Source organism: Glutamicibacter soli, assembly GCF_003309065.1.
Taxonomy (GTDB): domain Bacteria; phylum Actinomycetota; class Actinomycetes; order Actinomycetales; family Micrococcaceae; genus Glutamicibacter; species Glutamicibacter soli.
On the sequence record NZ_POAF01000007.1, the window covers coordinates 1 to 230,686 of the forward strand.

Below are 230,686 nucleotides of genomic sequence, written 5' to 3' on the forward strand. Positions count from 1 at the left end.
TGGCGCAGGGCGTCCAGCTCGTCGTCTTCGAGCAGGTGCGCGCCGGTGGATTCCAGATGGATCTGGCTGCGCAGCTGCTCGCGCTGGGTGTCGTGGAACAGCTGCTCGATCAGGCGGGCGTGGGCGGCGGCGACCCGAGGGTCCTCGATGCCGCGCAGGGCTTCGGAGAGTTTCACCAGCAGGGCGCAGCACGAGGCCATGACCTCGAGCACCGCGGCGGCCGCGCCGCGCGGGATGCTCGTGGTGATGGCGTTGTGCAGGACCTGGAGTGCTGCGGCGAGCTGGTGGATACCCATGACCCCAGCCTGCGCCGGGTCTACGGGTGGCGGGGGAGGTGGTTGCGGGGTGTGGATAAACCTGAATCTAATTCTCTGACTATCGGGCCCAGCATGCCCAAGCATTGCTCCTCGAACGGACCAGCAGCCACGCAGCTACAAGCAGTAGCAGTCCGGAAAGTCCTGTGGACAGGGCCACCACTGTCTCTGTGCCCGGGGTGGTGTCATGCGAGGAATAGAACGTGAGCAGCGGGGCGACGATGTAGCAGGCGAAGATGTACCCGTGGACATTGGTGCCCAGGGTGAAGAAGACCGCGAGGCTGAGTGCCGGACAACGCCTGGCGCACAGCAGGCACAGACCGATCGCCGCAAAGAACCCCAGCGTCAACAGCGTGTCGGCGAGCGCCGTGCGTCCCGACTCGTGGGGCGGTGTCCCGTTGCGGGAGGTGAGCAGGGATTCGTAGCCGATGATCGCGCAACTGGCGGAAAGCAGCAGCCCCAGGATCAGCTGCAGCGGACCGCGCCGGAAGCTTTGCCGCGGTCGCAGGGACAGCAGGCACATGGTCAGCAGCACCACCCCGGCGGCTTGCAGCAGCATTCCGATTCCGAAGGGAAGGCTGGTGCCGGGAATCATCACGAATGGTTCGGAGGCCAGGTAGTAGTCGTACAGGTGGTCTTCCACGGACAGGTCGCTGGGGTCGAGGCCCGCGGGAAATGTGATCCAGCGGGCATGGGCCGCTGACAGCTGGAACCAGCAGGAGGCCAGGAAGAACAGTGCCGCACCCGAGGCGAAGATCACCGCGACCCAGCTCTGTGGCGTGGCGGCGCTGGTTCCGCCTAGCCACCTCGGGGTGGATTTGAGGGCGGTCCAGCTCGATGCACGTAGCTGGCGCAGGTCGGTGGCGAACTCACTCATTGTTCCTGTCCCTTCCACTCAGTCTCTTGCGGATCAACTGCACCGCGGCCAGGAGCGCTGCGGCTCCCGCGGCGACGCTGCCGATCGCCACGATGGTTTCAGTCCCGGGGGTTGCATCGTACGGGGCGTATCCGGTGATCGCCGGAGCAAAGAGCACGGCGATGGCCAGGTAGCCGATCGGGCTGGCGCACTGGGCGAACAGCATCGCGATCCCCACAGCCGGGAGCCGCAGCCAGGCCATGATGCCCAGCGCCAGCAGCGCAGGAGACGTCAGGAAGACGATCGCAACCACCAGCCAGTCGGTGGCGGACGCCTCGCTGATCTGGCCGGTGGCCGCGATGCGCAGCGAATCGGCCCCGATCAAGGCGAATCCGGCGGCGACGGCAGCGCCGAGCAGCAGCTGGGCGTGGAGCACGGCGGCACTGGCCCGCGGGCGCAGCATCAGCACGGCGGCCGTCAGGAAAGTCAAGCCGGCGGCCTGCAGCAGCATGCCGATGCCGAAGGGCAGGTGGGTGCCGGGCAACAGGATCACCGGGTCCGCGGCCAGGTAGTAGTCGAAACGGTTGTCCTCGATGGCGTAGTCCCCCACCCCCGCTGCGTGTGTGATCCAGCGGGAGTTGGAGGCAGCCAGCTGGAATCCGGAGGACACCAGCAGAAGCAGTCCGGAAGCCAGCGCGCAGCCGATGGCCGGGAGCGGGACCCAGTGAATGCCGGAGGAGCTCGCCACGTGTTTTCCCGCCGCAGCCAGTAACCGCTGCAGGAGCTTCATCACCGCGCCCACATCCGCCGCCAGCCCGCGGACGCCCCCGGCGAAGTCACCCATGGCGGGCCTGCGCAGCGCAGAGCCCTACGCCGAAGGAGGCGAACAGCATCAGCGCGGCCGCCACAGGGTTGATCGGCAAGCGGATCGCCCTCCGAACGGTGTCCGGGGCCGCCCGGTGTTGCGCCCGTTGCCGCGCGCCGCGGTTCGGTGTGCGCGGCGTAGTTCCCAGTTCACTCATGCGCAGAGATTAGCAAGCCGGAATATGAAGCAGAAAGAGGCGAGAATCACCGCACAAATCGCTGAAACTTCCATCGGGTACCGCTGGGTGGGACCGGAAGAAGCGAAATAAGGAAAATGACAGAAGAAGCTTTGACTTTCTCCGGAGGCTGATGAAAGAAACTGCGGGTCAGCGGGCGGTGCTCGCCTTCTACTTGCTTTCACTGCGCCGGGCATCGCCACGCGGTGCGTCCAAAACGTTGATGACGACAGGTGAAGCGCAGCTGGCGAGCTAATGCGCTTGACGGCATTTCAGGGAAAGCTAATCTGCTCTGATCGTTTTTCGCAGGTAGTTGTTTAGGCTAACCTTAGACTGATCGACCTGTGGCCCGCATCGCAATCGCGGGTTCCGGCGGTCACCCGCGATCGACAAATACCCCTTCGCGGGAGCGCCAAGAAGATGAAGGCAGCACAAGATGATCGGAAACTACCTGATCGGTCTGCGCGAGGGACTGGAAGCGGTCCTGATCGTGGTCCTGCTGATCGCGTACCTGACCAAAACGAACCGCCGGCACCTGCTGCCGCGCATCTACGCCGGCGTGGGCGTCGCGGTCGCGGTGTCGCTGGGCTTCGGCGCGCTGCTGACCTTCGGCCCGAGCGGGCTGACCTTCCAGGCGCAGGAGATCATCGGCGGCACGCTGTCCATCCTGGCCGCGGGCCTGGTGACCTGGATGATCTTCTGGATGGCCAAGACCTCCAAGACGATGAACAAGGACCTGCAGCAGCAGGTGGACAAGGCGGCCGACGGCCCGGCCTGGGGGCTGGTCATCGTCGGCGCGCTGTCGGTGGGCCGCGAGGGCCTGGAGACGGCGCTGTTCATCTGGGCCGCGGCGCGCACCAGCGACCAGACCTGGGAGCCGCTGCTCGGGGCGGGGCTGGGCATCGCCACCGCGATCCTGCTCGGTGTGCTGCTGCACCGCGGCATCGTGAAGATCCAGCTGTCCAAGTTCTTCGCCTACACCGGCGTGCTGCTGGTGGCGGTCGCCGCGGGCGTGCTCGCCTACGGCGTGCACGACCTGCAGGAAGCCGCCGTGCTGCCGGGCATCAACAACCTCGCCTTCGACCTCAGCACCCAGCTGCCGCCCTCGGGCGTGGCCGCCACCTTGCTGCAGGGCATCTTCAACTTCACCCCGGCGATGACCGTGCTGCAGGTGGCCGCCTGGGCGCTCTACATCGTGCCGGTGATGTTCTTCTACCTGCGCGCCCTGCGCTCCGGGACCAAGCCCGCGCCGAAGCCGACGGCGACGCAGTCGTCCGCGCAGTCACCAGCGCAGTCACCAGCGCAGTCTCCGGAAAACGCCTGAGCGGCGCACCGCACCAACCATTCGCACTATCGAGGATCCACCACCCATGACCAAGTTCCTGGCACCCGCCGCCCTGCTCGCGCTCGGCGCCCTGGCCCTGACCGGCTGCACCGACAACAACGCCACCGCCAGCGCGGACGGCTCCATCGCCGTGAGCGCGAGCGACGACGCCTGCACCCTGGCCACCGGCACCGCCGCCGGCGGCACCCTGAAGTTCTCCGTGAAGAACGAGGGCACCAAGGTCAACGAGTTCTACCTGCTGGCCGAGGACGGCCTGCGCATCGTGGGCGAGGTGGAGAACATCGGCCCCGGCGTGACCCGCGACCTGGTGGTCATGGCCCCCGAGGGCAGCTACTTCGCCGCCTGCAAGCCGGGCATGGTGGGCGATGGCATCCGTTCGCCGTTCACCGTGACCGCCGCGGCCGCCGGCCAGGAGGTGTCCGCGGACCGCGCCGCGCTGCAGCAGACCGCCGCGGACCAGTACGCCTCCTACGTCAAGGACCAGTCGCAGCAGCTGCTGGCAGGCACCGAGGACTTCGCGGCGGCCTTCGCCGCCGGCGAGGAAGCCGAGGCCAAACAGCTCTACCCGCAGGTGCGCATGCACTGGGAGCGCATCGAGCCGGTGGCCGAGTCCTTCGGCGACCTGGACCCGATCCTCGACGCCCGCGAGGCGGACCTTGAAGAGGGCCAGGAGTTCACCGGCTGGCACCGCGCGGAGAAGGATTTGTGGGCCCCGAAGGGCTACACCAAGATGAGCCAGGCGCAGCGCCAGCAGATCGCGGATGGGCTCGTAAAGCACACCACCGAGCTGGTCACGCGCGCCCAGGCGCTGGAGTTCACCCCGGACAAGCTGGCCAACGGCGCCAAGGAGCTGCTGGACGAGGTCGCCACCGGCAAGGTCACCGGCGAGGAGGAGGCCTTCTCCCACACCGACCTGTGGGACTTCCAGGCCAACCTGGAGGGCGCGAAGATCGCCTACGAGGACCTGGCCCCGCTGCTGGAGGGCACCGACGACGAGCTGGATGCGCAGCTGAAGGAGAACTTCGAGAAGCTGCAGGCGCAGCTGGACGCCTACCGCGTGGGCGAGGGCTTCAAATACTACGATCAGCTGGGCACCGAGCAGGTGCAGGAGCTGGCCGCCGGGGTGGACGCCCTGTCCGAGCCACTCTCCCGCCTGACCGCCGCGGTGGTCAAGTAGGGCGGGCACCATGGGCGAAGAGAAGAAGGCCGGGATCTCCCGGCGGCTGCTGCTCACCGGCGCGGGCGCCGGCGGGGCGGGCCTTGCCGTGGGCGCGCTGGCCGCCGCGGCCTTCGGCGGGCAGCTGCCCGAGAAGCAGGCAACCGACACCATCGAGTTCTACGGCGAGCACCAGGCGGGCATCACCACCGAGGCCCAGGACCGCATGCACATCGTCGGCTTCGACGTGACCACGCAGGACCGCGGCAAGCTCGTCGCGCTGCTCAGGGACTGGACCGCGGCGATCGAGCAGATGGCCGCCGGGCAGCCGGTGGGCGGCGCCGACACCGGCTCCTACGACGCCCCGCCGGCGGACACCGGGGAGGCCGAGGGCCTGGGCGCCGCGCACCTGACGGTGACCGTGGGCTTCGGCCGCTCGCTGTTCCTCGACGAGCACGGCAAGCCGCGCTTCGGACTTCAGGGCAAGCTGCCCGAGGCGCTGATCGAGCTGCCGCATTTCTCCGGGGACATGGTGGAGGAACAGCGCAGCGGCGGGGACATCGTGGTGCAGGCCTGCGCCAACGACCCGCAGGTGGCGGTGCACGCGATCCGCAACCTCTCGCGGCTGGGCTTCGGCACGGTGCGGGTGCGCTTCAGCCAGATCGGCTTCGGCCGCACGGCCAAGACCACCCAGGCGCAGCAGACCCCGCGCAACCTGTTCGGCTTCAAGGACGGCACCGCCAACATCCTGGCCGAGGACGCCGACGCGCTGGCCAAGCACGTCTGGGTGGGCAAGGATTCGACCGACCAGCCGTGGATGGCCGGGGGCACCTACATGGTGGCCCGGCGCATCCGCATGCAGATCGAGACCTGGGACCGCTCCGCGCTGCGCGAGCAGGAGAACGTGGTGGGCCGCATCAAGTCCACCGGCGCTCCGCTGTCCGGCGGCGAGGAGTTCAGCGAGCCGGACTTCGCGATGGCCGGGTCGGCCGGGCCGATCATCCCGGTGGACTCCCACGTGGCGGTGCTGCATCCCAGCGCGCACAACGGGGTGCAGATGCTGCGCCGCGGCTTCAACTACACCGACGGCTCGGACGGGCTGGGCCGGCTGGACGCCGGCCTGTTCTTCATCGCCTTCGTGATCGACGCGCGCACGCACTTCGTGCCGCTGCAGAAGGCCATGAGCGCCAACGACGCGATGAACGAGTACCTGCGCCACACCTCCTCCGGGCTCTACGCGATCCCGCCGGGCATCCAGCCCGGACAGTACCTGGGCCAGCAGCTCTTCGAGAGCTGAAGACCTGAGCAGGCTGCGGGCCCGCGCGATCTTTCCCATGGGATCGCGCGGGCCCGCTGTTGCCTGCGCCGCGGCGTGCCTAGACTGGGTCGAACATCGGCAGGGCGGAACAGCTGTTTCGAAGCGGAGGGTCCCATGAGCACGGTACTGCAGCAGCACAAGATCACCATCCTGGCCGGGGCGCGCACCGCGGTGGGCAGGTTCAACGGCATGTACCGGGAGCTTGACACCGCGCAGCTCGGCGCGGCGGCCGTCCGCGGTGCTCTGGAGCGCAGCGGGCTGGAGCCCGAGGCGGTGGACGAGGTGGTGATGGGCTGCATCGGCCAGGTGGGCCCGGAGTCCTACAACGCCCGGCGGGTGGCGCTGGGCGCCGGCCTGCCGCAGTCGACCACCGCGTTCAACGTGAACCGGTTGTGCGGCAGCGGGCTGCAGGCGGTGTTCAGCGCCGCCCAGTCGCTGGTGGTGGGCGCCAACGAAGTGGCGGTGGCCGGCGGCAACGAGTCCATGACCGGCATGCCGTACCTGGACTACTCGGCCGGGCAGGCCCGCTCGCTGGCCCCGCGCACGCTGCGCCACGGCACCTTGGCCATGCTGACCGACCCGTTCAGCAACAAGCACATGGGAACCACCGCGGATGCGGTGGCCCGCAAGTACCAGGTGGGCCGGGCGGCGCAGGACGAGTTCGCGCTGCGCTCCCAGCAGCTGGCAGGCAGCCAGATCGCCCGCCAGGCCTTCGCGCAGGAGATCATCGAGCACAGCCTAGTAGGCGGCCAAGGCCGGGATGTCGACGAGCACCCGCGGCAGGGCGTGAGCCTGGATTCCCTGGCCGCGCTGACACCGGCCTTCTCCCCCGAGGGCACGGCCACCGCGGGCAATTCCTCGGGCGTGAACGACGGGGCGGCGGCGCTGGTGCTGGCCAAGGGCGAGTACGTGCGGGCGCACGGGCTGCCGGCGCTGGCCACGGTGGAGCACGTGGTGGTGACAGCCATGGATCCGGCCTACATGGGTTACGCCCCGACCTTCGCGCTGCGCAAGCTGTTCGCCGAGACCAAGCTGGGCCCGAAGGACATCGATGTGTTCGAACTGAACGAGGCGTTCGCCGCGCAGGCGCTGGCGGTGATCCGCGACGCGCAGCTGGAGCCCTACAAGGTCAACCCCTACGGCGGGGCCATCGCGCTGGGCCACCCGGTGGGCGCCACCGGCGCGATCCTCACCCTGCGCGCGGCGCTGGACCTGCGGCGCCGGGATCTGGAGTATGCGGTGGTGACGTTGTGCATCGGCGGTGGCCAGGGCATCGCAGCGCTGCTGAAGCGGCTGTAGGCAACCAGAAACTAGCTCGTGAGGCCAATTGCTTGCACCACATAGTAGGAATTTAGTGCTTCAAGAAAGGTCCACAGGCGTAGCCATTCAAAGCGACGTTCTCCCAAACCTGCCATGCAGCAGTACAAATTTGAAAGAATATGCACCACGCAACTCACCACGCCTCTGGCGCAACTACCAACAACTCCGAGCAGGCTGCTAGTAGTTGTGCGCAAAGTATTGAGATCCACTGTCCACGAAGAGATGAGTTTCAGTGCCCACGATGTTGCGAAATTACACACACTCAGCTGCAAGAACAGGAGTACCTTCAAGCGCTATTCTGCAGCTCATGAACCTGCTGACCGTGCCATCAGACGCTACTGGTCCGAAGAGATCTGGTGAGGCTCGCAGCTGGCCGATGTCGGTGGCTTGCTCGCCACCGGCTGGCAGCGACAAGGCCAGGGCGCCGAGGTTTTTTTATGGCCGGTGGGTCGCGGTGGCTGGCACCAACCGACTGAACCGGTCTTCGCAGAGGCTACGCTAGTCCACCGCGTTCAAGAAACTGGTTAACACCGACAGGCTGGCGTGGGAGTCAAGGGCGTGGGCGGTGAGTTGGGTGGGGAGTACAGGGAAAACGTGGATGGTATTGTTCACTAAAAAGGTGATCCTTTGAACTGGGTGGATGACGATTAGACACCACTATTTTCCCAGTTCTGATCACCTTTTCATATTTTAAGCCATTTAATGACTAACCCCACCCTGGAATACCGGAGCTAACTCATCAACATTCCAAAGATGGTTTAAACTCCATACATTATCTGAAATCACAGCAAAACTAAAGAACCTCCAAAATCTTCACCAGAGGGTCAGCCAGTGGACGTTTGACATCTGATGGCTATGGCAGTTACTTTTCAGCCAATGTGCCGTTCGGTTGGCAGATGCACTACATCTTGGCGACTTTTAGGACGACGTATCAAATCGGTCTCGCTATTTGCCGAGGGTAGGCGTTCCCTATCAGCTTCGATAGGACGAATCCCCATAATCTGAAGTAGTGCAGCAGATGAAACTTCAGACTTCCAGTATTTGCCGTGACCAAGTTTGGTGTCCGATGCTCGAGACCACCTGCCTTCAGGCCCACCAGTTCGTCCAACTGCCTTCGAGTTCCCCGGGCGGGCAAAACGCATGCCCGGGTTAAATAACAGCTGCAGAACACGGTCCTTTTTAGAATACAAAACAACTTGATCCGGCCCTCCTGATCGCGAGCTTGAATAGACCGATCGATCTTCACAATGAGCCTCTGGCACAGCCGCCGCTAACATTAGAGACTTGGATATTTTTCGGGCTGGAGGATCCATAGAAGCAAGCGCCTGTAGGACGAACCTGCATCCGAGAGAATGTCCCACAAAGACTACTTCTTTACACTGCGAAAGATGCTCTGCCAGAATGTCTCCAGCACGTTCCGCATCCGCGACACGGCTTGCAAAAGATGCGATATTTATAAACTTGTTATGGTCATAACCTGGCCAAATAATAGCAATAAATTTATAATCACGAAGTGTTGCTCTATGACTCGACTGCTTCGATATATTTCTCAAGAAATGATCATAACCCTCTAGGGCCTTTTCGCGATTAGTTGCAAATCCATGTACTAGCACTATAACACGGGAGCCTTCTCCCAGGGTCCAGATAATATTCTCCTTTCTGACAACGCTTTCTCCCGAAATCGAAGAACACAAATCGACGGTGATAACCGGCTTCATCAAAGTCGCCGCATCCTCTCTATTGCAGCAGTGAGATCTCTAGCAACCCATGATACGAAAGCACCTACGACCGGTGAAATGACGGCAACGGATAATAATGCAGATGGAAATGTGGTTACCGCTAAAATGGCCGCAGATGCACTGGAAGCCGCAACAGACCATCCTGAAATAGTTTTTCGCCAATAATGACCGGCCCTAAGCTGGAAGACATCCAGTTGATCCTGTACCTGCTGATTAATTCGACTAAGAGTTCGCTCCCATTTCGCAATCTCAAATGAATCTCCTCGATTACGCTGATTTGCTTCAAAACGATCGAATTCTTTCTTTGCCGTAAGAAGTTCATCAAGATCTTCTTGTTCTAACAGCGCATATATTAAATACCTATACTTAAATGGATCGGAAATTGCATGCGTAAGAGACTGAGATAGTTGAGCCGCCAAAAGCTCCAGCGGTAGATCGTACATAGACAACGCGTGTCCACTAGTACGGGTTGACTTAGTCGAAGAATGCATTACCGACTCAAGGTCCCCCCGGCGAACATAGGGAGATGAACTCTCAATAATACTGCCTAGCGCGAATTGACCACGATCCCCCAACCAGCGCCTAAGTTCATTCCTATGAAACCGCCCGCGTACGCTCGAAAGCCGCTTTATTAATTCGATTAAAGATGTAGCGAAGAGTCCGGAAAATACAGATATCAAGACTACATCTTTCACCTGGGGTAAGCCCTCAACCTTATTCGCATAACTCAAATATATCGAAAATGCAATAGTCGCACAAAAAATATATAGAGAGACAATGATGGCCAAACTATAGCCTTTATAACTTTTCCAAATTTTCTTCATTGGACTCCGTTCATATGGGTGATGAAAAAGGTTTTCGATGGTTCCACATACGCTTCTTATGGCACCTGGGATGCGCCCCAGACTAGTAATTGGCAAACATTGAGTTACCTATCAAGATCCCCAAGATGTGCACCACCATACACTTTAGGGTTGGATTCGTAGGAACCTCCGGCTTTGCGCCTACCGCCGGGAGCGCGGACGAACACCCGAAAAGTTTTTCGTCATGCTTAACTCTACTTCTGTCCCTGTTATTGGGGGAGATTATCCTGCAGATGCCGCAGAGCCCAGGGCTTGGCTTTCGACTGATGTTACATGACTGGCGTACCTTGATCGGCTGCATCGGCACGAGGAACCCGTCTGCTATCGGCGTAAGTTGAAAAGCGAACAAATGGATAATCGCATGCAATATCGCCCAAAACGTCAGTTGCATGCCGCACTGAGTTGACAGAAACGGTAGGGAGGGCATCTGCATGCCGCACTGAGTTGACAGAAACGGTAGGGAGGGCATCAATAAAAAGGTAACCGATTTCTGAGGTCGTGCCTCTTCCATTGACGACCAGTCATTGAGATCTCCCTGCAGCACATGGAGAATTTAATCCCTTTCACTCGACAAATTCAACTGGAGTTGTTTGTGAACCGCGTGAGATGGAAAGTTTCGCCCCTACTGCAGGGCGGAGGTCAACCGGGCCAGCGAGTCCAGGATCTTCTCCCGCCACGGCCGCCGCGTCCAGCGCTGAAGGTCGATGGGGAAGCTGATCTTCCGGTAGCCGTCCTCGACCTTGCGGATTTCGGCGACGAACTCAGCCCCGCGCACCAGCAGCGAGACCTCCATGTTCAGGCTGAAGGAGCGCATGTCCATGTTGCTGGAGCCGATCACCGCGACCTCGTCGTCGATGGAGAAGTGCTTGGAGTGCAGCACGGTCGGCGAGGGGTACTGGTAGATCTTCACCCCGGCGGCCAGCAGGTCGGCGTAGTAGGAGCGCTGCGCGTGGTAGACCATCGCCTGGTCGGCGACCTCGGAAACGAACAGCTCCACCGCCAGCCCGCGGGAGGCGGCGGTGATGATGGCCTGCAAGGTGGCCTCGTCCGGGACGAAGTAGGGGCTGGCAATGCTCACCCGGCGCCGGGCATTGTGGATCAGCGAGACAAACAGCTTGAGGTTGTTGTCGTTCTCGAAGCTCGGGCCGCTGGGGATCACCTGGGCGTCCAGCCCGTGCACGGTGCGCGACTGGTGGGTGCTGGGGGTCTCGTGGTGGATGCTGGCCTCGCGCACCCGGTACTTCTCCCCTTCGAGCAGCTCGTCGGTTTCGCTGTACCAGTCGGTGATGAACACCGCGTCCAGCTCGCTGACGATCGGGCCTTCCAGCCGCACCATCAGCTCCTTCCAGTGCAGGCCGCGGCGCAGGTTCCCGGGCTTGAGGTAGGTCGAGTCGATCAGGTTCTGCGAGCCCGTGAAACCCACTTCCCCGTCCACGATCAGCAGCTTGCGGTGGTTGCGCAGATCCGGACGCTGCCATTGGCCCTTCAGGGGCTTCAGCGGCAGCATGTGGTGCCATTGGATGCCGAGCCGGTCCAGCTCTTGGATGGTTTCCTTGCGCCGCGGCAGCGTCAGGGTGGCGACGTGGTCGAAGAGCACCCGCACCGCGACCCCGCGGGCGGCGGCGCGGCCCAGCGCGGCGACTAGCTCCCCGGTGGTCTGGTCGCTGACCAGGATGTAGAACTCCACGTGGATGAATGACTGCGCTTTCTCGATGGCGCGGACCATGGAGGCGATGGACTGCTCGTAGCCGCCGATCAGCGTGGCCGAGGTTCCCGAGACCATGCCCAGCGCGCCGAGCTTCTCGTTCATCGCCACGGTCGGGACCAGCCAGTCGGGCGAGTCGAACTGCGCCCGGTGCCCGCTCAGCCCGGAGGCGGCGTGCATCAGCTCGTTGACCTGCCGCTGCTTCTCCCGGCGGTGGCGCGGGAGCCGGCCGAAGCCGATCAGGAAGAAGGCGATGGCGCCCAGGTACGGGATGAAGATGATCGTCATGATCCAGGCGATGGCCGTGGTCGGCTTGCGCCGCGAGGAGATCACGATGGCCGCGGTCAGGCCGATGACCAGGTGCAGGATCAGGAAAACCACGCCAACTTCGTCAGCTGTATTCAAAGCGCTGCCTCTCAGTTCCACGATGCGCAACCGGAGCGGCCACGAAAGGCCGAAAGCGGCCCTGTACGAAATCCTATGTCCATGTGCGCGTTTTCCAGCAGATTACGCGCAACCGGAGGGTGTTCAACCTCTCAACCGGCCCCTGACTTATAAGAACCCCGTGACTAGTAAATAGATATATTGAAAGTGCAAGTAACTTGCCGCAGCGGTCTGCGCTGCACCCCAACACCCGCACCCAAGGAAAACAAGCATCATGAGCAAGAGAGCTGGATGGATTTCAGCGGGCGTCATCGCCTCGCTGGTCGCCGGCGGGGCTGTCTACGCCACCACCTCGAATTCGGATTCCCACGGCACGGTTGTCCGTGTTGTCGACGGCGACACCGTGGATCTGAAGATCGCAGGCGAGCAAACGCGTGTACGGCTGCTGAATATCGACACCCCCGAAACCGTGGATCCCGACAAGGCCGTCGAATGCATGGGCCCGGAGGCCACCGACTACCTGAAAACGCTGCTGCGCCCCGGCGACAAGGTGGATCTGGAATACGACATCGAACGCGAGGACCGCTACGGGCGGACCCTGGCCGGCGTGTTCAAGGACGACCTGTTTGTCAACAGCGCCATCGCGGCGGCCGGCCTGGGCGTCGCCGTGAAGTACGAGCCGAACGTGAAGTTCTACGACGAAGTGCTGGCCGCCGAGCAGAAGGCCGTCGATGCCGGCGAAGGGTTGTTCGACTTATCCGTGGAATGCACCATCCCTGCCCAGCTGGACGAGGCGGACACCGCGCTCTCCGAGGTTTCATCGCTGCCGGCAGACAGCATCGAGGAAGCCGAATCGTTCATGGGCGAAGCCGCGGCAGCGGTCGGCGTGGGCCTGGCGGTGAAGAGCGCCCTGAACAAGGCGGAGTCTGCCACGCACCCGGTGACCCATGCGCTGATGAGCGGCCGCTATGCGAGCGATATTTCCCGTCTCTCCACGCGTATCGATGACACCAAGCAGCTGGAGGCCTTCCACACGCAACAGCGCGCAGAACTGGTGGAGAAAGAAAAGCAGCGCAAGGAAGCGGAGCGCAAGAAGAAGGCAGCCGAAGCCAAGGCCAAGAAGGAAGCCGAGGCCGCCGCGCAGCGGGCAGCCGAACAGCAGGCCGCGGCGAAGGCCGCCCAGAAGGCGCAGCAGAAGCGCTATTCCGCGCCGAAGTCGTACTCGAAGCCACGCACGCAGCCAAAGAAGTCGGCGCCAAAGAAGAGCTCCTACTCCAACTACACCGGGCCGCGGTGCTACGCACCCGGCGGCAAGACGTGGAAGCCCTGCTGATACCAGGCGGCCGATAGGCCAGCGGCTTGCCTGCTGCCGATTCTCTCGTTGGATGCCCGGTACCCCGATCCTCGTGATCCGGGTGCCGGGCATTGCTTATTTTCAAACCGATTTCCTGTTCCGCCGGTGTCATATTTATCCACCGATCGGAGACAAAGTCCCATTCTCCCCTAGGATCAATACCGTCGCAGTACCGCCCCGCGGTACGCCACGATGACAAGCAGTCTTCAGCATCCATGGGGAGAAACCATCATTTCCATCACCCGCCGGTTCACGGCCGCCTCAGCCGCCACGGCCCTGGCGCTTGTGCTCAGCTCGTGTTCCGTATCGCCATCGCAACCTTCGCCGGACCCCTCGCCCGCAGCTTCCACCTCTGCCACGGCTTCCGCGTCTTCCGCGTCTGCCACGCCAACCAATTCGGTATCGGCGAGCGCCACTACGCAGACCGCTGCGACCGTGAAGCATAAGGTAGGCAAGGGGCATTTCGAACTTGAGATGCCGGCGGACTGGAGCCTTGTTGAGACCGGCGAATACTTCGAAGGCCAAGTGCACGAGGACCTCAAGTCGACCTACAGCATCCGCAATGCCAAGGGAGCGGAAATGGCGGTGCTGAGCACCGGCATCGAATACTACGCTCATGGCGAGCCGCCCATGACGCAGGTGCACAACGAGATCATCGATTTCAGCGACAAGGCGGTTAATGGCCAGTCGTATGTTTTCGCCACCTCCAAGGGCAGCACCGGGACCTCCATCAGCTTGGCCATGGGTAAGAAGAACCAGCTTGAAGTCGCAGACGCCCTGCCATGGGTCTTCAGCCCTTCGCAGTCAAGCAGCGCCACCTTCTACCGGGTAATCGAAGACGATGAGCAGCTCACGGGAGTGGATCCGAGCCTGACCGGGGCAGCCCGCGCCAGAGCCTACGCCAAAACCGAGGAGTACAGGCAGCTGAAGTCGATCATGCTGTCGCTGAAGGAAATCAAGAAGTTCACGGCCCCTCCGCTGGGCGAAGCGAGCACCGAAGCGGCCTCCTGCGTCGGCGCAAAGTACACCTACGCGCTGGGCAATTCCCAGCTCAGCTGCGAAGAGGCGAAGGCTTTCCTTGAGCGGCTGCTGCAGGAGCGCCCGAGCACCGGAGGCGTGGAGATCATTGGCGTTGGCGCTTGCATGCTGGCTTGGGAAGATGAGCCCGGCTTCTGCCTGGTTGATTCGACCGGAGGACGTTTCGAGTTCAGCGTGAAGTAGCCGGGATGGTGCTGCTCTCGATCCACCGCAGCAACGTGGAGTAACCGGGTGCTTCACCACGTCGCGCCTGCGCCAAACCTGCATGTATTTCACGTAGCGTAGTCAACTAAACGACGCCAGCCGGCTGTGGGTGGAGCCCAGCGAAACATCTTAAGGATTGAAACTGTGAATGTTCAGACGGCGCCCCCCGACGCCTACATGGTGACTTGGCAGGTGGAACATGAATTCGGCGGCATGACCACCGTCTGCCTCCAGCGAGCCGCGACGTTTGCCGAACGCTACGGGCATGCCTCCGTGGTGACGTTTAACGCGGATCCCGCCTATCCCTAGTTGCTGCAGGGCCTGCGCGAACGAGGCAAGCTTTCGGAGAAGGTCCGCCATGTGAATTTCTACGAACACATGGCCAAGCATCCGCTGAAACCGCAGGCCAAACTCGCAGCGGCGAAATTCGCCCCGGAGCACACGGATTTCCGGGTTGAGTCCAGCATCAGCTACCTCGACTCGGACGCTACAGTATTCAGCGAAAGCAGCTGGGCGGGACCGGAGCGGTCGGCCGACCGCAAAACTTACTTCCGTCGGGACGGGTCGGCGTTCCTCACCGATACGAAGTTCCGCTCCCAGGACGTTGAGCGGAGGCTGCTGGAAGTGCTTGATGCAGCCGGTCGAGTGACCGCACGCTTCACCAGCGCCGGGCGCTGTATCGCTACTGGCTCACGCAGGTGGTGGACCACGACAAGGCGCTGGTGGTGGTCGACAGCAAGTTCTCGGCCAAGTTCCTGAACGCCTGGAAAACGGTGCATGTGCCCAAGCTGTTCGCCTTCCACAGCACGCACGTCAAAGCGGGGCAGGATCTGCTGACCGGCCAGCTGGCCGAGGGGCACGCCCCGATGATCGAACAGCGGACTAAGTGGGACGGTTTCGTTTTCCTGACCGAAGCGCAGCGCGGCGCCTACGTGGAGCGCTTCGGCGATGAAGAACGCACTTTTGTCGTCCCCAACCCGGTGCGCAGCGGACATGTCCATCCCCCGCGGCCGCAGCGAAACCCCGCGCATCTGATTGCCGCCGGCTCGCCGACGGTCAACAAGAACGTCGCAGCCTCGATCAGGGTGGTTGCCGAGCTGAAGCAGCGTGGGCTTGATCCCACGCTGAATGTGGTCGGGCACGGCGCCCAGCTCGGCGCGCTGGAGCAGCTGGCCGGCGAACTTGAAGTCCGGGACAACGTCATCTTCCACGGATACTCCGACCAGCTGCCCCGGCATTTCGCCTCGGCGGCCATCCACCTGCTGACCTCGACCAACGAGGGGCAGGCGCTGGTGCTGATCGAGTCGTAGCAGCAGGGCTGCATGCCGGTGTCATTCGACATCAACTTCGGCCCGGCGGATTCGATCACCGACGGCTCCAATGGCTTCCTGGTCCCCCACGGGGACATCACCGCGATGGCGGACAAGGCCGAACTGCTGATCCGCGACCCCCAGCTCGCCGCCCGCATGTCCGCCAAGGCGAGCCAGTTTGCCGAGGACTGGGCCCGCCGCGACATCGTAGGGCTGTGGGTGGACACCAGAAACAACGCCGCACAGCTCAAGAAGGCAGGTGCGCCGGAGAAGCTTCCGGAGTTCACCGCAGATCTGCAGGGCATGGATTTCCATGACGGATCCGTGAAGATCCGCTTCGCCCATGGGGTTCCGGCTCCGGTGGACGGGCAGTTCGAGCTGGTGCTCATCGGGCGCGACTCCAAGGAGGTCATCGCCAGCATCCCGGCCAGCGAGGTGGCTGCGGACAGCGCGGCATTCGCCATCAGCACCGGGATCTTGGCCCAGCCCGGGGCGACCGACGCCATTGGCGACGCGAGCGTGAAATTCCACCTCGGCACACGTTCGGAAACCAAGCGCCTGCGTCTTGCTGAGCCGGCGCTCGTGCCGTACCTGACTGCCTACAACAACCTGTCCTTCAAGCGCGGCTGACACCTGCCTCAAAATGCACCCGGGCAGCGCTCCGCAGGGAGCGCTGCCCGGGTGTTGTGGATTCCAACCGGCGCGGCGGGCAGGTGCCTAGCGTACGGCGACGCGCAGCTGGTTGTTCCACGGATCCTTGAACTGCAGCTCGGATCCGGTGTGGTGGTTCTGCACGCCGGCGAAGTCAAGGCGCTCGGCGATCTTGCTGATCTCGTCCTGGGTCGGGACGTTGATCAGCACCTCGCCCAGGCCCAGGGTGTCCTTGCGGGGTCCTGCGCCGCGGGAATTCCAGACGTTCATGGCCATGTGGTGGTGGTAGCCGCCGGCGGAGACGAACAGCGCCTGGTTGCCCACGGCCGCGGTCTGGTCGAACCCCAGGGTCTGGACGTAGAACTGGTGGGCCGTAGCGACGTCGCCGACCTGCAGGTGGACGTGGCCTACCTCGGCGCCAGCCCGCTTCTGCCCGACGACAGCTTCCTCGCTCAGGTGGGTGTTCAGGTAATGGTTCGGGTCCAGGTAGATGGTGTCCATGGAGACCTGGTCTCCGGTCCAGGTCCAGGTGTCGCGCGGGCGGTCGAAGTAGAGCTCGATGCCGTTGCCTTCCGGATCGGTGAAGTAGAAGGCTTCGGAGACCAGATGGTCCGAGCTGCCCACGAAGCTGCTCTGGTTGTACTGCGCGGCCGACAGCACGGTGGCGGCCAAGTCGGATTGGGTTTTGAAGAGCAGGGCGGTGTGGAACAGGCCCGCTTCGCCGCGAGCCGGCAGCTGCAGCCCGGGGGCAGGCGTGAGCTGGACCAGGGTTTCGGCGCCGCGTCCAAGGCTGGTGCCGGCGGCGCTTTCCTTGAGCACTTCCAGACCCAGGGCCTGCTGGTAGTAGGTGCTCATCGTGTCCAGGTCGCCGACCTTGAGCTGCACGGCATTCATCGACAGCTGCGCGGAAAGCTTGTCTTCCTTCAGGGGTGCCATGGTCGGCGTCCTTTCTGCGGGCGGGTTGTCTTGCTTGATTCCAGAGTACGCCTCTTTAGTTGAAGCTTCAATCTTTTAATTCAAATGTGCTACACATCCCAATTTCGCGGCCGAGCACGACACCCCGGGAGCGGAAACCCTTCCCCTTTGGTAGGACGTCAAAGTATATTGGCCAGTGACCGCCATCACAAAAGAAATGGGCGGCGAATCTGCGAACTGGAGGATGCAAATGGGTGTGACCGAGGAATTCCGCACGGTACGGGATCAGCTGATCCAGTGGCGCGAGAACTACCAGCACGCCTGCGAGCATTTCTCCTGGCCGCGTTTCACCCATTTCAATTTCGGCTTCGACTGGTTCGACCAGGTTGCCGCCGACCCGCAGCGCGCCGACACCCCGGCACTGGTGATCACCGAGCTGGACGGCTCCTCGACCCGGCGCACTTGGCGCGAGCTGTCCGAGCGCTCGACCCAGCTGGCCCGCTGGCTCAGCGATTCCGGGGTGCGCCGCTCGGATTCCATCGCGGTGATGCTGGGCAACCAGGTGGAGCTGTGGGAAACCATGCTGGCAGGCATCAAGCTCGGCGCCATCCTGGTCCCCTGCACCACGCAGCTGACCCCCGCGGACCTCAGCGACCGCATCCAGCGCGGACACGTCACCTGGGTCATCACCAACGAAGCCGAGACCCCTAAGTTCGCCTCGCTGGAGGAGGACTTCACGCTGGTGCAGATCGGCGGCACCCCGGCCGAAGGAATCCTGTCCTACGCGGATTCATTCACCGCGCCAACGGAGTTCACCCTGGAATCCCCGACCCGCGCCGAAGAACCGCTGCTGCGCTACTTCACCTCGGGCACCACCTCGCGGGCGAAGCTCGTGGAGCACACCCACGTGTCCTACCCGGTGGGGCACCTGAGCACCATGTTCTGGATCGGCTTGGAACCAGGCGACGTGCACCTGAACGTCGCCTCCCCCGGCTGGGCCAAACACGCGTGGTCCAACCTGTTCACCCCGTGGATCGCCGAGGCGACGGTCTTCGTCTACAACTACGAGCGCTTCGACGCCGGAGCACTGATGGAGCAGATGGCCCGCGAGAAGGTCACCAGCTTCTGCGCCCCGCCCACCGTCTGGCGGCTGCTGATCCAGGCGGACCTGACCCAGCTGGCAACTCCCCCGGCCAAACTCGTCTCGGCCGGCGAACCGCTGAACGCCGAGGTCATCGACCAGGTGCAGCGTGCCTGGGGCCAAGTCATCCGCGACGGTTTCGGGCAGACCGAAACCACCGTGCAGATCGCCAACCCGCCCGGAGAGCGAATCGTCATCGGGGCCATGGGCCGCCCGATGCCCGGCTACCAGGTGGTGCTGCGCGACCCGCTGACCGGGCAGGAATCGGACACCGGGGAGATCTGCCTGGTGACCGATCCGCGGCCGCTGGGACTGATGAACGGCTACTTCGAGGACGAGGAGAAAACCGCGCAGGCATTCCACGGCGGGGTCTACCACACCGGGGACATCGCGGAGCGGGACGAGCACGGGGTGCTCACCTATGTGGGGCGCGCGGATGACGTATTCAAGTCCAGCGACTACAAGCTCAGCCCCTTCGAGCTGGAGTCGGTGCTGATCGAGCATCCGGGGGTCGGCGAGGCGGCGGTGGTTCCCGCGCCGGACGACCTGCGGCTGTCCGTGCCCAAGGCCTATGTGGTGCCGGCCGCCGGCTACACCGCCGGGGCTCAGCTGGCAGAGAGCATCCTTGCCTACTGCCGCGAGCATCTGGCCGCCTACAAGCGGATCCGCCGCGTGGAATTCGCTGAGCTGCCCAAAACCATCTCGGGCAAGATCCGCCGGGTGGAGCTGCGCCGGGCGGAGGAGGAACGCCACCGCGGCGGCACCGCTCCGGGGACCGAATACCGCGACACGGATTTCCCCGGATTGAAATCCAGCTAGCCTGCCAGGAAGCCTCACGGATATCTCGACAATCGAATAGCCTTCGGAAGTTGCCCTCAACTTTCGCGGCCGCTGGATTGCCTATGTTATCTACCATTTCGCATGAACCAGCGGTTGTCCAAAAATTACACATGCCATGTCTAGCTATGCCTTTTCGGGCCAATTCATTTCAGAAAGATAACCGCACTACGTTATTCCCTCCATTTTGCAGGTCAAAAGACGCCGGCTTCACATTTACCCGTGTACCTATCAGTAGGTTTCAAAGATAGCTGGCAAGCGCCTGCGGAAGGGGTTGGTGCACACCTAAATGCAATTAGCTGAGTTCACGGGCAAGGTGCGAGTCCACGCATTGGAACAACATGAACACTGAACTGGATGGACATTCCCGGCATTTGCAGCAACCCTGCATTACCTTCGGAGCACTGCTGACGCCATATTGCGCGTGCAGCACACATCCAATCGCAAGGAGATTGCAGGTTTCGTAGACAATCTTGCCACTCAATATGAATCCCAGACATACCCCTGTTCACACGGGTCGTTTCCAGCGCATCATCGGATCTATACGTGGTGCCTCATACTCCCCCGACAGCGAAGCTCGCATTAAGCCCATGTGGGGATTTTTACTGGGCGCGAGTCGCTCTTGTTGCTGCTCCTGCAATTCCAGCTAATCGATTATGAAGTGCAGCGTCAACACAAACGCAGTCAGTTCATGCAATCCAAAACGTGGCTCCACTCCTAGCCGGCCCGAGCAGTTCGACGACTAAAGATGTTTCAATGTACCCCTCGTCACAATTCGGATGCACTTAAATTTATGACTGTGAAATTGCTATGCTTCGATTCGTCGATCAGACGTTTACTTTTATGGGGGAAAATTGAAGAAGAGGTTTTTCGCGCCCTTCGTTGCACTTGCAGCATCGGGCGCATTAATTCTGGGCGGCGTGGCACCTGCTAACGCAGCTCAGCCGCTCGCAACATCAACGTACAGCGTTCAAGCCGCAAAGCCAACGCCTGATAACGTCACGATAAGCAAGATCAAAACGGTAAAGGCCAACAAGAAGTCCAAGAAAGCTACCGTCAAGCCAGTAGTCAAGTCATCCGGCAAGGTGAAGGTGACATCGAAAAAGATCACTGTCAAACAAGGCAAAAAGACGATAGTTAAAAACAAGGACAGTGCCAGCCTGAAGGCAGGAAAATACACCGTTACTACGACCGCAAAGTACAAGACTTGGAGCAACAAGACCACAACGAAAAATGTCAAGACGAAGAAGCTCGTCTCTGATGGGACCAAACCCGTCAAAATGAACTGCAAGGTCGCTAAAATCGAGCCCCAGTACTTCGAAGGTTTCTTTATCGATCTCTTGCATTTGGAATGCACCGGCGACTTCGATGGCACCTACACCGCTCGCGCTGGCTATGTCTGGGACATCGATGAAAACTGGCCAATTGCTGGAGACATGATATGGGGCGAGTCGTTCCCCGAAGAACCATACATCCGCTCGGTGCTCGGGCTGAAGTTCACAACAACGGTATATCCGTTAGAAAAGAACGTGTACAAGACCACAGTCACGAAGAAATCGACGACCTCCAAAATCTGGTCTAAGGAAAAGTCGAAGAGCTTGAAGCAAACTCTTGTCGTGAAGAAATAGTCTACTGAAATAATGGAGGGCGTTCGCCGATGGAATCAAGCGAACGCCCTTCATCATTTTGATGTGTAATGTTCTCTTGCGGCTCCTTCAGCAAGAGAGAATGTCCCGAGACCTTCGTTTGCATTGCGTCCCCAGCACTTATGCCCGAGAGACTCAATCAAACGTAATTGTTACCAATTAGATCTATTGCTACACCAGGATGAACAAGCTTATTGCCGGTTCAGCTTGGCAGTTCTTGCCTCAACGTGGTTCCCAATTCTAAACGCTTTCCAAATCGCTTCAGTTCTAGTTTTGAGGATTGTTGATGCACCGCGAATTGATCAATATTGCACGTGTTGCGCAAGTCGACCGCACAACCTGACGAAACAATTCGTCCAAAGTTAGCACCAGAGTATATTGATCAAGGAAACGTTCACCCTGTTCACCGTGCAGTCTAGCTGCCGCCGAAAGGACTCTGATGAGTAACACCGAGAAGTTCCGTGCGGCGCGCGACCTCCTCCTGGCCCACCGCGACGACTACGCCGGTGCGCGCAAGGCCTTCAGCTGGCCGCAGTTCGAGGACTTCAACTTCGCCTACGACTGGTTCGACGCGGTGGCCAAGGATCCGGCCCGCGCGGACGCCCCGGCGCTGATCCTCACCGAGCCGGACGGCAGCAGCGCCCGCTACAGCTGGGCCGAGCTGTCGCGGCGCTCCACCCAGGTGGCGCGCTGGCTCTCGGAGAACGGGTTCAAGCGCCAGGACACCATGATCGTGATGCTCGGCAACGAGGTCGCGCTGTGGGAGATCATGCTCGCGGGCATGAAGCTGGGCGCCATCATCATCCCCTCCACCACGCAGCTGACCAGCGTGGACCTGGCCGACCGCATCGAACGCGGCAAGGCCAACTGGATCGTCACCAGCTACGATCAGCTGCCCAAGCTTGAGCAGGTGCCCGGCGACTACACCACCGTCCAGGTGCGCGGCGAAGCACGTGAAGGCACCCTGCACTTCGACGACTCGCGCCAGGCCCCGGCGGACTTCGCGCTGGACACCCCCACGCGCGCGGACGAGACCCTGCTGCTCTACTTCACCTCCGGCACCACCTCGCAGGCCAAGCTGGTGCAGCACACCCACGTGTCCTACCCGGTGGGCCACCTGGCGACCATGTACTGGATCGGACTGGAACCGGGCGACGTGCACCTGAACGTCGCCTCCCCGGGCTGGGGCAAGCACGCATGGTCCAACTTCTTCGGCCCGTGGATCGCCGAGGCGACGGTGTTCGTCTACAACTACGAGCGCTTCGACCCCAAGGCGCTGATGCACCAGATGGATGTCGAGAACGTCACCAGCTTCTGCGCCCCGCCCACGGTGTGGCGCTACCTCATCCAGGCCGACCTCTCCGTGCTGCGCACTCCCCCGCGCAAGCTCGTCTCCGCCGGCGAGCCGCTGAACCGGGAGGTCATCGAGCAGGTGCGCAACGCCTGGGGCCAGGTCATCCGCGACGGCTACGGGCAGACCGAAACCACCGTGCAGATCGCCAACCCTCCGGGAGAGCCGGTCAAGGTGGGCGCCATGGGGCGCCCGATGCCCGGGTACGAGATCGAGCTGCGCAACCCGACCACCGGCCAGCTGGCGGAAGTCGGCGAGATCTGCCTGCGGCTGGACCCGCGGCCGGTGGGCCTGATGAAGGGCTACTTCGAGGACCAGGCGAAAACCGATCAGGCCACCCGCGGCGGGGTCTACCATACCGGGGACATCGCCGAACGCGACGCCGAGGGTGTGCTGACCTATGTAGGCCGCGCGGACGACGTGTTCAAGTCCAGCGACTACAAGCTCAGCCCCTTCGAGCTGGAATCGGTGGTGCTGGAGCACCCGGCGGTCGCCGAGGCCGCCGTGGTCCCCTCGCCGGATCCGATGAAGCTGTCGGTCCCGAAGGTGTTCGTGGTTCTGGCGCCGGGCCATGAGCCGAGCGCCGAGACCGCCGAAAGCATCCTGGGCTACTGCCGCGTGAACCTTGCCCCGTACAAGCGCATCCGCCGCCTGGAATTCTCCGAGCTGCCCAAAACCATCTCTGGCAAGATCCGGCGCGTGGAGCTGCGCCTGGCCGAAAGCGACCAGCACGCCAAGGGCCAGGTGCCGCCGAAGGAGTACCGGGACACCGATTTCCCGTCGCTGAAGTCCCTGGGCTGAGCCCGGGACGGCGCAAAACCCGAGGGACTCGGACAGCTTAGCTGTCCGAGCCCTTCGGGTTTTGTATGCGAAATTCGGGGTGCGGCTACTTGCCGCGCGCCTTCACCGCGCCCAGGATTCCCTTGCCCAGGTAGAACAGGCCGTCGGCGTAGCAAGCGATCATCAGCAGGTTGCGCAGCGGCTTGGGAACCGAAGACAGCTTGGAGCACTTGGCTAGCGCCAGATGGGCCAGCGCCCCGGAGCCCAGCACCGCCAGGCTGGAGGTGATCAGCGCCTTCGGGCCCCAGCCGCCGCGGTAGAGCAGCTTGGCCAGGCCGGTGGCTTCGCGTTCGTGCTCGGCCAGGGCGGCCTTGATGGTCTTGACCGGGCCGCCGGTGGCGACCACGCGGATGTTCTCCGGCAGCGGCTTGCCCGTCAGGTAGTCCACGCTGCGCGGATCGAAGCCCAGCAGGGCCACGAAGCGCTTGAAGTTCTTCAGGCTGCCCGGCGCCTTGACCAGCGCGAGCGCCTCCTGCAGCTTTGGCTGGTCGCTGAGGAATTCGCCCAGGGTCTGGTCGTCCACCGCTTCCCAGCCCAGCAGCGAGAATTCCAGCTCGGCCAGCCGCTGCGCGGCCGGGCTGCCGGCTTCCGGCTCGATGATCATGGTGCGTTCCAGATCCACGTGGTAGTGCACGGCCTTCGGGAAGAAGTCGCGCCGGGAGCCGGCACCGGTGACCAGGGCGCTGAGCGTGTTCCCGTTGCGGGTCAGCGAGAGGAACGGGCGGTTTGAGCGCGCGATGGTCGCGGTGGACACCGGCTCGGCGGACATGGCCATCAGCCCGGTGCCGTGGTTCCAGAAGGTCAGCACGTTCTCCTCCAGCCCGGAGGCGGCCACGAGCTCGGAGCCCTTGAGCTTGCGCCCGTGGACCAGCTCGGTGGTGGACCCGTAGTCGCCCAGCAGGTCCTCATCCGGGGTCGGGCCGTCGATTTCCTCGCCGTCCAGCAGCACGTAGTCGGCTTCGGTGGAGTTCTTCAGCTCGTGCACCAGCTTGGTGACCCGGGAGCCTTCGCGCAGCTTGCCCTTGGCGTCCACGCGGTAGAGCACCGCGTCGCGGGCGGGGCTGACCGTGGCGATCTGCGCGCAGACCTCGGTGGCGTGCTCGCGTTCAACGGTGCCGCCGACAAAGCCCAGCAGGCGCCGGTCGGCCAGGGCGGTGCGCACCACCTCGGCCGCGTCGGGCCTGTCGCCCAGGAAAATGAACTCGATGTTGAGGTAGCTGAACTCGCTGGAATCCACGAAGGTAAACCCCTTTGGGATGGGTGGGACTGGTGCTTAGCTTCAATCATAGGCGCGCGGCGGGCGCCCGCCGCGGATTTGCCCCGCCGCAGGCCGCCGCTAGCGCCGGCGCATACCCCGCACCCAGCGCACCGCGCCGAACACCACGTTGCCCGCGGCATCCACATAGCCGACCGCAAGGATTACGACAACCAGCCAGGCAGCCACCCAGGGCCGGTCCCAATCAGTGGCGGCGAGCATCAGCGAGAAGACCAGCGCCTCGATAAGGCCCCAGCACAGCTGCAGCCACGGTTTCCAGGACATCGAATTGAACCAGCGCGGGGCGGCACTGCTCTTGCGGGCCTCCATCGCCACGGCCCGGCCCAGGGCCTTGCCGAAGCCCATCGGCTGAATCGATCTCGAGCCCTCGGGCGCGCCGGCCTGGACAAGGTACCGCGCTGACTCGGGGTCGTGGCCGAAGGCGGCAAGCACCTGCTCAGCAGCCTGCCGGCTTCCGGCGCCGGTGAGCACGCGCTTGAGGATCTCGATATGCTCGCCAGAGACCTTCATCGAGGCCAGGTGGTCCAGTTCCGCGGGATCGGTGGCGAAGTAGTGGGTTTCCAGCAGCTGCAGCTGCGCCCGGGCGGCGCTTCCGGCCGCAGGCTGCACCGCCGGGCTGGCGGCCACCGGCCAGATATGCACCCAGGCCGGTTCCCCGGAGAGCTTGGAGCTCTGCTGCGGGAACCAGAAGCTGGCCGTATAGCGCGGGCCGCAGCGGCTGATCATGACGGCCGGATACTGGTCCGCGCCGGGGTACCCGCCGACCAGGAACCCGTCATGCACGGCGATGGAGGTGCGCTCCGGGTCCTCGGAGAGCAGCAGGTCCCACTCGGTCTTGGAGGCCGCGGCCAGTAACTGCATGTCAGCCTCGGTCAGCGCCCCGGCAAGCAGCGTGTGCCCGGGCGGCATCTGCTCGAGGCGCTCATCCTGGATCGGTTCACCGCTTTGGACCTCATAGTCGTCCTGATCCGCGTACAGCGCACCGGTGCCGAGCTTCAGCGCCAGGGCGAAGTCCTCCACCTGCTGCCCCAACCGGGTGCTCCCGTCGGCGTTGGCCAGCAGGATCAGCCCCTCGGGATCCACCGCGATGCCGACCTCGATGAGCACCAGCCCGTTCCACGGCACTGCTTCGGAGACCAGGGAAATGGCCTCCCGCTCCGCCAGGACGCGGCGCACCGCGCCTTCGGCATCCAGGCCTTCGGTGTCCTCGAAGATAAGAGTCAGGGCGGCGACCAGCGTTTCGGACTGGACGCCGCCCTGTGGCGACTCGTGGCTACTTCTTGCCAAGGTACTTCTCGAAGCCTGCCGGCAGGTTCAGGCTCGACGGGTCGAAGTCCTGGGCTCCCTGGCCGAAGGCTGCGCCGGACGGCGCGGAGGCCTTCTTCTGCTGGGATTCCAGCTGGGCCTGCGCGGCCTTGGCAGGGTTGCCGTACTTGACCTGCTTCTTGCCCTTGCCCTTGGCCTTCGCCTTGCGGGCGGCGCCCTTGCCGGCACCCGGCATGCCCGGGATGCCGCCGCCGGCGGCCATCTTCTTCATCATCTTCTGGGCTTCGGCGAAGCGCTCGAGCATCTGGTTGACCTCGGAGACGGCGACACCCGAACCCTTGGCGATGCGGGCGCGGCGCGAGCCGTTGATGATCTTCGGGGCCACACGCTCGTGCGGGGTCATCGAGCGGACGATGGCCTCCACGCGGTCGATCTGGCGTTCGTCGAACTGCTCCAGCTGCTGGCGGGAGATCTGCGCGCCGGGCATCATGCCCAGCAGCTTCTTCATGGAGCCCATCTTCTTGATCTGGGCCATCTGGGCGAGGAAGTCGTCCAGGGTGAAGTCTTCCTGGTCGGCGAACTTCTTCGCCATCCGCTCGGCTTCGCCCTTGTCCCAGTTCTTCTCGGCCTGCTCGATCAGGGTGAGCACGTCGCCCATGTCCAGGATGCGGCTGGCCATGCGGTCCGGGTGGAAGATCTCGAAGTCGTCCAGGTTCTCGCCGGTGGAGGCGAACATGACCGGCTTGCCGGTCACCGAGGCCACCGACAGGGCGGCGCCGCCGCGGGCGTCGCCGTCCAGCTTGGACAGCACCACGCCGGTGAAGTCCACGCCCTCGTGGAAGGCCTGGGCGGTGTTGACCGCGTCCTGGCCGATCATGGCGTCGATGACGAACAGTACTTCGTCGGGGTTGATGGCGGCGCGGATGTTCGCGGCCTGGGCCATCATCTCGGTGTCGACGCCCAGGCGGCCGGCGGTATCGACAATGACGATGTCGTGCAGCTTGGCCTTGGCCTCGGCCACGCCGTCGCGGGCCACCGCCACCGGATCGCCGGTCGGGGTGTCGAATTCGGAGGAGACGCCCGGGTGCGGTGCATAGACCGGCACGCCGGCGCGTTCGCCGTTGATCTGCAGCTGCTTGACCGCGTTCGGGCGCTGCAGGTCGCAGGCCACCAGCATCGGGGTGTGGCCCTCGGACTTCAGGTGCTTGGCCAGCTTGCCAGCCAGGGTGGTCTTGCCGGCGCCCTGCAGGCCGGCGAGCATGATGACCGTCGGAGGGTTCTTGGCCAGGTTCAGCCGGCGGGTTTCGCCGCCGAGGATCGCCACGAGCTCCTCGTTGACGATCTTGACGACCTGCTGGCCCGGGTTCAGCGACTCGGAAACCTCGATGCCGAGCGCGCGTTCCTTCACCTGGGCCACGAAGGCGCGGACCACCGGGACGGCAACGTCAGCGTCCAGCAGGGCGCGACGGATTTCGCGGACGGTACCGTCGATGTCTGCCTCGGACAGGCGGCCCTTGCCGCGCAGGTTCTTGAAGGTTGCTGTCAGGCGATCGGAAAGTGAATTAAACACGTGCCGGGCACTTCTTTCGATAGGTCTTGTGGTGCGCAAACAAAATCGCACAGGACTCGACTACCAAGAATATCAACAATCCGCCACATGGCTAACCGGCGGCGCACCCAACATCGTGTGATCTCGGATTTCCGGCGCTGCACACCGCAGCAGCCTGCGGGCCGGGCTTACTTCCCCGTCCACGCGGCCGGCAGTGGCGGCGTCTAATTCCGGTTGCACCGCGGCGACGGGCTCCATGGCCTTGGCCATCGTGGCGGCGGGAGGCTCAGCCGCGGCGCTGCTGCCCGCGGCCTCGGCTCGCTGGCCGGTTTGGAGTCCGGAACCGGGGTCTTCGGCGTGCTCGGCGCCTTGGTGGAGCGCGGCGGGGTGCCCTCCTGCCCGGCCGGAGGCGTAGCAGGGACGGTCGGCGCAGCCGATTCGTTGGGCTTCACGCTGCTCGGCGGCGTGGCCGGCTGCGTCGGCTTCCCCGTCGCATCGGGTGTCGCCGTTTCGGTGGGCTTCGCCGGCTTGGTCGGCTTGGCCGGTTTGCTCGGCTTGGCGGACCCGGTGGGCTTCGGCGTAGGGCTGGCCGAAGGCTTGTCGCTGGCCTTCGGCGTGTCCTTGGACGGCTTGTCCCTGGAAGGGGCCTTGTGGGTCGGCGAGGGGCTGGGCTTGGGAACCATCGGGGTGTCGTCCGCGGGCACCACGACATCCGGGTTGTCGTTGGCGTCCTTGGCCGGGCGCTGTTCCTTCGCGGGCGCCGAGGGCTTGCTGCCCTTGGGTGCGCTGTTGGCGCTGACCGTCAGCCGGCGGGAATCGACCATGGCCTGGGCCTGTCCGGGGTTCAGCGGCAGGTAGTTGCGCGGATCGTGCCAGCGGCCGTTGATAATGACCTCGAAGTGCACGTGGCAGCCGGTGGAGTTGCCGGTGGTGCCGGCGCGGGCAATCAGCTCCCCGCGCTTGACCCGCTGCCCCACCGCGGCGATGAGCACCGAATTGTGGCTGTAGCCCGTCTGCACGTTGTGCCCGTGGTCGATGGTGATGCGCTTGCCCGAGTGCCCGGCCCAGGAGGACACCGTGACGATGCCGTCCTCGCTGGCGTACACCGGGGATCCGCAGGCAATGGGATAGTCCTGGCCGATGTGGATCTGGTTGCCCGGGCCGGTGGGATTTGCGCGCCAGCCGTAGGGGCTGGAGATCCGCCGGGTCTTGACCGGTGGCATGAGTTCCAGTCCGCCGGGAAGCTGGCCGATCTGCCCTACTTCACCGACCAGCAAGGTGGAGGCGTTTTCTGCGCTGATCCGCGCCCCGGGGCCCTGGGTGCCGCCGACCAGCTGTTCCTGCTGCCCGGCGATAGCGCCGGGACGCTGCGCGTTCTTCATCATGGAGGACGGGCGCCCGTCGATGTCCAGGAGCTGGCCGGCGCCGCCGAATACCGCCAGCGGGGCATACGGGTCGACGTAGACTGCATCGGAGCTGATGTCCCAATCCATCAGCGCGCCGGACGAGGCTTCCATGCCCACGGCACGCGAATGATCCGGGCCCGCAATCAGCGGTGTGGCAAGCGTGCTGGAGATTCCCAGTGCCAGCACTAGGCTGGCCGCCCCGTACAGGGCGCGCTTTCTCTCGCGCGGTCTGCCCGGAATGGCCGGCTCGTGGTTTACCTGATGACGCCTTCTCATAATTTGCCAGTCCCCAAACTGCAAATCCAAAGTGGCTCCCAGCGTATCGAGTCTGGGCCCGCATAGCCAGAGTTTTCCGGGCCTGATTGCCCCAACGACGCGGCGGGGCCTGATCTCCAAGGTTTTTCCAACAAACTGAACCGCCGGTGGCTGCTTGGCCCACCGGCGGTTCCGTCCGGGTTCCGGTGTCCCGGAGCCCTGCCCCTGTGCAGTTGTGCCGGTGAATCACCAGCCCACCGCGGCTACTTGGTCATCAGTTGGTACCCGCTTTCGTTGTGCTCGGTGGCGTCGATGCCGGCGATTTCAATCTCTGCCGGGACGCGCCATGGGCTGATCTTCTCGATGACCGTGGCGATCACCCAGGTCATGGCCGCGGAGAACACGATCACCACCAGCAGCGCCATGAACTGCGCAACCAGCTGGCCGGTTCCGCCGCCGTAGAACAGGCCGCCAGCGCTTTCGGCGGTCGGCATGGCGAAGAATCCGAGGAACAGGGTGCCGATGATGCCGGAAACCAGGTGCACACCCACCACGTCGAGTGAGTCGTCGTAGCCCAGCTTCCACTTGAGGTTCACGGCCCAGGCCGAGCCTGCGCCGGCCAGGACGCCGAGCAGCATCGCGGCCCACGGTGCGATGTCCGCGCAGGACGGGGTGATGGCCACCAGGCCGGAGACCAGGCCGGAAGCGACGCCCAGCGAGCTCGGGCGAGCTCCGCGCATCTTCTCCACCATGATCCAGCCCAGCACCGCGGCACCCGGAGCGGCCAGGGTGTTGACCCAGATCAGTCCGGCCTGCTCGATGGTGGTGGCGGCGCCGGCGTTGAATCCGAACCAGCCGAACCACAGCAGTCCTGCCCCGAGCATGACCAGCGGAGTGTTGTGCGGCTGCGGGCGGTCGTGGAAGTTGTGGCGCTGGCCGAGCTTGAGGGCCAGGACCAGCGCTGCCACGCCGGCATTGGTGTGGACCACGGCGCCGCCGGCGAAGTCGATTGCTTCGCCGAAGATCTTGCCCAGGAACCCGTCGGCGGAGAGCATGCCGCCGCCCCAGACCCAGAAGGCGACCGGCGCGTACACCAGGGTGACCCACAGGGGCACGAACATCAGCCACGGGGCGAAGCGCGAACGGTCGGCGATGGCTCCGGAGATGATGGCCACGGAAATCATCGCGAAGGTTCCGGCGAAGCCCGCCGCCAGCAGGCCCGACTCGGGGGTGGCGTGCAGGGCGAAGTCGCTGATCGGGTTGCCGATGATTCCGGCGATGGCCGGTTCGCCGGCGGAAACTGAGTACCCCCACAGCACCCAGACGATTGCGGTGATGGCCGCTGCGGAGAAGCTCATGAGCATCATGTTGACGACGCCGGTGGCACGGGTCATTCCCCCGTAGAACAGCCCCAGGGCCGGGGTCATCAAAAGAACGAGTGCTGCGGCGATCAAGATCCAAAGACTGGCGACATCCAGCTCCATCTAGTCCACATCCCCTCACGGTATTTGGTGTATCGGTGAATAATTCTGTGACTTAACCGGATTACTCGGCGTTCGTCTCGATACATAATTCTTGGCCAGCGATGTTTCGCCTGCCTCCACCGCTGGTTTCGAATGTGTGACAAACCGGGCCCGTGCGTAACGGTCTGTTTCCCGCCGTGTTACCGGAGTATTTCGAAAAACACACCAAGGCAAAAACCGCGGCAGCCGGTGGACGGCTGCCGCGGTGGTGCGGTGAATTGCTGTGCGCTACAGGCGGGTGATCTTCACGACCTGCATTTCGGGCACGGTGGTCGACCCGCCGACCTGGGTATCGTAGGTCAGCGAGCCCGTCACCGTTGCGGTGACCTTGACGATGTCCTCGGCCACGACGTCGTCCAGGATGTCGCAGTTGGTCAGGCCGTCGCCGGCGTTGAAAATCGTGTTGTGCTCGTAGTCGTACTTGCCGACCTGTGCATGGCTGACGTTGGCGCGGAAGGTGCACGGACCGGTCGCCGAGTCGAACTGCGTGACCCGGGCGTAGATGATTACGTTCTTGTCCAGGTAGGAGTCTGGCTTCTTCACGATCTGCGCCAGCTCACGGCTGGTGATCTTCTTGGCCTTGTTGGCCTTCTTGTCGGCTTCCGCCTTCTCGGCTACTTCGCGTTCGTCGTTGGCGCTGCGCAGCTCTTCGGCCTCGGCCTGGGCCGCAGTCAGTTTCGTGGTGGTATCGGCCAGCTGGGTCTCCAGCTCCTGCTTCTCGACGGTCACCGCGGCGGCCGAAGCCTGCACGGCCTCATGTTCTTCGGTGGACACGCCGCAACCGGCCAAAACAAGCGCCGCAACTGCTGCGGCAACGGACATCGCGATTTTCTTCACGATGATCCCCCAATCATTTAAGTGCGAGTACCCGGCAACCCCCTGTCGCCCGGCAATCTTCATCTTGGCAGTGATCGCCGACAAAATGGGGTCGCACTGCAATACTGGAGGCATGGATCGTCAGTTCTTCGCCGCGGACGCGGTCGAGGTCGCGCCTCGGCTCCTTGGCGCGGTGCTCGGCTTAAGCAGTCCCGAAGGCACAGTTCGCCTGCGCATCACCGAAGTCGAAGCCTATATGGGTTTGGGAAGCAGCGGGCGTTATGACCCGGGAAGCCACTCCAAGGACCGCAAGACGCCGCGCAACGCCTCGATGTTCCTGGATCCGGGGCATGCCTACGTCTATTTCAGTTACGGAATGCACTTCGCGCTGAATCTGGTGTGTTCGCCTGCCGGCATTGCCTCCGGTGTTCTGGTTCGCTCCGGGGAGATCATCGAGGGGCTTCAGCTCGCCAGGGAACGCAGACTGCACAAGCGGCCTGAAGGAACCAACCCGGCGACACTCGTGGAGCGCGACCTGGCGCGAGGCCCGGGAAACCTGGCCACGGCGTTGGGCATCACCCGTCCGCGGCACGACGGCCTGGACCTTCTCGCGGCGCCGTTCATCGTGGAGGAACCCATCGGAATTCCGGATGCCATCGCCTGCGGACCGCGCGTGGGCGTCGCGGGCATCGCAGGCGGTCCGGAGTTCCCTTGGAGATTCTGGATTCCGGGGAACAGGACCGTGTCAGCATTCAAGCCCGGGCGCAATGCGCCACGGGCTTGACTGCTTGGAGTTTTGCAGCCGGGGGTCTAGTAGTCCCAAGTCCAGCCGCCGGTGCCTTCGGGGTCGTACACGACCTGCCCGGAACGGTGCGGTGAATCGAGCATGATCTTGCCCTTGACCCGGTCCCCCGCCCCGACAGCAATATCCATGGCGTCCTTGACGTCGCAGGAGAACGCGGCGACGGTGGCAACGTTGCGGTCGACCGACTGGTTCAGTCCAGCCGAGGTTCCGAAGACCGACGCATCCAAAGGCATCAAGGCGATTTCTTCGTCGACGTATTTCTCTGCTGAGGAATCAAGCCATGCCTCGGCGTCGACCAGCAGAAAGTAGCCGTTCTCCGGCTTGATCTTCTCGCCGCTGCCGCGAAGCGTGCAGGAATTCATGACCTTGACGTCCTTGACCGTGATCTCGAACGACGGCTTCGTCGTGCCGACTACCGTCAGTTTCCCCGGCTCGCCCAACTCCTTGACGACCTGCGATTCAGCGTCGACGAGCACTTTGGCCCCGGACTGCGGATCCGTGGTGGCCACATCCGCGAGGTTCAGCTGCTGGTCTCCGAACCGATTCACTCAGGAATCCTCGATACTAGTGATGTATACGATTGACCATAACTTTCAAAGCCGCCTATCTTCACATTTTTAATCGAATAGCTATCAAAATACCGCGGGTTCAAATAGATCAAAAAGATCCCGCGCGACCCACACGAAAACGTGAGCCGCACGGGATCAATCAGGACGCCGGGAAAAGTTCGTCGCTGTCGAGCTCGTCCTTCATGCGTTGTGAAAGCGTTCCGCTGAGGGAAGCGGCATACGTTTCGCTCAGATGCGAATGGTCCCAATACGCCACAAGGCCGCCAACAACCGAGTAACAGCGATCCTCGCGACACAGCTGATCGTTCATGTCCAAGGAGACCACCTTCGGGTTATCCAAGGCCTCAACGGCATCAGCCTGCGGATCCTCGGGGATCCATTCGTCGGCTGCGCCGCTGCATTCCCCGGGATCGCTGGGGTTCTCCGCGACGCAGTCAGGTACGTTGTCAAGAGTCTCACCGGGCCAAGGGGTATCACGAATTACAGCGATATCAGCTCCGCTATCAGCCCACTTGCCCAAGAGCTTTTCATAGGCCTCGGTTGCCGGAGCGGTAGATTCTTCCAAATCGTATCCGGCGATAGGCACCGATTGGCGGTTTGAACTGATCACCAGGTCGTAGTCTTCTTCCTCGATCTGTTCGGTCACCCAACCACCAAGCTCTTCGCAACCTTCTGTCGAGGATTGTGCGTCGAACTCCTGCGGCAGGCCCATGACCGCGCAACGGTTGACTACGTAGGTATCCACGCTCCAGTCATGCTCATCGGCCATGTTCTGCACGGCTGGCATCCATTGGCCGGCGTGAGAATTGCCTACCAGGGCAAGCTGGGTCTTCCCGTCCCCATAATGGCATACAGGGCGCTCAGAGAAGCCAGTCTCCTGACTGGCAAAGCAATCTTCTGCGTACAGGAACGGCTTGTCGCTCTTGGCAGCCACCGGCTGAGGAGCGAGCGAATTGAAGCTGGTCGAGTCATCTTGTGGTTCGTCGCAGCTTTCCGACAAAGAGTTCGCGCCCAGGCAGGACTTCCCGACTTCCTTGGTCACTTGGGCAACCGCCCTGTTGATGTCGGTGCTGCGGTCCAGCTGGACTCCGCTGTACTGGTAAAAACCGCCGGCGATCAGCGTCAACACCAGGCTGCCAGCCAGCAGGAACCGCGGAGCGCTGAGCTTGGGAGAGGCATCAATGAACTTCCGGAACCTGACTTCGACCAGCTTCTGGGTTGAGACAGCAAGCAGAAGCGTCAGCACCAGAACGCCGATCTTCTGGTACCAGTAGAAATTCTCGAGAGCAAACGGAAGCAGTACCATCATCGGCCAATGCCAGAGGTAGATTGCGTAGGAGTTGTCGCCAATGAACTGCATCGGGCGTACCGACAACAGACGGTTTGGCGAATACCTATGAGTGGAGTGCGAAAGGATCAGCAGCGCCGTTCCCAGAACGGGAATCAGTGCGATGTACCCCGGGAACGGCATTTCGCCGGTGAAAAAGAGCAGGCTGACGCCGATCGCGGCGATACCGGCCCAAGCTCCAACCAAACTTGTTGTATCGGATTTGGCTTTGTAAACACTGGCGCCCAGGGCCGCGACGAGCCCGCCGGCAGCGAACTCCCACACCCTGGTGAATGTGGAGAAATAGGCGAGCCCCGAGTTGGACCAAGTGGCATAGATTGAGTATCCGAGCCCGAGGAAGAACACTGCCCCGAGCACGGCAAGAAGTGCTTTCTTCCGAGACTTTCCAAGATAAGCAGCCGCCGCGATGACCAACCCGAGCAAGACGGGCCAGACGAAGTAGAACTGTTCTTCAACGGCCAGCGACCAGAAATGCTGGAACGGGCTAGGGGCATCCGCCTCGGCCAGGTAGTCGACCTTGTTCAGCGCAAGGTACCAATTTTGGAAATAGAAGGTTGCCGCCAGTGCCTGCAATCCCCAGTCACGCCATAGGGTTTCCGGTGCAAATAGCCACACGCCCAGAACGCTGAGCAGAATAACCAGGAACGAGGCAGGCAGCAGACGTTTAACTCGACGCATCCAGAATTGGGCCACGTCACGCAAACCAGTCGGCGGCTTGGAGATGAGGTGCGAGGTGATCAGAAAACCCGAAATAACGAAAAACATGTCCACGCCAATGAATCCACCAGGAAGACGGTTCGGCCAGAAGTGGTACAGAACAACCGCACCTACTGCAATGGCGCGCAATCCTTGAATGTCGAGTCTGAACGATAAAGTTTTTGCGCCTTGTTTTGACGTGGTTCGAGGCTTGGGTGTTCCGTGGTCCTGTGTAGATGTCACTGGCAGTCTGATCCCTGTAGCTTTTTGTACGGCGGTCCCAAGTTCAACGGCCGTCAGTCGCATCAGGTGCATGGTGGCATTCCTGACTGCGCAAGCGTCGCCACTGACGTCCCCCGTCATCCTGTCTACACACGCTTTCTGGGCGGCTTCTGAGTAATACAGAAGAAAACATAGACGTTGACGCATCAAGCTTATCGGACGCTTAGGCTCTGATTAGGGAATTTACGGTACATGATGGTCGCCACTCGTTGCGTTCCATCTCACAACGGCCTCGCGTGTCACCAACGTCGGATTTTCCTGCCTGCCGTTTTAAAAACTGCAGCCCCGCCGAGGCGGGGCTGCAACCAAGCATCCTGTCAACTAGCCTTCGAGCAGGGCGTCTACGAATGCTTCAGGATCAAATGGAGCCAGATCATCCGGGCCTTCACCCAGTCCGACCAGCTTGACCGGAACGCCGAGCTGGCGCTGGATCGCTACCACGATGCCGCCCTTGGCAGTGCCGTCCAGCTTGGTCAATACGATGCCGGAGACATTCACGACTTCGGAGAACACCTTGGCCTGCGAAAGACCGTTCTGACCAGTCGTCGCGTCGAGGACCAGCAGGACTTCGTCAACAGTTGCCTTCTTTTCGACGACCCGCTTGATCTTGCCCAGCTCGTCCATCAGGCCAACCTTGTTCTGCAGGCGGCCGGCAGTATCGATCATGACGATGTCGACTTCTTGGTCAATTCCAGCCGACACGGCTTCGAAAGCAACCGAAGCTGGGTCTGCACCGTCAATTTCCGAGCGAACGGTCGGCACGCCAACGCGGTCGCCCCAGGTTGCAAGCTGCTCCGCTGCCGCCGCGCGGAAGGTATCCGCCGCGCCGAGGAGCACGTCCTTGTCTTCCGCGACCAGCACGCGTGCCATCTTGCCGATGGTCGTCGTCTTGCCGACGCCGTTCACGCCCACCACCATGATGATGCTCGGACGGTCCGGATGAGGCTCCGGGAGGTACGTGCGGTCCAGGCTCGGATCAACGAGCTTGAGGAGTTCTTCGCGAAGCATTGCCTTGACCCGTTGCGGGTCTCGACTGCCCTCGACCTTGACCCGTTCGCGCAGTGCGTCGACGAGTTCCAGGGTTGGTTCGGTACCGAGGTCCGCCAGCAGCAGGGTTTCTTCGATCTCGTCCCAGACGTCCTCATCGATGGAGTCCTGGCTAAGCAGAGCCAGAAGGCCCTTGGAGAACATGTTGTTGGACTTGGTCAGTCGTGCGCGCAGACGGGCTAGACGACCTTGGACAGGTTCAGGTACGTCTAGGGCTGGGGCAACGGGAGCCTCAGGCTCGACGACGCCAACCGGCGCATCTGTGCCATCCGTGGTGGCGACTGAGCCTTCAAGGGTGTCAGTTTCGCCTCCAGCAACGGTGGCGCTGGGAACGTCGTCAGCGTCGCGCTCAGTTGTGTATGGAGTCCTAGGCTTGCGGCCCTTGGCTACGAAGGCGGTGGCAACAATGCCCACCACTACAACGACCGCGACAATGATGATGGTAAGTAATAGCGAATCGGTCACGCTCTAAATCGTCTCATATCTTCGGCGTTTTGCCGTTTTCAGAGGCAAATTCGTCCATCCGACAGGCTCGGGTGGAAGGGCATAGAATGGCTTGTGGTCCCCGGACCCCTAATTCTTGACAGAAAGGCTGACCGCCTCAGGCAGGGCCCTGACATCGCGGCAATGACTATGGCATTTACACAGAAGGCACCGGCTCGTCCGCCCATTCCTGCCGAAATTCGAGTGCTGCTGGTTGCGGCATTCATCATTGCTTTGGGATTCGGCTTGATCGCGCCGATCCTCCCCCAGTACGCGGTGAGTTTCGATGTGGGAGCTGCGGCGGCAACTGTCATTGTCAGCATCTTCGCGTTCACCCGGTTGATCTTTGCACCGGTAGCTGGCGTACTTGTGGGGAAACTGGGTGAACCTCGCATCTATGTCACTGGCGTACTGCTGGTCGCGGTCTCCACATTGCTCTGCGCCGCGGTACAGGATTACACGCAGCTTCTGCTGGCCCGAGGCTTGGGTGGCTTCGGATCTACGATGTTCACCATTTCAGCGATGGCACTGATTGCCAGGCTTTCTCCCGACGAGTCGAGGGGAAGAATTTCTGGTCTGTACGCCGGATCATTCCTGCTTGGCAATGTGGCGGGGCCTGTGCTTGGAACAGTCTTGGCCCCGCTCGGCATGCGCTTGCCATTCGTGATTTACGGCGTGGCTTTGGTGATTGCCGCGGCAGTCGTCTACATGGCGTTGGGCCGCCGCCGCGACCTTGACGAGCAAGCCAACAATCCTGCTGCAGCTGGACAGTCGATCGAAGTCGTCACCATGCGCCAGGCCATGGGATCCACAACCTACCGGGCAGCCCTGTTTTCAGGCTTCAGTTACGGATGGCTGGCCTTCGGCGTTCGAAACAGCATGATCCCGCTGTTCGCCCTTGCAGTTTTCGGCCAAGCACAAGGCCAGTCCGTCGCCGGGATCTCCCTTGCCATCTTTGCAGTGGGCAACGGCTGCGCGCTGTTGTTCGCCGGCAAGCTCACCGACCGCATCGGCAGGAAGATTCCCGTGTTGCTGGGCATGAGCGTGCTCATTGTCAGCATCGGCGCGATGGGGGTCTTCACGTCTTTCGCCGGCTTCATCATCTGTTCGGTGTTCGCCGGATTCGGTGCGGGAACCTTGGGCCCGGCCCAGCAAGCCTCGGTTGCGGATGTCATTGGTTCAGGTCGCAACGGTGGCAAGGCGCTTGCTGGTTTTCAAATGTGCACCGACTTGGGTTCTATTATCGGGCCGCTGATTGCCGGCGCAATGGCTGACTTCTGGAGCTACCAGTTGGCCTTTGGCCTTTCTGCCCTCGTAGGCCTCGTCGGCGTTCTTGCGTGGATCGTGGTTCCCCGCACCCCGAAGCCGGTCCCAGCCGTTTAGCATTGCAGATTCGGCAGTTTTTGGCAGCAGGTTTCTGATGCGCAAAGCCGCATCGCTTGCTGCTCCGGCTACAGCTTGGAACGACGACCGAAAACCTTGCCTACCCGGTTCATGACCCGCTGCAACGTTCCGGCTCTGAGCTGGCGGGCATCCACGCTGGCATACCCGTTTGCGGTGCGGTAAACCCGGGCCCCAAGGTGCGTCGTTTCCGGCACCCCTTGTGGGAATTCAATGCGCTTGAGGCGCCCATCGGCCAGCAGAATCGACAAATCAAGCAGCCCCTGCGCACCGTCCAAGGGCAACTTGGCAGCAATCAGCTGCTCGTCCGCCCCCTGGCTATCGCTGCAATGAAGCGAGATGCGCTGCTGTTCTTTGGTCTTGCGTTGTTCGGCGACAAAGCTTACGGGCTTCGAAACATAGTTCGGGACTCTCGCGCTGAATTTCAGGTAGCGCGCTTCAGCCTCAACGGATTCCAGGACTGGAGACCGTTCTTCATTGGCTTCCAAACGGGCAAGACAGATGAGTCCGTCATGGTCGGAGTTGAGAATACAAACGACTTTCTCCCGGCGAATTCCCTCGAATCGGTGGAGGTCATCAGGCAGGAACTCGGCAAGAAATTCCCGATGGGCTTGAATCCATCCTTTGCGCTTGGCTTCGCGGTACTTCAAGAAACGCTGGCCTCGGTAGACTTTGAGTCCTTTTCTTGAGAAGAGCCCTGCGACAAGATCCTTGGCGTAGTCCGAATCAGGAACATCTTCCATCAGCGTGGTCGCAATATGCGCCAGCGATGCCGTGTAGCTTGCAGGATCGATTGGAGCCATGCTGATGTTGGCTCCGTCAGAACGAGCCCTGATGTAGTAGTACTCGTAGTCGCCGAGAATGCTGTTGCGGTGCGCTGCACAATAAGCCTTGACCAAAGCCATTCCGTCTTCGAGGCGCACCTTGTCTTCACGGAACCGGATGTTATTGGCACGCAACAATTCAGCGCGGATCATCTTCTGCGGCATCAAGGTCTTAAGCATGTGTTCCAGCGGCGCATCAATGACCGTTTGCGCAAAGGTACTCCCCCCGCCCTTGCGCCCCCCGGCAGGAACCAGCCGTGGAGCCACGACGTCGGAGTCATGTGCAAGCGCAAAATCCCGCATGCGCGTTAATGTCTCGGCACCCAGCCAGTCATCGGAGTCGACGAAGAAAATGTATTCACCGTTGGCGCTGTCCATGCCCACGTTCCGGGGTTTGCCGGCCCATCCGCTGTTTTCTTGATGGATGACTGTGACGTGCTCGCGGCCGGCCGCGTACTCGTCCAGGACCTGCCCGCCATTGTCGGTGGAACCGTCGTCCACGAAAATCGCCTCGAACAACGAAGTGTCCAAGGTCTGGGCATCCAGAGAGCTCAGAAGGTCAGTCAGGTACGGCATCGCGTTGTAGACGGGCACAACGATGCTGACGAAAACCGACGTGCCGGATTCCCGCGTTGCAGATCCGGATTCGGCTGGAACCGAAGACACCATGTCAGAGCTCTTCTCAGGCTAGTAGGAAAGTCTCAGCACACTCTAGCCCACCAACTGGCTTATTTGCCTCAGGACGCACTGCGGTCCATCTTCTGGCTGATCACAGTGGAGACGCCATCCCCGCGCATGGTCACTCCGTACAAGGCATCAGCGACTTCCATCGTCTTCTTCTGGTGCGTGATCACGATCAACTGCGAGGATTCACGAAGCTCCTCGAAGATCGTGATGAGCCGTCCCAGATTCACATCATCGAGCGCGGCTTCGACCTCGTCCATGACGTAGAACGGCGAAGGACGGGCTTTGAAGATCGCCACCAGAAGCGCCACTGCGGTCAGCGAGCGTTCGCCACCTGATAGCAGAGACAGCCGCTTGATCTTCTTGCCTGCCGGACGGGCTTCAACCTCGATACCGGTCGTGAGCATGTTCTCGGGATCTGTCAGGACCAGCTGCCCTTCGCCCCCGGGAAACAGCCTGTCGAAGATCCTCTTGAACTGCACCGCGGTGTCGTTGTACGCCTCGGTGAAGACTCGCTCCACATGTGAATCCACGTCCTTGATGATCTGTTGCAGGTCGCCTCGCGACTTCTTCAGATCTTCAAGCTGTCCGGCAAGGAATTTGTGCCGTTCCTCCAAGGCCGCGAATTCCTCCAGCGCCAGCGGGTTGACCTTGCCCAGTGCGGCAAGATCACGTTCGGCTTTCTTGAGCCGTTTTTCCTGTTCGGCGCGGTCGAAGGGTTTCGTGCCGACCGCATTGCCGTCTTCATCTACATTAACTCGAAGTTCAGCCCACTTGTCATCGGGGTCTGACGTCTCGGGAATCAATTGATCAGGACCGAAATTCGCGATCAGGTGATCGGGGGTGTAGCCGAGTTCTTCTAGGGATTTCGTTTCCAGATTCTCGATCTTGATACGCAACTCGGCGCGGAGTATTCCGTCACGATGCACCGCATCGGCCAGCCGGGAAAGTTCGGCTGCGAGCTGCTCAGCCTCGGTCCGATTGCTCGCCAGCAGTTCTTCAAGTTCGGATTTCCTGACCGAAAGCTCGTCCCGTTGCTGGCCGGCCATCGTCAATGACAATTCAATGAATCGAAGCACGCGTTCGGAAGCCTGTTCCACACGCTGGGCCTTCGCAGCTTGCGCCTTGCGCTCGGCGGCGCGATTCAGCGCCACTTCCCGATGGGTGCGTTCGGCGGCAGCGGTGCGGCGCAGGCCCTCGACCCGGGAGCGCAACGCGGTCACCCGCTCTTCGCTGCTTCGCAGCGCAAGCCTGGCCTCAAGTTCTTGCTGCCGTGCAGCTGCCGCGGCGTCCGCCAATGCGGCCCGTGTCGCCTCGTCGACGGGCTCATCCTCGGAATCGGTCGACGCCATGTCCATGCGCTCGCTGATTTCCTCGTAGGATTCTTGTTCAATTTCAAGTTTTTCAATGGCAGCGTCAAGCCTGGATTGCAAGGATTTCTTCTCGGATTGCGCCGAACGAAGCTTGTGGCCCAGACGGGCCAGGTAGTTGGACAATTCCTCGATTGCCGCATCGGATTCGGCCAGCTGCCTCAAGGCTTCATCCCTGGCATGCTCTGCATCGGACAGCACCGGTGCACGCCGCGCCAGTTCGATTTCCAGTTGCGCTAGTTCCTCCTGGGCCTGGCCCAACTCCGCTGACGTCTGCTCGACCAACGCTTGCTGGGCGATCAGCGAGGCTCCGGCTGAATCTCCAATGGAACTGCAAAGCCTGGAAAAAGTCATGCCTTCAAAGGTCGTGAGTTTGGCTTCCGGGTGCGCTTCGAAAATCTGCTGAGCGGCATCGAAGTCAGTGACGACGTAGTGGTGGGCGAAGATATTGTCCAGGAGATTCGAGAACTCGTCGGCAGAACTCACGATGTCCCGTGCCGCAATGGCCAGCTCGCCAAGGTCGGGGGTGGACGCCATCGGGACATCTGCATGGACAAAGGATGCGTTGGCGGACTGGTCATCCGCCAGTTGCCTGACCAATGCGATCGCGTCGGCGGAGCGCCCCGCCACCAGGTGTTCCGCGCAGTCGCGCAGGATTGCGGCGACGGCCTGCTCATAACCCTCGGTGACCGTCAGCAGCTCCCCCAGCCGCCCGGCGAGCACGTCCGGAGATCGTTCGAGCAACTGAGCGGAACGGTCATCCGGCTTCGAATTCAGCTTCAGGGCGTCCAGTCGCGCGCGGAGGCCGGAAATCCGGACCGACAGTTCCTGCTGGCGCCGGCTATCCCGGTTCTGCTCTTCGGCTAAGCGGGTGAAGGAAGCTTCTGCTTTTTCAAACAGGTTGTTGAGCTGGTGCTCGCCGGCGAGCTGTTCGTCGAGTTCGGTGCTGACCGATTCGTGCGAGCGCGCGTCTGCCGCAAGATCCGCATCAAAGGACTGGACGTTGTCCCGCAGTCTGGAGATCTCCGCGCGCGTCACATCTACGCGGCTGCGTGCCGATGCCACCTGCGAGGCAAGCCGTGACATTCCCTCGCGACGGTCAGCGGCCGCGCGCAGCATGGCGGCCATGCGCTGCTGTTCTGCACGCGATTGTTCTTCGGCCTGCTCTTTGGCTTCGATGGCTTCGGCCAGGATTTCGTGGCGGTCTTCGACTGCCTCGACAAGCTCCTCGAGTTCCTCGCTCAATCGCTCCGCTTGGGCTTCAAGCCGTTCCGGATCACGGCTCGAATCGAAATGCGTTTGATTGCTTTCAAGCAGTTTTCCCCGTTCGCGCGCCAACGCGGTCAGCGAGCGAAAACGCTCGGCCTGCGTGGTGAGCGCAACCCAGGTCTCCTGCATCAGGGCGAGCCGGGGCGTGAGAATCTCGCTCCGCTCGGAAAGTTCGGAGACCTGGCGGCGGACGCGCTCAAGCCGCGAGGCGACGTCCTGCTGCTGTGCCTGGATCTTGGATTCGTCGCTGATGTCCTGAGCAAGCTTGTTGTTCAGCGACACCAGGTCATCGGCCAGCAGGCGAGCCCTGGCATCACGCACGTCCAACTGGACGGTCTGCGCTCGGCGGGCAATCTTAGCCTGGCGGCCCAGGGGCGCCAGTTGCCGGCGGACCTCGGAGTTCAGGTCTTCCAACCGGTCCATGTTGCCCTGCATGGCCTGCAGCTTGCGCAGGGTCTTTTCCTTGCGCCGCCGGTGCTTGAGCACCCCGGCGGCTTCCTCGATGAAGCCCCGGCGGTCTTCGGCGGTGGCATGGAGGATTCTGTCCAGCTGGCCTTGGCCGACGATGACATGCATTTCACGGCCCAGCCCCGAGTCGGACAGGAGTTCTTGGATGTCCAGCAACCTGCACGAGCTTCCGTTGATTGCGTATTCGGAGCCGCCTGCACGGAACAGGGTTCGCGAAATGGTCACTTCGGCGTAGTCAATGGGAAGCTGTCCATCGGTATTGTCGATGGTGAGTGAGACATGGGCACGTCCCAGCGGCGGACGCCCTGACGTTCCGGCAAAGATGACATCTTCCATCTTGCCGCCGCGCAACGTTTTGGCCCCCTGCTCCCCCATAACCCATGACAGGGCATCAACGACATTGGATTTGCCCGAACCGTTGGGTCCGACAACAGCCGTAACGCCCGGCTCGAACTCAAAAGTGGTCGCCGAAGCAAAAGACTTGAATCCGCGAACGGTAAGAGTCTTCAGATGCACAGCGTGAAATTCCTAAGTTCGGCCCGATATCGATAGTGTTAGTCATGGACGCGCAGACCATGTTCTCCGAGATGATTCTATCGAAACGACTCAGTGAAAACCGGTTTCTGCTCGCCCTTGAGCTCAGCAAAAACGAGGGGTAGATCATTTCGTGGACGTCTTATCAGAGATCGAAAACTGGCCGGTGGACAACGCAGTGTCTGTTGTCATCGATGGGCGGGGTTCAATTGCTGGCCAGCACGGCGACCTTGACAAGGTCTATGCCTTGGCTTCGGTCACCAAGTTGCTGAGCTCGTATGCATTCCTGATTGCCTTGGAAGAAGGAGCGATCAACCTGGAAGATCCTGCCGGGCCTGAAGGATCTACCGTCCACCACTTGCTGGCTCATACCGCCGGGTACGACTTCGATTCAGATGTCATCCGTTTCGCGGTGGGCGCCAAACGCGGGTACTCCAACTACGGTTTCGAAAAATTGGCCGAACACCTGCAGCAGGAAACAGAAATCAACTTTGCCGACTACGCGCAGGAGGCGGTTTTCGCTCCGCTCGGCATGAATTCCACCAAAATCGCGGGAAGCTGCGCAAAGGATGGTCGGTCCAGCGCGGCGGATCTTGCTAAGTTCGCGGCCGAGCTCCTGAACCCGACACTCGTTTCTCCAGAGACCCTGTCCGATGCAACCCGGGTCCATTTTGAGGGCTTGGTTGGCATCCTGCCCGGGTATGGACGGCAGAACCCGAATGACTGGGGTTTGGGATTCGAGCTTCGTTCTTCGAAGAATCCGCACTGGACCGGAGCGTCGCATCCTGCCCAGACCTTTGGGCATTTCGGCCAATCGGGAACGTTCCTCTGGGTGGATCCCGTAGACCGTCTGGCCTGCGTGACCCTCACAGACCGCAATTTCGGACCGTGGGCGGCGGATGCGTGGGCGGGCTATAACGAGCGTGTGCTCAAGGCCTACGCAGCCTAAAACCTATCTGGGGATTCGCCGCGGCCGCGGTTGGCATACAGGGCAGCTGTAAGAGGACCGCCCCATGAAGGGGTCGCGGCGGATCAAGGACTGGCGTCCTTGCTCTAGGCACCGAAGGCATGGTTCCCCTTCTCTCCCATAGGCATTCAGGGATCGGGAGAAATAGCCGCTGGCGCCGTTGACGTTGACGTAGAGCGAGTCGAAGCTCGTCCCGCCAGCTTCCAGCGCACGGGTCATCACGTCAATCAGCGCCTCATTCAGAAGCGTTACCTCGAAGCGGCGGATGGTGGCAGTGTTTCGCAGGCCGGAAAGCCCGGCGGCCCAGAGGGCCTCGTCGGCGTAGATGTTTCCAACGCCCGAGATGACTTCTTGGTCAAGGATTGCGCGTTTGAGCTGAGTCGTCTTTTTGCGCAGGGAGGTATAGAGATCCTCCGCGCTTCGCACCGGATCCAGTACGTCTCGCGCAATATGGGCGGCGGCCTGTGGGATGAATTTGCTCATGCTGCCCGCACCGCCAGGGCCGCCATCAGAGGTTGCCGTCAGCGCAGAAAGGAACATGCCGCCGAATATCCTCTGGTCGACGAATCGCAGCTCGGCGGGTGCGTCAGGCATGTCGCTGAGGGTCAGTCTAACCTTGAGGTGCTTTTCATCGGGAGCGGCCGGCTCTTCGACAAGAAGCTGCCCGCTCATCCCGAGATGGGCCATCAATGCGGCTGGTTCCGGGAGTCCGTCAAGCTCCATCCACAGGAATTTTCCACGTCGGGCGACGGTACTTACTGTGCAACCAGTCAGGGAATGTTCGAAATCAAGTGGGCCGTCGTGGTGCCGGCGGACCGAACGTGGGTCCAGGACCTGCACCGATTCAATTCGACGGCCCCGAACCCACTTGTCCAGTCCGACACGGACTACTTCAACTTCAGGTAATTCCGGCAATGAAACCGACCTTAGCTTCGTGGAATCTGTTCGCCAGGGTGCAGTTGCAGCCAAGAGTTGCGAGCAGCTTCCTGCTCCGCCTCCTTCTTCGACGGGCCGTGGCCGCTGCCGTAAGGCTCGTCAGAGATTACAAGCGTTGCTTCATAGGTGCGTGCATGGTCAGGACCGGATCCGGTCACTTGATAGCGCATGTCACCCAGTTTCTTGGCTGCGACTTCTTCCTGGATGACAGTTTTCCAGTCAGTCGCCGCGCCAAGAAGGCGAACGTCTTCCAGCAAGGGCGTCACGAACCGAAGGACCAACGCACGAGCTGCATCCATTCCCTGATCCAGATACGTGGCGCCGATCAAGGCTTCCATGGTGTCTGCAAGGATTGAAGCCTTGTTGGCACCGTTGGATTGAGCTTCACCGCGTCCGAGGAAGATGTGCTCCCCTACTCCGAGGTCCCGGGCAATGATGGCCAAGGCACGGGTGCTGACGATTGCGGCACGGCGCTTGGCCAGGTCGCCTTCGGGAAGGTCCGGATACTTCTTGTAGAGGTATTCGGCAACCGAAAAACCGAGGATGGAGTCGCCAAGAAATTCGACGCGTTCGTTGGTTGGTATTCCACCGTTCTCGTACGAATACGAACGATGGGTCAGGGCAAGACGAAGCGTCTCGGAATCGATGTCGATTCCGAGACGCTTCATCAGTTCTTCTTTTGAAGACATGTCTTAGACGTCTGCGACCTTGCGACCCTTGTACTCAAGGAACAGCTCGGTACCGGCCGAGTCGGTGACAACCTTTGCCTGGTGAGGCAGGCTGTAAGTTACGCGACCGTTTTCAACGGTCTTCACCAGGTTAGGCGCGGTAGCCTTCCACTGAGAACGGCGTGCACGAGTATTCGCACGGGACATCTTCCGCTTTGGAACAGCCACGACTACTTCTCTTCTCTCTTGTCTGACGTATTATCGGGTGCCACATCTTCTGCGGCAATGTCGGCCAGCTGCGCAAGCGCTGCCCAACGCGGGTCCAGTACCTCATGGTGATGTTCGGGTTCATCATTGAGATTCACTCCGCATTCACTGCAGAGGCCCAAACAATCCTCCCGGCAAACCGGCTGGAATGGCAGTGCGGTCCCAATTGCGCTCCGCACTACCGGGTCGATGTCAATCAAGTCACCAACGACCCAGTACTGATCCACTTCATCATCGTCTTCGAATTCTTCGCTGCCTTCATAGTAGAAGAGCTCTTGAATATCAGCCGCGAAATCGTACTCGATGGGATCCAGGCAACGTCCACATTCCCCCGCAATCTGTGCGGTAGCGGTACCCGATACCAGAATCCCCTCATGTACGGCTTCAAGGCGAAGATCTAAGTCGAGCTCAGATCCTCCACGAATACCGATGAGTGCATTTCCCACATCCGTGGGTGCCGGAACCTGCTCGCTAAGAATTTTCATCGAGCCAGGCGAACGGCCGAGCTCCTTGGCTGATACAACCAAAGGCGAGTTGCGATCGACTTCGCCATGTGACGATCGATCAGAACGCTTATCGCTAATGATGACTCCTATAGAACATAGTCCGACATCTCATCATAACGTGCCGAGTGCCCATTGCCCAAAATCGAGGCTGTGATTCAAATGTGTTCTAGTTCGCACTAGGGTTCCATCAGGCGTTTATCAGCTTTCTCCTATCAGAAGCGCATAGAATTTACATCAGTTAAGTCTTTGATTCCCCCAGACAGAAGGTACTTCATTGAATCTGGTCTCCGCGACGAAAACGCTCGCTCGATTCGCGACCAAAAAACTGGAAACTCGTCGCGCATATGCGGAAGTGCACTCCAATCCATCGGTCTACCTTGCGCAGCCTAGTGGCAACCGTCGATACAGGGCAGCCCTCTATTTCGCAGACTCAATGGTCAATGCATATCAGGCACGCCAGTGGTACGAACCGCTACGTCAGCTCGCTCAGAAGATGCCGCTGGTTATCATCGTCAGGAACCCAAAGACTGCGATTGCCCTGGGCAAGGAGAGCCCCTTGCCGGTTTTCTACGCCAAGACTATTGGTGATATCGAGAACTTGCTGGCTAGCCAACAGATTGATGCAGTCTTCTACGTCAATCAGAACATCCGCAATTTCCAAATGATGCGATTCAACAGTCCGGCACATGTCTTCATCTGCCATGGTGAAAGCGAAAAGGCTTACATGTGGTCGAACCAGATGAAGGCTTACGACTACGTATTCTCCGCCGGCGTGGCGGCTCAGGAGCGGCTCGCCAAGAATCTGACTCGTTACAACGTTGCTGAACGAACACGTTTGGTAGGACGTCCGCAGATTGATGTCGATTATCCCGCGCCGATTTCGGTTAATCCTGAACTTCCTACAGTGCTCTACGCACCCACCTGGGAAGGCGATCGTCCGTCTATGCGCTACGGGAGTGTGCAGAGTCATGGTGTTGCATTGATAGAAAGCCTCATTAAGGATGGCGGATTCAACATCATCTTCCGTCCGCATCCACGAAGCGGCATCAATGATTCTGGTTATGGCGCTGCGCTGGACAAGATCCAAGCTCGGTTGACCGAGGCCAACGCGGATAGTGCGGGCACCCTGTTTTACGACGAGTCTCCGCAGTGGGGCTGGCAATGGGCGATGTCCGATATCTGCGTCACCGATATTTCAGCTGTTGCCTACGATTTCTTGGCTACGGGAAAACCCCTGCTGATCACTAAACCGCTGAGTGCCGAAGCAAGTGTCGATGATTCCCCCGCGCTATTGCGGGTCCCCTCATTGATTTCAAATAATGCAGCCAATGGGCCAACGGTGATTCGCGAACGCCTGGCTCAGACCGATGATTCATATGCCGATCTGGTTGAGCACTATTTCGGGGACACGTCGAAGAATGCAAGCATGAATCGGTTCCTCAATGCATCTGTGGAGATCATTGACGAATCGCATTCTCTCAATGAAAAATCCGGGCGGGCTTAATGACCCGTTCTAGATGGCTCTAGCAACAGGTGCAGAACACTTAATTTTCGGGAGTCGTACAAGCTGACTAGCGTCAAAGCGGTGACCACAGTGCTGAGCAGACCAATCACTTAGTCTCAGGCGCATGCTAAGAATTGCAACATAGTTTAGGTGCTGTTTAGCAGAAGTATATGGTAGTACCTGTACGCGTATCGGATGGGCGTAGCGGATAGCACTGACGTAACGATCGGATAGCACTTAGCCGGATTCGACGCCAAGATGATCCTGACACCCACGACACCGATGTCGTGGCCGTCGAAAGGAATCATCCATCATGGCTGATTACCGCAAAATCATGCTCCTGCTCTTGCAGGGGCGTTCCTACCGGCAGGTTCAAAAACTGCTGAATTGTTCACCGCGAACGATCTCTAAAGCCCGTCAAGTCATTGACGAGCAGGAATTTAGTACGCTGGAACAGCTCAAGGACATAAGCGACGAAATACTGATTATTCGAAGCTTCTAGAACCACCAGTATCACGGTTCAGAGCCATCGAATATTGCGGTTCAGAGCCATCCAATATTCTTGTTCAGAGCCACCGTCCGAGTACGCCTCACGCATGTTGAATTCACCGGTCTCAACCCAGATCGTGTTGTGGACGATGTGGTCCATGATCGCATCTGCCATCGTGTCGGCTCCGAGCCGAGCGAGCCAGTCCGATTGTTTGTACTGCGTGCAGAGAATGGTCGAGGCAGCATCGCTCCTACGCTCCATGAGCTCGAAGATGAACCGCGTGGATCCCCTGGTGGGCGTATTCGCTGCGGCCGGAGAAGCGGAGTTGGTAGACCTTCTCTTCAGCGAGGTCTTTGACTACGTCCCAGCTGCGTGAGGTGGTGTCGGCGGCGTTGAGGACTTCGGCGACGCTATTGCGGGAGACGCCTTGGGTGGACGCGATGACACGTCCTGAGAAACCTTCGGCGAAGCTGGAGAATTCGCTTCTCTTTGATCTTTCGTACCATTGAAAATGGCTCCTTCCACCACACCGGCTGTTGCCTGGTCGGAAGAGTTTATGCAGGGTGGCTCTAAAGGAGAATACCCGGTGGCTCTGAACGAGAATAACGGCTTTTCCGTCTGGTGGCGCTGAAGCGCAATATTGGTGGCTCTCAACGAGTCAAATATTCAATACTGGAGCAATGCTTCACCGATGGGCGCAAAGCTGTCTCCACCAGTTACGTTACGATTGATATCGACGCAGTTATCAAAGCCCGAATCGGGAGGAAGAAACCCCCGCTAAAAGTGCTCTGGGCCCGCTACCTGCGCACCGAAGCCACCGGCACGCAGCGGCACTATCAATACGAACGGTTCTGCCAACTCGTCGCGGAACAAGTCCAGCAAAGAAACCTGACCAGTCCGATCGCTCACGAGCCAGGACACACCATGCAGGTGGACTGGGCCGGCACCAAAATGCAGATCGTCGACCCGATCATCGGCCGGGCCACGAAAGTCTCGATCTTCGTGGCCACCTTGCCCTACTCGGGTCTGCTCTTCGCCTACGGGTATCTGGATGAGAAGCTCGGCTCGTGGTGCGATGCGCACCGCAGGGCTTTTGAACATGCGCAAGGCGTTGCCCAAGTGATCATCCCAGACAACGCCTCGACAGCCTCCAACACGGTCAGCCGTTACGAGAACGTACGGGAGGTAAATCAATCCTACTCAGTTTTCCTTGAGCATTATCAGACGGCGGCGGTCCCGACGGAACCGTACCGGCCGCAGCACAAAGGCAACGTGGAATCCGGGGTGCAGTTGGTGACGAACTGGATCATCCACTACCTCGATGACCAACGGTTCGAGTCCATGGACGACCTGAACGACGCCGGCGCCGAACGCGTTGAATGGCTCAATGAGCGCACCCCGTTCCGTGGCGAGCCACGCTCCCGCAGGCAGTGGTTCGCATCAGGATGAGTTCTTCGCCATTGGGGATCAAGAGCGGTGCAAGTCACGGCAGGAGCGCGCAAATACTCCATTCCCGCGGCGGGACGCAGCCACTGGTTGGTTATACACATATCCGCAAAATAGAAGTACCTCCAAGCGCTTTACTGTCCCGGTGAACTGATCGCCACACCAGTTGATGCGGCGACCAGTCGAGCGCATCACAAAATATCCCCAACATCAAAGTGCCACTGTAAAAGTGCAGACATGGCACCGTGGTGCCTAGACTTTCGGCACGGATACCAAACACTGAAACGCAATGGAACGCGCAACCTGTAACACAAGGTTGTTGGTACATAATTGCCTGAATTGATGTGCCCATTCCAACATTCAATAAGGCTAACGTTGCAAGTCGTTGAAAAGTGTTATCCACTTGGACGATATCGCCGATGGCAAATATTGCTGTGCGTGCATTCGGCCGCGATCCGAGTATTGAGCTAGAGTTTCTGGCTCTAAGGCCAGTTTCTCCATTGAAGCCGCAAATTCGGATACATTATTCTGTCTAACAACAATCCCCGATTCGGAGTCGATAATTAAATCTCGAATCCCGGGAGCGCAATCGAATGAAATTGTTGGTACACCAGCAAGTGAGGCCTCAACAATTGCAATTGGTAAACCTTCATATTGGGAAGAAAGCAAATGAACTTTGGAAGAAGAAAGTACTTCACCAACCATGTCCGTTTTACCCATCAGACGAATACGTGGTAATTTGAGATCATCAATCATCTCTTGCAGACTAGCCCCAAGCGGACCTTCCCCATAAAGCTCAACCTTCCAATCGGGCAAATTCGAGTAAACCGATTCCCAAGCTTTTACAACGTAGTGCAATGATTTTTGTTTGTCATAGCGCCCTAGAGTAACGAATGTATTTTCACGCTCCTGGACCACCGTCGAAGGATCGGCAACCGGGTTCGGAAGCCAGGACACGTTATTCAGACCAGCCCTCGTGAATAGTGCTGCATCGTCTGCAGTCAAACACACAAAACGATCAACATCTTTGTAGTTCTTTAACACTCGACGCAAGTCGCCAGTTTGGACGCACATTTCATAAGAACCATGGTATTGTCCGATAACCCGAGGAAGGGAACGGTCAAGCGGATCGTACCCGGCCTCAATCAGATGCTCCATACCAAATACTTGCGTACACAGGATCACGGTTTCGGGACCCCATTCGACCAACTTTTTGGATAGCTTTCGACATCCATTCGACCGAAGTTCGTGACGGCGAGCATTTCGGCGCCGTCTAAAGGGGTTCAAGCGATCACGACGACGATTCAGTGTCCAATTCTCTGGCGCATGTTCATCCCATAGACAATCCACGAGCATTTCTGCCGGTCGATTAACTTCAACAAGCTCATCTTTTGGAGTCGGATTAACTCCAATGATTTCAACCAAAAAACCGCGTCTTAAAAACTCAGATGAAACTCGTTCGATGAAACGTGATACTCCGCCAAGCCTATCAACCTGATTAGACATGAGAACAACTCTTTTAAAAGGTAAGTTCACTATTATCCCCATACCCGCTCAACCGTACGATCCGCAGAATCCCCGTCTTCAAACCCTGCGAAGCGCTGCGAAAATTTATGCCGTTCATCTTTGTCGAGATCAACTGTCAATCTTTCCAAAACAGCCTTATGAAGCGACTGCTGATCCTTGACAATCAAACCAGGAGAGAATTCTTCTAGTGAAAAATAGGTTCCACGTTCGTCATTAACATAATTTTCGTAGTCGTAGGCGTATATAAGAATCGGGCGATCCAACGTGCAGTAATCAAACATCACACTTGAGTAATCGGTGATAAGTAGGTCCGAAACAGCAAAAAGCGACGAAATGTCATCAATTCCAGAAACATCGACAATTTTTCCCGCAAATTTAGGGTGGATTGAAATCTTATTCAGATAGTGCGCCCTAATTAAAAGAATGCAATCATCACCCAAATCATCTATCCAGCCTTCCAGGTCCAACTCAAGCTTTATCGCGCGCTTAGAATTCCGGCTATTTGCCCTAAATGTTGGAGCATAAAGAACTATTTTTCTATCACGCGGCAACCCCAGCATGATGCGAAAGTTGTCGGCCATTGAATTGTCCAATTTAGCTAGGATATCGTTTCGGGGCGACCCATACTTCAACAATTCATTCTTGTATCCGAATGCAGGAACGAAGGTGGTTTCAAAGTATGGATTCGGTACTGTCAGGTAGTCCCAATAGCTCGCCTTTTTAACGAGCTCTCGCTTTTTAGCCATTGACGCATCAGCAAAATCAGGCTCGTCCAAACCCATGCGCTTCAGCGGAATGCCGTGCCAAAGTTGAAGGTATATCTGCGACTTCCGTTTTACGAAATACGAGGGTAAAGACTGATTATCAACTAAGTATCGGGAGCGGGCTAACGCATATAAGTATTTCGCAGAATGACGAGTAACTGAATTGTAATCACCGTCAATGATTTTGCTTTGCGCAATTGACCAATTTTGCTTGTGGTTCGGGTAATGGCTCGCGAGTGTAGAGGAAATTACCCCAGGACTATCCGAGGTCGAAGTACCCATATGGGATTCGAACAGAGTTGAATCCGAGTCAAGAGGCAGCATCCTCAGGAGCGAATAAATTGTTTTCCATCTTAAGGAGTTAGTTTTAACCGGCCGATCAAAAACGGAGTCTTTGATAACACGATATTTCGAAACTGGGGAAATAATTCGGCGAACCAAAATCCGCTTCGTTCCAGATTTTAATCGCCTCACTCCCATTGTTCCATCGACAGTACGGTAAACTCTATAGCGATATGCTTCGATCCTATTGATCAAACCTCGATTAAATAGCCTTTTTTTAGGTATTTTTATTGAAGTAGGTATAACCAGATGACCTTCTCGCGAAGTTAACTGATTCGAAATTCTTGGACGTATTCCAATTTTATCGACATCTACCGCCGGCCAATTGGCGGGGACCGTGATTAATGCGTCCCAAAGCACCCATTGGCCGTCATAAACGACATTTTCGCATTTGAGAATTTTTGAAAATTTATTCTTCCCGCGAGAAAATATCCGCAAAGAGAGATTAGGGCTACTTAGGGCTGAAAGCTTTGCACCTGGATCAAAAGTTCGCCCTCTGACGGACAGTATTCCGCTGTTCACCTGAATTTCACGAACTTCGTGATACCACTCAACTTGGAACCACGGAGTGCTTTCAACATCGCTCTTGTCTACTGAAAGCAACGCACCACAGAGTGGTTCAGTTGACAGCTCATTAGTGGATTCAGAATGCCACCTGTAAGTCGACGACTCAACATCTGGCTCAAGGGGTGGTATCCAAGTAGCTCTTTTATTAATCATCGTGAAAGCATCGCGAACTATATCCGGACGAAGCATTAGTGCGGCGCCATACAGGAAACGCTCTGGGACGTCCAATTGCGCGTACGCCTCCGGGCTGACCTTCAAAAGGAAGGGCTTTAGGACTTTAAGAATCTCCAAGGCCAGCTCATCGTCGTGGGACACGATATCGTTCAAATACAATCGAGCATCATGGCGAAGAATTTTTAATTGAAGCCTACTAAATAAACCCGGGTTTTTCGAACAATCCACAGCCTTTTCAACGCGCGTCAACGCTTCAAGCCTGTAAATAAGATTCTTTATTGAGTCTCTTTGATTTGTTATAGATTTACGGACTTCATTCGGATATATATTCCAAACATAAGCCGACTGCGGGATCACGGAAATACCAGAGGCGTTCATGAATGCCTTGGCGGAAAATACTAGATCTTCATAATGAATATCCGTAGGGAATTGGATCGAATTTTTTCTAAGGAATTCTACTTTATAGAGCTTTGCGACTACGATGGTATCGATGCTTAGCTCAGGATTATCTTCGATAGACTCATAGTATTCACGGGAAACGTAGAGTTTGTCGTGCCATCCTTTCCAGCGTTGCGCTTCGATTTCGAATCTCCGCGTTCGAGCCATCACGATGTCCGCATCGCTGGTTTCGGCCTCATGAAGAAGATTCTTGCACGCATGACGGTCTAAAGTATCGTCGCTGTCTAAGAAGAGTACATAATCTCCTCGTGCTTCTTCAAGACCCCTGCTTCGGGGGCCACCTACACCACCTGAATTGACGTCGAGCGATAAGAACCGGCCACGGGGGTCTTGTTCGACGATTGACCTAGCAGTCTCTGCGCTTCCATCTGTAGAGCAATCATCGACAAGTAGGAGCTCGATGTTCTTGTGTGTCTGACCGTACACTGAACGTACAGCGTCAATTACATGCTCGCCGTCATTGAAGTGAGCGAGCACGATTGTAATGTCAGGACTATGGGACATACTTATTTCCGGATCTTTCTCATACTAATCGTTAGCTCAGTTCTTTCACGATCTGACTTAGCGTATCCAAGGTGTTTTTCAACGACTCGACGTGCCGTTCATCAAACTCACTGAGCACCCGTTTCATTTCAGTTGTGGAAATTCCAGCAGTTCGCGGCAGGTAGACGACTTCGACCTCATCGCCCAGGTCATCGAACTTACCTTTCCAGTCTTCGCCGATGCCGAAGACCTTGACATCGTACTTCGCGATATCCAGACGCTTCTGTTCCCAATTTTCTTCCGGGATGGCCAAGTCAACGTACTTGATGGATTCTACGATCTCCCGACGCTGCTCGAACGGCACAACAGGCTTTTTACCCTTGATGGCGTTGAACTCATCGGTCGAAACGCCGACGATCAATCGGTCGCCCTTTTCCTTCAGACGCTTGAGGATATTCAGGTGTCCGATGTGGAACAAGTCGAACGTGCCATAGGTCAATACAGTTTTCGGCATAAGGTCCTCCTACGTATTACAGCCCAATCTTCACTCGATGACTGGCTCAATTTTACAAGTTACATTCTCGTGCCGTCGCCCACACGCCGCGATTCCCTCCGAAGTGACGGATTCGAGGTTCAATTACGCATGGCCAAGCCCAACGTGCTGCATCAGCTGTCAGTTTTCGAATGACGACTTGTACGGGAACAACGAATTGAGAACGCGTTTGGCCATCCTGCCCCGCAATTCCTTTTCGGAAACCGTTGCTACTTCATTCAGGCAGAACATCTGCTTGCCTGAACCTACCAGCAGCCTGTAGAGGTTCAATGCCAAATGGTCGCCACCGAGATCAACATATGCATAGTCAATTTCGGCGGGCACGCCAAGTCCTTCGGCGGCCGCGATGTAGTGCGCTAGAGATGACGGAACAGAGATGTCATCTACGTGACGGAACTTATGCCTGGCAGTGGCATTGACCGCGCTCGGGAAGTACTCTCGGATCTTGTCATGGATCAGCAAACGTTGCGGATGAGCGACGTGCCGGAATTTCAACGCAGTCGTGCGGCCATACTTGTCAAAAATAAGATCTGCGTTCCGTTGAGCCGCTTGGTTGACTGCCAATCGGGGATTCGATGCTTCGGAATAGTGTTTGTTGGCCAGGGCGTATTTCACATCACCGCTAGCAGTGAAAAAGGTATTTTGCGACAGCGGACGGCCGAAGAAAATATCGTCATTTACGTAGAGGAAATGCTCGGAGAGGCCCTCAATCTTGGAGATCTGGGTCTCGATTGCATGGGAGTTAAAGGTCGGCAAGCAGTCTTCGCTATTGTCGAAGATGTCCCGATGATCAACCAATTTGATCTTGCTATTATCTTGGCGCAGCCATTCTGGAACTTGGCCAGCGGTGACCAGAAAGATGTTCCGAACCCACGGCAGGTTCATTTCCAGCGATCGAAGGGAGTACTTCAGCTCGTCTCGGGACGTGTATCTCGCGAGATCGCGGCTACTCTCGTGGGCCCCGTTTGCGGGAACCAGTTCCTTGTAACGGCGGTAGGAGGTTTGCCAATCGGCGTCTGCAGCGTCTACCCATGTGTAGACTACATCGATGGGTTCCGTAAAATCTTGAACATCCGGAACTTGCGGTTTGCCATCGGAATAGACAACCCAAATTGCGCCTAGCCCAGCGTGTCGGTCGTCGCGCAGGGTGCCGCCGAATTCCTTCGGGGCGATCACGCTCCAAGCCTCGATCGCTCCATAGCCCACTGCGTCATGCTTTACTTTGACAAGACTAAATCCGTGTTTTTCGAATGCATCCGACAAAATTGCCCAGGAGCTGCCATCGACCGTAGTCGCCTGACGTACGGCATCATCTGCGTAGGCCAAGCCCAAGAATTCAGCAAGATGCCGTGTCGAAACGGTATTTTCAGTATGGATCTGCCGAATATTCAGAGAACTGCATGCCGTGGTTTTCGTACGCCAATCAAGGATCCGCTGCCAGAAGGAGCTAGGCATCGTGCGAGCCAGCTGACCTTTCCATCCACGAATTCCCAAAATAAACACACCATCCACCCGCGCTGGGCACTCGAGAAGTACGCACTAGACATGCGTTGTACTTGACTATTTTACATTCAGTTCACTTATTGTATAAAAATGCCAGTTAAGCTCACTTGAAGATACCGTATTCCGCCACTTAGGCGCACTGATACTACCGGAATTTCCAGCTGGGGCCATCGGAAAACTTTGAACACCAATACCTAAATCTGGCTAGAGCACGGGTGGGCGACCGGCAAGAGTCATACGTAGCAGAGTGCGCCACTTCAACTTCGCACGTGGTTCCCTGTACCAAGGGCTCCCTTTCCATCCCGCACGCCATCCATCAACATACTGCCGGACAGCACCCGGGCTTTTTCTGAGCCTCAGGCATTCAAGCAGCATCCAAGCGGTCGGATAGATCCACATGAACGGCGATGGCAGGTTTCTGCGCGCCAACCAAACGCGATTTCTCGCATTCAATCTGTAGAATTCGTCGTGCCGCCTCGGATCAACAACTGGATGTCCGATTCGCATGTCCCCCGCATACCAGACATAGCGGCCAGTATCCCAGATTCGCCAGGCAAGCTCAATACCTTCATGGGCATACCAAAAACCACCAGCCCAGCCACCGGTCTGGTCGAATATTTCCCGTGGGGCAACTAAGCATGTCTCGCCAACGTGAAAAACCTTGCTGGGTTCAACGGCCGTTCGCTTCTTGAGCCGGGGGATCCAGCGTCTTGGGTTCTGGTCTTCATGGTCTGGATCTGTGATTCGAGGCTGCAACAGCCCCATCTGTGGGTACTGTTCGAATCGCCGAACTGCGGTAATCAGAAAATCATCGTCGAGGAACCAGGAATCATCATCAAGAAAACAGAGGTACTCACCGCTTACCTTCGAAACGCCTGCGTTGCGCCCTGCAGGAATTCCCAGATTCTCTGGAAGGAATAACGTACCGAGCTGCTCTGGGATGCCGACCGGATCCCAGCCGTTTCCCACGACGACAGCGTCAATTTCGACAGATGTCTGTGCCAGCAGGGACTCTAGCGCGCGTCGGAGCTCAATCGGTCGATTCCCCATCGTCAGTACTACGACACCGACCGCCGGTATATTCCGTTGTGACATGTCCCTCTGCTTAACGAACTGTGTTGAAAATGGACCGTTTAGGCTTTGAGCCTAGACGAGACCATGTTGGAAAGAAAATGACCGACATTCACGAGTATGCAAGCCGGCAACAGGATCCAGATCATCCACTTTTCAGCGCTGCCAGGTGAACCCAGCACCGCGGAAATGACGGAGCACAGGAGAATAATCAGGCTGAGCTCAACTGCATGCAGGAGTTTGTGGAATGGCAGGAAGCGCGCCAGGGAACGCAGTCGGCCGATCACCGTGGTAGTCGGTACGGCACGGGCAGCAGCGGTATCCGGAAGCTTGCCCAGACCTGCCATGCCGCGCGCAGCATGGACCATTAATGACTGGGATCGGTTGAGCACCAAGAGAACCGACAGGCACGCGGCCATAAAGAGGGTTGGCCAGGCTTGGCCAGCGCTTGCAGGATCGCCAGAAAGTTCATTGAATACACGGAAGCCAAGCGCAATGGGAATCAGCGCTTCGGTCGTGTGGTGCCCGACCATGTCGATAAAGATTCCGCGCGGCGATTGCGACGCCCGCCAGCGGGCAACCTCGCCGTCCGAGCAGTCGAAGTAAAGCTGAACTTGCGAGAGCACGACGGCCAGCAAAGGGCCCCAGATCCCTGGAATCAGCAATGCCAGCGACATGCACCATCCAGCAAGGATCATCAGTCCGGTGACTCCGTTGGCGGTGATTCGCGTTCGGACCAATACTGCCGTCAGATAGATCGAGATATGGCGAAGGTACAGTTCCGCTGTCCAGTGCTCAGCGTTCTTTCGTGCCCGAACTTCAGGGGGCTGGCACACTGCACGCAGTTGATCCAAGGTTGGACTTTTTGGACGTTCAACCATCATTTAACTCGACCTCGGTCCAAGGTGCCAGCCGCTCCAAAGACTCTGCCCTTCACATAGCCTGCTGCCCAGGGCAAATGGATGCTTTTGAAAGCGACGGATGCAAGAAGCTTTTCGCCGAGGTTCTCAGCATTGGACGCAATACCAGCGGCAACCGTGGCTCCTGCGTAAACCGCCGGTGCGGCCTGGAGCAGATTCAATCCTGCTCGGGCAGTCTTGGGCAACTTTCCCTTGACGAACGGGGCAGCGAGCGTCGCTGCAAGTCCTGCGGTGACGCCAAGGAGCAATAGTGGCGGCAAATCGTGACGCAGTGACTTGCCTTCAGGGTAGCGCCTGGCAATTTCGCCACGCCATGTGCCCGAAGCATATGACTGGCGAATCAGCGCCTTGAAATTATCGCGTGGGTAGTAGCCGACCTTGAGCTCTGGATCGAACCAGACCTTGTAGCCTGCCTGGCGGATCCGCATGCACAGTTCCCAGTCCTGGGCTCGCCACATGTCTTCGTTGTACAGGCCGACCTTGTCGAAAACTTCACGTCGGAAGATTCCGAGGTAAGCGGATTCAGCTTCGCCCTCGGGGGCGCCTGAGTGGTACGCAGGGCCCCCGAATCCGAATTTCGAATGATAAGCGGCAGCAATCGCCCGTTGTATTGGCGTTCTGCCCTTGGCATCCATGAGTCCACCGACATCGTGAGCTCCGACGCGAAACAGGGTCTCGACACCACGACGGGTGTACTCGGGCGGAAGCTCGCTATGCGCATCAACCCTCATAATAATTGGGTGTGATGACTTGCCGATGGCAAGATTCAGCGCGTTGGGAGTCCGGCCTTTGGGATTATCGACGAGGATAATGCGGGAGTCTTCGGACGCCAGCTGTTCCGCAACCGCGTTGGTTGTATCGCTGCTTGGCCCCAATGCAAGAACTAGTTCTTTGTCGCCCTCGTATTCTTGCGAGAGGATCGATTGAACAGCCTCACGCAGATATTCGGCTTCGTTCAGTACCGGCATGACGTATGAAACGCCAGGAAAGTCAGTCATCTGTCACTTACTTCTTGTGCTGTTGATACGCCTTGATGACCGTGTCCGGGTCGCCGTCCATCTTCTGGACACCCTTCTCAATCCAGATGCATCGGTTGCAAGTTTCCTTGATGGAATTCATGGAGTGCGATACCAGGAATACTGTTCCGGCGTTTTCTCGGATCTCACGGATCTTGGCTTCGCTGCGCTTGCGGAATTTGGCATCACCGACTGCCAATGCCTCATCGACAATGAGAATGTCATGCTGCTTGGATGCCGCAATTGCGAACTTCAAACGAGCGGCCATACCTGACGAGTAGGTGCGCATGGGCAGATCAATGAACTCTTCGAGCTCGGCGAATTTCGTGATTTCATCACGCATGGTTTCGACCTCTTGACGGTTGTAGCCGAGAGCCAAGCCGCCAAGGGTAATGTTCTTGTCGCCCGAAAGATCGGGAATCAGCGCCGCGCCGACTCCCAGCAAGCTCGGCCTCGAGCGGGCGTAAACGGCCCCTGAGGCAGGAGGCGTAAGCCCAGTGATGGCTCGCAACAAGGTCGACTTGCCGGATCCGTTGGAACCGATGATGCCGATCGATTCGTTCTCGTACGCGACGAAGGAGACACCCTTGAGTGCATGGACGGTCCGAACTCCACGCATCTTTGGCTGCAGCAATCGCCTCGCCCCTGCAGTGCCCACGGCCTTGCCGCTGGAGAATACCTGGTACTTCACGTGGAGGTTGTCCACCATGACCACAGGCTGACGCGTTTCATCGATGGTGAGTGTGGAGGACTTGATATCTTCGGGCTTGACTACATCAATGAATGACGTGTCATCGGAGAAAATCGGAGCAGGTTCGTACTCCGGATGAAGCCCGGGATTTATTAGATCGTCAAAACTAATTGGCACGGCCGTAAAGCTCCTCAGCCTTCCAGAAGTAAATGAGTCCGAAGCCAAGCGCCAGCAGCGCCCAGACGGAAACCACGATCCAGGCGAAAGGATCGTAGGTGGCATCGTTCATGATCATTGCGCGAGCGATTTGCAGCGTCTGATACAACGGGTGGAAATCGAAGATCCTCACGAGCCAAGGCCAGTGGTTCAAGATACGGTCGACACTGAAGAGTACGCCCGAAGTATAAAAGAGCATGCGGGTAATCAGCGGCAGGATCTGGGTGAAATCTCGAATGTGCACGGTGATTCGAGCACAGATCAGGGCAATGCCCATGTTGAACACACTGAAGATCATGAGCAACGGGATAATGACAAGCCACGTCCACTTGGGTGTTGTGCCGAGGATCATCGCGTAGATGAACATGACCACGACCATGGGCATCAAGGTCAAGAGATTCTGCGTGACCTGGGCGACTGGCAATGTCAGTCGGGGGAAGGACAATGATTGAACCAGGGCTTGGTTACCGGTGATCGACTTCGCGCCGCCGTTCATTGAACTCGTGAAGAACTCGAAAAGGAAGACTCCGATGACGACGAAAACCGGGAAGTCAGGTCCTTTGCTATCTCCCTGCAGGACACCGAAAATAACGCCATACATGATCGCGTTCATCGTCGGCTTGAGTACGACCCAGATCATGCCCAGACGATTCTGCTGGTTCTGCTTCTGAACACGAGCCTTGGCTAGCTCGTATATGAACTCACGCCGTTCCCAGGTCTGCTTCAGGTAGCTGGCCAACGTTGGGCGGGCACCCACACGGTGCAAGCCAAACTTGTCGGCTTCCTCTGCCACTGTCATGTGTGAATTGTCCTCATTGTCTTCGACCAACTTCTTCATGCTTTACAAGCACAGATGTTCAAAGTCTAGTAGATCGGGTCAGGTTTTCGACGATTTTCCCAGCCAAGAGCGGGCAACTGTAGCGCCGATCACTTGTTCAATCTATTCCTGGGGCGGATTTTCGTTAAGGTACTCGTCCATTGTGTCGGTCTTCAGTGCTTCCCGGATTTGTTGGATAGCCTGCTCGCTTGCGAGCTCAATGGATTGACCATCCGCGCTGGTGGAGCTGCCAGCAGTTGGCATCGTGAACATTGCAAGATTGTCCGTATCGACGTTCTTGAGCTGCATGCCCAAACCGACCAGCGTCGCAGCATCGAAGCTACTGTCGAAGGTCAAATAGGGCGAAACCTTGTCAACAATGTCGTAAAGCTTGACGGGATTGGCAAGTGTGTCGGCAGACAACATTTGGTTTGCGGCAGCAGCTATGAATTTCCGCTGGTTGGCGACACGCTGGTAATCGCCGTTGGTGAATGACTTGCGTTCTCGAACGAACCGTAAGGCCCGATCCCCTTCCAGATTAATCTCCCCTTTCGGGTAGAAGTAATCGGTATCGTGCGCGGTGAAAGGGATGTCGTTCTGAACCGTCACACCACCAAGGGCAGTGGACAATTCTTTGAATCCGTCAAAGTCGATCATGGCTACATGATCAACTTTGGTGTCGAAAAGGCCTTCCATGGTCTGCACCAGGAGTGGAATACCACCGAGCGAAACGGCGGCGTTGAGTTTGTTCTTCCCATAGCCCGGAATGTCCACGTACATATCGCGAACCGCGGACATGATGTAAATCTGGGACCGGTCCTCCGGGATATGCACCAGCATCATGGAATCGCTACGCTGGCTAACAGCCCCGTCCAAGGCAGCTGATTGGTCGGAGTCATCATCTGCATGGTCAACACCGACCAAAAGGATGTTCATTGATCCGTCGTCCGGGTCTTTGACCGGCCGGGCGTCCTCTTGCTCCTGAGTGAAGTTCAGTGCGACGGTATTGGTTTTCGAGTTAAAAGCATGTTGCAGGTTGAAGAGATAATATCCTGCGCCCAAAGCCGCGACTAGAAGGACAGACAGTGTCGACAGAACTATGGTTCGTACGCGCTTCTTCTTGCGTCTCGCAGCACCAAATTGCGCACTGCGCGAGATAAGGCTGTCCTGATTGGCATCGTTTGAGTTCATTTCTACCCCACCGAGAAATATCCGTCGAAGCCAACGGACCTTCCAGGTGACTTCGTGCAATCAAAAAGACTACCCAAGATAAATGTGATTATCCTGAGTAGTCTTTCGTCAATTCTAGTCATCCAACTCTGCGACAAATTCCTTTAGCCAGGTTCTCAAACCCTTGCCCAAGTCTTCGTGATCTACCGCGAGTGTAATGTTTGCCTGCAGATAGCTCAGCTTGTCGCCGGTGTCATAACGGCGACCCCGGAATACGACAGCATGGACGCCGGCGCCTTCGCCTTCAGCGCTTGCAAGAACCTGAAGTGCATCAGTCAACTGAATCTCGTTACCACGGCCAGGTGCAGTATGCTCCAGAATCTCAAATACACGAGGATGTAGTAGGTAGCGGCCAATAACCGCAAGGTTGCTGGGTGCGTCCTCTACTGCTGGCTTCTCGACAAGACCGTTGACCGCGACGAAATTCTCACCATCTACGGACGAAACATCAGCGCAACCGTATGCACTGATTTGATCCGGGGCTACCTCCATGAGTGCAATGACGGATCCACCCGTCTTCTGTTGCACTTCAGCCATGACAGAAAGAAGCTCGTCACGCTCGTCGATAAGGTCATCGCCAAGAAGTACGGCAAACGGTTCATTGCCTACATGCTGCTTTGCGCAAAGGACTGCGTGACCTAGCCCCTTCGGGTCGCCCTGCCTGACATAGTGGATATCACCCAAATGTGTCGCTTCATGAATGGCATCAAGTTTCTTCTTGTCACCTTTCGCTTCCAACGAATACTCGAGCGACGGAACACGGTCAAAGTGATCTTCCAACGCGCGCTTATTGCGCCCTGTAATCATGAGCAGGTCAGTAAACCCTGCTTTAGCTGCTTCGGCGACCACGTATTGAATCGCTGGCTTGTCAACGACAGGAAGCATTTCCTTCGGCATAGCTTTGGTGGCTGGCAGAAACCTTGTCCCGAGCCCTGCAGCCGGAATCACGGCCTTGGTGATTTGACGATGAGTCATTTGTGGGGCGACCTATCAGAAGAAACGGGTAGTATTACAGATCAACAATCATATATCTACAGACTGGAAATACAAATTTCAGATCATTTCCTTTGCAACCGTTTCATCACGGCACGCGGGAAATATTCAGCAACATCGCCACCCAACGTCTGCACTTCCTTGAGAAGAGATGAAGAAAGATGGGTGAATCGAGTATCAGCCTGTAGGAACACGGTTTCGACGCCCGTCAAGTGACGGTTCATCGTTGCCATGGGAATTTCATATGCATAGTCAACCGTGCTTCGAAGGCCCTTGACGATTGCTTCGGCTCCCTGTTCCTTACAGAAGTCGGCAAGCAGTCCCTGGCCCATGGGAAGAGCTGAGACGCCACGGAGACCGCCGACCGTCTCCTCGACGATGGCGACTCGTTCCTCTTCGCTGAATCGGTAATTTTTTGAGTAATTCGTCGATACCGCAACGATCACTTCATCAAAAAGGCTGGCGGCACGAGCGATGATTTCAACATGACCATTGTGAATCGGGTCAAAGGATCCTGGGCAAACGGCTCTACGCATATGTTGAATGTATCAAGAAGTACCGGCCAAAACGTGAATTGCCGATAAACCCAAGTAACGAAGTGACGTTTCGAATACCCGACCGCTCCTGCCCCCGATCCATAATAGGTTTATGAGCAACGATTTCACCCCTTGGCAGCGAACAGCACACGGCGCGAACCTCTTGGATACGACAGGCGCGCCGGGGGTGACGATCTTTGAAGAAATCACCGGACTAGCGAACAAGCACAATGCGCTGAATCTCGGTCAGGGTTTTCCGGATGCTGAAGGGCCGGAAGCCATTCGCCAAATCGCGCTGGATTCGATCGCTGAAGGAGCAAACCAATACGCTCCTGGTTCTGGAATACCAGCCCTCCGCCACGCCATTGCCGACCATCAAAGACGGTTTTATGGTCTCGATCTGGATCCGGAAACCCAGGTGGTCGTCACCACTGGAGCAACGGAGGCGATTGCTGCCGCGATTCTCGCCTTCGTTGGCCCTGGGGACGAGGTTGTCACGTTCGAGCCCTACTATGACTCATATGCGGCCATGATTGGGCTAGCGAACGCCAAACACAATGTGGTCCAGCTGGAATTGCCAGACTTTCAACCAGATCTGGCCAAGCTCCGCGCCGCGGTAACCGACAATACGCGGATGATTATCCTGAACAATCCGCACAACCCAACCGGTTCGGTGTTTGGCGACGACGTATTGAATGAGATCATTGCGCTGGCTCATAAGCATGACTGCATCATCCTTTCCGATGAAGTCTACGAGCACCTGACGTTCGGGCTTAGCCATGTTCCGGTCTCCACCTTGCCCGACGGATTCGAACGGACGATCACGATCTCTTCAGCGGGCAAGTCATTCTCGTTTACCGGATGGAAAGTGGGTTGGGCTACCGGGCCCGAGAAGCTGATCACCGGCGTCAGAACAGTTAAGCAGTTTCTCACCTATTCGTCGGGGCCGGCGTTTCAACCAGCCGTGGCACAGGCGTTGTCGCTTCCAGACAACTTCTTCCAACAGTTTGCCGCCTCACTGAGTCACACTTGCGGGCTTCTGGCCGACAGCTTGGAAGAGTCGGGAATCCCTGTTTTCCGCCCCAGGGGAACGTATTTTCTTGTGGCCGATGTAAGTCAGCTGGGTTATCAAGACGCAACTGACTTAGCTCGGCTGCTCCCCGAGCGACTAGGAGTAGCAGCAATACCAATGTCTGTTTTTGTACATCCGGAAAATCGACAGGCTTACTCGTCTTTGCTGCGGTTCGCATTCTGCAAGAAGGAAAGCGTGATCATTGAAGCGGCCCATCGTCTGCGCGGCTTGTCGGAGCTGGCCCGATGACTGGTGCGATTCAGAAGCGTTGGCTCGGATTCGTCCAAGAGCATGCAACAATCTACGATGACGACCTCGTACCCGGAGCAAAGATCCTAGCGATTGGCGGAGCGGAACAATCCCATGTGAACCTCGCCCACCCGGAAGAAATTTTCTATGAATATCTTGCCAGGATCGCGAATCACCTCAGGGTACTTCGAGAGCCGAGCGAACCGCTGCGGATGCTCCACTTGGGCGCCGGGGCGCTTACCCTCGCCCGCTGGGCCAGCGTAGTCTTTCCAACAAGTACGCACGTGGCCGTCGACATCGAGCGGGAGCTTCTCGATTTCGTGTTGACGCAGCTCCCGCTGCCGGTAAATTGTTCCCTCGAAACAATTGTCGCCGACGCTCGCGAGGTCCTGGCCAATCAGCTCGACGGCCAGAAATTCGATGTCATAATTGTCGATATTTTCAGCGGCCCGGAAGCCCCGGAGCATCTAACCGTTCCCGAGTACTACTCGGAGCTGTTCGCGGCGCTTAACGACCAGGGGCTGTTGTTCATCAACATTGGTGACGATCCGCCACTGGCGTTCACGGATCGGCAGGTAGCAGCGGCCCAACAAAGCTTTGCCTTTGTCATGTTGAGTTCCTCGCCTGAAATGTTTAGCAGGCGATACCCCGGAAACTCGATACTGACTGCATCCAAACAGCGTTTGGATGAGTCAAGCATCGCTCAATGCCAAGCGGCGGGACCCTTCCCGTCGGAGATCAAGCACTCACTCGGGCTGGACGGGTTCGGCAAACCATAGGTGCGTCTCCCCGTACTTCTTGTCGGCGAACAGCTGAACCATTTCAGGCCATACCGGTTCAGGAGACCGGCTGGAACGTTCAACGATAACTGTCGCATCATCGGCAAGCACCCGGGAAACTTTGTACAGCGTAGTTTCAAGCTCAGCTTCGGTCAAAGGATAGGGCGGGTCCAGAAAGACCACGTCGAAGGTTTTTCGAGGTGTCCGTGTTGGTTCGTCAAAGTAGCCATCAAGAACAGAATCGACGGATCCGCGCTGTACTGATGCCGTTTCGCTCTTCAGGGCCTTGTTGACCAAGGTTGCGTTCTGCTGGCACACGGACACGGCCTTGGGCGCTTTTTCGACGAGAGTCACTTGCCGGGCTCCCCTGCTCGCAGCTTCCAGCCCCAAGGCGCCGGATCCGGCGAACAGGTCAAGAACACGAGCTCCCTGCAGTATCTCCCAGCTCTCCAGCCGCGAGAATAGTGCTTCCTTCACCCTGTCGGTGGTCGGGCGCGTAGCGTCGCCGGGAACTGACTTCAGCGGGTTGCCGCCGGCCGCGCCGGCAATGATTCGGCTCATCGTTCTTGTAGCTTTCAGTTAGTTCTTGTTCAGGAATTCGCGGGTAGATTCGTCAACCCAATTCTTGGTCGCCGCCAGCAGCGCCGGATACTTTTCGTGCCATGACGGCATACCCATTAAGATCCGGACATCATCCCTGGCCTTTTCAATCAAGGCCCGGTCCTTGATGATGCTCAGTTCGCGAAGGGTGGATTGGCTTCCGGACTGCTGGACACCCAGGATATTTCCTTCCTTGCGTTCCGCGAGGTCTGCTTCGGCCAGTTCGAAACCATCGAGGGTGGATTCAATGACCCGCAGCCGATTTACCGACGGATGATCCGCATCCAGCCATGTTGACAGCAGGCACGTACCGGGCAGGCCGCCACGGCCTACACGGCCACGCAGCTGGTGCAGCTGCGAAATTCCGAAACGTTCGGCGTCCATGATCACCATCAGCGTCGCGTTGTGCACGTCCACGCCCACCTCGATGACCGTCGTTGAAACGAGGACGTCGATGTCTCCCGAGGCGAACGCGTCCATGATCCCCTGCTTGTCCTCGGAATCCAGCTGCGAATGCAATCCCTGAACCGTGACCGAGTTGAACTCGGGCAAGCCGCCGAGCAATTCAAGCATCTTCTCGACACTCATCGACTGCGCAGAGGTATCCTCGTAGGTTGCCAGCAAGACGCCTTGCTCGCCAGCTGAATCACTGATGCGCGGACAGACAACATAGACTTGGTGGCCCTTCGCGACTTCTTCGCTGATACGCGTGTACAGGCGGTTCCTGTAGCCCGTGAGCTGCATCGGAACGATGTGGGTTGAAATCGGCGCCCTGCCAACGGGAAGATGCTTGATCGTTGAGGTCTCCAAGTCGCCGAACACCGTCATGGCGACAGTACGGGGAATTGGGGTCGCCGTCATGACCAGCGTGTGGGGTACCGAATCGTTGCCCTTGGCTCGCAGGGCATCGCGCTGCTCGACCCCGAACCGGTGTTGTTCGTCGATAACGACCAGGCCGAGTTCCGCGAACCTCACTTGTTCGCCCAGCAGCGCGTGGGTGCCGACAATCAGGCCGGTTTCACCGCTGGCGATCCCCAGCAGCGCTTCCCGGCGCTGGGCGGTTTTCGCAGAACCTGTCAGCAGTGCAACACCAGTTCCTTCCCCTTCGCCGAAGAGGCCAGGGTCGGCCAGCGAGCCGAGCATCTTGGTTATCGAAGCGTAGTGCTGTGCGGCCAGGACCTCGGTGGGTGCCAGCAACGCGGCCTGTCCGCCCGCGTCGATGACTTGGAGGATCGCGCGGAGCGCAACCACAGTTTTACCCGAGCCCACCTCGCCCTGCAGCAAACGGTGCATCGGGTGATTGAGCTCTAGATCCTGGCTGATCTCGAGCCCGACCTGCTGCTGGTCCTCCGTGAGAACGAATGGCAGCTGTGCATCGAACTTGTCGGCCAGCCCACCGGTGCGGCGGGGCCTTGCGATGGAGTGCTGGGTGCCTATCTGGCGGTTTCGTTCGGCAAGCGAGAGCTGGAGCAGGAATGCTTCTTCGAAGGCAAAACGTTGGCGGGCAACGTAAGCGTTCTTCAGCTCGCGTGGAGAATGGCGGTTGGCATAGGCCTGGTGCCGCAGGGGGTAGTGGTGGGCATCCAATAGCTCTTTCGGAAGAAACTCCGGGAGATTCTCTTCCGTCATCTGCTCAATGAGGTGTGCCATCAGGTCACGGATCTTCTTGTTCGGCATTTTGGCCGAGGCCGGATAGATCGGGATGGGTCGAGGATCCGCCTGGGACGCCTCATCGAGTACTGCGTAGTCCGGCTGGTTCAGCTGAAGGTGGTCCTGGTACCAGCCGACTTTGCCGCTGAACATGGCAATGGTTCCGACCAGCAAATCCGTGCGTGCTTGATAACCGTTGAAAAACGTCATCTTCAGCTGCTGGCCGGCGTCGCCTAGCTCATCACTGACGGTGACTTCGAAGATGAATCCCTTGCGCGAGTGCATTTGACGCTGACTGATGTTGACGACTTGCGCCACCACCGTGACGTGTTCATCAAAGGGAAGCTCCGCGATGGGTGTGAGTTCCCCTACCTCGACGTACCGCCGAGGAAAATGCCGGATAAACTCCCCTACCGTGCCGTAGCCGAACGCTTTTTCCAAAGCCGTTGCGTTCTTGGCGCCGAGCATTTTGGACAGCGGCGAGTTCTCGAAATCTTGAATCGTAGTTTCAGCCGTCATGAATACAAAGATCGGTCACACTGATGTTTACCGGGTTGCCCTGTTGTCGAATGAGGTCCAAGGCCGCTTCGGGATCCTCCACGTGCACGTGCACCCGCCATCGGTAGGTGTCCTCTTCAAGCTGGTTCACCGGGGACATGATTACCGAATTACCCAAAGCATCCAGTTGGCCTCGAAGTGTTGCCGCGCCCAAGGCATCCAGCGTTACCGTGCACATAACTTCCACACCCTCGATTTCCTCGAAATCGAAATGCACATGCGGATCTTGAACGCTGTAGCCGTGGAATCCCTCGTAATCGTCGAACTCCGTGCGTTCGTTGCGGATGGCGGCGCAAAGCTCGTCGACGATAACCAGCATGCCGACAGCTCCTGCGTCGACAACACCGGCTTTGACCAAGCTAGGCAGGGTGCTTTCTGTGCCCTTGACAGCCAATCTGGCGGCTTGCGTCATTTGCGTCAGCAAGGTGTCCAACGCGGCACGGCTGTCTTTGTCGACTTTCAGGTGCATCAGCGTGGAAGCCGCGGCCAAGGCCAGCGCATTGATCACGGAAAGCATGGTGCCTTCCACTGGCTCGCTCAGCGCCGACCAGGAACGAACCTTCGCCCGTTCGAGACCCAGTGCCAGCAATGGTGCTGTCAGCCGTTCCTGGCCCTGCCACGGCTCGCTCAGTCCGCTGAGGAAGACAGCGAGCAAGGTTCCCGAGTTGCCGCGCGCGGACTCCATGGCGGCGCGCGCGGCAACTTCTAGGAATCCGCCGATGTCATCGCTTTCCAATTTGCTGACGGCATCATGACCGGCACGTGCGGTCAGGTACAGGTTGCTCCCGGTATCACCGTCGGCAACTGGAAAAACATTGATGGCATTGAGCCGATCTGAATGATTGCCCAGGCTCTTGACACTGCGCGCAAGCCAATGGCGAATTGCGCGAACTGAAGTATCAAGTTTCTGGGTGGTCATAAAGAGTGGTTCCTTCAATGGTTACTGAGACAGGTCAGTAGATGCTACGAATTCGTCAACCGTATCGTTCTGGAGTGCTTCTCCAAACTTGTTAATCGTATCCATATCTGGGATGACAATCGACTGTCCATCGGCCGAACGGCCAGGACCGTTGTTTGGCAGGGTGAAGAATTCCATATCGCTGGTGCTGATATTGATCATCGACGAAGCGATTTCAACTACCTTGCCTGCATCCAGCGTGTCGTCAACGGCTACGAATGGTGCGAATTCGCTGACCACATTTTGAATCTTCACCGGGTTCGTCAGAGTGTCCTTCGACAAGATCTGGCCAAGCAGCGCCTTGACGAACAGCTGCTGGTTCTTGACGCGGCGGTAGTCGCTGCCGCCGGGGCCGGTGAACGCCTTGCGCTCGCGTACGAAGGCCAGGGCTTCTTCACCGTTGAGCTTCTGCACGCCTTCCGGGAAGTAGAAGTTCTTATTGTGTATTGGACGGAAAGCAATCGGGTTGTTGATGGTCACGCCGCCAACAGCGTCCGTCAGTCCCTTGAATCCTTCGAAGTCAACGGAAGCCACGTGGTCAATTCGAACGCCGAAAAGGCCTTCCAGAGTCTCAACGGCCTTGGCTACGCCACCGTTCGCAAATGCACGGTTGATTTTTGCTTCACCAATGCCGGGAAGATCCAACCAGGTGTCACGCATAATCGACGTCACGAAAACACCGGAACGGTCCGACGGGATATGCACAAGCATCATGGTGTCGGAACGACCGCCATTGGGCAGGGTGGCGAAATCATCGTCCTGCTCGTCGCTGTCGCGTTGCGCACGGGTATCGCTGCCCAGAAGCAGGATGTTCAGCGCATTCTCGGATTCCTTCTTGACTTCCGGACGAGTTTCCTCGGCAGGGAAGGCGTTTTCAAGTTTCTGGCTGTTGTCATCGAATGTACGTCCGAGATTCCAGGCGTATCCACCAGCGACAAGTGCGGCGATCACCACCAACGACAGGATGCTCAGAAGGACTACTCGCCCGGTTCGCTTCTTCTTCTTCGTGCGCGAACGCGTTGGCTGTTCTTCGAATGACATATGCTACCTTTCACAGATTCAACTCAATACATCTTATCTTTCAGATTCGCACGGTACGCTTACAACGTGTCCAAAATCAGTCTGAACCCGGAACCGTCACCAAAACTTAATCGAAAATTTGGTCGAACCGCGACGTTGATCGCCACATTGGCTTTCGTCGCACCAGGTCTGGCCGCATGCGAATCTGTTGCATCCGTAGATGCGGCTCCTGACGCTGCCAATCCGCTGTGCGCAGAAATGATGGTGGTGCTTCCAGAGGTCGTGGGAGACGCCGAGCGTCGCCCAACCTCGTCGCAGGCAACCTCGGCGTGGGGAGACCCGTCTCAGGTGGTTTTGCGGTGCGGTGTCGAGGTCCCCGGCCCGACAACTGATCCGTGCGTGTCGGTTAATGATGTCGATTGGATCGCTCACGAAGGCAACGACGGGATTTGGACTCTGACCACCTACGGTCGTACTCCCGCAACGGAGATTATTATGGATCCCCAGGTCATTCCTTCAAGCACGGTTCTGGCTACGTTGTCTGACGCGGCTTCGCGCATTCCCGCAGAGAAACAATGCGTCAGCATTCAGAAAGACGAGCAGCTCTAGTAGGCATACGAGGCGCCGAGCCGGAAATCTGAAAATTATTCATGAAAAAGCGTCTTGCTTTAACCCATTTTCACAGAGGTTAAAGCAAGACGCTTTTCGTCTCAGGCCGCTTAACGCAGACCGATCCTGCGTTCGCTGGCCAGCGCGATCAGCTCGTCAATCAATTCACGATAGTCGATGCCGGTTTTGGCCCACATTTGCGGGTACATGCTGGACGGGGTGAACCCGGGCATCGTGTTGATTTCATTGATAATCCACTCGCCCTCGGGAGTGTAGAAGAAATCAACTCGGGAGAGGCCTTCGGCGTCAATGGCGTCAAATGCCTTGACCGCAAGTTCCCGGATCTGCGCCGTGGCTTCGTCGCTGAGTTGGGCGGGGCAGCTTAGGTTCGCTGCGGCACCGTCAACGTATTTCGCCTCAAAATCGTAAAACGTGTGTCCGTTGTCGGCAACCGAAATCTCTCCCGGCAGCGACGCGCGTGACGGAGTTGAGCCGCGGCCTTCCAGGACGCCGCATTCGATCTCTCGGCCGATAATTCCCTGCTCCACGATGACCTTGGGGTCTTCGCGGCGCGCAACCTCGATGGCGTCCCTCAGCTCCGAAGGGACATCGACCTTGGTGATTCCGACCGACGAACCGGCACGGGCTGGCTTGACGAACAACGGGTACTCCAGGCGCTCACAACGCTGGAGTGCCGAGTCGCTGTCTCGCAGCCATTGTTTGTTGGTAATGACTTCGTACGGGCCGACTTTGAATCCGGCGCTTTCGAAAACTACCTTCATGAAATGCTTGTCCATGCCCATGGCGCTTGCGGCAATACCGGAACCAACATATGAGACTCCGGCCATTTCAAGCATGCCCTGGATCGAACCGTCTTCGCCGAACGGGCCGTGCAGCAACGGGAAGACGACGTCGATTTCACCTAGCTCGGAAACAACCGATTTCGACAGGGACATCAACGACGTCTTGTTCGGGTCGGTTGAGAGCTGCACCGGATTGTCGACATCAGAGATCTCCGGCAAGGAACCGGTGTTGAGAGCCCAATCCTGGGGGTCTTCGGTCAGGAGCGTCCATTCGCCCTGGCGCGTGATGCCCACCGGCACAACGTCGAATCGTTCCCTGTCAATTGCGTGCATCACGCCGGCGGCGGTGACACACGATACCGAATGCTCGGAGGAGCGGCCACCGAACAGGAGCAGAACCTGTGGTTTGCGTTCAGTCATTACTGCAATTCTCCTTCAGACTTCAATTCGCGAGCCAGCAGGCGCTCCGCCATGTTTTCAACGCTTAGCATGCCTTCAAGCACCATGACGACAGCCTCGGTAATAGGCATGTCAACATCGTGTGTTCGTGAAAGATCGAATACTGCTCGCGCTGATTTAATGCCCTCGGCAGTCTGCGACATACGGTCATTAACCTCGTCGAGGAAGAGGCCCTGCCCCAGAAGACGTCCAGCAGTATTGTTGCGCGACAACGAGGACGAGCACGTAGCCACCAGATCACCCAAGCCGGAAAGGCCGGCCAGCGTGTCCAGACGTCCTCCCAATGCCAAGACCAGTCGAGTCGTTTCCGCCAGACCGCGGGTGATGACTGTGGACTTGGTGTTGTCCCCCATGCCCATGCCATCGCACATGCCCACGGCCAACGCGATGATGTTCTTCACGATGCCTCCGAGCTCCACACCCAGCACGTCATCGTTGGTGTAGGGGCGGAAGTACGGAGCCGAGCACAGCTGGGCGATCCAATTGGCCGTCTGTTCGTCGGTGCAGGCTACGACGGATGCCGTAGGTTGCTCGCGAGCGATCTCCATGGCCAAGTTCGGACCTGACAAGACCGCAATGCGGTTCTCCGGCAATTCGGCGACTTCTGCGATCACCTGGCTCATACGTAAATCCGTGCCGCGTTCCAGCCCCTTCATTAGCGACAGAACTACTGCGTCCGGCTCGATGAGGTCCTTGAACCCGTCCAGTTCTGCCCGCAACGACTGGGAAGGTATCGCCAGCACCACTAGGTCCGCCCCGCAGAGGACTACCTGGCGGTCGGAGGATGCGGAAATGTTCTGCGGAAGCTTTGTGTCGCGCAGATAGCGGGAGTTGGTGTGGCGTTCGTTGATCTCATGCGCAGCATCGTCCCGGCGAGCCCAGATTTGAACCGAAATGCCCTGCTCGGCCACGGCGTCTGCCATCACCTTTGCGAAAGTGGTTCCCCAGCTTCCGGCGCCCATGACGGCGATCTTGCGTGGTAAAGGCTTGGTCACGATTCTTCTTTCGACGTTGCTGATGTGTATTTACTTGTCTGTGTATTTACTTGTCTGTGTATTTACTTGTCCGGGTTCTCAAAGCTGCGACCGGTCCGGGCCTGCCCATGCTCGCTGGGATCCCACGGCTTTTCCGGCGGAGTTTCGCCTCGAATTTCCGCCTGAAGCTCGGTAATCGACGCCATGATGCGTTCGGTAGCTTCTTCAAGGACTTTGCGAGTACGCGGCCCGTTGCGCAAATCGTCGAGGTCTACCGGCTGGCCAACCGATACCGTCACGTGCTTGCGGGGAAACAGGTACATCTTCTTGGAGTAACGCGGCAGCAACTCTTGGTCTCCCCAGTGGGCCATGGGGATAACTGGGGCACCGGTCTGCAGGGCCAGACGGGCGGCACCTGTTCGCCCCACCATAGGCCACAGGTTGGGATCACGGGTCAGGGTGCCTTCGGGGTAGATCACCACGACGCCCCCGGCGTCCAGGACCTTTTTCGAGGCCTTCAACGAGTCGCCGGCCCCGGCAGCACTTCGCGCTACTGGAATCTGGCCGGTTTCACGAAGGATCCATCCGAGCACTGGCGGCTTGAACAGCGATTCCTTGGCCATCCAGCGAGGCAGGCGGCCATGGCTGTATACGGCATGCCCGACAACCAGCGGGTCAATCTCAGTCAAATGATTCGGGCACAGGATATAACCGCCCTGTGGAAGGTTTTCAAAGCCCTTCCAGGTCTTGCCCATCAGGGAGTTCATCAGCGGGCGGACGATATTACCCAGAACATTGAAAATACGCTTGGTACGCGGGCTTTCGCCGGGAGCCTGGATTTTAACCACGGACCGGTATCCTCTATTCGCTCAGTTCAACATTGGCGCCAAGTGCAGTGAGCTTGTCCATGAAGTGCTCGTAGCCTCGGTTGATCAGCTCAATACCGGTGACCTTGCTGGTTCCCTCGGCGGCCAAGGCCGCAATCAGGTGGGAGAAACCTCCGCGAAGGTCCGGAACGTCGATTTCCGCACCAACCAGCTTGGCAGGTCCGACTACCACTGCCGAGTGCTTGAAATTGCGGTGGCCGAAGCGGCACGGGGTGGAACCCAGGCAGTCGGTGTGCACCTGGACGGTAGCGCCCATATGCACCAGTGCATCGGTGAATCCGAAGCGGTTTTCGTACACGGTCTCGTGGATGACCGAAACGCCGCTGGCCTGCGTCAGTGCGACCACCAGTGGCTGCTGCCAGTCGGTCATGAAGCCGGGGTGGACATCCGTTTCGAGGATCAACGGGTTCAGGTCGCCACCGGGGTGGTAGAAGCGGATGCCGTTGGCCTTGACCTCGAACTCGCCGCCGATCTGGCGGTAGACGTGAAGGAAAGCTGTCAGGTCCCGTTGCTGGGCGTCCTGGACGAAGATATCGCCCTTGGTCACCAGCGCTGCGGAAGCCCACGAGGCTGCCTCGTTGCGGTCAGGCAGCGCGGTGTGCTCGTAGCCATTGAGCTTGTCGACGCCCTGGATGCGGATCACGCGGTCGCGGTGCACGGAAATGATGGCGCCCATTTTCTGCAACAACGAGATCAGATCCAAGATTTCCGGCTCAATGGCGGCATTGCTGACCTCGGTGACACCCTTGGCGCGAACGGCAGAAAGCAGCACCTGCTCGGTGGTGCCGACGCTCGGGTACTTCAGGTGGAGCTTCGCACCCTTGAGGCCCAGCGGTGCAGAGATCCGGATCCCATCGGTGGCCTTGTCCACGACCGCGCCGAATTCACGCAGTACTTCGAGATGGAAATCAATGGGACGGTCGCCGATACGGCATCCGCCGAGGTCCGGGATGAATGCTTCGCCCAGCGAGTGGATCAGCGGGCCGCAGAAAAGAATCGGGATGCGCGAATCGCCGGCGTGGGCATCGATTGCCTGGTTCGAGGCCGACTTGGCCTGGCTCGGGTCCATGGTGAGGTCGCCGGTTTCCGGATCCTGCTCGACCTTGACCCCGTGGATCTCCAGCAGGCTGCGAACGACGGTAACATCCTTGATCTCTGGCACATTGCGGAGCACCGAAGGCGTATCGCCAAGCAGCGCCGCCACCATGGCCTTGGGAACCAGGTTCTTAGCTCCGCCGACTCGTACGGTGCCCACTAGTGGCACACCGCCATGGATCGTCAGGATCTTACCCATGTATGAAATACCTCATCGCGTAGTCGTTATTGCCTGCTCCAGCCTGCGGGCCGTGAACTAGCAGGACTAAGTAAGCATACCGCCTAAGACAGCATGAAATGGGACCGATAGTCGCGTGGCGTGGGTATTGTGAGGATGCTTTCAGCCTTTGAATTCAAGGAATACACCGGAGGAACATGCAAACATGAAACGGCCCGTTCGCATTCAGCACAATACATTGAACTGAATGCGAACTGGCCGTCCGGGGAACCATGGCAGAGCGTCAAGATCAGCTTGATGCCCCAGCCAAGATGCTGCCGTTTAGTCGGCGAATCGTGCTGGAAGCGTCTTCGGCTTATGCGAAGGACGTGCAGCCTCGAATTCGGTGATGTCCTCTTCATGCTGGAGGGTCAGGCCGATGTCATCCAGGCCTTCCATCAAACGCCACCTCGTGTAGTCGTCAATCTGGAATGGCGCGGAAATCGATCCGCACTGGACCGTGCGGGATTCCAGATCAACCGTGACCTGGGTGCCCGGGTTGTTCTCCAGTTCCTTCCAGATCAATTCGATGTCGCTCTGGGCTACCTCGGCAGCTACCAGCCCCTGCTTCCCGGAGTTGCCGCGGAAGATATCCGCGAAACGAGCCGAAATGACTGCCTTGAACCCGTAGTCCTTCAGCGCCCAGACTGCGTGCTCGCGAGACGAACCGGTGCCGAAGTCGGGGCCGGCCACAAGAACCGAGCCTTCGTTGAATGGCTCCTGATTCAGGATGAAGTTCTCGTCGCGGCGCCAACCGGCGAACAAGGCATCCTCGAATCCGGTGCGGGTGATGCGCTTGAGATAGACGGCAGGGATGATCTGGTCAGTGTCGACGTTGCTCTGACGCAGTGGTACACCGATTCCGGTGTGGCTAACAATCTTTTCCATGACGGTGATCCTTCCTAGACCGCTACCGGAGTGTTGACGAGGTCGCTCGGCGAGGACAGCGTGCCGCGGATTGCCGTTGCGGCGGCTACCAGCGGGGAGACAAGGTGGGTGCGTCCGCCCTTGCCCTGGCGTCCTTCGAAGTTTCGATTCGAGGTCGAGGCGCAGCGCTCGCCTTCTGTGAGCTGGTCGGGGTTCATGCCCAGGCACATGGAGCATCCGGCAAAACGCCATTCGGCGCCGAAGTCCTTGAAGATCTGGTCCAAGCCCTCGGCTTCAGCCTCCAAGCGGACGCGGGCCGAGCCAGGGACAACAATCATGCGGACGTTGGGGTCCTTTTCCTTGCCCTTGATCACCGCGGCGGCCGCCCTCAGATCCTCCATGCGGGAGTTGGTGCAAGAGCCCAGGAAGACGGTATCAACACGGATTTCCTTCATGGGAGTTCCGCCGGTCAGACCCATGTACTCCAATGCGCGTTCGCAGGCCTTGCGGTCGTTTTCGTCCTCGAAGTCTTCCGGAGTTGGCACCGAGGCTGAGAGCGACACACCTTGGCCCGGGTTGGTTCCCCAGGTGACAAAAGGTTCCAGTTCATCCGCGTCCAGGAAGACCTCTGCATCAAACTGGGCCCCCTCGTCCGAATGCAGCTGCTTCCACTCCGCAACGGCGGCGTCCCAGTCTTCGCCCCGCGGGGCGTGGGGACGTCCATTGACGTAATCAAACGTGGTCTGGTCCGGAGCGATCATGCCGGCCCGGGCGCCTGCCTCGATGGACATGTTGCAGATGGTCATGCGCGCGTCCATGGACAAGGCACGGATGGCGGAGCCTCGGTATTCGAGGACGTAGCCCTGACCGCCTCCGGTGCCGATCTTGGCGATGACCGCAAGGATAATGTCCTTGGCAGTGACGCCCGGCTTCAAGGTGCCTTCGACGTTGATCGCCATGGTCTTGAACGGCTTCAGGCTCAGGGACTGGGTTGCCATCACGTGCTCGACCTCGGAGGTACCGATGCCGAAGGCCAATGCGCCAAACGCGCCATGGGTCGACGTGTGGGAGTCGCCGCAGACCACCGTCATACCCGGCTGGGTCAGTCCCAGCTGCGGACCAACGACGTGGACGATACCTTGTTCCTTGTCGCCAAGGGAGTGCAGGCGCACGCCGAACTCCTTGCAGTTTTCCCGCAGGGTGTTGATCTGGGTCCGGCTCGTCAGGTCGGCGATGGGCTTGTCGATGTCAAGCGTGGGCGTGTTGTGATCTTCCGTGGCAATGGTCTGATCAGGCCGGCGAAGCTGGCGGCCGGCCAGACGCAGTCCTTCGAATGCCTGCGGAGAGGTCACCTCGTGCAGCAAGTGCAGATCGATGTAAATAAGATCCGGCTGGCGGGCTTCGCCTTCACCGGTTCCACGGCGCACAACATGCGCATTCCAGACCTTCTCGGCCAGTGTCTGTGGCGACTGCGTGGCAGACATGCGACACACTCCTCAAGCTACGTTCATTTGATATCTCAACTTTGACACTTCACAGAAGAACATTTCCAGTATGCGGACTTGAATCTCAAATGCTGAGACGGGAGAATCGAGATATGACAACAGGTAGCGGCGTAGGCGTACTCGATAAGGCAGCCGCCATTCTCAATGCATTGGAGAATGGCCCAACCACGCTCTCACAACTGGTGGAGCTGACCCAGATTTCCAGGCCAACCGTCCATCGAATTGCGCAGTCGCTGGCCCATCATGGACTCGTCGGAAGGGACCTGCACGGGCGTTTCGAACTGGGTAGCCGCTTGGTCGAACTTGCCAGCGCCGCCGGTGAAGACCGCTTGGTCAGCGCCGCTGGACCCATCCTCCTCAAGCTCCGGGACCAAACTGGTGAGAGCACGCAGGTCTTCCGCAAGCAGGGAGACTTCCGTGTTTGCATCGCCAGTGCGGAACGCCCGGTGGGTCTGCGCGATACCATCCCCGTGGGCACCCAGCTCTCCATGAAAGCTGGATCCGCTGCGCAGGTGCTTTTGGCTTGGGAGGACAATGAGCGAATGATCGATGGCCTGCATCATGCACGGTTCACGCCAACAATTCTTGCCGGCGTGCGCCGGCGCGGGTGGGCGCAGTCGCTGGGCGAACGCGAACCCGGGGTTGCTTCGGTATCAGCGCCAATCCGGGGCCAGTCCGGTCGTGTCATTGCCGCGTTGTCGATGTCCGGTCCTATTGAACGTCTGACCCGCCAGCCGGGAAAGATCTACCATGAAGCCGTAGTTGCCGCAGCGAACGAGCTGTCCGAATTGCTCCGGGTTCAGGCTGAACGCCCCTGAACCGAGAGCTGGTCTCGATTCAGCGCTTCATGGCCTCGGAAAAATGGTCGAATCCGCGGGCTCCGTTGACGATCTGCCCATCGATTTTCACCAGGGTACGGCGGCCGGTCTGCGCACTGACGTCGCCGATGACGGTGAATTCTTCAGGAATCGAGGCACCTTTCGGGAACACCGCGAGCAGTCCGAAGTCTTCTCCGCCTTCAAGGACCCACAGCATCGGATCCGCACCCAACAGCACTGCCGCAGGCTCCAAGCGAGCAGCGAAGTGCTTCAGCGAGTCGACGTTCAGGTTAAGGTTGACGCCGCTGGCCTTGGCCAGACGCGAAGCATCCCGGATCAGTCCATCGGAGATGTCCATCATGGCGCTCGCGCCGGCTTCGGCCGCCCGGGGACCCGATTCCAACGGCGGGGTTGGTTTGCACTGGGAATCCACGATCCTGCGGACCGAACGGTTCCACGTCTGCCATTGCGTGCTGCCATCGAGTACCGCCAGTCCAGCGCCGGCCGATCCCAGACGTCCCGCGATGGCTATGCGGTCCCCCGGTGTGGCGCCGCTCCTGAGCACCTTGCCGTGCTCGCACTCTCCGATGACGGTAGTAGTCACTGATATTTCGGCAGCCTTGCCCAGATCTCCGCCAATCACCGCGAGACGGCCCGCACCGAGCCCTTGAACTGCAGCGGAGATGCCCCTGGAGAATTCCTTTACCCATTCAATGCTGGTGCTTTCAGGCAGGGACAGGGAGATGACGGCGCCTGTCGGGACGCCTCCCATGGCATTGATGTCTGAAACATTTTGGGCGATCGACTTCCACCCGATGTCGAAGGCCTTGTGTTCGAAACCGCTGTCCCAGTACAACCGGAAGTCCTGATTCTCGACAAGAGTGTCGACGGACACCACAACTTCCGAACCGGAAACGGCTAGGGCTCCGGCGTCGTCGCCTGGGCCCAGGGGTGCCTGTTTGGAGTCCAGGAGAGGCAGCATGGCGTCAAGGATTCCCTGCTCCCCTAGGTCGCCGACGGTCGGGAGCTTGCTAGCTTGGTGATTCGTCACTGAGTATTAATCGGCTTTCTTCGCGGCCTGGTTGATGAGATCCGCATAGCTGTTGAACTGGTCCAGGTGTGCAGCGACAGGATCCACGATGTGCTGGCGGACAACGCCCGCAACGGAGCGCTCAAGGTTCCGGTGAACATGCTTTCTCTTCATCTTAGCGACCATTCGATTGACAAATGAACCGGCGATGCCGAGGACAATACCGAGCAGTAACCCGACCAGGAGCATCAGGGTGGGAATGGGAAAACCTTCGACCATCGGAGGCTCCGGAACAGCGAACTGAAGATACCCCGCCACGGCAAGGGCACCGAGCCACAGGGCGCCGCCCAAGGCAACAATAATCGACGCCCATTGCAGAACCTTCGTCAACGGCCACCACCAGGATTTCTTGTCAATCGCTAGGTCTGTGGTGGCTATGGCCACGTCAATATCCTGGTCCAACTCGTCAAGGTGATCCGTGGTACTTGCCCTGAGCTCTTCCGACCAACCCACCGGCATCCCGTCCGTAGCCTTGGACAGGTAGGTGTTGACCGACTGCTTGATAGTGGCAGATTGCGCCACGGACAGCGGGGGCCGCGAGGTCAGGGCCAGTTCCGGATGCTCGTGGTTTCGCCCGAGGTTCATCCTCTTCAATGGGTCGTTTTTGAAGCGGATCACCCAGCTCGTCAACGGCCAGCCGGTGTGCGAGGAAGCGCGAAGCAGGTAGGAGCGCTCAGCCGCGTCCGCGATTAGGTCCACCCCGTGGGCAGCGGCGATTCCCTGTTCCAGCTCGTCTTGGTCGAGCTTCCCAGGCAGGTTGACCTGTTCCACGCCGAGTTCGGCAACGAGTCGATGTATGACCTGGTCGACATCGGCCTTGAGCCGTCGAATCGACAGGGCCTTGTTTTCCGCGAGTTTGGCGATCCGCGTTCTTAATGCATCGATGCCTTCGCCGGTTCGCGATGAAGCCGGAAGGATTTCCAGTCCCCGGAATCCGTCCTGGGCAAGAAGTCCCGTCAAGGATTTCTGGATTGCCGCTCGATCGGAAGCCGCGATGAGGTCTATCTGGTTCAGTACCACCAGCAAGTTCCCCTCATGGGATCCCAAACCATCAAGATAGCCTTGATGGATGGAGGCATCAGCGTACTTCTGCGGATCCAGCACCCACACCATGACGTCCACCTGCCCGGACAGTCTTTCCACAATTTCATGGTGCTCCAGTGCCGTTGAGTCCATGTCCGGAAGATCCAGGAGGATCAGGCCTCCGCTCGGGGTCGTTCCGCGCGGCGCTGTGGTGGCTCCGAACATCGAGTCGACGACGTGCCGATCATCAACTTCCAGCCAATCAAGCAGTTCTCCGGAACCTTCCGGGTTCCAGATCGCCGCGATGGTTTTCGTTGTAGTCGGACGAATGACTCCGGTCCGGGCGAGCTGTGCTCCCGCCAATTCGTTGAAGAGACTTGATTTGCCGGAACCCGTAGCTCCGAAGAGCCCGATGACCACATGGTCGGAGGACAGTTGGCGACGGGCTTCGGCGCGCGACATAACCAGTGCTGCGAAATCAACAGTTTGCGGGTCGAGGTACGATTCTCCAAGCTTCATCGCCTCGGAAAGCGAATCGATCTGACCCGACAGACTGGCTTGAGCCCTGAGTACCTTGCGCTCGCTCATACGTGGTGGCCTTTCTGGCCCTGAGCGTGAATAAACTCAGCCAGGCCTTCCAATTCTTCGGGTTGCTGGCAGGACCTGATGACGTTTCGGTAAACGTCTGCGTTGGCATTGATCAACTCGCGTGCGCGTTCTTCGAGCATGCCGCTGGCCCTTGCCGCCATCCGCCGCACGGCGTCCTCACCAAAAATGGCTTCCAGCAGTTTTTGGCCGACTACAGCAGATCCCCCGGCGATACCGAGCTCCAGTCCGGTTAGCCCCGCCGTCGATGCGAAAACGACAACCATGAGGATGACTGCAATGCCATTCACTCCGAATGCCGCCATGCGGGCAGTCTTTCGCTTCCCCGCACCCTCTTCACGAATCATGGTGAGAATGTCATTCTGCCATTCGCGCACGCTGCGGCTTGCCAACTCGCTGAGATCCGCGGGCAGTCTGGGTGTCGGCAGTGCGCGGCTGAGTTCCTGCCCAATGGGGGTGGTACGCCAGACCCGGTCGAGGTTGTCGGCGGCCTCGGTAATTTCTGCGACGAATATTGCGTGCAGGCCCGTTTCAATCGCCTGTTCAACCCTGTTGCTTGCCAGCGGTCGCCCGGAGAAAAATGAACCAATACGGTCGCGGATGCGGCCTACGCTTCCTTCAATTCCACGCAGCAGTTCTCCTGCACCGACGAAATCCTGCCATCTAGCCAAGATCTCTCCGCGGAGCAGGGTTCCATCCTTCAGCGCCGATTTCACCACGTCCATGGCTTGGTCGAAACGCTGGTCTACGCCGAGGAGCAGTTCCTGCAGTTGCGCTTCCTGGTCCTTGAGTTCCGCGTAGAGCTCGTTCACGTCCGCAACGGACCGCCTAAGTGCACCGTCAAGGGTTTGTAAGGCGATGCGTTTGCGTTCCTGGGCATCTCCGGCCAGCGAGTCAAGCCAGTTCGAAATTGGTTGCGTCAGCGCTTGGGGCAATAATTTTTGCTGGTCAAGCTCCATTTCTTGAATCACGTGAACGGCCGAAGATCCCAGTCCCCTATCTCTGAGCAGTCGTTCTAAATCAGGAAGAATTTCGGTTTGCGCACCCGCGGGCACACGATTGAGCACGATGCTGACAGTGATGTTCCGGGCCCCAGCTTCCGTGAGCAGGTCCCAAGGCAACGCATCCGCATACCGGTTGGCAGTCGTGACGAATATCCAAAGGTCCGCTGCATTCAAAAGCTGCGCTGCCAGAGCACGATTTTCGTCCGAAATGGAATCGATGTCCGGCGCGTCAATAATGGCAATCCCGGAGGGGACTTTCGCGTGTGGAGCGAGTTGCACTGCCTGCGCTTTTGCGTTGGCGTCATCCGGTTGATTCCCGGAATACGACAACCTTCTCAGCGCGGGGAGGATTCGTCGATCTTCAAACCACGACGCATCGGACGGGTTGTACGCGAGCACCGGAACGCGGGTTGTCGGGCGGACGGCACCCGAGGCGCTGATGGTCTCGCCAAGCAGCGAATTCACCAGAGTGGATTTCCCTGCACCGGTGGAACCGCCCACGACAATGAGCAGTGGTGCGTGGAGGTTTTCCAGCCGAGGCACTAGGTAGTCGGCGATCTGGTGAATCGTCTTGGTTCTGAGTATTTCGCTGGGCAGCGTCGGATTGGATGCGGAAAGTAGAAAGGTGAGCCCATCTAGTACGGAGCTCAACGATGCAAGCTGCCTGATGGTGGATAGCGCATAGCCTGAACCCTCAGGGGTAGCTGCGCTGCCCGCCGAGCGGGATTCCGAATTTGCCTCCATGTGACCATCTTGCCCTATGAAAGGACGTTATTTGAAACATATCGGGCAGATTTGGGTGGATATACAACAAGCCACAGATTTACCTGTGGCTTGTGTGGTGACCCCAACGGGATTCGAACCCGTGTTGCCGCCGTGAGAGGGCGGAGTACTAGGCCGCTATACGATGGGGCCGTATATTCCCTTGCGGGAGACCTGAGAATAAGCTTGGTGACCCCAACGGGATTCGAACCCGTGTTGCCGCCGTGAGAGGGCGGAGTACTAGGCCGCTATACGATGGGGCCGTATATTCCCTTGCGGGAGACCTGAGAATAAGCTTGGTGACCCCAACGGGATTCGAACCCGTGTTGCCGCCGTGAGAGGGCGGAGTACTAGGCCGCTATACGATGGGGCCGTATGCCAAGAATTTCTCCTTAGCTCATCAAATGTTTTTTGATGAAGCGCTGGGATACCAGGACTCGAACCTAGAATGACGGAACCAGAAACCGTTGTGTTGCCAATTACACCATATCCCAATGTGACTTGGGCTTTCAGACTGAATTGATAATTCAATTCCCACTGATCGCTTCAGCACGAGATATAACTATACCGACGTTCCGGGATCAATACAAATCGACGATTCCCCTAGGAATCGGCGACAAAACTGTCGAAGCCTGCACCGATTAACTCCGCCAAGCCCCAGAGATCACGGATTCGAAGTCCGAGGAAATCCTCATGAAAAGCCTCGCGGTCCAGCAGTACTGCTGGGAGTCCCGCATTGCGTGCTCCTTCGTAGTCATTGACCGGGTTGTCCCCCACGTAAAGCGTCTGCTGCGGATGGATACCAAGCTGCTGGCAGCCTGCCAGAAACGGTGCAGGCGCAGGTTTCGGCGCGCCGGCCGTATCGGATCCAACAACCACAGCGAATCCTTCAAGACCAGCGATTTCCAACTTGGCCCGCTGGTACGACTCAAGGTTATTGCTAACGGCACCGAAGGGAATGCCCATGGCTCGGAGCTGATCCAAATGGGGCACGACATCTTCAAACGGGCGCCAATAGCTACGCACCGTCTTCTCATAGGTCTCGGCCCACGCTTGGTATAGCTCCCCTGCCGGCGCTTCGGCATTCACGAGCCCCAGGGAGAATCGCAAGCGAATTTCCCTTTGCTCCAGGAAAGTCAGTTCACCTGCCATGTAGCGTTCGTAGGCTCCGGCCTTGTCATCGGCAAAAGCTGCGGCAACGACGCTTGCTTCCGAAGCATCTACGTGTCTGAGCTCTTCGGTTGTAAGCTCCAGGAAAGCTGCAATAGCGGCTGCTCGAAGGTCTACCAGAGTGTCATCAATGTCAAAAAGTACGCCCTGGATGGATCTGTTGGCAGATCCAGCCAAGGCGTTAGGTACTTCGTTCACGAAATTAGCGTTTCCTGTTACCGCGAGGCGCCGAAGGTACGCATACGGTTCAAGCTCGACTCCCGGCCGAGGATCTCCATGGATTCGAACAATGGAGGTGAGACGCGCTTGCCGGAAACGGCAACTCGCGCAGGACCGAATGCCTGGCGTGGCTTCAGCTCCATCTCATCAACCAGCTTGGTCCGCAGTGCATTCTGGATCTCTTCTGCGTTCCAGTTCTTCACGCCTTCCAAAGCTTCAATCGTGGCACTGACAACGTCGCCGAGGTTTGCCGGCATACCCTTGAGCGCCTTTTCCTCGACGACAATCTCGTCATCATTCTTGAAGAGGAATTCGAGCATGTCTGCCGCTTCGCCCAGAAGAGTGATGCGCTCCTGTACCAGAGGTGCGGCCTGGTCGAGGATCTCGTTTTCACGGTTGGTCAGCTCTTCACCTACGAGGCCGGCAGCCTGAAGGTAGGGAACCAAGCGATTGCGGAAGTCCTCTGGTTCCAGCATGCGAACGTGGGTGCCGTTGATGGCTTCGGCCTTCTTCACGTCGAAACGTGCAGGATTCGACAGCACGTCGGTCACGTCAAAAGCCTTGACGAGTTCTTCGCTGCTGAAAATGTCCTGATCCGCGCTCAACGACCAGCCAAGCAGTGCCAGGTAGTTCAACAAGCCCTCGGGAATAAAGCCATTCTCGCGGTGAAGGAACAGGCTCGATTCAGGATCGCGCTTGGAAAGCTTCTTGTTGCCCTGCCCCATCACGTACGGCAGGTGCCCGAATCGTGGCATGTACTTGGCAACGCCTACATCGTGCAGCAACGCGTAGAGGACAACCTGACGCGGCGTGGAGGACAGCAGATCCTCGCCACGCAGCACGTGAGTCACTCCCATCAGCGCGTCATCCACCGGATTAACCAGCGTATACAGTGGCTGGCCATTGGCGCGAACCACTACGTAGTCTGGCACGCTCCCCTGCTTGAAAGTGATCTCGCCGCGGACCAGGTCGGTGAAGGTAACATCCTCGTCCGGCATGCGTACGCGAAGTACCGGTTCGCGGCCTTCGGCCTTGAACGCAGCGATCTGCTCTGCCGTCAGTTCACGGTCGAAGTTGTCGTAACCCAGCTTTGGGTCTCGGCCGGCGGCCTTGTGACGCGCTTCGACTTCTTCCGGAGTCGAGTAGGACTCGTAGAGGTGGCCGGCCTCGCGAAGCTTGGCAATGACATCCTGGTAGATGTCGCCACGCTGCGACTGGCGGTACGGCTCATGCGGACCACCCACGTTGACGCCTTCATCCCAATCGATGCCCAGCCAGTCCAGTGCATCCAGAACCTGGTTGAAGCTTTCCTCGGAATCGCGCTTCGCGTCGGTATCCTCGATACGGAAAATCATCTTGCCACCGGTGTGGCGGGCATAGGCCCAGTTGAACAGGGCCGTACGAATCATGCCTACGTGTGGAGTGCCGGTAGGCGATGGGCAGAAACGGACGCGAACGGGAGTATCTTCGGTCACGGGTGGAATCAGCGAAAGATCAGTCATGATGGTTCTATTCTAAGCCTTCGGGCCAGCTTGCCGAATTCCATACGCGAGGGCTCCCAGTCACATTCGTGACCGGGAGCCAGTGCGGTACCACCAAAATGATGATGGCAAGATGGTGGCTTTTCCAGTTTCAAGGAAAAACCACATTTACTCAAATCACATTATCGACGGAAAACCGACCTCAGTGTTCCAAGTCCCTCAAGTTCGATCTCAACGATGTCGCCGGCGTTGACAAGCCCCACGCCTGCAGGGGTGCCCGTCATGATCACATCGCCGGGAAGCAGGGTGAATGCTTCGGAAGCACGTGCAACAAGTTCGGAAACAGGCCAGATCATGTCCCGTGTAGAGCCGTCCTGGCGGACTTCACCATTCAGACGTGTAGTGATCGCTACGTCGTCCGGATCTTCCAATTCGGTTTCGATCCATGGCCCGAGCGGGCACGAGCCGTCGAATCCCTTGGCCCGGGCCCACTGCGGGTCGGTGCGCTGGGCGTCCCTGGCAGTGAGGTCGTTGGCGATCGTGTATCCGAAGATGACGTCGCCGGCCTTTTCTGCTGGCACATCCTTGCAGATGCGTCCGATGACGACCGCAAGTTCACCTTCGAAAGAAACCTCCTGCGAAAATGCAGGAAGGGTTACAGGCTCGCCGTGTCCAACGACTGAAGTATTCGGCTTCAGGAACATCAGTGGTTCCGGCGGCACCTCGTTGCCGAGCTCCTTGGCGTGTTCGCTATAGGTGCGACCGAATCCGACGACTTTGGATCGTGGAATAATTGGCGCTACCAACCGAACGTCGTCCAGTTGGTGCACAGCGCCCGTGGTCTTAATTCCTTGGAAGAACGGATCCCCCGCGAGTGCATGAATATTTTCTCCGTCGACGACACCGTAAAGAGGGTCGCCATCAACTACAAATCGAGCAATGCGCATTTCTAAACCCTAACTTGCTCTGTCCCTGCCTTGCACACAGCGACAGATTACTTTCCGTTGATGAATGCGTTCAGTTCTTCTTCGGTCATTTCGCGGAACTCTAGGTTCGGGAATCCTGTCGGATTGTGGCTTTGCCAACGCCACATGTCACCCACCATCTGTTCTAGCCCACGCTCAGCCTTCCACCCTAGATCAAGACGGGCCTTCTCCGCATCGGCGTAATTTTCGGCGACATCACCAGCGCGGCGTTCCACGATCTCGTAGGGCACCGGCCGCTTCGAAATTCGTGCGAACGCTTCGATGACTTCCAGCACGCTCGAACCGGCGCCCGTACCCAAGTTCCAGACATGCGCGCCCTTGGACTGCTGCAGGTAGTTCAGTGCCGAGAGGTGCCCGGCGGCCAGATCCAATACGTGGATGTAGTCCCGGACGCCGGTTCCATCAGCAGTGGGATAATCGCCGCCGAAGACGTTGACCTTTTCACGAACTCCTACGGCAACCTGAGCTACGAATGGCATGAGATTATTGGGGATGCCCTGTGGATCTTCGCCGATCTCTCCGGATTCGTGCGCGCCCACAGGATTGAAATACCGCAAATTTGCGATGGCCCAACGTGGGTCCGAGGTCGCCAATTCCTCGAGCATTTCTTCGATGTGGAGCTTCGTGCGCCCGTACGGATTAGTAGCGCTTCGAGGCGTTGACTCGACTAGCGGCAAAGCGGTCGACTCGCCATAGACGGTCGCAGATGAGCTGAAAACAAGTGTCCGACATGCAACTGATTCCATTGCATCCAAAAGATTCAGAGTGCCAGTGACGTTGTTGCGGTAGTAGCGAAGGGGCTGGGATACAGACTCCCCTACGGCCTTCAACCCAGCAAAATGGATCACGGCGTCTGGCCGTAGGGCTTCGAAAATGGAGTCCACTGCAGAAGCATCAAGCAAATCAATGTTGTGAAGCTCTGGTGCCCGCCCAGCTAGTTGGGTAACTCGTCGAATCGACTCCGGTGATGAATTACTGAAGTTGTCGATAATGGAAACGCGGTATCCTTCCTGCAAAAGCAGAAGGACGGTATGCGAGCCGATATATCCAGCTCCACCGGTAACCAAAACGTGCATGCCGAAGTCCTCACTTAAAGCGAATTAGCTGTGCAATAAACATTGCACAGCCAATTCTACGTTTATCTACCGCTATTAGACCAAACGCTCCAGCCATCCATGCCGGTCTTCAACCGTTCCACGCTGGATGCCAAGCAGTTCTTCGCGGATCGACATGGTGACTTCGCCAGCCTTGGCGTCTTCGTCACCGATGAGCTCGGTGCCGTTCTTCAGAACACCGATCGGGGTGATCACAGCAGCGGTACCGCAGGCGAAGACTTCAGTGATCTCGCCACTGGCAACGCCTTCACGCCATTCATCAAGAGTGATTCGGCGTTCCTCGACTTCTATTCCCCGGTCCTTGGCAAGCTGGATTACGGACGAGCGGGTAACGCCTTCGAGGATGGTTCCGGTCAGTGCAGGGGTGACCAGCTTGTTGTCCTTGGTAACGAAGAACACGTTCATTCCGCCAAGTTCTTCTACCGCATTGTCATTGAACGGGTCAAGGAACAGGACCTGCTTGCAGCCATTGTCTTCAGCTTCAAGCTGGGCAACGAGTGATGCCGCGTAGTTTCCACCGCACTTGGCGGAACCGGTTCCGCCTCGGCCTGCACGCGCATAGTTATGGGATACCCAGATGGCGACGGGCTTCAACTCTCCACCGAAGTAGTTGCCTGCCGGCGATGCGATGACCCGGTAGGAAACTTCGCGTGCTGCGCGAACTCCCAGGAATGCCTCGGTGGCAATCATGAACGGGCGAAGGTAGAGCGCCTCGCCATCACCTGTAGGTACCCAGTCGATGTCGGATGCCACGAGCTTTCGCAGTGACTCGACAAATACTTCTTCGTCAAGCTGCGGCAGGGCGAGACGTGCCGCCGACTTGTTCAGTCGCGCAGCGTTTGCATGGGGACGGAACGTCCAAACGGATCCGTCCTCATGACGGTAGGCCTTCAGACCTTCAAAGATTTCCTGGCCGTAATGAAGCACGGAGGCCGCTGGATCCATCGCGATGGGGCCGTACGGTTCGATGCGAGCGTCATGCCAGGTACCGCCATGGCCTTCACCGTTGGCCGACCAGTCAATGACTGCGGTGTGGTCGGTGAAGAAGTCCCCGAAGCCCGGGTCGGCAAGAACCTTGGCGCGGTCCTCGGCGCTCTTGCGGTTCGTTGAGAGATTTTCGGTGAATTCCATCTAACCTTGGACTTCCTAATTCATATACGAGCAACGGGTGTCCCACAAAGTTGCGGAACACCCGTTTGTGGATTAGCTACCGGATACATCCGTACCGGGAACTTCCCTTTTAGCTTATGCCAGCAGGGCTACAATTGCATCGCCAATTTCGCTGGTGGTGCGGCGATCGGTCAATTCCTGACGTGAAGTGATCTCTTTTTCAACTGCCTGCTCGACAGCCTTCGATTCTTCAGACAGCCCCAAATGATCAAGCATCAAGGCAACGGACAGAATCGCTGCAGTCGGGTCGGCCTTCTGCTGGCCGGCAATGTCTGGAGCGGAGCCATGTACCGGCTCGAACATCGACGGGTAGGTTCGCGACATATTGATGTTGCCGCTGGCCGACAAGCCGATGCCACCAGTGATTGCTCCGGCTTGGTCTGTCAAAATATCGCCGAAAAGGTTATCCGTGACGATGACGTCGAAGCGGGCAGGGTCGGTGGTCAGGAAGATGGTCGCGGCATCAACATGCAGGTAGTCGTGCGTTACCTCCGGGAACTCCTTCGCCACAGCTTCGACAGTCCGCCGCCATAGGTGACCGGCATGAACCAACACATTGTGCTTGTGAACCAAGGTCACGTGCTTGCGCTCCCGGCGCGAAGCTCGCGCAAACGCATCACGAACGACACGCTCCACGCCAAACGCGGTATTCACGGATACTTCAGTGGCGATCTCGTGCGGAGTGCCCGTACGGACAGACCCGCCGTTGCCCACATACGGGCCTTCGGTACCTTCGCGCACCACTATGAAATCGATGTTCCCCGGGTTGGCCAGAGGGCTTTCAATGCCAGGGTAAAGCTTCGACGGACGCAAGTTCACGTAGTGATCCAGCGAAAAGCGCAGCTTCAGCAGCATTTCACGCTCAATGAGCCCGGAAGGAATACGAGTATCGCCAGGAGCGGCACCTACCGCGCCGAACAAGATGGCGTCGTGCTTCTTGAGATTCTCCAGCGTCTCCTCGGGTAGGGTTTCACCGGTTTCGAGCCAATGCTCGGCACCCAGCTTGTAGTTGGTCAGATTGACCTCGTTCTCGCCGCCGTTGGTGACGAAGTTCAAGACCTTGACGGCCTCTGCGACGACTTCTGGTCCAATGCCATCCCCAGGAATGACTGCAATTTCAAAAACTTTTCCCATGGGTCCAAGCTTACCGAACAGAGTCCAACATATGAGAGCTCATCTCAAATTATGAGAAACCGTGAAATCTTAACTCTAAAATCTCAAACTCCAGGATGAGGTTCCCCTATGCACTGAGCACTAAAATAAGATGATGCGTGCTATTTCCCTCAGATCAGAGGTCACGCGCATTCGGCACTTTTCTCGAACTTCAGAGGCATAGTTGATCTTTTCAAACCCGCATCGCCGGATTGATCGGTGGATTCGCGAGAATTCCGGCAAAGTTGATTTTGCAACGGGATTGGCTTTCACACTGCTATGTCTTCTGCTGACGGCGACCATCGGCTTCAGCAGTTCCTTGCTCATGACTCTTTCGCTCGTAGCCATCTCCTTGATGCAAACAGCGCCCCTCATGATGCGCCGCGCCAGACCATGGCTCGCGACGCTGATTATCACGTTCGGACATCTACTTCAGCTAGCCTTCGGCGGACTGGTGCTACCGTCCCAGCTGTCGGTTCCGATCATGGTCTACACGATGGCTGTCTATGGAAAGCGCTGGCAATCATTTACCACTCTGGGGTTCGGACTGCTGGGAGCACTACTCGCGACCTTGAGTATGTTCAACAGCGGTAGCTCGCCGACCGGTGGATTCACGTTCATCAGTTTCGACACAATGATCTCGTTCGTTGGCCTGGCCCTTGTGGTCACCGTGTCCTGGACCTTCGGCGACCTTGCCCGCAACCGGCGACTGACCATGAAAGCATTGCAGGACCACGCGGATCGACTCGAAAAAGAGCGAATCATCGAACGCGACCTGGCTGCCGCCGATGAACGAAATCACATAGCACGTGAAATGCATGACATCGTCGCGCATTCCTTATCCGTAATCATCACGCAGGCGGACGGCGCCCGCTACGCCGCCGTCAACGATCCGGAAATAGCGATCACCACCTTGAAAACCGTCTCCGATACTGGACGTGCGTCTCTCCGTGAAATGCGCCGCCTGCTGGGTGTCTTGCGCAAGGACGAAGAGGTTGAGAACCGCCCCTTGCCGGCCTTGGCCAATATTCCGGATCTTATCCAGAACGCTGAAACTGCCGGGCTGAAAGTTCAATTCAGTTACGCCGGCTCACCACGAAAAGAACTGCCAGCTGGCGCTGAACTAACCGCCTATCGAAGCGTTCAAGAAGCCCTCACCAACGTTGTTAAGCATGCCGGGCCGAACACGGCCGCCTCGGTACAACTAAATTGGACGTCTCGGGGATTGGAACTCGTTATTGAAGACAACGGCCGCGGTGCCGGTTCCTTGACTTTCGAGGGGCAAGGCTACGGTTTGCAAGGTATGAGCGAGCGCGTTGCCCTATACGATGGAACCTGCAAGGCCTCTCCGCGAACCGGCGGAGGATTCATAGTTTCTGTATTCATTCCCTACTCGGAGGACTAACACTCGATGACATCAGGCACCACAATCAAGGTAGCCCTTGTTGATGATCAGTTGCTGGTACGCAGTGGATTCCGAATGTTAATCAATTCCCAGCCGGATATGGAAGTCATCGCCGAAGCAGGCAACGGACGTGAAGCACTCGCAACACCCTCCTTGCAGCAAGCGGATGTCATTTTGATGGACGTGCGGATGCCGGAAATGGATGGGATACAGACCACCGAGCGCCTGCTGGACCCAGCGAAGAAAGCTGCGGATGGGCCCAAGGTAATCGTCTTGACGACTTTCGACATGGACGAGTATGCACTGAGTGCCATCCAAGCCGGCGCCAGTGGTTTTCTCCTCAAGGATGCTCCTCCGGAGGAGCTACTCGAATCGGTGCGCACGGTCAACCGCGGAGACGCGGTCATCGCGCCCTCAACGACACGGCGTTTGCTGAACCATATGGCGCCCATCTTGAAACGATCTGTGGCGCAGGCTGATAACTCCCTAATGACAGCGGTGGAGTCGCTCACCCCACGGGAACGTGAAGTCTTCGGACTCATCGCAGAGGGACAATCCAACCCTGAAATTGCCGAAAGGCTTTTTCTGTCGGAAGCAACCGTTAAGACGCATGTGGGCCATATCTTGGCAAAACTTGGCGCACGGGATCGAGTCCAGGCAGTAGTCATCGCCTACCAAACCGGGGTGGCCAGCCCATAAAACGGAAACAAGTGAAAAGCGGCTGCGGAACTATTCCTATCGATTGATAGTAATGGTGCCGCAGCCGCTTTAGCTCAATGAACGAAGCTTACTTCTCTTCCTCATAGCGAGGAAACACCGGGGCCGGGGCCGGTAGTTCGGTTCCGGGAACCAATGCAGTTCCGTAGTTTTCAAAATTTCGGGCTGAACCTTCGCCTACCGCGAGCACATTGAGCAGGGAAGTCATGGCTTGGGGAAGCACCGGCTGGAGCAGGATGGCGACTTGGCGGACAATCTCGATTGTTACGTAGAGTACGGTTTCCATACGTGCTGGATCAGTCTTCTTGAGCTTCCAAGGTTCCTGCTCCGCGAAGTACGCGTTGGTATCTCCCAGAACATGCCATATGGCCTCAAGAGCTCGACTGAATTCCTGGCGGTCGTAGGCCTCCCGGTTGATTTCCAGCAGCTTCGCGGCGGCCTCAAGAATCTCGTTGTCAGCTGCCAGCAATTCTCCGGGAGTTGGCACTAATCCCCCGCAGTTCTTGGCTACCATCGACAGCGAACGCTGGGCAAGATTACCGAAGTTGTTCGCCAAGTCACCATTGATGCGAGCCACGATGGTTTCGTGGTTGTAGTTTCCATCGGCGCCAAAAGGTACTTCGCGCAAGAAGAAGTACCGAACCTGATCTAGACCATATCGGGTAACAAAATCCTCAGGGGAAACGGTGTTGCCCAACGATTTGGACATCTTAACACCGTTGTTATGCAAGAAGCCGTGGATCATGACTCGCTTGGGAACCGGCAGCTTCGCGGACATCAGGAACGCCGGCCAGTAAATGGCGTGGAATCGCGAGATGTCCTTGCCGATCACATGGACGTCCGCTGGCCAGTACTTCTGGAAGGAGGCCGACTCGACATCTGGAAAGCCGACGCCGGTCAAGTAGTTCGTCAAGGCATCCACCCACACGTACATAACGTGCTTGTCGTTGCCCGGCACCGGGATTCCCCAGTCGAAAGTGGTGCGCGAAATGGAAAGGTCGGTCAGGCCGCCTTCAACAAAACGAACAACCTCATTGAACCGAGAACGAGGTGCACCAAAGTCAGGATTCTCCTCGTAGTGGGCCAAAAGCTTGTCCTGGTACTTGGAGAGTCTGAAGAAATACGATTCCTCCTCAGTCCAGGTAACTTCAGTGTCGGTTTCCGTAGCGTAGCGAATTCCGGCGTCTCGCACGTCCGTCTGCTCTTCGGTGTAGAACGCCTCATCGCGAACCGAATACCAACCGGCATACTTGTCCAGGTAGATGTCGCCATTCGCTTCCATCCGGCGCCACAATTCCTGTGCAGCAGCATGATGATCGGCGTCGGAGGTGCGGATAAAACGGTCATAACTCGTTCCGAGCTCATCGTTCATCGCTTGGAAAGCATCCGAGTTTCGCTGCGCAAGCTGGGCAGGGGTGATCCCCTCCTTTTCCGCGGTCTGCATCATCTTCTGGCCATGCTCATCGGTGCCAGTCATGAAGAAGACATCGAAGCCGTCCAACCGCTTGAAGCGCGCTAAGGTATCGGTTGCCACCACTTCGTAGGCATGTCCGATGTGTGGAGTGCCGTTCGGGTAAGAGATTGCAGTTGTAGCGTAAAAGGGTTTCTGCTGAGAAGTCACGATCTAAATTTACCTTAGTCCCGCCGGGAAAGTTGATTATGCAAAGCTCGACAATCGTCACATGAGTCGATCTAGGTAGTCCCAAAACGCACTACGGAGCACTCGCCTAATCTTCTGCTGGTCTGTTGTCCACTCCCCTAGAACCTGAGCACAGTCTTTTAGTAAAGTCCGGTCAATTTCCAACGGAAGTTGAGGTTTGTCAGCTAGAAGGTCGAGAACTTCTGCTTGGGTAGTTACTGCCAGCCAAGATTCTGCTACCCTGCCGCCAATTTCCTCAGCTGCGGCAAGCTCATTTTGCTCGTAGGCCGCGTTTCCTTGGTAGCCTTGGCGGCCGGAGCCACTAGAGTAAATAATTTCTGAATGTGTCATAGGTTCAGCCGAATTCTGCTGCACAGCTTTTTGTGCCATGACCGCCGGTGTCGGCACCGAAGTTCTAGTGTCGGAGATTCCGCGAACTGAACCGGGAGTTGCCTTAGCAATAAGTGCTGATTTTTCCGAATGGTTCTGGTCCCACTCGATAACTCGGGTAAATACTGAATCCAAAAGTTGGTCTGGGATTGTCTCAATCGCATCAGCGGTGAGCGCGAGATGCTCAGCTACTGAGGCCACTCCCAATCTACTTTCGGGTTTGTTGACGCCGAGGAGCACAACTTTCATCCCAAGGTCCTGTGCTTCTTCAACAGCCTCCGCCAGATCATCATCTCCGGACACGAGATAAGCAATAGAAGCAGCCCTCGTGCGTGCGACGCCGACGAGATCCAAAGCCAGTCTCAAATCAACGCCTTTCTGTTCGCCGTTGTATGAAATACGCCCCAACCGAACTTTAACCCCGGAAATTAGCCCAATTCGCTTGTGCTGTTCAGTAAATAACCCGTCCTTCGAAGCGTCATACCAGTAAACCCGCAAATTGCTCAGACCAGTGTTCTTCTTAACGGACTGGACGATTCCCCGGATCAAAGATTCATAGTGAGTTGTAAATGCAGATCGCAACGTCGTCCCGGCGGCTCGATGCCCACCAAGAGACAGTAAGAACCCGGCATCGATAAAGATTGCTGTTTGGCTTGGCATAGTCAGATCGTACGGCAAAACCACGAGAACCATTTGGTCTGGTGGATCAGTGCAGTCAAATACTGTCGACGGAAGTTGAAAACTGGGCATCAACGGAACTCGTAAAGTGAACACTCTCAGATGTTTTGCAGAAGAATATGGCAGCACCTGTGCGCGTATCGGATAGCACTGCAGTAAGGATCGGGTAGTGCTTCAGAGGGCGCCATCTGGAGTCAGTCTGAAGTGCGAAAATCTCTCGTTAACCTGCTGCGCGGTTATTGCGTTCATTCTGCGCTCGTAGGGGCCCGCATTCGATCGCCTTTTCGTCGTGGTTATTTTGGCTCCAGTTCGAGAAGAGGCAAAAAACTTCCGAGTCGTGCGAATTGTTGCTAGTCAATCCTGGAAAGGCTCGGCTTGATATGCAGCTCTCCGCATTCGATATTAGGCGTTGTTCTACAGGCGCTGGTGCGCACGGTTTCGGCTGCAGTTGGCTGCGTCAGCAGCACTGATTTGCATCGGCGGTGGCTGATCTTCAGATCTTTGTCCTGCTTATTGAGTCATCCGCCAACGTTTATGGGTGCTATTCATTACACGCACTATTGCTACCGCTTCGGTACATAGGCGCTTCCAAATGCCACTGCTAGACATTCGGTGGTGCAGTTGCATCTGCGGCACATCGATACGCTCGATGAGCAGCTTCAGATCCTGAACCAGATGATCGCCGAGGCAATGCAGTCTTTCGACCAAGCATGCCAGGCTCTTGGCACGATTCCGGGGATCGGCGAGCAAACAGCTCAGGTCATCATTGCCGAGATCGGCGTAGACATGAATGTTTTTGCCGATGCGGCGCATCTGGCCTCCTGGGCCGGTGTCTGTCCGGGGCAGAACGAGTCGGCCGGGCGGCAGCGTTCCTCGCATACCTATGGCGGGAACGTGTATTTGCGGGCGGCGCTGGGAACCGCCGCGTTAGGGGCGATCAAGCACAAGGAGTCGTTCCTGGCGGCCCGGTATCGACGGTTGTATCTTCGCCGCGGCGGAAGCCGTGCGCTGGTAGCCGTCGAGCACACCATCATCGTGGCCATTTGGCACCTGTTGGCTAACGGCGAAGTCTTCAAGGAGCTGGGCCCGGACTACTACGATCAACGCAACAAAGACCGTGCGAAATCACGGGCGGTCAAGGAGCTTGAGCGGCTCGGGTACGAGGTTCAGCTTGACTCAGTAGCCTGACAGCCCTGTTCGTTGACGAATTCGAAGAGAAGGCCCTTAGAAACACTATCTTTCACCTTGCTAAGCCTAGAATTCTGTCCCTGGGCTTAGGCAATGACGCACGCTCTGATGGCGCAAGCGTTGGGTTCGGACGCTCCAGTATTCACGTACTAGGGTCGTAGACACTGAATATCATGGCTTCGTGAACATTCAACCTCGCGGCTTCACACCCCTCGATACACAGGTGATACCAAATGCTTCTGCTAAACAAATAACTAGGTGGTATACAGTTACCAACCGCTCAACTCATTCGGCAGTTGGTAACTGTGTAAAAAGTATTGAGATCCACTGTATATGAAGTGACGAGTTTCAGTGCCTACGAAGTCACGAAAATTCACACCGACTTGCCGGACTAGACGTACCAACAAGACGTATTCAGCACACTATCCGATCTTTGCGCTAGAAAAATTGCGAAATGAATTCCGGAAAGATTCAAGAAGAACGGGAACAAGTCTATTCATGATCGCGCGGACAATAAGAGAATTAATCCGAATACAGAAGCTCAAACAATTCTTATAGGTCAGAGCTAAGACTCCAGTATTTACTTTTATCCACAAATGATGAATCAGGCTTATAGAACGGCTCCTTAAGTGACAGATGATCACGCTCCCAGGCGATATCATGTCGAATAACCCTCGCAGGAACACCAGCAACAATACAGTTATTTGTAAACGAACCTTTTACCAAAGCTGATGCACCAACTACACTACCGGGACCGACAGAAGTCCCACCGAGTACCCTCACCCCCCAGCCAAGCCAAACATGATCACCAATAACTACGGGCCTAGCCGGATTAACCCTAGATCCAGATACAACATCAAAAATCGGATGCTCATCATCCGTGCGAATCTGCACATCACCAGAGATCATTACGTCATTTCCAAGAGAAATCCTGGAGCCTTCAACGGCACAAAACATTACACGAGTCGTAGAAGTTACGTTGTCACCAATTTCAATGGAGGCATCCTCACCAAGCCTCATGAATGCGTGAAGCCCATGCAAACCTTTACCAATACGTACGACTGCATTGTTGCAATCAAATCGAAAAATCGAACCGGAGGTGATCTTAACACCTCTATCCAAAACCAGTCTATTATTTTCCCCCCGAAAATGCACCTGCACACCTTCAATTCGGGGTCCATCATAGACAATTTCATTACCAAGTGCGTCTGAATAAGAAACTACACCATTCATCAAATAACTCCCAGACTGTTAGTGGAAAATATGATCAATTTGCGGAACAAAATTACTATTATAAATCATACTAAACAAGCAAAATGCAAAAACATAGTACACTGCTTGACGCTCAATCCGTTTATAACGCAACGATTCACGAACGTTCCACACTCTCCACAGGTAAAAGCACAATAATCACATGGAAACTTCAAGGAAACGTGTCGAATCAAAACAATCAACAATTGTGCTCTTATAGAATAGCCCAAGAAATTATTGCTTCAAATAAACGCTATCGCTCGCGATTCGGATCGACGAGAGAATTAACAAGAAGGCATGCACAAGAACAAAATCAATAATTAGACTAGTTTAGTACTCGTCCAACGCCTTCGGCTTGAATCCGTTTCCGTATCGCGCTTACAACCCGTTTCGAATTGTTTCGGTCACGATACTTGAATGTTTCGTGCTTGCGCCGAATATATAACAGATCCTCACCTTCCTCAAGTAAACTAACTGCAGCGTCGACAACTTGATTGGGCAAATGAACGCAAGGACCAAAACCGTCTTTAGTGTAGTCAAAATAGCCACGTTCATATGTATGAGCTCCATTAAGAACTAAATCATCATCAAATTGGAAATAGACCACGGGCCGGCCAATATAGGCTGCCTCAAAGGCTGTCGACGAATAGTCGGTGATGAGTAATGCAGTTTGCGCCAATACCTCAGCAAAAGGCAATTCATTCCAGCTCAAAATACGAATGTGTTCAGGAATATCCAACTCGTCCAGATAAGGTTCCAAGAAGGGATGAGGCAGGAAGGCTATTTCCAGTCCTTGTCTTTTCGCAGCGAGGAAAAGCTCATTGGATTGAAGTACTTGCTGCCAATTCTGTGCAAAATCACTAGTTGAAAATTCAGGAATGAGAGTTTTTGATCCATTCGCCGGGTCAGTAACAAAGAGCCAGTCTCGCCACGTAGGCGAAAGAAGCATCCAAGCCGGCCGAGTAAAATGATGGTCCATCAATTTATCGTGTCTAGGGAACCCAGTTAATTCAACTTCCTTTGAACCAAAGCGATAGTTGGATTCAGGATCGATGATAGATCTGTACTCATCATTAGTCGAAGTAATCAAAAGAGAAATGTCTTTTGAATTGAACCAAGCTGAAAGATCGTCTTTTGTAATTCCATGTTGCAAGAACACGAACTTCCAGCGCCTATACTTCTTTAAATATTCAGGTAGTGGATCACTGATATATTTGTCCATATGTGATGAAGCAAAAACGACAGAGCGTATAAGCGCGGCTAAATAGTCAACTTCTCCATAAGGCAGAAGTCTAAAGCCTTCCTTGGAAAGTCTTTCCCAATCATTAGAATTCCTATTTAGAACAAACCAAGCGTTTATATCTCTATGTTTTTGGAGTATCTCCCTATATAGATGTTCGGCGTTATCGTTAGCTCTTTCCGGCCTATCCATTAATATCCAGGCATCTTTGTATTTTGCAGCTCTATTTACGTCGAAAACATCAAGCGAATTTTGGGCCTGGCTTTCAAGACTTTGAGAGTCTTTGGGTAAAGACTTTACTATAGATTTTGACCTTCGAATACCGACGCGTGACAAAAAATTATGCCTGTCTCGGGAAGACTCTTCGTCGTAATGACGCGAAATTTTATCTAAATCTAATATTGGAGCAGTTTTAGGAACGCGATCCGTAAAAAGATCATAGCCTAGGATTTCGACACTTGCTGAGTATGGACGAATCTCGAATTTGTCGCGACTCGGCCCTTTCAACTCCAAAGGAGCAGGTTGTCCGTCGAGTTCGATTGAAAAGCGACCACGAGCAGGAACCCACATAAAACGGTGGTGAAACATTACACGGTCGAAGAACTTCACAGCTCGTGATGAAACTAAAGCGGGTTTCTTCATGTAGCCCCTGTATATTACCAATTCATCAGGAACACGAGACTTATACACGTATCGAAGAAGGGTTAATGATCGTTCTGCATCAATTTCCATCGCTGAAATTCTAGGTACACCGTAGTCAAAATCCTTATAACCAAGAATTAGAGCGTAGCGAAGATCCCAGTCAGTAGACATTGCATCAAACGCATGAATATTTGCGACAGAGATATGCTCGAGAATTGCAGAAATATATCGATGGAATTTCTGTTTAGTTTCATTGGAAAGGAAACGCGAAGGGGCGCCTACTCGACGGTCTCCCCGAAAATACCATAAAATATCATAAATTAAGAGATGTTGCAGCCAGTCCGGAAGTCGCGGTGAAATGCGTGCCGAAAGCTTTACCAGGTCAAGATGTCCGTCAACAAGAACCTGGGTATATTTCTCTTCACGCAGTTTGCTGGTTTGTACGGCCGAGTCGCCGGATTTGCGCTTTCGATAGTAATATTCTGCTTCAACACAATATCCAAGCAGAGGTGTGGCTAAATTCAAGATGTATGAAGCCACAAAGTGTGCATCTTCAAAACTAAACTTAAGTGCCTCATTGAATTTCAGACGATTGCTTGTAACATTCGCCCTACGTACGATTGACGTTGGGCCGTGCATGTGAAAGAAATTTGGCTGCGAGTTCAGATCCACAACTCGTGTTCCCTTGCGGAAGCGTTTTTCAAGCGGATGGTCATGCCGAAACTCGTCGCTATCTTCATGGAAACTTACCAAACGACTAGAAATAATGGAAACATTCGAGTTGTCTGCTATGAAACTTTCGATTTGGGCAAAATAATTTGCGGCAAGAAAATCGTCCGGATCACAGAATGTAAGCCATTCCCCCTGAGCGACCTCAATACCACGATTACGTGCAGAAGCTTGCCCACCGTTTTCCTTGTTGATAATTTTAGTCGAAATATCTGACGTCAGTGCCCATTCGCGAATAATTTCTTCGGACGCATCTAATGAACCATCAATAACAAGGATGAGCTCGAGTTTGTCATGTTGAATGTTTTGGTCAGCAATTGACTGAAGATATCTGGGTAGATAGTCGGCGACATTGTATACAGCAGATATTATTGTGAACAAAGGGGGACGTTTAATCATTACTAAATCTTTTCTAGTACGACACGGGACACATGTGGATCTTCGCTTTTGAATTCAGCCAAACCTATACCCGATGTGGATTCAATAAGTCTAAAATCTGAATTAAGAGAAGTAACTATTTTATCAATAGTATTAAAGTTCCTAAACGATCTAAAATAGTATTTGCTGGCCGTTAGATCATCTTCATTCCTGAATTCCAAGGCCAAGTAGTCCCCCGCCCTTAGATCCTTTGACATAATTCCGAATAGAACATCGATTTGCTGATCAGTAATTGCCGATAATAAAAATCGTCCATAAACGAGAACCGTATCATTATTAGTCTTACGCAGTTCACGCATGCACCGTGCAAAAGTTCCTGTTGCAAGAAGATCCGCGTGCATAATAGGTATTGTCGAATCTCGCAAATTGAGTAATGCTCGACCGGCTGATACAGCATATTTAGATGCATCGACGGCAAGAACTCGTTTGCCGCCACGAGCCAACATTCTAGTATCCCTTGCGTTTCCAGCCCCAGCATCTAGTACAGCTGTAACCCCAGCAAAGAATGGTCGTGAAATGATCCATCGAGAAAACTTGCTTGGGTGCAGTGGAGAGTGATGTCTGTAGAAATTCTCGCTAGCCAGCATTGATCTTTGCGAATAGCTAAGCAAGCCTCCTGAATCTCGTCTTACTCTCCGCTCTTTCCACGAGAATTCTGGATCGGGGCTGGTCCAATTGTCGCCATATACAACTTTCATCACCTGGGCCGGGTCGCGTGGTACTTCAACGAAGTTTCCGCGCATTTCTTGGATTTGTATTGGAAATATTGCGCGATAAGGGAGTTCGTATTTAGACGCCACTCCGAAAGGAAAACCGATGTTTTCATCGTCTTTGATAAATAGCATCGCTATATCGACCATCGCTGCATTATTCCCAGGCTTTCGAACAGCCAAGCAGGAAGCTTTTGGAGTAACGTCGTATCCCAACTCAATCAATTTCATGGCCAAAGCTGCGAATTCAGCTTGTGCTGATTTTGCTGTTTTTTTCAGACTTACATAAGCACAATCCATGTCTTTATCGTAGGAAATAAAATCTTTCGAACGCGCAAATCCTAACAGGGTTCCGCTGAACAAAAAAGATCTCGTTCCGACGTGTTCAAAGATTATCGGTGATAGCTCCTGATAGAGTGAAAGGACAGACTTCTGCCACCTTGGATCGGCTGCTTTTGTATTATTAACCATATTAAATTTCGAATTCAGATTCTTTAGGGAAGTAGGTATTGAAAAAATTCATTATCTCCCATTCTGGTATGGGAGTAGCTCCGGGCTCCGGCGCATCGTTGATGCAGAATGCTTTGCGATTTCGCTTCACTAATGTATTTCTCATTACATTAATAAATTGATCATTCAGGATATTAATATAATTGTACGTCAAGTTGCCGGGTACCGCTTTACCAACTATTTGTGCGTAGTAATGGTGTAGTTGATCTGCAACGATATCCTCATGGTGCCTGAATTTAGAAGCGCTTGTTTTTTCAAACTCTGATTCAAATAGTTCTTCCATTTCATACATCACAGATTTCATGAGTGGATGTGGAGTGTGCTTGATGGCGCGTGATATGGTCACTCCAAATTGTTCTTCGAGTATTCGACGAATATTTCGGGTGATGTTGAAATGTGGACCATATTCCAACGAAGGGTCTCCAAAAGGACGCCGATTATTCGACCGTGATACTAACGCTATCCCTGATGGAGTAAAGAAGTCTGACTTTGACACTCGTTGTCCAAGCATCACATCATCATTGAAGAAAATAAAATGTTCACTCAAGCCCGGAATATGATGAATGTTCGATATAATTGCATTGCTGTTGAAAGTCGGTAAATTTTCCGGTTTCATGATCTCTTTGTGATCGATGATCTTAATTCTTGGATTGTCTGTGTCTAGCCAACTCGGAATTTGGTCATCAGTTACAATGTAGATATTTCGGACCCACGGAGCAAAAAGCGCTATCGATCGAAGTGAGTATTTCAACTCGTCACGAGACTCAAATCGAGAGTCACTTACTGCTTCAGCGTGGAATTCCGACTTATCGCTATGGGGTATCCCCATGCATGCATCTTTCTTAGACTTCCACTTTGGATCGTTGCCGTCGACCCAGGTATAGACAACGTCCACCTCGAAATTAAAGTCATCGAGCATGCGCTTGAGAAACACTTTGGGAGTATAAACAGTACGGCCATTTAATTCTGTCGGCACAAGTTCGAAGTCTAGTTGCGAAATCTCTTTGCTGGCTTTATTTTCGCGTGGGGCTCGAACCACATCTTGATTCAAAACCCAAAACTCAAGATCACACCCAAAAGCAAATCCGTAATTACGACCGTCAAGTTCGCTTTTCAAAGGTGTACATATTCGCAGGACTTCCGCTTCTTTTATTTCCGAATAATTTTCTGCGACCTGCAGCAGGTATTGGGGATTCTTCGCCATAGGATTCATTGCGTAAGTGCTCAACGAAGTTGATCGTGAATATTTCTTCAAATATTCCAGGATTTTATTCCGGTCTTGAATGTTAATACCAATTACTTGCCGGCCGTCTGTTTCAGTACGGACACTCCACCAACGGACTTGGGCAGATTCGAGAATGGAAACGACAGTATTCCAGTTAGCAAGATAGGCATCATCCGCAGTTACGTAGTGTACCTTCTGCCAAACTAGATTTGTGTTCAAAGGTCCTTTACGTCCACCTAGAGAGTCCTTATCCTTGCTTCTATTAGCTTGAACTTGCTTGAACTGTACAGTCGCTGAACGACTGAGTTTTTTGATTTTGGTAGCGCATTCCCGCAGCATAAGATAGTTCTCCAAGCCTACTAGTTGCTTTGCCTGAGACTTGAGTTGTGCCCTGTTCATACCTTCTACCAATTTTTCTGTCTAGCAATATTCCGCTCCATGATATTACATCCTAAACGTTTTACAAAATCATGCGGCTTCTCTGATTGTGAATTTTCGTTCCAGTTATCAATGACTTGTTTAAATGGAATAAATGCTTACTCCCGTATTAGAGCAAGCATTTAGACCTGATATTTATACGACGATAACACGTGCCGAGGACTTCGAGTTGTGTCTAGTTTTCGAGATTAATTTCCCGTGCGACGCTGGCGCCGATCGCTGCGCCCACAACGTCCAGTACGCCCTGTGGCAAGGCCGAATCAATATTGATTACAGCTAGCGCCTCGGCACGGTTCTCATCACGAGATACCTGCATGCCGGCGATATTGATGCCTTGCTCGCCTAATACGTTGCCCAAAGAACCCACGATGCCAGGTCGGTCAGAGTAGCGGACGACAATCATGTGATCCGAGATTGGGATCTCGATTTCATGACCGTTAATACCCACGAGCTTTTCAATTTGCTTGGGGCCGGTCAAGGTTCCAGCTACCGCCAACTGCGCGCCTTCGTTGCTTGAGCCCTTAATAGTCAGCTGGTTTCTGTACTCAGGCGAATCAGTGGTCTTGATGAGACGGGTTGCCACACCGCGCTGCTCCGCTAGCACCGGGGCGTTTACATATGAGACCTGATCGGAGACAACATCCATGAAGACGCCCTTGAGCGCGGACAGTTCCAGAGCCTTGACATCCAGATCGGCAATTTCACCAGCGACAACCACGTCGATGCTGGTCAAGGAGCCAGTGGTGAGCGCGTTGAAAATACGACCAAGCTTTTCGATCAGCGGGATGCCCGGGCGGACGTTCTCGTCAATCACGCCGCCAGCGACGTTCACAGCGTCTGGTACGAGTTCACCGGCCAGAGCCAGCCGTACAGACTTGGCGACCGATACGCCGGCCTTCTCCTGGGCTTCGTCGGTCGATGCACCCAGGTGCGGGGTGACGGTAACGTTGTCGAATTCGAAGAACGGCAGATCGGTGCTCGGTTCGCTGACGAATACGTCAATGCCGGCGCCGGCAATTTCTTCGTTCTTCAACGCTTCATACAAGGCTGCTTCGTCAACGAGTCCGCCGCGGGCGACGTTCACCACGTAGGCGGTGTTCTTCATCTTGGTGAAGGCGTCCTTGCCGAGCATGCCCAGGGTCTCTGGGGTCTTCGGCATGTGGATTGTGATGAAGTCTGCCTGTGCTAGCAGCTCGTCAAGGGTCACCAGAGTTACGCCAAGCTGAGAGGCGCGTGCCGGAGTCACATACGGGTCATAAGCAACGATGTCCATACCAAAGCCCTGCAGGCGGGCTGCAACCAGTGCGCCGATGCGGCCAAGGCCAATGATTCCTGCCTTCTTTTCGAACAGTTCCACGCCGGTGAACGAGCTGCGCTTCCATGCACCGCTCTTCAGCGAGGCGTTGGCGGCAGGGATGCGGCGGGCCAGCGACACGATGTGGCCGACGGTGAGTTCGGCTGCCGAGATGATGTTCGAAGTCGGTGCGTTGACGACCATGACGCCAGCTTGGGTTGCAGACTTGATGTCTACGTTGTCCAGGCCGACACCTGCACGGGCGATGACCTTCAGGTTCTTGGCTGCTGCGATGGCCTCGGCATCGACCTGAGTGGCGGAGCGGACGAGGATGGCATCGACGTCGGCGATAGCTTCGAGCAGCTGGGAGCGGTCCGCTCCGTCGGTCTGACGAATTTCAAAGTCGGGACCGAGTGCCGCGACGGTTGCAGGCGAGAGCTGTTCGGCCAGAAGTACGATTGGTTTGTTGTCAGACACGGGTGTGGCACCTTTGCGATTTCATTGGGCTGGTGGCTTGCATGGAGGCCTCCGCAAGAGAACTCCGTTAATCAGACTAACCCCTCAGATGCTCCGTTTAGCCTTGAATTCCCGCATGTTACGCACCAAAAGACGTACTTTGTGAAAATTTTCACGAGTGACTAGGGTGAAGTTGGACAACCAATAATTCCGTCCATCCGACGCGCCACCGTGCTGTTCAATTACGCTAAAAGGACTCAAGCGGGAACCTGATTCCCCGTAGCGTGGAGAGTGACTCCAGTGTGGCTCGCGAGTGATACGAGCTCTTAATGTCTGGCTGTGGGTCTCGGCGCGGCCATTGCCTGCGCGAGCCAGTCAGGACACACAGGCACCGCCTGAATATGTAGCCCAGGATGCTCGGATTATCGAGCGCCGACAACTTCTCGGCCGAGGCCGCATGCCTGTTGCTGGCACACCTGAAGTTGGCATTCAGGCCTAGTTCACGAAACATGCAATCCTGTCACACGACAATGGCCCGCCATGTCGGGACTCATCGTCTACTCGCCAACCGCCCGCCGGCCCCCAAAAATTTCCAAGGCGCCCTCGTTGCCAACGTTTGGTATACCCGTGGCTTGTCGCGTACTCGTCAGGGAAATTGCGACTCGGGCCACTACTTACTTGCAATGTTGAGCACCAACACGAGTGACTATCGCCACAAAGCAAGTGAATTTCAAGGCAAACAAGCGTGGATTTCATAGGACATCCAAACTTCTTCAAACACGCCCGGCTAGGCGATCGTTACTCAAACGTTATCTATTAAAGAATACCTGAGCGTAAATTGAGGTCAAATTGAGCTAAGAATTCTTGTTAGCTTCGAATTGTGGCTTTTTACTGAATACCGACAGATCCCCCAAATTGTTGTCGGACCCGTTTATGAGGCCACGAGCCCCCATCCCCTGTACAAGGAGAAGACTTTTTGTCTGCCTCGAAAGCCATCGCTTCAAAGCCACGCGCACTGAACAAGCTCACCGCCATTGCCGCCGCCGCCGCCCTCGTAGGTGCCGGACTGACCTACTCCGCACCAGATGCATCTGCAGCCCAGGCCACTGCCTCGGATAGTTTCACCCGCACCGTCGCCAAGGGCTGGGGTTCCGCCACTTCCGGCGGCGCCTACAGCTCCTGGAGCTCCAGCGGCGTAGCCATGTCCGTTGCCAGCGGCAAGGCCAAGATTTCCGGCATGACCGCAAAGAAGTCCGCCGTTGCCACCCTGAAGAACGTCAGCGCCGCCGATGTGACCGCTTCGGGCGATTTCTCCTTCTCCAGCCTGCCGGGCACCGGAGCCAACACCTACACCGGGCTGGAAACCCGCCGCCAGGCCGACGGCTCGGTCTACCGCGGCCGCCTGATCGTAGGCTCCGGCGGAACCGCCAAGCTCGATATCTCCCGCGTCAACGCCGGCAAGGAAGCCGGTCTGGGCTCGTACACCCTTCCATTCAAGGTCAAGGCCAACCAGGCCGTGCGCGTGGAATTCAAGGCCACGGGCACCACCAAGGTTGACCTGTCGATGCGCGCCTGGGTTGTCGGGCAGACCGCCCCGGGATGGCAGCTGAAGAAGTCCGACAGCAGCACCTCGCGTCTGGCCAAGGCCGGCAACTTCGGCTTCTGGACCTACGCTTCGGCCAAGCACACCACCAAGACCAATATCTCGGTCGACAACCTGAAACTGGCCAAGGCCACCGGGACCGTCACCACTCCCCCGACCGAGTCAAGCAAGCCTGTCGATCCGGTAGCCCCGGTCACCAACCCCAAGCGCGGCACCGCGACGGTCGGCTCGGCTTCCTACGCCGTCCCGTCCAACGCCGTCTACGTTGCCCCGTCCTCCTCGGGCGCCCAGTCGGGCACCAAGTCGAACCCCTACACCTCGCTGCAGAAGGCCATTGACGCCGCCGCCGATGGCCAGACCATCGTGCTGCGCGCCGGCACCTACCACCAGAGCGCGAAGGTCCCCTACGGCAAAGACAAGCTGACCATCCAGAACTACCCGGGCGAAAAGGTCTGGATGGATGGCACCAAGAAGGTCACCAACTGGAAGAAGTCCGGTAGCACCTGGGCCTCAGCCGGCTGGACCCCGTCCTTCTCCAACAAGCTGCTCGGCGTCGCCAACAACTCGCGTTTCGTTGATTCGAAGTACTCGATGGCCGCCCACCCGGACATGCTGTTCATCAACGGCGCTCCGCAGAAGCAGGTTTCCTCCGCCTCGCAGGTAGTCCCAGGCACCTTCGCAGTGGACTACGCCACCGACCGCTTGGTCATGGGCACCGACCCGACCGGCAAGACCGTGACCGCCAGCGCGCTGGGCCAGGCCCTGACCGTAATCGGCGAGAACGTCACCGTGCAGGGCTTCGGCATCCGCGGCTACGCCACCGCCTACGACGGCGAACGCGCAGCCCTGCAGATGCAGAACGTGGGCGCCACCGTGCGCAACATGCACATCCAGAACAACGCCATGACCGGTCTGGCCATCCAGAACAACAACTCCGTCGTGGACAACGTGACCTCCACCGGCAACGGCATGCTGGGCATCGCGGTCAACGCGGCCTACAACTCGAAGTTCACTGACATTGTCGCCTCGGGCAACAATATCGAGCACTTCAAGTCCCAGCCGGTCTCCGGCGGCATGAAGATCACCCGTTCCCGCGGCATCACCGTGGACAACGTCGAGGTGAACAAGAACGACGGCATGGGCCTGTGGCTGGACGAGTCGGTGTACAACTTCACCGTGACCAACGTTCAGGCGAACAACAACACCGATGCAGGCATCGAGGCCGAGCTGTCCGAAAAGGGCATCATCGCCAACAACGAAGCGCTGCACAACAAGGTCGGCATCCTGATCTTCGACACCGGCAACGTGAAGATCTACAACAACGACCTGGGCGGCAACTCGCTGATGGGCCTGCAGCTCTCCCAGGATGAGCGCCGACAGAACAACAAGAAGTTCGCCGGCCAAGATCCACGCCAGCCGTTCCCTGACAACACCACCCCATGGCTGACCCGCAACATCGAGGTCTCCAACAACGTCTTCGACAAGTCGGGTTCCTTCCAGTTCTACGCGCTGGACAAGGCCACCAACATTCCGGTGGACAAGATGAACGTCGACATCAAGGGCAACCTGTTCACCGCCCGCCAGGGCACCTCCACGGCCACTATGGTCGCGTGGGGCGGCAGCGACAACAAGCAGCTCAGCCGCTACGAAACCCCGTCGGCCCTGGCCAAGGCCAAGGACTCGACCTGGAAGAACAACCAGACCAGCACCGCCCAGACCCTGTCCGGCATGACCGCCGACCGCGCCAAGGCTGCCAGCGTAGCCGTGCCACTGCCTGCGGACGTTGCCAAGGCTGTCGGCAGCAAGACCGGCGCCAAGGTGGTCGGCCAGCACTAATCGGCGTGTGAGACGTGCCATGATGGTTCTATGAACCGTCAAGAGCCTGGCACCATCCTCGTTGCACACCCCAGCCCCGAGCTGTACGGGTCGGACCGCGTTCTCATTGAAAGCGTGGCCGGCCTGGCAGCCCGGGGCTTTCGTGTTGTCGCAACCCTTCCGAAAACCGGGCCGCTGGCTCCGATACTGGAAGCGGCCGGTGCCCAGGTCGATCTCATGGACGTGCCGGTGCTTCGCAAGTCGCTGCTGCGACCGTGGGCCTTCGCCCGATTCGTGAAAGACAGCGCGCAAGCGCTGGCCCAGGGCTACAAGCTGCTGGGCCGGCACCGCCCCGCCGCCGTGGTGGTCAATACCGCAACAATCCCGCTGTGGATCCTCACGGCAAAACTTCGGCGCATCCCTGTGCTGCTGCATGTCCACGAGTCCGAGCGCAATGCGCCCCGCGTGCTCCGGTTGGCCTTGGCCCTGCCCGGCACCCTGTGCCGCAAAGTGGTGCTCAACAGCGACTACAGCACCGAATCGCTCACCGAAGTCGCCCCATGGCTCAAGGGCAAATCCACCGTCATCTACAACGGAGTCCCAGGCCCGGAGTCCGCCGCAGCGCCGCGCCCAGCCTTGGACGGACCTGTACGGGTGCTTTTCGTCGGCCGCCTGTCCGAACGCAAGGGGGCCCATGTGGCGCTGGATGCGCTGAAGCTGCTGCAGGAACAAGGGCTGGACATCCAGTTGGACCTGCTCGGTGCGGTGTTCGAAGGCTACGAATGGTTTGAGCAAAAGCTTCGTGAGCAGGCCGCAGCGCTCCCCGACCCGTCGCGGGTCAATTTCCTGGGCTTCGACAACCCGGTCTGGCCGCACTACGCGGCCTGCGACATCGCCATCGTTCCCTCCACCGTGGACGAGCCCTTCGGGAATACCGCGGTGGAAGCGGTGCTGGCGCACCGTCCGGTCGTGGTTTCCCGCATCGGAGGATTGCCGGAGGCGGTGCGCGGGCTGGACAGCGCAGTGCTGGTGGACCCGGATGACGCCGCGGCCCTGGCCGACGGGATCAGCTCCATCATCGGCAACTGGGAGGAATTCCGCCGCCGTTCCGCCGCGGACCGCCAGGAAGCCGCCCGGCGCTACGACCCGCAAACCTATGGCAGCTCCTTCGCGGACCAGGTACAGGGAATCATTCCCGGCTCGGCTCCCGTTCCGAGCGCAAGCTGAACATCAGGCCCACCGCCAGGCCGAGCGTGGGCACCGCCGAATAGAACGGGCTGAACATCAGGTTCCACAGGGAGTACACGGCCAGGAACAGCACCAGCGCACTGGCTTCCCGCGCGGCGACCGCGTGCAGGATCCACAGCACGCACCCCGCGCCCAAGGCCAAGGCGAACACCAAACCGGGGATCCCCATGGTCACCCACAGGTCAGCCGCGGTGGAATGCAGCTCGAACTGGTGCCCGAACATGAATCGTTCAACGTAGCCGTTGTCCGGGTTGTAGCCGATGCTTGCCATGCCCTGCTTGGCGACCATGATGTCGCTCAGCTGCGGATCAACCCCCAGCCCGTAGCCCAGGGGCTGGTTCGCCATCAGGCTCAAGGTGGCCATCAGCTCGGGACGTCCGCCCAGCAGCAGGGAGCCTGACATCTGAAGCTGCATGGCCGAACGCTCGGCGGCCGCCTCGCCCAGCATGCCCTCCAGAGCCATGGACGTTCCCACGTTGTACAGGGCGACAACCACCAGCCCCAGCGCCGCGAAGGAACGCACCATGCTGTTGCGCACGCTGCGCCCGCGCGGCAGCACCTGCCATCCCACCAGCGCGGCAACGATGAGCAGGGTTCCGAACATCGAGCGCGAGTCATTCAGCAGTGACATGGCGGCGAATACCGCCAGCATGAGCAGGTCAGCCAGGCGCCCGGCGGCGCGGCTGCGTGCCAGGATGCCGGCGGCCAAGGACAATCCGATGACTGTCAACGGCGTCGCCAGCGCGTATTTCCAGAAATTCCCGGCAGCCAGTCCCCCGGTGGAGATGCTGCTGAGCATGCCCAGGCCGTAGACGAGGCCGAGCACCCACACCGGGAAGATCCGGCGCGCCCACAGCAGCACCATCACGGTGACAACGAATCCCAGGAACAGCGCCAGCGCGCCAAGCAGCGTGGAAGCCACCACCTCGTGGGTTTGCGAGCTGAAGGCGGCCAGCCATAATCCGCTGATCACGCAGACCACCGCGCCGGCGGCGAACCAGTTCCCTGCGCGGTAGCGCCTGAATTCCATGATCCACAACGGCAGCAGCGCCGTGGCGAACAGGTACCCGATGGTCGCGTTGTAGTCCAGGATCTCCCGGTTGCCCAGCAGCAGGACGCTGAACAGCATCAGCGCGCCGGTGATCTGGCGTCCCGGATATCCTTCATCCCACCGGGCGACCCGCAGGCCGTCCTTAGTGATGTGCCGCTGAGTCATGGACGTCGCGCTCTGGAGCCTCGGGCAGCTGCATGCGGCGCGGGTTGCCCACCGGCTTGACCCGGCGGCCCTTGGCTGCGGACGTGTCGTTGTAGCTGTAGTGCTCGGCCCGGACCCCAACGCGCACGCGGTTCAGCACGATGCCGCAGATGGTGGCCTTGACGCCTTCCAAGGCGTTCAGCGCGGTACGCAGGTGGCGTACCTTGGTGGAACCCGCCCGCGTGACCAGCAGCGTGCCGTCCACGTGGCGCACCAACGCCAACGTGTCGGACACCGGCAGCAGCGGGGCCGAATCCACCAGGACAAAATCGAAGTTTCCGGCACTGGCCGCGAGAATCTCCGCCATGGCCATGCTGCTGAGCAGTTCGGCCGGGTTCGGCGCGGTGCGCCCCGCGGGCATGACGTGGATCGGGCCCCACTGGACGATTGCCTCGTCCAGGCGGGCATTGCCGCTGAGCACCGTGGTCAGCCCGAACTGCCCGTCGATGCCGCAGACCGTGGCCACGGTGGGACGGCGCAGATCCGCGTCGATCACCAGCACGCGCTTGCGTGTCTCGGCCAGTGCCACGGCCAGGTTCAACGTCAGAGTACTCTTGCCTTCGGCAGGCAGCGCAGAGGTCACGGCCACCGACCGGACCGGATTATCAGGGCTGAGGAATTCGAGGTTCGCGGCAAGCCGGCGGTAGGCCTCTGACACCGTGTCGTGCGGAGCGGTACGCATGACCACTCCGGTGCCCTTCTTGTCCCGACGCGGCACCTGGCCCAGCGTCGGGTAAGGGGTGAGCCGCTGGAGATCCTGGTCGGTGCGCACCCGGGTATCGATCAGTGAGCGCAGCAGTGCGTAGAGAATACCGAGCAGCAGTCCGGCGCCCAGGCCGCTGGCGGCCAGCAGCTTGGTGTTCGGAGCGCTCGGGAATTGCGGCGGCGCGGCCTTGGCCACCGGCTTCATGTCGATGGCAGGCTGTCCCGAAGCCTGCTTCGGGGCAAGACCCTGGACCTGCACCGTCAGTTCGTCGGCCACCGCGTTGGCCAGGTCCGCCGAGGCGCTGGCATCCCCCGCGGACGCCTTGATGTTGATGAGCACCGTGTTCAACGGCGTGTCCACGTCAATGCGCTTGGCCAGAGACGTGGCGGTGTCGTCCAATCCGAGCTTCTGGATCACCGGGTCCAGCACCACCGGCATCGTTGCCAGCTGGGCATAGGACTGCATCAGGTTCTGGGTAAAGTTGCTTCCCTGAACCAGTTCGCTGGTGTTCTCCCCCGAGCTCGCCGACACGAACACGCTGGAGCCTGCCGTGTACGTAGGCGGTGATATCTTTCCGTATCCGTAGCCCAGCGCGCCCCACAGCACTGCCAAGACCAAGATCAGAATCCAATGGCGTCTAAGCGCCAAAAGGTACTGCGGCAATTCCATTGCATCGTCCCCCAATTACAGATGTCTTGCCCCGATGCTACCGCGAACATCCGCTAGTGTGGCACCGAGGGGAAGAATATCTCCACGTGTCGATCAAATATTTCGAGGGATGTTCACATGTTTCAAATGCTGGTGCTGTGCCAGGCGAACGTCTGCCGCTCGCCCTTTGCGCAGACCCTGCTGGCCAATGCGCTGAGCGGAGATCCCGGGGTCCACATCGCCAGCGCTGGCGTGCAGACCAAGCCAGGATACGAATTGTGCCAAGTCGCCGGGCGGCTGCTCGGGACAGCCGCTCCGGCAGAGCATCTTTCCCGCCCTGTCAGCGAAGAGCTGGTCATGGGTTCCGATCTCATACTGACCATGGAGCCCGAGCACAGCGCCATGGTCTCTGCCCTGTGCCCCAGCGCCAGGCACCGCACCTACACGCTCGTGGAAGCTTCCGCGCTGGCCGTCGAAGCCAGGGCACGCGGCATGCTCTCCGACCCCCAGTGGGTCCGGCAGCTGCCAGAAGTCCTCAATGACCTGCGCGGACTGGTCCCGGTGCCCGAACTGCAGAATCCACGCGGACGCTGGCGCGGCCGCCTTGGACCGGGGCGCATCGCCGACGGACACGGGCTTGGCTATACGGCCCACGAGCGGGTCCTGCGCCAGGTGGAGCAGCATGCCAAGGACCTGGCCGGGCAATCCTAGCGTTTCGGGCCCCGGACATCCTGCAGTCCGTCATACAGCCCGCGAACCAGCGCCCGCCACGGGGCAAGGGATCCAAGCAGCTGTCGTCGTCCGCCACGCAATATGACGTCCCATGAAGCCCGCAGGGATCCGCGGATCCAGCGGCTTTGTTCCGCGCCTGTCAACCAGGTGCGAGCGAACAGCATCCGGTTGCGGATGTTGTAGTAGTAGTACACCTCGGATTTGGCCCGCTGTCCGCCGGCTTGCTGGGTTCCGCCTTCGTCATGGACCACCAGGATGTGCGGCGCGTAGTGGAGTTCCGCCCCGGCGTGCACCGCGCGGAACGAGAAGTCGACATCTTCCCAGTACAGGAAATAGTCGTCGGAGAATCCCCCGAGCTTGCGCCATAGCGACGGGGCGAAGGCCAGGCACGCTCCGGTCAGCCACTCCCGGTAGACTCCGTCGGCCCTGCGCTTCGGCGAGGAGGCGCCCAAGGTTCCGCCGGTCTGCATGTCCAGCAGGGCGCCGGCGAAAAAGACCTTGCCGGCAGTGTCCTCGATGCGCGGGCAGACCAGCCGCTGTTCATCCTCGCGCACCGCATCGGCCAATTGCCTCAGCCCGGAGGCATCGATCACCGCATCCGGGTTCAGCAAGACGATGGTTTCCGGATCAAGGTCCAGTGCATAATCGACCCCGACGTTGACCCCGGTACCGAATCCCAGATTGATCCCGCTGGTGACTAGATCCCAGCCGCGTTCCTCGCACAGTGCGCGGATCTCGCGCCGCTCGGCCTCGGTGCTGAGGTTGTCCACCACCACCATGGCCACGCCGTCTTCCCGCCGCGGGAGGGTGCTGAAATTCCGTGCAATCAGTTCATGGGAACCGTAATTCACCACGAGCACGACACACCAAATGGACTTTTTCTTGGACATATCCTGAAGCCTTACGATATTTACGCTATCGTGAGTTACATTACTTGAGATCGATTCTGTGGGGAGAATCATGATCGTCTTGCAGGGCTTTCCGCCCAATCGCACCACGACAAATCCTTATCTAGTCATGCTCGCCGAGACGCTGCGCGCCCAGCCTGACGTTGAAGTCCAGAACTTCACTTGGAAGACGGCGCTGACCGGCACTTTCGACGTCTACCATGTGCATTGGCCAGAGAACTTGGGCTCCGGCAGTTCGCCGTTGAAATCATTGGCGCGCCAGCTGCTCACCCTGGCTTTCCTGGCCCGGCTGAAGGCCAAGCGCATCCCGATTGTCCGCACGGTGCACAACCTGGAGCGGCCTAGCGGACTGGGGCGCCTGCAGCACCGGATCCTGGATACCTTTGAGAACCAGACCGCGGTGCGGATCCGCTTGAATCGGCATACACCCTGCCCGCCGGGCAGCGCGGTGCGGCTGATCCCGCACGGCCACTACATTGACTGGTTCAGCCGGTTCCCGGCACCGCAAACGGTCCCCGGCCGTATCGCCTTCACCGGGCTGGTACGCCGCTACAAGGGTGTTGAATCCTTGATCACTGCCTTCCGCGCACTGCGCGGCCCCGGACTGTCCCTGCATGTCGCAGGCAATCCGAGCTCCGAATCGATCAGCGGCGAGATCCGCAGGCTCTGCGGGGACGACCAGCGCATCCATTTGAGCTTGGCATTCCAGTCCGAGGAAGATTTCGCCCGCGAAATCCGCGAAGCGCAGCTTGTGGTGCTTCCGTACAAGCTGATGCACAATTCCGGCGGAACCCTGGCGGCGCTGTCGCTGCAGCGGCCAGTGCTGATCCCCGACAACGAGATCAACAGGGAGCTGGCCCGCGAAGTCGGACCGGGATGGGTGCACCTGTTCTCCGGCGAACTGACCGCCGAGGATCTGCAACGTGCAGTGGATGCAGTTGAGCAGAATCCCCCGGCCCAGGCGCCGGACTTGTCGAGCCGCGGCTGGGAGCACACCGGCCGGGCGCACGTGCGCGCCTACGAGCAAGCGCTGCACCGTATCGGCGCGTCCATTCCGGGAGTGTCGGCATGAGCGGGGTCCGGCTCGATGCCGCCATTGCGGTGCTGACCTACCACCGCCCCGACCGGCTTCCCTTGACCATCCATGCGTTGCTTGAACAGATCAAGGGATTGCCCAAAGACCTGTCGTCCAAGCTCCGGGTGCACATTCGTGTCATCGACAACGCAGAGCAGCCCGAAGCCCAGGACATCGTCGGCCTGGATCCGGCGCGCATCACCTACCACCATGAGCCCAGGCCTGGAATCTCCTCGGCGCGCAACCGGGCCTTGGACGAGTCCGCCGCGGACAGGCTCCTGTTGTTCGTGGATGACGACATCATTCCCCAGCCTCGCTGGCTCGAACTGCTGCTGTCGCTCTGGCTCAAGGAACGCTGTCAAGCGGTCAGCGGGCATGTTTTGCCCGAGCTGCCGGCAACGGCCGAGCCGTGGGTTGCGGCGGGACGCTATTTCAACCGTCCCGAACGCGCCACCGGCAGCACCGTCCCGGCGGCTGCCAGCAACAACCTCCTGCTGGACTTGGATTTCCTGCGCCGACATAACCTGCGCTTCAGCCTTGAATTGGGACAAATCGGCGGCGAGGATTCGCTGCTGACCCGGCAGCTGGTCGCCTGCGGCGGCCGGATCCTTTGGTGCAACGAGGCGAAGGCCGTGGACCCGGTGCCGGCAGACCGCGCCACCAAGCGCTGGGTTCGCCAGCGCAGTTTCAGGGTTGGCAGCAGCGAAGCACTGGTCGCGCAGTTCCTGGACCACAGCCCGGGCCACCTGCGCAGCCGCGCGGTTTTCCTGGCCGGGGGCCTGGCGCGCATGGTGTTCGGCACCGTGCGCAGCCTTGCCGGCAAGCTGGCCTCCGATTTGCCCAAGGAAGCCCGTGGCGCGCGGACCGTCTACCGCGGCGCGGGACAGCTGGTCGGCGCCTGCGGCTACGCCTACCAGGAGTACGGACGCGGCAAGAAGTCGATCCGGAAGGTCAATCGGCCTGCCGTCTTGGAGCATGCGCGGTGAGCCGCCGCAGGAGCCACGAGGTACTGGACGCCATCAACGCCTGCGGCGGACGGGTCAAGATCTACCAGACCATCCGCACCGCGCATCTTGAACGCGCCACCGAGTTCGCGCCGGCCGTTTATCTGTACCGACAGCGGCGCTACGATTTCGATGCCCAGCTGGCCAGCCGGGTCAAGGCCTACCAATCATCCATCTGGCAGACCGCATGGCTGCTGCTGCGTGCCCGGGTCAGTTTCCTGGAGGTCAACGAGCCGCTGATGCGCGAAGGCCTGGCCGGCAGCCTGCTGGCCGCCCTGGCGGTGCGGCTGAACCCTGGACGCAAGGCGCAGGTGGTCAGCTACGCGCTGGAAAACCTCGATCCGTTCTCGCGGCCGGCAGCCACCTGGAAGTCGAAACTCCGCATCCAACTTGACCGCCGCCTGTCCCGGTCGCTCTCCAGCCGCTTGGACAGGTTGTGCTACGGAACGCCCGGGGCCGAACAGCTCTACAAGACCCTGCTGTCACCCGGCAGCGACATCAAGCAAGAGCTGATCCCGGCCCTGCCGGCAACCTGCCATTGCGACGAACTGCCGCGCGCCCGGGTACCAACTCTTGTGTTCATCGGGGATTTCAGCCCGCGCAAGGGTTTGGACGCCGTGTTGGCGGCGTGGCCAAAGGTTCGGGAGGAGCTTGCCGAGGCCCGCATGGTGCTGATCGGCAAGGGGCAATTGACCGCCCAGGTCCAAGAACTCGCGGCCGCGGATGCGCGCGTGGAGGTCCATCTCGACCCGCCGCGCCAACTCATTCATGAGAACCTGCGCCGAAGCCATGTGCTGGTCCTTCCCTCGCGCAGGACCCCGCGCTGGCGCGAACAGGTGGGTCTGCCCATCGTGGAGGCGCTGGCCCACGGCTGCCATGTGGTCACCACCGACGAAACGGGCCTGGCCAGCTGGCTGGACGAGAACGGCCACACGGTCATCGATCATCGAGATTTGGATACTGAATTGGCATCAAAGCTCAGCACCGCGCTGGCTCATGCGGCAGCGCAGCTCGAAACTCCCGCGGTATTGCCCGAGGTTGACGGGCGGCATGCGGCAGACCTCTGGATGCATCGGGAGGGCTGAGCATGTGGCGCATCATGGGCAGCACTGCGCTGGCCAAACTCCTGATCATGGGTATGGGCGGCCTGCTGGCCATCATCACCGGTCGGTTGATCATCTCCAACTTCGGCGTGGACGCCTACGCCCAGTACGGGCTGCTGGCCACGCTGCCGGCGTTGATTCCCTTTGCGGATCTCGGTGTCGGGGCGGTGGTCATCAACGCGATTTCGGCGGCCAAGGATCCTGTCGAGGACGAGAATGTCACCGCCTCGGTGGTCTCGGCGCTGCGTATCCTGGTGATCTCCGGGCTGTGCATCGCGGCGGCCGGCGTGCTGTTTTTCCTCACCGGGACCTGGCCGCTGATCCTCGGCGGCGCGGTGCTCGGGATCGAGGGGGAAATCACCGCCACCCTGTGCGCCGTGGTGTTCGGGCTGGCCCTGCCGCTGGGTATTGCCCAGCGGCTGCTCATCGGCCTGAAGCGCACCACCAGCCAGACCATGAGCCAGGCGGTGGTCGCGCCCTTCATGCTCGGCATGGTGGCGCTGTGCGTGATCCTGGTGCTTCCCGCCGGACCGTATCTGGCGCTCTTCTCCTACCTGGCCTCGGTGCTCGTCTCGCTGATCTGCCTGGCCATGGTGGCCCGCAGCCTGCCGGGTATGGTGCCGGTGTACTTCCGCCGGATCTTCATGGTCCGCCGCTACCCCGGTGTGCCCACCATGGGCCTCGCCTGGCCCATGCTGCTGCAGATGATTGCCCTGCCGCTGGCCATGCAGACCGACCGCATCCTGCTCAGCCACCTGCGCGGCACCGATGACGTGGCGGAGTACAACCTCGCCGCCCAGCTGTTCGGCATGGCCATCCAGGTCATCAATGCCGGCGGCATGGTGCTGTGGCCCCACTTCTCCAAGGCCCGCAGCGACGGAGTCATCCATTCGCCGTTCAAGATCACCGTGGTGTTCCTCGGTTTCGGACTGGGGATCTCCGCCGCCCTGGCAGTGCTCGCGCCGTGGCTCGCTGAATTCATGTCCAGCGGAAAAATCACGCTGTCCCTCGGCCTGCTGCTGGCCTTCGTGCTGCTGACCACCCTGCAGGCGGCGAAATACCCCATGGGCATGTATATGACGGATTTCAACGGCCTGCGCTTCCAGGTGCTCCCGATCTTCTGCATGGTGCCGCTCAGCCTGGGCCTGTCCATCTACCTGATCGGTGTCTGGGGTCCGGCCGGCACCGTCATCGGTTCATGTATTGCGGTCTTCGCCTGCCAGGTGATCCCGAACTTCTTCTACGTGCGAAGGGACCTGCGCCGCCGGGCGCAGCAGGCCACCGCAACGGTCGCCGCTCCCCCGGCGGGCTGAGTCCCTTCCGGCAGCCTCGGCGGCCCTTCCTGCCTTCCTGAGCTCTGTCAGCGCTTGCGCCTTGCCTGATCGGCAGCTTCCGGCCCGGTCCCGTCCAGCAACAGGGCCGGGCCGTTCTTCCCCGCCGCACGGCGCCCGGAGCAGGAGCCATCTTGGTGGTGCCGGGCGGCGTCGGCTGCGCTACGTTCGGGCCGGTGACTCGGCATATGACCCGGTCTCTGGCTCTGCCGCTCTGTGCTCACCCGGTGCCCCGGCGTACCGGGACACGGCAGGCGGACGGTTCCCATGCAGCATCTGCAGCATCCGAAACGCACCGGACCCGATAGGCGCCGCGACACCAAGGTTAAACACGAAGCCGCGGGCGTCAGCATTGTCGCTGAAGCCCGCGGCTTCGTGGTATTTTCCGGGCTATCCGCCGGAGCGGATTATTCGGAATCCACCGCCACATCCAGGTACGAGACCTGGATCGGGCCGTTCGTGGTGGATCCGGACAGGTAGTTCGTGACCGCCACGCCGCCCGGGGCCTGCATGGCCGCGGTGGAGTCGGTGGCCGTGATCTGCCAGGCGGCAGGCTCCGTGGTCCCCTGCTTCCAGGCCTTGGCCGACAGGCTGGTCGGTGCCGTTCCGGAGACCTTGAGCTTGATGTTCAGCTCGTCCCCGGCGGTGAATCCGATGGACGGCAGCGTCACCACCGCCAGCTGGTTTTCACCGCCCTGGACCCGCTGCAGGAACAGCTGCATGCCTCCGGACAGCGACCGGTAGTACTTCACCTGGTAGTCGCCCACCGTGGGAACCGCGCGTCCAACCACCGAACCGTAAATGCCGCCGGCATTCTGGTTCTTGTCGATGGACAGCTTCACCGTGGTCACGGTGTCAGTGGTGGACACCGCCGGCAGGTCCGCGCGCACCGTGCGTCCGGCCGGGACGCTGAACTTGCCCGCTCCGCCGCCGACCGAGGCCCGCGAGGTGGAGTAGCTGTTCAGCAGCCAGTCGCCGCCCTGGTCCGCGCCGCCCCAGCCGGTGGCCAGGGTGCGGTTGAACGCATCCCTCGCCAGCACCCCGGCGCCGGCCGGGGCCTGGACCACAACCTCCTGGCTGCTGCTGGCGGTGGCCTGCTCGTTGTCCGTCACCGTCAGGGTGACCGAGTAGGTTCCCGCCTTGGCGTAGGTGTGGGTGGCAGTCTTCGCGGTGCCGCTGACCGGCGCAGTGCCGTCGCCGAAGTTCCAGAAGTACCCGGTGATGGTTCCATCCGGGTCGCTGGAGCCGGCGCCGTCCACGCTGAGCTTCAAGGCGTCGGTGGCGGTGGTGAACACCGGCACCGGCTTGGCGTTCTGCGGGGCGGCGGCCACGGTGACCTGCTTGGTGAGCACGTTCACCGCACCGTTGTTGTCGGTCACTGTCAGCGACACGGTGTAGTCCCCGCCGGCGGCGTAGTCATGCGTGGTGGAAGCGGTGGTGCGCTCCACCGGGGCCGTGCCGTCGCCGAAGTCCCACAGGTAGGAGGTGATGCTGCCGTCCGGATCCGAGGAGCCGGAGGCGTTCACCGCCAGGCGCAGGTTCTGGGTGCTCGCGGTGAACGCGGCCTTCGGAGCCTGGTTGGCGGTGACGGTGACCGACTTGGTCGCCGTGTCGGTGGCGCCGTCCGCATCGCTGACCCGCAGGGACACCATGTAGGTTCCGGCCTTCGCGTAGCTGTGGCTCGCGGTGGCCGAGGCGCCGGAAACCACGGGGGTGCCGTCGCCGAAGTCCCACCGGTATTCGGTGATGCCCCCGTCGGGATCCGAGGATCCCGCCGCGTCGACGCTCACGTCCAGCTGGTCGATGGTGCTGCTGAAGGCGGCGGTCGGCGCCTGGTTGGGTGCGGTCCCGGTGCCCAGGGCCGCGTGGGCGGAGACCTGCGCGGCGCTCAGCGCCTTGTCGTAGGTGGCGACCTCGTCGATGGTGCCGTTGAGGTAGTCGCTGGACCCGCGTCCAGGCCAGCCGCTGAGGTTGTCGCCCCCGACCCGCCAGTAGCCTGCATAGCCTTGGCCGGTGGTGGTGTCGGAGCGTTCGCCCTGCAGCTGCCCGTCGACGTACAGCTTCATGCCCGCCGGGCCCATGGAGGCCGCGACGTGGTGCCACTTGTTGTCGTTGTAGGCGGTGGCGGTGTTCACCGTCCGCACTTGGCCGGGGTACACGCCGAAGTAGATCTGCCCGTTGCCTGCCATGTAGACATGCCGGTCGTAGGAGCTGGAGCTTCCGGCGGCCGCGTTGCCGAAGCCGATGATCTTGCCCCCGCGGGTGCTGGAGGTCTTGACCCAGGCTTCCACGGTGAACTCGTCGGGGCCCTGCACGGCTTCGCCGGAGGCGGAGGTGCCGCTGCTGGATCCGTTGAAGCCGGTGGCGGTGTCGGTGTCAGTGGGCAGGGCCCCGCTCTGGCCGCTGGTGGTGCCGGAAGCCAGGTTCAGCGGCGCGCCGCCGGCCCAGTTCTCCGAGGTGTTCCCGCCGGGCTGCCCGAGGCGCCAGTAGTTCTGGGCCCCGTCCTGCCAGACCTTCGAGACGTAGCCGCTGATGGTTCCGGTGCTCGAGATCTTCACGCTCACCGATTCCGAGCGGGAGATGTTGCCCATCGGGTCCTTGACGAACACCCGGTAGGTGTGCGTGGAGCCGGGCTCCAGTCCCAAGTCCCGATAGGTCATGGTGCCCAGCTGCCAGAACGAGGAAGCGCGGGTCGCGGTATGGATCGGGGTGGCCAGGTTGCCGTCCCGGTACACCTCATAGGTGAGGTTCTGGTTGTCCATGTCCCAGGTCACCGGCCAGGAGATGCTGGCCATGCCCCGGGCGTAGGAGGTCGCCGTGGGGTTCAACGCCGCGCCGTCCGCTACCGGACCGCGCTTGTTCGGCGCCTTGGAGCTGACGGCGAAGCGCACCAGCCCCTGCTGCCTGGTTCCGTTGACGCTCGGGAACTCGCCGCCCATGACGACATAGTCGTTGGTGCCGGTCACCGACCAGGCGGCCTGCGACTGGCCGGTGAAGGTGCCCACGGAGAAGTCCGGGTACCAGGCCAGCAGCGATGGGCGCTTGGTGCCCGCGTAGTTGAAGTAGCCGTACGGGTCCGCGGTGATGGTGCCGGTGGGCTTGGTGCCGAAGGCCAGCGCATGATGGAAGCTCCACGGCTCGGTCTGCGGGAAGCCGCCGATATTGCCGCAGTAGTGCGCATGGCTCACGGTGTAGACCGCTGTGGCCCCGCCATAGACGCCGTAGGTGTCGCCGTGGCAGTCCTGAAGCCAGGTGGTGTTGCCGGTATTCCAGTCGGTGGCGAAGGTGCCCTCGAAATTGCCGTCCGGGCCGCCGAAGTGGTAGCCCGTGCCGTAGAGCGTGCCGCCCTGGGTGTCGAAGTCCAGCATGGCCGCCCTGGTGCCGGCGTTGCGGACCAGCGAGTTGGTGGCGAAGGGCAGCAGCTGCCCCACCCCGTCGGTGCTCAGCATCGCCATGCCCCAGCCGGGGTTGGTGGAGCCGTTCACCGACTTGAAGTTGCCGCCCACCACGATCCTGCTGCCGTCGGCGTTCAGCTCCATGGCCATCACGTCGCCGCCGTCGGTGAGCACCGGGTTCCACGGCAGCAGCGCCGCGTTGGAGGCGGAAACGGCTGCCAGCTTGGTGCGCTGGGCCGACCCGACGTTGTTGAACCAGCCGCCCAGGTAGACCTTGTCCGCCGTGGCGGCCAACGCGTACACCCGCGAGCCCACGTTCGGGGCCCAGGAGGTGATCAGCGCGCCGGTGGTGGGATTCAGCGCCGCCACGTAGCGGCGGGCCTGCCCGTTGACGGTGGTGAAGGCGCCGCCCACGTAGATGCGCGAGCCGTCCGGGGCGATGGCGATGGACTTCGCCTGCCCGTTGAGGTTCGCATTGAACGCGGTTTTCAAGGCACCGGTGGTCAGGTCGTAGGCGAGGATGTTGTTCCGCGCCACGGTCTGCGTGCCCGGTGCGGCACCGGCAGGGCGCGCGGTGGTGAAGCTGCCGACCGCGTAGACGGTGTTGCCGTAGATCGCCTGCTGCCAGACCACCCCGTCGATCTGCACCGTGGGCAGCGCGTCGGCGCTGACCGTGGCAGGAGTCGCCGGGTCGGCCGGATTGGCCGGGCTGGTGTCTGCGGCCGCGCGCGGCGCGTACACCAGTCCCAAGGCAATCACCATGGCCAGGCTGGCCATGAATGCCAGCAGGGCGCGCCCCATGCTGCGCCCGTTCCGGACCGCCCCCAGCGGTTCCGGGATGTTTATGCTCATTTCTTTACTCCTGCTGCGCCGGGCCAGGTGCCCTCGAAAACTGCGAGTGGATCGGCGGCACGGTAGTTCACCGTGACGCGAACGGTGGTGCCGGCGTTGTCCGGAAGCACCACGACATAGGTTGCGGTTGCCGTGGCCCCGGGGGCCAGGTTCACCGGAAATTGGTCATTCTCTGCGCTGATCAGCGGAATGCCGGGCAGCTGGTCCTTGCCGAAGAAGATGTCGGTCACCACGTCCCGGGTCAGGATGTCGGCATCCGTGTTGTTGGTGATGCTGACGGGAACCTGGATTGCAGGGCCGCCGATTTCCCCGGGCAGGCTCGCTTCGGCCGTGACCGCACGGATCTTGCCCAGCTCCACCACCACATCGGGAACTACTTGCACCTCGGCGCCCAGCTTGGCGGTCTTGTGCTGCTTCTGCGGCTGCTGCGCCAATTTGGCCTGCGAGGTGGCATCCGGTTCCGAGGAGCGCGGTGCTTCGCTGACTCCGTAGGAATTCTCCACGCCTTGGGAGCCCTGAACCGCCTTGACCTCCGGGGAGGTAGCCTGCTCGGAGGGTTCCACCGGCGCGCCGGAGCTCGTGGCCGGGGATCCGGTGGGCGCCGCGGAGTGCGTATCCGTCCATGCGGATTCCTGGCTTGTCGCCGCTCCGGCGTCGGTGCCAGTGCCGGTGGTGCACGAGGCGCAGAAGCCCAAGGCGCCTGCCACCAGCACGGCGGCGGCAAGCCGCGAAATCCTGCGGCGAACCGGCCGGGCGCTCATGACGCGTCCTTGGGCTCGCGGACCAGCGCGGTGATTTCCTTGAACCACTTGCGCATCGCCAGCACCAGGAAGCCCGCGGCGCCAAGGGTGATCAGCGCGTAGACCGGCAGGAAGAGCTGCGGAATCCCCCACAGCACAAACACCCAGCACATCACGCCGTAATCCATGGGCAGCACCAGCAGTGCGCGGAGAATGCTCGGCTTCGCGCCGTTTTCCGCGCTCACTCCCTTGACGCCCAGCCGCAGCCTGAACTGCTCGGTCAGGATCATCAAGAAGAAGGTGGAGGCACCGATCACGCAGGCAGCGAGCGGGACCAGCAGGTACCACTGCGGCTCGATCTGCGCGCGGTACAAGCCGACCGCGACAGCCAGCGGCAAGGCACTGGTCTTGACGGCGTCCACGCAGTGGTCGAGCCATTCGCCGGCCAGCGAGCCGCTGCGCTGCAGCCGCGCGACCTGGCCGTCCGATGAATCCAGTGCGTAGCCCACCGCCATCAGCACCGCTGCGGCAATGCCCGCGCCGAGGCCTACTGGCACCAGCGCGATCAGCAGGATGCCGGCGGTGGTGAACAGCGCGCTGAGCATGGTGATCTGGTTCGGGCTGACGCCCAACGGCACCGCAAGGGCGGCGAAGAGCCGGCCTATTTTGCGGTTGACATAACGTGAGTAGGCTGGTGCGCTCTTCGAAGCGCCCTTTTGAGCCTGGGACAGTTCGCGCCATCCCGCAGCCACCTGGGCCGCATAGCTGGAACCGGATGCGCTCGGCGAGCGATCCGCGTCCGCGTAGTTCTGGGCGTCGGGCCGGGCATTTGCCGGCGCACCGCGCTCAATATTCCCCATATGTTGCACACTCCCCCAATGTGACTTTGCTCCGTCGCAGAATCCGTGCCTGCACTGGGCGGTGGCACGGATTTCTGTATGGAGTATCCCCTACCTTAGGTATTCCAGAATCTTTTGGCACGAGTAAACCCGCAGTAGGCATACTCGAAAATTCAAGTAGTTAGACCGTATGCACGGTACGCACCGCTAGGCCGCGCGAATGTGCTTGACCTCGGCATTTTCCTGCTGCCGGCGCGTCTGGCGCGGATCTTCCACCAGGTCCCGGCACAGCTGTTCGTATCCGTCGGTGACAAGCTCCCAGTCATAGCGTGCAGCTTCGGCTTCGGTGGCCTTGCGCAGCCGGTGCAGCTGCACCGGATCCTGCTCCAGCTCGGTGAAAAGTTCTGCGGCGTGGCCAGCATCGGTGAAGAACCTGCCCGCGGCCCCGGCAACTTCCCGGTTGAAGGACACATCGAACCCTGCCACCGCCGTGCCCGAGCCGAGCGCGCGCAGCAGCGAGGGGTTGGTGCCGCCGACCGAATGGCCGTGCCAGTACACGTAGGCATTGGCATACAGCTCGTTGAGCAGCTCCTGGTCCCAGACGCCACCGAGGAAACGCACCGATTCCGAGGCCTGGGCTTTCACCCGTGCGGTGTATTCATCCGCATAAGGGCTGGACCCCACAACCACCAGCGGCATGGTGCTGCCGGAGCGCCGGTGGCCCTCCACGATCATCTCCACGTGGTTTTCAGGCTCGAACCGTGCCACCACCAGGTGGTAGCCCCGTGGCTTGAGATCCACGGCTGCAAGCCTGCGGTGGCCCACTGCACGGCAGTCCGGGGCGCCGTAGGCAATCAGGTACGACTCCGCGGAGAACTTCTCGGTGTAGTAGTCGGCGATGCCCTGGGCATCGGAGATCAACGCCTTGGACCACTTCACCGCCAGGCTCTCGCAGATCCGGTAGTAGCGCTTTCCGACGCCGCCCCATTTGGCGCGTTTCCATTCAAGGCCGTCCACGTGCGTGGCCGCCGGGATGCGAGCCGCCTTCAAAATCGGAAGCCAGACGGCATTCGCCGCGTTGAATACCAGCGCCGCGTCGGTCCGATGCGCCGCCAGGTGAACGGCCGACAGCCCTGAATGGGTCAGCGTTTCCAGCGACTTGGTATGCAAGGCGGGAAGGTGCACCAGTTCCATGCCGAGGTAGCTCTCCTGCCGCTCGACTTTCGCACTGGTGTCGCGGCAGTAGACCACAACTTCATGGCCGCGCTCAACCAGCCGCTTTCCGACCTCTTCGATGGCCGTTTCAAATCCTCCATAGGTCGCCGGTACCCCGCGCGTACCCATCATTGCTATCCGCATGAGTTCCCCCTCATCTCCGCTTTCGGCTGTTGCTTTCGCTTACCGGCGCCCACCGTACAGAGGCGGGAGCCGTTTTCCTTCCTATTGCGAAGCTGCCTCCGATTCCTTGGCGGATGCGCTGTCCAGGGACTGCAACGCGCGGCGCAGCAGACTTGAGGAGGTGTGGACCGTGTACGGGAAGTACTGGATCTGCACACCGACTTCGGCGAATCGGCGCTCCAGGTCACGGCCCTTGGCGGTGCCCTTCCAATCGTCGCCCTTGAAGAACACGGTGAAGCCGAGCTCTTTCCATGTCTCAAGACGGTCTTCGTTGGTTTCGAGCACAGCACGGTCGACAATGCTCAGGTTCTTGACGATTTCCAGTCGTTCATATTCCGGAATGACCGGGCGCGCACCCTTGGTGCGCTCCAGCACGTCGTCGCTGACCACGCCGATAATGAGTTCATCGCAGTGTTCCCGCGCCTGCTTGATCAGGTTCAGGTGGCCAATGTGGAACAAATCGAATGCTCCAACTGCGTAGCCAATGCTGCCTTTGTTGTTCCCCCGTGGTTCATGTCCGGCTCGACCCATCGGTTTCGTCCCCTTCTTCCCCTGCTTCGCTGCCCGCGGCATCTTGCGATTCCGCCAGCCCCCAAGAAGCTCTTTTGACCAGTCAAAGTCCTAATGCAGGGTTCACACCCGGTATTAACCGAGTGCCAAGTAGTAAGAAGCGAGGTCAGCCGGTTGCTATCCGAGCCAAAGATTCCCCTACGCCGTCTACTACTTAGATCTTTTTGTTGCCGGCAGCGAACTCCCAACAACAATCCCCCAAAGAACGTATTCATCTGTAGATAAATCATCAGATGAAATTTGTATCAGTCTAGTCAGCGCAGGCCCCCGAGAGAGCCAGGTCTGATACCCAAATTTGGGAATACTCGAAACCAAGTAATTATTGGGTACCCGGAACAGGTGGGAAGAAAATTAGGGATCGAGCACTATGCGAGTGAGCTCGTCACGAGTGTCGATGTCCAGCTTTCGAAATGCACGGTACAGATGGCCTTCAACCGTCCGGCGGGAAAGATACAACTCATCCGCAATTTCCCGGTTGTTCGCACCCTGCTGCGCCAGTCGGGCGATTTGCCGCTCGCGAGCGGTCAAGACCGCAGGGGCGACCGGGGGTTCGGGAGTTCGGAGGCCCGATATTTCCGACAGGTCCCGCTCAATCTGCTGCAGGCCGCCTGCGACACGCGGATCCATGGCAATGTCGCCCCGCGGGCCGGGACCCGCGAACGGATTGTTGACCAAGAGGTACGCGGCGAATCGATGACCCCGTTCATAGAGATCCTTGACTTCCTCGAATTCGACGGGAAGTTCCGGATTCATGAAGCCAAGCACTGCACCCAAAGTCCATTTCCACGGGCATTCCACTTGCTGTTCAAGGAGTTGCAGTTGCGCGAGCGTCTCGTCCATGGGACGGATCCTGCGATTGGCTATTGCCGCCGACAGTGCCTGGAACCACAACGGATGGGCAACCCCAGCAACGTCACCGTTGAGGATCTGGCCGGCGAGCGCCTTCAAGTCGGCATTAACGGCGTGGTCATGGGCCTCGTCTGCGTGGTGGCTGCTCAGGGAATCGGCGAGGAAAACTGCAACCGGATACAGTCCCAGCGAGTCGTTGCCTGCGAACTCGCTGGCCGCCTCGCATGCGGCGCTGTGGGCGGCCCTGAAATTTCCAGCCGAATTATGCACGACGGCGGCACAAAGCGACAGCGTGGCGCCATTAAGTTCGCTCCATAGCGGCGGGGCGCTGCGAACTACCCGTTCCAGGAATTCTTCGGCTTGTGGCGGCCCGTCGATGGTCATGAGCGCCAAAAGGCCGTAAATCGTTGAACGCAAGCGCGGGTACCAGCGCCCGGGATGCCCGGTGGACCAGCGGCTCAGCTGCAGGGCAGACTCAGCCGCGGCGTCAAGGTTCATGGCGGAGAAGGATTCATTAATTGAGGCAAGGAGCCTTGCGGGTTTCTCGTCGCCCAGCGGTGCGGGGCGGTAGTCGCCAACCATTTCCCGGGCTGCCGGGATCAGGAGCATAGCGCCTGGTTCGGGGTTCGGGCCGGCTTGCTGCTTGAGCACCTGCTCGTAATTGCCCCGGTCCAGGGCCCGGGCGATGGAGCCCGAATCCGCAGGAAGGTTATTGTCGACAGCAGGTGCCTGGAGCTCCTTGGCGCTGGATTCGCGCTCGGCCAGCAACTGGATGAGCACGTCGGCAGTTGCCGAGATGCTCCCCTGGTCCGCGCGCAGATATCCGCTGTTCAGCAGCCGCGCCAGCTGGACCGGCTCCGGCAAGGAGTCCACGTCGATGGACTGCGTAGGGCTGGTCGCGATGCGTTGCAGCAGCGAGGAAAGTTCCGGATCCATCCTTCCAATCAGGTCGCCCAGCACCAGTCTCAGGTTTTCCGTCAGTTCGCAGCGCAGCAGGTGCGCGGCCCACGGGCCGGTTTCCGCAGGTGGACTGCAGCGGAGCAGTTCGGGGGTGATGGCCTCGACCAAGGCGGGGATTCCCCCCGACAGGCGCAGGACAAGGCGTGCAGTTGAAACCGTGACCTCGCGCTGCGCGAGCCGGGACACGCGTTGCCGCACCTGGTTCAATTCCAGGGGCCCGAGGACTATGACGTTGTCCGGGGCTTCGGACAAGAGCACCTCGTTGACTTCAGCATTCCAGTCCAGACGGGTTGAGAGCACCACCAGTTGGAGCTTGTGCATCGAAGCCACGGTCATCAGGACATAAGCGCTGGCGGGATCCAGGTACTGCCCATCCTGCACCACCAGCAGCTGTCGGCTTGTCTCATTCGCCAGGTGAAGGCTCAGCAGCCTCGCCGCATGGGGAATGGTGATGGAGGCACCCTTGGACAGCTGCAGCAGCTCCGCCAGCGCGCCTAGCGGTTCATTCATCCCCGCCGGGTCGCATTTCAGCATTGCCGGCTGCTCACCGGGATGAGTGATCCGCATGGTCTGGGTCAGGAGCTCGAATTTCCCCATGCCCGGCGAACCGAGGATCAGCACGGTCGGGCAGCCTGGTGTCGCCAAAAACGTCGCAAGCTGGTCCGACGGCTGGCCCAGGGCGTACATCGGCTCAGGCATTTTCGGCACCTCGCGGTCTTTGTCCGCGTAGTGCCGCATACTGTTGCGAAGCACAACTAGTGATGGAGGGGATTTTGGAATAAGTGGTCGATTCAGCGATCATTATTCCCCTCTGGTGCGAGCCCATGTACCGGCGCCTTGAAAATCGCCGTCTAACTACCAACAATATTTCATTGGCACACTAAATGGGCGCGTAGGAGACGAAACCTATGCCCTCATCTGCGATCTGACCTGCCACTGGATCCGGGCCCCGAAAACCCGATTCGGGTTGCGACCTGCGCAATTCCGATTCCCCGAGTCCACGGATGCTTTCCACATGGCGCAAAATTCATACTCAGTAATTTCTCGATTCTCCAATTCGCATACTTTAAGGGTTGTATTTAGCCGTATGCTGGGCATGCCCCGGAGAATTGCTGATTCGGCGGCATCCACGCTCGCGCGTCGTCAGACGCATCATTGGGGGATGAAATGGGCTTTGTCATGGGGATGACACGCCGCTTTATAAAGACACTCAGCCGGACCGCGAGGATCGCCGCGGCGGCTTGTTCTGCGTTGGCACTGGTCGCCGTCGGATTGACGGCGGTTCCCGCAGTTGCGGTAACACCCGGTTGCGGCCCGGACGTCAACGCCATCGTCTGCGAAAACTCCAAAGCGGGGACGTCCTTCGACGAATGGGACATCGACGGTGCCGGGGACGACTCCATCCAGGGATTCGCCACCGACATCAGCGTCAACGTGGGCCAGCGCGTCGACTTCAAGATCGACACGGATGCCAGCGCCTACACCATAGACATCTACCGCACCGGTTGGTACCAGGGCCTGGGCGCCCGCAAGATTGCCTCGGTGCAACCTAGCGTTCCGCTCCCCCAACACCAGCGCGATTGCCGCACCGACGTCACCACGGAACTGACCGACTGCGGCACATGGGATGTCTCCGCGTCCTGGGACGTCCCGGCTGACGCCGTCTCCGGGGTGTACCTGGCCAAGCTCACGCGCAAGGACACCGGCGGATCCAGCCACATCACCTTCATCGTGCGCAACGAGGCAAGCACTTCCGACGTGCTGGTCCAGACCTCGGATCCCACCTGGCACGCCTACAACCTGTACGGCGGCTCGGATTTCTACTCCGGCGCGGACAACGGCCGAGCCTTCAAGCTCAGCTACAACCGGCCCTTCGCCACCCGGGCGGGCGTGGAGGCCCGCGACTTCTACTTCGGGGCCGAATACCCGCTGGTGCGCTTTCTGGAGCGCAACGGCTACGACGTCAGCTACTTCTCCGGCGTGGACACGGACCGGCACGGGCAGCTGCTGAAGAACCACAAGGTCTTCGTCTCCGTGGGACACGACGAATACTGGTCGGGCCAGCAGCGCAAGAACGTCGAGGACGCCCGGGACGCAGGCGTCAACTTGCAGTTCCTGACCGGCAACGAGGTGTACTGGCGCACCCGCTACGAGAAGTCGCCCACTGACCAGAAGGACTACCGCACGCTGGTCACCTACAAGGAAACCTGGGGCAACAACAAGATCGATCCGGCCACCGAATGGACCGGAACATGGCGCGACCCGCGCTTCGCCTCGACCGCCAACGGCGGCGGACTTCCGGAAAACGGACTGACCGGCACCGCCTACGTGGTCAACAGCGGGGATTTGCCAGTGACAGTGAATGCCGAGGAAGGCAAGATGCGCCTGTGGCGCGATACGCCGCTGAATGCGCAAAGCCCGGGCAGCAAAACCGAGCTTGCCCCGCACACCGTGGGCTACGAATCAAATGAAGATCTGCCCAACGGCTTCCGCCCGCCGGGATTGATCCACCTGTCCACCACCACTGGCCAGGTGCCCGAATACCTGCAGGACTTCGGCAATACCGTGGCCGCTGGCAATACCACCCACCATACGACCATGTACCGCGCGGCCAGCGGGGCACTGGTCTTCTCCACCGGCTCGGTGCAGTGGTCCTGGGGCCTGGACCAGTGGCATGACGGCAATGGCGCGCCGGCCGACTCCCGCATGCAGCAGGCCCAGGTCAACCTGCTCGCTGACATGGACAGCCTGCCGACCACCTTGATGAGCGGGCTGGTTATGCCCACCGCCCCCAAGGACACCACGGCGCCCACTGTCAACGTGACCACCGCGCCCACCGGATCGGTGCGCAACGGAGAGAAAATCACCGTCAAGGGCACAGCCAGCGACACCGGCGGCAGGGTCGCCGCCGTGGAGTACTCCTTCGACGGCGGAACCACCTGGAAGGCCGCCCAGGGATCGAGCAACTGGAGCTTCACCGCGGTGCAGGAAGGCAGCGGCGAGGAGCAGCTGCTGGTGCGCGCGGTGGACGACTCCGCGAACTATCCGCAGCAGGCCACCGAAGTGCCGCTGCAGATCACCGGGCCCTACAGCGTCTTCGGCCAACGGGTGCCGGACACCGCTGATGCCGGCGACTCGGCGGCAGTGGAACTGGGCCTGCGATTCACCGCGCAGACCGACGGGTACGTGACAGGGGTGCGCTTCTACAAGTCCAAGGCCAACACCGGCACGCACACCGGAACGCTGTGGTCGCTGAACGGCACCGAGCTGGCCACCGTGACGTTCTCCAACGAATCCGCCGAAGGCTGGCAGACCGCAAGCTTCGCCAAGCCGGTGGAAGCCCGGGCCGGAGACGAGTTCGTGGTCTCCTACCACGCGCCGAACGGGCACTACTCGGCGGTCACCCAGGACTTCGCCTACCGCGGATCCGAGGCGAACCCGATCGGCGCCGCCGGAGGCTTCGGGGTCCCGTCGGCAGGCCTGTTCACCAGCGGCACCGGCTTCCCCACACGTGACTGGGACCGGGCGAACTACTTCGTCGACGCGGTCTTCGAAACCGGGGAATCCATCAGCCTCAACGCCTACGGCCACTCCCCAATCGACACCGCGCGCAGCGTCCCGACCACCACACCCATCACGGCCACCCTGTCCAAGAAGGTGGATCCCGGGTCGGTCCAGATCACGCTGAAGGACGGCTCCAATACGGCAGTGCCGGGCAGCACCGCCTATGACGCGGCAACACGCAAGGCGGTTTTCACCCCGCAGGCGGAACTGTCCAAGGGCACCACCTACACGGCGCAGGTCACCGCCACCGATACCACCGGCAACGCGGTGAGCAGCGGAGGCACCTGGAGCTTCACCACGGTGCTTGCCACGCCGGCGGATCCCAACGACTGCCCGTGCGGCCTGTACCGGGATGCGGAAGTTCCCGCCGTGCCGGCCGTCAATGACGGCCAGCCGGTCACCCTGGGAACCCGCTTCTCCGCCACCGAAGACGGACAGCTGCTCGGACTGGAGTTCTACCGCAGCCCGGGTGAGACCGGAGCGCACACCGGATGGCTGTATTCCGCCACCGGACAGCAGCTCGCCGAAGCCACCTTCCCGGATGACTCGGCCGTCGGCTGGCAGTACGCCGCCTTCGACACCCCGGTGACCATCTCCGCGAACACCGAGTACGTGGCGGCCTACCGCAGCAACGGTATCTACCCGGTCTCCCCCGGTGCACTGGGCAGCCCGACGCAGGTCGGCCCGCTGCGCACCAGCGCTTCGGCAGGGCACTACACCTATGGCGACCAGTTCCCCAACGCGATGGTCTCCAGCAGCTACCTGGTGGACGTCCGCTTCCAGCCGAAGGGCAAACCAGTCAGCCTTGACCAGCGCACCCCGGCCAGCGGCGTCTTCGACGCCCCGGTCGACTCGCGGGTCACCGCGACCTTCAGCCAGCCGCTTCAGGCTGGGGCGCAACTGGAGGTCAGCTCCTCAGGCAACGCCATCGCCGGAACCACGGCGGTGTCGGAGGATGCGAAGAAACTGACCTTCACCCCTGCCGCGCCGCTGCCCGCGGCGAGCGTCATCACCGTCACGCCGAAGAACATCTCCGGTGTGGACACCGGTGCGGCGCAGATCCCTGCGTGGACCTTCCGCACCGCGGGCGGCGATGAGCAGCTGCGCACCTTCCTGGGCGCCCAGGAACCGGCAAACCTCGATCCGTCGGATTCCGCGGCGACTGAGCTTGGCATCAGGCTCACCAGCAGCCAGGACGTCGAGATCCAGGCGCTGCGCTACTACCAGGGTCCGCTGGGATACGGCGAGCACACCGGCAGCGTCTGGGATGCGCAGGGCAACCTGCTGGGCACCGCCCGCTTCCCGGCCACCACCGCCCAAGGATGGCAGACAGCGTTCCTGAGCACCCCGGTCACCTTGGCCGCGGGCGCCGAGTTCACGGTCTCCTACCAGGCACCCAAGGGCGGGTACGTTTTCACCGGAGCTGACTTCGCCAACGGCAAGTCCGATGGCATCCTGTCGCTGAAGGGCTTCAACGGCGTCTTCGGCTACGGCTCCGGGTCCATGCCAAGCAGTTCCTGGAACAACAGCAACTACTTCGCAGACCTGGTCTACCGAAGCCTCTCCGGCTCCGGGCAGCCCACCGAAACGCCATCCCCGAGCAGCTCGGCACCGAGCGACCTGAAGGTCACCTCCCGCAGCCCCGAAGCGCAGGCTTCATCGGTCCAGGCCACCTCTCCGGTGTCCGCCACGTTCAACCGCGCGGTGGCCGAGGGCTCGACCCTATCCCTGAAGCAGGGCGGAACTGCCGTGGGCGGTGCCGCGGCGCTGAACACCGAGCGGACCACGTTGACCTTCACCCCGCAGGCCCCGCTGCAGGCGGACACCGTCTACACCGTGGAATTCTCCATCAGCGGGGAACCCGAAGGCTTCGCCAACCCGTCCTCCTATTCATTCCGGACGGCCGCGGTGCCGGAGGATCCAGCGAACTGCCCGTGCGGACTGTTCGGCAACACCGAGACACCGACAGTCCCGGCGATAGACGACGGAACGCCGGTGACCCTGGGCACCAGGTTCTCCTCGGACGTCGAAGGAAAGCTGACCGGGCTTGAGTTCTACCGGAGCATCGGAGAAACCGGAACGCATACCGGCACGCTGTACTCGACCACGGGCGAGGTGCTGGCAACTGTCCAGTTCCCCGACTCCAACGTTTCCGGCTGGCAGTACGCCGCCTTCGAGACACCGGTGCAGATCCAGCCGAACAACGATTACGTGGCCGCCTACCGCAGCAACGGCATCTATCCGGCGACCCCGGGCAAGTTCGCTGCGGCAACGCAAACCGGGCACCTGAAGACCAGCGCGCAGGCCGGCCACTACACCTACGGCACAGGCTACCCAGCCGGCTCGGTAACCACCAGCTACCTGGTGGATGTCAGGTTTGTCCCGAAGGCCGAGCCGGTCACCGTCACCGAACGCAACCCGGAAGCCGGAGCCTCGAACATCGCCCTGGACAGCACGCTGAGCGCAACCTTCAGCCAGGCGCTGGAAAGCGGAGCCTCGCTGAAGGTCAGCGGCCCGGACGGCGAGATCCAGGGGACCTCGCAGCTGGGCCAGCAGGGCACCACCCTGACGTTCACCCCGGCGGCCGCCCTGCCGGAAAGCAGCGTGCTGACAGTGACGCCGCAGAACATCCGGGGAGTCGACTCCGCCGCGGCCTCCATCGCGCCCTGGACCGTCCACACCTCCGGTGCGGAGATCCAGCTGGACTCCTTCCTGGGAGACCAGGTCCCGCAGACGCTGGATCCGCAGGATACCGGCGAGGTTGAGCTGGGAATGCATCTGGAGGCTTCCGCGGACCTGACGGTCCACGCCATCCGCTACTACCGCGGCAGCACCGGAACCGGGGCATCCAGCGGAAGCCTATGGGACTCCCAAGGCAACCTGCTGGCCACCACGACCTTCGGGCCGGCCGCGGCTCCAGGCTGGTACACCGCCTACCTGAGCGCACCGGTGGCGATCAGCTCCGGCGAGCAGTTCACGGTCTCCTACCACGCGCCCAACGGCGGGTATGTCGTCACTGGTGCGGACTTCGCCAACGGGAAGAGCAACGCGGCGTTGAGCCTGTCGGGCAGCAACGGGTTGTACGCCTACGGCTCCGGCAGCAGGCCGACCAGCTCCTGGAACCACAGCAACTACTTCGCGGATCTGCTGTATTCGGTGACGCAGGCCCCGGCGGCCCGGAAAGCCGCGGGCGGCCCTGCCCCGGCGAAGCAGGACTCCGGTACGCCAGCCGAATCCCCGGCACCGGAGACAACGACGCCGTCTCAGACTGCCGCTTCCTCCGGGCCAGACCAGCCCTCGGAAACTGCCACACCCACCGCGGACGCCGATGAAACACCAACCCCGACGCCAAGCGACACGGACCACGCGGCGCAGCAGCCCTCCAGGCCACCTGAGGCTTGAGAGCAATAGGAGAACCGCAGACGCGGGCACACGGGTTGCAAAGGGAGCAGACGTCGAAAAACATGCGTGGCCGGGGAGAAACATTTCTCCCCGGCCACGCATTCTTTTGTCCCGCCCCTGGCGCCGCCAGGCTAACCGGCCGTTCGCACGACCGATGGCGACCATGCGTGCTCGATGAGCACTTCGGGTTCTGCCTCCGCACGGGCATCAATGACGTAGACGTCGCTGTCGCCCAATTCTCCGGCCCGCGGAACACCGTAGAGCAGCCGGTCGTTGTCCAGCCATTCAAGCTGGTCGTCGAATCCGTCACGCAAGCCGATGATCGTTTCCTTGCCGGTTTTCAGATCAAGCACAGCGATGTCCCAATGCACCGTCGCTCCCAAACCGGTGCGTTTCTTGTAGGCGACACGGCTCCGGTCCGGGGATACCGAAGGGCACTCGGCGTTCTCGATGACCGACGTCAAGGTCTTGGCGGAGAAACTCCCCCTCATCAGCCAGGTTTTGCCTCCGGAGGCGACGGTCACGTAGAACTCGTTTTCGGAGACGAAGCTGACACCCCAGACGTTGCGGTCCACGGCAGTGAGCTCCTCGCCGTCAACCATCATGGTGAAGTCTTCAAGGTTTCCATACCCGGTGCCGTCGGCCCTGGTCACCGTGGTCTCGGTGGAAAAGCTCCCGGCCGCGTAGGAATGACCTGTCACGAATGACGTGGTCGCCACCAGCCCGCCGTCAGAAATACGGGTGCGGCTCGGGATGCCCGGAAGCGGCAGGGTTTCAACAAGATTTCCCTCAGCGTCGAGCACGTCGTTCTCGAAGGTCGTGGGGATTCCACGGCGTGTCTTCATGCATGACACCAGCCCCGCGCGCTCGGCCACCCGGTCGCAGGAGATGTCCGTCAAGGCACGCTGGCCTGACGGCGCATTCAGGGCAACGGCGGCCATTGAACCGTAGCCCTCGCCCGGGGCGGTATTGCGGAAAACGATGCGGTCACCTTCCGGCATGGAATCGCGCAGTGCAGCCGCCGAGGCGCCGCTTGTGCGTTCCTGGTAGCGCTGGAAGGCCTGCACGCTGTAGACGCCGGCAGCACCGAGCACCAGCACCGCAATGACTATCAGGACCAATGTCCTCTTTTTTCCTAGGCCCTTGGGCTCCGTATCGCTCATCAGTTCTCTTCAGCTGGCTGGGAGGATTTTCCGAGCAAAAGATACCAAGCCAGCGGGACTACGAGCAAAAGCAGGGCTGCGGCGCCGAGCAGGGCGAGGTTCGCCCCGAACAACACCCACAGCACGCCGAAGCCCGTGGCGGACAGCAAGCGGGCCACGGCCACCACCGTCTGCGCAGCGCCGATGCCAGTGGACACCGACCCCTCCGGCGACAGCTGGCCAGCCAGGGCCGCCAGCACGCCGTCGGTCGCCGCGTAGAACAGCCCCAGCGCCGCCAGCGCCGAAACGATGAAGATCAGCGATCCTCCCCCGCTGGCGCACAGGTACGCGAGAGCCAAGGCGAGATGGCCCAAGACGAATACCGCGGCCCGGGACGTCCGGTCTGCGAGCTTGCCCAGCGGGATTGCCAGTAGCAGGAACACCAGGTTTGAACCGACGAATAGCAGCGGGAACCAGAAGTAGTCCATCGTCCCGTGCGCCATCAGCGCCAGGTATACGAAACCGTCGCCGACCGTCAGCAGTCCGAGCAAGCCGGCGGCGCACAGCATCCTGCCCATCCGCCCGCGGGACAGCATCCGCAGCATCGGCTTGAATTTCAGCGCCCGGATGCTCCGTCCCGGCTCCTCCGCCGTAGCAGCCGGCGAGTTGTGGGCCTGCGCTGCAGGAAGCGGCTTCGCTCCCAGCTTGCGATTGGGCACTACCAGCACGAGTACCGCAACACCGAGAATCGCCACGGCCAATGACAGTACGAAGACCGCCCGGTATCCGTCCGGTACCAGGAGCAGGACGACAAATGCCAGCATCGGACCCACCGTGGCTCCAATGGTGTCCAGCAGCCGGTGCAGGCCGAAGGAGCGCGCCAAATGCTCGGGCTGGGAGGCCTGCTGGATCATTGCATCGCGCGGTGCCGTGCGGATGCCCTTGCCCACGCGGTCCACGCCGATCACCGCCGCGATGCCGGCGAAGCCCGTGGCAAACAGCAGACCGACACGGGCCACCATTGACAGCCCGTAACCTGCGACAGCTACCGGTTTGGGCCGGCTGGTCTGGTCAGCGGCGTAACCGGCGGCGATGCGGACCAGCGCGCTGGCCGACTGGTTCAGGCCTTCGAAAAATCCATAGGCAATCATGGACAGTCCCAGTGCACCGGTGATGTACATGGGAAGGATGGCAGCGACGGATTCCGAGGAGATGTCGGTCAGCATGCTCACGATGCCCAGGGCAATGACCGTCGGAGAGGCCTTGAACGCCACCTGGGCGGCCCGCGAAGTGTTGGACGCCTTGTTGCTTCTCCAATCCGAGAGGCTCAGATACATTCCCTAGTCCTCGACCTTGAAAACGCCGGCGGCGTTGATTTCGGTCAGTCCTGTGGGCAGCTGGTGCAGCGTCACCGTGGCCGTGTCCTGACCGAATCCCGCCTGCAACCGGGTGCTCCCGTCAGCGTCGGTACTGGTGCTCGCCAGCCACTGGAGATCCTTGAAGTGCGACTCGTAGAACGCGAGGACGTCCTCTACGCTCTGCTTGCTTCGCCCCTGCACTCCAACCATGACCATCGAAGACTGCACGGATACCGAAGACTTCTCTACATCGGAAGATTGTGGCAAAGGAAGCGCTTTTTTGGGGAATCCCTTAGTCAGTTTCCCTTCTGCGGTGGCGGCTTTTGGCGCCTTTTTCAAGACGTCCGTGCGTGGTTCAGTTGAAGGTAAGCCACTTGGTGACGGCGACGACTCAGCCTTGATTTCCAATCGCCTGTCCGGCGCGCTCGGCTTCGGATCCCAACTAGGCCTCGTCGGCTGTGCCTGAGGATCTACTGCAAGACTGTCTTTGTCAGACTGATTGCCGTCTGCAGATGAGGTCGGAGCAGCAGTTGTATTCGTCTGCGGTGTTTGCGAAACCTGAGGTGATTCATCGGCTGCTTTGTCGCTTGATTGCCCGTCCGGAGAAATTTGATCCGTCTGGTCCGATGCTTTGCTATTGCCGGCCTGATTTAGCCCGTAACCGACGCCAAAAAGTAGCGCCGCGATTGCAAGCATGACGATGATAATTGTCCTGATTTTCATTTTTCCCCCAACGTTACCCCTTCCCCCAAGAAGGCACGATAACTCCCACAATCAAGCTTATGACAGTGTCACCGTCTGGCATAGCACCTGTGCGAATTCAGCGCTCATGTCCGACCAAGACCAGCCGTATCAACTGATGTCTGGGGACCGCTGACTCCAAAATTTCTCGCCGGCCAGCCACCTTTGCCGATTTCGAGCAGGCTGGCGTTGGCTACGGCGGAAGTTTGGAGCGCGGCGTTGGGACAAGATGAGTCGGGCCGGAGCACATTCTCTATCGTGTTCGATTCGATTCACCTTGCTTCCGGCAAATTTGCGGACGTGCCGCTTCGGGCCGCGTCTTACACTCTACGAATTTTCAGCGGCAGCCGATAGGGCCTTACGCTCGGCTTTGGTGTAGAAGCGATCCTTGAGTTTAAGACATGGTTTTTCCATCCATGCATAGGAAGCGGCCGGAACAGCTAGGCAGAGTACCGCCTTGGCTGCCAACGCTCCTGGTGAGGATCCGAGAAAAGCCAACGCGCCAATAAGAGGTAAGTTCCACAAGTAAATCCCATAGGAACGTTGCCCCACCCAAACCATGGGTTTACTACTTAAGAATCGATGTACAACACCGCGAGTTCGTTGTGCGGCCCAAACAACAATGACCAATCCCAATAGCGGAATTAGAATGATTCCACCTCTTGAGTAGACATTGACAGGAATCCGGCCGTCCACGAAGGCAAAACCGACAAGCACCACGGCGCTCCCCAGAGCCACAACGGATGGAATCTTAACTTGCATTCGATTAAGAAGAAGGGCTGCTGCACACCCAACGAGGAGTTGCCCGGCACGAGTATCCGGCGCGTAATACAGCCGATCTTGACTCCAACCGGCCGTCAAGAACATGATGACCGGATAGACGAGCACAAGGCCAAGCATGGTGAAAGCGACCCAGCGCCATTGCTTGGGCAACTTGAATCCAAGAACCAGCAAGATCGGCCATACAAGATAGAAATGTTCTTCGACGCTGAGTGACCAAGTGGGAAGCATCGAGCCAAGATCGGCCGCGTGGTTGGCGGCGATCCATGAAGACGAATAAGTGATTGCGGCAGCCGTCCCGACAAGCGATTCATGAGCTTGAGGAATTCCGGGCACCAACCAATAGATCAGCGCCCAGACTGATGCAACTAAGAAGAGTGCTGGGAACAATCGCAGAGCACGACGAAGATAGAAGTTCTTGAAACTAAACGCTCCCGAACGCATGATTTCGGCGCTGATGATCTGAGTAATCAAAAATCCGCTGAGCACGAAAAATACATCAACGCCTATATAGCCGCCTGGTAACAAGGTCGTGCGCGCGTGAAATACAACGACAGCCAAGACGGCTAATGCCCGTAGACCGTCAGCTGAGGCAAGTACTTCATTTTTAGAGGCGCTGCAGATTCGCTAGCATCTTTTTCCACAGCTGCCTCGACCTCCAGATTCCGGCAATTCTGATTCATCTGATCAATATGGATAGAACCTTGCATTTGACCACTTGAGACACTGTCAGGCGTCATCATCTTCTTTTTTGGAAGCCACACAAAATTCCTCATCAAAACCCTAAGCGATATTTTTGGGGTCGAATCAGCAACTTCGCGATTCGATTTAAAGACAATTCTTGCACCACACTATCGACCGCTACTTGAACACACAAACAATCTTCCATAAATTACAAAAAATGAATCGCTTAGAATGCCCGCAAATGAGCAGATATGGACCTGTGGAGTCTCGGCCAATTGTTCACAAAATTAAAGATGGATCAATTCGCGAGACTGAGGTGAACTATAACACTTTCTTGTACTCTAAAAATACTCAGACAAGCGCGATTTCGTCCTCTATTTGCACCGGTAATAGAGGAGCTTCTTTCCCCGACTATTATAAGAAACTATCCATAGCCGTATCAAAAATTTGGCTCCTCCGACTTCGCTTGGTCAATCAGCTGAGACGCAACTTTGATTTTCTTAATGCTCAGGTCACAACAACTTGAGAAATCATCCCCGAATTCATTTTCATATCCAGCTGCAAATCAACCTTCCATTCCTCAGATCCGGACCATTCCGATGGCGCCAAACCTCATCGGCCTACACCCTGCGGTTCGCTTTAACTCGCGACTAGTGGAAGGCCGATGGTGGTCCAACTCATTCCCAGTCGACGAGAACACACACGCGGCTTCGGCCTTGCCCCAGCTCGGATACGTTGCGCAGGCTCACTCGCTTAAGTCCTACTCAAACTCAACTTTTCGTCGTCTTTGACGGATAACGAGGGGCCACCAGCCCAAGGGCCTGGCTGACGAGTTTGCCGCACGTTGCTTGGGAGGCCATACACGCAATGTCGACATTTCGATGATGCGAAAGAAGCGACCCTTGATTAGAAGTTCTAGTTTTGGATTCGCGAATGTTATGGCTGTGCATCCGTGCCGCCTTTTGATGAGCATCAGACACAGGCATCCAGAAAATTGGAGATTCATTTATAAAGAAGGGCCGAATGTTGTTACTGCGCTCCACCCGTATATCTGAAAATGGCGCCAGGCGATTCCGCGTCGCTCCGTACCCAGAGTTCTCACGGGTTTAGCTTCCGATTTCGCGTTGCCGATCAGTCACTTGAAATTCTAAGTAATTGAACCATAACCATTGGGAAGCACACTTGCAACCACTTGAAAAACACTGCAATCATCCTGTCGAAGTTCTCGAATAGCACCGGAAGCAACCACGTTGCCTTGCCTGGCCACATTCGAAAAACTAATCTCGACCTTGTCAACGGTCAGCCAGCTGAGCGAACCGTTCTGACCGCTCCTATCTATTTGGAGCGTCATTTCTTGGGGGAAAAATGACTCATATTGAACGCAGCGCCGATGTTTCCGAGCTGTCGGAAATCGGTGAAAATACTAATGTCTGGCATCTGGCGCAGGTCCGAGAAGGTGCGGTTGTAGGACAGGGCTGCAACATTGGACGCGGCGCATACATTGGTCCAGGTGTGACCGTAGGCGACAACTGCAAAATCCAGAACTATGCCTTGGTCTATGAACCCGCACAGTTGGCCGATGGAGTCTTCATCGGCCCGGCTGTGACGCTCACCAACGACTTGAATCCGCGGGCCGTCAATCCCGACGGCACCGCCAAGTCGCATGATGACTGGGACGCAGTAGCGGTAGTAGTGGAAACAGGAGCAGCAATTGGCGCCCGAGCCGTTTGTGTGGCGCCGGTAAGAATTGGGGCATGGTCCACTATCGCGGCCGGAGCCGTGGTCGTAAAAGATGTTCCCGCACATGCACTGGTTGCCGGAGTGCCAGCTAAGCAAATCGGCTGGGTCGGCAAAGCCGGCTACAAGCTCGTGGAAACCTCACCCGGGCTCTGGGTCTGTCCTAAAACAGACGAGTCCTATCGACTAGCAGGCGGCGTCCTGGCAGAGTGCCCAGAGGACGATTCTGCGAACCTACAGCAACCAATTCAAAATCGCTCGCATCACCTTGAGGTGTCCAATGAATCACCTGCATCCACGCATTAAATTGTCGGGCATCGTCGTTGACCTCATGGATCAAAGCGAAGCCGTTCAACATATCATTAACCATGCTTCAGACCCGCAAGACAGCGCTCTTTCTGTGGTTTCAGCCAACCTGGACCATATCGTGCAATTCGGGCATGGCAGCCGCTGGGATGGCAGTATCGGCCATTCACTAAATCCGACATTCCCACTGCGGGATACAGACACCCTGCAAGATCCGAAGGCAATGTCTTGGTTGACCCTGCTTGATGGTGCTCCTTTGGTTAAGCGATCACGCCAGCTCACGGGACGACAGTGGCCCCGTCTGGCGGGCAGCGATCTCATCGGCCCGATTCTTGACGAAGCAGAATCCAAGAAGTTGTCAGTAGGGTTCTTGGGAGGCTCGCCGCATGTACAGCAGCAGCTTGCGCATCAGCTGGCAGAACAGCGACCCGATCTAGAGGTCACAGGATTCTGGGCGCCGGATCGCAAAGACCTTCAAGACCACGAATACAGCGTTTCGCTCGCGGCGCAGATCAAGGATTCGAAGACCGATATTCTCGTCGTTGGACTAGGCAAGCCTCGACAGGAACTTTGGATGGCTTCCTACGGATCATCAACCGGGGCCAAGGTGCTCCTAGCCTTTGGCGCAGTCGTTGATTTTCTTGCTGGCGCCGTCAAGCGAGCTCCATCTTGGGTTGCTCTGAACGGTATGGAATGGGCTTGGCGCCTTGCCTTGGAACCAAAGCGGCTCTCGCAGCGCTACCTCTTGCACAACCCTCCTGGACTTGCCATGATCAGACAGGATGGAAGCATGTTGGCAGCTTCAGGGCCGGTTCCAATGCCCACAAACTATGCAGTCGCGCCTGTGCGTGGACTCAAAGCGTTCGGCCGCTTTGTCGGACCCGACGCGCATGCGGATGTCACCGTCTTGGCTGTTACTTATAACAATGCAGATTCCGTGGAAGCACTGATAGCAAGCCTGCGCGAGCAGGCGCTGACGTTGGATCTGCGTGTCATCGTCGCAGACAACGGCTCCACAGATGAAACCGTTGCGATGCTGGGCACTTATCCAGATGTGATCTGCGTGCCGACCGGTGCCAATCTGGGCTACGCTGGCGGGATCAATCATATCCGGGGGCTTTCCGGAGATTGCGACGCCGTACTGGTCCTCAACCCGGATCTGACCGTAAATCCGGGGGCGATTTCCGCCATGCTTCGAAGGATGCAGCTGTCGGGTGCAGGCATCGTCGTTCCGCGCTTACTTCAACCAAACGGCGAAACATACGTTTCACTGCGCAGGGAACCTACGATCACGCGCGCAGTGGGTGACGCGTTCTTTGGTGAGCGTTTTTCGCAGCGCCCAGGCTGGGCCTCGGAAATCGATTTTGATCGCGAAAGTTACGAGCATCCACACCGAGTGGAATGGGCAACTGGCGCAGCCGTTATGGTGGAGCGCAGGCTTCATGAACTGCTTGGTGCCTGGGATGAACAGTTTTTCCTATATTCCGAGGAGACTGACTACTTCAGACGTGCCAGAGAAGAGGGCGCGCAATGCTGGTACGAGCCAAAAGCTGTCATGATGCATCAAATGGGTGGATCTGGGTCTTCCACAGCACTGAACGCCCTTATGGCAGTGAACCGAGTGAAGTACGTTCGAAAACATCATTCGGCGCGCTTCGCCCAGCTGTATCTGCAAATTGTCCGTTTACACGAGTTGCTGCGCATTACGCGCCCTGCCCACCGCGGCATCTATCGAATCGTGGCCAACGAACGACTGTGGGATAGTCTTCCTGCAGCAGAGACCGATTCAGTAGAACTGGGTCATTTTCCGTTCGGAAGCATAATTATCCCGGCGCACAACGAGTCTGATGTTATACGTCAGACGCTGATGCCGCTTGCTGAATTGGCGGAGCTCAATTTGGTAAAGGTCGTTGTCGCCTGCAATGGATGCACCGACAACACCGCTCAAATTGCCAGGTCCTTCAAGGGAGTGGAGGTTCTTGAAACTGAAGTACCGTCAAAGGTCTTTGCGCTGAACCTGGCCGAAGAAGCCGCCGGAGACTGCTTTCCTCGGCTTTACCTTGATGCTGACATCGTTATCACTCCGTCGGCTTTACGAACGACCTTTGAACACCTTGGGGCGGAAGCAACACTATCTGCGCGACCTGCGTTCGAATACGATTCGAAGAACGCAAGCCCGCTGGTGCGTTCCTTCTACCGTGCCAGGCGGCGTATTCCCTCCACCAGCACGGCGCTGTGGGGGGCCGGGGCCTATGCCCTGAGCCGCAACGGCCGTTCCCGTTTCGCGGAGTTCCCGAGCTTGACAGCAGATGACCTCTACATCGACGAATTGTTCTCGGCCGAAGAGAAAGCCATCTTGCCTACCATTCCCGTCCGCGTTCAGACACCGCGTAACGTGTCCTCTTTGCTTCGGGTCTTGACTCGGAACTACAGGGGCCAACGCGAGGCAAAGAAAGACAAAGACGTACGAAACGAAAGTTCACGACGCACTCTAAGTGAATTGGTCTCCAGCGTCAGTGGTTTTCAGTCACTAGGCGATGCCTGCACCTATGCGTCCTTGGTTTTGATTGCCCGTCGCCGGGCAAAGGCACTGGAAGCGACGGTAGCGCCCCTCTGGGAACGGGACGATTCAAGCCGCACGCAGGCACAAAGCATCGACAAGCAGGGTACCTGATGACAATTCGCCGACGTATTCACACCAGCGGAATTCTGGCCCTGTCGCTGATTCTCGCCGGGTGCAGCAGTGCACCCGGCGAACAACCTGTGAAGTTGAATGCGGAGCCGAATAAACAAGTCAAAGAAAAGGTGTTCGAATCAACGGGTGTTCCTACACCTGAGGAATCGACAGTGCTCAAGACGGTACCTGTCGACGGTGCGAAATCATCAACCGAAAAAATCAAGCACCCGTTGCCCACCTCTGATGGATTCTTTCCCTTGGGTGTATGGTTCGCCACCGCTGTGGAGCCCGCAGATATTCAACGGGATAAGGAGATGGGGCTGAATACCTATGTCGAGTTGACCGGGAGCTCAGATGTCGACGCTATTCGAAGCGCAGGCATGATCGCATTCACCAGCTCAACAGTTCCTGAAGCCAATGGGTTCGTTCTCCCCGACGAAGTGGATATGTGGGGACGCGGCGGAGATGCCAAATGGACCGGCAATTCTCCAGGTGAGGGAACTATTTGTGACCCCGCCGAGCAGGCCTGCGGATTTACAATTTTGGAGGAACTCGGCAAGAAAAAATCTCCTGGGCAGATTGACTACGTCAATTACGGCAAGGGTGTCACTTTCTGGGAATCTGCGGAAACGGCTACGCGATTCGTCAGCGACTTCGGCGACATCGTCTCGGCCGACAATTACTGGTTCACGGATACGAACATCTGCGGCGCATCGGAAGGCGGGACGTTGCTTCCAGAGCAACGGGATCTAAGCACCGAAGAATGCAGAAAGGCTTCAAACTACGGTTGGACCATCGATCGACTACGCGATTTGGTCAGGCCTCAAGGGTCGAAGCCCGTGTGGGCCTTCGTCGAAGTAGGTCATCCTGCGGGTGAAGAACAAAGTCCAACTATCAAGCCAGAACAGATCGAGGCAGCCGTATGGAGCAGCATTGTTCATGGCGCCAGAGGAGTCGTCTACTTCAACCATAGTTTTGGAGGGAGCTGCGCCTCTCACAATGTTCTGCGGGACTGCGGCGACGAGCCGAAAGCGACTGTAACTGCACTCAACCAGCGAATTTCAGAACTGGCGCCAGTTCTAAACGCCCCAACGGTGGAATCAGGAGTCTCGGTGACAGGAAATGTCGATGCTCTGGTCAAGTTGAAAGGCAAGAAACTATACATCCTGTTGACGGCGACATCATCTGGTAATCAAGAATATGAGGTGCACGTCCCATGTATCGACGAAGGAACTGCGGTAAAGAGCTTCGCCAAGAAACAAGTTCCAATCTCAGGTGGCAAATTTGCCGATGTCCTGACATCGCATGACCAGCTGGCAGTATTTAGCATTGACGCATCAACCTGCAAGACCACGTCCGGATAGGCAGGCAAGCGTCGATGCACGAAAGGTACACGAGATTCTCGGGTAATGCAGTCGTTTCTGCAAATAACCGCTTCCGGCTTTGCCGGATCAAGGATATCGTGTACTTATAGGGGGAAAAATTGGGGAAAATATGTTGTATAAACGTGTGTTCAAACGCAGTTTTGGGGACTGCGGAGCAATGTCCAGTCATGTATCGGCAGCATGTCTTGTACATAGCTGCTGCCAGACATGACTAAGCCGGGGATCCGTCCGGAATCGAAAGACTCGCACAACACAGTAGCAATATCTAAAGTCCATATGGCCGAAAAACTGATACGTGGCAGTATCACGCAAACTTCGGATGATGGCCGTGGATACTACTTGTTGAAGATCGCATTGTTCTCGATCTTCGCCATTCCGTCAAGCATGGTGTTGGAACCAATTGGTGCGTCTGGATCAGTCCCGATGTTGCTCGCGTTGTCGTTGTCTGCAGTCTGGTTCGCTTCAAGTATTTTCGGACTCCATAACCCACTGGAAGATAAACATCCAGGGCGTTTCGCTTTGGGAGCGCTGGTGATAGCAACGTGCCTATCCTATGTTGCGATGTTTTCCGGTTGGACAGGCGGTAGCAATATCACCACGCGGGCAGCCGCTGATCGCTGGTTGCTCCTAATCGCAGCAAGCGCTGGATTGATGCTGACAGTTACCCATGCTGCGCGTTCTGTTGACGGAATTTTGCGAATCGTACGCCCGTTCATAGCTGGCGCTGTAGTCTGCTCAGTCATTGCGGCCATTCAGTTTACGTTGCGAATCAATCCAGTGGAATGGATCCAGCAGGCTATGCCCGGATTCACCTACAACGGTGGGGATACGACTTTTCAGGTTCGCGGAACTTTTCTTCGTGTTGCCGGCACCACTTTTACATCAATTGAGCTGGCAGTTGTCTCTGCGATGGTGCTTCCTCTTGCAATCTGGCGGGCGTTATACGATCCCAAAGGTAGCAAAATGCTTCACTGGCTAGGTTGCGCACTGCTGACGTTCTCGATGGTGGCAACTGTCTCCCGATCGAGCATTCTCGGCCTAGTAGTCTCCCTTCTCATCTTCTTTCCTTTCCTGCCGGCACTTGCCCGAAAATGGGCAACCTTAATTATTCCTGTGGTTGGAGCGCTCGTATTTCTCACGATACCGGGAATGGTGACCACACTGACAGGATCTCTATTCTCTGGAACATCTGACCCTTCCATCAGCACACGAACCGATAATTATCCTCGTGTTGCTCGGATGATCGACGCAAATCCTGTATTGGGGTTAGGCCCTGGCAACTACATACCGGACTTCGCCATCTACTTCCTTGACAATCAGTATTTGAGTGCCGCAGTGACGTTGGGCTTAGTCGGGATGGTAGCCACAATCATGTACTTCGCTGTGCCGGCAGTCTCCACGGCTGTTGCCGCCTGTTCGCTGAAAGACCCAGCGCTCAAATGCTTTGCCGGTGCCGTAACTGCGGGAATTTCAGTGGGCGCTGCGTGTTCGCTAACCTTTGACTCCCTCTCATTTCCGGTTTTCGCCTTGGCATTCCCGGTCTTGTCGGGACTTGGTGGAGTTGCTTGGAATTTGGCCCGCGGAAGACCGTCGCACAAACACAAACTCAGTGGTGCAACAACTTCTACTAAAAAACACAATCGCAGAAAGGTGGGTACCTAATCATGGATCCGCTAGCCGTCCTTAAGACACTTTGGACTTACAAGTTTTGGGTACTGCCTGTACTCATGATTACCATCGCCTCGGGCGTCTATGTCTACCAATTCGGCCCTCGGTCCTACGAATCGAGCATGAGCGTTGCGGTAGTAAATCCAACATTGCCTAGCGAGCGAGAGTTGGAAAAGAATCCAGCCCTGGCGAAATTGAACAAGGACAATCCATACTTGCGTTCATCGGATCCGTCTTTGATCACCGATGTCATGGTTACCCAGCTGAAATCAGCCAGCACGGCGGCTGAAATTGAAGCTGCCGGCCTTGGACCGGAGTATGTGGTGGGCCAGGGCGTGAATAGCAACGGGTTCGTCATCGATATTTCTGGCGTGGCCAGTACCCCGGAGAATGCTGTCGCAACTGCGGTGGCGCTAGGTAAACATCTAGAAAAGAATTTGTACGATGCCCAGAAGATCAACGGGGCTGATGACATGTATCTCTTTACGTCGCTGACTGTGGTCGCTCCAGAGAAACCTACCGAACAGTTTTCAAGCAGGCTACGTTCGGTCATCGTAGTGTTCATCGGCGGCGCCGTTCTCATGCTGACAAGCGTCTCGCTGGGTGTGGCGGTCAAGAAGGCTCGGCTTAGAAAACAGGCTCGCAAGTCCTCTTCTAAGCACAACGGTTCGGACGCGAATGCTGCAGATGCAACTGATGATGCCTCCTCGCACGCGGCTGCTGAACAACCAGATACATCGCAGGAAAACAAGACGGTCGCCCAAGGGCCAGTTCTGGTTCCTGTTGAACGCACACGCAGGATTAGTTCAAGATAGCCAAAAAACCTGCCGGAAATACCCTGAGGTATTTCCGGCAGGTTTTCGTTTCGGAACCTAACCGTGGAACTCTGTGAAAGCCTGACGTCGAACTTCCGAAGGCGTGTTGGACCTAGCCGAAATCATGACTGCAAGATGCTCGCCTCGCACGCCCCTTAGGAATTCCTTCATCCCTTCCTGGTCCAACGGTACTTCGTCCCAATAATTGTGAACCTGGCTAGCATCCGTAGTCAGTAGTGGTTCTGCCTGATCATGGAAGTGTTCTGCGTATACGCCATAGAGCATCATTTCTGAGAAGTGCAGGTTGCGCCCGATTGCGGTGGCCCAATGCTCGCCCGTGGTAATTTCTATGTGTTCCAGCAAATTGGAGACCATTTTTGGCTCCCACAAGCAAGGACACGTTATGTAGTCGGGAAGAGGGCAGGGCCCAGGGTCTTCGAGGCCCAAAAGTCGATGAGAGACTTGATGCCAGATAACGTGCCTCTGCATGTCTTCGGTCACTCCTCCCCTGCGCCGGAACAAGGGGGCTTCCCCCTCATGCGTGTAGCTGTCTGTCGTGACAGGGTTGATGAAGACAATGTCTGAATCGATCAACAGCGCCAAGTCTGCAGCCAAAGAAGCCACGTAGCCCAGCTTCACCAGTTGTTGCACGATCCATCCTCGTAGAGGAGGGAACGGACGAGCCAAATTGATCCAAAGGTTCGCACCGGGAATCCTGAAAATATTCTTGGGAAGAAGGCTATCCACCCCGATAATTTTCGTTCGTTCATTGGCCATGTCGGCGAAAAGGTTCAAATCGCGATTGGGCACGAGGATATGGTGTTCGATGTCAGGTGAACAATACTTCATGACAGAAGCATTGAGGTCACGACAAAGTTCCGCATCTGGGCGATAGCTGGGTGTCACAACCACCATGGTCTTTTTGGGTCTGGTTGAATCAGTCATCTTAACCCCTCGCTTTCTACCGGGTCGATAATCGGGATTGACCGAAGAATCGGCCAGCCTTGATAAGAAACTACGGTTCCTTAATTGTCGATACGCTCTTCAACGTGCCTTGAGCTTCTCCGTGTTCCGATGGTGTATTACCAACGGGCGAATGGCCAATCAGTTCGGAGAACTGGCGGGCCCGTTGGCGCCAGCTATGGTTCTTGGCGAAATTGCGCCGTTGTTCTTCCTCGGCCATGTCCCACGAAGCGTCCAAAAGTTCGAGCGTACGCCCGACAAATGAAGCAGTGTCTTTTGCCCCGTAGATTTGGTCGCATTGCAGCCAATCCACAGCTGGTGAAGAGGTAGCCACAACAGGGACTCCGGCGGCCAGATATTCCAGGGTCTTGAGCGGAAAACTCGATCGATTGAATTCGGTATCAGCGTATGGAGTGATACCCACACTGACTCTTGCGAGATACTGCTGGAGCTCGGTAGAAGAAACCGCGCCGACCCATTGGACATTCTCGGATTCCAAAAATCTCGTCAGCTTCGAACCAAAGGCTTTGTCAGTATCGGTGCGCGGTCCAGCCACGAGTATACGAACGCCGCTAAGCTGTAGCTGCTCAAGAATTTCGAGATCCAGTCTCTCGTTCAGTTGCCCAAACAGGCCTATTTCCCGGCGACGGCGCACTTCACCCCGTGGAGATATTTCGGGGCATCCATTGGGAAAGACAATTCCCCTCGAAAATGATGCGGTCTTATTCAGGCTCTCCAGAAGTACCGGGGTAACAGCAGCGACAACATCTGCCGCGCTAAGGTTCCGGGCAACGATTTTTCGCATGTATTGCTGCGAGAATCCAGTCAGGTGTGCGCTGCTTAGCCAGTCATCGGTGACGTAGAAGATTCGTTGTCCAGTGTTCACGGATGGAAACCGGGCTATCGGAAAAGCTACGACTGTTGCAATGGGACTGCGCCCCATCGTCCGCAAGGCAGTCTGAATATTTCGTTGGAGTATCCAACTAGTAATTCTTCGTATTACAGGTCTGGTAATACCAGGCAAAGTGTAGATGGGCAGGCGCCAAACTCGCGGCTGAACTTGCTTGATCTCTTGAGAGGCAATAGCACCCTTTGGGAGTCGCACCGGTGGGTCAACCCAAATTACGTCAAAGTGCTCTGCAAGCTCGTCAACAAGTCGACGATCTGTACCTGGAACGCTGTCCCATGACGTACCTGCAATCCAAAGAATTGTGTCTGGGATAGCCATACTATTCAGCCCCTACGCGGTGTACTTGTGGACGTTCCGTGACGATCGGGGAAGCATTAAAATCATCGTCTTTTATGGTCCTCCCTCGCAGGTTGGACCATCGTCGGCGGAACTCATAATTTGCTAATTTATACAGGCTCGCAAGCCCATGAAGGCGTTCGTTGGCCCGTTGCGGAGAACTATTCAGAGCTGCTTCATAGGCTTCCAGTTGGATCTGCGCTGCACGTTCTAGCGAATAATGCTCCAGCACTGTTTCGAGGGAAAATTGCCCCAGTCGCTCACGTAGGACCGCGTCTGCGATGAGCTGATCAAGAATCTTTGCCAAACGTTCCGGTCCAGCGTGCAAGCTATCGCCGCGACCGTACCACCCGTGCCATCGGAAATCAGGAAGTGAGCGCGAAGTCAGCAGCTTCCAATACCCATTTTCACCTTGAACTATCAATGGCTTTTCAAACGCCATGGCACGGAGAGCGGAACCACCCATGCCTAAGACGACATCAGCGGCCGCATAGGCTTCTCGGGGATCGTTCAGTGAGCCAGTCATCACTACTCGGTGGGGAGTCGCCCCAAGGCCGGCGCTTTCGATTGCGGCTCGCACCTCGGGCTCGGAAGGTCCGTCGCCGACAATGACCAGCTGCACGGGCTGATTGCTTCCAAGCAATGGCAGGGCCTTGATCGCAGCTAAGATTCCCTCAAGTTTTAGTTCAGGAGCAAGCCGTGAAACGACTGCAACGGTGAAGGCCTGATGCGAAAGGTTCCACCGTTCAAAGAACGCATCGGTGGATCCGACCGCGCCCAAGCTGTTATGGTCCAAGTCCACGGGTGGCTCCTGGACAGTTACGATCGAACGACCGGACTCGCGTTCATGATGGGCAATAGCCTCGGTGCCGACGATCAATGGAGTAGTTCGTGGAATGAACGGCGCAACCGACATCGACATCACGGTAGAAACGTGCCGCGTTGCTGGGCGCAGATGGCTAGCGATTGCGCATTCAAGGCTCGGTGGCCATTCAAATCCGTGAAGTATTTGAATATCGCGTTCGTCAATAATCTGAACCAGGGCCTTAACGATGCTCGGCGTAGGTCGAACTCTTGGACGTGGAGCTTCGATGTATTCAAGACCGAGCTCCGAGATCCGGCCGTTGAGCTGACCCGGGTTGCCAAAGATGACACACTCATGTCCCTGATCCCTCAGCGTCGCGGCGATCTCTACCGCGTTCAGCTGGCTGCCGCCGATACCAAAATCGTGTGGAAAAACAAGAATCCTCATTGAAGCTCCTCTTTGGCAACACTTACTGTTGTTGCATCGCCTACTGGTTCCGCCTCGGTTTTGGCCTGTCCAATACCTCGAACTACAGCCAGATCGGCTCGTCGCACATAAAGCATTGTTGCGGTGCAAATGAACGCCAGCGTCCCACCCGCTGCCAGACCCCAGAATGTCGACGGGATAGACAGCGTGATGTAGTAGGACGCGAATCCCACTCCCAGCCCGATTAGGACTGGCGATAGTGCACGGCGGACAATGGCTGAGATCTTGACCCCAGCCCGCGAAAGCTGGAAGCCGTACATTGGCAGGATTACCAACCAGGAAACCAAAGCGTGCGCAGCGCTCAGGCCGACCAACCCGCGGAGATATCCACCCAGCAGCAAGGCCGGAACCATGATGCAGAGGCTCACGAGCTGCACCGCGAAAACTGTTCCGGTGCGTCCAAGAACTACCAGGTAGTCGTACATCAGTTCATAGGCAAGGCGCACCAGCGCCGAGAAAACCAAGAATGACAGAACTGCAGCTGACGGAAGCCATTGGGAACCGTAGATAAATTCAACAAGGGATCTCGAAGCGCCGGAGACGAATGCGAACAACGGAACAGTACACACCGCAAGCAGCCCCATGAGCGTACTCATGGTACGTCCCAACCCCGCGGGGTTCGCTTGCAGATGCGAGAATGCCGCCGGTGCAACCCGCCGAAGCGGTTGGGAAACGATGCTCATCGGCCAGCTGGACAGATTGAAGGCCAGGACATAGAAGCCCAGCGCCGTTGCGCCCAGAGCAGCGCCAACGGTCAATTGGTCTGCATAACCAACAGCGAAAACGACGATACTCGAGCCTGCAAGGGGAAGACCGAATCGGAGAAGTTGCGGGGCAACTTCTCGATTCCAGCCGAAGCGGTAAGGAAGCGGCGACGCGGCCAGGAACATCACGCCGGAAATCAATGATCCAGCGAGCCGGCCGATCGCAAGCGACATCGCCCCGAATCCCATCAGCGCAAGAACAAGGGAAATGATGGCCCCGACCCATACATTGGTCTGGTCAATAACCATACGCGTGCGTTCTTGGAATCTGCGCTGAAGCAGAGCAGCCGGCGTTGCGACCGCACCGTTGATCAAGACACTGACCAGAAGCAGCTGGATCACCTTTGTAGCTTCGGGATCCCCCATTGCCGTGGCTACCGCCGGTGTCAGGACATAGGCACCGCAGAAAATGATGATGCTCGCGACAACGGATATCGTATTGACCGTGGGAGCGATGTGTTTGGGGTCTTGAGGCCAACGCACGATTGCCAGGCTGACGCCCAGCTCGTTGAAGCTCAAAATGGCCATGAGAACGACCAAGGCTACCGCAAAGGTGCCAAACTCTTCCGGTCCGAGAACACGGGCCAAAACGATCCCGATGCCAAGCGTGGCAAAACGCGCCACAATGGTGTTCAGAAGGCTCCACCCGAAGGCGCTTGATGCTCCGGGACCTCCTCGTCTTTTTTCCAGACGCCGACGGCCTTTGGTCTTCATCGTGATACTGCCGCATTGAGGGCCTGGACCACCCGCTGCTGCTGTTCCTCGGTGATGTGCGGGTACAGCGGCAGCGACAGGATTCGCCCGGCGGCCTGCTCGGCCACGGGGAAGGAGCCTGCGCCGTAGCCCAGGTGCTCGAATGCAGGGGTCAGGTGCACCGGATCCGGGTAGTGGATGCCGGCGCCGATGCCCGCCTCGTTCAGTTCGGCCAGCACCCGGTCGCGTTCCTCGACCTGGACGACGTACAGGTGCCACACGTCCTCGTTGCCCTCGGCCTGCTGCGGCAGGACAACACCCGGAACATCCGCCAGCAGTTCAGAGTAGCGGGCCGCGGCGTCGCGGCGCAGCTGGTTCCAGCCGGCCAGGCGCTCCAGCTTGGCGCTGAGCACCACCGCCTGCACCGCATCCAGCCGGGAATTGCGTCCCACTGCCTCGTGCACGTACTTCACGCGGCTGCCGTGGGCCGAGAGCAGGCGGACCCGCTCGGCGAGCTCGGGGTCGTTGGTGAGCACCGCGCCGGCGTCGCCGGCCGCGCCCAGGTTCTTGCCCGGGTAGAAGCTGGTGCCTGCAACGCGGCCCAGGGTTCCGGCATTGCGCCCGAAGCGGGTGGCGCCCTGCGACTGCGCCGCATCCTCGATGATCACCGCGCCGCAGGCGGCAGCGATGGGCTCAAGTTCCTCCACGAAGGCGGTCTGGCCGTACAGGTGCACCGGGATGATCGCCTTGGTCCGCTCGGTTACGGCTTCGGCCGCAGCCAGCGGGTCGATGAGCAGATGCTGCGGATCAACATCCACTGGCACCACGATGGCTCCTACCAGGCTGACGGCCTCGGCGGTGGCCACGAAGGTGTTGGCCGGGATGATGACCTCGTCCCCGGGGCCCACCCCGGCGGCGCGCAGCGCGAGCTCCAGCGCGTCGGTGCCGTTGCCCACGCCGATGCAGTGCCCCGCCCCGACGAAGCCGGCGTACGCCTGTTCGAAGTCTGCCACGGCCGCGCCGCCGATGAATGCCGTATTCTCAAAGATCCGGGCCAGTGAATCATTAACCTGGTCCTGGACTTCGCGCTGCTGGGCCTTCAGGTCCACCAGCGGAATGGGTGCGTGGGTCGTCATCGCGTTGTTGCTCATCGAGTGGCCTCTTTCAGGCTTGCATTCAAAAGTGTGTTGTTGGTCGGTTCCGGGTTGCGGCCCGGAATCCGGGAGTCCAGCGGGCGGGCCGGATTTCCGGCCCAGGTCTGCCCCGCCGGCAGGTCGGTGATCAGCGCCGCTGCCATGCCGAGCACGGCGCCGCGTCCGATGCGGAGGTTTTCGCGGACCGTGCTGTTGGTGCCCAGGTAGGCTTCGCTGCCAACGTGCACGGTGCCGGCCAGGGTGGCGCCGGCGGCCAGCGTGGCGAAGTCCTCCAGGACATCGTCATGGGTGAGCACCACCCGCGGCATCAAGACCACGTGGCGGCCGATGCGCACGTCGCTGGTGGCCACGGTGCCGGCCAGGATGATGCTGCCGGCGCCCACGCTGACGCTGCCGCCCAGCACCGCGTGGGCGCTGATGTGCGTTGCGTAGCGTTCCTCGGGCAGGTCCAGGCGCCGGGCGATGGCCGCCCGCGACGCGCCCTTGCCTGCGCACAGCAGCAGCTTTTCGCTGCGCCGCACGGCCAGGTCGAGTCCCCCGAGCACCGGCACCCCGTTCACCGAGGTGCCGTGCAGCGCTGCATTGTCATCCAGGATCCCGAGCACCTGGTGGTCGCCAGTCTGCCGGATGGATTCGAGTGTCTCCCGGGCCAGCCCGCTGGCGGCCAGGAGCAGGACCTTGGCCATGCTAGGCTCCGGCGGCGGTCAGCGCGCTGGCGGAGAGCACGCTGGAGATCACGCGGTCCTGTTCCTCTTCCCGAAGGTCGTGGTACAGCGGCAGGATCAGCGTGTTGGCGGTCAGCCGCTCGGTGACCGGCAGTGCAACCGTGTACCCGCTGTGCCCGGCGTAGGCAGGCTGCAGGTGCGAGGCCATGATGCCGCGGCGTGCGGAGATCCCGTCCTCGGCGAGCTTGGCCAGCAGCCCCTCGCGGTCCAGCGGGAACGGGCGGCTCACCTCGATCCAGAATGACTGGTAGTTGGAGGTTCCGTACTCCGGGTCCTGCACGCAGCGCAGCCCCGGCACCCCTGCCAGCTCCTGCTGGTAGCGTGCGGCCAGTTCGCGCCGGCGCACCACCATCTGCTCGAGCTTGGAGAGCTGGACCAGTCCCACGGCCGCCTGCATGTCGGTCATCCGGAAGTTGTAGCCGATCTCCCCGTAGCTTTCCTGCGGGGCCAGCGTGGAGCCGTGGCGGTCCGCCGCGGAGACGTCCATGGCGTGTTCGCGTAGGCGCCGGGCGCGCTGCGCCCACTGCTCGTTGTTCGTGGTGAGCATGCCGCCCTCGCCGGTGGTGAGCAGCTTGCGCGGGTGGAACGACCACGCCGACACGTCGGCGCCCACGCCCACGGGCGCGCCGCGGTAGGTCGAGCCCGCACCGCAGGCGGCGTCCTCGACCAGCGCCAGCCCGCGTTCGTCGCACAGCCGGCGCAACGGCTCCAGGTCCAGCGGCATGCCGCCCTGGTCCACGGCGATGATGGCGGTGGTCTTCGGTGTCAGTGCGGCTTCGATGGTCTGCGCGGTGACATTTCCCGTGGTTTCCTCGACGTCCGCGAACACCGGGCGCGCGCCCAGGTAGGTCGGGGCGTTCGCGGTGGCGATAAACGAGAATGACGGGAGAACCACATCATCCCCTGCCTGCACCCCGGCGACTTTCAAGGCCAGGTGCAGTGCGGTGGTGCAGTTCGAGGCCGCTACCGCATGCCCCGCCTGCTGGTGCTCGGCAAATGCCTGTTCAAATGCTGCGGTGCGCGGGCCTTGTGCGACCCATCCCGAGGCGATGACCTCTGCTACCGCGTCGGATTCGGCCGTCCCCAGCCATGGCTTCATGACGCTGATGCGATCCATGATTCTTCCCCCAAAAAATCGTTGTTCGCGTGTTGATCCACAAATGTAGTGCGTACGCGCTGTTTTGCCTAGTGGCTTGCGGCGACCGGCTTCTTCAGCAGGTGGCCGGCGGCGACTTCCTCGCGCAGCGGTTCCCACCAGGTGACCAGCCGGCGCAGTCCCTCTTCCAAGCCCACGGTGGACTCGAAGCCGAGGTCGCGGCGGGCCGCGCTGGTGTCGGCCAGGCGGCGGACCACCGAGTTCACCGAGCGTTCCGGACCATATTCAATGTGCAAATCCGAGCCCATGACCTTCAGCAAGGTTTCGGCCAGCTGCTTGAGGCTGGTTTCCGTGCCGCTGGCCACGTTGTAGATGCCTTCGCGGATCGGGCTGGCGGCAGCGAGCAGGTTTGCGCGCGCAATGTCCTCGGAGAACACGAAGTCCATGGTCTGCGAGCCGTCGCCGAAGATCAGCGGCGGCAGCCCGTCGGCAATACGTTCCATCCAGCGCACCAGCACCTCGGTGTAGGCGCCGTGCACGTCCATGCGCGGTCCGTAGACGTTGAAGTAGCGCAGGAGCGTGTAGTCCAACCCGTACATGGCGTGGAAGCTCTTGAGCAGGCCCTCGTTGAAGGTCTTGGCCGCGCCGTACAGCGTGTCGTTGTTGTACGGGTGGTGGCGTTCGGTGGTCGGGAACTGCTCGGCCATGCCGTAGACCGACGCGCTGGATGCGGCGATAACCTTCGGGATCTTGGCCTCCACCGCCGCCTCGATGACGTTGTAGGTTCCGTTGACCATGACGTCCACGGCCAGGCGCGGCTCCTCTGCGCACTGGGTGATGCGGATGGCCGCCTGGTGGAAGACCACGTCCTTGCCTTCGGTGACCTCGCGGACCAGTTCGCGGTCGGCAATGTCGCCCTCGATGAGGTTCACGCGGCCGCTGGACAGGGCTTCGGTGATGTTGCCGCGGCGTCCGCGGACCAGGTTGTCCAGGATGTCCACCTGTTCGGCGCCGGCGGCAAGCAGCTGGTCGACGATTTCCGAACCGATGGTGCCGGCGCCGCCGGTAACCAGGAATTTCTTGCCTTCAAGGCGTGCCAGTGGCTGTGTCATGATGCGTTCTCCATTGCGGAAGTCTCGGTGTTGAACTGCGGTGCGGATCCGTTGGCCAGGCTTGCGCTGGCGTCTTCCAGGACGCGCAGGACGCGCAGTGCGGATGCGCCGTCGGTGGGTGCGGGCTTGTTGCCGCGGATGCTGGCTGCGAACTGCGAGACCATGAGCCCCAGCGGTTCGAATTCGGACAGGGCCGGCGACCAGGTGTCTCCGAGCCGGTAGGAGATCGTGGCTCCCTTGCGGTCCTCGGTGTCGGTGCGGATCATTTCTTGGCGGTCCAGGTCCACGCCGCGGTCGAAGATGCTCAAGCGCTGCTGCGGGTTCAAGTCGTCCCAGATCAGGGTCTTCTTGCTGCCGCCGATCACCATCTGGCGGATCTTGGTCGGCGAGAGCCAGTTGACGTTCACGTGGGCCAGCGCCCCGTTGTCCAGCGGCATGCTCAGGTAGCCGATGCAGGACTTGCCCGCCTGCAGCGGGTCTGCCCCCTGTGCGGTGACCGACAGTGGGCGCAGGCCTCCGGGAAGCACGAAGTCCAGGATGGACAGGTCGTGCGGGGCAAGGTCCCAGAACACGTCGACATCCGGCTGGACCAGTCCGAGGTTGATGCGGGTCGAATCGATGTAGAGGATCTCCCCCAGCTCGCCGTCGGCCAGCAGGTCACGGATCTTCAGCGCCGCCGGCGTGTAGCAGTACGTGTGGTCGGCCATCAGGATGGTTCCGGCGCCGGCCGCCGCCTGCACCATTTCCCGTCCGTGCACGCTGTTGTCCGCCAGCGGCTTTTCCACCACGACGTGTTTTCCCGCGGCGATGGCCTGCATGGCGATGGCGTAGTGGGTCCGCGCCGGCGTGGCGATGGCGATGGCATCGATGTCGTGGTTGGCCAAAAGTTCATCCAGCGATCCGGCGACCGCGGGCTCTCCGGTCTTGCGGGCGAGTGCCCGGGCGCGTTCCAGGTCCATGTCGCAGATGGCGACAAGTTCCCACTCACTGCTCATTGCAAAGTTTCGCGCCAGGTTAGGTCCCCAGTATCCTGCACCGACCACCGCGACTCGCAGTGCGGGGTTGATGCTTGTATCCGGTGCGATGCTCATTTAGTAGGCTCCATCTGGCTTGATCATGACTTTAAAGGTGCGCCACACGATGCGCAGGTCGCTCAGAACCGTCCAGTTTTCTGCGTAGTACAGGTCCAGGCGGATGCTTTCGGCCCAATCCAGATTGGATCGTCCGCTGACCTGCCACAGCCCGGTGACGCCCGGCTTCAGGTACAGGCGACGGTGGTCGTGTCCCGTGTAGGCTTCGACTTCCTTGAACAGCGGCGGCCGCGGCCCGACGACCGACATCTCGCCGCGCAGGACGTTGATGAACTGGGGTAATTCGTCGAGCGAGTGCTTGCGCAGCAGGCGACCGATGCGGGTCACCCGGGGGTCGTCCTTGAGCTTGAACAGCGGCCCTGCGCCCTCATTCTGGGCTTCGAGCTCCGCCAAGCGCTCCTCGGCGTTTTCCACCATTGACCGGAACTTGAGCATGTGGAACGGAAGCCCGTCCAGGCCTGCGCGTTCCTGCTTGTAGAAGATCTTTCCCGGGCCGTCCAGGCGGATCAGCAAGGCGATGACGAGGAATACCGGGCTCAGGCCCAGCAGAGCCAGCGAGGCGAAAACGATGTCGAATCCGCGCTTGAGCAAGAACCGCCACCCGGTGAACCGGGCCAGCTCGACGTGCAGCAACGGCATTCCGTCGACCGGGCTGGTCCGCACCCGGCGGCTGGCGACGTTGGTGAGCGAGGAGACGACGATCAGCTTGGTGCCGGTCTTCTCCAAGCGCCATCCGAGTTCCTGCAACGCGGAGTTTCCTCCGGTCAGCGGGCCGGCCACCACCACGGAGTCCGCTCCGTAGCGAAGGACCTCATCCTCGATGGCTCCGGTGTCGTAAGACAGCGGAAGCGTCGGATCTGCCATTCGAAGAACCTGCTCGGAGTCTTCGTCCTGTGCGCCGTCGAGCAGCACTCCCACCACGCGGTAGGCAGGGCCGGACTGCTTGGAGATCTGTCGAACCACGTACGGCGCGTCCTTGATCTGTCCGTACACCAGCACGTTGCTCAGCGCGAAGCCGCGCTGGCGCTGCCGCGCCAGCCATTGCCGCCAGCCCCAACGCCCCAGGAGCAGCGCTCCGAGGCCAACCGGCAGGCTCAGCAGGATGAACAACCTGTAGTCCAGGTTTCCAGTGATGAGGGCGATCAGCCCAATGCCGCCGGCCACTGCTGCGGTTGCGTAGACCAGGAATTTGTATTCCTGCATGCCTACGGCAATCCGTCCGGCAGCGCGGGTCTGGAAGAAGACCAGGCTGAGAATCCAGGCCAGTGCTACGACGGCCCCGGTCAGCGCGAAGTGCTGCGACAGCTGCTGGGCTTCAGGATTCAGCTGGCCACCGGCCAGGACGAAAACCTCCGGCAGGATGCTGGCTACGGCGATGATGACAAAATCGGTGACGGCAAGGCGTCGAACGTAGCGACGCCCGTCGACTGCTGCGGTTGATGCTGCTGCCGGCTCTGCCGGGCGGGTTGCACCGAAGAGCTTCGATGATCCAAAGTTATTGCTTTCAAGGCGTCCGCTAATCTGCGACATTACCGTACCCCGCTACCTGCGAAGATTCCGTTGCGCGGGCGCAGGCGCGTGAAAGCCCCCCAAAAAATACACATATCGTGCAATCCCCCAAAAAGATGCAAATTCCCCAGTTGAGAGCCGCTTCCCCTTGCGTAGTCCCGCAGCTCTCGTTGATCCGAGCTTATGACGCAAGGTACTTAGTCGCACGAGTGGAGGAACACTCGAATCCTGTGAAGAAACCTTGAGAAGGTACTCGTCTGATACCTAGGAGATACCTAGAGAACACTTGCGCCGCTAAATACCGTTAAATACAAAACAGGTCCCATACCAGTGATCGGGGGAGATCCGGTATGAGACCTGTTTCGCATAAGGGGCGAACGGTTGCGCTGGGGGGTAATCCTTGCGGATTCGCTAACCGCCGCCCCGTCTAAGGGAAGGAGTCCTCAGGGATATTAACCACGTGCATGGTCCCCAGTTCTCTCGTGGACAGTCCAGGATCCATGGATCCGGCGCTGCTCCCTAACAATAGAGACTACTGAAACCCGATAATCCTCCGCACGCGTGTTTCTTACTTCAAGATTGCTTGAAACACGTAGTCAGCTTACTGGGCTGTCCCAAAATCAAGTTCGGCGACGACCAGCTCGGAGCGTTCGGAAATACCCAGCTTCGAGAAGACCCTGTAAAGATGGCCCTCAACCGTACGCTGGGAAACAGTTAACACGCGCGCGATTTGCGCATTGTTTTTTCCTGACAGCGCCAACTGGACGATCTCTGCCTCCCGAGCGGTCAGCTCGGTCAGCGCGAGAGCACGCGCAACATATTTGTTCGGATTGATCCGTTGCTCGTTAACTACTCGCGATGCCTGGCGAAGCAGGGTTCCGCACGTACGCGACTCCCCCGCCTCCGAATAGCGCACCGCAGCACGTGCCAGCGCTTCGACGCCAATGAGCACTTCCTGGCTTCTGAACGCCTTCTGGGCGAGCTCTTCCAACGGCTGAGGCTCGCTCTGGGCGCGATACTTGCTCAGCTGCAGCAGGAGCTGCGACTTCGTGCCTTCGTGTTCATCGCAGAGCTCAATCAGGCGTCTGAGGTCCTTGCTGCCGGCAAGTTCTTCATCTGGCAGATGCGAAATCTTGTGGGCCAGAGCCATCCGTTCGAAAACAGGGAAGTCCTTGAGCTTCTCACTGCCTTGGGGCCTGCCGATTGTCGCGGCAGAAGCCCTGGCGAAGACTCGCTGGCGCGACGGGGTCTCCCCCATGAGCTCAGGCGGCTCTGGTTTGCTTTCCAGAGCTCCGGAAGCCGTGCCTGTCCCGAGACTTCCCCCAAGCTCATGAGCCATCGCGTGCAGGTTTCTCGCGAACGTCAGCACCTGGGCGGGATCTCCGAATCGCAACTCCGTGACCGCCTCCGCAAACCTGCGAAGGGCAGACTGGTTGCGTCCCTGCAACAGGTCGGAAAGACCCAGCATCAGAACTACGGCACCTTGGTGTTGTACACCGAAGCGTTCTCCGCCGTAGCGATAGGTGTCCAGCAGTTGCTGCGCTTTCTGGTTCTCCCCCAGCTGCAACAGGTTCCAGCACTGCAAGAACATCAGACGAGTTTCATACAGCGCCCGGGTCTTCGGGGCATCGGCGATCAACTCGATGGCTTCCTGGGCGATGGACAGCGCTCGCTCGGAGTGCCCCACAACGCTTTCGGCGTCGCAGTACATCAAGCGGGCAATGATTTGGCCTTCGTCCGGGAAATTTGGATCATTGATGATCCGCTCGAATTCCTTGGCCTCGGGGAACTGTCCGTCGATCGAGTTCACCCGCACCCACAGGTCCAGAAGTTGCTGTGCGAATTGCTGGTCCATCACGGCCTTCGCCGATTCGGCATCGGAGGGAAGGCTCGACACCCATTCCTTCCACTGCTGGATGTAGTCGCGCATCAAGGGCAGGTTGTTGCCCAGATTAGTGACGACGACCAGCAGCTGGCTGAAGGCCGAGGTCAGCAGGTGAGGCGCTTTGGCCGTTCCGACGAACCTCAGCAGGATGTTTCGCGCTGACTCGAACCGTCCCAAGCCGAGCAGTACATCCGCTTCGAACAGTGCACCGTGGCCGCTCGAATGGGCAACGTTTCCGGCACGGCAAAGTTCCCATGCCAACGGATAGTTGCCCTCATCCAAGGCAGATGATGCAGCATCCAGAATCCGCTCAGTTGGGAAGGATTGTCCCACTTCGAGGCCCCAGAGCACGTGCGACGCTGACTGTTCCATACCCAGTTCACTCGTGCACTGCTGCCATGAATCGTACAGCTCCGCACTTCGCTGCGCAGGAACCATCAGGCGCAGCACCCGGCGGTGAAGCTCGGAGGCCAACGCCACGGTGTCGTCCGGCAGCTCATGCAGCTGGCCGGCGTCAATCATCCGACGGTACTCAAGCCGTCCGCCGTCGAGAACGAGCTTAGGCGCCGGTCCGCCCAAGGCCAATAGTTCCAGCGTGCGCCGTTCGTCTTCGGTGCTCAACCGTTGGATCTCGCTGACAAGATTCGTCAGCCGCGAGTCAACACCGATGGTGTCCTGGCTCAGGAGCCAGATGCCCTGTGGTGCGCTGGGACCGTAGTCCATTTCCTTGTCCTGGATCAGCAATCCCTGTTCCAAGCTTGAAGCGATCAGGGCCTCGACGAAGCTCGGGTTGCCTCCCGACAGCCGGTGGATCGTCCCGACAGAGCTTTCGCTGAGGGTGCCCCCGAGCATGGATTCAGCAACGGTCCGGATTCCTGAAACATCCAGCGGCTGCACAACGATCGTCGACATCAACGGCGACTGGGCCAGCTGCCCCACGATCGATTCCGATTCCAAGACGCCTGCGCCGAGCGCGATGAGCTTGATTGCCGCGTTCTCCATCAGGGTTGAAAGCACGAAACAACTCTGGGCATCCAGGTACTGTGCGTCTTCGACAACAACAATCCGCGGCTGGTCGCTATCAGGCACGCTGGCCAGTACGTGGTTGATCTCGCGCAGCACCTGCACAGGTTCGTCCACTGAAGCCAACGCGTCAAGATACGGCGACAATACCCCGTAGGGAACCGCAGCAAGCGTCGGGCTGCAGTAAAGCGTCATTGCGGGCTCGCTGAGCCCGGTGCTGGTCATGACCGCGTCAACCAGGCTGGTCTTTCCCATGCCCACGCCGCCGAGAACCAAGGCACCGCTTGGTTCCGGCGTGCTGACCACGTGCAGCAGGTCCTGGTACTCGCTGGATTTACGTCGGCTCTTGTAGTCTATTGCGTTCACAGCTGTCCCGCCGCACGTCGGCTGGCACGATCAAGTGCAGTCAGTTCTTGCCTATTGCGAACCTGAAGCTTCGAATACACCTGGTACAGGTGCCCTTCAACGGTCCGAATTGAAACGCCGTTGATGCGGGCAATTTCAAGGTTCGTTTTCCCCGAGATCGCCAGCAACGCGATCTGCGACTCGCGCTTCGTCAGGTCTCCGGCCCACGTTGGGGCACCGGTCTTCCCAGATGCCAGCGCATCGGACCTGCTGTTGTCAGCGAGGTACGCAGGACGCTTGACAGTGCCCACGAGCTTTGCCAACTTCCGCTGGTCCTTGGTTGTCAATGACGAAACCAGTGCATTGCCGGATACCGCACCCATCAGAATATGTCCGGAAGCCACCAGATTGCGAAGCACCGCAAAAAGGTCCGCCGATTCTCCATGGTGCTTCTCCGAAAGCTCCGCGTACATTTCAGCCGTAGCCCCTTGGCAGTTTGCGGCCACCGCGCCCAAACGGGAATCGGGATCCGCATAGCCCAGCCGAAGCGCGCAGGCCAACGCGCCCATCTCCAGGGTGAGGTAGCCGCCAGCTCGGGACTTATCGGCAAATGACATCAACTTCGCAATCGCCTGTTCAGGCGATCCGATGAGGGCCAGGCTCATGGCCGAAAAGACTTCGGCCACCCAACTGTGAAAGTTCACCTGCGACGAGGTCGAGATGTCGTCCTGTTCCTGACTGAGCAGTTCCGTCGCCTCGCTCCGTCGCCCCAGGACCATCAGCGAATGGGAAACCACGGCTTCCATCGCAATCTTCCCTGCGGTTTCTTCCTGCTGGCGCGCCTGAGACAGGCACGGTTCAAGAATTTTCAGAGCACGTTCGTGATCACTTTGCAGTGCGAACAGGATGCCCCGTGCACTCTCGGCCCGGGCGATCAGCTGCGGATATGCAAATTTCCCCGCCGCGAGTTCTGTCGCCCTGACGAGCGCCTCGGAATATTTTCCGCACAGCATTTCAGTCATGAGCAGCTGCTCTTCGATCTCTGCCAGGTCTTCGGCGCACATTCCCCCGTAGGAAGCCATTCCCAGGCGGCGGTTTCGCAGCTCGTTGCCGATATGGTCGACAACTGTCTGGGCGTCCGTCTGGCGTGCGCGCGCCGCGCAATTCGTCGACTGCAGGGCCATGGCACGCAAGTGCAGTCCCCGGGTCATCCACCCCTTCAGCTGCGCCGGAGTGTCGTCGATATGGCAGTCTTCCGACCCTGCATTAACTTCTGCCTGGGCAGAATCAACCAGCTGGGTAAGCAAGTCGAGCTCTTGCTGGGCGCGCAACAGCCGGTCCTGGGACCATGCATCATCAATGGCAGCCAGAAGGTTCTCGTGTGCAAGCCGGATGAGGCTCACGGCAACCGGGACGTCCCCCTGCTGAAGCAATGCGCCAATGTGCAACTTCAGAATTCGGATCCGGGCGAACGGCGCCACAACCCATTTCCCGCTGGCGTATCCGCTGCGCGAATACTCTTCAGCGATGTCGAGCAACGTGGAGTTTTGCCCCAGATCCGACAATAACGACATCGCCGAAAGTGCCACGGCGGTCTCTGGATCCTTGTGCAGGTGTGCCACGACTTCGTTGCTGCGACGCTCCATCTCCGGATCGATGTTCTGCCGAAGCATCAGGCGCAGCAATGGAACCGCAATCATGACGCGGTGGTCCGCCTGCGGCACGACCTTCACGTGGTCCTTGGCGATCAACTGATCCATGGCCTTGGTCTGTTCTGCACGGTGCACCATGTCTCGGGAGACTGCACCACCCATGGCCAGTGCATACAAGAGTACTCGTTCGGAATCTTCAAGCCCCGAGGTCATGGAATTGAACATGGTCTGCACTGCAGGACCATTGCCAAGGTCCAGATCCCGAAGAACCCAGGTTCCGGACTCCTGGCTCAGCTGTCCGTTGGCAATCCAGATCCGCGCCAGCTTGAGAATCAATCCGCGGTTGCTGTCGGCGAGATACTGCAACGTCGAAGCAGCGAAGGCGGAGATTGGCCCTTGAAGCTCGGACTCCAGAAATGCCCGCGTCTCCAAGGTGCTCATCCGGCTGATGCTTACATGCTCCATCTGCCCGGTACGGAACAACGAAAGCAGATCCTGTGGAAGGTCCTGGATTTCGTCGCAGATGACGATGAGCTTGATCTTGTGCATCGCAGCAAGCTGGGCAAGCAACGAGCCGGATTCCTCATCGATGAGCTCTGGCTTGCCGAGCAAGACCACGGATGGCTTGCCATCCGGGCACAGTGCCCGCGCAAGCCCATGCACGAGTTCGTGCCGGCTCGGCTGTTCAGCTGTTTCAAGCTGCGCCAGCAGGAAGGCCAGAACGCCCATGGGCATCTTTTGCCCGAAGCTGCTCCCGTTGAGCCGAATAAGTTTTTGCGGATCAATAAGTTGGCTGTGCGCAGCTTCCACGCTTGCACGGCGCCCGCTGCCCGATGGTCCGGAGACTACCGCTCCGGACTTTGCAGGATTCTCTAGGATCCTGCCGATCTCGGTAATTGCATCGGTTGGAGTTGCGACCAATGCGTTGGTCTCGCCCCAGAGCCTGCGTGAATTCCGAGTATCGTCCCCGATAAGTACTCTCGAGTACTCCATTTAAAAACCGCCCCAATCGGTTCATTCCCCAAATATGACTGCGGATGGATCCCCCGACCAATCCGCGTGTTTTCATCCTAGGCTCGCAGTAGATAAAAATCACCATATTTCAGGCCGCTGCGGCAATTCCAAGTACAACTACGCGATAAATCAAGTACTAGTGCACCGAAGCCCCGAAACCTCTGAATTTGGCGGACGCCCTCGCGATAAGGTCCTGACTAGAAGATTTGTAACTTCCATCAAGTTTGCGAACCCTTCTTTTACTTGCGCGCTGTCACGAATCCCTCGAACACAGGACGACTTACTCGTTATTTACTGAGTTACGTGGTGTGTCCGATAGTTAGTCGACCATTTGATTGGCATCCGACTTTGCCTTAAGATATTCCGCCAGACGAACTAAGTACGAAGACGGGCTGTACCCGGTTCCTCGGATCTTTTCGAGACTAAAAGTACTATTCCTAGGACGTGGCGCTGCCAGGTCAACTGAGCGTGAGTACTCGCTTGCGGACGTTGGCTTCACCTGCTCTGGATCGTGTCCAGTGAGTTCATAGATCGTTCTCGCCACTTCGAACCAGCTGGTAGCCGGACCGTCGCATTGAAGATGGTAGACACCGCCAAGCTGCCCCGTATCGATCAGGTGCAGAATGGCTCCAGCCAAATCCTCTGCAAAGGTCAGCCTTCCGAATTGGTCGTCAATCACCTGCGGCGAGATGCCGCGCATTGCTAGCTTGAACATCGTGTCGACGAAGTTCTTGCCATCCCCGACAACCCAGCTCGTTCGCACCACCGTGTGTTCGGGGTGTGAGGAAACTGCGGCCTCGCCGGCGGCTTTGCTTTGGCCATATACGCCCAGTGGTGCAAGGGGATGGTCTTCGCCCACGTACTCGTCTTTTCCGTCGAATACGTAGTCCGTGGATACGTGAACAAGCTTCACATCATTCTGGGTGCAGCGGGCCGCCAGATCCGCGACAGCTGTGGCGTTGACCCGCCAAGCATTTCGTCGGCCTTGAGGATTTTCGGCCTCATCCACGGCTGTCATGGCCGCGGCATTAATGACATGGCTGTACGTAGACCAAGGGAAACCGTCGAGGAAATCAGGCCTTTCCAAATCGACCTCGGCGCGAGTGAACACCTCGATCCGCGGATCCTGCTGGCCCATTTGTGCAAGCGCACGTCCCAATTGCCCGTTGCCGCCGAAGACCGCAATTTTCTTTGGCAACACCGGCTTGGCTTTGTCCAACATCGGATGGTTCCGATCCGCGTCGGAGATCACCGCTTCTTCGATAGCAATCGGCCAAGCGATTCCCAAAGCGGGATCCGCCAGGTTGACGTAGCTGTACTCCGAGCGGGCCTGTTCGGTCCAGTGCTCGGTCACCAAGTACGAATAGACCGTTCCTTCTTCAAGAGTCTGGAATCCGTTAGCGACCCCTCGCGGAATGAACAATGCAGAGTCCGGCCCGACAACTGCGGTGTGGACTGCGCCGAATCCCGGACCGGGGCGCAAATCCACCCAGGCTCCGAAAATCTTGCCGGAGAGCACCGAGATGTACTTGTCCCAGGGCTCTGCATGAAGCCCCCGGGTCGTTCCGCGCTCGGCGTTAAAAGAGACGTTGTTCTGCACCGGGCGAAAGTTGGGAAGCCCCGCGGCAACCATTTTTTCGCGTTGCCAGTTTTCCTTGAACCACCCACGCGCGTCTCCGTGCACGGGCAGCGTCAGTTCCAGCAGACCCGCGATCTCGGTTGGTTGGACGATCAGCTCTTTGGCCTCGTTCATGCGGTCGCCGCCTGAGAAGCGTTGCGGAGTTGCTGCGCATATCGACGCTCCGTGTTCGCCTTGCTCGGCTCCCACCAGGCCTGATTACTCCGATACCAGTCAATGGTCTGCGCGAGGCCGCGCTCAATGTCCGTGTACTCAGGCACCCAGCCCAGCTCGGTACGCAGGGCCGTGGAATCGATGGCGTAACGCAGATCATGGCCCGGGCGATCCAGCACATGCTCGAACGCATTCTCCGGCTCGCCCATGAGCCGCAAGATCATCTTCAGTACCTCGACGTTGTTGCATTCACCATCGGCGCCGATCAAATAGGTGCGTCCGGCCTGTCCCTTCTCGACGATACGCTGGACCGCCGAGGAATGGTCCCGAACATGGATCCAGTCGCGGACGTTGGTTCCGTCGCCGTAGAGCTTCGGCGTTTCCCCGATCAGGACATTGGTGATCTGTCGTGGAATGAACTTTTCGACGTGTTGGAACGGGCCGTAGTTGTTGGAGCAATTTGAAAGCGTCGCATTGATGCCGAATGACCGCACCCACGCGCGCACCAAAAGGTCACTGGATGCCTTGGTTGACGAGTACGGGCTCGACGGATTGTAAGGAGTGGTTTCGGTAAACCGCTGCGGGTCATCCAGCGCCAGGTCGCCATAGACTTCGTCGGTGGAAATATGGTGGAAACGCACGTTGTGCCGGCGTACGGCTTCAAGCAGTTCAAAGGTACCCACGACGTTAGTCCGCACGAAGACCCCTGGATCATGCAGCGAGTTATCGTTGTGCGATTCCGCCGCGAAATGCACAACGACGCCGTGCATCGCGACCAGTTCGTCCACGAGAGCCGCGTCGGCGATGTCGCCGACGACTAGTTTGACCCTGTTGCCTGGAAGGCCTTCAAGAGACAGCCGATTGGCCGCATAGGTCATCTTGTCGAGGATGGTGATGGCGCTGTCGGAGTGCTCGATCATGTGGTGGACATAGTTGACCCCAATGAATCCCGCTCCCCCAGTCACAAGGATTCTATTCATAGCCCTACGCTAACCAGCAATACGCGCGTGATGTGCAGACCTAGAGAATTTCGAGTACGGATACTCTGACAACCAGTATTGCGCCGTTGCTAGGCTCGACTCATGAGGGGAATCATACTTGCTGGGGGAACTGGGTCGCGCTTGCACCCAATTACGAAGGGCATTTCAAAACAACTGGTGCCGGTCTTTGATAAGCCCATGATTTACTACCCGCTATCTACATTGATGCTGGCTGGTATTCGGGACATTCTGATCATTACGACGCCTCAGGACGAGGCCCAATTTCGAGACTTGCTCGGCGATGGTTCGCAGTTCGGGATCGAGCTTAGCTACAAGGTGCAGCCAAAACCGGAGGGGCTGGCACAGGCGTTCATTATCGGTGCCGAACACATCGGGGACGAGTCTGTTGCCCTGGTCCTGGGAGACAACATCTTCCACGGACCGGGCTTCGGCACGCAGCTGCGGAAATATGTAGACCAGCCGGGGGCCACGGTGTTCGGATACTGGGTCAAGGATCCGCGGGCCTATGGTGTGGTGGAATTCGACGAATTCCACCGAGCGATCTCGCTGGAGGAAAAGCCGGCAGAACCGAAGAGCCACTACGCAGTGCCGGGGTTGTACTTCTACGACAATTCCGTGGTCGGCAAGGCGCAAACGCTTGCGCCTTCACCGCGTGGCGAATTGGAAATCACGGACATCAACCGCCTGTATCTCGACGAGGGAAACCTGAATGTGAATGTCCTCGCGCGGGGCACCGCGTGGCTGGACACCGGGACTTTCGAGTCGCTGAACGACGCGTCCAATTTCATTCGTACCGTCGAGGCACGGCAAGGCTTGAAAATCGGCGCACCGGAAGAAGTCGCCTGGCGTCAGGGGTTCATCGATGACGCCCATCTGCGCGGTCTGGCCGTCGCGCTGGGCAAGAGCGGCTACGGCGATTATCTCAATGAGCTGCTCGATCACAGCTTCGCAGACCCATATCATGCGGCCACGGATCCGCTCGGCGTCTAGGCACGTTCACATACGATACATACAGATGCGGAAGTCTTGGAACAACCACATGATTGTTCCAAGCCTCCCGCCATCATTTTGCCAAGTCGCGGCAGACCTACCCCTTGTAGTGGCCAGTTCGACGTCTTCGTCAGCACGGTCCTAATGGCGGCCAAACCTACCTGCCTGCCTCGACATCGTGCATGATCGTCAGTTTGTTGCAGCAGAGCGTACCTGGATGGCAGCCGACTTCTCCAATATAGATGACCTTGGAAGTATGCAGGAATGCACGCAGCTGAAATACAGCCAAACCTTTGGTTTCCAGCGAACAGTTGATTTTCTTCGATCTGATCTGGTCACGAGAATGATAAACGGCATCCGGAGGGAGCACTGTCGAGCCCAGTGCATACAGCACAAGATGGTTCGCCAAGACCTCGGACCAGCCGCCACGCTGCTTGTTTGCCACGACGGGAAACCGAGTTTCTCCAAGGTTCATCGATCGACTAGACTCACCTTTGACATGAGTATTTTCATCTCGGTCATCATCACTTCCTGGGGGAAAAATGAATAAGATCATGCAGCGGGCACTTGTCGTCCTCGCTTCCGGTGCGCTCGTCTTCTCGGGTGCATCAGCCGCCACGGCGCAACCACAGGTGGCTGCGCCAACCGCTATCAGCGTGGTTGCCGCTAAGAAAGCGCCGGCAGTTTCAATCCAGAAGATCGGCAACAAGTCCGTTTCCGGATCGGCCAAGGCCACCATCAAGCCGAGCTATTCGAAGGCGAAGAACGTCAAGGTCAAATCCGCGACGCTTACCGTGAAGAAGGGCTCCAAGACTGTCGCCAAGAACAAGGCCTCAGTGAAGCTGTCTACCGGGACGTACAAGGTTACGACGTCGGTCAAGTACCAGCTCAAGGGCAAGACCTCGACGGTGAAGAAGACCGAAACCGTGAAGGTGACCAAGAAGGTCACGAAGAAGACGCCGGTTTCCAAGAAGGGCTACGGTTACAAATGCCCCGCCGGCTATCCGGTCAAGGGCAACCGCACTGGCAGCAATAAAGAGTGGAAGTACCACGTCAAGGGCGGCGCATTCTATGACCGCACGAAGCCCGAGGAATGCTTCAAGAACACCAGCGATGCCCGCAAGGCCGGCTACCGAGCTTCCAAGCGCTAATTTCGGCTAGCCCCACCAACGGCCGGGCACGAACGCGATCTTCGCGTTCGTGCCCGGCCTTTGTCGATCAATCGATTGCTTCCTATCCCGATGCAGCTGTTCAGGTTCGAAGAGAGAAGAAAAGAAAACTCAGGAACGAATCGCGCTCGCGCAGCTTCTCCGGCACGATCTGCTCTGGCGCATCCTTGGAATACGGCGGTTCCCAAATTCTCTCGATGCTGAACCCAGCCTGCAGAAAGGCGTTGGCCATTTCGTGCAGGGGGTGGTGCCAGTAGGTGAGCTCTGCGGGCTGTCCGTTGAAGGTGAATTCGTCGGTGTACTGCGTCGCCTCGAAGTAGTCCTTGCCCGGATGGTTCCACGGATAGAGGAGTGGATGGTTCACCGAAAGGATCAATCGACCGCCCGGTTTCAGGATTCGACGCACTTCCAACAACGCCTCGTGCCACGTCGGCAGGTAGTGGAAAACGAGCGAGGCCACCGCATCGTCAAAGGTGTCCGATTCGTAAGGCAGAGCGTCACCAAGTCGGGCGACGCTCAGCTCGACGTCCTCCCCCACTCTGCGCTGTGCCAGATTGATCATCGCGACACTCGAGTCGAAGCCCTCGACGCGGGCACCACGATCCACCAGGGCCGCCGCCAGCGGTCCCGACCCGCAGCCGATGTCCAGGATCCTGCGCCCTGAAACGTCTCCGGCAAGCTCCAGCATCGCGGGCCGCTCATAGTAGGCGTTGAGCAGGCTGGAAGCGTTCTCGTCCGAATAGGCCTGTGCGAAATCGTCGTAGTTGGTCTGCGTGGTCACCGGTCAGCTCCTTTGGTTTTCACCGAGCCTAGTGACCAGACCTGAAATTTCCCGGAGAATGACAAGGCGCCTGTTGCCGGCATTAATCATGCCGGCAACAGGCGCCTTGGTCGTGAAGACTGCCCGGTCAGGTTCCGCTTAGCGGGCTACGGAACCGTCAACGTAGTCATCGCTCGATGCGTCCGAGATCCAGGAGAACAGCGAGCGCAGCTCGCGGCCGGTGGTCTCGATCGGGTGGGCTTCGCCCTTGGCGCGCAGTTCCAGGAACTCCTTGGCGCCGTTGGCCTGGTCATCCATGAAGCGCTTGGCGAAGGCTCCGGACTGGATGTCGGCCAGGACAGCCTTCATGTTCTCCTTCACCTCCGGCGTGATGACGCGCGGGCCGGAGACGTAGTCGCCGTACTCCGCGGTGTCGGAGATCGACCAGCGCTGCTTGGCGATGCCGCCTTCCCACATCAGGTCGACGATCAACTTCAGCTCGTGGAGCACCTCGAAGTAGGCGATCTCCGGCTTGTAGCCGGCCTCGGTCAGCACCTCGAAGCCGTACTGCACCAGCTGCGAGGTACCGCCGCAGAGCACAGCCTGCTCGCCGAACAGGTCGGTCTCGGTCTCTTCGGTGAAGGTGGTCTCGATGACGCCGGCGCGGGTGCCGCCGATGCCAGCTGCGTAGGACAGTGCCAGGTCCTTGGCGCCGCCGGTGTAGTTCTGTTCCACGGCGATCAGGTCAGGGATGCCGCGGCCTGCCTCGAACTCGCGGCGCACGGTGTGGCCCGGAGCCTTCGGGGCAACCAGGGCCACGTCGACGTTTGCCGGCGGCTGGATGAAGCCGAAGCGGATGTTGAAGCCGTGGCCGAAGAACAGGGCGTTGCCCTCTTCCAGGTTCTCGGCGATCGAGTCGGCGTAGACCTTGGCCTGGACCTGGTCCGGGGTCAGGATCATGATGACGTCGGCCCACTTGGCGGCCTCGGCAACGGTGGCGACCTTCAGGCCTTCGGCCTCGGCCTTGGCGCGGGACTTGGAGCCCTCGGCCAGGCCGACAGTGACGTCCACACCCGAGTCGCGCAGGCTCAGTGCGTGCGCGTGGCCCTGGGAGCCGTAGCCAATGATGGCTACCTTCTTGCCCTGGATGATCGAGAGGTCTGCGTCGTCGTCGTAATACAAATCAGCCATGTGAATTGCTCCTTGGTTGTTTCGGAACGGAAGTTTCTGTTGCTGGCACCAGCATCTATGTTCAAGTCTGGTGCCTTGGATTGTGAAATTTGGTGTTCGTGTCCGAAGAAGTCATATTCGCCTTCTTCGGACACGCTTCGGCGCTAGGCCGAAAGGCTCTTCAGGGCCCTGTCGCTCATCGACTTGGAACCGCGGCCCACGGCCAGGGTTCCTGCCTGGACGATCTCGCGGATGCCGAAGGGCTCCAGCACCGAAAGCAGCGCCTCGATCTTGGCCGCGTTGCCGGTGGCCTCGATGACCAGCGAGTCGGTGGCCACGTCGATCACCGACGCGCGGAACAGCTCAGCGGCCTGGGTGACCTGCAGCCGGGTGGCGGCGTCGGCGCGGACCTTGACCATGATGTGGTCGCGCTGCACGGAGGATTCCGGCAGCAACTCCACGATCTTGATGACGTTGATCAGCTTGTTCAGCTGCTTGGTGACCTGCTCCAGGGAGTCCCCCTCGGCGTCGACCACCACAGTCATGCGGCTGATGCCCTCGATTTCCGTGGGTCCCACGGCCAGCGAGTGGATGTTGAACGCACGGCGGGCGAAGAGGCTGGCAACTCGGGTGAGTACGCCGGGAACGTCTTCGACCAGCACGGACAGCGTGTGCTTTGCCATTCTCTAGTCTTCCTCTTCCCATTCTGGGGTCATGCCCTTGGCGATCTGGATCTGGTCGTTGCTCACTCCGGCGGGGACCATCGGCCACACCATGGAGTCCGCGGAGACCACGAAGTCGATGACCACCGGGCGGTCGTTGATCTCCAGCGCCTTCTGGATGGTGGCGTCGATGTCCTCGTCGCGTTCGCAGCGCAGACCCACGCAGCCGTAGGCGTCGGCCAGCTTCACGAAGTCCGGAACGCGCGCGGTGCCGTGGCCCGTGTTCAGATCCGTATTCGAGTAGCGTGCGTCGTAGAACAGGGTCTGCCACTGGCGGACCATGCCCAGCGAGGAGTTGTTGATCACCGCGACCTTGATCGGGATGTTGTTGATGACGCAGGTGGCAAGCTCCTGGTTGGTCATCTGGAAGCAGCCGTCGCCGTCGATCGCCCAGACCACGCGGTCCGGCTGGGCCACCTTGGCACCCATGGCCGCTGGCACCGAGTAACCCATGGTGCCCAGGCCCGCGGAGTTCAGCCACGAGCGCGGACGCTCGTACTTCACGAACTGCGCGGCCCACATCTGGTGCTGGCCCACGCCGGCGACGTAGACGCCCTCCGGGCCGGTCAGCTCGCCGATGCGCCCGATGACGTTCTGCGGGGCAGACAGGCCGTCGTGGGTCTCGGTGTAGCCGATCGGGTAGGTTTCGCGCAGGCGGTCAAGCAGCGACCACCAGTTGGACAGGTCCTGCTGCGGCTCGGTCTCGAACCGGGTTTGGCAGGCCTCGATAAGCTGCGGGATGATCTCGTCCAGCGAGCCCACGATCGGCACGTCGGCCACGCGGTTCTTGGAGATCTCCGCCGGATCGATGTCCGCGTGGATCACCTTGGCGTTCGGCGCGAACGAGGACAGCACGCCGGTGACGCGGTCGTCGAAGCGGGCGCCGAGGGTGATCAGCAGGTCGGACTGCTGCAGGGCGGTCACCGCGGAGACGGCGCCGTGCATGCCCGGCATGCCCACGTGCTGCGGGTGCGAATCCGGGAACGCCCCGCGGGCGGTCAGGGTGGTGACCACCGGGGCGTTGATGAACTCGGCGAAGGCCTTGAGTTCCTCGTGCGCGTCGGCCTTGATGACGCCGCCGCCCACGTAGAGCACCGGGCGGGTGGCGCCGGCGATCAGCTTGGCGGCTTCGCGCAGCTGCTTGTTGTGGCCGCGGGTGACCACGCGGTAGCCGGGAAGCTCGACCTTCGGCGGCCACGAGAAGGTCATCTGCGAGGTCTGGGCATCCTTGGTGATGTCCACCAGCACCGGGCCGGGACGGCCGGTCTGCGCCAGGTAAAACGCGCTGGCCATGACCCGCGGGATGTCCTCCGGGTCGGTCACCAGGAACGCGTGCTTGGTGATCGGCATGGTGATGCCGACGATATCGGCTTCCTGGAACGCGTCGGAGCCGATGAAGGCGCTGTTGACCTGGCCGGTGATCGCCACCATGGGCACGGAGTCCATGTTGGCGTCCGCCAGTGCGGTCACCAGGTTGGTTGCGCCGGGTCCGGAGGTGGCGATGCAGACGCCGACTTCCCCGCTGACCATGGCGTAACCCTGTGCGGCATGGCCGGCACCCTGTTCATGGCGGACCAGGATGTGATTGACCTTGGTCGAGTCCATGAGCGGGTCATAGGTGGGAAGGATGGCCCCGCCTGGTAACCCGAAGACGTCCTTGACGCCCAATTCTTCCAGCGAGCGGACGATGGCTTGTGAGCCCGTCATCTGCGTGGGAGCAACGATGTTATTCGGACCCTGGACCGGGTTCGAAGCTTCCACGACGGAAGAGACAGCGGCGGCGGCATCCTTGGGTCGACTAATTGACTTCGCAACCGACGCCGGATTGGCGGGTGTGGAGTTGCTCATCTGGATCCTTTCCATTTCTATCTCTTCATCTGCGCATAAAAAACGCCCCACGGCCGTCACTGCTGACGAAAGGGGGCTGCGCGTCACCGACGTCCTGCTTGGCGGCAGAACTGGTCTCAGGCTCCGCGCCTGATAACTAGTAGTACATCGGTGGTTGTTTGCATGTGTCTAATCTTTCTTTACCTAGTGGTAAAGATCAACTCGCACCCCGTGCCATCTCATTATATGAGACGAATGTCCATTGGGTGGACGCATGACACGCCCACCCGCGGACAAACTTCTGATTTTCCCCGCGGCTGCTAGCCGCAATAGGCGCCTGTGGAGGCCGACTTCACCAGCTTGGCGTACTTGGCCAGCACGCCGGAGGTGAACTTGGCGGGCAGCGGCTCCCAGCCGACCTTGCGGGCTTCGAGTTCCGCCTCGTCGACCAGCAGGTCGAAGCTGCGCGCCTGCATGTCCACGCGGATCCGATCCCCGTCCTTCACGAACGCAATCGGTCCCCCGTCCACGGCCTCCGGAGCCACGTGCCCGATGCACAGGCCCGTAGTGCCTCCGGAGAACCGGCCGTCGGTCAGCAGCAAGACGTCCTTGCCCAGGCCCGCGCCCTTGATGGCGCCGGTGATGGCGAGCATTTCGCGCATGCCCGGCCCGCCCTTGGGCCCCTCGTAGCGGATCACCACCACGTCCCCGGCCTGCAGCTCGCCGCGGTCCAGCGCATCCAGGGCGCCCTGCTCGCGCTCGAAGACGCGGGCGGTGCCCTCGAAGACATCCGCGTCGAAGCCAGCGGACTTCACCACGGCCCCCTCCGGGGCCAGCGTCCCGTGCAGGATCGCGATGCCGCCGGTTTGGTGGATCGGGTCCTGCATGGCGCGCAGGATCTTCCCGTCCGGATCCGGCGGGGCGATGTCCGCGAGGTTTTCCGCCACGGTCCTGCCGGTGACTGTCAGGCAGTCACCGTGCAGCAGCCCCGCATCCAGCAGCGCCTTCATGACCACCGGGACGCCGCCGATGCGGTCCAGGTCGTTCATGACGTAGCGGCCGAAAGGCTTCAGGTCCGCCAGGTGCGGCACCTTGTCGCCGATGCGGTTGAAGTCCGACAGCTGCAGATCCACCCCCGCCTCGCGGGCGATGGCCAATAGGTGCAGCACCGCGTTGGTCGAGCCGCCGAAGGCCATGAGCACCGCGATGGCGTTCTCGAAGGCCTGCTTGGTCATGATGTCGCGGGCGCGGATGCCCTGGCGCAGCATCTGGACCACGGCCTCGCCGGAACGCCGGGCGAACATGTCGCGACGGCGGTCGGCCGAGGGCGGGGCGGCGGAACCCGGAAGGCTCATGCCCAGCGCCTCGCCGATGGAGGCCATGGTGTTGGCCGTGTACATGCCGCCGCAGGCGCCTTCACCGGGGCAGATGGCCTTCTCGATGCGCTCGAGGTCGGTCTCGCTCATCTTGCCGGCGGCGCAGGCGCCCACCGCCTCGAAGGCGTCGATCAGGGTGACGTCCTTTTCCGTGCCGTCCTCCAGCTTCACCCAGCCGGGCATGATGGAGCCGGCGTAGAGGAAGACCGCCGAAAGGTTTAGCCGGGCGGCGGCCATCAGCATGCCGGGCAGCGACTTGTCGCAGCCGGCCAGCAGGACCGAACCGTCGAGGCGTTCGGCCATCATCACGGTTTCCACCGAGTCGGCGATGACCTCGCGGGAAACCAGGGAGAAGTGCATTCCCTCGTGGCCCATGGAGATGCCGTCGGAAACGGAGATGGTGCCGAACTGCATCGGGAACCCGCCGCTGGCGTGGACGCCTTCCTTGGCGCCCTGCGCCAGGCGGTTCAGCGAAAGGTTGCACGGGGTGATTTCGTTCCACGAACTGGCGATGCCGATCTGCGGTTTGGCGAAGTCCTCATCCCCCATGCCGACCGCGCGCAGCATGCCGCGCGACGGAGCAGCGTGGATGCCGTCGGTCACTGCACGCGACCGCGGCTTGATGTCCGGGCTGGAGTCATGGCTCATAAAACATCATTCTAGGAGTCAATATGACCACTTGGGCAACCCATGACGCGCACATGACACAAATAGGTTGCCGAAAGCACTGATCAGATTGTCCAAAACGCTGCACTCCGGGAAGGTACGCCGCTTCTCCTGGTCTTGTTGCGGTGGCACGCATGCCCGGCCGGCAAGCGGAAAATGCTGACGCACTTCCCCCTCCCCGCCCTCCAACCCCTCCTGCCTCCCTGTTCCCGGTGAAGGATTCATGGGCCGTGGCACTCTATTCCGGTCCGATGGGACAAGCTCAACGTCGTGCCGCCCCATCGCCACCGCTGCCTTGCGTGCGCCCGGTACACCACCTGTAGACACGTAGGCAGGGCCCCTCGGTGCTACGGCAAGCGGAGCGCAACGGCACGAAATATTCTCGGTGCGCTCGGGCCACTAACCGCTGATCTGGTGTCGTTCACCTGAGAATTCCATGTGGCCAGCCCGCTGACTCACCGGCCTGTAGGTATTACTTAGTAGAGTGAGATACATGGACACCAGCCCAGCCGAGAACCCGACCGAGCAAGTCAAGACCCGCCTGCACCATGTCTTCGACTCGCAGATCCCGAATTTCGCCAGCTACAACCTGGTGGCCGGAACCGGCATCGCCGGCTCCGGAGGGCTCAAAGTCATCGGCTATCGCCGGCAGCCGGCCGAACTGGTCCTCGCGCCGGTCAACTCCAGCGATCTCACCGCTTCCGAAGACGCCATCACGATCAACAACACCAACGTCAACCAGCTCGCCCTGCTCAATGACGGCGAGTACGAGGTAGCGACCTCCACCGGACGGGTATTCCGATTCTCCATCCCGCTGCACCCGGGCATCGATCTGCAGCTCGATGACGCCGTCTCGCTGTCGGCGGTCATCGACCAGGAAGACGATGCCAAGGACTTCGCGGATTTCATGGACCACTTCATGAACACCATCGAGGGCACCGAGAACTTCGTTTAACAGCCCGCACCTAGGCCTGGAAAGAACAACCCCGACGCCACTGCCCCGGCATCCCGCACCCCAAAGGGGGCAGGATGCCGGGGCTGTTGCGCACCGCGGCTGCTCAGCTGGCCAGGAACTCGTCCTCTTCATCCAGTCCATGCGGGGTCTTCTCCCACACGTGCGGGGTACGGACCATTTGGTAGGCCGCGCGCCATGCCGCGATGGAATGCAAGACCCAATAAGCGGGGTTCAGCAGCGCGAAGGCCGCCACCCGCGCACCGTAGCGTCGCCACGCGACGATACCGGAGACCACAATCATCATGGCGTTGCCGAAGATCATGGTGCCCCAGCCCAGGGCAAGCAGGCCTTGGGGAAGATCCAGGCCGATGAACTGCACGCCGATGTAGGTCACGATGGTGAAACCAAGCACCAGCGGATACGCCAAGAACGCCAGCGGGGTTCCGGCAATCAACCCGATCATGCCGACGGCGCCGCCCAGCCCGGTGCGTTTGGCGAAACGCAGCGGGCGGCGCATGTTGACCGCCGCGGTCACCATGTAGCCCTTGATCCACCGGGTGCGCTGCCTGATCCACGCCGGGACCTTCGAACAGGCCTCCTCCCAAGTGGTCGAATTGATGATGCCCACCCGGAAGCCGCGCACGCTGGCGCGAAGCCCCAAATCGGCGTCCTCGGTCACGTTCCACGGATCCCAGCCGCCCAATTCACGCAGCTGGCGCGCACGGAAGTGGTTGGACGTGCCGCCCAGAGGCAGCGGAATCCCCGTGCCTTCAAGGCCGGGAAGCATGGAATCAAACCAATGCGAATACTCGACCGCGAACATCTTGGTGAGCACGTTGTGCTCCGCGTTGAAATAGTTCAGCGCCGCCTGCACGCACACGAGCGGGCGCACGGTGCCGTCAACCTGCGACCTGATCCGCTCGTCTTCGCGGAACGCATCGATCGCCTTGCGAAGCTGGTCCGGTTCCGGCCGGTCCTCCGCATCATAGATCACCACGAACTCTCCATTGGCCATCGCCAATCCGTAGTTGCAGGCACGGGGCTTGGTCTGCGGCACCCCGCGCGGGACCACCAGGATGCGCACATTGCTCGGCGGGGCCGCCGCCTTGGCCGCGGCGATGGTTTCCTGGTCGTCTTCTTCCAGCAACAGCAGCACTTCCAGCTTGGATTTCGGGTAGTCCAGCGCGCCGATGTTCTCCAGCAGCTTGGCGATGATGTTCGCCTCGTGGAACGCGGGGATCAGGATGGTGTAGATCGGCAGTTCGTCGTCGGGGATGCGATCCGTGCTCGGTGCCTTGACCCCGTAGCGCTTCCGCCACAGCCCGAGCCTGCGCGCGGCCAGCCGGCGGCGGGCGCGCTGGATCGGGGCATTGATGCTGGCAACCGTCTTAAACAGGATGCTTGTGGCAAAGCTGATGTTCGCCGCGAAGAGGACCACGATCATCGTCCGGCGGAAGTCCACCACGAGTCCGGCGATGAACACCGCCAGCAGGATCGCGGGAAGGACCATTTGCCAAATTGTCAATGCGACTTTCGCTGACTGGGCGGGATCGTCCACGGACAGCCGGTCCGCCGCGTCATATAGCATTTCCCGGCGGAAGCTCGCCTGGAGCGCCTGCTGGATGTCCCAGTCGGTCGTCGCCACGACATCCACCGGCGCGCCGAGAAGTTGCCGGGCTTCCGCCAGGACGGCAGGGGTCGGCGCAGTGCAGGTAGCGATCGTGATCCGCCCGTCATCCTGCCGCCGGTAGGGCAGCCAGGCCGAAGACAATGCCCATTCATGGTCGAGTTCCGCCAGCAGATCCGGTTGCGGCGGATCTTCGACCAGGTCAACCAGCGTGGTGCCCCACTGTCCGGCGAGCGCGGCGTACATGTCGCGGCGTTGCACGGCCCCGGCCAGCAGCAGGTGGCGGCCGAGCAGTCCGCCTTCGCGGCGCTGGTCTTCCAAGGCCCGGTCGATGTCGGACTGGGTTGCCAGATGCTGATCCACCAGCAGCTGCCCCAAGGGCTTGTAGGCGGAGTTCATCGATCGATCCTTTGCAGCACGGCGTGCGTGGGCGAGGTGTAGACGGTTCGGTAGCTGGCCCGCGCAGAGGGCCGCGCGATGAACGCCTGGTCGACCAGGTCCACCGGCCCTGAATTGACCGGCGCCCCGTCCTTTTCGACATTCAGCAGCACCCAGCGGGCATGCGCCGCCGGGTTGTCCAGGGCCTGGGTGAAGTTGTCCCCGGAGGCGCGCAGGAAGATCTGCGAGATATCGATGCCCAGCAGCGGCACGATCGCGTTGCCTCGGGCGCTTTCATCAAGCAGCAGCCCGCCGCCGTCGTAGTTCTGCGCCAGCCACTGCGCCGCCTCGGTGGAATACCGGGTGGAGCCGGCGCTCATGGCGGCCTCGGCCAGCACCGGCGCGCGATCGACGGGACCGGCAATCCACCAGCCAAGCTGCAGCAGCACTGCCGCGCCGAGCCCGGCCGCCGCGCCCGCGCGCAGCACCTGCCGCGCCTGAAGTCGCCAGTTGTCCTTCCACGTGAGCCACTGCCCGGCGGCGTCCACTGCCAGCGCCGCCGCCAGCAGGAAAAACGGCATGGCGGTCATGGCGAAGCGGTTGTTCCACCAGGTGCTGGGCAGCGAATGCGCGTTGTTGATCGCGGTCTGGCCCAAGTACATGCTCACCACCGCGAAGACATAGGCGCTGGAGGTCAGCCAGAGCACCAGCCCCGGCGTTTGCAGGCGCCACCGGTAGGCGGCGACCAGCAGGCCCGCACCGGCGAGCACGAGCAGCAGCACTCCGGCGGTGCCCAACACCGAGGAATGGAACGTGAGCAGGGTCAGCCCCAAATTGCCCTTGGTGGGCAGCAGGCCGCTGCTGCTGATGGAGGACTGCTGGGCGCTGGCCGAGTAGGGGCCGAACATGAATTCCAACGGGTCCCCGTAGATCCCCCAGTTGTAGGCCAGCCACCAGCACACCGCCAGCGCGGGAATCCATGCGTATCCGGCGGCCATGATGATCATCTGCTGGAGCGAACGGGTACGTCGCAGGGTCACCACGCACACGAAAATGGTGCCGGTCAGCGCCAGCATCCATCCTTCGTAGCGCGAGAGCATGGCCGCCGCGGTGGGAATTCCGGCGAAGACCGCCAGCTCCCCGGCGCTCATCCTGCGCGGCGCCAGCGCCCAGCGGCTCAATCCGGACAGCGCGGCGACGAGGAACAGCAGCAGCACCGGTTCGGTCAGCGCCGTGGTGTAGAGATACAGCACGCTGGGGTTGGCCAGCAGCAGAACCAGCATCGCCAGGCGGCCGGCACGGCCGATGCCCAGACGGGCCGCGATGCGGTAGAGTCCCGCGGCGGTACCGGACAAGGCGGCGCTTCCCAGCAGGGCCGCGGCCCACCCGGTATGGAAGAGCGGGTCGATCGCCACCAGCGGGATCAGCAGCAGGTGCGGCACCGGCAGCCATACGGTGCCCAACTGTTCGAAGCCGGGAGCCATCGAGTCGATCACGCGTCGTGCGATGGTCAGGTGGCTCTGGGCGTCGGAGTAGGCCATGGCCCAGCCGCTGGGCACGGTGACGGCGCTGGCCGCCAGTCCGAGCAGCCCGGCGGCAAGCGCCACCAGCACGGAGCCGGGCACCTTGCGCACCTCCGGCGGGGCGCCCAGCAGCCGCCAGGCACGCTGCAGCCGCGAAACTATTGATTGTTTCGGGGCCGTGCCGGTGCTAGCGCTCATTGGATGAGGGTACGGACTGCGGGCCGCCGGCTGCCGCCTCCGCGGCCGCCTGCGCCTTGGCTCGGCGGTTGGACCTGCGCAAGGCGAACGCGCCAGCCAGACCGGCCAGGACCAGGGCCGCGACGCCGCCGGCCGCCCACCAGGCGTAGGGGCGGTAGTCGTCGGTGAGCGAATCCTGCGGGATCAACGCATTGCTTTCCACTAGGACCGGCGCGGCGCCCTCCTGCGCGACCAGCAGGTTGCGCGAGAGCGAAGACCAGCCGCCGGCGGCTGGCGCCACCCGGTCGGCTAGATCGTGATACAGCGCATCGGTGGCTGTTCCGTCTGGCGACCAGCCGCCGGCCAGCAGCACGGCGCGACCCGAATCCTCGAAGGCCTGCAGCGCGGCGTACGGCTCCTCGGTGCCCACCCCCGCGGAGAGCACGGAGGATTCGATGGTGCGGAAACGTTCCAGGCGCAACGGCGCGCCGAGCTCATCGGCAAGCTGCGCATCGCCTCCCACCACCACGGTGCTCAGCGGCGAGCCGGCCACATCCTCGATGGCAAGGTTCTGCACGTGCAACGGCACGGCGCTGGCCTGTTGCAACGAGGCCAGCAGGCTGGTGGCGAGCGCATTTGCCGTCTCCGCGGAAGTCCCGGCACCCAGGGCGAGGCCCACTTCGCCTGCGGTTTGCTGCGGCAGCATCTCGAATCCCGCGGCGCGGCCCGCGCCGTACTGCGGGGTCACGGTGCTGGCGCTACCATCCAGATGCACCTGGACCGGCAAAGTGCCGGCGATGGCGCAGTTTGCGCCCTGCGCCGCGGCATCCAGCTGGAGGCGCAAGCCGTTGCGCGAGGTGACCAGCGACTGCGGGATCTGGATGTCCGCGTTGAGCGCGGTGCTCTGATCCAGCACGAAGGAATCGACCAGCTGGTCGTTCCAATACACGTTCAGGGCCGCTTCGGTATTCTCCGGGATGGCGCTGTGCGTCCCGGACAGATGCACCTGGGCTCCGTCTAGGCTTGAACCGAGCTGGGCCTCGTCCACTCCGATGTACAGCGAGGATTGGCCGTAGCCCTCCAGCTTCGGTGCGGTGGCGCCGAGATCCGCGAAGCTCATCACCTCCGCCGGGGTCCAGCGCTCGCCCTGGACCGGCGCTGCCTCGGCGTCTACGTGGCGGCCGACCGCCAGGGTGAGTGCCCGGCTGCGGATCACGGTGTCGAGCTCTGCCAGCTGCTCCGCGGTCCCGCTGATCCGCAAGGTGGTTCCGGCGCGATCCAGGGCAAGCTTCATGCCCTGCTCTGCGAGCTCGAAGGCGACGGTGTAATCCGCATCCGCGGCATTCCAGGAGATATCGGCGGACGGGAAGGCAGCGGCCAGAGCGGGGACCGCGCTCAGCGCAGCCTGCGAGGCTTCGCCTTCACCCTGGATGGACACCGAGCCGGGCGAGCTTGCAAAAAACTGCGCCACCGATTCAGGGGCCTTGGCCTCGCCCGCAGCCTGAAGCTGTACCTGGGAGAGCTCAACCTGCTGCGGTTCGACGCTCAGGCAGCGGCCTTCCCGGGACTCGGGAAGCCAGCGGACCGCGACATCCAAGGTGCCGTTCTCCGCCGCGTGCTTCGCGTTCAGCGGCAGGTCGAATGCGCCGGACTGGGCGACCGGCAGGGTCTTGATGATGTCCTTGCCGACGCGCAGCTGCAGCTGCCCGTCCGTGGCCGTGGTCGAGACCCGGCCCTTGATCGACGCAGGCTTCAGCCCCTGTGCCACGGGCACCGTAACGGTTGCCCAAGCTCCGGTGTCGCTGGTGGAGGCCGGCTGGCTGACCTTCACGGATTCATCGGCCAGCGCAGGTGCCGAAGGCAGCAGGCTCAGCATGAGCGCGGAGCCGAGGACAGGGACCAGGATTTTTCGGTTCACATTTCTCCAAAGGGCCGGGCCCGAAACTTTCGAGACCGGTGGCTAGGACACAGACAGCTGCGGTACCCCACCTAGAAAGACCCGGCAATCCCGATCCAGCGTGCTGCAATCCCCAGAGCAGTGTGCACGTCGTGGCTGCCGCCGGAACCTTTTCCGGACCGGCCTGTCAAACTCCGCACTCTAAAACTACTGACCGTTATGGGCAAAAACAAAAAATAATGTGCTAGAACTCTAGTTGGCTTGGACACAAGCCGGACAATGAAGGGACGCACCTGTGCATGAGTCGGCCGATGACCCGAGGATCAAAGAGCTCATCGACGCAATCCTTCGCACCGCTACCGGGGATTTCAGGACGTTTCTGGAACCCAGCAGCCGGCGCGACGGCATCGATGCGATTATCGTGGGGTTCAACGCCATGTCCGCGCGGCTGTCCGAACTCTATGGCCGGCTCGACGAACAGGTGGTCCGGCGCACCGCCCAGCTCGAATCGGCCGGAGAGCAGCTGCGGATCCTGGCCTACAGCGATCCGCTGACCGGGCTGGCCAACCGGGCGGAGCTGGGCCGGCATCTTGATTCCCAGCTTGCCGAGGTGTCTCGCGGTGAGCCTGCCAGCGCTTTGTTCGTGCTGGACCTCGATTCCTTCAAGCTCATCAACGACACCCACGGCCACCATCTGGGCGACCTGGTCCTGCAGGAGATCACCACCCGTCTGCGGCGCATCGTGCGCGACACCGATGTCGCGGCGCGCCTGGGCGGGGACGAATTCGCGCTGCTGGTGCATCTGGACTCCTCCGATGCCCCGGGCTTTGCCGCACGGCTGCTGGCCGAGCTGAACCAGCCGATGGTTCTGGAGTCAATCGTCATCAATCCCGGGGTGAGCATCGGCTACGCCCAGGCGGATGCGTCATTGGATGCCGAGCAATGGATGCAGCAGGCCGACACCGCCATGTACGAGGCCAAACGTTCCAAAACCGACAAGGTCCAGCGTTTCGCGCAGCACATGCTCGTTGAGCGCGTCACCAAGTCCCGGCTGATCGCGGACTTGCGCAGTGCGGTGCGCACCGAGGAGATTTACGCGGACTACCTGCCGATCGTCGATCTTGAAACCTCACGCGTCCTGGCGTATAAAGCCCGTGCCCGGTGGGATCATCCGGAGAAAGGCCTGATCCCGCCTGAGATCTTTGTACCTCTGGCGAAGCAGTCCGGGTTGCTGCCGGCGGTGCGCCACCGCATGGTGCGCAATTCACTGGACGATTTCTCCTCGTGGCGCCGCAGCGGGGAAATTTCCGCGGACTGCCGCCTGCATCTGAATATCAACCACATCGCCTTGCGGGAGGATGCGTTCGCCGCGCAACTGGGCGAGGAGCTGGCCGCACTGCAAATGCCCGCCGCGAACCTGGTCCTGGAGGTCACCGAGGGGCATTTCATCTCGGAAGACGGCGCGGAATTGCGCACCATGCGCAAGCTCAGGGAGCTGGGCATCCAGGTGTATCTCGACAAGTTCGGTGCCGGATACTCGTCCTTCGGCTATCTCGCGAGACTGCCGTTGGGCGGCATCAAGCTCGATAAGTCCCTGACCAATGGCATCGAGACGGATCGGGTCAAGCACGAGGTGCTGCGCGCGATCGTGGCCATGGCTGATGCCCTGGCACTGGATTGCATTGCCGTGGCGGTGCGCACCGACCAGCAGGCGCAGGCGCTGCGGGCACTGGGAGTGGGCACAGCGCAGGGCTACCACGTCGGCGCCTCGGCGAAACGTGCTTCGCTCCCTCCTGAGCGTGGGTAGACTGGGCATATGCGGGAGCAATCCCCCGGTGGCCTGACTCGCACTCGCGGCACCCGGCGGGGCCCCGTTCACACTGAGCATATGGGGATCTATGAATCAATCATCAATGGCCGGAGCGACCGGTACATCCGCGCGGGCGTGGAGCATCACGCGCTTACCGGGAAAACTTCTCGAAGTCACCTTCAGCCCTGGCATGAGCCTCGGCGCAGACGACACCGCGCGTCTGGTGCAGAGCCTGCAGCATCATTCGGGCAGCCGTCCAGCGCGGGTGCTGATCAACGTTTCGGGCCTGAGCAATGTCTGCCCTGAGGTCGCAGGGGTCCTGTCCTCCAATTCACGACCCACACGGTTGGCCTTCCTGGGCGAGAGCCTGATGGACGAGGTGCTTGCCGGCTTCATCCTGCCCGAGCTGGACGACGCGATCACCTCGCGCTACTTCACCGCACGGGCCGCCGCGCTGGCGTACCTCGGCCAGCGCTGAGCCGCCGCAACGCCGCTGGGCCCCGGACACGACTGGACGTCGTGTCCGGGGCCAGCTGCAAGCACGGCGGAGTAATGGCGGTTCAGCCGCGAAGGCCGTAGAGGTCCATGTCCGGGGCCTGCGTGACCAGCCACGGGCTGAACGCCCAGGGGGTGGCGGTCATGGCCCTGCCCAGTTGCAGCGGATCCACCCAGTGGTAGTCCATGACTTCATCGGGCGCCGGAGCCAGCTCCGAGTCGATCACCGCGGTGAACACCGGGCAAATCTCGTTTTCCACGATGCCCGAGGCATCAACCGCCCGGTAGCGGTAGTCGGGCAGCACCACGGACAGGCCGCTGATCTTCATGCCCAGTTCGCGTTGGGCGTGGCGGCTGATGGCGTCCTCGAAGGACTCGCCGGGCTGCGGGTGGCCGCAGAAGGAATTGGTCCAGACCCCGGGCCAGGTTTTCTTGTCCAGCGACCTGCGGGTGACCAGCACCTGTCCCTCGGTATTGAGAACATGGCAGGAGAACGCCTGGTGCAGGGCCGTGTCGGTAGTGTGTACAAGTTCCTTGGGACATGTGCCGATGGGTTCGCCGGTCTCTGAAAGCAGGATTACGTCCATGATCTCAACCGTACCCGAGCTTTCGCGGCCACGGGGCCCGGGCTCGCCAGGGCTGCCGTAAGCGGCGGTGCCGCGTAGCTCACCCAAAACTCAGCACCGCGATGATCAGCATGGTCAGCAGGAACCCGCAGACGTAGTTGATCCACAGGAACCGCTTCCAGGCCTTGTTGGCGCTCCCCGAGGTCTCATCCGTGACACCCAGGTGGGGCAGGACATTAAGCACATAGGGAATGGCCAGCAAGCCGGTCAGCGCGGGCAGCCCGTCCAGCGAGGCGAACAGCAGGATGCCCGCCGTCAGGTACGCGCCGAGCACCAGGTAGAGCGTGGTCCTTGCCGAGCTGACGGTGGCGATGGATCCCAGCCCGGCTTCGCGGTCCGGGATGATGTCCTGGATGGCCCCCAGCGCGTGGCTGGCGATGCCCCACAACAGGAAGGCGGTGAAGACGAGCCACTGCGCGGCGCCCAGGGCGGTGCCGGCCAGCACCCAGCCGTACACCGCCGGGGAGACGAAGTGCACCGCGCTGGTCACCGAGTCCAGGCCCGGGCGTTCCTTGAAACGCAGCTTCGGCGCGCTGTAGGCGAGCACCGCGGCCAACGACACCAGCAGCACCAGGTTCGAAGCAGCCGTCCCGGCGAGCGCCAGCACCAGCACGAAGGGCGCGGTGGCCAGCAGGCACCAGCGCAGCACCGCCGTGTGCGATTCCTTCGCGAGCAGCGCGCCCTCGACACCGCCCTTGCGCGGGTTGCGCAGGTCCGATTCGTAGTCGAACACGTCGTTGACCCCGTACATCAGCAGGTTGTAGGGAATCAGGAAGAACAGCGTGCCGACCACGAATTTCCAGTCGATTCCGCCGCCGGCCAGCAGGTAGGCGGCCGCGAAGGGGTAGGCGGTGTTCACCCAGGAGATCGGGCGGGAGGTGAGCAGCAGTTCCTTGATCATCGTGCGCTCCTCGCAGTGGGTTCCGGTCTCGTGTCCTGGTCGCGCGGGGCGGCTGAGAGAAGCCACCAGAGCCCGGAGACGAACAGCACCGCGCACGCCGGGTAGAAGAAATCCTCGATCGGCGCCAGGCCGATGCGCACGCCGGTCAGCGTGTGCTGGCCGTAGTCGAAGAGCCCGGCGTAGATCATGAGGTTGTCGAAGATGGCGGTCAGCACCACCATGATGGCCAGCGCCGCTCCCAGCTGGCCCGCGACCCGGCGCAACGGGATCCGGCGGACCAGCAGGGCGGCGGCCAGTGTTAGCGCTGCGGCGGCGGTGAACCAGAGGCTGAGTTCAAGAAACATTCTCCGCTCCCTTCCGCTGCAGTGTGCGGCGCAGCCAGGTGGTGGCCACCGGCCAGCCGGTGACCACGATCATCGATGAATAGCACAGGAACAGCAGGAAAAAGACTTCTTCCAGCGGGAACTGGTCCCCCACCATCAGCCCGGTCATCAGCTCGGACTCGCGGTGCAGGAAGATGCCCCGCTCGATGGCCAGCACGTCCCACAGGACGAAGAAGCCGGTGCCTGCGGCCAGGGCGATCACCGCGCGCAATGGGTGGCGGAAGATGAACAGTTTGCCCTTCGCGTCGCACAGCAGCATGCAACCCAGCAGGGCGATCAGAATGAGCAGGTAGATCATGGGGCCGTCCTGTCCCGGGTCGCGAAGCCTGCCGGGTCCAGCGCGCCCGGGGCGCTGATCCCCTCGACGGCCTTGGCCGCCAGCTCGCCGCTGATCAGGCACATGGGCACCCCGACGCCGGGGCGGACGGTGCTGCCCGCATAGTAGAGCCCGTCGACGGTGGAGCTGCGGTTGGACGGGCGGAACATGGCGCTTTGGCGCAGGGTGTGCGCCAAGCCCAGGGCTCCGCCCCGGTAGGCGCCGTACTGCTGTGCGAAATCCTCGGGGCCGATGCTCTGGCGCACGATGATCCGCTCGCGCAGGTCCGGGATCTTCGCCCAGCGCGACAGCTGGTCGATGGCTGCGTCCGCGACCTGCTCCACGGCCGGGTCCCCCTGCCCGTCGGGTCCGCCGGTTCCCCAGGCGGCCGCGGCCGGGGCAGGAACCAGAATGAACACGTTTTCGCATCCGGCCGGCGCGACGCCGGGGTCGGTGGCGCTGGGTTTGCACACGTAGATGCTGGTTTCCCCGCGCAGCGGTTGGCCTTCGCGGATGCGGGCGAAGTTGTCGTCCCAGTCCTTGGTGAACAGCAGGTTGTGGTGTTCCAGCTGCGGCAGCGTGCCGGTGATTCCCAAGCAGAGAAGCACCGCGCTGGGGCCCGGGTCCAGGGATTCGAAGCGCTTGGCCGTGTGGGTGTGCAGCTGCTGCGGCAGCAGCGTGGAATCCAGGTGGCGGGCGTCGGCGGCCCCGATCACCACGTCGGCCGTCGTGTGCTGTTCCCGGCCTTCGGCGTCGATCCAGCGCACCGCGCGCACCGCAGGCTTGTGTCCATCACGATTCTGGCCGGTGTCGATCCCGGTGGCCGTGGCGCCGAGCTCGATGCGTGCCCCGTGGCTGCGGGCCAGGCCGGCCATCGCGTCGGCCACGGCGGCGAACCCGCCCAGCGGGTACTGCACCCCCTGGCTCAGGTCCAGGTGGCTCATCAGCTGGTAGAGCGCCGGGGTGCGCCGCGGGCTGGATCCCAGGAACACCGCCGGGTAGCCCAGGATCTGGCGGGCGGGTGTGCTGCCGAAGCGCCGGGCGATGTGCCCGTGCAGGCTGCCGGCCAGCAGCGGAAGCAGCTGCGGCAGGTGCTTGAGGATGCCCGGGCGCAGCAGGCCCCGCGGGTGGTGGAAGTCGTCGTAGAGGAAGTGCTCCAAGGCCAGCTGGTAGCCGGTCGCGGCGCGCGCCAGGTAGGTGTCCAGTTTCGCGCCGCTGCCGGGTTCCAGCTGCTCGAACAGCTCGCGCGCCGCCTGGCCGGTGCCCACGTCCACCGGTTCGGCGTCGTGCTCGAAGAAGGTGCGGTAGCCCACCGGCAGCCGGCGCAGCTGCAATTGCTCCTGCACGCTGCTTCCCATCAGGGCGAACCAGTGCTCGAAAACCTCGGGCATCAGGTACCAGGACGGTCCGGTGTCGAAGCGGAAGCCCTCGCGTTCCAGGCGCCCGGAGCGCCCGCCCACGTGCTCGTGCTGTTCGAGCACGGTGACCTGGTGGCCGCGCGCGGCGAGCAGGCCGGCGCTGGCCAGGCCGGAGAATCCGGCGCCGATGACCACGACGTGCTTGGGTTCAGGCTGCATGCGGTCCCCCGCTCAGCGGAAGCTGCGCCACGTGCGGGGCTTGCCCGGCGGGCCCGGGATTGGGGCCGGGGTCGGGGGCGCGCCAGCGGTGCCCCGTGGCGAGCACGCGGGCGGCGATCAGCGCCTTGCGTGGTGCGGAGACCGAGATGCGCGCGGTGAGCAGCTGCTCTGCCGGGGCCTTGTCCAGCTGGCGGTTCAGCCGGGCGAACAGGTCGTGGGCCATGCGCACCGCGCGGGCCGCGGCCGGCGCCAGGTAGGGCAGCCCGGCGCGGGCATGGGCCAGGTCCGTCTCGATGTCCGCCACCAGCTCCCGCTTGCGCGCTTCGGTGAAGTGCTCGGGATCGATGCCCGGGAAGTACACGCGCTCCAGCTGCCGGCTGTCGGTGGCCAGGTCGCGCAGGAAGTTCACCTTCTGGAAGGCGGCGCCCAGGCTGCGCGCGGCACGCTCGGCCAGCTGCGCCTGCGCGGGCGTCTCAGCCGGGGCCGAGGGCATGGCCCGGAACACCTGCAGGCACATCAGCCCGACCACCTCGGCGGAGCCGTAGATGTATTCGCGCAGGCTCTGCTCGCTGTGCCGGTGCACACTCAGATCCGCGCGCATCGAGGCGAAAAACGGGTCGGTGAGCCTTTCGGTGATGCCGGTCTCGCGGGCGGTGAGCGCGAAGGCGTGCACCACCAGATTCGTGCTGTAGCCGCGCTGCAGGGCCAGGGCCGTCTGCGCCTGCAGCTCGTCCAGGCAGTCGCCCACCGCCTGCGGGTTCAGGCCGGCCTGGCTGGCGACGCCGTCCACCACCTCGTCGGCGAGGCGGACCAGGGCGTAGATGTTCGCGATATGCGCGGCGCTGGCGGCATCCAGCATCCGGCAGGCCAGCGAGAAGGAGGTGGAGTACTCCCCCAGCACCAGCCGGGCGCTGCGGGCCGCGGTGCGGGAGTAGGTCTGCAGGGCGGTGGGTCGGGCCGCGGCCATGCTCACCAGCTCCTTTCCAAGATCAGCCGGGTGCAGTGGTGCAGCCGGTATTGGGCGTCTTCGGGCAGGCGCAAAAAGGCCGCCGAACGGGTGGCTGAAGTGCACAGCTGGCGGGCCAGCTGGCGGGCGAAGGCCTCCGCGTCCTGCTCGGCCAGCGCCTGGCGCACCTCTTGCGCTGCGACGTTGCCGGCGCGGAATTCCTGCAGCAGCACCGCGAAACCGGGATTCTCCGCAGCCAGCGAAAGCAGGATCGTGCTCTTGAATTCGCGCAGGTCCGAATCGACGGGCTTGCCGGTATCCTGCGGATCGCCGAAGGTGCCCAGCACGTCGTCGATCACCTGGTAGGCGACCCCCAGCTTGGAACCGATGGCTCCGAGCAGCTGCGCCTGCAGCGCATCGGCCCCGGCCAGCAGCGCTCCAGCCTGCAGCGGCAGCTGGAAGGAGTAGGCGGCGGTTTTCAGCTCCTCCATGTGCAGCACATCGGCCGTGGTGGCCGGGTGCGGATGCAGCGAGTAGAGCAAGTCTTCCAGCTCCCCCGCGCCGGCCTGCTCGATGGCCTGGAAGAAGCAGGCTTCGACCTGCTCCTCGTTGTCCAGCCCCGCAGCGGCCCGGGCCGCGACCTTGATGGCTTCGGTCAGCAGAAGGTCTCCGGCGATCAGCGCGGCGCTGTTGCCCACGTGCTCGGCATCGGTGCGGCTGCGCCCGTAGCCGGACGCCTCGTCGCGGTAGACCGCGGAGATGGTCGGCGCCCCGCGGCGCAGGAAGTCGCGGTCGATGATGTCGTCGTGGATGATCAGCGCGTTGTGCAGCAGCTCGAACGCGCAGGCCAGGTCCAGCGCCCGGCGGCGGTTGCGCCCGCCGAAAGCCTCGTAGCCGAGCATCACCAGGCCGGGTCTGGCCAGCTTGCCGGTAGCCAGCCGCTCGCCCAGCTGGTCCCAGAGCTGCGCCCCGTGCCGCGAGTAGTTAGCGGTCCGCTGGCGAGCCGATGCGGTGAGGTGTCCTAGATGGCCGGAGATTTCCGCCAGCGTCGCGTCATCGGCGAAGGCGACGCTGCGCTGCACCGGCTGGGTGTCCGTGCGGTCTGCATGTGTGGTCATGGTGTCCCTACTTCGCTGGTTCATCGGTCTGCGTCGGTGCCGGCCCGGCGGCCGGCAGGGAGGATGCGGCAAGCTCTTCGCTGGCCTGCCTCAGCAAGTCGGCAACCCGGACGCGGCCGGGCTCGTCGAGCTGTTCACAGAGTCTATGCAGATTGCGCAGCAACGCCAACCCCGGACCTGTACAGTGCGGATAGTTGGCCCCGGGCCCGATCACGGTTCGGCGGCGGTCTGCGCCATGCGCATGCCGGGAGACGAACCCGCGCGATTCAAGCCGGTCAAGCACGGTGGTTGAGCCGGCCGAGGAAAGGCCCAGGTAGCGCCCCAGGGTCCCGGGGCTCACCGGATCCACCGTCCGCAGCAGGTTCAGTGCCCGCAGGTCGGAATCGTTGAGCTCAAGCTGGGAACGGTAACGATTTTGAGCCAGGTCGTAGGACAGGCACAGTTGCTGGACCAGCCGGAAGAGGTCCCCGGTGGAGACCTGAGGGTCGGGCGGAACTTGTGAATTCTCTGGCATGGTATCTCACTTGGTTGATATTTAGCCTGTCTAGATACATCATGGTTTAAGTATTCGGATTTGTCGACTCTTCCCGGAAAGTTTCTCAGCTGACACCCAAGGAGATGGATCATGCAGCAGTCGATAGCAGTCCCCCGCCGGCCAGTCCTGGCGGCCCAAATAGGCACCGCGCTCGCCATTGCGCTGGCCATCTACGGATCATTCCTGGGCAGCGGCGCCGCCGGCGGCACCCCCATCCAGAACGCCGCTGGCGGATACCTCAGCGCGGATGCCACCCTGCTGGCGCCGGCCGGCCCCGCCTTCTCCATCTGGTCCCTGGTCTATGCAGGCCTTGCCGTCTTCGCGGTATACCAATTCACGCCCGCCGGCACCCGATCCGAAACCCTGCACCGGCTGCGCGGCCCGGCCTCGCTGTCGGCCCTGCTGAACGCGGCTTGGATCCTGACCGCCCAGGCCGGATGGCTCGCCGTGAGCGTCGCAGTCATCTTCATCCTGCTGGCGTCGCTGGTCTGGGTCGCCATGCTCCTGCGCACCTACGGCAGCGCGACGCGGACCGAGCACTGGATCATGTGGATCACCTTCGGCGTGTACCTGGGCTGGGTCTGCGTGGCCAGCCTGGCGAACACCGCCGCGTGGCTTTCTTCGCTGGGAGTCGGCGCCAACGCCTCCTGGCCCGTTGCGGCCGCAATCATCCTGCTGATCGTGGCCGCCGCCATCGCAGTGGCGCTGACCGGCTACACCCGGGGCCAGCTGGCTCCCGCGGCGGCGATCGCCTGGGGCTTGGCATGGATCGGGGCCAGCCGGTTGTCGGGAACCAATGAATCCACGCTCGTCGGCATCTCGGCACTGGCCATCGCCGGCCTGGCGCTGCTGGCGGCGCTCGCCGTCGCGGTGCGCGCCCGCAAGGAACGGAGCCTGCCGTGAAGCTGATAGCCGTCACCGGAGCCACCGGCTACATCGGCGGACGGCTGGTTCCGCTGCTGCTGCGCCGAGGACACCGCGTCCGGGTGCTGGCCCGCGACGCCCAGCGGCTGCGCGATGTGCCGTGGCGGGACCAGGTCGAGGTGGTCGAGGGCAGCCTGCAGGATGCCAACGCGGTGGCCGAATTCTGCCGCGGGGCCCACACCGTCTACTACCTGGTGCATTCAATGTCCGGCACCAAAAACTTCATGTCCGACGAGGAACGCTGCGCGCAAACCATGGCCGATTGCGCCAGGAAAGAATCCGTGGCCCAGCTGATCTACCTCTCCGGATTGCACCCGGAGGGCGAACTGAGCGAGCATCTCGCATCCCGGGTGCGGGTGGGCGAGGTGCTCCAGGACAGGAACCCGGATCCGGACGGGCTTCATACCTTGATCCTGCAGGCGGGGCTGGTGATCGGGTCAGGCTCGGCAAGCTTCGAGATGATCCGACACCTGAGCGACGTGCTCCCGGTGATGCCGGCCCCGCGCTGGGTGAAAAACCGGGTGCAGCCGATCGCGGTGCGCGACACCCTGCACTATCTGGCTGCCTGCGCCGAGCTGGACACTCCGGTGAACGACACCTTCGACATCGGCGGGCCGCGCGCCTACAGCTACGCGGACCTCATGCGCATCTACGCCAAGGTGGCGGGGCTGCGCGAGCCGAGGATCTGGGCCTTGCCGGTGCTCACCCCGCAGCTGGCGTCGCACTGGGTCAACCTGGTCACTCCCCTGCCGCACACCCTGGCCACCGCACTGGTCGGCTCGCTGCAGCACGACTGCGTCATGGGTTCGCACCGCATCGATCAGCTGATCCCCCCACCCGAGGGCGGACTGACCGACTACCCGGACGCGGTGCGCCTGGCCCTGGAGAAGATCGCCTCCGATTCGGTGGAGACCAGCTGGGCCACCGCGCATCCGGTCTCGGCGCCGGCCGAGCCGCTGCCCTCGGATCCGCAGTGGGCCGGACGCAAGATCTACATCGACCAGCGGACCATGGAAACACAGGCTGATCCCGCAGACCTCTACCAGGTCATCGGACGCATCGGCGGGGAATCAGGCTATTTCGTGTTCCCGAGCCTGTGGCGGATCCGCGGGCTGATGGACAAGCTCAGCGGCGGGGTGGGCCTATTGCGCGGGCGCCGCTCGCGCAGCACCCTGGCCTTGGGAGATGTCGTCGACTGGTGGCGCGTCGAAGCGCTGGAACGCAACCAACTGCTGCGGCTGCGCGCGGAAATGCGGGTTCCAGGCCAGGCCTGGCTTGAATTCCGCCTGGAGCAGCGGCCCGGCGAGCGGGTCCAGGTCACCCAGCGGGCGATCTTCGTGCCCCGCGGGCTGGCCGGGCGGGCCTACTGGTGGTCGGTGAGCCCGTTCCACGCATTCATCTTCTCCGGCATGCTCAAGAGCATCGTGCAGCAGGCCGAGGGAACGAGCCCCTAGGATTGACCGGCTTCAGGTTCCTTGCCCTGATCATCGAGAGCGGTTTGCGCGCCGTTCATGCTGTCCTCCATGGCATCCGAGGTCCGGGCGAGGAACCTGATAATCACCTCGCGCTCGGCGTCGGTGAACTCCCGAGCCACCTCGAACCGCTGCGCATGGTGGCGCCCCACCTGCTGGCGGGCCATCAGGTGCGTCGGCCCGGTGACTTCGATGCACCAAGAGCGGCGGTCGGTGGGATGCGGGCGGCGTGCGACATGCTCGCCCTCGATCAGCCGGTCGATCATCTTGGTGACCGATGCGCTGGAAATACCCAGATAGCGGGCGAGCTGGCCGGGGGTGACTGCGGTGCCGGCGTGCTTGGCGGAAATCAGCATGCGCAGGGCGCGCATGTCGGTCTCATTGAGCTTCATGAAGCTCTGGGAATTGCGCATGATTTGGCGTTCAAGCTGGCGCATGCGTCCCATCTCGGCCATGATGCGGTCGATCTGCTCCAAGGCTTCCGGGCTCACTCCCTCGCGCTTGATCAGGTTCTGGTCCGGGTCGGATTCCGCCAGACCATACATCGTGGGCAGCTTTCGCTCGTTCACCGTTCCCCCTATCCAATTCATTTCCCGCGCAGTCTCCTATTCGGCCGCGGCCTACCGGCGTTTCTTCGATGGTAAGCCCTGAGGCTTCCGGGCATGCTGAAGACTGCGGTGAAATGCGGAAACCCTGCGACCGAAATCGGTTCGCAGGGTTTTCATTGGTGCGAGTAGAGAGACTTGAACTCTCACGTCCGAAGACACTGGAACCTAAATCCAGCGCGTCTACCAATTCCGCCATACTCGCTCGCGCTACACCGGAAAACGGATTTCCGAATGACGACCTCATTTAGTGTAGCGGAAGTGCCAGTCGATAAGAAATCGACTGCACCGGCTATTACTTGGGGTCAATTCCCAAGTCACGGCGGAGCTTTGCGACATGCCCGGTGGCTCGCACGTTGTACTGCGCGAGCTGGACCTTGCCGTCTTCGTCCACCACGATGGTCGAGCGGATCAAACCTTCGTAGACGCGGCCGTAGTTCTTCTTCTCGCCCCAGGCTCCATAGGCCTCGGCGACAGCGTGGTCCTCGTCAGACAGCAGTGGGAAGTTCAGTTCTTCCTTGGCCACGAACTTTTCAAGCTTGGCGACGCCGTCCGGGGAGATTCCCAGCACCTGGTAGCCGAGGCCGGTGAGTGACTCGATGGAATCACGGAAGTCGCACGCCTGCTTGGTGCAGCCCGGGGTGGAGGCGGCCGGGTAGAAGTACACGATGGCCTTCTTGCCTCGGTAGTCGGACAGCGAGACAGCGTTGCCGTTCGAGTCATTCAGGGTGAAGTTCGGGGCCAGATCTCCGACGGAGAGTCGTTCGGTTGGTGCTGCGGCGGTGCTCATCGGTTAAACCTCGTTTCGTAGCTATACAAAAAATCCGGCCTGATGAATCAGGCCGGATCTGCTGTGCGCCCTCCGGGACTCGAACCCGGAACCTAATGATTAAGAGTCATTTGCTCTACCAATTGAGCTAAAGGCGCTAACTTCACTCTGACTAGTTATTTTCGAACCGGTCTTTGCGACGTAGATAATCATACGCAGAAGTCGCAGAAAATCAAAAATCGTACAGCAAGGCCCATCGGTCGACATGAAACCGCTAGTCAGATCATCATTCCCGCTTCAGCCACCAGCGCTCGGCAACGGTAAGCGACCAAATATCATCCCGTGTCTTGGAGCACATTCGGCCGCTGGGAGGCCCCGACCTCCCAGCGGCCGAATGCCCGGAACACTACCGGCGGCCGGTCGGGCGGCGTAGTCGCAGCGCAGCAGCTCCAGCGGCGGTCAGAACCAGAGCACCTAGCACGGTCCACACCACGGAGGCTCCTGTCGCGGCCAGAGAGTCGCGCTCATCTGCCCCGCCCTCGGGTTCCTGTCCGGAGTCCTGCTCTCCGTTCTGAGTTCCTTCCACGGCGTTTCCCGAAGGATCGGCGGATGGATCCGCCGACGGTTCTTGGGACGGCCGTTGCTCTTCATCCGGCGCCGGGTCTCCGGACTCCGGAACGGCGGGATGGGTCGGCGACGGCTGCTCCAGGTCCGGTACGTCGGCGCCATCCTCGTCCATGCCGCTGCCCTGGCCGTCGTCAGAATTCTCCGGTTGCTCCGGAGCCGGCGAGCCTTCCACGACCACCGCACGCGAAGCAATGGCCTGGTTGCCGTTGGCATCTTGGACTGTGTAGGTCAGCGCATAGCTGCCCGGCGCGCCCGTATCCACAGATCCGACTATTTCGATATTCTCCGTGACATCGCCATCCGTGTTGTCCACGGCGCTCACGGAGTCCATCGGGTCGAACGCATCTCCCACTGCGAGCGTGGTTCCTTCCGGGATGGTCAGCTCCGGAGCGACGGTGTCGGTACCTGCCGCAGAGGCTGTGAACACACCCGTCTGGCGCACCTGCCCCGGAGCCAGATCCTGTTGAGTCTGCGCATCGACGCTGGTGACGTACCAGGAGTAAACCTCTCCCTCGGTGAGCCCCGCCCAGACGACCGACGCCGGCCAGCCGGAACGCGCCGTCGCTTCACCGATCACCTCGCCCGTGGGCGCCAAGGACATGACGGCATCGGTGCTGAAGCTGGTCTGGCGCGTTTGCAACTGGATCGGCAGGCGAAGCTCGTCCTCGGTGCCGTCGTAGCGGTTTTCATCGTCGTATTCGGTGGCACCGAAATCGCCGAGCATCGGCGAGTAGGTGTCGATTGCCAGCTCGGAGCGCTCGACGTCGAACTGGAGCATACGCAGGTAGCTGGAGCCGAAACGCAGCATGTCCTGCGGGTTGCGCCCGTCGATGCCCGCGAGGCCGAGCTGTTCGGCGCCGACTTCGTAGAACTGGTAATCGGCGAGCAACTCGACGACGTTGTTCTGAGCCTGCCCCACGTCCTTGCGAACCTGGATGCTCACGCCATGCTCGTGGCCGGAAAGCACCAGGAAGATGTTCTTGTTCTTCTCCAGGATTCCTTCGGAGATGCGCTTGCCGTCGTGCGAGTAAGCGGCGCCTCGCCCGTCGGCGTTGATGCTCGGTTTGTTGTAGGCGTGGGTCATGAGCATCGCATTGCGGTCCGGGTACTGCGCAAGCACGTCGTTGGCCCAGGCGATTTCCGCCTCGGTCACATCAAAGCCCAGGTACAGGGCGATGAAGTCCAACCCTCCGGCACTGAACAGGTCGTAGTGGTTGTCGTTATCACCAGGTGCCCAGGACTGGTAGCTGGCCTGCGCCTGCTTCCACCCTTGGCTGTTTTCCAAGGACTCGTAGCGTTCCGGACCGAAGTACTGGTTGTACAAGTTGTCCGGGCCGACATCCTTGCCCGATCGATTGTCATGGTTGCCCGGCAGTACGCCGTTGGGTATGCCGGTCTCGTCCAGTATCCGCTGCGTTTCGGAGGTGAACTCGAATTCGCGTTCGGCGATCCGGCGCTGCGTTTCTTCGTCGGCGTAGACGTCCTTATGCCAGTTCTCCACGATGTCGCCGGTATGGGCGACGTATTCGATCTTCCGCTGTTCGGCATTTTCGGCGATCCAGCGCGGAATCGCGTTGTAGGCTTCGGCCCAGACCTTCTGCTGTTCCGCCGAGTACTCCTGCTCTACTGCGCCTTCGGCCAGGTACTGGGTGTCGGTGAAATGCACCATGGAGAAGTCGTAGCCGTCGGGGTCTTCGAATTCTCCGCGCACCGGCTCATCGAGGTCGTCGGCAAACGGATCGTGGGCCGTGACCAGCAGTTGCGCCTTGCCGTCCGCTACGTGCTCGGCGGAGATCCCTCCGTCCAAGGTCAACAGGCCATCGCTGACACCGCGGCCGCTGGCCACCAGGTCCCAGGCCGAGTTCTGCTGGTTCCAGACGCGCAATTGCGCTTCGCGCTGCGGGTCAAGCTGCCCGCTCCAGCGCACGCTCTGCTCCGCCGCCTTCGCATCGGCTGCCACAGCGAAACGCTGGTATGGAATCGAGCCTTCGCTGGTCGCTTCGCTGGAGAAGAGTGATTCATCTCCGGGAAGAAGCGCTTCCTCGATGCTTTGCGTCCGAGACTTGTCCCCGGCAGCGAAGTCCAGCGTCTCCGGCAGCTGCGAGATGACCCCGGAGGTGCCGCCCTTGGCGATGCTCGTTTCGCCGGCGTAGAAAGTGGAATGCACATCGCCGCCGTCGGGATTGGTGGCGTTGGCCGACAAGGTCACAGTGCCCTTGCCTTGACCGGTCTGAGTGCCGTTGCCTTCGGGGATGCTTCCGGAGGTGAATTCGATCTGCTGCGAGATGCCACGGCCGAACACATCGGTTCCTGAAGCCTCAATGAGGTGTTTGCCTTCAGTCATTCCGGCAATCGGATCGCCGGGTTCAATCGGCTCTCCATCCAGCGTGTATTCCACGTTCGCGCCAACCAGATCCTGGATGTTCCATTCAACCTGGAATTCCGAGGCCTTGGTGATGTTGGAGCCGGCAGCCGGAGTGCTGGACTCGATCCCTGCAGCCAGACCCTTTGAGTGGCCGAGCGCTTGCGCATTCAGCGAAGCGATATGCGGCGGCGCCAACGGCTGGCTATAGATGCGGGCTGCAGCAATCTTCGACTTGCCGTGGAACTGCACGTTGCCATTGGATGAATCGGCGCCCAGCACGAAGTTGTGCGCTTCGGGTTTCGGCGGCCAGGTGACGGTGGAACCGCTGGCTTCCTGGGCCGCGACGAGCTTTCCGTTGAGGTAAAGCTTGATCTGCTTGCCGTCGAAGACTCCGACTGCGTGGTACCAGCGACCGCTCTCAATCGCTGCGGTCGCCGAGCGATAGGCGCCGGTATGCAGCATGAAGGACAGCTTGTCGCCGACCAGACTCAGCGAGAATCCCCCTGCTTCCTTGTTGGAGCAGAGGTTCTTTTCACCGGTAGCCGTGGTGTCGCCGTCGTAGCGGAAGACGCATTCCAGGGTCATCCCCTGGGAAAGCGACTCGTATTGGTCTCCCAGGGGGTAGGCCAGTGCGTCATTTTGCCCGTCGAAGCTGGCCACGTGCTTGCCCATCGCGCCGTCCTTCGCAATGACCGGCTCGTCATAGATGTCCGCCTTCACACCGCGGGAACTATCGATGCTTGAACCGTCCGCGAAATCGATATTCAATACGTCTGCCTCAGGCGCTTCGGGCATGGTGTGGAATTCATCGCTTAGTGACAGAGCTTGGGCGGCTGGCAACGCCTCGCTGTAAAGTCGCGCCTGCCCCAGCACGACATCGGCGAAAGCCTCGCTCTTTCCGACGGCGCTATCCGCACCAATCACCATATTCTGCGCCCGCGGATCGACAGGAGTCATGGTGCCGGCTGCGGGGGTTTCAGCCACCATCTGGCCATCCACATAGAGCTTGATGGACTTGCCGTCGAAGGAGCCCACCACGTGATACCACTGGTCAGTGCGTAGCGAGGTGGAAACACGCTTATAGGAGCCATCCACATGCAGCATGAAGTCGAGTTTGCTGTTCTTGGCAGTCAGGGCGAAGCCGCCACCCTGCTTGTTGCCGCAAAAGGTCACTTCCTTGGAAGGCAGTTCTCCATCGAATTTCACGGAGCACTCAACGGAGAACGAATCAGCAAGCTTGTCGTAATCCGCCTCGGCCAACTCGTAGGAGTAGGCATCATCAGCACCGTCGAAATCGGCGCTAATTCTGCCGTTCTGCTCGTCGACCTGTAGCGACGGTTCACCAAAAGTACGCAGAATTCTTCCCTGGGCCTGATCCTCAGCGGACTTCGTAGAGAAGTCGACATTCAATAGGTCAGCTGTCACCGTGCTCGGTGCCGCCCATGCAGCGGGAGCCAGCCCCACACCTATAGTCAGCACCGAAGCGCCTACGAGCAACGAAGCGAGAGTCGTAGATTGAGTTTTCATGGTCTCTTTTCTTTACGAGGTACGAGCCGGGTACCTTGGCAAAGCTACGGAGGCCAATCGAACTCAAGATGTTAATTCACGAATATCGAGTGACTTAACGATTAATCTTCACTAACGAGCACTACCTGTGCACTTAAAGTGCGAAGTGAATTGGAGATTCATTCCGAAAATTTCCTGAAGTTCTGCGGAAGAGTCAATGAAAACTGTTATTTTTGATCAGAATATTGTTAATTTCACGGGCATCACCGCTGCGTGGCCGATGGCGGGAAACAACGCAACCTGCAAGTCGTCGCCCCAAGGAGAACCTCGGGTAGATAACACAAAAGGCCAGACCTAAGTCTGACCTTGCTTGTGCGCCCTCCGGGACTCGAACCCGGAACCTAATGATTAAGAGTCATTTGCTCTACCAATTGAGCTAAAGGCGCATATTCATTTGTGTAAACAATGACTTCTAGAACAAAGAAATTGTTCGTGCGCCCCCCGGGACTTGAACCCGGAACCTAATGATTAAGAGTCATTTGCTCTGCCAATTGAGCTAGAGGCGCCCGCTGCGATGTTCTAGAAGCTTTTGGGCTTCGCGCTTTCGCAACGAGATAAAACTCTACCAGCTTTTGAGCTTCGCGCAAATCGAGAGCCCTCTTTTCTGCGGTGAGCTTCATTACATGAGATGACTAGGGGTTACTACCACCGCGACCACGGACTTTGTAGAGTGAATTCATGACTACCCAACGCACGGTTTCCTTCCCCACCCAAGAGCTGCTCGACGCCGTGGGAGAACTGCCCGCGAACCTGAAACCGGTTATTTGGGACCTCGAATCAGACCCGGATTCACCGCTGGAAGACATCGACATCGCGATCTTCCCTTATATGGCAGATCCGGAATTCCTGAAGAATGTCCGCAGAGCCGAGAATGTCTCGGTAGTACAGACCCAGACCACCGGTTACGACGGAATGGTCGACATGATCGGCGACCGCGCGAAAATCAATACCGCATCGGGCGTGCACGCCGCAGCGACCGCGGAGATCGCCCTCGGGCTGGCCCTCGCATCGCTGCGCGGATTCCCGACCTCCGTCCGCGACCAGGACCAGGGACAGTGGAATCCGATGCGCTGGCCGGGCTTGGCCGACCGCACCGTCGGCCTTGTAGGTGTCGGCGGCATCGGCGAGGAAATCCGCAAGCGGCTGGACCCCTTCGAGGTGAACCTGCTGCGTTTCGGCTCGACCGCGCGCACCGACGAGCACGGAGAGGTTTACAGCACCGAGCAGCTGGCCGACTTCGCAGGCCAGATCGAGGTATTGATCCTCATCGTTCCGCTGAACGACTCAACCCATCACCTGGTCGACGCCGAGCTCATGGCGAAGCTGCCGGACGGGGCGACCATCGTCAACGTCGCCCGCGGACCGGTGGTCGACACCGACGCGCTGGTCGCCGAAGTCTCCAGCGGACGACTGAACGTCGCCTCCGATGTCTTCGACCCGGAGCCGCTGCCGTCGGACCACCCGCTGTGGAAGTGCCCCAACGCGTTGATCACCCCGCACAACGGCGGCAACACCCAGGCGTTCTTCCCGCGGATGGTGAAGCTGCTCAAGCGCCAGCTGCAGGCCTGGTCCCAGGGGCAGGACGGCGAGAATCTGGTGCACCGCCCCTAGCCACGAGCTATTGCTAACATTTTGATCTCATTGGCGGCATCCCGGGCAGGTTCACGGGGTGCCGCCAGTTCGTTGCGCTATCTTTGATAGATATCCCTGAGCATCCCGCAGTCTTTGCGCACTCGCACAATGCCCTCGCGGTGCGCCTCGGGGAGCCCTGCCTGCCAGATTAGGAAGTTGAGCCGCATCGTGCCCGAAAAGCCGCAAAACCTCGTCTCACGACGCGCATTGTTGACCGGCACCCTGGCGGGCACAGCCCTGGCCCTCACCGCTTGCACCCCGTCGCCGAACAGCTCCGCGACAGCTTCGCCGACGGCCACCGAGGCGGCCGCCGAGGTTCCGCGCACCCTGCGCCTGGCGGCCCCCGCTCCCCCGTCGGGACTCGATCCGGCGATCACCGGTGACAACGAGTCCTTCCGCATCTCGCGGCAGATCTACGAAACGCTGATCTCCATCGACGCCAACACCGGCAGCCCGATCGCTGGTCTGGCCGAATCCTGGACCCAGTCCCAGGACGGGCTCACCTATACCTTCACCCTGCGCCGGGGAGTCCTCTTCCACGACGGCACCGAGATGGACGCCGAAGCGGTGGTTGCGAACTTCACCCGCTGGGCCTCGCTGCCCCGGGAGCTCTCGGACTACTCCAGCCAGGGCTTCACCGACGTCTTCCACCACGTGGACGACATCCCCAAGCTCCCTTCCGAAAAGGACCTGCAGCTCAAGGTCGACGACGAGAACCCACCCACCGAACGCGACCTGGCCGCGCAACAGCAGCGCTTGGAGCAGCTCGCGGCACTGAAGCCGATCTTCGAGCAGGAGCTGTTCACCGGCAAGTCCTCCGCCGGCAGCGCCAGCTACTTCGGCTCGGTCAAGGCCACCAGCAAGTACCTGGTGACGCTGACGCTGCGCCGCCGCCTGCCCATGCTGATCGACGCGCTGTCGCTGCCCGGCATGGCCATCGCCGCCCCGTCCACGCTGACCGGCGGACCCAAGGCGAACCCTGCCAAGTCCCTGCTGACCGCACCGATGGGCACCGGCCCCTACCGCTTCATCTCGCACAAGGACCAGACGGTGCGGCTGGAGCTCTTCAAGGACTACTGGAACCGCGGACGCCTTGAGGCGAACAGCCAGCACCCGCAGGTGGCGCTCATTTCCTCCGTGCCTTCCCCCTACAACCGCGAGAACGCCATGAGCGCGGACGAGATCGACGGCTTCGACCTGGTGTCCGTGGACGTCATGCGCGACCTGGTGCGCAGCGCCAAGCTGGTGGTGCAGCGCGACCCGTTCTCGGTGCTCTACCTGGGCATGGACCTGCGCAACAAGTGGCTGGCCAAGCGCGAGTTCCGCCAGGCCATCGCGCACGCCGTGGACAGCGGCCAGCTGGCCGGCAAGCTATTCATCCAGGGCACCAAGGCCGCGGCGAGCATCATCCCGCCGGCGCTGTCGGTGCCGGAACCCGAGGCGCGCTACAACCACGACGAGAACACCGCCCTCAAGCTGCTGGAACAGGTCGGCTACCGGGGCGAGGAGATCGAGTTCGCCTACCCGCTGCGCGTCTCGCGCAACTACCTGCCGCTGCCCGAGCGCGTTTTCGCCCAGCTGGCCGAGGACCTGGCCAAGGTCGGCATCCGGATCCGTCCGCGCCCGATTCCGTGGACCGAAGGCTACGTGGATACCGTGCGCTCGAACCGGTTCACCGGCCTGCACCTGCTGGGCTATTCCGGCGGCTATCGCAGCGAGGATGATTTCCTATCGGGCATCCTGTCCAGCAAGGCCAATGAATTCGGCTATAGCTCGGCGTTACTTGACTCACAAATCCTCGCCGCCCGCTCGCTGGATCGGGGCGAGGAGCGCACTGCCGCCTATGCCGCAATCCTGCAGACGCTGAACTACGACCTGCCGCTGCTTCCACTGGTATTCCCCATTTCGGCGCTGGCTTTCAACCCGAACGTGGCCTTCTACCCGTCCTCGCCGATGCTCAACGAGTGCTACGCCGATGCGCAGATGAGCAATTCACCGGCTATCTCAAGTTAGCCACCACTGACCCATCTGAGTCAGTTAAGGATTTCTAACCGGCGGGGATATAGGTCTACTCTGGGTTAGAGCAAAGTATCACTGTCGATGGAGATCCTCGTGCCTTCTGTAACGTCAACCGAATCTTTTGACGTAGTACTAATTGGAGCCGGCGTCATGAGTGCCACGTTGGGCACCCTGATCAACCAGCTGGAACCAACCTGGTCTATCGGACTTTTCGAAAACCTTGACCAGGCCGGGCTGGAATCCTCCTCCCCGTGGAACAACGCAGGCACCGGCCACTCGGCACTGTGCGAGCTGAACTACACCGCGGCGAAGGCCGACGGTTCCGTGGATCCCGCCAAGGCCATCGGCATCAACGAGCAGTTCCAGATCTCCCGCCAGTTCTACGCGTGGGCAGTTGAAAACAAGCGCGTGGCAGGCAACGGCTTCATCAACGCCCTGCCGCACATGTCCTTCGTCATCGGCGAAGACCACTCCAAGTACCTGCAGACCCGCTACGACGCCCTGAAGCCGAACGTCCTGTTCGACGAACTGGAAATCACCAACGACCTGGACACCATCAACGAGTGGACCCCGCTGGTCGCCAAGGGCCGCGACGAGTCGCAGAAGGTTGCAGCTTCCCGCGTAGTCTCCGGCACCGACGTTGACTTCGGTCGACTCACCGCCGACCTGACCAACTCGCTGGGCGCAGCCGGCGCCTCGATCAACTTCGGCCACAAGGTCAAGAACCTCAAGCGCGACGGCGCCGGCTGGGAACTGACCGTCAAGGACAAGGCCTCGGGCGCGGTCAAGACCGTGAAGGCCAAGTTCGTGTTCGTCGGCGCCGGCGGCGGTGCGCTGCCGCTGCTGCAGAAGTCGGGCATCGACGAGATCAAGGGCTTCGGCGGCTTCCCGGTATCCGGCCAGTTCCTGCGCTGCACCGATGAGACCATCATCAACCAGCACCACGCCAAGGTCTACGGCCAGGCTTCGGTCGGCGCCCCTCCGATGTCGGTTCCTCACCTGGATACCCGCTTCGTCGACGGCAAGCGTTCGCTGATGTTCGGCCCGTACGCCGGCTTCTCCATGAACTTCCTGAAGTCCACCGGGCAGATGGACCTGCCGCTGTCGCTGCGCCCGCACAACATCATCCCGATGCTTGCAGTGGCCAAGGACAACATGGACCTGACCACCTACCTGATCAAGGAAGTGCTCAAGTCCCGCGCCAAGAAGGACCTGTCGCTGGCAGAGTACTTCCCTCAGGCCGACGGCTCCAAGTGGGAGCTGATCACCGCCGGCCAGCGCGTGCAGGTCATCAAGAAGGATGCCAAGAAGGGCGGCGTCCTGCAGTTCGGCACCGAGGTCATCACCTCCTCGGACGGCACGATCTCGGGCCTGCTCGGTGCTTCACCAGGCGCATCGACCGCCACCCCGATCATGATCGGCCTGCTCTCGCGCTGCTTCCCGAAGCAGTTCGCCGGCTGGGAGTCGAAGCTGAAGGACATCGTTCCTTCCTACGGCCAGAAGCTGAACGACAACCCGGCGCTGTACGCCGAGGTCAAGGCAGCCACCGACAAGGCGCTGGGACTGAACTAGTCGCCGCCTAAACTGATGGCCCACACACCAGCTGGTGTGTGGGCCATCAGTCGTTTCCGCCAGCACCGCATTGCTCGGAAGACAACAAATTCAGGATGCACGCCGGTATTCCAGCTGCGGCCGCAGCTGGAGCAGTACATCGATATAGTTCTCATTCGGCATTTTCAGCCTCTTGTTGAGGTCGGCCACGAATTCCGCATCTTTCGCCAGGCTGCGCAATCTCGAAATCGGAAGCGGCTTGCTCAACTGAACACCACGGCTATCCAGCACCACGAAGATGCCGGGCTCGACTTCGTCCAATGTCAGCGCCAGCTCCGGCGTATCGGTATTGCCCACTGATCGTGAGGTCATGGCCCACTCACCTTCTTCATGTGCTTCCATGTTATTCCTTTTCAGTTTCGCGCTGGTGGTCAGTTCGGCTGTGGCCTTCCGCTGACGGGTTGCTCAAGGTCTTCAACAACGAACTCAGCCACAATCAGTTCGGAAGCCAGCGACCTGACTATCGCCAGCTCCGCCCGGTTCACATGCCACCGGGTTCTTGCCCTCCATCCGTATTTCACGATGTCCTTGCCGTTTTTCCACGCAAGCTCAGGCGCAGCAGTTCCGGCCTGGACCTTCAACAAGCCTATTCCCGTGGCATGCAACGCCTGGTTCTCGCTATCGAGAAGCAGGATCGCATATTCAACACGTTTCCACCATTGGTCAGCATGATCCACGCGAGTCCGCAGTCGCAAGGTACGAACAGCGGCCCACGCCGCGGCTGCCGCAACTATCGGGGCAACCGCCGGCGCAAACTTGCCCAGGCCCTCAATGCCGGGCCCCATCCATTCCCAGAGAGAATCGATCTCCATCCCTGCATGGTATTCGGATAATTGGCACCCGGAAATTGTTTATCCACAGCAGCCGGTGCCGAACGCCCGGCTGGCTAGGCAACCCGTCGCCGCAAGTATCCTCCATTCGGATGATCTTCGGCTCAAACGCCCCCGGATTTTCGGTTGTTTTCGGCCGACGAACTAGAGTTAAACTGATCCCACCCCATTTCGCGACACCGCTAGGACCATACCCGCATGCAGCGCTTGGCCATCTTGTCTCTGAAAAACCGGGCGCTCATCGCGCTGGTCACGGTCTTTGCCGCCGTCTTCGGCGTCATTTCCATGAGTTCGCTCAAGCAGGAGCTCATACCCTCCCTCGAGTTCCCGCAGATCTCCGTCATGGCCACCCAGACGGGCGCGAGCCCCGAGGTCATCGACGAGCAGGTCGCCGGCCCGCTGGAGACCGCCCTGCAGGCGGTGGAGGGCCTTGAATCCTCGACCGCGACCTCGCAGACCGGCTTCACCCGCATCTCGCTGATGCTGGAGTACGGCACGGACATGGACCGCGCCCGCTCCCAGGTGGACCGCGCGATCGCGAACGCCAAGTCCAGCCTGCCGGAAGACGTGGAGCCCACGGCCTTCGCCGGCTCGATCGCCGACTTCCCGATCATGCAGATGGCGATCTCCTCCGACAAGTCGCTTCAGGCGCTGAATGACGACGTCGAACGCATTATGCTGCCCAAGCTGCAGAAGATCGACGGGGTGCGTGAGGCCTCCGTCTCCGGCGGCGCCTCCCAGCACATCGCGGTGATCCCGGACGACGCGAAGCTGCGCGCCGCCGGGCTGACGGTGGCGGATCTGAAGGACGGCATCGAGAACGCCGGTTCCCCGATGCCCATCGGCACCCTGGACGTGGACAACCTGACCCTGCCGGTGATCGCCGGCTCCGCCCCGGACACGCTGGCGGCGATCAAGGAAATCCCGCTCCCGGCCGACAAGGGCCCGGTGCTGCTGCAGGATGTCGCCAAGGTCTCGGTGCAGGCCGATACGGCCACCAGCATCACCCGCACCAACGGCGCCGAAACGCTGTCGGTGGCAATCACCAAAACCCCGGACGGGGACACCGTGGGCCTGTCCCACGAGATCACCGGCATGCTCGACGAGCTGCAGGCGGAGCTCGGCTCCAATGCCAAGATCACCACCATCTTCGACCAGGCCCCGTTCATCGAGTCCTCCATCGAGTCGCTGACCACCGAGGGAGCGCTGGGCCTGGGCTTCGCGGTGCTGGTCATCCTGGTCTTCCTCTTCTCCATCCGCTCCACCCTGGTCACCGCGATCTCCATCCCGCTGTCCCTGATGGTCACCTTCATCGGCATGAACGCCGGCGGCTACACGCTGAACATGCTGACCCTGGGCGCGCTGACCATCTCGATCGGCCGCGTGGTGGACGACTCGATCGTGGTCATCGAGAACATCAAGCGCCACCTGGCGCACGGCGAATCCAAGTCGCAGGCGATCCTGCTGGCCGTGAAGGAAGTCGCCGGGGCCATCACCGCCGCGACGCTGACCACCGTTGCGGTGTTCCTGCCGATCGCGCTGGTCGGCGGCATGGCCGGCGAGCTGTTCCGCCCGTTCGCGATGACCATGACCATCGCGCTGCTTGCCTCGCTGGTCGTCTCGCTGACCATCGTGCCGGTGCTTGCCTATTGGTTCCTGCCGCACCGCCCGGGCAGCGCCGCCACCCAGACCGTGCACCTGGCCGAGGACAAGTCCTGGATGCAGCGCGCCTACGCCCCGGTGCTGCGCGGCACCCAGAAGCACCCGGTCATCACGCTGCTGGCCTCCGTGCTGATCCTGGCCGGCACCGTGGCGATGACCCCGCTGCTGCAGACCAACCTGCTGGGCAACACCGGGGAGAACTCGATCTCCATCACCCAGAAGATGGCCCCGGGCACCTCGCTGGAAACCACCCGCAAGGAAGCCGAGAAGGTCGAGGCCGTGCTGCGCCAGACCGAGGGCATCACCGACGTGCAGATGACCGTGGGCTCGGCCAGCGGCTTCGCGGCGATGTTCTCCTCCGGTTCGGACACCGCGAACTTCACCGCGATCACCGACCCCGACGCCGACCAGCTGGCGCTGGCCGACACGGTGCGCGCCGAGCTGGATACGCTCACCCTGCCCGAGGACTCGTCCCTGAAGTTCTCCGGCAGCTCAGGGGGCATGATGTCCTCCGACGTGACCGTGGAGGTGAAGGCCCCGAACGAGGACATCCTGCGCGATGCCGCCGCCAAGGTCAGCCAGGCCATGGAGGGCACCGAGCACGTCACCCAGCTCAGCGACAACCTCTCCGCGATGCGCGAGCAGGTCAGCATCGACATCGATGCGAAGAAGGCCGCCGCGGCCGGGCTGACCGAGACCGAGCTGTCCGGGATCGTCGCCTCCCAGGTCTCCCCGGTGCCGGCCGGCACGCTGCGCCTGGAATTCACCGACATGAGCGTGCTGATCGGCGAGGGCATGGACTTGACCTCGCTGAAGGAGCTGCAGGAGCTGCAGATCCCGACCGCCTCCGGCGTGAAGCAGCTGCAGGACCTGGCCACGGTGGAACGCACCGACGTGGTCCGCCAGGTCACCACCTCCAACGGCCAGCGCATCGCCACGGTGTCACTGACGCCGCAGGAGAACATGCTCGGCTCGGTCTCCCGGCAGGTCACCGAGCGCCTGGCCGACGTGGAGCTGCCCGAGGGCGCGACCGCGCAAATCGGCGGCGCCGCCACCGAGCAGGCCGAGTCCTTCAACCAGCTCTACCTGGCGCTGCTGGCGGCCGTGGCGATCGTCTACGTGATCATGGTGGCGACCTTCAAGTCGCTCATCCAGCCGCTGATCCTGCTGGTCTCCATCCCGTTCGCCGCCACCGGCGCGATCGGCCTGCTGCTGGCCACCGGCATCCCGCTGGGCCTGCCGTCGCTGATCGGCATGCTGATGCTGGTGGGCATCGTGGTCACCAACGCGATCGTGCTGATCGACCTGATCAACCAGTACCGCCATGCGACGCCCGAACGCGCGGCGATGAGCCTGCAGGACGCGATCACGCACGGCGCCCGCCAGCGCCTGCGCCCGATCCTGATGACCGCGCTGGCCACCATCTTCGCGCTGATGCCGATGGCGCTGGGCCTCACCGGGCAGTCAGGCTTCATCTCGCAGCCGCTGGCCGTGGTGGTCATCGGCGGCCTGGTCTCCTCCACCTTGCTGACCCTGGTGCTGGTGCCGGTGCTCTACCACCTGGTCGAATCCCGCAAGGAGCGCTCCGCCCAGCGCCGTTTTGCCCGCCGCGACGCGCAGCGCCAGGCGACCTCGGCCGAGGACCTGGCAGCTGCCATGGACGGCGCGACCGCGCGCATCACCGCGCCGGGTCGGGACAGCGAGTCCGGCCAGCTCCGCATCGCGGCCAGGCCCGGCAAGTCAGACAAGCCCGCCAAGCCGGCCAAGGCCCCGAAGCAGCCGAGGAAGCAGTCCGGCGCGGATGCGGTTCCCGCGCCGAAGTCCGCTTTCGAGGCGGCCAAGGAAAGCGGCCAGATCGTGAACCCGGCGACCGGCCAGTTGCCACTCTCCCGCAAGGAGCGCAAGGAATTCGAGCAGATGCTGCGCGGATCCGCGCAGGACCAGCCGGATTCCGGGGATCCCGGCGCTTCCGGGGAACCGCGCACGAGCCGCTAGGCCGCGGCGCGCAGAAGCCGGGGCGGGTGCATCGACTGATGCTCCCGCCCCGGCTTTGCCGTGCACCGATCCTGGGCCTAGCTGACCTGGCTCCCCGCCTTGTCGACACGGCGGTGGAAGCGCATGCCTGCCAGCCCTCCGAGCACGGCTCCCAGCAGCGCCACCGCGGCGACGACCACCAGGGCGATGATGCCCGCCGCACTGAGCGTGCCCTCGTTCACCGGAATCCTCGGGAAGCTGTTGACCTGCGCCAGCACGTTGTACTGGCTGCCGCCGATCCAGCCCAGCAGGGCGACAACAGCGGAAATCACCAGCGCCCACAGCCAGACCGCCACACCCTGCCGGGCTCCGTGGAAGCGGGCCATCCGCCCCGCCACGTAGCCTCCGCAGTAGTAGGAGACCAGGACGATGGCGGCCAGCACGATGATCCCGAGCATTCCCACGGTCTGCGGGTCCTGGTTCAGGCTCTGGGCCACCTCATCCGGGTTGGTTCCGGTGCTGACCCCGACGGCCGTCCCGGCCGCGGCCACCAAGGCGGTGAGCACCACGCCCATGCCGGTGGCGCTCAGCCAGCCGAAGAAGGCCGAGCCGATCTTCATCCCGCCGTACAGGTGCTTTTCCCTTTCCAGCGCCGCATTCAGGCCTCGCGGCGGATCCTGCGCCCCGGGCCGGTCAGAGCGAGGCGTCGCGTCCGGCTCGTACCGTTCGCTGCCCGCGAGATTCCGACCTTCGGCCGCGTCCCGGTCCCGGGGCCGCATCCTGTCGTCGTCCATCGGCATGCGGTGCGCTGGTTCCGACGCGCCTTCGCCGCGCGGATCGTTTCCTGCACTGGTGCTCATGATTCCTCCTAGCTGACTTGGCCTGTGCCGTCGCCCTGCGACAGGCGGCCCGGGCTAGATCCCGTCATCCCGGGACCGGTCGCGGTTCGCCGGATCCACGCGTCCGGAATCCCCCTCGGTTTCCACTTCTTCCTTGCGCAACCGCTCGGTCACCTGCTCATCCTCGGTGACCGTCTCGGTGCCCAAACTGACCTTCTCCACCGGAACGGCTTCCTTCTCCACGACCGGGCGTTCGGCATGCAGGGTGACTTCTTCTTCCTGCTCGCCAAGCTCGGTCTCGCCGGCCACGCCTGCGGCCGCGTCACCGGTCAGCGGCTCACGTTCCACCCGGACTTCCTCGTGGCTGACCGGAACCGTGGTCGTGACGTCCTCGGTGACCACGTACTTGCGCAACCTGACTCGCCCGGTCTCCACCGACTCGGTCCCGACACGCAGCTGTTCCTCGGAGCGGGTCATGGACTGGTCCGCGCCATGGCCCGCCACTGACTCGTCCTGTCCGCGAACCGGGTCCATCTCGTCCTGGACGCCCGCGCTCTCGCCTGGTGCCAGGGTGCCGACACCGCCGCCCAATGGACCGTCGGCGGTGCGGTCCATGCCGGACTCGCGATCCATTCCCGTGCCGCGGTCTGCTTCGATTCCCTCAGGCCCCGTGGCATCGTAGGCGCGGTTGTAATAGCGGTAGAGTTCCTGTTCGTCTGCCGGGCTCAAATGCCCGTCCTGGTCGTCTATGCGCGGTGCGCCCTTGACCGTCTGCTTGTCGAATGGCACGGTCACGGTGTCGCCGTCCACGCTGGCCTCATCCAGCAGGACGAAGCTCTCGGAAAGTCCGAACAACCCCGTGCGCACGGTGACCCACTGCGGTTCTCCGGTCTGGTCATCCAAAAAGACCTGGCCGAACTTGCCGATCTTCTCCCCGTCGGCTCCTATGACTGTTCCGTCGTGGTGCAGCAATTCGTCAATCTGGTGCTTGTCAATCATGTTTTCGTTCCTCCCGTTGCGGTATTCGGTAGTTCGATATTCCGGAAAGCGTTGGCTTCACGGATGATCCTGCGCCCATGCCGGGCGTGACGTCGTACCATCGATCCATCCGGCGCCGCGGATTGCGCGGCAGCCGGAGCGTGGATATTTCGTACCCAAGGCAGCGTTGATGCCCTTGGGCCACCGTTTTCCCTTCAGCAGGAAGCACCGGCAGGTACGACTATTGCACCCTGCGTTCTGGCCGGAGCCGCTCTCTTGCAGCCGCATGGACGATGCCTTTGCAACGACTGTGAACTTGTAAATCTTCTGCCATCGCCGCAGGTTTGGTGCCATATTGGCCGTTTATTCTCGGCCCTTGGCCTCCGGCATCACGGCGGATGAATCTGGTCGTCCCGGCAGCCAGCAGCGCCGCCCAGGCGACAATCACCAACAGTGCGGTCCCCAGGCCGTAGGGCTGGTCGCACCGGTGGCCATGAAGGTGGCGGCGTTCTTCGAAAGATTCTAGTTCAGCGGTTTCCACGCCCTGCAAAATGTGGTCAACAAGGCTCTGGCCCTGTCCCTGGGAGATTTCTGCAACATCTCGGTGGGCATGGATTGTTCCGAGGTTGAGCGGTTGGTTGACGTGCCGGGACTGGAAAAGCCGTTATTCGCCATCTCCTCGATCATGGCACCGTCGGAATCCACCTGCTGCTACTACGCGGCACGCACCAGGCTGCTGAGCTACGTGCTGGATTCCGCAGAGCAGCTTCATCCCTTGAAGGAGAACTGCCGATGCCCCTAAACGAAACCGATCCCGTCCGCGTCCTCGTTGCCGAGGATAACGCCCCGATCCGTGCCGGGCTACGCACGGTCCTGTGCAGCGACAATACAGTGCAGATCGTGACGGGTTGGAAAACGGCTACCGCTGCATCGAGCCTGCCCAGCGGCTGGAACCGGATGTCATGCTGCTGGACCTCCGGATGCCCCAGTTTGACGGACCCGCGGCGCTTGAGCAGCTGCAAACCCAAGACAGCGCACCCAAGGGAAGGCAGCCACGGTCCTGATCCTGACGGCCTTCGGCGAGGAAGACTACATCGACCGAGCCTTGTCCGCCGGCGCCAGCGGGTCCATGCTAAAAAGCTCGTCGCCGCAAGAACTGATCGGCGAGGCCCATGCAGTGGCCCAGGTGGCTGCCGCCCTTTCGTCTCGCATCGCGCAACCTGTGGTGGAACGAATCCGAGGCATCGGCACCGCGTCCCGTTCCACACTCGCGGCACTTGTCGCAACCTTGACCGGACGCGAATTTGAGGTACTGGCCCGGCACGGTTCGGGCAATTCGAACGTCGAAATCGCGGCACCCAGGGTTATCCTGGAGGCCACGGCGACGGGCTATGTCATCGCCACTGCGAAGGTGTCGCATGCGCGGCCTTTGCCGGCGCTAGTCAGTCTCGCCGGCGGGCGGCCGGGAAGCCGGGGCGGCGAGCAGGTTGGCAAGCCGGGCGGCTGCGGCATGATCGCTGGCCGAGGCCTTCTGGTTCTCCTCGATCACTGCGGCCAGGACTTCGGCACGATGGATTTTCACACCCTTGGGCGCGTCAATTCCTACCTTGATCGAATCGCCTTTCGACTCAAGGATCGTCACTACGATGCCCTCGCCGATCAGGACCTGTTCTCCGACTTTCCGAGTGAGTACCAGCACCTGACTATCATATCCGCCCGAGAGAGTTCGGGTGTCACCACGAAGCCCTCAGGCGGGCAGCCTGAGCACCGGGTACCCCAGCGATTCAACGGTTTCAGGGGTGGAAGTTTGGTCCGAATGCAGCGCGATAATGCACGCTACCGCGTGATGTTCAGCCACCTGCCCCACCCAGATGGCGGTGTCCTCGGCCTTGTGGCGCGCATCGACCACCAGCACCAGCTGATCCGCGCCCACACTGCGAATCTTCTCCTGCTCGGCTTGGCTACCTGCCGCCGCGAGCTGCATGGCAAGCAGCACACACGTTTCCTCGGCCACCGCCGCGGCCCGGGCCTCCAGCGCCGCTCGTCGGCCGGCAACTATCCGCACCTGACGGCCCTGGCCGATTCCGGGCGCCGCAGGGCCGCCGGAAGCCATCGGCTCGGTTTGGGCGATCAGGTTGCTCCCGTCGTCCAGAAGCATGGACGCGGTGAGAGCGTCGGCGTCCTTGCCGATCAGCAGCACCAGATCCCCCGGCTGTCCCCGGAAGACCTGCTGATTCGTCGTGGTCGTCGCAGCGTTGCGTTGCGGCTGCCGGGCAGGGGCAGCAGGTTCCGGGTTCGCCGCCCGCCGGCCCGCCGCCGGGTATAGGGAAAAACTCTGGGCATCGAGCACCGCGTCGAAATCCACGGCCTTTGCGGGTTCGGATCCTTGACAGGCAAGCTGCAATTCGGCAGCCTCGGCGCGTTCAAGCAGCTGGCCCACCACGCTCTGGCCAGCGGCCGGCGCCTGACGGGCAGGAGCCGGCTCCGCGGGCTTCCACGGACCTCGGCGCACCGGGACCAGCCGATGGCGGCGCACCGGTGCCGGGATGGGTTCCTCGCGGACCTGGATCACCGCTTCGTAGTGGAATTCGCGCAGCAGGCCACCTGCGCGCGGGGTTGTGATTTTTTCCGCCGAGACCAGATAGGCCTGCGGACCGAAGTCCGCAATGGCCTTGTCCTGGAGCTCCTGCAGGCTGCGGCCCTTAAGCAGATATTGCATCGGCACCGCGCACCACCCCTACCGTCTCGATCTGGGCCCCGCCGGCGGTGGCCTCCTGGTAGGAGAGCACCGCGTCCAGCCCGGAGGCCGGGCCGATCAGCCGACGCACCGCGGGCCGCAGCGCCGGCGCGCACACCAGCACGGCTGACACACCGCGGTTCTGCAGGTCGGCTGCGATCTTCTTGACCGAGTCCAGCACCGCTTCCAGCCTCCGCGCATCGAACATGATCTGGCTTCCGGCGTCCCCCGGGCGCAGGGCTTCCAGCATTCCCTGCTCCACCACCGGGTCGATCATGACGACCCGCAACGTGGATCCCTGCAGGTATCTTGCGGCAATCGCCGGACCCAGCGCCTCGCGGGCAGCCTCGATCAGGTTTTCCGGCGCGGTGCCGGTTTTCGCCTGCAGCGACAGGGCTTCGAAGATGCGCGCCAGGTCGTTGATGGCCACGGCTTCGCCCAGCAACCCCTGCAGCACGCGCTGCACTTCAGCAAGAGAGAGCAACGAGGGCACCAGCTCTTCGACTGCGGAAGGGCTTTGCTCGCGCAGCGCGTCGGTCATGACACGCACGTCCTCGCGGGTGAGCAGGCGCGGGGCCTGTTCCTGCACGATGGACGACAGGTGCGTAATGATCACCGAGATCCGGTCGATCGTCGTCGCTCCGGCCATGTCCGCGGTATGCCTTAATTCGGCGGGCACCCATTTGCCGGCCAGCCCGAACACCGGCTCGTGGACCAGCTGTCCGGGCAGCGAATCCAGCTGGTCGCCCAGGGCCAGCACCTTGCCGCGCGGAGCGGTGCCGCGTCCGGCTTCCACCCCGGCGATCAGGATCGCGTAGGTGGCCGGGGGCAGCTCCACGTTGTCGCGGGTGCGCACCGGGGGCAGCACGATGCCCAGGTCCATGGCGATGCGCCGGCGCAGGGCGCGCACCCGGGCCAACAGGTCGTCTCCGCCGCCGTTGACCACGTCCACCAGGTCTGCTGCCAGCTGCACCTCGATGGCATGGACCTTCATGCGTTCAAGCAGTTCGGTCGGGGTCTCCGGGGTGGCGCCCTGCGGTTCTGCCGCCGCCTGCGCGGCGGCCTGCGCCTCTTTCTCGTCCCGGGCCTTGATCCGGCCGGCGAACCAGAGCAGCAGCCCTCCGATGAACACAAAAGGCAGCTTGGGCATGCCCGGCACCAGCGCCAGCGCCACGGCGCAGCCCGCGGCAATGAGCAGCGCCGCCCGCGACTGCCCCAGCTGCGCCGACGCGGTGGCACCCATGTCGTCGGCCGAGTTGGAGCGGGTGACGATCATACCGGTGGAGACCGCCATGAGCAGGGCCGGAATCTGGGTGGCCAGGCCGTCGCCGATGGTCAGCAGCGCATAGGTGTTCAGCGCGTCGGCGATCTCCATGCCGCGCGAGAGCATGCCGATGCCGATGCCGCCGAGCAGGTTGATGATAATGATCACCAGGCCGGCGATCGCATCGCCCTTGACGAACTTGCTCGCGCCGTCCATCGCCCCGTAGAAGTCGGCTTCCGCGGCGACTTCCGCGCGGCGCTCCCGCGCCTGGCTGTCGGTGATCAACCCGGCGTTCAGGTCAGCGTCGATGGCCATCTGCTTGCCCGGCATGGCATCCAGGGTGAACCGCGCGCCCACCTCGGCGACGCGTTCGGCGCCCTTGGTGACCACCACGAACTGGATCACCACCAGAATCAGGAAGATCACGAATCCGATGACCAGCGATCCGCCGATGGTGATGTGCCCGAAGGCCTCGATCACCTCGCCGGCATAGCCCTGGCCGAGCACCAGCCGGGTGGAGGCCACGTTCAGCCCCAGGCGCAGCAGCGTGGCCACGAGCAGCAACGAGGGGAAGACCGAGAAGTCCAGCGGGCGCTTGGCGAACATGGTCAGCAGCAGGACTACCAGGGACAGCAGGATGCTGGTGGCAAACAGGATATCGAGCAGCGCCGCGGGGATGGGCACCACGAGCAGCAGCACGATGCCCACCACGCCCACCGGCACGGCGATCTTGGACAATTGCGAGTAGTTCATCGAGGTCTTCCTGTGCTAGCTGCCGGATCCGGCGGCGGGTGCGGTATGAATGCCTGTGGAGGCGCCACGGGATTTGAGTTTCATGACGAAGGCCAGCACCCTGGCCACGTCGGTGTAGCTGTCAGCGGGGATCTCCTCGCCGACGTCGCACTGCGCGTGCAGGCCGCGCGCCAGTGGAATGTCCCGGATCATCGGAACCCGGTGCTCGGCGGCCACTTCGCGCAGTCGGGCGGCAATGTCCCCTGCCCCCTTGGCCACCACGGTGGGCGCCGAAATGCCTGGCTGATAACGCAAGGCGACCGCCACGTGGGTCGGGTTCACGATCACCACGTCGGCATCTGCCACGGCGGCGATCATCGCATTGCGGCTGAGCGCCAGCTGCCGGGCCCGGCGCTGGGACTTCACCAGCGGGTCCCCTTCGCTGCGCTTGTGCTCGTCGGTCAGTTCCTTGCGGGTCATCCGCGTGTGCTTGCGGTTGCGCCGCATGACCACCAGCACGTCCGCGGCGGCCAGCACCAGCCCGGCGGCCACCGAAGCCTGGATCAACCAGCCGGCCCCCTGTCCTCCGGTGCTCAGCAGGGAGGACAACGGCAGCGCCCCGGACTGCAGCAGCATCGGCATCAGGGACTGCACCACCAGCCACAGCACCAGCCCGATCACCGCGACCTTCAGCAGCGCCTTGATCCCCTGCCACAGTGCCGCGAAGCCGAACACCCGGGACAGCCCGGCAACCGGATTGAGATTCGACGGATCCAACCGGAACTGGCGGAAACGAATGCCTCCCTGCAGCGCGGATACCGCGATCACAACCACCAGGCCCACGAGGAACAGCGGGCCCACTGTCGCAGCCATGGATCCCAGCGACTGGGCAAGCAGCGCCACCGCTGCCTCGGGGTCCGGGTGCGCGGCCAGCGGGCGCAGCGCGGCGAAGTGGACTGCCCCGGCTTCCCTGGCCCGTTCAAGCACTCCTGGCACCATCAGGGCCGCGGCGCCCAGTCCGAGCCAGGCGGCCAGGTCCTGCGAGCGGCTCATCTTGCCCTTGGAGTGGACTTCCTTCATCCGCTGGCTGGTCGCCTTTTCGCTGCGCTCCCCCGAGTCCTGCGTCATCGCGGCACCATCGCCGGCAGCAGTTCCAGCCCATCGCGCACCAGCGCTGAGACGATGGAGGGCAGCACCACGAACACCGTTCCGGCCAGGGCCAGGGTGATAAAGATCTTCAGCGGAAAGCCCATGGCGAACGCATTAAGCGCCGGTGCGGCGCGGGTCAGCAGCCCCAGCCCGAAATCCGCGAGCACCAGGACCACCAGCAGCGGACCGGCGATCTGGACGGCCGCCACGAACATCTGCGGCACCGCGGCGGCCAGGAACTGCGCTGCGCCGGACAAGGCCAGCCCGGCGCCCAGCGGCACCGCGGAGAACGAGGTGAACACCCCGGCCAACACCAACTGGTAGCCGTCGGAGGCAACCAGCAGCGCGAGCGCGGCGAAATGGAAAAAGCGGGCGAATTGGGCGCCGTTGACCATGGACTGCGGGTCGAAGCCCTGGGCCATGGAGAAGCCGCCGAACAGGTCGATCAGGTTGCCCGCGGACTGCACCGCGGCGAAAACCAGCAGGATCATGAATCCCATGCAGGCCCCGGCCGCCAGCTCCAGCACCAGCAGGCCAAGGTACCCGGCGGTGTTCGGCGACACGTAGTCCGGGGCAAGTTTCGGGGTCACCGTCAGGGCCAGGGCCACGCCGAGCATGCCCTTGATGCGCAGCGGGATCGAGTTGTGGGAAAAGGGCGGGGCGAGCATCAGGAAGGCGGTGATGCGCACGGCGGCGAGCATCAGCACCTCAAGGAAGTGCAGCTGCAGAGTGAAATGCATCAGCTGCCATCCAGCAGCAGGGGCAGCTTGCCGAACAGCTCGTGGGTGAACAGCACTGCCTCGGAGATCATCCAGTGCCCGCAGACCACGAGCGCCACCGCCACTGCCACCGCCTTGGGCACGAAGGACAACGTGACTTCCTGGATCTGGGTCATCGACTGGAACAGCGAGATGGCGAAGCCGACCACCAGCGAGGTGATCAGCACCGGGGCGGCCAGCTTGGCCGCCAGCATCAGCCCGGAGAGCCCGATGTCCAGCACTGCATTGGAATCCATGGCTCACCCGCCTGCAATCTGGTAGGAACCGACCAAAGCGGTGATGATCAGCGACCACCCGTCGACCAGCACAAACAGCAGGATCTTGAACGGCAGCGAGATCATCACCGGAGGAAGCATCATCATGCCCATGGACATCAGCGCGGAGGCGACAACCAGATCGATGACCAAAAATGGCACAAAAATCACGAAGCCGATGATGAATGCTGCGCGCAGCTCGGAAATCATGAACGCCGGGATCAGGGTGGTCAAGTCAACATCGGCGGGGCTTGCGGGGTTGGGCAGCTGGGCGGCGCGCGTCATCAGCGCGATGTCCGCTTCCCGGGTATGGGCCAGCATGAAGTCGCGCAGCGGCTCCATGCCGATGTCCAGTGCTCCATTCAGATCCAGCTCCCCGGACAGGTACGGCTGCACTCCCAGCTCGTTCATCTGGCCGAGGACCGGCCCCATGATGAACAACGACAAGAACAGGGACAGCCCCGCCAGCACCTGGTTGGGCGGGATGCTCGGCAGCGACAGCGCGTTGCGGGTCAGCGCCAGCACCACAAAAATCTTGGTGAATGAACTCATCATGAGCAGCAACGCCGGGGCCACCGACAGCAGCGTGATGGCGATCAGCGTGACGATCGCGGAATTCGGGGTGCCGTTCGGGCCGTTGATGTCCACCGAGATGCCGCCGCCGGGCACGGCAGGCTCCGGGGTGGCGGGGGTCGCCAAGGCCGCCGGGGCGGCCAGCAGCAACCAGGCCAGGTAGGCGGCGGCCAGTACGGCGGCAACCAGCAGCCGCAGCTGGTTCCCGGACCCGGCAGCACCCCGGTTCGCCCGGGGGCGCCTCACCGGCGCGGCCCTCGGCGCAGCGCATGCTGGGCGTCGCGCCAGGTCTGGACGTCCAGGATGGAGCCGGAGAGCATGCCCGGGCGCGTGGAGGCCTGGGAACTGCGGCGCAGCTCGGCTTCGAACGCGTTCACTGCGCGCAGGCTCTTGCGGGTGGGCGCCGCCGGCGGGGTGTCGCGGTCCTGTTCGCCGTCCGGCAGATCGTCAACCAGCACCGGGCCGGCGGCATGCTGCCCGGGCTGCGTGGCCGACTCGGCGACCTGCGCTGCCGCGGGGGCGTCATAACTGTCGATGACGTTGACCGCGGCTTCGCTGACGCCCAGCAGATAACGCCGGCCCTCGACGTCGATCAGCACCGCCGAGGATTTCGGGCCCAGCGGCTGCCGCTGCACCACTGACAACAGCGAGCTGCCCGGGGTGCCGAGGCGGGTGGAGAATTTCCTTCGCAGGTAGAGCAGCAGGCCGAAGACCGCGGCGAGCGAGAGCACTACCCTCAGGAACAGGAGAATGCCGTCCACGCTCAGGCGCCCGCCGAATCCATGTCAAGGATCTTGGTAATGCGTACGCCGTAATCCTGGTCCATGACTACCACCTCGCCCTGGGCGATCAGCCGTCCATTGAGCAGCACGTCCGCCGGGGCCCCGGCGGAACGGTCAAGCTCGATGACGGCGCCCGGTTCCAGGTTCAGCACATCGCGCACCGACAATCGGGTGCGTCCAATCTGGACGGTCAGCGCCATCTCCACATTCGAGATGCGGCCCAGCCGGCTGGCCATGTCCTCCGGCTCCTCGAGGGAGGGGGCCGGGCCGGAGACCGGTGCGGTTTCGCGAAGGCGCAGGGCGAAGAAACCGGCGTCCTCCCCGGACTGGGTGCGCAGCATGAAGCCCACCGTGTCTGCCGCGGAGAGCGTGCCCTGGGCGTTCTCGCCGGATTCCAGGCTCAACACCCCGATGCCCAGCACGCCGGTTGCAGCTTCCAGCGCCGGGCGCAGCAGATCCTCGGTGCCCACGCGGGCGGTGCGGCGTTCGGAGATCCCTCCAAGCTCGCGCTCGGCCACGTGCAGCACCACGTCGGCTGACTGCTCCCCGACAAAGGTCGCGCAGAGCACCGCCCCGGCGGCCGAGGCGACCCAGTCCTGCCGCGGCCCGGTGTGCAGCACCGCGCTCAGCGAGGTGGCGGTGGGCAGCATCGCGGCCAGCGCCTGGGCGGCGGAGGTGTACAGCGCGGTGGAGTGGAGGACCGCGGAGGTCTCGTTGAAGGCTGGCATGGTTAACTTTCCTGATTCGTGACAATGACGGCGGCTGCGCGGCCGTCGCGCGATCCCGCGGCGGCGGTACCGACGCGGTGCCCGCCGGCGAGCAAGTCAAAGGGCTGGTGCACGCGGTGGCCCAGGGGCAGCACGTCTCCCACCGCAAGCTCCAGGATTGCTTGGGGCTTCACCAGGTTAGGGACGGTGGACAGCTGCACCTGCAGCGGGACCGTCCCCAGGGACTGGGCCAGCAGCTCTTCGGAGTTCTCCGCGTCGGACCGCGGGTTGGCCTCGCCGAGCTGTTCAAGCAGCAGCTCGGCTGGCAGCGCCACCGAGGCGCTGGCGCTGCGCTCGCCCACCCTGATCCCCAGCCGGGCGACGATCATCACCTGCGACTTCGCGGCGGCCTGGGCGAACTGCGACTGGTGGGCGATGGAGGCAACGACAAGCCGTTCGGAGAGCAGCGTTCCCAGCGAATAGTGCAGGTCCTCCAGCGCCTCGCCCATCAACGAGCGGATCAGCGTCGCTTCGATGCGGGTGAAGGCCCGGTCCGGCAGGTCGCCGGGGGCATGGCTGCCGAGCATGTGGCAGACCCAGCTCAGCGCCTCGCTGGCGGGGAACTGCAGCACGCTGCGAGCCTCGGTGCTTTCGGCGGCGCAGAGCACCATGGTGGTCAGCGGCGGCAATCCTGCGACGTAGTCGTCATAGGTCTGCATCTGCACCGATTCGAAACTGACCTGCGACATCACCCGGATCTTGGCGGTCAGCTGGGTACCCCACTGGCGCGCAAAGGTCTCGAAGGCAAGTTCGAGCACACGCGCGTGTTCACGGGCAAGGGTCGTGGGGCGGCGGAAGTCGTACACTTCGGCCAGCGCATGCGCGGACGTGGTATCCCGCGGCACGCCGTAGCCCGGGCCTCCCAAAGGCAAAGATGTCACGGTGGCTACTCTCGGCAGCCGGGCGCTGATCGTTAGCCGGTTTCGGCAGGCAATTGACAGCCAGCCCCCGACATAGTTTTGTCATCGCCCAGGGGTGCTATCCATCGAGTTCCGGGAGTTTCTCGCGAACCGCCTCGCTCTTGTTGGACAGCACCACGATGTCCACCCGGCGGTTCAGCGACAAGTCCCCCCGGTCCTTCAGCGGCCGAGCGTCGCCGTAGCCCACCGAGGAGATCCTGCCCGGCTTGATGCCGCCGTCCTCCACCAGGACCCGCAGGACGCCGGTGGCCCGGCTCGCCGAAAGCTCCCAATTGGTCGGATACGGATGGACCGGCTGGCGCACGTCAGCGAAGCCCTCCACGGCGATGTTCAGGTTCGCCTGCTTCAGCACCGGTCCGATGGCGTCGATGATCCGGCCCGCTTGGCGAGTCAGCTCGGCGCTGTTGGGGACGAAAAAGGTTTCGGCGCTGACCAGCCGCACCGTCAAGCCGCGCTGGTCGATGCGGTAGACCGCGGCATCGGGGTAGCCCTGCTCGACCAGGGCGTCCTGGATCTGCTCCTTGAGCTTGAGCAGCTTCCGGGTTTCCGCGCTGGCCATGGCTTCCAGCTGCTCGCTGGTCAGTTCCTCACCGGTGCCGGTGCTGAGCAGCCCCTGGGCGCCGGCCATATCGGCCGGGACCACGATGCCTTCGGCGGTATCGGCGAACTGGGTTTCCTGGACGCCGAAGCCGGTGGCCAGCGAATTGCGTAAGGCCGCGAATTTGTCCTGGTCCACCGTGGACATCGCATACAGCACGATGAAAAGGCACATCAGCACGGTCACCATGTCCATGTAGGAGGCCATCCAGCGCTCGGAGTTCTCGGAATGGCCCTGCTGCGCCGATCGCCTGCGGCGGCGCGAACGCCCCGCGGCACGGGATGATCCGGGACGGCTCATGCGGCTTCCTCGAAGTCCTGCTCAGCCAACCTGATGGAGTCCTTGGAACCCGAAGCCTTGGCCGAGTCGGCCGGGAGCATGCCTTCGAGTTTTTCACGCAGCACGAGTGCCGGGGTGCCGGACTGGATGGCCATGAGCCCCTCGACGGCGAGGTTCAGCTGCTCGGATTCAAGTTCGGCCAGCCGTCCCAGCCTCGCCCCGATGGGAAGCCAAATGAAGTTCGCCGAGACCAGTCCCCAGAGGGTCGCAACGAAAGCGGCGGCGATCATGTGCCCCAGCTCGTCGGGTTTGGACAGGTTTTCCAGCACGTGGGTCAGGGACACCACGGTGCCGATGATCCCCACCGTGGGCGCGTACCCGCCCAGAGTCGCGAACCACTTGCTGGCCACGGATTTCTCGCGCTCCTGGGTGTCGATGTCGTCTTCGAGCATGTCGCGCAGGTCGTCGGCGTCGACCCCGTCGGCCATCGCCTGCAGGGCGCGGGCCACCAGCGGGTCCTTGGCCTTGGCCACCTCGGCTTCCAGGGCCAGCAGCCCGTCGCGCCGCGCCACCTCGGCGAAGTGGACCAGCTGCTCGACCAGATCCCGGGGGTTACCGATTTTGCCTCGGAACGCCTGCGGCAGCGCCTTGAACGCCGCGAGCATGTCCTTGATGGTACCGCTGGCGATGCCCACCGCGATCGTCCCGAAGAACACGATGATCATCGGTGCGGGCAACAGGATGGAGGACAGGCTGGCGCCCTCCATGAACAGCATGGTGAACATCGCGCCAAAGGCGAGCAGCAAGCCGATAATTGTTGCCGGATCCATGGATATCTCCCCTTATTAAGGCGCTCCGGGAGCCGGCGCCGCACCGGCAGCCTGAGCGGCTGCGGTGCGGGCCGCGGTGAGCACCCGGGCCCGGTAGTCGACGGTCAGGGCAATGATCTCGTCCAGGGTTTCGCGCACCACGTACTGGGCGCCGTTGGCCATCACCACCACAGTGTCCGGCGACTGCGCGATCCGTTCGATCAGGTCCGCGTTCACGGCCAGCCGGGTGGAGTTCAACCTGGTTAACACGATCATGGTGCCCTCACCTCATTAGTCCACTGTCAACTGTCGGCGCCCGGGCGCCGGACGTTAGCCGCAGCGCTTAGCGCTTGAGGTTCGACAGCTCCTGCAGCAGCTCGTCGCTGGTCGTGATGATCCGGGCGTTGGCCTGGAACCCGCGCTGGGCGACAATCAGGTTCGTGAATTCCTGGGACAGATCCACGTTCGACATCTCCAGCATGCCGCCGGCCAACTTTCCGAAACCCGGGCTGCCGGCGGTTCCCAACTGCAGGGTGCCGGAGTTGCCCGTCAGTGTGTAGGAGGACCCGCCGGCCTTTTCCAGCCCGGCAGGATTGGTGACGTTGCCGATGGCGATCTGCGCAACCACCTGCTGCGCGCCGTTGGAGAAGCTGCCGGTGAGGGTGCCGTCTGCCCCCAGGGTGAATCCTTCCAGGGTGCCGGCCTTGTTGCCGTCGACCCCTGAGATGCTCGCGGTGTTCAGTTCCGCGAAGCTGGTCAGGCTGCCCAGGTCCACGGCCACCGCGCCCACCCTGAGCACAGCGTCGGACAGGTTCCCGGAGGCGTCTTCGGTCAGGTTCTGGGTGGCGGTCGCTCCACTGGCGCCGTTTTTGCCTGCCACGCTCCAGCCGCTGGCGGTCCGCGTGAAGGTGAGGGTCAGGGTGTGCTCGGATCCGTCGGCGGCGAAGATCTGGGCATCGCGGACCAGGCTTTCGCCCACTGCGGTGTCCTTGGGCAGGTTGCCGCCGACGCTGGCCTTGCCGGTCGCGGTGCCCGGAGCGATGAGGTTGTTCGGCAGGGTGATGTCGCTCAGTTCCCCACCGGTCGCCAGCTGCCCGTTGGCCCCGGCCATCCAGCCTTGGACCAGTCCGCCGTCCGGGCTGACCAGCCGCCCGTTGGCGTCGAAGTCGAAGGCGCCGGCGCGGGTCAGCGAGGTCGTGCCGCCCGAGCGCGTAATGAAGAATCCGTCGCCGGAGATCATCATGTCCGTGGATCGGCCGGTGTTCTGGCTGGACCCCTGGGCGAAATTGGTGGAGATGCCGGCGACCTGCACGCCCAGACCCACTTGGGCCGGGTTGGATCCGCCCTGGTTGGCGGCCGGGCCCGTGGCGCCCTGGGTGAGCTGGGAGAGGGTGTCCTGGAATTGCACCGAGGACGACTTGAACCCGGTGGTGTTGACGTTCGAGATGTTGTTGCCGGTGGCATCCAGCATGGTCTGGTGGGCGCGAAGGCCGGAGATTCCCGAATAAAGTGAACGCAGCATGAGGGGGCTTTCTGTGAGTGGAATTTAATTGTTTAATGGGGCAGCTCGGCGGCGGCCTAGCTGGGCAATACGTTGGGCAACGAGTTTGGCAAGGAGGCCGCTGCGTTGGGGTTCGCGGGGGCAGTTTCCTCAGGAGACCTGGTGTTTTCGGGAAGATCGTTGTGCTGCGCCGCGGCGGGGGCTTCGGTCTTCTGCGGGTCCCGGACCGCAATCACGGTGGTCAACGCAATCTGCTTCTCCCCCACGCTGAGCACCGGTCCGTTGGCAGTGAAGGTGACCGCGGTGACGATTCCTTCCACCGGCGGCTGGTCAGCCGAGGTCACGTGCTGTCCCATGAAGGACGAGGCCGCGGTGCGCTGCTGGACTTCCAGCGAGGTTTGCTGCGCGGCAGTCAGCGTGTTGAGCCGTTCCATGGACGCCAGCTGCACGGTCTGGGAAATCATTTGATTGGTGTCCATGGGCGCACTGGGATCCTGGTTCGCCAACTGGGTGACCAGCAGGTGCAGGAACACTTCCGAGTCCATGGTCTGTTTGGGAACACGCTGCCTGGCGGCGGCGGCTGCCGTGCCGCCTGATGCGTCGAGGGGGCTGATAGTCATCGTCGGAGGTCTTTCGGTTAGGCCAGCAGGTCGAGCCTGGCGACGGGGCGAGCGGGTGGAGCGGGTGTGCCAGGCAGGGCTGGATTCTCCGTTGCAGGGGCGGTATCCGCGCCTTCGGCCAGTGGGATTCCAGGGCTCGGATGCTGCCGGGCGGGAGCGTTGTCGGGGTGACGCTGCTGGAAGTGCCCCTGGCCGGAGCCGGCGAATCCCTGGCCCGCACCGGAACCAGTGTTCCCCGTGGACGCGGCATTCTCTGGCGAGAGCACCTGCACGCTGCCCTGCCCGAGCGCTGCCATCTCACGGCGCAGTTCCGGCAGCAAGGCACGCAAGGCGTGGGTTCCCGCATCGGTCGGTGCCGACAAGTCGACCCGAAGTCCGGAGGGACCCAGCTGAGCGCTGACGGTGATCGGTCCCAACGTTTCCGGTGCCACATGGATATTCATGGTTCGCTGGCCAGGGACGGCACTGAGGACGGTCACGAGCGGCGCGGTGAGCTGCTTCAGCAAGGGCCGGTGCACGGGTGCCGGGCGTGCGGTCGGGACCTCTTCCAGCGGTGGCAGGCCGTCAGCCCGCTGCGGCGGAGCGGTTCCCTGCAAGTTGCCAGCGCTCGCCAGCGCCACCGCGGGAAGCGGCGATTCGGGCGGGGCCTGCGCAAGCCGCTCCCCTGCTCCTGCGGCGACCGCACCTGTTGGTTTCGGCTCACCGGCCACGGCAACCTCGGGCGGTTGGGGTGCATGCTGGTGCGGGAGCGCGCGGGGAACTTGGCCCTCGGAAACCTCGAGCGGCGTGGCATCGGCTTCGGCGTGACCCACAGCGTTCTGCGGCACAGCGGTCCCGGGCGCGGGCGCGGGGTTCTGCACAGGAATCGTCCCGACAGCACCCGGAATCAGGGTGCCGGCAGGCATCCGCCCTGCCGCTTGCGCGCCGGCGGAGGCGGGGGCGGTGAGCGCAGTCACGGCGGACCCCGGAGCGGCGCTCGGTATTGCCGCGCCGGCCGGCATCTCGGTCCGGGCGATGCGCCCCATGGAAGCAGGAACAGCCGAAGGCTCCACCGGCAGCGTGATGCCTGCGGCGGGGCCGTCCATCGGCTGGATCCGGACAGGGACCTTGCCCTGCTGCTCGGCTGCCCCGGAGGATTCGGTCCCTCCGGACGCGCGGTCGAACACTGGCAATGGCACGTCGCCGGCTCCCCCGCTGGTTTCGGGAGGCAGCTCGATGGTCAGCAACAGGTTCTGCGCGAGAACCGGCGGCATTGATGATTCCGGCGCGGCGGGCGGGACTGCGGCTTCTGCAGGTAGTGCGCGATGATCCGGCTCCGGCACGGGCAGGGTCCGAGGATCCAGTGCGGCCGCCGGTTCATCCCCGGCCCGGGCCAGCAGCCCGGCGAAACGCTGCGCTCCCGAAGCCTGGCCCGGCGGCATCTGCGCGACAGGTGCCGGAGAGTCCGCCAATTGGAGCGGCAAGGTGGAGGGGATCCTGGTCATCGCGAAGCCGCCCGCGCGCTGTCGAACAGTGCCCGCTGCGCGGCCCGTGCGTCGGCTGGACCGGAGTTCGCGGCTGCCTCCGAGGGCACGATGCGGCGGATGGTCATGATGTCCTTGTCGGTTTCGAACAGTTCGCGGATGCTCACGCTCTCGCCCGGCCGCGGGGCATGGATCATCTTGTTCCCACCCAGGTAGATGCCGATATGCCCGCCACCGCGGGTGACAATCAGGTCGCCGGGCCTGGCCTGGGCCAACGACGGCACCTCGGTGCCTTCCTTGGCTTGCTGCCTGGCGACGCGCGGGAGCTGGATCCCCAGATCGCGGAAGGTGTGCTGGACAAAGGAGGAGCAGTCAAGGCCCACCTTCGGGTTGTTGCCTCCCCAGACATAGGGCACTCCCAAGTACTTTTTCGACGCGGCGACCACCCTGGCGCCGTCGACGCCCCCTGCGGCCGCAGGTTCGGAGGCGCCCTGCGCACGCGTGGTAGCTGCAGTCTTGCCAACTGCCTCGCGCTGTCCCCGCTCCGCTTCCCTGGCAGGTCCGGCGCCGGCAGCTGCGGGCGCGGCGCCGTTCGCCGAGGCATCCAGGGCGTTCTGGAGCACCTGCTGGAACTCAGTTCCGGCGGGGGAATCGAATGTGATGCCCGCATTGGTGCTGTTCGCCGCGGCATTCGCCGTCCCCTGCAGGGATCCGCCCAGAACGTTGCCCGCGGTGGCGGCAGACCTGGTTTCAGGCGCGGCGGGCGTCGGAAAGCCGGTCACCCGGGCCAAGTTGGATTCGATGGCCCCGATACGCGCGGCGACGTCAGCGTAGCTCACTGTCGAGTCCTTTCCCGAGCGGTTCCTGCCAGATCGTCAAGGAGGTGCTGCTCCCGGGCAAGATCTGCGTGCTGCACCGCCTGGTGATGGCGGGCTTCGAGTTTTTCCAGCGCTTTCACCCCGCGGCGCTGTGCGCGGTAGGCCTCGGCCGCCAGCTCGCGGTCCTCGGCCAGCTGGGCTTCCAGCGCCTGGAGGTCCGCCAGCGCCGATCGCCCGGCAGACCGGGCGGCGGCAATGGCCAGCAGCGATGCGCTGTCCACCGGATCGTTGGCGCTGTCGTGCAGTTCCTGCAGGGTCTGCTCGCGCTGCAGCGTGTGGGCGCGCACCGCCTGGTTGGCCTCGGCCACGGCGCGCGCCGCCTGGCGTTCGCCGATCTGCCGCAACCGCAGCAGGGATGCCAACGAGAATTTCCGGCTCATCATTCAACTCCCAACCGGGCAAGCAGCGCTGTCAGCTGCGCCCATGATTCGTCGACCGGGCAGCCTTCATCCAGCGGCTGCTGCAGGAAGGCGTCGATGGCCAGCCGATGCTCCACCGCGGCATCGGCCAGCGGGTACGAGCCGCTCTGGTACGCCCCCACGTCGATCAGGTCCTGTACGCTGCGCCCGGCCGCCATCACCTGGCGCAGCCGCCCCGAGGCGGCCTTGCGGGAGGGATCGTTGATTTTCGAGGCCAGCCGGGAGACCGAGGCCAGCGCGTCGATGGACGGGAAATGCCCCTGCACCGCCAAGGCGCGGTCCAGCACCACATGCCCGTCCAGCAGCGAGCGCGCCGCGTCGGCCACCGGTTCGTTGTGGTCGTCGCCGTCCACCAGGACCGTGTAGATTCCGGTGATCGCTCCCTGCTGCGCGGTGCCCGCCCGTTCAAGCAGCCGGGCGAGCAGCGAGAAGGTCGAGGGCGGGTAGCCGCGGGTCGCCGGGGGCTCGCCGGCCGACAGCCCGATCTCGCGCTGCGCCATGGCCACGCGGGTCAGCGAGTCCATCATGAGCAGCACCTGCATGCCGCAGGCGCGGAAATGCTCGGCGATGCGTGTTGCGGCCAGCGCCGCGCGCAACCGCATCTGGGCGGGTTCGTCCGCGGTGGAGACCACCACCACCGACCGGGCCAGGCCTTCGGGGCCCAGGTCGTCTTCGAGGAATTCGCGCACTTCGCGTCCGCGTTCACCGATCAGCGCGATGACGTTCAGCTGCGCCGTAGTCCCCCGGGCGATCATGGACAGCAGCGAGGACTTGCCGACGCCGGATCCGGCGAAAAGCCCAAGGCGCTGCCCGGCGCCCACCGTGCACAGGGTGTCCAGCACCCTGACCCCCAGCGGCAGCGGCCGGGTGATGCGGTGGCGTTCCATGGCCGGCGGGCTGTCGTTCTCGATCGGGACCAGCTCGTGCTCGCCCAGTGCGCCAAGTCCGTCGATCGGCTGGCCCAAGCCGTTGAGCACGCGGCCCAGCAGCCCCGGCCCGGCGGGCAC

At 60.6% G+C, this 230,686-nt stretch carries 182 protein-coding genes, 8 tRNA genes and 3 pseudogenes (1 of these 193 cut by a window edge); 51 read left to right on the top strand and 142 right to left on the bottom strand.

The annotated features are described in order from the left end of the window. From C1H84_RS14085 to C1H84_RS14095, 3 genes are all read right to left on the bottom strand, one after another. The coding region (locus C1H84_RS14085; RefSeq protein WP_146956098.1) for a hypothetical protein at positions 1–296 on the bottom strand (296 nt) is incomplete at its 3' end. 79 nt (positions 297–375) lie between these two features. Beyond that, complete coding sequence (locus tag C1H84_RS14090) at positions 376–1,191, bottom strand: hypothetical protein (RefSeq protein WP_113607730.1); 816 nt, start codon at positions 1,189–1,191, stop codon at positions 376–378. Then, positions 1,184–2,014: a hypothetical protein gene (locus C1H84_RS14095; protein WP_113607731.1), complete on the bottom strand. Its 831-nt coding sequence runs from the start codon at positions 2,012–2,014 to the stop codon at positions 1,184–1,186. Before C1H84_RS14095 ends, C1H84_RS14090 begins: the two co-directional genes overlap by 8 nt. 632 nt (positions 2,015–2,646) lie before the next feature. Here C1H84_RS14095 and efeU point away from each other — a divergent pair. The 4 genes from efeU (at position 2,647) to C1H84_RS14115 (ending at position 7,328) form a co-directional block, all read left to right on the top strand. Then, complete coding sequence (gene efeU / locus C1H84_RS14100) at positions 2,647–3,534, top strand: iron uptake transporter permease EfeU (protein ID WP_113607732.1); 888 nt, start codon at positions 2,647–2,649, stop codon at positions 3,532–3,534. Positions 3,535–3,580: 46 nt separating this feature from the next. Beyond that, entirely contained in the window at positions 3,581–4,732 is a 1,152-nt protein-coding gene (gene efeO, locus C1H84_RS14105; protein WP_113607733.1) for an iron uptake system protein EfeO, read from the top strand. A gap of 10 nt (positions 4,733–4,742) precedes the next feature. After that, positions 4,743–6,008 carry an iron uptake transporter deferrochelatase/peroxidase subunit gene (efeB, locus tag C1H84_RS14110; protein WP_113607734.1) on the top strand — a complete coding sequence of 422 codons (1,266 nt, stop codon included), beginning with the start codon at positions 4,743–4,745 and terminating at the stop codon, positions 6,006–6,008. A gap of 135 nt (positions 6,009–6,143) precedes the next feature. Beyond that, complete coding sequence (locus C1H84_RS14115; protein ID WP_113607735.1) at positions 6,144–7,328, top strand: thiolase family protein; 1,185 nt, start codon at positions 6,144–6,146, stop codon at positions 7,326–7,328. A 327-nt stretch (positions 7,329–7,655) separates the two neighbouring features. On the opposite strand, the pseudogene C1H84_RS14120 reads toward C1H84_RS14115, so the two are convergent. The 4 genes and pseudogenes from C1H84_RS14120 to cls all read right to left on the bottom strand — a co-directional run. Continuing rightward, positions 7,656–7,961 (bottom strand): annotated as a pseudogene (locus tag C1H84_RS14120) (IS1380 family transposase); the annotation flags it as partial. A gap of 257 nt (positions 7,962–8,218) precedes the next feature. Then, positions 8,219–9,067: an alpha/beta fold hydrolase gene (locus C1H84_RS14125; protein ID WP_113607736.1), complete on the bottom strand. Its 849-nt coding sequence runs from the start codon at positions 9,065–9,067 to the stop codon at positions 8,219–8,221. Continuing rightward, positions 9,067–9,912 (bottom strand): hypothetical protein, encoded by an 846-nt coding sequence (locus C1H84_RS18050; protein ID WP_146956100.1) that lies wholly within the window; start codon positions 9,910–9,912, stop codon positions 9,067–9,069. The genes C1H84_RS14125 and C1H84_RS18050 overlap by 1 nt, the downstream gene beginning before the upstream one ends. 661 nt (positions 9,913–10,573) lie before the next feature. Beyond that, positions 10,574–12,061, bottom strand: a complete 1,488-nt coding sequence (gene cls / locus C1H84_RS14140; RefSeq protein WP_244910915.1) for a cardiolipin synthase — start codon at positions 12,059–12,061, stop codon at positions 10,574–10,576. Between the two features lie 253 nt (positions 12,062–12,314). Here cls and C1H84_RS14145 point away from each other — a divergent pair, with 253 nt between their 5' ends. From C1H84_RS14145 to C1H84_RS18565, 5 genes and pseudogenes are all read left to right on the top strand, one after another. Then, positions 12,315–13,373, top strand: coding sequence for a thermonuclease family protein (locus tag C1H84_RS14145; protein WP_113607739.1), 1,059 nt, complete (start codon positions 12,315–12,317; stop codon positions 13,371–13,373). 456 nt (positions 13,374–13,829) lie between these two features. Next, positions 13,830–14,615, top strand: coding sequence for a hypothetical protein (locus tag C1H84_RS14150; RefSeq protein ID WP_146956102.1), 786 nt, complete (start codon positions 13,830–13,832; stop codon positions 14,613–14,615). A 165-nt stretch (positions 14,616–14,780) separates the two neighbouring features. Next, entirely contained in the window at positions 14,781–14,945 is a 165-nt protein-coding gene (locus C1H84_RS18310; protein ID WP_181728149.1) for a hypothetical protein, read from the top strand. Next, positions 14,946–15,395, top strand: coding sequence for a hypothetical protein (locus C1H84_RS18055; RefSeq protein WP_146956104.1), 450 nt, complete (start codon positions 14,946–14,948; stop codon positions 15,393–15,395). It begins immediately after the preceding gene. Positions 15,396–15,502: 107 nt separating this feature from the next. After that, positions 15,503–16,576 (top strand): annotated as a pseudogene (locus C1H84_RS18565) (glycosyltransferase). Between the two features lie 87 nt (positions 16,577–16,663). Here the strand turns inward: C1H84_RS18565 and C1H84_RS14170 are convergent. Further along, on the bottom strand, positions 16,664–17,533 hold the full coding sequence (locus tag C1H84_RS14170; protein WP_113607744.1) for a VOC family protein: 870 nt from the start codon (positions 17,531–17,533) through the stop codon (positions 16,664–16,666). A 229-nt stretch (positions 17,534–17,762) separates the two neighbouring features. On the opposite strand from C1H84_RS14170, the gene C1H84_RS14175 reads away from it, so the two are divergent. From C1H84_RS14175 to C1H84_RS14190, 3 genes are all read left to right on the top strand, one after another. Beyond that, a complete protein-coding gene (locus C1H84_RS14175; protein ID WP_113607745.1) occupies positions 17,763–19,472 on the top strand; it encodes an AMP-binding protein in 1,710 nt (569 codons plus the stop codon). Between the two features lie 872 nt (positions 19,473–20,344). Further along, positions 20,345–21,118, top strand: a complete 774-nt coding sequence (locus tag C1H84_RS18060; RefSeq protein ID WP_146956108.1) for a hypothetical protein — start codon at positions 20,345–20,347, stop codon at positions 21,116–21,118. Between the two features lie 457 nt (positions 21,119–21,575). Then, positions 21,576–23,288: an AMP-binding protein gene (locus tag C1H84_RS14190; protein ID WP_113607748.1), complete on the top strand. Its 1,713-nt coding sequence runs from the start codon at positions 21,576–21,578 to the stop codon at positions 23,286–23,288. Between the two features lie 85 nt (positions 23,289–23,373). Here the strand turns inward: C1H84_RS14190 and C1H84_RS14195 are convergent, their stop codons facing one another. From C1H84_RS14195 to C1H84_RS14220, 6 genes are all read right to left on the bottom strand, one after another. Next, positions 23,374–24,564 (bottom strand): hypothetical protein, encoded by a 1,191-nt coding sequence (locus C1H84_RS14195; protein WP_113607749.1) that lies wholly within the window; start codon positions 24,562–24,564, stop codon positions 23,374–23,376. Positions 24,565–24,663: 99 nt separating this feature from the next. Next, complete coding sequence (locus C1H84_RS14200; RefSeq protein WP_113607750.1) at positions 24,664–25,890, bottom strand: hypothetical protein; 1,227 nt, start codon at positions 25,888–25,890, stop codon at positions 24,664–24,666. Further along, positions 25,877–27,439 (bottom strand): signal recognition particle protein, encoded by a 1,563-nt coding sequence (ffh, locus tag C1H84_RS14205; RefSeq protein WP_047118949.1) that lies wholly within the window; start codon positions 27,437–27,439, stop codon positions 25,877–25,879. The genes C1H84_RS14200 and ffh overlap by 14 nt, the downstream gene beginning before the upstream one ends. Positions 27,440–27,642: 203 nt before the next feature. Further along, the gene (locus tag C1H84_RS14210; protein WP_181728150.1) at positions 27,643–29,010 is read right to left on the bottom strand and encodes a M23 family metallopeptidase; all 1,368 of its coding nucleotides are present in this window, start codon (positions 29,008–29,010) and stop codon (positions 27,643–27,645) included. A 332-nt stretch (positions 29,011–29,342) separates the two neighbouring features. Then, positions 29,343–30,563: an ammonium transporter gene (locus C1H84_RS14215; protein WP_113607752.1), complete on the bottom strand. Its 1,221-nt coding sequence runs from the start codon at positions 30,561–30,563 to the stop codon at positions 29,343–29,345. Positions 30,564–30,830: 267 nt separating this feature from the next. Next, positions 30,831–31,424: a hypothetical protein gene (locus C1H84_RS14220; RefSeq protein WP_220124916.1), complete on the bottom strand. Its 594-nt coding sequence runs from the start codon at positions 31,422–31,424 to the stop codon at positions 30,831–30,833. Between the two features lie 127 nt (positions 31,425–31,551). Between C1H84_RS14220 and C1H84_RS14225 the strand changes: the two genes are divergently transcribed. Continuing rightward, entirely contained in the window at positions 31,552–32,202 is a 651-nt protein-coding gene (locus tag C1H84_RS14225) for a DNA-3-methyladenine glycosylase (protein WP_113607754.1), read from the top strand. A gap of 26 nt (positions 32,203–32,228) precedes the next feature. On the opposite strand, the gene C1H84_RS14230 is transcribed toward C1H84_RS14225, so the two are convergent. The 3 genes from C1H84_RS14230 to ftsY all read right to left on the bottom strand — a co-directional run bounded on the left by C1H84_RS14230 (position 32,229) and on the right by ftsY (position 36,630). Beyond that, positions 32,229–32,771, bottom strand: coding sequence for a hypothetical protein (locus tag C1H84_RS14230; RefSeq protein ID WP_113607755.1), 543 nt, complete (start codon positions 32,769–32,771; stop codon positions 32,229–32,231). A 160-nt stretch (positions 32,772–32,931) separates the two neighbouring features. Continuing rightward, positions 32,932–35,079: an acyltransferase family protein gene (locus C1H84_RS14235; protein WP_181728151.1), complete on the bottom strand. Its 2,148-nt coding sequence runs from the start codon at positions 35,077–35,079 to the stop codon at positions 32,932–32,934. A gap of 360 nt (positions 35,080–35,439) precedes the next feature. After that, positions 35,440–36,630 (bottom strand): signal recognition particle-docking protein FtsY, encoded by a 1,191-nt coding sequence (gene ftsY, locus C1H84_RS14240; protein WP_047118943.1) that lies wholly within the window; start codon positions 36,628–36,630, stop codon positions 35,440–35,442. A 168-nt stretch (positions 36,631–36,798) separates the two neighbouring features. Between ftsY and C1H84_RS14245 the strand changes: the two genes are divergently transcribed. Continuing rightward, positions 36,799–38,031: an MFS transporter gene (locus C1H84_RS14245; protein ID WP_181728152.1), complete on the top strand. Its 1,233-nt coding sequence runs from the start codon at positions 36,799–36,801 to the stop codon at positions 38,029–38,031. Between the two features lie 68 nt (positions 38,032–38,099). Here C1H84_RS14245 and C1H84_RS14250 read toward each other — a convergent pair whose 3' ends face one another. Together C1H84_RS14250 and smc are read right to left on the bottom strand one after the other, a co-directional pair. Beyond that, positions 38,100–39,542: a glycosyltransferase family 2 protein gene (locus C1H84_RS14250; protein ID WP_113607757.1), complete on the bottom strand. Its 1,443-nt coding sequence runs from the start codon at positions 39,540–39,542 to the stop codon at positions 38,100–38,102. A gap of 68 nt (positions 39,543–39,610) precedes the next feature. Then, complete coding sequence (gene smc / locus C1H84_RS14255) at positions 39,611–43,180, bottom strand: chromosome segregation protein SMC (RefSeq protein WP_113607758.1); 3,570 nt, start codon at positions 43,178–43,180, stop codon at positions 39,611–39,613. 151 nt (positions 43,181–43,331) lie between these two features. Here smc and C1H84_RS14260 point away from each other — a divergent pair, with 151 nt between their 5' ends. Beyond that, positions 43,332–44,147: a serine hydrolase domain-containing protein gene (locus C1H84_RS14260; RefSeq protein WP_113607759.1), complete on the top strand. Its 816-nt coding sequence runs from the start codon at positions 43,332–43,334 to the stop codon at positions 44,145–44,147. Between the two features lie 3 nt (positions 44,148–44,150). On the opposite strand, the gene mutM is transcribed toward C1H84_RS14260, so the two are convergent. The 4 genes from mutM to C1H84_RS14280 are packed head-to-tail and all read right to left on the bottom strand — an operon-like array spanning position 44,151 to position 46,521. Beyond that, positions 44,151–45,080 carry a bifunctional DNA-formamidopyrimidine glycosylase/DNA-(apurinic or apyrimidinic site) lyase gene (gene mutM, locus C1H84_RS14265; protein ID WP_113607760.1) on the bottom strand — a complete coding sequence of 310 codons (930 nt, stop codon included), beginning with the start codon at positions 45,078–45,080 and terminating at the stop codon, positions 44,151–44,153. A gap of 11 nt (positions 45,081–45,091) precedes the next feature. Further along, positions 45,092–45,790, bottom strand: coding sequence for a ribonuclease III (gene rnc / locus C1H84_RS14270; protein ID WP_047118939.1), 699 nt, complete (start codon positions 45,788–45,790; stop codon positions 45,092–45,094). 3 nt (positions 45,791–45,793) lie between these two features. After that, positions 45,794–45,997, bottom strand: coding sequence for a 50S ribosomal protein L32 (rpmF, locus tag C1H84_RS14275; protein ID WP_013348816.1), 204 nt, complete (start codon positions 45,995–45,997; stop codon positions 45,794–45,796). Between the two features lie 2 nt (positions 45,998–45,999). Further along, positions 46,000–46,521, bottom strand: coding sequence for a YceD family protein (locus tag C1H84_RS14280; RefSeq protein WP_113607761.1), 522 nt, complete (start codon positions 46,519–46,521; stop codon positions 46,000–46,002). A gap of 295 nt (positions 46,522–46,816) precedes the next feature. Between C1H84_RS14280 and C1H84_RS14285 the strand changes: the two genes are divergently transcribed. Together C1H84_RS14285 and C1H84_RS14290 are read left to right on the top strand one after the other, a co-directional pair. Beyond that, complete coding sequence (locus C1H84_RS14285; protein WP_244910916.1) at positions 46,817–48,046, top strand: CDP-glycerol glycerophosphotransferase family protein; 1,230 nt, start codon at positions 46,817–46,819, stop codon at positions 48,044–48,046. A gap of 313 nt (positions 48,047–48,359) precedes the next feature. Next, positions 48,360–48,548, top strand: a complete 189-nt coding sequence (locus tag C1H84_RS14290) for a helix-turn-helix domain-containing protein (RefSeq protein ID WP_047118936.1) — start codon at positions 48,360–48,362, stop codon at positions 48,546–48,548. Positions 48,549–48,566: 18 nt separating this feature from the next. Here C1H84_RS14290 and C1H84_RS14295 read toward each other — a convergent pair whose 3' ends face one another. Further along, entirely contained in the window at positions 48,567–48,797 is a 231-nt protein-coding gene (locus tag C1H84_RS14295) for an ATP-binding protein (protein WP_047118935.1), read from the bottom strand. 16 nt (positions 48,798–48,813) lie between these two features. After that, a pseudogene (locus tag C1H84_RS14300) lies at positions 48,814–49,042 on the bottom strand (IS21 family transposase); the annotation flags it as partial. Between the two features lie 115 nt (positions 49,043–49,157). Here C1H84_RS14300 and istA point away from each other — a divergent pair. After that, a complete protein-coding gene (gene istA, locus C1H84_RS14305) occupies positions 49,158–49,985 on the top strand; it encodes an IS21 family transposase (RefSeq protein WP_181728153.1) in 828 nt (275 codons plus the stop codon). A 366-nt stretch (positions 49,986–50,351) separates the two neighbouring features. Here istA and C1H84_RS14310 read toward each other — a convergent pair whose 3' ends face one another. The 12 genes from C1H84_RS14310 to coaD form a co-directional block, all read right to left on the bottom strand. After that, positions 50,352–51,488, bottom strand: a complete 1,137-nt coding sequence (locus tag C1H84_RS14310) for a glycosyltransferase (RefSeq protein ID WP_160309077.1) — start codon at positions 51,486–51,488, stop codon at positions 50,352–50,354. A gap of 32 nt (positions 51,489–51,520) precedes the next feature. Beyond that, the gene (locus tag C1H84_RS14315) at positions 51,521–54,292 is read right to left on the bottom strand and encodes a bifunctional glycosyltransferase/CDP-glycerol:glycerophosphate glycerophosphotransferase (protein WP_160309076.1); all 2,772 of its coding nucleotides are present in this window, start codon (positions 54,290–54,292) and stop codon (positions 51,521–51,523) included. A gap of 58 nt (positions 54,293–54,350) precedes the next feature. Then, entirely contained in the window at positions 54,351–54,812 is a 462-nt protein-coding gene (locus C1H84_RS14320) for an FAD synthase family protein (protein WP_047118933.1), read from the bottom strand. Positions 54,813–54,971: 159 nt separating this feature from the next. Then, complete coding sequence (locus C1H84_RS14325) at positions 54,972–56,306, bottom strand: stealth conserved region 3 domain-containing protein (RefSeq protein ID WP_052772341.1); 1,335 nt, start codon at positions 56,304–56,306, stop codon at positions 54,972–54,974. Between the two features lie 252 nt (positions 56,307–56,558). Further along, positions 56,559–57,449, bottom strand: coding sequence for a glycosyltransferase family 2 protein (locus C1H84_RS14330; RefSeq protein WP_113607764.1), 891 nt, complete (start codon positions 57,447–57,449; stop codon positions 56,559–56,561). A gap of 38 nt (positions 57,450–57,487) precedes the next feature. Further along, the gene (locus C1H84_RS14335; protein WP_047120700.1) at positions 57,488–58,306 is read right to left on the bottom strand and encodes a CDP-alcohol phosphatidyltransferase family protein; all 819 of its coding nucleotides are present in this window, start codon (positions 58,304–58,306) and stop codon (positions 57,488–57,490) included. Next, on the bottom strand, positions 58,306–59,343 hold the full coding sequence (locus tag C1H84_RS14340) for a glycosyltransferase family 2 protein (protein WP_047118932.1): 1,038 nt from the start codon (positions 59,341–59,343) through the stop codon (positions 58,306–58,308). Before C1H84_RS14340 ends, C1H84_RS14335 begins: the two co-directional genes overlap by 1 nt. A 7-nt stretch (positions 59,344–59,350) precedes the next feature. Further along, positions 59,351–60,070: an ABC transporter ATP-binding protein gene (locus tag C1H84_RS14345; RefSeq protein WP_047120699.1), complete on the bottom strand. Its 720-nt coding sequence runs from the start codon at positions 60,068–60,070 to the stop codon at positions 59,351–59,353. 148 nt (positions 60,071–60,218) lie between these two features. Then, positions 60,219–61,067, bottom strand: a complete 849-nt coding sequence (locus tag C1H84_RS14350) for an ABC transporter permease (RefSeq protein WP_047120698.1) — start codon at positions 61,065–61,067, stop codon at positions 60,219–60,221. A gap of 141 nt (positions 61,068–61,208) precedes the next feature. Further along, positions 61,209–62,276 (bottom strand): LCP family protein, encoded by a 1,068-nt coding sequence (locus C1H84_RS14355; RefSeq protein WP_113607765.1) that lies wholly within the window; start codon positions 62,274–62,276, stop codon positions 61,209–61,211. A gap of 114 nt (positions 62,277–62,390) precedes the next feature. Then, entirely contained in the window at positions 62,391–63,290 is a 900-nt protein-coding gene (gene galU / locus C1H84_RS14360) for a UTP--glucose-1-phosphate uridylyltransferase GalU (protein ID WP_047118930.1), read from the bottom strand. Between the two features lie 83 nt (positions 63,291–63,373). After that, positions 63,374–63,844 (bottom strand): pantetheine-phosphate adenylyltransferase, encoded by a 471-nt coding sequence (gene coaD / locus C1H84_RS14365; RefSeq protein WP_047118929.1) that lies wholly within the window; start codon positions 63,842–63,844, stop codon positions 63,374–63,376. Positions 63,845–63,956: 112 nt separating this feature from the next. Between coaD and C1H84_RS14370 the strand changes: the two genes are divergently transcribed. Both C1H84_RS14370 and C1H84_RS14375 read left to right on the top strand, forming a co-directional pair. After that, positions 63,957–65,165, top strand: coding sequence for an aminotransferase class I/II-fold pyridoxal phosphate-dependent enzyme (locus tag C1H84_RS14370; protein ID WP_052772340.1), 1,209 nt, complete (start codon positions 63,957–63,959; stop codon positions 65,163–65,165). Next, positions 65,162–65,944 (top strand): spermidine synthase, encoded by a 783-nt coding sequence (locus C1H84_RS14375; protein WP_047118927.1) that lies wholly within the window; start codon positions 65,162–65,164, stop codon positions 65,942–65,944. The genes C1H84_RS14370 and C1H84_RS14375 overlap by 4 nt, the downstream gene beginning before the upstream one ends. On the opposite strand, the gene rsmD is transcribed toward C1H84_RS14375, so the two are convergent. The 4 genes from rsmD to C1H84_RS14395 are packed head-to-tail and all read right to left on the bottom strand — an operon-like array spanning position 65,912 to position 70,751. Continuing rightward, the gene (rsmD, locus tag C1H84_RS14380) at positions 65,912–66,505 is read right to left on the bottom strand and encodes a 16S rRNA (guanine(966)-N(2))-methyltransferase RsmD (protein ID WP_113607766.1); all 594 of its coding nucleotides are present in this window, start codon (positions 66,503–66,505) and stop codon (positions 65,912–65,914) included. The two genes, C1H84_RS14375 and rsmD, sit on opposite strands and share 33 nt — an antisense overlap. 18 nt (positions 66,506–66,523) lie before the next feature. Next, positions 66,524–68,713 (bottom strand): ATP-dependent DNA helicase RecG, encoded by a 2,190-nt coding sequence (locus tag C1H84_RS14385; RefSeq protein ID WP_113607767.1) that lies wholly within the window; start codon positions 68,711–68,713, stop codon positions 66,524–66,526. Further along, the gene (locus C1H84_RS14390) at positions 68,703–69,671 is read right to left on the bottom strand and encodes a DAK2 domain-containing protein (protein ID WP_052772339.1); all 969 of its coding nucleotides are present in this window, start codon (positions 69,669–69,671) and stop codon (positions 68,703–68,705) included. Before C1H84_RS14390 ends, C1H84_RS14385 begins: the two co-directional genes overlap by 11 nt. 21 nt (positions 69,672–69,692) lie before the next feature. Continuing rightward, the gene (locus C1H84_RS14395; protein ID WP_113607768.1) at positions 69,693–70,751 is read right to left on the bottom strand and encodes an LCP family protein; all 1,059 of its coding nucleotides are present in this window, start codon (positions 70,749–70,751) and stop codon (positions 69,693–69,695) included. A 75-nt stretch (positions 70,752–70,826) separates the two neighbouring features. Here C1H84_RS14395 and C1H84_RS14400 point away from each other — a divergent pair, with 75 nt between their 5' ends. Then, entirely contained in the window at positions 70,827–71,339 is a 513-nt protein-coding gene (locus C1H84_RS14400) for a DUF3515 domain-containing protein (RefSeq protein WP_425323570.1), read from the top strand. Positions 71,340–71,449: 110 nt separating this feature from the next. Here the strand turns inward: C1H84_RS14400 and C1H84_RS14405 are convergent, their stop codons facing one another. From C1H84_RS14405 to leuC, 6 genes are all read right to left on the bottom strand, one after another. Then, positions 71,450–72,562 carry a D-alanine--D-alanine ligase family protein gene (locus C1H84_RS14405; RefSeq protein ID WP_113607770.1) on the bottom strand — a complete coding sequence of 371 codons (1,113 nt, stop codon included), beginning with the start codon at positions 72,560–72,562 and terminating at the stop codon, positions 71,450–71,452. Continuing rightward, positions 72,562–73,596, bottom strand: coding sequence for an NAD(P)H-dependent glycerol-3-phosphate dehydrogenase (locus tag C1H84_RS14410; RefSeq protein WP_280524262.1), 1,035 nt, complete (start codon positions 73,594–73,596; stop codon positions 72,562–72,564). Before C1H84_RS14410 ends, C1H84_RS14405 begins: the two co-directional genes overlap by 1 nt. A 62-nt stretch (positions 73,597–73,658) precedes the next feature. Further along, entirely contained in the window at positions 73,659–74,423 is a 765-nt protein-coding gene (locus tag C1H84_RS14415) for a lysophospholipid acyltransferase family protein (RefSeq protein WP_231735962.1), read from the bottom strand. Positions 74,424–74,436: 13 nt separating this feature from the next. Further along, on the bottom strand, positions 74,437–75,756 hold the full coding sequence (murA, locus tag C1H84_RS14420; RefSeq protein WP_047118921.1) for a UDP-N-acetylglucosamine 1-carboxyvinyltransferase: 1,320 nt from the start codon (positions 75,754–75,756) through the stop codon (positions 74,437–74,439). 300 nt (positions 75,757–76,056) lie between these two features. After that, a complete protein-coding gene (gene leuD, locus C1H84_RS14425; protein ID WP_047118920.1) occupies positions 76,057–76,662 on the bottom strand; it encodes a 3-isopropylmalate dehydratase small subunit in 606 nt (201 codons plus the stop codon). A 14-nt stretch (positions 76,663–76,676) separates the two neighbouring features. Beyond that, positions 76,677–78,125 carry a 3-isopropylmalate dehydratase large subunit gene (leuC, locus tag C1H84_RS14430; protein ID WP_113607771.1) on the bottom strand — a complete coding sequence of 483 codons (1,449 nt, stop codon included), beginning with the start codon at positions 78,123–78,125 and terminating at the stop codon, positions 76,677–76,679. Positions 78,126–78,238: 113 nt separating this feature from the next. Between leuC and C1H84_RS14435 the strand changes: the two genes are divergently transcribed. Then, positions 78,239–78,964 carry an IclR family transcriptional regulator gene (locus C1H84_RS14435; RefSeq protein ID WP_082124047.1) on the top strand — a complete coding sequence of 242 codons (726 nt, stop codon included), beginning with the start codon at positions 78,239–78,241 and terminating at the stop codon, positions 78,962–78,964. Positions 78,965–78,983: 19 nt separating this feature from the next. On the opposite strand, the gene thiL is transcribed toward C1H84_RS14435, so the two are convergent. The 14 genes from thiL to C1H84_RS18570 form a co-directional block, all read right to left on the bottom strand. Next, positions 78,984–79,946: a thiamine-phosphate kinase gene (gene thiL / locus C1H84_RS14440; protein ID WP_113607772.1), complete on the bottom strand. Its 963-nt coding sequence runs from the start codon at positions 79,944–79,946 to the stop codon at positions 78,984–78,986. Between the two features lie 75 nt (positions 79,947–80,021). Beyond that, positions 80,022–81,665 (bottom strand): GTPase, encoded by a 1,644-nt coding sequence (locus C1H84_RS14445; RefSeq protein WP_113607773.1) that lies wholly within the window; start codon positions 81,663–81,665, stop codon positions 80,022–80,024. Beyond that, entirely contained in the window at positions 81,662–83,431 is a 1,770-nt protein-coding gene (locus tag C1H84_RS14450) for a dynamin family protein (RefSeq protein WP_113607774.1), read from the bottom strand. Before C1H84_RS14450 ends, C1H84_RS14445 begins: the two co-directional genes overlap by 4 nt. A 95-nt stretch (positions 83,432–83,526) precedes the next feature. After that, positions 83,527–83,602: transfer RNA gene (locus C1H84_RS14455), tRNA-Glu, on the bottom strand. A gap of 34 nt (positions 83,603–83,636) precedes the next feature. After that, positions 83,637–83,712: transfer RNA gene (locus C1H84_RS14460), tRNA-Glu, on the bottom strand. A 34-nt stretch (positions 83,713–83,746) separates the two neighbouring features. Beyond that, positions 83,747–83,822 (bottom strand) — tRNA-Glu (locus tag C1H84_RS14465). Between the two features lie 49 nt (positions 83,823–83,871). Further along, positions 83,872–83,943: transfer RNA gene (locus C1H84_RS14470), tRNA-Gln, on the bottom strand. A 109-nt stretch (positions 83,944–84,052) separates the two neighbouring features. Next, positions 84,053–84,817 (bottom strand): HAD family hydrolase, encoded by a 765-nt coding sequence (locus C1H84_RS14475; protein ID WP_060617019.1) that lies wholly within the window; start codon positions 84,815–84,817, stop codon positions 84,053–84,055. 17 nt (positions 84,818–84,834) lie between these two features. Next, positions 84,835–86,340 (bottom strand): glutamate--tRNA ligase, encoded by a 1,506-nt coding sequence (gene gltX / locus C1H84_RS14480; protein ID WP_113607775.1) that lies wholly within the window; start codon positions 86,338–86,340, stop codon positions 84,835–84,837. A 161-nt stretch (positions 86,341–86,501) separates the two neighbouring features. Then, complete coding sequence (locus C1H84_RS14485; RefSeq protein ID WP_113607776.1) at positions 86,502–87,266, bottom strand: fumarylacetoacetate hydrolase family protein; 765 nt, start codon at positions 87,264–87,266, stop codon at positions 86,502–86,504. 47 nt (positions 87,267–87,313) lie between these two features. Beyond that, positions 87,314–88,381, bottom strand: a complete 1,068-nt coding sequence (galE, locus tag C1H84_RS14490; protein ID WP_113607777.1) for a UDP-glucose 4-epimerase GalE — start codon at positions 88,379–88,381, stop codon at positions 87,314–87,316. A 75-nt stretch (positions 88,382–88,456) separates the two neighbouring features. After that, the gene (locus C1H84_RS14495) at positions 88,457–89,551 is read right to left on the bottom strand and encodes a branched-chain amino acid aminotransferase (protein WP_113607778.1); all 1,095 of its coding nucleotides are present in this window, start codon (positions 89,549–89,551) and stop codon (positions 88,457–88,459) included. A 114-nt stretch (positions 89,552–89,665) separates the two neighbouring features. Then, on the bottom strand, positions 89,666–90,724 hold the full coding sequence (locus C1H84_RS14500) for a 3-isopropylmalate dehydrogenase (RefSeq protein WP_113607779.1): 1,059 nt from the start codon (positions 90,722–90,724) through the stop codon (positions 89,666–89,668). 120 nt (positions 90,725–90,844) lie between these two features. Further along, entirely contained in the window at positions 90,845–91,069 is a 225-nt protein-coding gene (locus C1H84_RS18570; RefSeq protein WP_244910917.1) for a hypothetical protein, read from the bottom strand. On the opposite strand from C1H84_RS18570, the gene C1H84_RS14505 reads away from it, so the two are divergent. Beyond that, positions 90,966–92,147 carry a sensor histidine kinase gene (locus tag C1H84_RS14505; RefSeq protein WP_425323571.1) on the top strand — a complete coding sequence of 394 codons (1,182 nt, stop codon included), beginning with the start codon at positions 90,966–90,968 and terminating at the stop codon, positions 92,145–92,147. The genes C1H84_RS18570 and C1H84_RS14505 overlap by 104 nt on opposite strands. A 6-nt stretch (positions 92,148–92,153) precedes the next feature. Then, positions 92,154–92,846 carry a response regulator gene (locus C1H84_RS14510; RefSeq protein WP_113607781.1) on the top strand — a complete coding sequence of 231 codons (693 nt, stop codon included), beginning with the start codon at positions 92,154–92,156 and terminating at the stop codon, positions 92,844–92,846. Between the two features lie 88 nt (positions 92,847–92,934). Here the strand turns inward: C1H84_RS14510 and metG are convergent, their stop codons facing one another. Then, a complete protein-coding gene (gene metG, locus C1H84_RS14515; protein WP_181728154.1) occupies positions 92,935–94,485 on the bottom strand; it encodes a methionine--tRNA ligase in 1,551 nt (516 codons plus the stop codon). Between the two features lie 57 nt (positions 94,486–94,542). Further along, positions 94,543–95,553: an NYN domain-containing protein gene (locus C1H84_RS14520; protein ID WP_113607883.1), complete on the bottom strand. Its 1,011-nt coding sequence runs from the start codon at positions 95,551–95,553 to the stop codon at positions 94,543–94,545. Between the two features lie 633 nt (positions 95,554–96,186). On the opposite strand from C1H84_RS14520, the gene C1H84_RS14525 reads away from it, so the two are divergent. Further along, positions 96,187–96,759 (top strand): transposase, encoded by a 573-nt coding sequence (locus C1H84_RS14525; protein WP_113607783.1) that lies wholly within the window; start codon positions 96,187–96,189, stop codon positions 96,757–96,759. A 552-nt stretch (positions 96,760–97,311) separates the two neighbouring features. Here the strand turns inward: C1H84_RS14525 and C1H84_RS14530 are convergent. The 5 genes from C1H84_RS14530 to serA all read right to left on the bottom strand — a co-directional run bounded on the left by C1H84_RS14530 (position 97,312) and on the right by serA (position 105,713). Then, positions 97,312–97,992, bottom strand: a complete 681-nt coding sequence (locus C1H84_RS14530) for an acyltransferase (RefSeq protein WP_113607784.1) — start codon at positions 97,990–97,992, stop codon at positions 97,312–97,314. 343 nt (positions 97,993–98,335) lie between these two features. Next, complete coding sequence (locus C1H84_RS14535; RefSeq protein ID WP_113607785.1) at positions 98,336–101,020, bottom strand: CDP-glycerol:glycerophosphate glycerophosphotransferase; 2,685 nt, start codon at positions 101,018–101,020, stop codon at positions 98,336–98,338. Between the two features lie 2 nt (positions 101,021–101,022). Then, positions 101,023–102,240: a class I SAM-dependent methyltransferase gene (locus C1H84_RS18065; RefSeq protein WP_146956112.1), complete on the bottom strand. Its 1,218-nt coding sequence runs from the start codon at positions 102,238–102,240 to the stop codon at positions 101,023–101,025. Between the two features lies 1 nt (position 102,241). After that, a complete protein-coding gene (locus C1H84_RS14545) occupies positions 102,242–103,903 on the bottom strand; it encodes a stealth family protein (protein WP_146956114.1) in 1,662 nt (553 codons plus the stop codon). A gap of 214 nt (positions 103,904–104,117) precedes the next feature. After that, a complete protein-coding gene (gene serA, locus C1H84_RS14550) occupies positions 104,118–105,713 on the bottom strand; it encodes a phosphoglycerate dehydrogenase (protein WP_113607788.1) in 1,596 nt (531 codons plus the stop codon). A 955-nt stretch (positions 105,714–106,668) separates the two neighbouring features. Between serA and C1H84_RS14555 the strand changes: the two genes are divergently transcribed. Further along, entirely contained in the window at positions 106,669–109,131 is a 2,463-nt protein-coding gene (locus C1H84_RS14555; RefSeq protein WP_113607789.1) for a right-handed parallel beta-helix repeat-containing protein, read from the top strand. Between the two features lie 30 nt (positions 109,132–109,161). After that, positions 109,162–110,337: a glycosyltransferase gene (locus tag C1H84_RS14560; protein WP_113607790.1), complete on the top strand. Its 1,176-nt coding sequence runs from the start codon at positions 109,162–109,164 to the stop codon at positions 110,335–110,337. On the opposite strand, the gene C1H84_RS18315 is transcribed toward C1H84_RS14560, so the two are convergent. Beyond that, positions 110,300–111,574 (bottom strand): O-antigen ligase family protein, encoded by a 1,275-nt coding sequence (locus C1H84_RS18315; RefSeq protein WP_181728155.1) that lies wholly within the window; start codon positions 111,572–111,574, stop codon positions 110,300–110,302. The two genes, C1H84_RS14560 and C1H84_RS18315, sit on opposite strands and share 38 nt — an antisense overlap. After that, positions 111,552–112,988, bottom strand: a complete 1,437-nt coding sequence (locus C1H84_RS14570; protein WP_113607791.1) for a tyrosine-protein kinase domain-containing protein — start codon at positions 112,986–112,988, stop codon at positions 111,552–111,554. The genes C1H84_RS18315 and C1H84_RS14570 overlap by 23 nt, the downstream gene beginning before the upstream one ends. Before the next feature lie 117 nt (positions 112,989–113,105). On the opposite strand from C1H84_RS14570, the gene C1H84_RS14575 reads away from it, so the two are divergent. Continuing rightward, positions 113,106–113,678, top strand: coding sequence for an arsenate reductase/protein-tyrosine-phosphatase family protein (locus tag C1H84_RS14575; RefSeq protein ID WP_113607792.1), 573 nt, complete (start codon positions 113,106–113,108; stop codon positions 113,676–113,678). On the opposite strand, the gene C1H84_RS14580 is transcribed toward C1H84_RS14575, so the two are convergent. Continuing rightward, the gene (locus C1H84_RS14580; protein WP_181728156.1) at positions 113,675–114,589 is read right to left on the bottom strand and encodes a glycosyltransferase family 2 protein; all 915 of its coding nucleotides are present in this window, start codon (positions 114,587–114,589) and stop codon (positions 113,675–113,677) included. The genes C1H84_RS14575 and C1H84_RS14580 overlap by 4 nt on opposite strands. 70 nt (positions 114,590–114,659) lie before the next feature. On the opposite strand from C1H84_RS14580, the gene C1H84_RS14585 reads away from it, so the two are divergent. The 4 genes from C1H84_RS14585 to C1H84_RS14600 are packed head-to-tail and all read left to right on the top strand — an operon-like array spanning position 114,660 to position 119,102. Continuing rightward, positions 114,660–115,679, top strand: coding sequence for a glycosyltransferase (locus C1H84_RS14585; RefSeq protein WP_113607794.1), 1,020 nt, complete (start codon positions 114,660–114,662; stop codon positions 115,677–115,679). Beyond that, the gene (locus C1H84_RS14590; RefSeq protein WP_113607795.1) at positions 115,676–116,668 is read left to right on the top strand and encodes a glycosyltransferase family A protein; all 993 of its coding nucleotides are present in this window, start codon (positions 115,676–115,678) and stop codon (positions 116,666–116,668) included. Before C1H84_RS14585 ends, C1H84_RS14590 begins: the two co-directional genes overlap by 4 nt. Next, positions 116,665–117,771, top strand: coding sequence for a glycosyltransferase family 4 protein (locus tag C1H84_RS14595; protein WP_113607796.1), 1,107 nt, complete (start codon positions 116,665–116,667; stop codon positions 117,769–117,771). Before C1H84_RS14590 ends, C1H84_RS14595 begins: the two co-directional genes overlap by 4 nt. A gap of 14 nt (positions 117,772–117,785) precedes the next feature. Beyond that, positions 117,786–119,102, top strand: coding sequence for a lipopolysaccharide biosynthesis protein (locus C1H84_RS14600; RefSeq protein ID WP_244910920.1), 1,317 nt, complete (start codon positions 117,786–117,788; stop codon positions 119,100–119,102). A gap of 425 nt (positions 119,103–119,527) precedes the next feature. On the opposite strand, the gene C1H84_RS14605 is transcribed toward C1H84_RS14600, so the two are convergent. From C1H84_RS14605 to C1H84_RS14630, 6 genes are all read right to left on the bottom strand, one after another. Beyond that, positions 119,528–123,367 carry a LamG domain-containing protein gene (locus C1H84_RS14605; RefSeq protein ID WP_220124917.1) on the bottom strand — a complete coding sequence of 1,280 codons (3,840 nt, stop codon included), beginning with the start codon at positions 123,365–123,367 and terminating at the stop codon, positions 119,528–119,530. Then, positions 123,364–124,128 (bottom strand): hypothetical protein, encoded by a 765-nt coding sequence (locus tag C1H84_RS14610; protein ID WP_113607798.1) that lies wholly within the window; start codon positions 124,126–124,128, stop codon positions 123,364–123,366. Before C1H84_RS14610 ends, C1H84_RS14605 begins: the two co-directional genes overlap by 4 nt. Next, positions 124,125–124,967: a CDP-alcohol phosphatidyltransferase family protein gene (locus tag C1H84_RS14615; protein ID WP_113607799.1), complete on the bottom strand. Its 843-nt coding sequence runs from the start codon at positions 124,965–124,967 to the stop codon at positions 124,125–124,127. Before C1H84_RS14615 ends, C1H84_RS14610 begins: the two co-directional genes overlap by 4 nt. Positions 124,968–125,153: 186 nt before the next feature. Beyond that, positions 125,154–126,293 (bottom strand): DUF1972 domain-containing protein, encoded by a 1,140-nt coding sequence (locus C1H84_RS14620; RefSeq protein WP_052772328.1) that lies wholly within the window; start codon positions 126,291–126,293, stop codon positions 125,154–125,156. A gap of 93 nt (positions 126,294–126,386) precedes the next feature. Continuing rightward, positions 126,387–126,917 (bottom strand): FAD synthase family protein, encoded by a 531-nt coding sequence (locus tag C1H84_RS14625; protein ID WP_407717459.1) that lies wholly within the window; start codon positions 126,915–126,917, stop codon positions 126,387–126,389. Between the two features lie 348 nt (positions 126,918–127,265). Further along, the gene (locus C1H84_RS14630; RefSeq protein WP_244910921.1) at positions 127,266–129,422 is read right to left on the bottom strand and encodes a response regulator transcription factor; all 2,157 of its coding nucleotides are present in this window, start codon (positions 129,420–129,422) and stop codon (positions 127,266–127,268) included. A gap of 552 nt (positions 129,423–129,974) precedes the next feature. On the opposite strand from C1H84_RS14630, the gene C1H84_RS14635 reads away from it, so the two are divergent. Further along, positions 129,975–135,689 carry a DUF4082 domain-containing protein gene (locus tag C1H84_RS14635; RefSeq protein WP_113607802.1) on the top strand — a complete coding sequence of 1,905 codons (5,715 nt, stop codon included), beginning with the start codon at positions 129,975–129,977 and terminating at the stop codon, positions 135,687–135,689. A 131-nt stretch (positions 135,690–135,820) separates the two neighbouring features. Here the strand turns inward: C1H84_RS14635 and C1H84_RS14640 are convergent, their stop codons facing one another. The 4 genes from C1H84_RS14640 to C1H84_RS14655 all read right to left on the bottom strand — a co-directional run bounded on the left by C1H84_RS14640 (position 135,821) and on the right by C1H84_RS14655 (position 140,334). After that, complete coding sequence (locus tag C1H84_RS14640) at positions 135,821–136,852, bottom strand: TolB-like translocation protein (RefSeq protein WP_113607803.1); 1,032 nt, start codon at positions 136,850–136,852, stop codon at positions 135,821–135,823. Further along, a complete protein-coding gene (locus C1H84_RS14645; RefSeq protein ID WP_113607804.1) occupies positions 136,852–138,168 on the bottom strand; it encodes an MFS transporter in 1,317 nt (438 codons plus the stop codon). The genes C1H84_RS14640 and C1H84_RS14645 overlap by 1 nt, the downstream gene beginning before the upstream one ends. A gap of 3 nt (positions 138,169–138,171) precedes the next feature. After that, positions 138,172–138,912: a hypothetical protein gene (locus C1H84_RS18070; protein WP_146956118.1), complete on the bottom strand. Its 741-nt coding sequence runs from the start codon at positions 138,910–138,912 to the stop codon at positions 138,172–138,174. Positions 138,913–139,257: 345 nt separating this feature from the next. After that, a complete protein-coding gene (locus tag C1H84_RS14655) occupies positions 139,258–140,334 on the bottom strand; it encodes an acyltransferase family protein (protein ID WP_113607805.1) in 1,077 nt (358 codons plus the stop codon). Between the two features lie 1,425 nt (positions 140,335–141,759). On the opposite strand from C1H84_RS14655, the gene C1H84_RS14660 reads away from it, so the two are divergent. The 5 genes from C1H84_RS14660 (at position 141,760) to C1H84_RS14680 (ending at position 148,982) form a co-directional block, all read left to right on the top strand. After that, positions 141,760–142,437, top strand: a complete 678-nt coding sequence (locus C1H84_RS14660) for an acyltransferase (RefSeq protein ID WP_082123865.1) — start codon at positions 141,760–141,762, stop codon at positions 142,435–142,437. Continuing rightward, positions 142,412–145,111, top strand: a complete 2,700-nt coding sequence (locus C1H84_RS14665; protein ID WP_113607806.1) for a WecB/TagA/CpsF family glycosyltransferase — start codon at positions 142,412–142,414, stop codon at positions 145,109–145,111. The genes C1H84_RS14660 and C1H84_RS14665 overlap by 26 nt, the downstream gene beginning before the upstream one ends. Further along, positions 145,111–146,478, top strand: coding sequence for a hypothetical protein (locus C1H84_RS14670; protein WP_146956121.1), 1,368 nt, complete (start codon positions 145,111–145,113; stop codon positions 146,476–146,478). Before C1H84_RS14665 ends, C1H84_RS14670 begins: the two co-directional genes overlap by 1 nt. Before the next feature lie 297 nt (positions 146,479–146,775). Further along, on the top strand, positions 146,776–148,161 hold the full coding sequence (locus C1H84_RS14675; protein ID WP_181728158.1) for an O-antigen ligase family protein: 1,386 nt from the start codon (positions 146,776–146,778) through the stop codon (positions 148,159–148,161). A 65-nt stretch (positions 148,162–148,226) separates the two neighbouring features. Then, positions 148,227–148,982, top strand: coding sequence for a chain-length determining protein (locus tag C1H84_RS14680; protein WP_146956123.1), 756 nt, complete (start codon positions 148,227–148,229; stop codon positions 148,980–148,982). 57 nt (positions 148,983–149,039) lie between these two features. On the opposite strand, the gene C1H84_RS14685 is transcribed toward C1H84_RS14680, so the two are convergent. The 14 genes from C1H84_RS14685 to rfbB all read right to left on the bottom strand — a co-directional run bounded on the left by C1H84_RS14685 (position 149,040) and on the right by rfbB (position 169,317). After that, on the bottom strand, positions 149,040–149,927 hold the full coding sequence (locus tag C1H84_RS14685; protein WP_146956125.1) for a DUF6492 family protein: 888 nt from the start codon (positions 149,925–149,927) through the stop codon (positions 149,040–149,042). A gap of 70 nt (positions 149,928–149,997) precedes the next feature. Then, complete coding sequence (locus C1H84_RS14690) at positions 149,998–150,831, bottom strand: glycosyltransferase (RefSeq protein WP_181728159.1); 834 nt, start codon at positions 150,829–150,831, stop codon at positions 149,998–150,000. A gap of 343 nt (positions 150,832–151,174) precedes the next feature. After that, entirely contained in the window at positions 151,175–152,443 is a 1,269-nt protein-coding gene (locus tag C1H84_RS14695; protein ID WP_047118885.1) for a glycosyltransferase, read from the bottom strand. Continuing rightward, entirely contained in the window at positions 152,440–153,960 is a 1,521-nt protein-coding gene (locus C1H84_RS14700) for a lipopolysaccharide biosynthesis protein (RefSeq protein WP_244910922.1), read from the bottom strand. The genes C1H84_RS14695 and C1H84_RS14700 overlap by 4 nt, the downstream gene beginning before the upstream one ends. Beyond that, positions 153,957–155,090 carry a DegT/DnrJ/EryC1/StrS family aminotransferase gene (locus C1H84_RS14705; protein ID WP_113607812.1) on the bottom strand — a complete coding sequence of 378 codons (1,134 nt, stop codon included), beginning with the start codon at positions 155,088–155,090 and terminating at the stop codon, positions 153,957–153,959. Before C1H84_RS14705 ends, C1H84_RS14700 begins: the two co-directional genes overlap by 4 nt. After that, positions 155,087–155,779 (bottom strand): NeuD/PglB/VioB family sugar acetyltransferase, encoded by a 693-nt coding sequence (locus C1H84_RS14710; protein WP_113607813.1) that lies wholly within the window; start codon positions 155,777–155,779, stop codon positions 155,087–155,089. The genes C1H84_RS14705 and C1H84_RS14710 overlap by 4 nt, the downstream gene beginning before the upstream one ends. A gap of 1 nt (position 155,780) precedes the next feature. Beyond that, the gene (locus tag C1H84_RS14715) at positions 155,781–156,935 is read right to left on the bottom strand and encodes a DegT/DnrJ/EryC1/StrS family aminotransferase (RefSeq protein WP_113607814.1); all 1,155 of its coding nucleotides are present in this window, start codon (positions 156,933–156,935) and stop codon (positions 155,781–155,783) included. A gap of 68 nt (positions 156,936–157,003) precedes the next feature. Continuing rightward, positions 157,004–158,026, bottom strand: a complete 1,023-nt coding sequence (locus tag C1H84_RS14720) for an NAD-dependent epimerase/dehydratase family protein (protein WP_425323569.1) — start codon at positions 158,024–158,026, stop codon at positions 157,004–157,006. Then, positions 158,023–159,117, bottom strand: coding sequence for a Gfo/Idh/MocA family protein (locus C1H84_RS14725; protein ID WP_113607815.1), 1,095 nt, complete (start codon positions 159,115–159,117; stop codon positions 158,023–158,025). Before C1H84_RS14725 ends, C1H84_RS14720 begins: the two co-directional genes overlap by 4 nt. Continuing rightward, positions 159,118–160,647, bottom strand: coding sequence for a sugar transferase (locus tag C1H84_RS14730; protein ID WP_052772322.1), 1,530 nt, complete (start codon positions 160,645–160,647; stop codon positions 159,118–159,120). It abuts the gene before it with no gap. Positions 160,648–161,227: 580 nt separating this feature from the next. Then, positions 161,228–163,900, bottom strand: coding sequence for a LuxR C-terminal-related transcriptional regulator (locus C1H84_RS14735; RefSeq protein ID WP_113607816.1), 2,673 nt, complete (start codon positions 163,898–163,900; stop codon positions 161,228–161,230). Next, on the bottom strand, positions 163,897–166,341 hold the full coding sequence (locus tag C1H84_RS14740; protein WP_160309073.1) for a helix-turn-helix transcriptional regulator: 2,445 nt from the start codon (positions 166,339–166,341) through the stop codon (positions 163,897–163,899). The genes C1H84_RS14735 and C1H84_RS14740 overlap by 4 nt, the downstream gene beginning before the upstream one ends. Before the next feature lie 523 nt (positions 166,342–166,864). Further along, entirely contained in the window at positions 166,865–168,298 is a 1,434-nt protein-coding gene (locus C1H84_RS14745; RefSeq protein ID WP_113607817.1) for a sugar nucleotide-binding protein, read from the bottom strand. Further along, complete coding sequence (gene rfbB, locus C1H84_RS14750) at positions 168,295–169,317, bottom strand: dTDP-glucose 4,6-dehydratase (RefSeq protein ID WP_113607818.1); 1,023 nt, start codon at positions 169,315–169,317, stop codon at positions 168,295–168,297. The genes C1H84_RS14745 and rfbB overlap by 4 nt, the downstream gene beginning before the upstream one ends. Positions 169,318–169,419: 102 nt before the next feature. On the opposite strand from rfbB, the gene rfbA reads away from it, so the two are divergent. Next, complete coding sequence (gene rfbA, locus C1H84_RS14755) at positions 169,420–170,328, top strand: glucose-1-phosphate thymidylyltransferase RfbA (protein ID WP_113607819.1); 909 nt, start codon at positions 169,420–169,422, stop codon at positions 170,326–170,328. A gap of 157 nt (positions 170,329–170,485) precedes the next feature. Here the strand turns inward: rfbA and C1H84_RS18075 are convergent, their stop codons facing one another. Further along, on the bottom strand, positions 170,486–170,803 hold the full coding sequence (locus C1H84_RS18075) for a hypothetical protein (protein WP_146956127.1): 318 nt from the start codon (positions 170,801–170,803) through the stop codon (positions 170,486–170,488). A 79-nt stretch (positions 170,804–170,882) separates the two neighbouring features. Here C1H84_RS18075 and C1H84_RS14765 point away from each other — a divergent pair, with 79 nt between their 5' ends. Beyond that, positions 170,883–171,479 carry a sunset domain-containing protein gene (locus tag C1H84_RS14765; protein ID WP_181728160.1) on the top strand — a complete coding sequence of 199 codons (597 nt, stop codon included), beginning with the start codon at positions 170,883–170,885 and terminating at the stop codon, positions 171,477–171,479. 100 nt (positions 171,480–171,579) lie between these two features. Here C1H84_RS14765 and C1H84_RS14770 read toward each other — a convergent pair whose 3' ends face one another. From C1H84_RS14770 to ilvD, 5 genes are all read right to left on the bottom strand, one after another. Beyond that, the gene (locus C1H84_RS14770) at positions 171,580–172,278 is read right to left on the bottom strand and encodes a class I SAM-dependent methyltransferase (RefSeq protein WP_113607822.1); all 699 of its coding nucleotides are present in this window, start codon (positions 172,276–172,278) and stop codon (positions 171,580–171,582) included. Positions 172,279–172,416: 138 nt separating this feature from the next. Then, positions 172,417–173,448 carry a ketol-acid reductoisomerase gene (gene ilvC, locus C1H84_RS14775; protein WP_047118871.1) on the bottom strand — a complete coding sequence of 344 codons (1,032 nt, stop codon included), beginning with the start codon at positions 173,446–173,448 and terminating at the stop codon, positions 172,417–172,419. A 143-nt stretch (positions 173,449–173,591) separates the two neighbouring features. Then, positions 173,592–174,110, bottom strand: coding sequence for an acetolactate synthase small subunit (ilvN, locus tag C1H84_RS14780; RefSeq protein WP_053797884.1), 519 nt, complete (start codon positions 174,108–174,110; stop codon positions 173,592–173,594). A gap of 3 nt (positions 174,111–174,113) precedes the next feature. Continuing rightward, positions 174,114–175,997: an acetolactate synthase large subunit gene (locus C1H84_RS14785; protein ID WP_053797883.1), complete on the bottom strand. Its 1,884-nt coding sequence runs from the start codon at positions 175,995–175,997 to the stop codon at positions 174,114–174,116. A gap of 299 nt (positions 175,998–176,296) precedes the next feature. Beyond that, positions 176,297–178,000: a dihydroxy-acid dehydratase gene (gene ilvD, locus C1H84_RS14790; protein ID WP_053797882.1), complete on the bottom strand. Its 1,704-nt coding sequence runs from the start codon at positions 177,998–178,000 to the stop codon at positions 176,297–176,299. 511 nt (positions 178,001–178,511) lie between these two features. Here ilvD and C1H84_RS14795 point away from each other — a divergent pair. Beyond that, complete coding sequence (locus C1H84_RS14795; protein ID WP_053797881.1) at positions 178,512–178,973, top strand: hypothetical protein; 462 nt, start codon at positions 178,512–178,514, stop codon at positions 178,971–178,973. Positions 178,974–179,076: 103 nt separating this feature from the next. Here the strand turns inward: C1H84_RS14795 and C1H84_RS14800 are convergent, their stop codons facing one another. The 3 genes from C1H84_RS14800 to C1H84_RS14810 are packed head-to-tail and all read right to left on the bottom strand — an operon-like array spanning position 179,077 to position 184,596. Beyond that, the gene (locus C1H84_RS14800; protein ID WP_113607823.1) at positions 179,077–180,999 is read right to left on the bottom strand and encodes a glycosyltransferase; all 1,923 of its coding nucleotides are present in this window, start codon (positions 180,997–180,999) and stop codon (positions 179,077–179,079) included. Then, positions 180,996–182,699, bottom strand: a complete 1,704-nt coding sequence (locus C1H84_RS14805) for a hypothetical protein (protein ID WP_113607824.1) — start codon at positions 182,697–182,699, stop codon at positions 180,996–180,998. Before C1H84_RS14805 ends, C1H84_RS14800 begins: the two co-directional genes overlap by 4 nt. Beyond that, a complete protein-coding gene (locus C1H84_RS14810) occupies positions 182,689–184,596 on the bottom strand; it encodes a cellulose biosynthesis cyclic di-GMP-binding regulatory protein BcsB (protein WP_113607825.1) in 1,908 nt (635 codons plus the stop codon). The genes C1H84_RS14805 and C1H84_RS14810 overlap by 11 nt, the downstream gene beginning before the upstream one ends. Positions 184,597–184,870: 274 nt before the next feature. Between C1H84_RS14810 and C1H84_RS14815 the strand changes: the two genes are divergently transcribed. Both C1H84_RS14815 and C1H84_RS14820 read left to right on the top strand, forming a co-directional pair. Next, the gene (locus tag C1H84_RS14815; RefSeq protein WP_047118863.1) at positions 184,871–186,382 is read left to right on the top strand and encodes a putative bifunctional diguanylate cyclase/phosphodiesterase; all 1,512 of its coding nucleotides are present in this window, start codon (positions 184,871–184,873) and stop codon (positions 186,380–186,382) included. Positions 186,383–186,575: 193 nt separating this feature from the next. Beyond that, on the top strand, positions 186,576–186,863 hold the full coding sequence (locus tag C1H84_RS14820; protein ID WP_113607826.1) for a hypothetical protein: 288 nt from the start codon (positions 186,576–186,578) through the stop codon (positions 186,861–186,863). An 82-nt stretch (positions 186,864–186,945) separates the two neighbouring features. Here C1H84_RS14820 and idi read toward each other — a convergent pair whose 3' ends face one another. The 8 genes from idi to C1H84_RS14855 form a co-directional block, all read right to left on the bottom strand. Continuing rightward, complete coding sequence (gene idi / locus C1H84_RS14825) at positions 186,946–187,467, bottom strand: isopentenyl-diphosphate Delta-isomerase (RefSeq protein WP_047118861.1); 522 nt, start codon at positions 187,465–187,467, stop codon at positions 186,946–186,948. 79 nt (positions 187,468–187,546) lie between these two features. Further along, positions 187,547–188,407, bottom strand: coding sequence for a prenyltransferase (locus C1H84_RS14830; RefSeq protein ID WP_113607827.1), 861 nt, complete (start codon positions 188,405–188,407; stop codon positions 187,547–187,549). Further along, entirely contained in the window at positions 188,404–188,751 is a 348-nt protein-coding gene (locus tag C1H84_RS14835) for a lycopene cyclase domain-containing protein (protein WP_113607828.1), read from the bottom strand. The genes C1H84_RS14830 and C1H84_RS14835 overlap by 4 nt, the downstream gene beginning before the upstream one ends. After that, the gene (locus tag C1H84_RS14840; protein ID WP_113607829.1) at positions 188,741–189,088 is read right to left on the bottom strand and encodes a lycopene cyclase domain-containing protein; all 348 of its coding nucleotides are present in this window, start codon (positions 189,086–189,088) and stop codon (positions 188,741–188,743) included. The genes C1H84_RS14835 and C1H84_RS14840 overlap by 11 nt, the downstream gene beginning before the upstream one ends. Further along, the gene (gene crtI, locus C1H84_RS18320; protein ID WP_181728161.1) at positions 189,085–190,683 is read right to left on the bottom strand and encodes a phytoene desaturase family protein; all 1,599 of its coding nucleotides are present in this window, start codon (positions 190,681–190,683) and stop codon (positions 189,085–189,087) included. The genes C1H84_RS14840 and crtI overlap by 4 nt, the downstream gene beginning before the upstream one ends. Continuing rightward, positions 190,673–191,650 (bottom strand): phytoene/squalene synthase family protein, encoded by a 978-nt coding sequence (locus C1H84_RS18325; protein ID WP_082344708.1) that lies wholly within the window; start codon positions 191,648–191,650, stop codon positions 190,673–190,675. Before C1H84_RS18325 ends, crtI begins: the two co-directional genes overlap by 11 nt. 2 nt (positions 191,651–191,652) lie before the next feature. Then, positions 191,653–192,747 carry a polyprenyl synthetase family protein gene (locus tag C1H84_RS14850; protein WP_113607830.1) on the bottom strand — a complete coding sequence of 365 codons (1,095 nt, stop codon included), beginning with the start codon at positions 192,745–192,747 and terminating at the stop codon, positions 191,653–191,655. A gap of 7 nt (positions 192,748–192,754) precedes the next feature. After that, complete coding sequence (locus C1H84_RS14855) at positions 192,755–193,261, bottom strand: MarR family winged helix-turn-helix transcriptional regulator (protein WP_053797870.1); 507 nt, start codon at positions 193,259–193,261, stop codon at positions 192,755–192,757. A 111-nt stretch (positions 193,262–193,372) separates the two neighbouring features. Here C1H84_RS14855 and C1H84_RS14860 point away from each other — a divergent pair, with 111 nt between their 5' ends. Together C1H84_RS14860 and C1H84_RS14865 are read left to right on the top strand one after the other, a co-directional pair. Then, positions 193,373–194,185: a tryptophan-rich sensory protein gene (locus C1H84_RS14860; RefSeq protein ID WP_113607831.1), complete on the top strand. Its 813-nt coding sequence runs from the start codon at positions 193,373–193,375 to the stop codon at positions 194,183–194,185. Then, positions 194,182–195,660, top strand: a complete 1,479-nt coding sequence (locus C1H84_RS14865) for an SDR family oxidoreductase (protein ID WP_047118855.1) — start codon at positions 194,182–194,184, stop codon at positions 195,658–195,660. Before C1H84_RS14860 ends, C1H84_RS14865 begins: the two co-directional genes overlap by 4 nt. Here C1H84_RS14865 and C1H84_RS14870 read toward each other — a convergent pair. From C1H84_RS14870 to C1H84_RS14900, 7 genes are all read right to left on the bottom strand, one after another. Then, entirely contained in the window at positions 195,657–196,247 is a 591-nt protein-coding gene (locus C1H84_RS14870) for a MarR family winged helix-turn-helix transcriptional regulator (RefSeq protein WP_113607832.1), read from the bottom strand. The two genes, C1H84_RS14865 and C1H84_RS14870, sit on opposite strands and share 4 nt — an antisense overlap. 156 nt (positions 196,248–196,403) lie before the next feature. Further along, positions 196,404–196,488, bottom strand: a tRNA-Leu gene (locus C1H84_RS14875). 90 nt (positions 196,489–196,578) lie between these two features. Beyond that, entirely contained in the window at positions 196,579–197,073 is a 495-nt protein-coding gene (bcp, locus tag C1H84_RS14880; protein WP_113607833.1) for a thioredoxin-dependent thiol peroxidase, read from the bottom strand. 64 nt (positions 197,074–197,137) lie between these two features. Continuing rightward, positions 197,138–197,210: transfer RNA gene (locus tag C1H84_RS14885), tRNA-Lys, on the bottom strand. Positions 197,211–197,458: 248 nt separating this feature from the next. After that, entirely contained in the window at positions 197,459–201,571 is a 4,113-nt protein-coding gene (locus C1H84_RS14890) for a LamG-like jellyroll fold domain-containing protein (protein WP_113607834.1), read from the bottom strand. Positions 201,572–201,923: 352 nt separating this feature from the next. After that, a tRNA-Lys gene (locus C1H84_RS14895) sits at positions 201,924–201,996 on the bottom strand. A 47-nt stretch (positions 201,997–202,043) separates the two neighbouring features. After that, positions 202,044–202,116: transfer RNA gene (locus C1H84_RS14900), tRNA-Lys, on the bottom strand. A gap of 172 nt (positions 202,117–202,288) precedes the next feature. Here C1H84_RS14900 and C1H84_RS14905 point away from each other — a divergent pair. From C1H84_RS14905 to C1H84_RS14915, 3 genes are all read left to right on the top strand, one after another. Continuing rightward, positions 202,289–203,221 (top strand): 2-hydroxyacid dehydrogenase, encoded by a 933-nt coding sequence (locus C1H84_RS14905; RefSeq protein WP_053797864.1) that lies wholly within the window; start codon positions 202,289–202,291, stop codon positions 203,219–203,221. A 177-nt stretch (positions 203,222–203,398) separates the two neighbouring features. Further along, positions 203,399–205,255 (top strand): ABC transporter substrate-binding protein, encoded by a 1,857-nt coding sequence (locus tag C1H84_RS14910; protein ID WP_047118850.1) that lies wholly within the window; start codon positions 203,399–203,401, stop codon positions 205,253–205,255. An 87-nt stretch (positions 205,256–205,342) separates the two neighbouring features. Beyond that, complete coding sequence (locus C1H84_RS14915; RefSeq protein ID WP_181728162.1) at positions 205,343–206,833, top strand: malate:quinone oxidoreductase; 1,491 nt, start codon at positions 205,343–205,345, stop codon at positions 206,831–206,833. Between the two features lie 90 nt (positions 206,834–206,923). Here the strand turns inward: C1H84_RS14915 and C1H84_RS14920 are convergent, their stop codons facing one another. Then, entirely contained in the window at positions 206,924–207,214 is a 291-nt protein-coding gene (locus C1H84_RS14920) for a hypothetical protein (protein ID WP_047118849.1), read from the bottom strand. Positions 207,215–207,243: 29 nt separating this feature from the next. Further along, positions 207,244–207,684, bottom strand: coding sequence for a hypothetical protein (locus C1H84_RS14925; protein ID WP_047118848.1), 441 nt, complete (start codon positions 207,682–207,684; stop codon positions 207,244–207,246). Positions 207,685–207,900: 216 nt separating this feature from the next. Between C1H84_RS14925 and C1H84_RS14930 the strand changes: the two genes are divergently transcribed. Further along, positions 207,901–211,359 carry an efflux RND transporter permease subunit gene (locus C1H84_RS14930; protein WP_113607836.1) on the top strand — a complete coding sequence of 1,153 codons (3,459 nt, stop codon included), beginning with the start codon at positions 207,901–207,903 and terminating at the stop codon, positions 211,357–211,359. Between the two features lie 77 nt (positions 211,360–211,436). Here C1H84_RS14930 and C1H84_RS14935 read toward each other — a convergent pair whose 3' ends face one another. Both C1H84_RS14935 and C1H84_RS14940 read right to left on the bottom strand, forming a co-directional pair. Next, positions 211,437–212,198 (bottom strand): hypothetical protein, encoded by a 762-nt coding sequence (locus C1H84_RS14935; RefSeq protein WP_053797860.1) that lies wholly within the window; start codon positions 212,196–212,198, stop codon positions 211,437–211,439. A gap of 54 nt (positions 212,199–212,252) precedes the next feature. Beyond that, the gene (locus C1H84_RS14940) at positions 212,253–213,176 is read right to left on the bottom strand and encodes a PRC and DUF2382 domain-containing protein (protein WP_113607837.1); all 924 of its coding nucleotides are present in this window, start codon (positions 213,174–213,176) and stop codon (positions 212,253–212,255) included. A gap of 532 nt (positions 213,177–213,708) precedes the next feature. Here C1H84_RS14940 and C1H84_RS14945 point away from each other — a divergent pair. Beyond that, on the top strand, positions 213,709–213,957 hold the full coding sequence (locus C1H84_RS14945) for a hypothetical protein (RefSeq protein ID WP_113607838.1): 249 nt from the start codon (positions 213,709–213,711) through the stop codon (positions 213,955–213,957). Positions 213,958–214,030: 73 nt separating this feature from the next. Beyond that, complete coding sequence (locus C1H84_RS18710; RefSeq protein WP_113607839.1) at positions 214,031–214,219, top strand: response regulator; 189 nt, start codon at positions 214,031–214,033, stop codon at positions 214,217–214,219. A gap of 374 nt (positions 214,220–214,593) precedes the next feature. Here C1H84_RS18710 and csrA read toward each other — a convergent pair whose 3' ends face one another. The 19 genes from csrA to C1H84_RS15045 all read right to left on the bottom strand — a co-directional run. Next, complete coding sequence (gene csrA, locus C1H84_RS14955) at positions 214,594–214,854, bottom strand: carbon storage regulator CsrA (RefSeq protein ID WP_047118843.1); 261 nt, start codon at positions 214,852–214,854, stop codon at positions 214,594–214,596. A 48-nt stretch (positions 214,855–214,902) separates the two neighbouring features. Next, a complete protein-coding gene (locus C1H84_RS14960; RefSeq protein ID WP_113607840.1) occupies positions 214,903–215,874 on the bottom strand; it encodes a hypothetical protein in 972 nt (323 codons plus the stop codon). Continuing rightward, complete coding sequence (locus C1H84_RS14965; protein ID WP_113607841.1) at positions 215,858–217,909, bottom strand: flagellar biosynthesis protein FlhA; 2,052 nt, start codon at positions 217,907–217,909, stop codon at positions 215,858–215,860. The genes C1H84_RS14960 and C1H84_RS14965 overlap by 17 nt, the downstream gene beginning before the upstream one ends. A 15-nt stretch (positions 217,910–217,924) precedes the next feature. Beyond that, complete coding sequence (locus tag C1H84_RS14970; RefSeq protein WP_113607842.1) at positions 217,925–219,016, bottom strand: EscU/YscU/HrcU family type III secretion system export apparatus switch protein; 1,092 nt, start codon at positions 219,014–219,016, stop codon at positions 217,925–217,927. Continuing rightward, complete coding sequence (gene fliR, locus C1H84_RS14975) at positions 219,013–219,777, bottom strand: flagellar biosynthetic protein FliR (protein ID WP_113607843.1); 765 nt, start codon at positions 219,775–219,777, stop codon at positions 219,013–219,015. Before fliR ends, C1H84_RS14970 begins: the two co-directional genes overlap by 4 nt. Next, positions 219,777–220,052, bottom strand: a complete 276-nt coding sequence (locus C1H84_RS14980) for a flagellar biosynthetic protein FliQ (RefSeq protein WP_047118838.1) — start codon at positions 220,050–220,052, stop codon at positions 219,777–219,779. The genes fliR and C1H84_RS14980 overlap by 1 nt, the downstream gene beginning before the upstream one ends. A 3-nt stretch (positions 220,053–220,055) precedes the next feature. Further along, positions 220,056–220,889: a flagellar type III secretion system pore protein FliP gene (gene fliP, locus C1H84_RS14985; protein ID WP_047118837.1), complete on the bottom strand. Its 834-nt coding sequence runs from the start codon at positions 220,887–220,889 to the stop codon at positions 220,056–220,058. Beyond that, positions 220,886–221,404: a FliO/MopB family protein gene (locus C1H84_RS14990; protein ID WP_181728163.1), complete on the bottom strand. Its 519-nt coding sequence runs from the start codon at positions 221,402–221,404 to the stop codon at positions 220,886–220,888. Before C1H84_RS14990 ends, fliP begins: the two co-directional genes overlap by 4 nt. Positions 221,405–221,406: 2 nt before the next feature. Further along, complete coding sequence (fliN, locus tag C1H84_RS14995; protein ID WP_113607845.1) at positions 221,407–222,153, bottom strand: flagellar motor switch protein FliN; 747 nt, start codon at positions 222,151–222,153, stop codon at positions 221,407–221,409. A 2-nt stretch (positions 222,154–222,155) separates the two neighbouring features. Further along, positions 222,156–223,073, bottom strand: coding sequence for a flagellar motor switch protein FliM (locus C1H84_RS15000; protein WP_244910923.1), 918 nt, complete (start codon positions 223,071–223,073; stop codon positions 222,156–222,158). 97 nt (positions 223,074–223,170) lie between these two features. Continuing rightward, positions 223,171–224,010 (bottom strand): OmpA/MotB family protein, encoded by an 840-nt coding sequence (locus C1H84_RS15005; protein WP_053797849.1) that lies wholly within the window; start codon positions 224,008–224,010, stop codon positions 223,171–223,173. Next, positions 224,007–224,819: a motility protein A gene (locus tag C1H84_RS15010; RefSeq protein WP_113607847.1), complete on the bottom strand. Its 813-nt coding sequence runs from the start codon at positions 224,817–224,819 to the stop codon at positions 224,007–224,009. Before C1H84_RS15010 ends, C1H84_RS15005 begins: the two co-directional genes overlap by 4 nt. Positions 224,820–224,834: 15 nt before the next feature. Next, a complete protein-coding gene (locus tag C1H84_RS15015; RefSeq protein ID WP_047118831.1) occupies positions 224,835–225,074 on the bottom strand; it encodes a flagellar FlbD family protein in 240 nt (79 codons plus the stop codon). 67 nt (positions 225,075–225,141) lie between these two features. Then, positions 225,142–226,320, bottom strand: coding sequence for a flagellar hook protein FlgE (locus C1H84_RS15020; protein WP_113607848.1), 1,179 nt, complete (start codon positions 226,318–226,320; stop codon positions 225,142–225,144). 56 nt (positions 226,321–226,376) lie between these two features. After that, positions 226,377–226,919: a flagellar hook assembly protein FlgD gene (locus C1H84_RS15025; RefSeq protein ID WP_113607849.1), complete on the bottom strand. Its 543-nt coding sequence runs from the start codon at positions 226,917–226,919 to the stop codon at positions 226,377–226,379. 17 nt (positions 226,920–226,936) lie between these two features. Beyond that, complete coding sequence (locus C1H84_RS15030) at positions 226,937–228,403, bottom strand: flagellar hook-length control protein FliK (protein WP_113607850.1); 1,467 nt, start codon at positions 228,401–228,403, stop codon at positions 226,937–226,939. After that, positions 228,400–229,221, bottom strand: a complete 822-nt coding sequence (locus C1H84_RS15035; protein WP_113607851.1) for a C40 family peptidase — start codon at positions 229,219–229,221, stop codon at positions 228,400–228,402. Before C1H84_RS15035 ends, C1H84_RS15030 begins: the two co-directional genes overlap by 4 nt. Next, entirely contained in the window at positions 229,218–229,640 is a 423-nt protein-coding gene (locus C1H84_RS15040) for a flagellar FliJ family protein (RefSeq protein ID WP_181728164.1), read from the bottom strand. Before C1H84_RS15040 ends, C1H84_RS15035 begins: the two co-directional genes overlap by 4 nt. Next, positions 229,640–230,686, bottom strand: partial view of a FliI/YscN family ATPase gene (locus tag C1H84_RS15045; protein WP_113607853.1) — the 3' portion only. It continues 282 nt past the right edge of the window; 1,047 of the gene's 1,329 nt are visible here — the last part of the coding sequence; the start codon falls outside the window, past its right edge; its stop codon occupies positions 229,640–229,642. Before C1H84_RS15045 ends, C1H84_RS15040 begins: the two co-directional genes overlap by 1 nt.

Bases quoted from the DNA above. Each gene is read 5' to 3' on its own strand.
- C1H84_RS14090 (WP_113607730.1), bottom strand. From the start codon at position 1,191: ATGAGTGAGTTCGCCACCGACCTGCGCCAGCTACGTGCATCGAGCTGG.
- C1H84_RS14095 (WP_113607731.1), bottom strand. From the start codon at position 2,014: ATGGGTGACTTCGCCGGGGGCGTCCGCGGGCTGGCGGCGGATGTGGGC.
- efeU (WP_113607732.1), top strand. From the start codon at position 2,647: ATGATCGGAAACTACCTGATCGGTCTGCGCGAGGGACTGGAAGCGGTC.
- efeO (WP_113607733.1), top strand. From the start codon at position 3,581: ATGACCAAGTTCCTGGCACCCGCCGCCCTGCTCGCGCTCGGCGCCCTG.
- efeB (WP_113607734.1), top strand. From the start codon at position 4,743: ATGGGCGAAGAGAAGAAGGCCGGGATCTCCCGGCGGCTGCTGCTCACC.
- C1H84_RS14115 (WP_113607735.1), top strand. From the start codon at position 6,144: ATGAGCACGGTACTGCAGCAGCACAAGATCACCATCCTGGCCGGGGCG.
- C1H84_RS14125 (WP_113607736.1), bottom strand. From the start codon at position 9,067: ATGAAGCCGGTTATCACCGTCGATTTGTGTTCTTCGATTTCGGGAGAA.
- C1H84_RS18050 (WP_146956100.1), bottom strand. From the start codon at position 9,912: ATGAAGAAAATTTGGAAAAGTTATAAAGGCTATAGTTTGGCCATCATT.
- C1H84_RS14145 (WP_113607739.1), top strand. From the start codon at position 12,315: ATGAGCAAGAGAGCTGGATGGATTTCAGCGGGCGTCATCGCCTCGCTG.
- C1H84_RS14170 (WP_113607744.1), bottom strand. From the start codon at position 17,533: ATGGCACCCCTGAAGGAAGACAAGCTTTCCGCGCAGCTGTCGATGAAT.
- C1H84_RS14175 (WP_113607745.1), top strand. From the start codon at position 17,763: ATGGGTGTGACCGAGGAATTCCGCACGGTACGGGATCAGCTGATCCAG.
- C1H84_RS14190 (WP_113607748.1), top strand. From the start codon at position 21,576: ATGAGTAACACCGAGAAGTTCCGTGCGGCGCGCGACCTCCTCCTGGCC.
- C1H84_RS14215 (WP_113607752.1), bottom strand. From the start codon at position 30,563: ATGGAGCTGGATGTCGCCAGTCTTTGGATCTTGATCGCCGCAGCACTC.
- C1H84_RS14220 (WP_220124916.1), bottom strand. From the start codon at position 31,424: ATGTCCGTTGCCGCAGCAGTTGCGGCGCTTGTTTTGGCCGGTTGCGGC.
- C1H84_RS14225 (WP_113607754.1), top strand. From the start codon at position 31,552: ATGGATCGTCAGTTCTTCGCCGCGGACGCGGTCGAGGTCGCGCCTCGG.
- C1H84_RS14245 (WP_181728152.1), top strand. From the start codon at position 36,799: ATGGCATTTACACAGAAGGCACCGGCTCGTCCGCCCATTCCTGCCGAA.
- C1H84_RS14250 (WP_113607757.1), bottom strand. From the start codon at position 39,542: ATGGTGTCTTCGGTTCCAGCCGAATCCGGATCTGCAACGCGGGAATCC.
- rnc (WP_047118939.1), bottom strand. From the start codon at position 45,790: ATGTCTTCAAAAGAAGAACTGATGAAGCGTCTCGGAATCGACATCGAT.
- C1H84_RS14280 (WP_113607761.1), bottom strand. From the start codon at position 46,521: ATGAAAATTCTTAGCGAGCAGGTTCCGGCACCCACGGATGTGGGAAAT.
- C1H84_RS14290 (WP_047118936.1), top strand. From the start codon at position 48,360: ATGGCTGATTACCGCAAAATCATGCTCCTGCTCTTGCAGGGGCGTTCC.
- C1H84_RS14295 (WP_047118935.1), bottom strand. From the start codon at position 48,797: ATGGAGCGTAGGAGCGATGCTGCCTCGACCATTCTCTGCACGCAGTAC.
- C1H84_RS14310 (WP_160309077.1), bottom strand. From the start codon at position 51,488: ATGTCTAATCAGGTTGATAGGCTTGGCGGAGTATCACGTTTCATCGAA.
- C1H84_RS14320 (WP_047118933.1), bottom strand. From the start codon at position 54,812: ATGCCGAAAACTGTATTGACCTATGGCACGTTCGACTTGTTCCACATC.
- C1H84_RS14325 (WP_052772341.1), bottom strand. From the start codon at position 56,306: ATGCCTAGCTCCTTCTGGCAGCGGATCCTTGATTGGCGTACGAAAACC.
- C1H84_RS14330 (WP_113607764.1), bottom strand. From the start codon at position 57,449: ATGTCACAACGGAATATACCGGCGGTCGGTGTCGTAGTACTGACGATG.
- C1H84_RS14335 (WP_047120700.1), bottom strand. From the start codon at position 58,306: ATGGTTGAACGTCCAAAAAGTCCAACCTTGGATCAACTGCGTGCAGTG.
- C1H84_RS14340 (WP_047118932.1), bottom strand. From the start codon at position 59,343: ATGACTGACTTTCCTGGCGTTTCATACGTCATGCCGGTACTGAACGAA.
- C1H84_RS14345 (WP_047120699.1), bottom strand. From the start codon at position 60,070: ATGGTGGACAACCTCCACGTGAAGTACCAGGTATTCTCCAGCGGCAAG.
- C1H84_RS14350 (WP_047120698.1), bottom strand. From the start codon at position 61,067: ATGACAGTGGCAGAGGAAGCCGACAAGTTTGGCTTGCACCGTGTGGGT.
- C1H84_RS14355 (WP_113607765.1), bottom strand. From the start codon at position 62,276: ATGAACTCAAACGATGCCAATCAGGACAGCCTTATCTCGCGCAGTGCG.
- galU (WP_047118930.1), bottom strand. From the start codon at position 63,290: ATGACTCATCGTCAAATCACCAAGGCCGTGATTCCGGCTGCAGGGCTC.
- coaD (WP_047118929.1), bottom strand. From the start codon at position 63,844: ATGCGTAGAGCCGTTTGCCCAGGATCCTTTGACCCGATTCACAATGGT.
- C1H84_RS14370 (WP_052772340.1), top strand. From the start codon at position 63,957: ATGAGCAACGATTTCACCCCTTGGCAGCGAACAGCACACGGCGCGAAC.
- C1H84_RS14375 (WP_047118927.1), top strand. From the start codon at position 65,162: ATGACTGGTGCGATTCAGAAGCGTTGGCTCGGATTCGTCCAAGAGCAT.
- rsmD (WP_113607766.1), bottom strand. From the start codon at position 66,505: ATGAGCCGAATCATTGCCGGCGCGGCCGGCGGCAACCCGCTGAAGTCA.
- C1H84_RS14385 (WP_113607767.1), bottom strand. From the start codon at position 68,713: ATGACGGCTGAAACTACGATTCAAGATTTCGAGAACTCGCCGCTGTCC.
- C1H84_RS14390 (WP_052772339.1), bottom strand. From the start codon at position 69,671: ATGACCACCCAGAAACTTGATACTTCAGTTCGCGCAATTCGCCATTGG.
- C1H84_RS14395 (WP_113607768.1), bottom strand. From the start codon at position 70,751: ATGTCATTCGAAGAACAGCCAACGCGTTCGCGCACGAAGAAGAAGAAG.
- C1H84_RS14405 (WP_113607770.1), bottom strand. From the start codon at position 72,562: ATGACTGAACGCAAACCACAGGTTCTGCTCCTGTTCGGTGGCCGCTCC.
- murA (WP_047118921.1), bottom strand. From the start codon at position 75,756: ATGGGTAAGATCCTGACGATCCATGGCGGTGTGCCACTAGTGGGCACC.
- leuD (WP_047118920.1), bottom strand. From the start codon at position 76,662: ATGGAAAAGATTGTTAGCCACACCGGAATCGGTGTACCACTGCGTCAG.
- leuC (WP_113607771.1), bottom strand. From the start codon at position 78,125: ATGTCTGCCACGCAGTCGCCACAGACACTGGCCGAGAAGGTCTGGAAT.
- C1H84_RS14435 (WP_082124047.1), top strand. From the start codon at position 78,239: ATGACAACAGGTAGCGGCGTAGGCGTACTCGATAAGGCAGCCGCCATT.
- thiL (WP_113607772.1), bottom strand. From the start codon at position 79,946: ATGCTGCCTCTCCTGGACTCCAAACAGGCACCCCTGGGCCCAGGCGAC.
- C1H84_RS14445 (WP_113607773.1), bottom strand. From the start codon at position 81,665: ATGAGCGAGCGCAAGGTACTCAGGGCTCAAGCCAGTCTGTCGGGTCAG.
- C1H84_RS14450 (WP_113607774.1), bottom strand. From the start codon at position 83,431: ATGGAGGCAAATTCGGAATCCCGCTCGGCGGGCAGCGCAGCTACCCCT.
- gltX (WP_113607775.1), bottom strand. From the start codon at position 86,340: ATGACTGATCTTTCGCTGATTCCACCCGTGACCGAAGATACTCCCGTT.
- C1H84_RS14485 (WP_113607776.1), bottom strand. From the start codon at position 87,266: ATGCGCATTGCTCGATTTGTAGTTGATGGCGACCCTCTTTACGGTGTC.
- galE (WP_113607777.1), bottom strand. From the start codon at position 88,381: ATGCACGTTTTGGTTACCGGTGGAGCTGGATATATCGGCTCGCATACC.
- C1H84_RS14495 (WP_113607778.1), bottom strand. From the start codon at position 89,551: ATGGAATTCACCGAAAATCTCTCAACGAACCGCAAGAGCGCCGAGGAC.
- C1H84_RS14500 (WP_113607779.1), bottom strand. From the start codon at position 90,724: ATGGGAAAAGTTTTTGAAATTGCAGTCATTCCTGGGGATGGCATTGGA.
- C1H84_RS18570 (WP_244910917.1), bottom strand. From the start codon at position 91,069: ATGAGCAAGGAACTGCTGAAGCCGATGGTCGCCGTCAGCAGAAGACAT.
- C1H84_RS14510 (WP_113607781.1), top strand. From the start codon at position 92,154: ATGACATCAGGCACCACAATCAAGGTAGCCCTTGTTGATGATCAGTTG.
- C1H84_RS14520 (WP_113607883.1), bottom strand. From the start codon at position 95,553: ATGCCAAGCCAAACAGCAATCTTTATCGATGCCGGGTTCTTACTGTCT.
- C1H84_RS14530 (WP_113607784.1), bottom strand. From the start codon at position 97,992: ATGAATGGTGTAGTTTCTTATTCAGACGCACTTGGTAATGAAATTGTC.
- C1H84_RS14535 (WP_113607785.1), bottom strand. From the start codon at position 101,020: ATGATTAAACGTCCCCCTTTGTTCACAATAATATCTGCTGTATACAAT.
- C1H84_RS18065 (WP_146956112.1), bottom strand. From the start codon at position 102,240: ATGGTTAATAATACAAAAGCAGCCGATCCAAGGTGGCAGAAGTCTGTC.
- C1H84_RS14545 (WP_146956114.1), bottom strand. From the start codon at position 103,903: ATGAACAGGGCACAACTCAAGTCTCAGGCAAAGCAACTAGTAGGCTTG.
- C1H84_RS14560 (WP_113607790.1), top strand. From the start codon at position 109,162: ATGAACCGTCAAGAGCCTGGCACCATCCTCGTTGCACACCCCAGCCCC.
- C1H84_RS18315 (WP_181728155.1), bottom strand. From the start codon at position 111,574: ATGACTCAGCGGCACATCACTAAGGACGGCCTGCGGGTCGCCCGGTGG.
- C1H84_RS14570 (WP_113607791.1), bottom strand. From the start codon at position 112,988: ATGGAATTGCCGCAGTACCTTTTGGCGCTTAGACGCCATTGGATTCTG.
- C1H84_RS14575 (WP_113607792.1), top strand. From the start codon at position 113,106: ATGTTTCAAATGCTGGTGCTGTGCCAGGCGAACGTCTGCCGCTCGCCC.
- C1H84_RS14580 (WP_181728156.1), bottom strand. From the start codon at position 114,589: ATGTCCAAGAAAAAGTCCATTTGGTGTGTCGTGCTCGTGGTGAATTAC.
- C1H84_RS14585 (WP_113607794.1), top strand. From the start codon at position 114,660: ATGATCGTCTTGCAGGGCTTTCCGCCCAATCGCACCACGACAAATCCT.
- C1H84_RS14590 (WP_113607795.1), top strand. From the start codon at position 115,676: ATGAGCGGGGTCCGGCTCGATGCCGCCATTGCGGTGCTGACCTACCAC.
- C1H84_RS14600 (WP_244910920.1), top strand. From the start codon at position 117,786: ATGGGCAGCACTGCGCTGGCCAAACTCCTGATCATGGGTATGGGCGGC.
- C1H84_RS14605 (WP_220124917.1), bottom strand. From the start codon at position 123,367: ATGAGCATAAACATCCCGGAACCGCTGGGGGCGGTCCGGAACGGGCGC.
- C1H84_RS14610 (WP_113607798.1), bottom strand. From the start codon at position 124,128: ATGAGCGCCCGGCCGGTTCGCCGCAGGATTTCGCGGCTTGCCGCCGCC.
- C1H84_RS14615 (WP_113607799.1), bottom strand. From the start codon at position 124,967: ATGGGGAATATTGAGCGCGGTGCGCCGGCAAATGCCCGGCCCGACGCC.
- C1H84_RS14620 (WP_052772328.1), bottom strand. From the start codon at position 126,293: ATGATGGGTACGCGCGGGGTACCGGCGACCTATGGAGGATTTGAAACG.
- C1H84_RS14625 (WP_407717459.1), bottom strand. From the start codon at position 126,917: ATGCCGCGGGCAGCGAAGCAGGGGAAGAAGGGGACGAAACCGATGGGT.
- C1H84_RS14630 (WP_244910921.1), bottom strand. From the start codon at position 129,422: ATGCCTGAGCCGATGTACGCCCTGGGCCAGCCGTCGGACCAGCTTGCG.
- C1H84_RS14640 (WP_113607803.1), bottom strand. From the start codon at position 136,852: ATGAGCGATACGGAGCCCAAGGGCCTAGGAAAAAAGAGGACATTGGTC.
- C1H84_RS14645 (WP_113607804.1), bottom strand. From the start codon at position 138,168: ATGTATCTGAGCCTCTCGGATTGGAGAAGCAACAAGGCGTCCAACACT.
- C1H84_RS18070 (WP_146956118.1), bottom strand. From the start codon at position 138,912: ATGAAAATCAGGACAATTATCATCGTCATGCTTGCAATCGCGGCGCTA.
- C1H84_RS14660 (WP_082123865.1), top strand. From the start codon at position 141,760: ATGACTCATATTGAACGCAGCGCCGATGTTTCCGAGCTGTCGGAAATC.
- C1H84_RS14665 (WP_113607806.1), top strand. From the start codon at position 142,412: ATGAATCACCTGCATCCACGCATTAAATTGTCGGGCATCGTCGTTGAC.
- C1H84_RS14670 (WP_146956121.1), top strand. From the start codon at position 145,111: ATGACAATTCGCCGACGTATTCACACCAGCGGAATTCTGGCCCTGTCG.
- C1H84_RS14675 (WP_181728158.1), top strand. From the start codon at position 146,776: ATGGCCGAAAAACTGATACGTGGCAGTATCACGCAAACTTCGGATGAT.
- C1H84_RS14680 (WP_146956123.1), top strand. From the start codon at position 148,227: ATGATTACCATCGCCTCGGGCGTCTATGTCTACCAATTCGGCCCTCGG.
- C1H84_RS14685 (WP_146956125.1), bottom strand. From the start codon at position 149,927: ATGACTGATTCAACCAGACCCAAAAAGACCATGGTGGTTGTGACACCC.
- C1H84_RS14695 (WP_047118885.1), bottom strand. From the start codon at position 152,443: ATGAGGATTCTTGTTTTTCCACACGATTTTGGTATCGGCGGCAGCCAG.
- C1H84_RS14700 (WP_244910922.1), bottom strand. From the start codon at position 153,960: ATGAAGACCAAAGGCCGTCGGCGTCTGGAAAAAAGACGAGGAGGTCCC.
- C1H84_RS14705 (WP_113607812.1), bottom strand. From the start codon at position 155,090: ATGAGCAACAACGCGATGACGACCCACGCACCCATTCCGCTGGTGGAC.
- C1H84_RS14710 (WP_113607813.1), bottom strand. From the start codon at position 155,779: ATGGCCAAGGTCCTGCTCCTGGCCGCCAGCGGGCTGGCCCGGGAGACA.
- C1H84_RS14715 (WP_113607814.1), bottom strand. From the start codon at position 156,935: ATGGATCGCATCAGCGTCATGAAGCCATGGCTGGGGACGGCCGAATCC.
- C1H84_RS14720 (WP_425323569.1), bottom strand. From the start codon at position 158,026: ATGACACAGCCACTGGCACGCCTTGAAGGCAAGAAATTCCTGGTTACC.
- C1H84_RS14725 (WP_113607815.1), bottom strand. From the start codon at position 159,117: ATGAGCATCGCACCGGATACAAGCATCAACCCCGCACTGCGAGTCGCG.
- C1H84_RS14730 (WP_052772322.1), bottom strand. From the start codon at position 160,647: ATGTCGCAGATTAGCGGACGCCTTGAAAGCAATAACTTTGGATCATCG.
- C1H84_RS14745 (WP_113607817.1), bottom strand. From the start codon at position 168,298: ATGAACGAGGCCAAAGAGCTGATCGTCCAACCAACCGAGATCGCGGGT.
- rfbB (WP_113607818.1), bottom strand. From the start codon at position 169,317: ATGAATAGAATCCTTGTGACTGGGGGAGCGGGATTCATTGGGGTCAAC.
- rfbA (WP_113607819.1), top strand. From the start codon at position 169,420: ATGAGGGGAATCATACTTGCTGGGGGAACTGGGTCGCGCTTGCACCCA.
- C1H84_RS18075 (WP_146956127.1), bottom strand. From the start codon at position 170,803: ATGAACCTTGGAGAAACTCGGTTTCCCGTCGTGGCAAACAAGCAGCGT.
- C1H84_RS14765 (WP_181728160.1), top strand. From the start codon at position 170,883: ATGCAGCGGGCACTTGTCGTCCTCGCTTCCGGTGCGCTCGTCTTCTCG.
- ilvC (WP_047118871.1), bottom strand. From the start codon at position 173,448: ATGGCTGATTTGTATTACGACGACGACGCAGACCTCTCGATCATCCAG.
- ilvN (WP_053797884.1), bottom strand. From the start codon at position 174,110: ATGGCAAAGCACACGCTGTCCGTGCTGGTCGAAGACGTTCCCGGCGTA.
- C1H84_RS14785 (WP_053797883.1), bottom strand. From the start codon at position 175,997: ATGAGCAACTCCACACCCGCCAATCCGGCGTCGGTTGCGAAGTCAATT.
- ilvD (WP_053797882.1), bottom strand. From the start codon at position 178,000: ATGAGCCATGACTCCAGCCCGGACATCAAGCCGCGGTCGCGTGCAGTG.
- C1H84_RS14795 (WP_053797881.1), top strand. From the start codon at position 178,512: ATGGACACCAGCCCAGCCGAGAACCCGACCGAGCAAGTCAAGACCCGC.
- C1H84_RS14800 (WP_113607823.1), bottom strand. From the start codon at position 180,999: ATGAACTCCGCCTACAAGCCCTTGGGGCAGCTGCTGGTGGATCAGCAT.
- C1H84_RS14805 (WP_113607824.1), bottom strand. From the start codon at position 182,699: ATGAGCGCTAGCACCGGCACGGCCCCGAAACAATCAATAGTTTCGCGG.
- C1H84_RS14820 (WP_113607826.1), top strand. From the start codon at position 186,576: ATGAGCCTCGGCGCAGACGACACCGCGCGTCTGGTGCAGAGCCTGCAG.
- idi (WP_047118861.1), bottom strand. From the start codon at position 187,467: ATGGACGTAATCCTGCTTTCAGAGACCGGCGAACCCATCGGCACATGT.
- C1H84_RS14830 (WP_113607827.1), bottom strand. From the start codon at position 188,407: ATGATCAAGGAACTGCTGCTCACCTCCCGCCCGATCTCCTGGGTGAAC.
- C1H84_RS14835 (WP_113607828.1), bottom strand. From the start codon at position 188,751: ATGTTTCTTGAACTCAGCCTCTGGTTCACCGCCGCCGCAGCGCTAACA.
- C1H84_RS14840 (WP_113607829.1), bottom strand. From the start codon at position 189,088: ATGATCTACCTGCTCATTCTGATCGCCCTGCTGGGTTGCATGCTGCTG.
- crtI (WP_181728161.1), bottom strand. From the start codon at position 190,683: ATGCAGCCTGAACCCAAGCACGTCGTGGTCATCGGCGCCGGATTCTCC.
- C1H84_RS18325 (WP_082344708.1), bottom strand. From the start codon at position 191,650: ATGGCCGCGGCCCGACCCACCGCCCTGCAGACCTACTCCCGCACCGCG.
- C1H84_RS14850 (WP_113607830.1), bottom strand. From the start codon at position 192,747: ATGACCACACATGCAGACCGCACGGACACCCAGCCGGTGCAGCGCAGC.
- C1H84_RS14855 (WP_053797870.1), bottom strand. From the start codon at position 193,261: ATGCCAGAGAATTCACAAGTTCCGCCCGACCCTCAGGTCTCCACCGGG.
- C1H84_RS14860 (WP_113607831.1), top strand. From the start codon at position 193,373: ATGCAGCAGTCGATAGCAGTCCCCCGCCGGCCAGTCCTGGCGGCCCAA.
- bcp (WP_113607833.1), bottom strand. From the start codon at position 197,073: ATGAGCACCGCCGCAGCACCAACCGAACGACTCTCCGTCGGAGATCTG.
- C1H84_RS14890 (WP_113607834.1), bottom strand. From the start codon at position 201,571: ATGAAAACTCAATCTACGACTCTCGCTTCGTTGCTCGTAGGCGCTTCG.
- C1H84_RS14905 (WP_053797864.1), top strand. From the start codon at position 202,289: ATGACTACCCAACGCACGGTTTCCTTCCCCACCCAAGAGCTGCTCGAC.
- C1H84_RS14915 (WP_181728162.1), top strand. From the start codon at position 205,343: ATGGAGATCCTCGTGCCTTCTGTAACGTCAACCGAATCTTTTGACGTA.
- C1H84_RS14920 (WP_047118849.1), bottom strand. From the start codon at position 207,214: ATGGAAGCACATGAAGAAGGTGAGTGGGCCATGACCTCACGATCAGTG.
- C1H84_RS14925 (WP_047118848.1), bottom strand. From the start codon at position 207,684: ATGGAGATCGATTCTCTCTGGGAATGGATGGGGCCCGGCATTGAGGGC.
- C1H84_RS14930 (WP_113607836.1), top strand. From the start codon at position 207,901: ATGCAGCGCTTGGCCATCTTGTCTCTGAAAAACCGGGCGCTCATCGCG.
- C1H84_RS14935 (WP_053797860.1), bottom strand. From the start codon at position 212,198: ATGAGCACCAGTGCAGGAAACGATCCGCGCGGCGAAGGCGCGTCGGAA.
- C1H84_RS14940 (WP_113607837.1), bottom strand. From the start codon at position 213,176: ATGATTGACAAGCACCAGATTGACGAATTGCTGCACCACGACGGAACA.
- C1H84_RS14960 (WP_113607840.1), bottom strand. From the start codon at position 215,874: ATGCAATATCTGCTTAAGGGCCGCAGCCTGCAGGAGCTCCAGGACAAG.
- C1H84_RS14965 (WP_113607841.1), bottom strand. From the start codon at position 217,909: ATGAACTACTCGCAATTGTCCAAGATCGCCGTGCCGGTGGGCGTGGTG.
- C1H84_RS14970 (WP_113607842.1), bottom strand. From the start codon at position 219,016: ATGACGCAGGACTCGGGGGAGCGCAGCGAAAAGGCGACCAGCCAGCGG.
- fliR (WP_113607843.1), bottom strand. From the start codon at position 219,777: ATGCATTTCACTCTGCAGCTGCACTTCCTTGAGGTGCTGATGCTCGCC.
- C1H84_RS14980 (WP_047118838.1), bottom strand. From the start codon at position 220,052: ATGGATTCCAATGCAGTGCTGGACATCGGGCTCTCCGGGCTGATGCTG.
- fliN (WP_113607845.1), bottom strand. From the start codon at position 222,153: ATGCCAGCCTTCAACGAGACCTCCGCGGTCCTCCACTCCACCGCGCTG.
- C1H84_RS15005 (WP_053797849.1), bottom strand. From the start codon at position 224,010: ATGAGCCGTCCCGGATCATCCCGTGCCGCGGGGCGTTCGCGCCGCCGC.
- C1H84_RS15010 (WP_113607847.1), bottom strand. From the start codon at position 224,819: ATGGATCCGGCAACAATTATCGGCTTGCTGCTCGCCTTTGGCGCGATG.
- C1H84_RS15015 (WP_047118831.1), bottom strand. From the start codon at position 225,074: ATGATCGTGTTAACCAGGTTGAACTCCACCCGGCTGGCCGTGAACGCG.
- C1H84_RS15020 (WP_113607848.1), bottom strand. From the start codon at position 226,320: ATGCTGCGTTCACTTTATTCGGGAATCTCCGGCCTTCGCGCCCACCAG.
- C1H84_RS15025 (WP_113607849.1), bottom strand. From the start codon at position 226,919: ATGACTATCAGCCCCCTCGACGCATCAGGCGGCACGGCAGCCGCCGCC.
- C1H84_RS15030 (WP_113607850.1), bottom strand. From the start codon at position 228,403: ATGACCAGGATCCCCTCCACCTTGCCGCTCCAATTGGCGGACTCTCCG.
- C1H84_RS15040 (WP_181728164.1), bottom strand. From the start codon at position 229,640: ATGAGCCGGAAATTCTCGTTGGCATCCCTGCTGCGGTTGCGGCAGATC.